The sequence below is a fragment of the Hungatella effluvii genome, assembly GCF_003201875.1.
In the GTDB taxonomy this organism is placed as follows: Bacteria; Bacillota; Clostridia; order Lachnospirales; family Lachnospiraceae; genus Hungatella; species Hungatella effluvii.
In genome coordinates this window covers 1-230,686 of record NZ_QJKD01000010.1, presented here as the reverse complement: position 1 = coordinate 230,686, position 230,686 = coordinate 1, and the positions used below count along the sequence as shown (strand labels likewise).

Here is a 230,686-nt window from a genome sequence, read left to right as displayed (position 1 = left end):
CATTTTTGCAACAGGCATTACAATTTCTCCGTGGAAGAACTGACGGATATCCGCGACCGCGCGGTGAGATAGGGTTTCATAGAGCGATCTTCTCTATGCAATCAAAAAGAGCCATCCGAAACCGGGTGGCTCTGTCTGTAATCATGTAAAACAATCGTACTTCTTCCTTTGTGCTGTTTGTTTATTTATTTCAATCCACGCATGGGAAATTCGCAGTGGCGGTCACATTTTGAAAAAGGTACATCGTTAAGTCAATGATTAAAATTTGGTAACGTTTACTGCCTGAGGTCCCTTAGCGCCATCGACTACGTCGAATTCTACGCTGGCGCCTTCGTCTAAAGATTTGAAGCCATCCATGTTCAGACCTGAGTAGTGCACGAATACGTCGTTACCCTGCTCGTCGGAAATAAATCCGTAACCTTTTTGGTTGTTAAACCACTTAACTGTACCTTTCATTGTGATACCTCCAAAATGAATAAAAAATTATAGTATATTGAGCTGCAGCATCTCTGCAACTTCCCTAAGAATAGCATAGTTTGGGAAAGGTGTCAAGAAAGAAAATTATAGTGGCACTGAGTGGGAAAAGTGTGGTAAAATGGGAACGATTTGAAGCGTATTCTGCGCTTTTAAGAACAGATGGAGGCGGCTATGACGTTACATAATCTTTGGGGACATTTTCATACGATAACGGTGCATAAATTCAGAGTCATGAAGAATTGTTTCCGGGTAGGGCTTTATAAACAGGGACTCCTTCATGATCTGTCGAAATACGGTCTGGAAGAGTTTATTCCAGGGGTGATTTATTATCAGGGGACGAGGAGTCCCAACGCTGCAGAAAGGGAGGAGAAGGGCTTTTCGAAGGCGTGGCTTCACCACAAGGGGAGGAATAAACATCATTACGAATACTGGATCGACTTTACGACGGATATGTCGAAGGGACTGGCTGGCCATAAGATGCCGCTTAAGTACGTCATCGAGATGATGATGGACCGGATCGCGGCTTCCAAAACATATAAGGGGAAGGACTACACGGATGCATCCCCCTGGGAGTACTACAGCCATGCGAAGAAGTATATGGTTATAGCGCCGGAGACGGCTAAGCTGCTGGAGGAACTCCTTCTGATGCTGAAGGAACATGGAGAAGATCGGACCTTCGCCTATATGAAGGCCCTGCTGAAAAATGGTGATTATTGATTGGGGGAAAGCTATGAAATGCAACATCAGCCGCACAAAGCGGTCTTACGAGTTTCACATGGCGGAAAGCCACTGGCATACGCATTACGAGTTTTATTATCTCTATTCGGGACACTGCAAGATCTTTATCAACCACACGCTGTATTACGTTGAGCCGGGAGATATTATCTTCTTAAAGCCGGGGGAGATACACCGGACCACATACCATTCGAGTCCGGTTAATGAAAGGGTTACTATCAGCTTTGATGGGGAATATCTCGACAGTATGAAGGAACTGTGCGGGAAAGAGAATGTGGGATATATTTTCCGCAACTCGAAGGTTACCGTTCCCAATGGAAACCGAAGCAGGGTGGAAGAACTGATCAGCCGGATCGAATACGAGGAGACAGGACAGGATGGATTTTCACCGCTCATGAAGAAAGGGTGTTTTTACGAACTTCTGGTGTCACTGTCCCGCTGTCAGGAGGCTGAGGCGGATCATGGCCGGCTGGAACTGGGAGAAGAGACTATCGAGGAAGCTGCCAAATATATCTACGATCATTATCAGAATCCTATTACCCTGGAGGAGGTGGCAGAATTAAGCCACATGAGTCCCGCCTATTTCTCACGGAAGTTTAAGGCGGTCACAGGTTTTGGGTATAAAGAATATCTGACCAATATCAGAATCCGGGAGGCGTCGAGACTCCTTCTCAATTCCGGCTGCTCTGTCACAGAGATTGCGGACCGGTGCGGATTTGGAGACGGAAACTATTTTGGAGACGCGTTCAGAAAGGCGAAAGGCGTATCTCCGCGCGCATTCAGAAAGATGCAGGGGGGCGTTTGAGCGAACGCTCTCTCGTCTGCTTCCTGCCTCTCCTCTATTTACTGCACAGGTAATCCAGCAAATGGCGGACGTAACCGCCGTTTCGTTCCTGTTCCGCAAACTGCCTGTCATCATATGGAAAGTATGTGATCCGGTCCTTATACTCCTTTTGAAGAACCGGCTCAAAGATGGGAGCAAACTGGGGCAGATAACTGCCGTCACGGCGTGTATAGCAGGTCTTTGCCGTTGCCTTGATGCGGGCTTCCCTGTCCACGTATTCGGCGACGCTCTTATGGATCGCCCGGTCCTCATAGATCAGGTAGTAGTAATTTTTGTAATCAGGATAAAAATATTTAAGCTCCCCCTCATACAGATCGACAGAGGCGGTGAGCTGCCCGCCCTTCGCTTCGAGATCGGCCACGGAGGAGGAACGGGAAAATGGAACCGGCACGGTATAGTCGCTTTGGTAAATTAGTTTGAGGGCGTGATATTCCCGGCCGAAGAGATCGTTCCGTGTCAGAAGCTCCTGATCTACCAGCGTGAAGCTGTGCTCCAGATAGTCCGGATAATTGAGTATCGGCAGTATGCCAGGCATCCCCCGGAGATCATCGGCATTATGTAAGAGAAGCATGTCCAAAAGCACCTGTTCGTGCGAAAATAAATAATCCTTATATACTTCAATCAGCTGGCCGCCGGAGTAGATATCTTCCCGCTCGACGCCGAGAAACTGTTCGATGGCTTTCTGTTTCATGCTCTCCAGGCCAAGCAGGTTCCGGTAAGGGCGGATTTTTTTATAGATATCCAGACTCGTCACTCCGGAAAAATCGTAAGGCAGGTCGTAGGCACGGCAGCGCTTTAAAAGATAAGGAATATCGAAGCCGTCCCCGTTAAAATGAACGACGATAGGGAAACGTTTCAGAAATTCGAAGAAGGTTATAAGCACCTCTTTCTCGGCAGACACGGTGTCGGCAAACCACTGAACCAGGTTCCACCGGCCGCCCTCGTAATAGACGCATCCGACTAAATACAGGTTGGAATATTCTCCGGAAAATCCGGTCGTTTCTATATCAAAAAATAAAAGGTCTTCCCGCTTCCCGAGACGGTCCAAAGGGTATGTCTCAGGGAAAAGCGGTGTTTCGTGTATGGTAATCATCGTGATGTCTCCTGAAATCCGTTTTTATGGAGTCATTATATCATAAAGAAAAAATTCAGGAAAGACTTAAATCCGGTCTTTTTAAGTGTGGATTTTCCGGAAAAATGGATTTCTTCCAGGCTGTGGACGGTAACCTCCGGGCGGGAAAACAGAATATTTGTTCGATTAACTGCTTGCATATGAATACACGGTATGATATGATAAAAGGCAAAGCAGAGAAGAAAAAAAGGAGACTGAGCGCGTGATTTCTTATGTAAAGGGACCTCTGGTCGATATCTTTGAAGACACCGTGATTATTGAAGCGGGATACATCGGTCTGGAAATCCATGTACCGTTATCCGTACTGGACCGCTTGCCGGGTATTGGTATGGAGACGATTTTGTATACATATTTTCAAGTGAGGGAAGACGGGATGTGCCTTTATGGTTTCTTAAACCGGCAGGACTTACGGATGTTTAAGCAGCTGATCAGCGTCAGCGGGATTGGACCGAAGGGGGCGCTGGGCGTCCTGTCGGCCATGACGCCTGATGATTTGAGGGTCGCTATTATTTCCGGCGACGCGAAGGCAATTTCCAGGGCACCGGGGATCGGAGTGAAGACAGCCCAGCGGGTAATTCTGGATTTGAAGGACAAGATTGATATGGCGGATGTTCTGCCTGCACAGTTTGCGCCGGCGGAAGGCCCCGAGATATCAGCCGGAGGTGTGGCCAAAGAGGCGATCGAAGCGCTGGTCGCGCTGGGATACTCCCAGACTGAGGCGAACCGCGCGGTAGGCAAGGTGGAAGTGACAGAGGATATGACCTCCGAGGATGTCCTTAAGGCGTCGCTGAAGCATCTGGCATTCCTATAAAAACAGCAGGTAGATGAGAAGATGGAACGAAGAATCATAACGACAGAAGTTACGGAAGAAGATAAACGGATCGAGCCCAACCTCCGTCCGCAGAGTCTGAACGATTATATTGGTCAGGAGAAGCTGAAGGCCAACTTAAAGGTGTATATCGACGCGGCGAAGGCCAGGGGAGAATCCCTTGACCATGTGCTGTTTTACGGTCCGCCGGGACTGGGGAAGACAACCTTATCCGGGATCATTGCCAATGAGATGGGTGTGAACATGAAAGTGACCAGCGGCCCCGCGATTGAGAAGCCGGGGGAGATGGCGGCCATATTGAATAACCTTCAGGAAGGCGATGTCCTGTTTGTGGATGAGATTCACCGGCTTAACCGTCAGGTGGAGGAAGTCCTGTATCCAGCCATGGAGGATTACGCAATCGACATCATGCTGGGCAAGGATTCCGCAGCGCGTTCGATCCGCCTGGATTTACCCAGGTTTACTCTGGTTGGTGCAACCACCAGGGCGGGACTCTTAACGGCTCCGCTGCGGGACAGGTTCGGCGTGGTACAGAAGATGGAATTTTATACGCCGGAGGAGCTGGAGATTATCGTCTGCCACTCGGCTAAGGTATTAGAGGTGGAGATTGAGCCGGAAGGCGCCGCGGAGATCGCCAAGCGCTCCAGAGGTACGCCGCGGTTGGCGAACCGTCTGTTAAAGCGGGTTCGTGATTTTGCCCAGGTGAAGTACAACGGCGTGATCACGAAAGAGGTAGCAGATTTCGCACTGGATATTCTGGATGTGGATAAGTTTGGACTGGATAACAATGACAGAGCCATCCTAATCACAATGATAGAGAAATTTTCGGGAGGACCTGTGGGGCTTGAGACGCTGGCGGCTTCTCTCGGCGAGGATGCAGGGACTTTGGAGGATGTGTACGAGCCCTATCTGCTGATGAACGGGTTTATCAACCGAACGCCCCGCGGCCGTGTGGCGACGGAGCGGGCGTATCACCATCTGGGACTTGCTCTGGAATAGCTGCGAACAGGAGGAAATGTAAAAACTCAGTGCAGGAAAACACTTTGACATCCGTGTAAAATATGGTATATTATGATAAGAAAGCGATACAGCAAAAGATAACAGGAGAGCATGACATGGATACCAAGCACTATACCGAGGTTTTAATAGATGGAAGAATATATACTCTGGGAGGCACCGAGGATGAGGGCTACATGCAGCGTGTGGCCAGCTATATCAATGAGATGATCACAACGCTTAAGAGGCAGGAAGGTTTTACGAAGCAGAGTGCAGAGTACCAGACCGCCATGGTAGAACTGAATATGGCGGACGATTACTTCAAGGCGAGAGAGCAGATCGCGCAGCTGGAGCGGCTTAAGCATGAGATGGAAAAGGAAGTCTACAGCCTGAAGCATGAGCTGGTGACGACCCAGATGAAGCTGGAGGCCGCGAATAAGGAGCTGGCTGCGGGCAGAACTTCCAGACAGGCGGCATCTGCCGGGAGTGCTTCGGAGAGTAAGAAGAACGCAGGCCAGACCGGCGGCACAGTCAGGACAGGCAGTGAGAATAAGGAATAAAATCGGGGGATGTCTCATGAGCAGGGAGACATCCCCTTACTATTAAAAAAGTGAGCACTCTCGGAAACTCCCCTGCGCCCATCTTTGTGGCTGCTTTTCCGCCATATGCACACAAATTTATTCAACGTACACGCCGTGTACGCCTCGTAAATTTGTGCACATCTGACGAAAAATCATCTCACAAATCTGAGCACAAGGAGTTTCCGAGAGTACTCAAAGTTTAGCAGGGAGGATTACGTGAAACAGAAAAGAGTAGAGATTCTCGCTCCGGCGGGGTCATTGGAAAGTATGAAGGCAGCAGTGGCGGCAGGGGCCGACGCGGTCTATATCGGCGGCAGCAGGTTTGGAGCCCGCGCTTACGCGGAAAATCCGGAAGAAGACCGTCTTTTAGAGGCGATTGATTATGCCCATCTCCATGGATGCAGACTGTACATGACCGTGAACACGCTCATGAAGGAAACGGAGCTGGCAGATTTATATGCGTTTCTGGAGCCTTATTATATGCGGGGAGTTGATGCGGTTATCGTTCAGGATATGGGGGCGTTTGCACTGATCCGAGAGCGATTCCCGGATCTGCCGATCCACGCCAGCACGCAGATGACCATGACTGGAGTGTACGGAGCACGCATCCTGAAGGAACTGGGCGCGGAGCGTGTGGTGACTGCCAGGGAACTGTCTCTGGAGGAGATTGCGAGCATTCACAGGGAGGTGGATGTGGAGATAGAGAGCTTTGTCCATGGGGCGCTTTGCTACTGCTATTCGGGGCAGTGTCTGTTCAGCAGCCTGATCGGCGGACGTAGCGGAAACCGGGGAAGGTGCGCCCAGACCTGCCGCCTGCCTTACGACGTGAAACGGGACGGGAAGACTCTGAATGGGAAGGACAGCCGGTATGTGCTGAGTTTAAAGGATTTATGCACCCTGGATCTCATTCCCGATATGATAGAAGCGGGAATCTACTCCATGAAGATTGAAGGCCGGATGAAGAGTCCTCGCTACACGGCCGGAGTGGTGGAAATCTACCGGCGCTATACGGACCTTTATCTGGAACGGGGACGGGCCGGTTACCGGGTGGATGAAAAGGACAGAAAGCGCCTTCAGGAGCTGTTTGACCGCGGGGGACAGACGGACGGATACTACCGCCGCCATAATGGAAAAGATATGGTGGTATGGAAGGAAAAACCGTCCTTCCGCGAAGGCAACCAGGAGCTGTTCGATTATCTGGATAAGAATTTTGTGGAAAAGCAGCTGCAGGAGCCGATCCGGGGAACGGTTGTTCTGGAGACGGGAAAGCCCGCATTGCTGGAGCTTTCCTGCGGAGACTGCCGTGTGTCTGTGTCCGGTGATCTCGTTCTGGAGGCGTTAAAACAGCCAATGGACGAGGCCAGGATCAGAAAGCAGCTGGAAAAGACCGGGAATACTCCATTTTACTTTGAAACGCTTACCGTAGAGCTTGCCGGGGAAGTCTTTCTTCCGGTGCAGTCTTTAAATGATCTGCGAAGAAGAGGGGTGGAAGCACTGGAAGACGCAGTGCTTAAGCAGTACCGCCGCGAGGCGCCGCAGATGATGCAGCAAACGATGCCGCAGATGATGCAGCAAACGGTACTGCAGACGGTGGAAACGGCGGATGAAGAGAATCGCGATACGGTGGAGACCGCCAATCGCAGAGAAAACGGTTTGGCGCGTATTTTCGTTTCCCTCGAGCGCCCGGACTGTCTCCGGGCAGTTCTCGATAATCCTCACGTGAAGCGTGTCTATGTGGACGCGGCTGAATTCGGGCCGGAGCTTTGGAAAACGACGGTCTCGGCCTGTCACGACGCGGGAAAAGAGTGTATGCTGACGATGCCCCATATCTTCCGGACCGAGGCAAAACGGTATTTCGAACGCAGTCAGAAGGCTTTTTGCGAAGCCGGATTCGACGGAGTGTTGATCCGCTCCATGGAGGAGATCGGATATTTGAAGGAACATGGCCCGGAAATTCCCTGGGTTTTCGACTATGGGATGTATGGAATGAACGACAGAGCGGAATCCTTTCTTATGAAGATGGGTGCCGCAGAGCTGACCTGGCCTGTAGAATTAAACGAGAGAGAGCTTTCCCGGCTCTCCAAACCTGGCGAGTTGATTGCATATGGCCGCCTGCCCATGATGGTGACGGCGCAGTGTATTCATCAGGGAACGGAGAAGTGTGATAAAAAGCCGGGGCTTCTTATGCTGAAAGACCGTATGGGCAAGGAATTTCCTGTGAAGAATCACTGTGCGTTCTGCTATAACACGATCTATAATGCAGCGCCGGTATCCCTCCTGGGAATGGAGAAACAGATCAGGGCACTGGCTCCGGCGGCGGTAAGACTTCAGTTTACCGTTGAGACACTTGAGGAGACGGCGGCGGTGATCCGGTGCTTTACAGACAGCCTGCTGTCGGGAAAACGGGTGGAACAGCCCTTTGGAGACTTTACAAGAGGACATTTTAAACGCGGTGTGGAGTAGGAGCCTATGGTGAATCTGATTGTCGATGTTTCCAGGTATTTGATGATACTGCTGATTGCGGTGTATACCTGGTTGAATTTCCGGTATTTTTCTTTCCGGGACGAAGGAAAACAAAAGAAGATATGCGGACGTCAGAACCGGTGCATGTTTCTGATTCATTTTCTGGCATACGGGATTCTGTGGCTGAAAACGGAAGATGAGCGCATCCTCGCGTTTTATGCGGCGCAGGTGATATTTTTTCTGTGCTACATTTACGTTTACCGCCTGTTCTACCGCAATGTTTCGCGGCTTCTGGTCAACAACATGTGTATGCTGCTCAGTGTGGGCTTTATCATTCTGACGCGGCTGTCCTTTGACCGGGCGCTGAAACAGTTCGTGATCGTGCTGGCGGCCGCGGTTATTACCTGGATTATACCGTTTATTATGGACCGGGTATGGCAGCTGTCGAAGATTCCGTGGGTCTATGGGATCCTGGGACTGATTCTGCTCGGCGTCGTGCTGATTACCGGGATTAGCAGCTATGGAGCTCAGCTTTCCATCGGAATCGGAGACTTTACCTTCCAGCCGTCTGAATTCGTAAAAATCAGCTTCGTCTTCTTCGTGGCGACCATGTTTTACCGTTCCACGAAGTTTAAGACGGTGTGCATGACTACGCTGGTGGCCGCCCTTCATGTGCTGATTCTGGTGGCTTCCAAGGATTTGGGCAGTGCGTTGATTTTCTTCGTAACCTACGTGCTGATGCTGTTTGTGGCTACGGGGAAATGGGTGTATCTTCTGGGCGGAGCAGGTGCGGGGACCGCGGCTTCGGTGTTGGCCTATCAGCTCTTCGATCATGTCAGGGCGAGGGTGCTTGCCTGGAGAAATCCATGGTCGGATATTGAAAATAAGGGATATCAAATTACCCAGTCTCTTTTCGCCATCGGAACGGGCGGCTGGTTTGGCATGGGACTCTGCCAGGGAATGCCTGGGAAGATACCGGTGGTGGAAAAGGACTTTGTATTTTCCGCCGTTTCAGAGGAACTGGGAGGAATCTTTGCCCTGTGTGTTCTGTTCATCTGCTTCGGATGCTTCCTGCAGTTTATGATGATAGCCAGCCGCATGAAAGCGGTGTTTTACAAACTGATTGCCTTTGGCCTGGGAACGGTCTATATCGTCCAGGTATTTTTAACCGTGGGAGGCGTGACGAAGTTCATTCCCTCTACCGGAGTGACCCTACCCCTGATGAGTTACGGCGGAAGCTCTGTGTTCAGCACGTTTATTCTGTTCGGAGTCATGCAGGGGCTGTATATTTTAAAACAGAATGAAGAGGAAGAGAAACAATATGAAAAAGGCTGACCCGAATCCCAAGGCAAACCGCCATATTCTGATGATTACCTATGCGGTGGCGGCGCTTTTCGCAGGACTGGTCCTGTATTTTGCCTTTTTTCTTCAGATCAAAAGTGAAAATGTGATTAACAATTCCTACAACGCCCGGCTCGACAGCTTTTCGGACCGGGTGGTAAGGGGAGAAATCTTAAGCAGTGACGGAAGAGTTCTGGCTCAAACAAATGTGGACGAGAACGGCGGCGAGACGAGGTATTATCCCTATGATTCCATGTTCTCCCATGTGGTTGGGTATTCCACCAAGGGAAAGACCGGCCTGGAGTCCCTGGGTAATTTTTATCTGCTGACCAGCCACGTGAATCTGGCAGAGCAGGTGATCAATGAGCTGTCGTCCGTTAAAAATCTTGGGGACAATGTGGTCACGACTCTCGATGTAGACCTCCAGAGGGCGGCGTATGACGCTCTGGGCAGCCGTAAAGGGGCGGTGGTCGCTATAGAACCGGACACTGGGAAGATACTCGCCATGGCCTCAAAACCGGACTACAATCCCAATACGCTGGCTTCGGACTGGGATGCTCTCGTGGCAGGCGACAACAGCGAGGGACAGCTGTTAAACCGTGCAACCCAGGGGCTCTATCCGCCGGGCTCGACGTTCAAGATCGTGACGGCATTGGAGTATATAAGGGAGAATCCGGAGAATTTCAGGGATTATCGGTTCGACTGCAGCGGTTTTTTTCACTATGAGGATTACACGATAAAATGTTACCATGAGACGGCGCACGGCAGTCAGGACTTTGTCAGGGCTTTTGCAAATTCCTGCAACGGCGCTTTTGCGAATCTCGCCCTGACGCTGGATTTAGGAAGGCTTAAGACCACGGCGGATCAGCTTCTGTTCGATACGCCTCTTCCCATCGCCATTCCATACAGTCAGAGCGCCTTTACGCTGACGCCGGAAGGCGATACGTGGCAGATTCTTCAGACCTCCATCGGACAGGGGCAGACCCAGATGACACCCATACATGGCGGCATGATCGCGGCAGCCATCGCAAACGGCGGCACTCTGATGAAGCCGTACCTCATCGACCACGTGGAAAATGTGGGCGGTGATGTCATTAAAAAATTTATGCCCCAGTCATACGGCAATCTCATGACCGCGGAGGAGTCGGCCAGCTTAACAGAGCTTATGCGGGCCGTTGTAACGGAAGGAACCGGTTCTGCGGTGCGTACGGATGCCTATACGGTGGCGGGGAAGACGGGATCGGCAGAATTTGACAAGGACAAGGAGACTCACGCATGGTTTATCGGATTTGCCCCGGCGGAGCATCCGAAGCTGGTGGTAAGCGTGATCGTGGAGGAAGGCGGTTCCGGCGGAAAAACGGCCGCGCCAATAGCCAGATCGCTGTTTGATACCTACTTTTCAAGATGACAGGGTTCCGTTTCACAATCCGCCTGGAGTTTTCGGTGCCCGGCCTCTGCTTCCCGGTCCGCCCGGGGAAGCAGAGGCCGGGCACCGAAAACTCCAGGCGGATCGTGAAACGGAACATGACAAGAACACTCTTGCATATAAGTTTAAAAAGAGGTATACTATACCCAGTCTGTGAGACACACCAAAACCGGAATCCCGGACAGGGATGCAAGGTTTCAGTCTGGAGGAATTGCAATGATAGAGGCAACGAGCTGTGGCGGTGTGGTTATTTTTCGAGGTAAAATTCTGGTTTTATATAAGAATTATAAGAACAAATATGAAGGTTGGGTTTTGCCAAAAGGAACTGTAGAAGCGGGAGAAGAATATAAGGAGACGGCCCTTCGTGAAGTGAAGGAAGAGACGGGAGTCAGTGCGTCGATTATTAAGTATATCGGAAAGAGCCAGTACTCCTTTAACACGCCGCAGGATATGGTGGAGAAGGATGTTCACTGGTATCTGATGATGGCGGACAGCTATTACAGCAAACCACAACGGGAAGAGTATTTTATCGATTCCGGGTATTATAAGTTCCACGAAGCGTATCATTTACTGAAGTTTTCCAACGAGAAGCAGATTTTGGAAAAAGCCTATAATGAATATCTGGATTTAAAAAAGAGCAACTTATGGGGGAATAAGAAGTATTTTTGATGCATGGAATCGTGGATATACACGGATCACACGAAAAAGTGGATGCAGGAATGCCGGAGATACCGGTTTCCTGCATTTTTCGTTTTTTAGCGTTTGCTGGCGGAGACATCGGCAGACGGATAGTAGTAATTTCTGAGTTTTCGTATATACTGTTTGGTAAGACTGTCTCTTACCGTTTGCAGCATGCCTTGTGGGCCGGATTTCCATACTTTACAGGATATGGCAGAAGAGGTATACTGAATACATGTTTGACAGAATATGAATAAAGAAGCAAGGAGATAAGGCATCATGAGCAAAGCATATGAAAGACTGGAAAAAGTACTGGAAAAGACAATGGCGTTACAGACCGCTCTGATTTTGTTTGAGTGGGATAATGAGACGCTGGCACCCGAGGAAGCCGGAGCCCATACGGCCAGAGTGATCGGAGCTTTATCTGAAGAGTATTACAACATGGTGGCAGGCGACGAGATGAAGGAAGCCATCGAAGCGTGTGAGAAGGAAGAGGGCCTCACAGATGTGGAGAAAGCCATTGTGAAAGAGGCGAAGGAGACGAGAGAACAGCTTGTCTGCATCCCGGCGGAGGAGTACCGCGATAACGCACAGCTGGTATCGGAGGCTACGAGAGTGTGGTCTAAGGCGAAGAAGGAGAATGATTTCGACAAATTTGTTCCCACTCTGAAAAAGGTAGTGGACTACCAGAAGAAATTTGCCTCCTACCGCGCAAAGGATGGCGTAAAACTCTACGATTCCATGCTGGATCTCTACGAAAAGGGCTTTAATATGGAACTGCTGGATCAGTTCTTTGATGAGCTGAAGGAGGCCATCGTTCCCCTGATCCGTGAGATCAAGGAACGTGGAAAGAAGATTGAAAACGCCTTCCTGACAGGAGATTATCCGGAAGAGAAACAGAGAGAGCTGGCGGAATTTCTGGCAGAGTACGTGGGCTTTGATTTTAATAAGGGTGTGCTGGCGGTCAGTGCCCATCCATTTACGACGAATTTGCACAATCATGACGTAAGAATTACGACCCATTACAGCGACCATGTGGACAGCTCCCTATTCTCCGTGATCCACGAGGCGGGCCACGGAATCTATGAACTCGGTATCGGCGACGACCTGACACAGACACTGGTGGGCCAGGGCGCTTCCATGGGAATGCATGAATCCCAGTCCAGATTCTTCGAAAATATTATCGGCCGCAACGCCGCCTTCTGGGTACCGCTTTATGAGAAGCTCCAGTCCATTTTCCCGGAGCAGTTAAAGGGAGTCAGCAGGGAACAGTTTGTGGAAGCCATCAATAAGGCAGAACCGGGCCTGATTCGTACGGAGGCGGATGAGCTGACATACAGCCTTCACGTTCTGATCCGGTATGAGATCGAGAAGATGATCATCGAGGAAGACCTGGATTTAAAGAAGCTTCCGGAGATCTGGGCGGACAAATACGAGGAGTACTTAGGAATTCGTCCTGAAAATGCCTCCGAAGGCGTGCTGCAGGATATTCACTGGTCCCAGGGCTCCTTTGGCTACTTCCCATCCTATGCGCTGGGCAGTGCGTTTGGGGCACAGCTGTATTACCATATGAAGAAAGAGATGGACTTTGAGGGCCTTCTGGAGAGAGGGGAGATCGGAGTAATCCGTGAATATTTACGGGAAAACGTCCATCGTTTCGGCAAGCTGAAGACCAGCAGAGAGATTCTGAAGGATACGACAGGAGAAGATTTCAACCCGAAGTATTACATTCAGTATCTGAAGGAAAAATACAGCCGCTTATACGATTTATAGAAATATTTTGTAACAGTTCAGACGGCGGGAAAATTGGAGCAGGAAGCAGCGTCAAACTTGCTTGTAAGCGGCTTTATGCGCCAATTTTCACATCGGATGAATATCCGATGCTTCTTGACCGGTTTTTTCGGTCAAGAAGATGTGCCTCTGAACTGTTGCAATATTTTCCATAATCACAAAAAAACAGTTGACAAATGGCAGTAACAAGACTAAAATCAGTAAAAAGAATTCATATAAGAACACTATGAATTAGAAAAGAGGATGATTATGGAAAATATCAGAAAGAGTGCAATGGAACTGATTGGCAGCACCCCGCTGGTGGAGCTGACTAATTATGAGAAGAAGCATCAGCTGAAGGCGTCCGTCATCGCAAAGCTGGAGTATTTAAATCCGGCAGGCAGCGTGAAGGACCGTGCAGCGCTGTTTATGATTCTTGACGCGGAAGCGGCGGGAACCTTGAAACCGGGCGCAACCATTATCGAACCGACTTCCGGTAATACCGGCATTGGCATTGCCAGCATCGCGGCAATGAAGGGATACCGTGCAGTTCTCACCATGCCGGAAACCATGAGCGTGGAGCGCCGGAATTTACTGAAGGCCTACGGTGCGGAGATTGTACTGACCGATGGCAAGAAGGGGATGAAGGGAGCGATCGCGAAGGCAGAAGAGCTGAGAGACGAGATACCCGGATCCGTTATCATGGGTCAGTTTGATAATCCGGCTAACGTGAAGGCCCATAAGGAGACGACCGGTCCTGAGATCTGGAGAGATACCGATGGCACTGTGGATATTTTTGTAGCAGGAGTCGGAACCGGCGGAACGATTACCGGAACCGGCGAATATTTAAAGAGCCAGAATCCAGACGTAAAAATCGTTGCGGTAGAACCGGAGGGATCTCCTATTCTTTCCGGCGGAAATCCTGGTCCTCACGGACTTCAGGGGATTGGCGCCGGATTCATTCCAACGATCCTGAACCAGGATATTTATGATGAGATCATTCGTGTGAAGGATGAAGATGCCTATATGACCGGTCGTGAGATTGCTCAGAATGAAGGAATTCTGGTTGGTATTTCATCCTCGGCAGCGGTATGGGCTGCAAAGGAACTGGCCGGAAGACCGGAAAATGAAGGGAAGAGAATCGTTGTTCTGCTTCCCGATACGGGAGATCGGTATTTTTCTACGCCGTTGTTCTCCTGATGTATATAGAAAAAGTTCGCCGCAGGAATGTGATTGGTTCCTGCGGTTTTTTCGTATCATTAAAGTGCTTTTTGGGTAATATAGATGGTTTACGATACCTCATCGGCTTGTTCGTATACGGCTGATGGGGCATTTTTATGCATGAAGCTATGGGGTGTGTTAAACTTAATTGCGGCGAAGTGAAATGTATGAGTATGCAGCAATACGAATGGGGAAAGAGGTAGAAGGAATGAATGGACTTAAGATTAAAAGAACAGAAGTTGAAGAGTTTAAAAAATATTTAATTATGGAAGAGAAAAGTAAAATAACGATTAAAAAGTATATTCATGACATCGGATGCTTTTTAAACTATATAGGGAAAAATCCGGTGACAAAGGAGCGGATTATCAGTTACAAGGAGTCCCTGCAAAAAAAATACAGCGCAAGAAGTGTGAACACCATGCTTGCGTCGTTAAACAGTTTCTTTCGTTGGCTGGATCATCCGGAATTTCTTGTTAAGCAGTTAAAAATACAGCAGCAGGCCTTTTGCCTGGAGGAAAAAGAACTGACGAGACAGGAGTATGTCCGCCTGGTAAAAGCAGCGAGAAGGACCGGCAATATCAGGCTGGAGATGATCCTGCAGACGATCTGCTGTACGGGAATTCGAGTGAGCGAGCTGTGTTTTGTGACGGTAAAGGCTGTCAGGCTGGGATATGCAGAGGTGTGCTGCAAAGGAAAAAACAGAAGGATCATGATACCGGGAAATCTGAGAAAAAAACTGCTTCTTTACATACAGAAAAATGGAATCGAAAAAGGGGAGGTGTTTATCACGAAGACCGGCAATACCATGGACAGAAGCAATATCTGGCGCAAAATGAAAGGTCTGGCGAAAGAAGCCGGGGTTCTGGCCGATAAAATATTTCCGCATAATCTCCGTCACCTGTTTGCCAGAAGCTTTTACGAAATTGATAAGGATATTGCGAAACTCGCAGATGTGTTGGGGCACAGCAGTATCAATACAACAAGAATCTATATGATTTCTACTGGAGAGGAACACCGGAGGCAGCTGGAACGGCTGCGGCTGGTGGTTTGAGGGCATACAACATAATAAATATTATGTTGTAAGTATAACTATAATATCTGTTTTAAACCGAAACTCCATATTATACTAGCACGCATTTCGACTTTTTACAACTCTTAAAATCCAAAATTCCCTAAAATATGTGAATGAATTTTTAAAACCCCGTTATCCGAATGTAAGTAGCAGGCGACTTGTCGTCCTATATACAACATAATATTTATTATGTTGTTTGGGCGAAAGGCGGGATGAAATGGTTACCTATAACAGGCAGGAAGTAGGCAAGCGTCTGGGCTGCCGTCGACGCGAAATGGGACTGACCGGGGAGGAAATGGGAAGAAGAATCGGGAAGAATGGCCGGTATTACCGGGATATTGAGAATGGCCGATGCGGCATGTCTGTTGAGACATTAATTCTTCTTTCTGAGGAGATGGGATTGTCACTGGATTATCTGATCTACGGCGCCTCGTCTGATGACAGCGGCGACCGGCTGGATGAACAGAAGCAGATTGTAAATAGATTGTCCCACTGCAATGGACGCATTCGCGAGGGGGCGGTGAATCTGTTGAAGGTTTATTTGGAATCTATGCCGGAACGTTGACGATAAAATGATATCCCAAATCTATGCTAAGTGAAATATTAGGAGTATATAACCTTGATTTTTGAGGTGAGGGGAAGAATGGAGTATGAAGTACAATGAATGAAAATAAGAATGAGTGTAAAAGTAACAGCGAAATGATTAACCCTGTAACTGGTAATAAAGCCCCCAAAAAACATATCGAACATTGGAAAGTAATCGCTTTCTATCTCATCATATATGACGTAATCGCAGTAAATTTTTCTTACTTTTTTGGTTTGTGGCTGCGATTTGATTTACGTTTCTCAAATATTCCACATGTGTACCTGGATTCATATTTAAGATTTGCACCGTTTTATACGGTGTTTGTATTAATTGTTTTTTATATTCTGCATCTGTACAAGAGTCTGTGGAGATTCGCCAGCTTTAGTGAATTAAATCGAATATTTGCGTCAAGCGTAATTACCACGGTGTTTCACACCGTGTGTATTACAGTATTTATTAAACGTATGCCAATATCTTACTATGTGATTGGTGCTGCTATGCAGCTGGCTTTGGTAGCAGCTGTGCGATTTGCCTATCGTTATATTACACTTGAACGGACTCGAAGAGAACGGAGTATGAATGCTGTTCATAATGTTATGGTAATCGGAGCTGGTGCCGCAGGCCAGGTGATATTAAAGGAGCTGAAAAGCTCTACGGAAGTATGTTCAAAACCATGCTGTGTCATTGATGATAATAAAAATAAGTGGGGGCGTTTCATAGAAGGGGTGCCTATAGTTGGTGGACGTGATTCTATTATGGAGTCAGTAAAGAAATATAAGATAGATCAGATTTTAGTGGCGATCCCAACTGCTTCTCCGAAAAATAAGAGAGATATCTTAAATATATGCAAAGAGACTCACTGCGAACTAAAGAGTCTGCCGGGAATTTATCAGCTAACAAATGGAGAAGTATCACTAAGCAGAATGAAGGCTGTGGCTGTAGAAGATTTGCTAGGCAGGGAACCGATTAAAGTAAACATGGAAGAAATATTCCGGTATATCAAAGGGAAGACCATTCTTGTCACAGGTGGCGGTGGGTCTATCGGAAGTGAGTTGTGTCGTCAAATTGCCGACCACGAGCCGAAACAGCTGATTATTTTTGATGTTTATGAAAATAATGCCTATGACATTGAACAGGAACTGAGAAGAAAATATAAGGATAAGCTGAATTTGATTGTTCTGATTGGTTCGGTGCGGGACAGCAGAAGAATCAATATGGTATTTGAGAAGTATAAGCCAGACATCGTATACCATGCGGCTGCTCATAAGCATGTACCTCTGATGGAAACCAGTCCAAATGAGGCAATTAAGAATAATGTTGTGGGTACATATAAAACGGCCTATGCTGCTTTGAGCCATGGTACTCAGCGTTTTGTACTGATTAGTACGGATAAGGCAGTAAATCCAACAAGTATCATGGGAGCAAGTAAGCGGCTCTGCGAGATGGTTATCCAGAGTATGGATGCGATTAGTAAAGAAGGCAAAATGGAACAACTGCCGTTTTTGCATGCACACAGTAAAAAAGTTATAGCGGGCCAAGTGGTACATGAGCCATTGGATCAGAGGGCAGTTTATGATGTGGAAAAGGAAAATGAGACTGGTGGTTCCGGTGAGGCGGATAATAAGAATGTAAATGTTAATGAAAATGGAAAACTGCATGGTGGTGACGGAGACAGAAAAGGTACACAATTTGTGGCAGTTCGTTTTGGAAATGTACTCGGGAGCAATGGTTCAGTTATTCCGTTGTTTAAGAAACAGATTGAGGCAGGAGGGCCGGTTACTGTTACCCATCCGGATATTGTTCGCTATTTTATGACGATTCCAGAGGCTGTCAGCCTTGTAATGCAGGCGGGGACTTATGCAAAAGGCGGTGAAATATTTGTTTTGGATATGGGAGAACCTGTTAAGATTGATACACTTGCCCGTAACTTGATCAAATTATCAGGATATGAACCAGGGATTGATATTCCTTTGACATATACTGGCTTAAGACCAGGAGAAAAGCTATTTGAGGAAAAACTTATGGCTGAAGAGGGAATGATGAAAACCGCTAATAAGCTGATTCATATAGGGAAGCCCATTCCGTTTGATAAAAGTGTATTTTTGGAACAATTGGAGGCGCTTACGAAAGCGAGTTATGAAAACAGCGATATTATTGTTGAGATGGTAGAGAAGATAATTCCAACATTTTGTCCGGTGGGGGAAAAACCTACGGGGAATGAAGTTGTATTGAAAAATCATATTGGGAATGCGGTGGCAGAGGCGGCAGTTACTGATATGTATTTATCATAGTACAGATATAGCAGTAGTAATGCTAAATTTCAAGATAATAGTAATGAAGTTAGAGATATTTTTCGAGGAGATAAAAGTGTTATGAAGAAAGAATGGTATTTGGAGGATCTCAGGTTCAAAGGAATCTCTCCGTTTGAAAACAAGATATGGCTTTCCTCACCTACTATGCACGGTGAGGAACAGAAATGGGTAGATGAAGCAATTCGTGCCAACTGGGTTTCAACAGTTGGGAAAAATATTAATGAAGTGGAACGCATGGTAGCAGAAAAGGTTGGCTGTAAATATGCGGTAGCATTATCTTCCGGTACGGCGGCACTTCATCTGGCGGTGAAGCTGTGTGGAGAAAAACTCTATGGTCAGCCGAAAGTAGGTCATGGAGTTTTGGAAGGTCACAGAATTTTTTGTACGGATTTGACTTTTGATGCCACTGTAAATCCGGTGGCTTATGAAGGCGGAGAAGCGATATTTATTGATACTGAGTATGATACATGGAATATGGATCCGCTTGCGCTGGAGAAAGCCTTTGAAACTTATCCGGAGGTAAAACTTATTGTAGTTGCTCATCTGTACGGAACTCCTGGAAAGATTGATGAGATAAAAAGAATTGCAGATGCTCATAATGCTTTGATTGTTGAGGATGCCGCAGAGTCTTTTTGCGCCACATATAAAGGTGTTCAAACTGGTAATTTTGGAGATGTTTCGGTGCTGTCTGCAAACGGAAATAAACTGATAACAGGCAGCAGTGGCGGACTTCTTTTGACTGATAATTTAGAGTGGGCAAACAAGGCCAGGAAGTGGTCCACACAAAGCAGAGAGGATGCTCCGTGGTACCAGCATGAGGAGGTTGGCTATAATTATCGAATGAGCAATATTATTGCAGGAGTGTTACGCGGGCAGCTCCCATATGCAGAAGAACATAGAGCGCAGAAGAAGGCCATTTATGAGAGATACAGAGAAGGGCTGCGAGATCTTCCGGTGAAAATGAATCCGGTGGACAATGGTGATCCAAATTATTGGCTGAGTTGTCTAATTATTGAAAAAACGTCCATGTGTCAGCAGATACGCAGTGATAAAGAAACACTTTATATCAGTGAAACTGGAAAATCTTGTCCCACTGAAATTCTGGAAGCGCTGTCAGCGTTTAATGCAGAGGGGCGTCCGATTTGGAAACCTATGCATATGCAGCCGATTTACAGGAGACATGGATTTATCACGAAAAATGGAAATGGCAGAGGACAGAGCAACGCTTATATTACAGTAGAAAGTGCAGCTGATGTGAGCGCGGATATCTTTGAAAGAGGACTATGTTTGCCGAGTGACAATAAAATGACTATGGAACAGGTAGACTGTGTTGTTGAGATAATTCGAAGGTGTTTTCGGTAATATTAGAGGTAGAGCTCTAAGATCAGATAGAATTAAGGACCATATTTTGTAGTAAGAAAGATGATATTTGTATGGGAAAAATAAATTTATTTATAAAGAGAATGTTTGATATTACAGTCAGTTTGATTTGTATAGCATTACTTTTGGTGATACCAGTATATATTATTGTACCTATTGCAATAAAATTGACTTCGAAAGGTCCTGCATTGTTTAGGCAAGTGAGAGCAGGTAAGAATGGAAAATCTTTTACTATGTATAAGTTTCGAACAATGATTGTTGAAACGTATGATAATGATGGAAAGGAAATAATGACTGAGAATCGCATTACTAAGATAGGAAAATTTTTAAGAAAAACTAGTTTAGACGAAACACCACAATTATTCAACATATTGAATGGAACTATGAGCATAGTCGGACCTCGTCCAATGTTGGTTTATCAGATGGAGCGCTGCGAAGGGGAAGAATTAAGACGGTTTGAAATGAGACCTGGAGTGACAGGATTGGCTCAAGTGAAGGGACGAAATAACATTCGTTGGCCAGAACGCATTCAATATGATCTTAATTATATTAAAAATTTCAATGTGATTTTGGATATAGAAATTATTATAAAAACAATTTTTTTAGTGTTTAGAAAAGAAGGCACAGATGTGATACCAGAATATCGGGGAGTTGATCGTTTTTCAAAACATTATGTACCGGATGCGGACTCTGATGCTGGGAAAAATAACTTTTTATAATAGCTGAATTTTTAGTGGTTATAAGCTTTTATTTAGAATTAAGGAGGGCGTATGCATGAAATTAAGAATCTATGGATTTCGAGATAATCTATATGATGGTGCTATTACATACGGCTTAAATAATACGTCTTCATTGGATAAATTATTCGCTTTTTTTCTTGCAGTTGGCCCGATTTTACAACATTACAAAGGAATATATGCGAATGCCGGACTTTCAATGCTACTTTTAATGTCCCCATTTCTTACTTTGAAATTGCTGGTTAAACTGAGAAAAACAGATTATGATCCATACTGCATTTTAGCAATAACACCGTTGCTGTTATTTCAATTATATAAGATGGTTGATCATACAATTAATGCAGGGAAGACTTTGTATGCACTATTTATTATTGTTGTTTTTTTGGCAATTGCGTGTGGCTGTATAAATATAAAATACTTCATGAAATGTACTACATTAATTAGTACAGCAGCAGGTAGTTGTTTGATTGTACAGTATATTTTGTATTACTTGGCAGGGGTTCACCTTCAGTTTGTACCGACTTCTCTCCTGTTGCCTGAGAGCAGCCAATGGATATTGGGGGCTCAAACCGGTTTGTATGGAATTAATGGCAGAAGCAATGGCTTTTATAGGCCTAGTGCTTTTTTCTTAGAACCATCGCATCTGTTTTTATATACGTTTCCTGTGTTATGCCTGTTATTGTTGTCACCCAATATAAACAAAAGAAGAAAACGAATCGCTGTATTAGTTTCTGCAGCAATGATACTGTCTACGTCTGGTATGGCAGCAGCTGTTGCGATTGGAATTTGGGGGATTTATTTTGCACTTTATAACAGTAAAAATGGCCGTGAGAATATTGCTAAGTTAAAGAATTTATTCTCAGGAAAGAATATTATAATTCTCATATCCATTCTTATTTTATTAATAATTGCATATACCCAGGTGGAAGTGTTCAGAAACATGGTATTGAGGATTTTTAGTTCCGGAAGTACAGGCAGTTCAACCGCAATTGAAGGGCGAACACGTTTGGCACGTTTACTTGTGCAAGGAATGTCAGGAAAAACATTACTGATGGGTGTGACTGAAAATGTAAATGAAATCAATTTTAATTTATCTGGATTTTATGCAACGCTATATAAATACGGTGTGATTGGCCTTGTGTTATCATATCTTTTTTATGCCCCTGGAATATTTAAACTGAAGGGGGCAGGACTTTGGACAAGCTTGATTATCGTAATTATTTCTTTTTTTACTGCACATACACACGGTACATTTTACATGATGTATTTTGTTATTGTTATTATGAATGCTTACCATATGAAAGTAAAGAATAAGACAAAATATGGATAATCAATGAAAGATGATTATACAGAGAGAAGAAAAATTATGACTGGTAGAAACAGCAATATCATTAGTAAAAAGTTACTGGTAAAAACCAGCTTCTGGTATATAATATCAAATTTTTTGACGCGAGCCATGTCTTTTATCACTATTCCCATATTTACAAGGTTAATGACAAAAGGTGAATACGGTGATTTCTCAGTATTTGCAAGCTGGCAATCTATTTTTTTGATTATATGTGGAGTTGAGATTTATGCGACATTAAATAGAGCACGTTTTGATTATGAAGAAGGAGAATATTTAAATAGTTATATTACATCATGCCTATTATTGAGTACATTGATTACAACAGTCATGCTTGGAGTATATCTATTGTTTCCTCATTTTTTTGACCAGTTATTCTTACTTGATCGGAAATATATACTTATTATGTTTGCATACTTATATGCTCAACCAGCATTTCAGATGTTTCAAGCAAAACAACGAATTGAGTATCGCTATAAATTCAGCGCAGCATTGTCGTTTATCATGATTATTGGATCTACACTAATTGCAGTAGGCCTCGTCTATTTTCTGGATGAGGACAAGCTGCTTGGACGGATTTTAGGACAGTACGTTCCTTACGTTTTCGTGGGGCTGATATTATACGTGTATTTTCTGCGGAAAAGTATTACTTACATGAAAGGTTCTTGGAAGTATGCTTTAGCACTTGGAATTCCATTGGTTTTCAGTTTCCTTGGAAGCCAGATTTTATTGACAGCTGACAGAGTAGTTGTTAAGCAGATTGGAACTTCAGAAGAAGTCGCTTGGCTTGTACTGGCGGCCTCATGTACCCATATAGTTTTGATTTTTGTGCAATCATTAAATAATGCATGGGCTCCTTGGCTTTTTGACAAGCTAAAGATAGAAGCATACAGTGAAGTCAGAAAGACATTTCGTGTTTATATGTGGTTTATTGTGTTTTGCACATTTTGTGTTTTGCTGATTGGACCAGAAATTGTAAAAGTATTGGGAGGAAAAGGGTATCAACAAAGTATCTATGTGCTACCTGCAAATATGCTCAGCGGCATATTTACTGCTTTATCATCACAGTTTGTTAATCTTGAGACATATCATAAAAAAACGCATTATGCGGCATTTTTTACATTGATTGTGGCGGTCATGAATGTGGTAGGGGATGTAATTGGAGTCCTCATATTCGGATATCAGGCGGCATGCTACGTTACTGTTATTTGCCAGTTGATTTTGATTTTTATGCACTATGTTGCAACTCAGAGATTGGAGGTGCAGATGATTGTACCTGTAAAGGATATGACTGCTATTCTTGGCATCAGCGTGGCTTTTATACCCGCCTCTTTGATTCTTTATAGGAATACAGTAATCCGAATTGGATTTATTATGGCGATATTTGTAGTTGGTTGCACGATAATCGTGATTAAGAGACAAGAACTGACAAAATTAATACGAAAATTTAGAAGTTCAAAATGAAATGAATCTAAATAAGGAGTTAATAAAGATGAAAGCATTGGTTGTTTCGGGTGGTTTGCCTCAGATAACATTAATAAATGAATTAAAGAAATACGGAATAAAAGTAATTTTACTTGATGGAAATGAAAATGCGATAGCACGAACATATGCAGATATATTTTATAAAATCAATATTTTTGATACCGCTGCTGTCAAAGATATTGCAATAAAAGAAAATGTAGATTTTTTAATTACAGTATGTGCCGATCAGGTTCTTCTTGTGGTGGCTCAAGTTTCAGAAATGTTGGGACTGCCGTGGTATATTGATTATGAAACTGCAAAACTGGTTTCTGATAAAGAATTGATGAAAAGGATTTTTGTTGAAAATGGAATCCCGACATCTAAATATGTTGTAATGGCGGAACTGGACTTAGCTCTGTTACAACATCTGCGTTACCCGTTGATTGTTAAACCTGTTGATGCTTACAGTTCTAAGGGAGTCCGTAAGGTACTCAATGAAAAGGAACTTAGGGCTGCATTTAAATCTGCTGTTCAGATCAGCAGAACAAAAAATGTTATTGTTGAAGAATTTTTCGAAGGCGAAGAAATAAGTGTGGATCTCTTTATTGTTGACGGAATAGCCCATACTCTTTGTGTCTCCAATAGCGAGAAGGTAAAGGATGCTGATAAATTTGTTATATTTAGAGGACGATATCCTGTTCATGCTTCGGAAGAGCTTCGTGCTGAAATAGAGCGGGTATCCCAGAAAATAGCAGATGCATTTGGAATAAAGAATGCGCCAATGCTGGTTCAGATGCTCACTGATGGGAATAAGGTTACGGTTCTTGAATTTTGTGCACGGACAGGAGGTGCAATGAAGTGGCTATTAATCCAAAGATCCTGTGGGGTTGATGTAATAAAATGTGTGATAGATTTGACGATGGGAATAAAACCGGAAATTAATATCTGTCCTCCTGAAAACCAATATATTGTAAATGATTTCATCTATTGCAAACCAGGAGTGTTTGATCACCTGGAAGGTTTTGAAGAGCAACTTCAATTAGGTAATATCTCGGATTACCGCTGTATTCGTCCAAAGGGAACGATATTTACAGGCGCCGTTACCAGCAGCGGTGATCGTGTGGCGGGTGTAACAATTCAGGCGGATACAATAGAAGAATTCAATAAGAAACACAGAGAGTTTGTAGCGTCTGTAAAAATACTTGATGTAGCTGGAAATGATATTATGAGACATGATTTATTGATTGATCTTACAGAATCATATTAGAGAAATAGAGAAAATATTTCAGGAAAATTAAGGTGAAAAAACGATATGAATAAATCTATAGCATTTCTGCAAAGCATTAATACTGTTAAGGAAATTCCAGACACAGTACTTTCTAGAGCAAGACAATCGTTACTGGATTATCTTGCTGTTACTTCGGCGGGAGCGAAATTTCAGAGCAAAAAAATAAAAGAGTACATAAAATTTGCTGCCCCGGAACCAGGGGAATTCACGGTGATTGGAATCATGGAATGTCTGGCGTTGAAAGAAGCTGTGTTCCTCAATGGTTTAAACGGACATGCCTTAGATTTTGACGATGGTACGAATTCAGGAATTATTCATCTGGGCTCTCCTATTTTTTCGCTCCTGTTACCATTGGCGCAGAGATACAACATAAAACTCGAAGATATGCTGAAAGCAGCGGTGATTGGCTATGAGGCCTCCTATACGATGGCGGTTACTATTCAACCAAGGCATAAAGAACTGGGATTTCATGCCACAGGTACTTGCGGTGTATTGGGAGCAACGATAGCGGCGTCCTATATGCTGGACTTCACAGAAGAGGAAAGGTTTCAGGCGTTTGCTATAGCTTGTGTTTCTGCTACAGGCATGCTGAAGGTACTTGATGATGGATCGGAGCTAAAACCATATAATGTGGCGAAAACGGTGCTGCTTGCCCTAACCTCTCTTCAGATGGCAAAGGCAGGATTTAAAGGACATCCAGATCCGTTAGGAGGAAATCGAGGATATTTTAAGATGATGACGGGTCAAGAAGACATAGAGCTGAAGCAGGTACTTCTAAACGGTACTTATGCAATTATGAAGAGCTATACCAAGCCCTACGCATCATGTCGATACACACATCCTTCTGTTGAAGCCGCAATCCATCTCAGAAACAAGTATGGCTTGAAGGCGGAGGAAGTAGAAAGGATTGATATTAAAACGTATTCACTGGCAGTTAATGGCCATGACCATACAGAGATACTGGGGTCATATTCTGCCAAAATGAGCATTCCATATAGTACGGCAGCAGGTATTATTTATGGCAGGGCAGGTCTTCAGGAATTTGATGAGAAGAGTGTAAAGGATGAGAATGTACTTTCTTTGACAAAAAAAATCCATGTAGTTACAGATGAGAAACTGAGTGAAGTATTTCCGAAAATCCAGGCTGCTGTTGTTGCTATCAAGACAAAAAACGGTGTTATGTCTGAACGGGTTGATTTTCCAAAAGGTGAACCGGAAAATCCATTGAATGATGAGGAGTTTAGAAAACGATATGATGAATTAATGAAATATGCTGGTATAGAGCCGAATATCGGTGGAAAGATTTTTGGCTTTGTGCATAAAGACGGAGTAACGGTGAAAGATATTTTAAAATTTTTTGAGTGCCGAGAGGAGGTGTCTCGTGAGTAGCATTAATTTAATCCTTGGAACAATGACCTTTGGAGAGTCTGTGTTTTATCCAGAGGTGGAACGATTTGTCTATACATTTCTGGATTTAGGGTATAAGGAACTGGATACAGCCTATGTCTATAACGAAGGAGCGTGTGAAAAACTGCTGGGAAATGTTTTGAGGAGAATAGATAGAAATAAAATAAAGATTTCTACTAAAGTGAATCCGCGAATTTCCGGTAAGTTGGACGGTGAGGCAGCCTATAAGCAGTTAGATGAGTCTCTTATTCGTTTGGGAGTGGACTATGTAGATACTTTCTATCTGCATTTTCCGGATCCATTTACCCCGGTTGATTCTGTATTGGAAGCCTGTGCAGACCTCCATAGACAGGGGAAATTTAAGGAACTTGGTCTTTCTAATTTTCCGGCGTGGATGGCGGCGGATGTGTGGCATCGGTGTAATAGGAATGGCTGGGTTAAGCCTACCGTATATGAAGGCATTTATAATCCATTGACGAGAAAAGCGGAGGTGGAACTTAACGCGGCGCTGAACCAGTTTGGAATGCGCTTTTGTGCATATAACCCGATGGCCGGCGGCCTTCTTACGGGGCGATATGGTAAATTTGAGGAAGAGCCAACCGATGGCCGTTTTACACATAGACCAAACTATCAGAGACGCTACTGGAAAAAAAGCTATTTTGACGCGGTAGAAGTAATCAAAACGGCGGTGGTTAAACACAAGATTACAACCGTTGAAGCAACATACCGATGGCTTGCCTATCATTCTATGTTAAGGGCCGATCGAGGGGATGCAATTCTGATCGGCGCCTCAAAGCTGGATCATTTAAAACAGAACGTCGAGGTCTTAAATGCAGGGCCATTGCCGGAAGCTGTCGTGGAGGCATTTAACGCAGCTTGGGACATCAGTAAAGCAGACAGTCCGGAATATTTTACGCTGTTTAAAGGAAATCCTGCTGCTAAACAAGGGGAGGAGATATAGTAAAATGTTAGATCAAAGACTTGTATTTGATGTATTAAGAAAGCATGGAGTGACTTTTTTTACAGGAGTACCAGATTCTTATCTGAACGGATTTTGCAACTATGCGCTTAATAACTTTCCAGCCCGGAATATTATTGCTGCCAATGAGGGAAACGCGGTGGGGATTGCAGCAGGTCACTATTTTGCAAGCAAAGAGATTCCTTTGGTTTATCTACAGAACAGTGGTATGGGAAATATCGTGAATCCCCTGGCATCACTTGTAGATGAGCATGTTTATTCCGTTCCGATGATTTTACTAATTGGCTGGCGTGGACAGCCGGGGACAGGGGATTGGCCACAACATGAACTGCAGGGGGAGATTACACAGGGACTTCTGGATATTATGCATATTCCTTACCGTGTGCTTTCCGATAATAGTAACCAATTCATAGAGAGTATCAAGTACGCCGTCGATTACTGTAAGATTAACCGCAAACCGTATGCACTGATTGCCCCCAAGGAGGTCATGGCTGGGGAGAAGATAAACAACAAAGAGACTGTTTATCCCTTGAGCCGCGAGGCGGCCATAGAGGTGATTTTGGATCAAATGCCGAAGGACACTGTTTATTCTGCAACAACTGGTCGGGCTACTAGGGAGTTATTCTTTCTGCGTGAAAGAAGAAATGAAAGCAAGGAAAACGATTTCCTGAATGTCGGTTCTATGGGGCATGCTTCTTCTGTAGCATTAGGAATAGCATTGGAAAAACCGGAGAGAAAGGTAGTGGTATTGGATGGCGATTCTGCTGCTATGATGCATATGGGTGCCATGACTATGGTTAGTAAGCTGCATGTGCCGAATTATTTACATATTATTCTGAACAATGGCGCACATGAATCGGTAGGAGGCCAGCCATCTGCTGGTTATAAAATTGACTTTACAAAGATCGCGGAGGCCTGCGGATATGAAACGGTGCATCATCCTGTGACGGGAAAAGAGGAACTGATCGCTGCACTCGCTGCGTTGAAAGACTGTGGAAAAGCTTCTTTTATTGATGTGCGTATTCATAAAGGGCTGAGTGGAAAACTGCCTCCGCTGGATTTTTCCCATAGAGAAGCCATTGATGCCATGATAGAAGAATTGAATAGATAATGTGTGAGTTATCTTGAGTGAAAGGATGGATAGACGATGAACAGTATGGACAAAACGAGAGAATTTCTAAAAACAATCGGTCTGCCAGGAGGGGATGCTTATGACCTTCCTGAATCAAAAAAACGATTTAAAGACAATGGGCAGTATCGATTTGAGGTTCCGGGAATTCAGGGACCGAAAGTGATGAGGGCACTTCTGGAGGCAATGGATTCCTATGGACTTTATCTTCACAGAGTAACACAAACACAGGGAATTATGCGCCTTACGGATGAAGAAATCGAGAGGATGGTAGAGCTTGCACATAAATGGGAGACAGATCTGATCCTTGCCATAGGGCCAAGAGCAACGACAGATACATCTGCTTCGGTCCATACCGAAGAAGGAGTCCGTATGGGGTACCGTCTTCGAGGGCAGGAGCAGATCGTAAGAGCAGTAGAAGATGTAAAACGGGCTGCTGGAATCGGTTGCAGGGGATTCCTCGTTTACGATGAAGGCTGCCTGTGGGTGCTGGATCAGATGAGAAAGGAAGGGGAGATCCCCGCGGACTGTCATTTTAAGGTATCGGCTCATGCCGGCCATGGTAACCCGGCATCGGCAAAGGTGCTGGAGAGCATTGGTGCTGATTCCATCAATCCAGTTCGTGATATACAGCTCCAAATGTTGGCGGCAATGCGTCAGGCAGTGGACTGTCCGATTGACATTCATACTGAAAATCCGAAGTCCACGGGTGGGTTTATCCGTCACTATGAGGTGCCGGATATGATACGGATCGCAGCACCGCTCTATTTAAAAACAGGAGGCTCTGTTGCGGCTACACACAGCTGGGACAGCACGGAGGATGACGCTAGAAAGAGGGCAAAGCAGTGCGTGCTTGTGAAACGTATGATTGACGAGTATTATCCGGAGGCTGTGTGGTCACCGAAGGGGAGCTTAATATAGAAAAGTCAAGCAATGATAAAATACATAGAAGAAAAGGATAAAAAAGATGAGACACCATCTATATAACAAAGATTTCAAGTTTTTAGTAGAACCGGAGGAATTCAATAAATATACCGATAGGGAGCTGCTGCAGTATTGCCTTGGCGCTACGATGTATATGCCTGGTATCAAGGATTTTGCACCGAAGATCCTTGGAGGTGCTATGCCTGGACTTACGACCATTGTTTTGTGCTTTGAGGATGCTTGTCCGGAAGATCGGGTGGAGGAAGCAGAGCAGAATGTATACCGGCTTTTGGATACGGTAACGGATGCTGTGGATAAGGGGAATCTGGCGCCGGAAGCGGTTCCGCTTATTTTTGTGCGCATACGTAATCTCACACAATTTAAACATTTTGGACAGGGCCTGACCAAAAAACAAGCGCGATCGCTGTGCGGCATTAATTTCCCTAAGTTTAATGCAGAAAATGGGTACGAATATTTTGCTTATTTGCAGGATCTAAACGACCGCCTTGAGGAGATTTTGTATGGCATGCCAATCATTGAGGACTCGGAAGTAGCCTACAAGGAGACACGTATATCGGAATTGGTAGGTATCAAGAAGATTCTTGACAAATATCGCGAACTGGTCTTACAGGTACGGGTTGGCGGTACAGATTTCTCCTCAGTATTTGGCGTGCGCAGGGGTGTTGATTATTCCATTTACGACATTATGACCGTCCGCGAATGCCTGACAGATATTATCAATGTCTGTGGACGGGATAACGATTATGTGATTTCCGGACCTGTATGGGAGTATTTCCGTGCGCCGAAGGAATTAATGTTTGAAGAACTTCCGAAACATGGGCTGGAAGATTATCTGATGAAGCGGCTGCCAATTGTGAACAATGAGATAGATGGTCTTCTTCGCGAAGTGATTCTGGACAAAGCCAACGGCTTTGTAGGACGTACCGTGATTCATCCGACACATGTCAAATTTGTCAATGCGCTGATGGCAGTTACGAAGGAAGAGTATGATGATGCGTGTATGATCCTTGGCCATAGTGAAGGCGGTGTGGTAAAAGGCAGTGGTGCGAATAAAATGAACGAGATCAAGCCGCATACAAATTGGGCGGTGAAGATCTATAATCGCGCGCGTGCTTTTGGCGTGATTGAAAACGAAGGCGCATATGTGAGACTTTTTGCAGTCAATGACTAAAGGGCCTGGGCAGGGAACCAACACAGTGGAAAAGGATTGGAGGACACTATGGAGATTGAGATAAACACACCGATTTCTGAAGTGGCGGCAGCAAGTCTGCAGGTTGGGGATACCGTGCTGATTACAGGATATATTCTTTGTGGACGGGATGCTGTGCTGCCGAAGGTGGTTAGGCTGATTGAAGAAAGCAAGTCTCATACACTCGGGTATGATTTAAAAGGAAGTGTTATTTTTCATACAGCAGTGAGCCCGGCGGGAGTAGGTCCTACATCGAGTAATAAACTGGAAATCGAGAGCAGTATAGAGCCACTGTCAAAGGCTGGTGTGAAGCTGCATCTTGGAAAGGGCCAGATTCATAAAGAAACGATAAAGGCCTTGGATATAAACAATGCGGTGTATGCGGTAATCCCCCCAGTGACGGCGCTGTTAGGGGATAAGACGACAGAACAGACATTGATTGCTTTTCCGGAATTGGGGATGGAGGCCTTGTATCGGCTTAAGGTGAATGGGTATCCTGCTATTATTGCAGCAGCGCATGGGAGGAGTATCTATGAGTGAATTTAGTTATGAAAAGACAGTTTCTCTTGTCCGAAACATGCTGGTAGAGGCAGGGTCAACGTTTCGAGAGGATAAGAAAGAAGCTTATCGAAAAGCGATAGCTAATGAAACCAATGAGAAGGCAAAGTGGGTTCTTGAGACTATATTGGAGAATGCCAATGCAGCAGAAAAGAATCATAGCCCTCTTTGCGACGATACTGGAATCCCGCATATGGTACTTGAAGTAGGGCCAGATGCGGCAGTAAGTGGACGGATGCTGGATGCTATCAAGGAAGGTATAGCACAAGGACTACAAAAACTGCCAGGACGTCCTATGGCGATTATGGGAGATGACAGTCAGAGAATCGACCAATCTGGTGGTTTAAATCCAGAAAGTGCAGGTGTGGAGCCGGCTCCGATACTTATCAGGCGATGTAGAGATAATGTCGTAAGGCTTCATATACTGATGTTTGGTGGTGGTCCTGCGATCAGAGGAAAAACGTATCGTGTATTTCATAAGCACAGCACAGATGTGGTGCTGAATGAAATCGTAAAGTGGGCGATTGAGGGAGTCTCTCAATTGGGCTGTTCTCCATGTACTCTTGCAGTTGGCATTGGCAGAAGCCATTTTGAAGCAACATCCATGATGCTTCAGGCGCAGGTGGATGGAAAATTCGATGTTCAGTCGGAAATGGAGCAGGAGATTACCAGAAGGGTGAATGAGGCTGATATCGGTCCGCTTGGACTCCATGGAAAGACCAGTGTAATCGCTACATTTATGAAGGTTGGTCCTCAGAGAGCCAGTGGTGTAAGGATTATTTGCGTCCGTCCGGCTTGTTGTTTTGAACCAAGAATCGCCACCGTAGATTTGTAGATGATGCTGGCGGAAGGGCTGGATTCGAAGGGAATAGTAAAAGATAGATTACAAGTGAAGACTATAAATGATAGTAAGCAGAATTCAAAAGCAAGGGGGTTGACAATCAGTACAGAAAAGTGATATATTTATCCTATAAAGAGATAAATATATCACTAAAAGGAGGCTGCCATGAATAATAAATACTCCGCGGGTCAAAAACCCACATTTACCAGAAAAATCAGTCCGAAGATGGGGCTGTTAGGTTTTTTGGGGTTGTCGGGATTTCTGGGTTTTCTGCCCCAGTTTTTTCGTGAAGAGGGTATTTTGCCTGTACCATTTCCGCTGATATTTTTCTGCTTTTTTGGATTTTTCGGTTTTTACTATGAGGGGAAGATGTCCGGTACGATGATTGATGAGCGTTATTTAGCCAACGAGAACAGAGCCAGTGCTATGGCTAACAAAGTGGCCCTTACCCTGATTATTGCTGTGGCGCTTCTTTCTATGTCGGCATTTCGGATCAATAATCCATATGTGATGCTAAAACTTTTAATTGCTGTTATCGGTTTTGCATTTGGCTTATCGCTGTTTCTTCAACAGTACCTGCTGTACCGTTTTGAAAATGGAGAGTAGCCATGGGGGAATTTACATGCAATCTTAAGAAGTACAGACAACTGAAGGAGATGACCCAGGAACAACTGGCTGAAAAAGTCGGTGTAAGACGGGAAACTATCATGCGCCTGGAAGCGGGCAGATACAATCCATCGCTGAAGCTGGCGATTGATATATCTAGAGAAGTGGAAGCACCGATTGAGGTTCTGTTTATTTTCGATGAGGAATAGCCAATTAGACAGCTGTACTGTGAGGGTATGGCAGAATGACTAAAGATGTTTCGAAGCTGGGGAAGGGCGGACATATAGCATTATATCTTATAAATTTTCAGTCATAGAGGAGGTATCCCTAAAGGGTATGTCCTCTATTATAATGCCATATATTATAAATGCTGAACTTTCTATTTAAAAATAGTCCAATATAGCATATAATTGTAGCAGATAAAGAGGGTTTTCACCGTTAGGGGTACTGAGAACTTTACATAAGCAGCAGTGGGGATCGCTTCCCATTAGAGATGCGGTCTGTTGCAAGACTTAGTGAAGCCCTTAAATGGCTTTATATGAAGTAGGAGAAGATATGGTAAAACAACAGAAAAATATAAGTTTTATGCAGTTTATTATTACCTATAATATTATATTACTGATTCCAATGATGGTAATCAGCCTCAGTGTGTTCGGGCTTGTGAGAAAACAGCATTATGAAAAGTTGGTAAATGAAATATACATAACAATGGAGAAGCAGGTAGATTACTGGAAGCAACAGGTTTCAGTAATTACGACATATAATACAGATTTCCGTTACAGCAAAGTATATAGCAGATATGAAAGTGATTTCCCGGATTCTTATCTGGATATAATAAATGATTTAAAACAAAAAGAATCCCTGTTTCCTTTTGTTGAGCGTATCTATTTCTACAATGCGAATCTAAAAAAGGTATTTACTTCCGGCGGCACTATGGGCGAGACTCTGTTTTTCTCCAAGCAGTGCCGGCTTGATAAAAATTTGTTGGAGCAGACGAATGGGCAGGGGCTGGCTGCGGGAAGAGCAGAGCTTTACGGAGGAAGCAGCAGTGGAATTGTATTGCTCTATCAGCTGAGCGATCCGGCGGCACAGGATGGCGATAAGGGGAGATATTTGCTATATACAATCCGGGATGAAAAACTGAAGGAGCAGTTCTCACAGCTAAAGGAAGAGGGGATTACCGGAATCACTTATTTGGGAAAAACCATTTACAGTACATCGGGAACAGATTTAAATGAAATTGAAGAAAAATGGTACGAAGCTTATTATATGGATATGGACGCCGGCTTTAATGTTTGGAGCATCCTTTCAAAAAAAGAGGCATCTAAGGATGCGTGGATTTACTTCAAGAGTTACGGAATATGGCTATGCTGCTCCTTGTTGATAGGCATCATTCTTGCACTTTATTATTCCAGAAAGCGGTATACGATGTTTCAGGACCTGATGACACACAATGCTCTGCTGAAGGGAGAACGCAATGAGCTGCGTGCGGAAAGTTGTCTCTATGAACTGTTGAGTGTGAAGGTAGAGAAAGGCGATTTTTTGTGGGAAAAATGTCTTGAAAACGGTATTCTTTTAAATCGAAAATGGAAATATATTATAGTTTTTCAAAAGATAAAAGAGAATGAAGAACTGAATTTATGGCTTGAGGGGCTGAGCCGGCAGGAGGGATGTTCCAACGCATACGCAATTGGTATCTTTGAGAACATGTGCGTCTATCTGGTCTGTTCAGACGAAGAGAGGGAGGCCGCAGCCGGGGCGCTGACGGAGTTTGAGAATCGCGGAGCAGAGTTTAAGGCAGGCGAGATTACGGAGAATACCGGGATGATTAAGGCTTCTTATGAAGAGATCATGAGAGAGATCAGGCGGGAACAGTATCAAAACGGCAGTTATCCGAAAATGGAACTGGAGGCATTAAAAGAGGCGGCAGCTCTCGGCGATGATGCCCGCAAGGGAGTTCTTTTAAAAGAACTGGAGATAGCGGTGTCTGAAGCCGACGAAGCAGTGGCAGTATTGGTTGGCAGTGAAGTGGCCCGTCTGTTGAATCTGGATACTGAGATTCTGTATGATTCTAATCAAAAGGGTTACCGGAATGCAGTGCGGGAGCTTCTGGAGTCCGCGCTAATGAAAAGAGAGATGGTTCCCCAGAAGGGCGAGGCAGCGGATTCCGGGTATCGAAAGAAGAATATTGCCGACGTGTTGACTTATATGCATGAACATTATCTGGATGAGAATTTTACGGTAAAATATATGGCAGCATGTTTTGGTACATCTATATCAAATTTGAGCCATTTTTTTAAGAAAAATATGGACACTAGTATTTCACAGTATGTAGACCAGTTAAAATTGGAAAAAGCCAGGGAACTCTTATCGGAAAGTGATAAAAAAATCAGTGAGATAGCCGAGATACTCCGTTATGGCAACAGTACCGTCTTTATCAATATGTTTAAAAAGTATGAGGGAATGACGCCAAAGGAGTACCGGGAGAAAAAGCGTCAGGGATAAGTAAAAAAATTAGGCAGAGCCGGTGTAATAGTTTTAACATCAGAGAGACATTAAGATTTCCGATTGAAATCCTTATGTCTCTCGTTTTGTTGAATTTCAAATTCAGATGGTTGAAATAAAAAAACGACCACTGTTTGTTGAAAAAGAGTATAAAACAGCTGATTTAGCAGAAAAAATGAAGAAAAATAATAATTATTTCAACAATAAGAGATAGACAAACAGAGATTGGCGGGAGTATGCTGAAATTAACAGGAAATAGCGATGACCGGTGGGCGCCAACCGGCCGGATGTGTAGCTTTAGGTGAAGCAAAAATATAAATGTTCAGGAGGATGACAGAGTGGATAAAAAATATAGAAGATTGGGAGCGTTGCTGTTGGGGACGGTGATTGCAGCTGGAAGTATAGTAGGGGGCTGCGGTAAATCGGATAAGGGAACTGAGGCGAATCAGGAAGAAACGATAAAGACAGCAGATAATTTTAATGCCGAGGGACTTCCCATCTTAAATGAGAAGGAAACATTTAAGATTGCGGTTCAGCAGATGAGTACTATCCGCACAGCTGCAGAAAAACAGTGTGTCATCGATACCGAAGAGGTAACGAATGTGCATATTGAGTGGATTGAGATTCCGAGTTCCGGTTGGAAAGAGAAAATCAATATTATGTTCAGTACCGACAGCCTGCCGGATGCTATTATTGGTCCGGTGGAAATGGCAAAATATTATGAGCAGGTGGTTGCTCTTGATGATTATCTGGAAGCCTACGCACCGGCAGTTACAGCATTTTTTGATGCAAGAGACGATTATCCAGGGGCGCTCATTGCCCCGGACGGCAAAATCCATGCACTTCCCACTGGTGATGAATCCCTGGAAAACCAGATAGGTGCCCAGTTATGGATCAATATGGACTGGCTTTCGGCTGTAGGAAAAGAGGTTCCGGAGACACCGGAGGAATTAAAGGAGGTTTTAATTGCTTTCCGCGATCTGGACCCGAATGGAAATGGAGAGAAGGATGAAATTCCGTTTACCTTCAGGCAAGCGTGGGGTGGTGTAGACTCCATTGGAAATGTATTTGGATCATGGGGGGGTACCTGAAAATGCTACTCATGTGTTTACCAGGGACAATAAAGTTACATTCAGTGCCCGGGAGAGAGGGTATTACGATGCACTTTCGTATTTTCATGACTTATACCAGGAAGGACTGATTGATAAAGAGGTATTTACTATAAGTGAAGAACAGTATGCTGCCAGAGGTGCAGCCGGAGATGTAATCGGTTTAATGGCTAATTACAGTGGAACTGACAGCAGCGTTGATAATGGCAGTGTTGGACATGACCGTTATCGCCCTCTTCCTGTATTAAAAGGACCAGACGGGACGCAGATGATCAATCTAAATAATGTGTCAAAATCCGGTGGATTTGTTATCACTAAGTCCTGTAAGAAACCTGAGGTCCTGGTAAGATGGTATGACTATGTCAATTCTTCTCTGGAACAGGCTATGGTATGGGGACGTGGGGAAGAAGGGGTAAGATGGGAAATCCTCAATGAAAATGGGAAGGAGATTCCCAAATTCCTTACCTTGACTGATGAGGTGCTTCAAAGCAGCGGTGGATACAAGACAGCTCCGGAATACAGGAAAGCAGTATCCTTCGGCGGCATGACCCCTTCTCTGTGGAGGAGGGAGTATGATGAGGCACTGCAGTTTGATGATAAAACTCCTAAGCCAAACTGGAAGCGTGAATCGGTTATTGAACAGGTGCAGTATGGGGTTATAGACCTTCCGCGGGGAATGGCTACACAGGAAAATGAAGAGAGAAGAACCATTCTTATTGCTGATATTGATAATTACTTAAAAAAGTTTATTGCAGATTCTGTCATCAATGGAATTGATGAAGAGAAATGGGAGGTTCATTTAAAGACACTTGAGAGCTTAAAGGTGGATGAGTATACTGCGCTTTGTCAGGAATACGTTGACGAGTATGCAAAGCGATAATACGGAGGGATACTCATGAAAACATTCATTCATAATAAAAAGGAGGGCGCTGCCGCAGCAAAACTGCGGCGGTGCGGCAGCCTCCGTATGTTAAAAAAAAGCTGGGTATGCTATCTGTTTATACTCCCTATGGTTGTTTATATTGTATTATTCAATTACATTCCTATGTATGGGATTCAGCTTGCGTTTAAAGACTATAAACCGCTTGATGGTATTTGGGGAAGCGCTTGGGTTGGTATGAAACATTTTAAGACATTTTTTGAATCCTATCAATTTAGTTCACTTCTAAAAAATACGCTGGCACTTAGTGTTTATTCTTTAGTCGCAGGATTTCCGCTTCCTATCGTGTTCGCACTGCTGCTAAATTATATTACGCATAACAAGATGAAGAAATCAGTTCAGATGATTACTTATGCGCCGCATTTTATATCTACTGTGGTTTTCTGCGGTATGCTTCTGATTTTCCTTTCGAGCGATGGGATTATCAATCAGTTATTGAAACTGATAGGTATTGAACCGGTTGGATTTTTATCAAATCCCAAAAACTTCCGTCACATATATGTATGGTCGGACGTTATAAAAAATATCGGTTGGGGTTCCATTATTTACATATCGGTTCTCTCTTCAGTAGGGCAGGAGCTTCATGAGGCAGCAAGAGTGGATGGGGCAAGCAAGTTCCAGAGGCTTCGTTATATTGATTTTCCTTCCATAGTCCCCACTATGATTATAATGCTGATTATGCGTGCCGGAGAGATCATGGAGGTGGGATTCGAGAAAGCATTTCTGCTTCAAAATAGCATAAATCTGGATTATTCAGAGATTATATCGACCTACGTTTATAAGATTGGTATCCAGGGAGGCCAGTTCAGCTATTCGGCCGCAATCGGCCTCTTTAATAATGTAATAAATCTGATTCTGCTACTGGCGGTAAACCGTATTGCCAGAAAAATGTCAGATGTGAGTTTATGGTAGGAGGCTGGAGATGAAATTATTAAACAAAATAAGGAGCAATCCGGCAGACTCTATTTTTACAATATTCGTATATACGTTTATGATAATGATTACGCTTGTTGTATTATATCCGCTGTTTTTTGTAGTGATTGCCTCGATTAGTGACCCTAATCTGGTTGCCAACGGCAAGGTGTTGTTCTGGCCAAAGGGGATTACGCTGGAGGGGTATAAGTATGTGCTGTCAGATAAAAGAATTTATACGGGATATTATAACACCATCCGGTATACATTTTTCGGTACACTTATCGCTTTGTTTATTACGATTCCTGCAGGGTATGCATTATCGCGGAGAGACATGGCGGGAAGAGGACTGATTATGAAGATGCTGATCATTACCAAATATTTTTCCGGGGGTCTGGTTCCTACGTATCTGGTGGTCAAAGGGCTGCATCTTGTCGATACCCCATATGTGCTGATGATTTTAGGGTCATTTTCTGTATTTAACCTGATTTTATGCCGGACCTTTTTTATGAATACGCTTCCTCTTGAGCTTCAGGAAGCCGCGGAAATTGATGGCTGTGGAATTTTTCGGTATTTTCTATCGATTGTGCTGCCGTTGTCTAAATCGATTGTGGCTATTATGACGCTGTACTATGCGGTAGGGCACTGGAATTCTTTCTTCAACGGCTTAATTTATGTAACTGATAATAAATTGTACCCCCTTCAGCTCATATTGCGGGATATCCTTATTACGGGGCAGATGGTAGATCCCTCCACTATGGATCCGGAATCTTTTGAATTGATGAAACAGATTGCGCGGACCATTAAATACAGTGTAATCATCATATCGTCGGTGCCGGTACTTGCCTTATATCCGTTTGTACAGAAGCATTTTGTGAAGGGGGTTATGATTGGATCGGTAAAAGGATAGATGTATCCGGTGAATGGAAAGGAGACCTATGAAGAATGTTTTGATTATTTATGCGGATCAGCTGCGTCGAGATGTGCTCAGCTGCTATGGCGGGAGAGAAATCCTGACACCAAATATTGATTTAATTGCAAAAGAAGGGGTTTTGTTGGAGGAATGTTATACATCCAGCGCTGTGTGTACGCCCTCCAGAGGCTGTCTCATGACGGGACGATATCCGCACCATAACGGGGCAATCCGTAACGGTGTTCCGGTAGGTATGGCGGAACATGGCTTTGCGGAGGCATTTGTCAGATCAGGCTATGAAACCTGTTATACCGGAAAATGGCATCTAGCAGGCCATAGGGAGTTGGGGGAAGCGCTGGGGGAATATAATCCGCTTGGCTTCGAAAAGTGGAAGTATAAAATTGAGATCGGGCACTGCAAATCGATTAGGGAAGAGAATGGAACCGTGATACCGGGGGAAGAGGTTGGCGATAGTCAGTCGTATACCACGGACTGGCTGGCAGATGAGGCCATAAAATGTCTGGAAGAGCGTGATGCGAATAAACCGTTTCTCCATATGGTGAGTATACCGGACCCTCATCAGCCTTACAGTGTGAGATCCCCCTATAACAAGATGTTTGATCCGCTTAACGTAGAGATTCCGGTAACATTTTACGAGAAAGACCTCCCGGACTGGGCGGAGTTTGATGAGTGGGGAAGAAATCATTATTTTCCAAGAGGGCTGTTTGAACGGGAAGGCCATCTGCGGAGGATGAAAGCCCTCTATTTGGGAATGGTGAAGTGCGTTGATGATAATGTGGGGAAAATCCTCCATTATTTGAAAGAGAATGAGTTATGGGCCAATACTATAATCGTATTTACCACGGATCACGGAGAGTATATGGGAGAACATGGGCTGATGGAGAAGAATAATTTGTATGAAAGCGTATACCATCTGCCTATGGTGATTTCCATGCCAGGAGAAGGCTGCCGCGGATCGGTGAATCATACATATTTTAATGCTGTGGATTTCGGGGTGACACTGGCCGGTCTGGCAGGAATTCCATATACTTTTGAGACAGATGGCTGTGATTGGTCTTCCTGCCTTCTAAATGGCAAAGAGGGAGGCGTCAGGGAAACGTATATTCATCCCAGTGATGTACCCCGTACCGGTATTATTACAGCGAATTATGAACTGGCTTATGTGGGGGAGGGCTGGAACGGAGGAAATTTTAAGGGCCACATACTGTTTGACCGGAAGGAAGATCCAATGCAGCAGGATAACCTGTATGGAAATCCGAATTATGATGATGTGGTAAAAGAACTGCTGGAAAAGATCAGAAAACACCATCAGAAGTATGGGACACCGCAGGAGGCGCTTCCGTTAGAGGTATTGTAGCTGGGAATTAGATTCGAGTGCGAAGTTTTCCACGTAAGTCAAGAACAGGCGGGATGCCGCCTGGCCTTGACTTATTAATCTTCTCTAACAGGAGAGTCGTTCCTCGTACATGAGGCCTGGCTCCCGGAAACCTGATTTGTCTACTTAACATCTATTAGTGACTGTTTGTATCCTGGGATTTTCAACGATTATATAGACCGTTCTAATTCTAAACTTTCCTGCATACAGCCCGGATTTCTGATTTTAATTGACGATCAACCGGACTTTTTCTGCTCCTTCCAGTCCCCCGAATAAAAATAATTAATTTCCGCTCCAAGAAACAGTATACAGATACACACATACAGCCACAGCATCAGCAACACAATAGCCGTAAGGCTCCCGTACATAACAGAGAAATTGCTGAAATTGTTAAAATAAATGGAAAAGGCAAATGAAAATGCGATCCAACCCAGTGTGGAGAAAATGGCGCCGGGCAGCTGCTTTTTAAAATGCTGCTTCTTTTCCGGCACATACGTATAGAGGAAAGTGAAGCAGATCGTCAGGATCAGAAGGAGCACGGTTCGAAAGCTGATAACGTAATGGGTGATCTCTGCAATGACCGGAAAATGGCCCTCAACAAAACCCTGAATCGAACTTCCAAGAACCAGAAGTACCAGTGTCAGTATACAGATAAGCATAAACACAATCGTATAACCGGCGCAGATCATCCTTGTCACCACGTAATTTCGCTTCTTCTGTTTCCCGAATACACGGTTCAGTCCGCGCTCGATGCTCAGCATGCCGCGGGAGGCCGACCAGATGGCGGCGATTGCCGTTACGGATAAAACGGTAGCGGGAGAGTTGGTATAGATATTTTCGACGACGCTGAAGACCAGGCTCTTTAGGTTGGCCGGTACCAGACTTGTAATTACCTGCAGCAGGTTGGACTTTGTTATCGTTGGTATCAACTGGATCATAGCCATCAGCAGCATGATGAACGGAAATGCCGCGATGATGGTAAAAAAAGACGCCTGAGCCGCGTAAACAGTCATTTCATCCTTGCTGAATTTGTCGTAGATCTGTTTGCCTCGCAGTATTAATCCAATCATGATATCCCCTTTTTGTTAATGATATAACTAAAATATTACCATGACCGCAAAAAAATATCAAGCGAGACACCGGAATTTCAAATCAGGTTATCGGCAAAAGCATTTTAACAGTCCGGATTATTTTGAAAAACAAACTATTTTTCGAAAATAAGTTGCCCTACCGTACTGCATTTGATAGAATGGTACTAATGGAATCAATCAGAAAGGGAGCGCGTATGGAATATATACCGGCGAAAACCATCGTGACGAAGACGAAGAGCTCCGAATGGTTCGGCATCGATTATAATATGAATATTTATAAAGGCTGCTGCCATGGCTGTATCTACTGCGACAGCCGGTCTTCCTGCTATCGGATCGAACGGTTTGACACGGTGCGGGCCAAGGAAGACGCCCTTCGGATTGTCCGGGATGATCTGCGGCGGAAGGTGAAGACCGGAGTGGTAGGCACCGGAGCCATGAGTGATCCCTATAATCCATTTGAAAAGGAGCTGGAGCTGACCAGACATGCGCTGGAGCTGGTGGACGCCTTCGGCTTCGGAGCAGGGATTGCCACGAAAAGCACTCTTTTAAAAAGGGATGCGGATATTTTAGAGAGCATAAAAGAGCATTCGCCTGTAATCTTAAAAGTGACGGTGACGACTGCGGATGATGAGCTGGCGGGGAAGATCGAACCCGGCGTGCCGTCCTCGACCGAGCGGTTTGAACTGATCGATTACTTAAGCTCCAGAGGGCTGTTTACCGGTATTCTGCTGATGCCGGTCCTTCCATTTCTGGAAGACAGTCCGGAAAATATTACGGCTGTCGTGAGAATGGCCCATGAGGCGGGAGCTTCTTTTATTTATGCGGCTTTTGGTGTGACGCTCCGTGATAATCAGAGGGAGTGGTACTATGATAAGCTGGGGCAGCTGTTTCCGGAGCGGGATCTGGCAGCGGAATACAGAAAACGGTACGGAGAACGCTACGAATGCCGGAGTCCGGCGGCAAGGCGGCTCTGGGCCATATTCGCGGCAGAGTGTGAGAAATACGGGATTCTGTACCGCATGAAGGACATTATTCACGGGTATAAGAAGAATTACGAAAACAGCCAGATGAGTCTGTTTGATTTTCTGCAGTGAAAACAGAGAAAGTGAGAGGAAACCTTACATGGGACAGGAGAAAAAAGAAAAGCTTACAAAAATGGAGATAGACTGGATTCTGTACGATGTAGGAAATTCCGCATTCGTGCTGCTTGCGACGACGATTTTGCCCATTTACTTTAATTATCTGGCGGGACTGGAGGGCGTCTCCGAGGTGGATTATCTGGCCTATTGGGGATATGCAGCCTCGATTGCTACGCTGCTGGTGGCCTTTATCGGACCGGTCTGCGGCGCCATTGCCGATACGAAGGGGTATAAGAAACCGATATTTATGATCTGTATGATGGTGGGCGTTCTGGGATGTGCCGCACTTGCCATACCAAAATCCTGGATTGTATTTTTGGTGGTATTTGTGATTGCAAAGGTGGGCTACTCTGCGAGTCTGGTGTTCTACGATTCCATGCTTCCGGATATCACGACGCCGGAACGTCTGGACGCGGTGTCCTCTCATGGGTTTGCATGGGGGTATATCGGAAGCTGTGTTCCGTTTGTGTTCAGCCTTGTGTTTGTTCTGTTCTATGAAAAGATCGGCATCACTATGGTGACTGCCATGGTGATTGCGCTCATCATCAACGCCCTGTGGTGGTTCCTGGTGACGGTGCCCCTGCTCCGCCACTACAAACAGGTTCACTATACGGGCAACGCGGAGTCGGGACGCGGAGTGGTGAAGGAGAGCCTGCGCCGCCTGGGGCATACGCTTCTTGATTTGAAGAATCATAAAAAGATCTTTGTTTTCATGATTGCATACTTCTTCTATATTGACGGGGTCTATACCATTATCGAGATGGCTACGGCTTATGGAAGCTCTTTGGGGCTCAATTCCCAGGGACTTTTGCTGGCGCTTCTTTTAACTCAGATCGTAGCGTTCCCATTTGCGCTGTTGTTCGGCAAAGCGGCGAAGAAGTACAGGACGGAAAAACTCATCCGCCTGTGTATTCTTGCATACCTTTGTATTGCGCTTTATGCGATTCAGCTGGATAAGCAGTATGAGTTCTGGGTGCTGGCTGTTTGCGTCGGCATGTTCCAGGGGGCGATCCAGGCGCTGTCACGGTCGTATTTTGCCAGAATCATTCCGCCTGAGAAATCGGGAGAATTTTTCGGTATTTTTGATATCTGCGGAAAGGGCGCTTCTTTCATGGGAACGGCTCTGATGGGATTATTCGCTCAGATTACGGGAAAGAGCAACGGCGGTGTTGCGATTCTGGCCGTGATGTTTCTCATCGGATTCTTCGTGTTTGGGAAGGCTGTGAAGCTTAACGGCAGTGGTGGGCATATATCCCCACTGACATGAGGTCAAGCTTATCTGGAAACCAGATAAAAGACAGCAACGCTGTCTGTCATTATGAGCGATATATGGGCTCATAATGTGGATTGAAATAAACACACTCTAGAGTGCGCTTCAAAATAAGTTACAAATTCTTTGGCTATGTTTGAAACATAGCCATTTTTTTTATATATGGCGGTCATGCGGGTGACGGTTTCCGGAGAATCGATAATCCGGACTGTCAGGCCTTCGGCCGGCCTCATGCTGCTGATGGATTCCGGCACCAGGGCTACGCCTAAGCCGGCGCCAGCCCATTGGAGACACGTCCTGGCGTCGTCATTGCGGCAGAAGATATTAGGTGCTGCGCCGATATTCTGGAACGCCATGGATATGATAGCGTCAAAGCGCCGATAATAGATGAGAGGCTTTCCGGCCAGGTCTGTAAGACGGATTGTGCCGCCTGGGATCGCGTCAAACCAGGAGGAAACTCCGACTGCCGTAAGCGGTTCTTCTGATCCGAAGACACAGTGAAAACCGTCAGTATTAAACGGTGTTCGAACCACAGCACATTCGATGATGCCGTTTTTCAGCTTTTCCAGAAGCTCGTAAGTGTTCCCCTCGGAGATTTCAAAACGAACATTGGGATGAAGCCGGCAGAAGCCCGGCAGGATGCTGTCCGCCAGAAAGCTGCCGGAGGAGGAGATCGTTCCCAGCTTTAAGATTCCCTTCGATGAGGATGGGAAATTCTGGAGCTCATCAGCGGCCGTATCCATCATGGACAGGATATCCTTAGCCCGGGAATAGAGATAGGAACCGGCCTCGGTAAGCTCGGCCTTCCTTGCCCCGCGGGTCAGAAGACGGACGCCTAAGTCTTCCTCCAGCATCATGATCTGCTTGCTGAGCGGCGGCTGAGACAGCCCCAGCTTTTTTGCTGCCGCCGTAAAACTGCCCGTTTCCGCAATCACTGTAAAATAATAGAGCTGCCTTGAATTCATCTGTCCCATGGAATACACCTCTTTAATAGGAGCACTCTCGTAAACTCTCCTGCACCCAGCTTTGCGGCTGATTTTCCGCCAGCTGCACCCAAATTTAATCAACGTACGCGCCGCGTACGCCTCATAAATTCGTGCACACCTGACAAAAAATCATCTCACAAAGCCGGGTACAAAGAGTTTACGAGAGTACTCATTATTTTTCTGCAATAGATACTTGTAATATTATACCAGAATGCTATAATATTACAATGAATTATTCTAAAAACATATGAATCCGGAGGAAGGATAAATGAAAAAACTCCTGAAATACTTAAGGGAATACCGGCTGGAAAGCTTCTTAGGGCCGTTATTTAAGCTTCTGGAGGCCAGTTTTGAGCTGATGGTGCCTCTTGTGATGGCGAAAGTAATCGATGTCGGAATTAAGACACAGGACCTCCCCTATATCTTAAAAATGGGCGGAATTCTGGTGCTTCTTGGTGTTGTGGGGCTGGTCTGTTCCATCACGGCCCAGTATTTTGCTGCAAAGGCGGCCGCGGGATTCGGTACGGCACTGCGAAATGACCTGTTCTCCCACATCGGCAGCCTCTCCTATGCGGAGCTCGATAAGGCGGGGACGGCCACGTTAATCACCCGCATGACGAGTGACGCAAACCAGGTACAGTCAGGAGTTAATTTGTTTTTACGCCTCTTTTTGAGGTCTCCTTTCATCGTGTTCGGGGCCATGGCCATGGCCTTTACCATCGATGTGAAGGCGGCTCTGATTTTTGTCGTTGTCATACCGGTGCTGTCCGTGGTTGTATTTGGCATCATGTTAATCAGCATGCCTCTCTATAAAAAGGTACAGCGGCAGCTGGACCGCGTGCTTCTGACCGCCAGGGAAAATCTAAGCGGCGTCCGGGTGATCCGGGCATTTAACCGGCAGGAGGATGAAGGCCGCCGGTTTGATGAGGAAAACGGAAAGCTGGTGAAAATCCAGGTGTTTGTCGGGAAGATTTCCTCCCTTTTAAATCCGCTTACCTATGTGATTATCAACCTGGGCATTATTGTGCTGATACAGACCGGAGCGAAGGAAGTGAACCGCGGGATTATCACTCAGGGCGAGGTGGTGGCTCTGGTGAACTACATGTCCCAGATTCTGGTGGAGCTGGTGAAGCTGGCCAATCTCATTATCACCATTTCCAAAGCGCTGGCCTGCGCGAACCGGATCAGCGCCGTGTTCGAGCAGAAGCCGGGAATCACGGAGAAGAACCATACGTGTCTGGAAGCCGGCGAGGGCGCTCCGGCGGTAGAATTTAAAGATATGACATTTACCTATGACGGAGCGAGGGAACCGGCCTTAAGCAACCTCTCATTTTCCGTGACGAAAGGGCAGACCGTGGGGATCATCGGCGGTACGGGATCGGGTAAATCGACGCTTGTCAATCTGATTCCCCGTTTCTACGATGCGACGGAGGGCGGGGTATTGGTGGACGGCCACGATGTCAGGGAGTATCCGCTGGATCAGCTGCGCGGCAAGGCGGGGGTCGTTCCGCAGAAGGCGGTGTTATTCCACGGGACACTGCGGGAGAACATGCAGTGGGGAAAGAAAAACGCCACAGACGATGAGATCTATGAAGCGCTTAAGACGGCTCAGGCCCTTGAATTCGTGGAAGAAAAGGCCGAGGGACTGGAGCTCTACATCCAGGCCGGCGGCAAGAACCTATCCGGCGGGCAGAGACAGCGCCTCACGATTGCCAGAGCGCTGGTCAGGAAACCGGAGATCCTGATCATGGATGACAGCGCGTCGGCCCTGGATTTTGCTACGGACGCCAGACTTCGGAAGGCCATTAAGGAGAGAACACAGGATATGACTGTATTCATCGTATCCCAGCGTGCAACCACGATCCGGAACGCGGATCAGATTGTCGTCCTGGATGACGGCGCCATGGTGGGATGCGGAACCCATAAGGAGCTGTTTGAAAACTGTGAGATTTACCGGGAAATCTGTCTGTCCCAGCTTTCGAAGGAGGAGGTGCAGTAGGATGAATATGAAAAAGCATAAAACGACCATACGGCGGATTCTCTCCAGCATCGGCCGGTATAAATGGGGCGTCCTGGCTTCACTGGCCTGTGCATTGATCACGGTGGTCCTGACTCTCTATGTGCCGATTTTGACCGGTAAAGCCATTGACTGCATTCTTGCACCGGGAAATGTGGATTTTGCCGTTATGGGCGGAATTCTCATGAAGATTGGCGTCATTATCCTGGTTACCGCGGTGTCCCAGTGGCTTATGAGCCATATCAACAATATCATCACATACCGTGTGGTAAAGGATATCCGGGTCCGGGCGTTTGCAAAGGTGGAAAGCCTGCCGCTCAAATACATCGATTCCCATTCCCACGGCGATATCATCAGCCGCCTGATTGCCGACATCGACCAGTTTTCCGATGGACTTTTGATGGGATTTACGCAGCTGTTTACAGGTATCCTTACGATTTTAGGAACCCTTATTTTCATGTTTACAATCAATCCGGCCATAGCGGTTGTCGTAATTTTGGTTACCCCGGTCTCTCTGTTTGTGGCAAGCTTTATTGCAAAGAGGACTTACACCATGTTCCGGAAACAATCGCAGACGAGGGGCGAACTCACCTCCCTTGTGGAAGAAATGCTTGGCAGCCAGAAGGTGGTTTTAGCATTTGGCTATGAGTCGGAGGCTCAGTCCCAGTTCGAGGAAATTAACGAGCGCCTGCGGGTGTGGGGACTTAAGGCTACATTTTTTTCTTCCATTACCAATCCGGCTACCCGGTTCGTCAACAGCCTGGTGTACGCCAGCGTGGGAATTGCAGGGGCGTTTGCGGCTATTTCCGGTTATTTGTCGGTGGGGCAGCTCTCCAGCTTTTTAAGCTATGCAAACCAGTATACGAAGCCATTTAATGAGATTTCCGGCGTGGTGACGGAGCTTCAGAACGCATTGGCCTCGGCGGCCCGCGTCTTTGAACTGATCGATGAGGAGCCACAGATTCCGGATGCGCCGGATGCAGCCGTCCTGTCGGAGGTAAAAGGGGAAGTGTCTCTGAGCGATGTGAATTTCTCCTATGATCCGGAAATACCGCTGATCGAGAATATGAATCTGGAAGTAAAACCGGGGCAGCGTGTCGCCATCGTGGGGCCGACGGGATGCGGAAAGAGTACGGTCATCAACCTGCTCATGCGTTTCTACGATGTGGATTCCGGTTCGATTCAAGTGGATGGAACCGATGTGCGGGAGATTACGAGAAAGAGCTTAAGAACGAGCTACGGCATGGTCCTCCAGGAAACATGGTTGAAATCCGGCACAATTCGTGATAATATCGCATATGGAAGGCCGGAAGCGACGGATGAGGAAGTGGTCAAAGCGGCGAAGGAGGCTCATGCCCACAGCTTTATCAAACGAATGAAGGATGGGTACGATACGGTTATCTCTGAGGACGGAAGCAATTTGTCCCAGGGACAGAAGCAGCTCCTGTGCATAGCGCGCGTGATGCTGTGTCTGCCGCCCATGCTGATTCTTGACGAGGCCACGTCTTCCATTGATACGAGAACTGAGATACGGATTCAGAAGGCATTTTCCAAGATGATGGAAGGCAGGACCAGCTTTATCGTGGCCCACCGTCTTTCTACCATAAGGGAGGCAGATGTAATTCTGGTCATGCGGGACGGCCATATCATTGAGCAGGGGACTCATGAGAGTCTGCTTGAGAAGAACGGTTTCTATGCGGAACTGTACAACAGCCAGTTTGCCGTATGATCGGATCAGACAGGACAGAGGTGATTGGACAAATGAAAAAAACAGGACACTACGCGGCTTTTATAGGGTTTTTCATGGCGGCCGCGCTAACGGCGACCGCCTGCGGTGCTTCAGCGAAAGCACCGGATGTGAGCAGCGTCGGCGGCGGATCAGAGACGGCTGCTGACAGCGCCGTCGGTGGAACAGAGGCTGCTGCGTCAGATGCGGATCATGCAGGAAAGAACGGTGCGGGAGCGGATACGACAGAAGCGTCGGGCGGTGCCGCGGGATTTCAAAAGATCGACACGGCGGATAAGGGGAACTCCGGGGATACAGCTGCCGCGGGCAGCGGGGCCGGGCAGGCACAGCCCATAACAGGTGCGGCGCCGGCAGACGGAGAGGTGCTTTCCGGCATACCGATCGATACAGAGAAGTCGGAAGCGGTTTCCATATACTATGGCTCTGTGTGTTATTCGTTCTTCAGCGAGGAAAAAGACAGGATTAAAGCGGTGGCCGACTTATTTACAGGCTTCTCCTTAGAGGAGGTCCCGAACGGCCAGCTGGACGAGGCAACTACGTACCAGATATATTTTTCGGCGGATACAGAACAGATTGCAGCCATAAACGTGGATAAGAGTGGGATGTTCTATATTCCGGAGGAGAAGAAGTTCTATAAGGTGAAGGCGGGAACCTTCCGCTTTGATACGCTGGATGAGATTTATAAGGACAGTATGTATGCGGATGGGTTTGATGAGAATCAGTGTTTGATTCAATAGAAAGAGCGGATCAGCCATAAAAAAAGTACAGAGAACATCGTCGGTTACATAAGTGAAGATGTTCTCTGTACTTTTCTTTTTAGATCATATTTGCAAATTCTTCGATGGTGTTTCGCTTTTATAGCAAGCCTGAGCCAACGCTTTAAATCTGTCAAACAACATACTATTGGTCTTAACTTTTCTGTCGTTATAAAGCTGACTTACGTACATTAACCTCTGCACAGACCAGACCGGCTATATGCTCCGCTGTTTCATTTGTCAGCAGGAAAAACATTCCGTCATTACGGCATTTTTTATGTGTATCGCCATTCAAGGCATAGATAAAACCTTTAACACAGGTATCACTACAAGCATTAGGGTCAATCAATCTCTTGCAGTCACGGGAAGTAGTCATTTTCTTTTGCATATCAGCAGGCAGAGAAGCGATTGTATCCTCATACTTACCAGCATTGTCACCGTAAATCCGTGCCAAAATACCAGACTTGCGAAACACCCAGTTCATCACTGTTTTCTTCTCTAGTTGATATGAAGCAGTATAACCGCTTTTTGCTTCCTTAATTACAAGAGCACATCCCTGTTCAATAAGTTTGGTATTAAGTTTCTCGACAAACGCTTGGTGTTCTGGCGCAACTGCCGATAGAAATTCTTTAAATGAACCCTTTTCTTTTGCCATTATCTTTTTCCTCCACAATTTTCGATTTGTCGTTCTGCGCCTTATCCGCCTAAAGCGTACAACATATAACCCGGTTTTTTTATTCTAATATATGCGCGTGAAAATGTCAAACGGCTCATTTCGTTTCATTACTTCAAACTACGGTTTATAACCCTGTTGGTTCACTTGGGCACCATTCGGGCACCAATTTACCCGTTTCAGGATTGTATCATATACAACGTTAATGCTGATTTTATGGGCTTTCCCGGCTGAAAATAATATTTTATATACCCTAAATATTTACTATTTTTTATATGGCTTAAGTATAGTGGACATTGTTAAAATATGCAGCTTCAAAAGACAACAGAGATGATGACCACTGCAGCAGGGATGGAGCAAGGAGCAGCAACCGTCTGTAAACAGAAAATTAAAAAATCATATTGACAAGTGGAGTGGAGCTGGTTATAATAAACATAGAAATCGTTTTCTGTAGGAGCGTGCGATGTGAAAAATGTTACGATAAAAGAAGTGGCAGCCCACGCGGGTATGTCCATAACCACCGTGTCGCGGGCACTCAATAATAATTATCCGGTGAGTGCGGAAGCCAGGGAGAAGATTGAGAGAGCGGTAGCTGAACTGGGATACAGGCCGAACCTGGTGGCCAGAAGTTTGAAAAGCAATAATACCGGTATCATAGGTCTGGTGGTGGCGGATATTTCGAACCGTTTCTTCATGAAGGCAGCGAGAAAGCTGGAAGATGTCGTTTCCGCTCAGGGTTATCAGATTATTTATGCGAGCAGCGACGGAAACGTGGAGAAGGAACATCAGATTCTCTCTATGTTTGAGGAGCGCTGTGTGGATGCGCTGGTGATCGCTTCTTCCGACAGCAGTTCCTCTCATTTAAACAATATTGCCGGGAATGGAACGCCGGTTATTGCAATCGACCGTAAGGTTCCGGGGCTTCAGGCAGATATTGTGGTGGAGGACAACCGGGATTCTTCTTACCAGCTGGTGGAGGCGCTGATACAGAAAGGTCACACGGAGATTGCAGTCAACAATGTATTGATGAATATCAGTTCTGGTAAGGAACGACTGGAAGGCGTCCGCATGGCGATGCAGGCCTATGGACTGCCTCTGAGAGAGGAATGGGTCAGCAGAGGCGGCTTTACCAGTGACGACGCCAGGCAGTGGGTGAAGCAGATCTTTGCCGGAAATGGGTTAAAGCCAACAGCAGTATTTTGTGCTAATAATGTGATGACAGAAGGTACTCTGCTGGCATTGGAGGAACTGAATCTCCGGATTCCAGAAGACGTATCGGTGGTCTCGTTTGGCGAATTGCCGATGCACCAGTTGATTCAGCCTCAGATTGAATCTGTGGTTCAGGATCCATTCCGGATCGGGCAGCTGGCAGGAGAGCTGGTCTTAATGAGGCTGAAGGGGGAGAAGGAGGATTTCTGCCATTATGAACTGCCTCTGAAGTTAAAACATGGTAATTCAATTCGGAGCCTTAGCTGAGAAATATTTTCAGATAGAGGTGCGCCGGAACAGGGAAGGAAAGAACGGAGCAGAAGAGATTCAGTGGACTCCGGTTTTCCTTCCCATAGGAACCCATTATTTTTTTAAATTAATAGAAAACGTTTTCTATAAAAGGAGGCAAATAATGATTGTTCAATTGGATCAGCTGTACGTAGATGCCATGAAACGCCGTTACATTGTGGGAGCGTTTAATGTATTTAACTATGACAGTCTGTGTGCGGTGCTGGAAGCGGCGGAGGAAGAGCAGTCGCCTGTCATACTTCAGGTGTCCATGGGGGCACGGAAATACGTTCCGGATTTCAGGCAGTTTATAGAGGTGATGAAGATTGCCGCTTTAAGTGTATCGGTTCCTGTAGGAATCAATCACGATCACTGTCCGACGGCAGAAGCAGCTATGCAGGCGGTTGATGCAGGTGTGGGAGGGGTCATGTTTGATGGATCCCATCTTACCTTTGAAGAGAATGTACGGTTTACAAGGGAAGTCGTGGAATATGCCCATGCAAGGGGTGTCTGTGTGGAAGCGGAGCTGGGACGTCTGCCTGGATTCGAGGACGAAATCTTTGCAGATCATGTGGAATTTACAAATCCGGACGCTGCGAAGCGATTCGTTGCTCTGACCGGCTGTGACAGCCTGGCTGTGTCGGCCGGAACCTCACACGGCGGAGTAAAGGCGGCAGAAAATCTGCCTCTGCATATGGAAGTTCTGGAACGGATTCAGGCTGAACTGCCAGGCTTTCCGTTGGTATTACACGGAGCAGCTTCCCTTCCCCTGCATCTGATTGAATATGTAAACGAACAGGGCGGCCGTGTGGAGGTGATGAAAAACTGCAGTGAGAGCAGTATACGCCGGTCCGCAGAATATGGAGTTTGCAAGGCCAATATGGATGTGGACAATTTCCTTGCATTTACCGGTGCGGTGCGCAGAGTTCTTAGGGAACAGCCCGATAAATACGATCCCCGCGTCTATTTAAAACAGGGAAAGGATGCGTGGAAGGAAGAGGTCATGTGGAAAATGAGTCAGGTGACGGGGAGCTCTGGGCACAACTGGGTGAAAGAGGGGGTGAGTCAATGATTCGGGCAATCTGTTTAAACCCGGTAATCGACCGATCTTACCATGTCAATGGTTTTGAACCGGGAAAAAAATACTTCCACCTGTTGAGAGAGGTATCTATAGGAGGGAAAGGTATCAATGTCGCCAAGGTATGCAAACAGTGCGGGGAGCCTGTGGCTCTGTACGGATTTATCGCTGGCAGTAACGGAAGAATGATCCGGGCCTTTATGGAAAAGGAAGGGATCGATGCCTGTCTGATCGAGATAAACGGCAATACGAGAGAGACGATTAATATCATCGATCTGGAACAGGGAAGAGAGTCCGAACTGGTTGAGCAGGGGCCGACCGTAGAGAAGAGGCAGGTGGAGCAGCTGCTGTGCCGGCTTCGGGAGGACTTGCAGAGAGACGATATTGTGATCTGCTCCGGTATGACAATTGAAGGCGCGCCGGATAGCCTGTACAGTGAAATAAGTGCAATGTGTCAATGGAAGGAAGCCAGATGCTTTCTGGATACAAACAGCGTAACCGTAGAACAATTGAGAAAAGACGGTTATTATTTTTATAAACCCAATATGCAGGAATTATTTGAACTGTTTGGAATGGAACCGGTGTCCGACCGGACGGCAGTGAGGAAGCTGGCTTTACAGCTTGTTCAGGATGGCGTGGCTTATGTGTTGGTCTCCCTGGGATCGGAGGGCGGAATACTGGCCGGAAGGGAGGGCTGCTGGGAAGCGGTTATTCCCAGTGTATCAGTAACTTCCACCATAGGAAGCGGGGATTCGACGGTAGCAGGATTTGCCATAGGCCTGAGAAAGAGCTGGAGCATGGAAGAGATATTTCGTTTTTCCATGGCCTGCGGCATCGCCAATGCCATGGAGAAGCAGGTGGGAAGAGTGGATCCGGAGCGGCTGGAAATCATAAAAAATGAAATAAGAATAAAGAATATACCAAACAAGGAGGTTTCGTATCTATGAAAAAACGAGGGTTAGCAATGGGGATTGCCGTAGTATTGGGGTGTATGTCACTGACTGGCTGCGGTGGAAGCAGTAACGAAACAAAAAACGGGGAAACAGCAGAAACGACGATGAGCGGGGCGGAGGCAAAAGAAGAGGGAGAAATCGAGCTGACGATGATGGGAGGCGCCCATCTCGTATCCGTGGCAGAAATTGTACTCCGGGATTATTTGACAGAACATCCAAATGTGAAGATCAATTTTGAAAAATACTCCTATGCGGAATATCCGACAAAAATGAAGCTTCAGCTGTCAAACGATGAAAGTACGCCGGATATCATGATTGTACATGATCTGTATGCGCCGCAGTTTGCCAAGGCGGGGTATCTCGTGGATCTCTCAGATATGTTTACGGAGGGAGAGGTGCTTCCAGTCATGGATCCGGTAATCATGGATGGAAAAGTATATGGAATACCCAATCAGGTGACTAACCAGTATGTATTTATGTACAGACAGGATATCTATGACGAACTGGGACTGACTACGCCGAAAACCTTTGACGATTATTTTAACCAGGCGGTAATGCTGAAGGAAAACGGTTACTATGCGGGTGCATTTGATCCGGCGGACAGCGGCTGCAACGAGGTATTTCAGAATTTCATCTATATGCTGGGAGGCCAGGTCCTGGATTCAGAGGGCAATGTGTCTCTGGACAAGGGGAAGGAAGCTCTGGAACTGATGAAAAAATGCTACGACGCCGGGATCTGGCATACGAGCCAGCAGGGCAACAGCGAGGCATACTGGACTGCTTTCAATGCCGGCAAGATCGCCGCGTTTCCATCTGTCGCAGCACATGCTGCTTACTATGTGACGAACGTAGACCCAAATGGTCAGGGCGGTTACGGTCATCTGGCGATTGCAGAACCGATGAAATTCGCGGAAAATGGAAGAGAGACGTATATCAACAATACGGAGTACTATACGATCAATAAAAATACGAAACACTTAGAGGCAGCAAAAGATGTAGTCCGTTATCTTGCACTTACGAAAGAGGCGGCTGAGAAGTTTTCCAATGTAAACGAAGATGGAGTTATGGCGCAGTATGCAACCGGCTGCATGGAAGGAATCCGCGCCATCGCGGCAAGCAGAGATAACGGCTGGGAGGCGTTCGGCGGAGAACCTGTGGTTTCAGAGCTGGCTGAGATCCTTCTGAATACGGATCCTGATATCCCATTCGTAGACGAGAGAAGCAACGAGATGAACAATGTGCTGTCTGAGATAATCGGAGAGATGTTCTTAAACGGTGTATACACACCAGAAACTGCGGTTGAGGTCATGAAACAGAAATTAAATGACATCTGATAGATTTGACCGGTTTGGAGGCTGATTAAATGACCAGTACATTAAAAGAAATGAAAAAATACAAACACTGTTATCTGTGGATCATGCCCTTTTTCATTCTGTTTGCAGTCTTTTATATTTATCCTGCCGTCAGCGGTTTTTTAATCAGCCTGACCAATTTCGATGGTCTGGGAACGGTGGCGGCCGCTGACCACGTTGGATTTAAAAATTACGAAAAGCTGCTGGGGGATGACAAGTTCTGGAAGTCCTTGCTGAATACAGTCTTAATATGGCTCTACATCGTTCCGCTACGTACTTTCCTGGCCCTGATTCTGGCTGCAGTCCTGAATTCATCCAGATTGACCGGCAAACGAGTGTATTCGGTAATCGTCCTTTTGCCGTATATCACTGCTGTCGCCGTGGCAGCAATTATATTCCGGATTTTGCTTACCACGGAGGGCGGACTGATCAATGTACTGCTGGAACGCTGTTTTGGCATCGGTCCTGTCGGATGGCTGGATACCACTGCCTTGTCGAAAGTCTCAGTAGCATTTATGAACATATGGCGTATGACCGGTTATTTCTCTCTGGTACTGCTGGCTGGAATGCAGAAGATTCCAAGCTCTGTGGGGGAAGCTGCCAGCATTGACGGGGCCGGAGCGTTTACGAAGTTTTTTAGAATCACACTGCCGCTTATGGTTCCGGAGATATTTTTCGTTATGCTTATGTCAACCATCTGGATTTTCCAGAATGTGGGCGACGTGATGGTGCTGACACAGGGCGGCCCGATGAATTCATCCACCACGCTGGTGTACTACATGTACCAGAATGCATATGAATACTCAAAAATGGGGTACGCGGCGGCGATTACGTATGTTCTGTTCGCATTTCTCGTAATACTCAGTGTCTTTGTTGTGAAAAATTATTATGGAAGGACGGAGGAATGACGATGAAGAAAGAGAAGGCTGAAATTATTTTAAAAAAGCTAATTTCCCTGTTGCTGCTGCTGATTGTGATCATTGTCACCTGCTTTCCGTTCCTGATGATGTTTATGGGAAGTTTTAAGGAAGATTATGAAATATTCTCGCTGTCCCCGAAGATTCTTCCGGCAGCTGGGTTCCAGCTTAAGATGTACCGCATGTTGTTTGCAAACTGGCCCTTTGTGACGAATATGATGAACAGTGTTATTGTCGCAGTTTCTACAACCGCACTGGCCTGTTTTTTCTGTACAGCAGCAGGATTTACCTTTGCAAAGTATCAGTTCCCGTTTAAAAATGTGCTCTTTATCATTACGCTGTCATCATTGATGATTCCGCTGGAGACGAGGCTGGTCCCCACGTACTTACTGGTAAAGCAGATGGGAGGCGTCAACCACTTATGGTCCATGATTCTACCCAATGCGATACCTGCATTTGGAATCTTCATGATGAGGCAGTTTGCCTCCGGTACGGTTCCGCAGGAAACCATGGAGGCAGCCAGAATTGAAGGAGCTAGGGAAAATCAGATTCTGATGCGAATTGGTTTTCCCATGCTGAAGCCGGCTATCGTATCGCTGGCTATTCTGACCTTTATGAATACCTGGAATGAATTCCTGTGGCCGATTATTATCACGACCAAAAAGGAAAAGCTGACAGTTACAGCCCTGCTGCGGTCGATTGGAGATGTCTCCATGAATGGTAATTACGGCGTGCTTCTGGCGGCAGCGGCGCTTAGCGCTCTGCCGATTCTGGGTCTGTATCTGATTTTTCATAATCAGATGATTGATGGGATTGTGGAAGGAACAGGGAAGGAGTAGAGGATAGGAAGACACGGTGCTGCTTATGATGTTCTCACCGCTGATCTGACGAAAAAGACATTTGAAATAAAACATAGCTGAGCAAAAGAAAGGAAGAGTGTATGATGAAATTACCGAAAGAACTGCTGGAAGTGGAGAGAAAGACGGTGGAGACCGTAAATCTGCCTTCAGACAACAACCACGATCCCTCCAATATACTGTATGATCAGGGAACGTATTATTTGTGGTATACACAGCATGACAATGAGCGGCCCTATGATCATTTTGCTGATTGCAAGATCATGTGCTGTACTTCGAAAGATGGCTTCCACTGGGAAGCAGGGAAGGATGCACTGCTTCCGGCAGAACGCGGCTGGGACTGCGCGGGAGTCCTGACAGCCAATGTGATTCATGACAAAGGAAGATTTTATATGTTCTATACCGGTGTAGGCACCGATTTCGCCGAGGGGAAGACTACGAGAAGGTGCTGCGGTCTGGCGGCAGCGGATACACCGGAAGGCCCGTTTGAAAGAATGGGGGATGAGCCGGTACTTCAGTGGGAAGAGGAAGGAAACTGGGATGACGAGGCTGTTGACGATGTAAGTGCGGTATTTTTCCAGAACAGATGGCTGGTTTATTTTAAGGGAAGCCGTTTGATGGAACCAGACGGGGATAAAACCATGCTGGGGCTGGCCTGGGCGGATACAATTACAGGCCCGTATCACAGATATGAAGGGAATCCGGTTATTCGCGGCCATGCGTTTTCTGTCTGGTCGTATCAGGAGGGGCTCTGTCTGCTGTCCGGACTCAAGCACAAGGAGGGCGAGGGAAGGATATATGGAGATGACTGGAACGATCCGGAGGGCGTGCAGTATCTTTATTACAGCGATGACGGGATCCATTTCGAGCCGTGTGCACCGCTTCCGAACCGGGCGTCAGGCATCTGTATACCGGAAGGAGAGGATCGTAAGGACATCACGAAATACTGGGGAGTCAGTGTGGCAACGAGAGATACCCATAAGAAACGATACATCGAACGATTCGACTTTGTGAAGAAAAATCCGCAAACCACTTGACATTTCCTGTTACAATGGATAAAATGAATTCAGTTTTATCAGATAAATGCAATGAAGGTGTCAGTAGAACCTTATTTTCTTTCAGAGAGAGGGAGTCACCGGCTGTAAGCCCCCTTAAGTTCAGATAAGCGTTTGAATTTCCCACTGAAGCAGCATGGCAGAAACCGCCCTATGAAGAGGCGGCGGGTAGGTCATGACGTTCATACACGTTACGTATGCCGAGTGCCTGCGCGTTCTGTGCGGGAATCAGGGTGGTACCGCGAACTCAAGCTTCGTCCCTAACCAGGGGCGGAGCTTTTTTTTGTAATAGGAAGGTGTTCCTATTACAAAAAAGCCCTCCGGGCAGGAGGCACACTCCGCGCTGAGGAAGTATGGCCGCTAAAGCGACCGCGCTCCGGCGCGAGAGTCCGGCTCGCCGGACTCTTTATTCATAGGAAGGTGATCCTATTACAAAAAAGCCCTCCGGGCAGGAGGCGCACTCCGCGCTGAGGAAGTATGGCCGCTAAAGCGACCGCGCTCCGGCGCGGGAGTCCGGCTCGCCGGACTCTTTATTCATAGGAAGGTGATCCTATTACAAAAAAGCCCTCCGGGCAGGAGGCGCACTCCGCGCTAAGGAAGTATGGCCGCTAAAGCAACCACGCTCCGGCGCGAGAGTCCGGCTTAACGAACTCTATGTATAAGAAAAATGATAAAAGAAGGAGAGCATGATGAAAGACCAATTAGAAAAAATCAAGGAAGATGCATTGAAGCAGATCGAAGCGTCGGACGCGCTGGAAAAGCTGAATGAGATCAGGGTCGCTTATTTAGGGAAAAAGGGCGAACTGACCAGCGTGCTGAAGAGCATGAAGGACGTTCCGCCGGAGGAGAGACCGAAGGTAGGCCAGATGGTCAACGACGCCCGCGCCATCATCGAAAACAGGCTGGAGGAGGCCAAGGCGTCTCTGGCAAAGAAGGCGAGAGAAGAGCAGATAAGAAGAGAGACCATCGACGTGACCCTTCCTGCAAAGAGAAATAATGTAGGCCACAGCCATCCGAACACCATCGCGCTGGAAGAAGTGGAGCGCATCTTCGTCGGTATGGGCTACGAAGTGGTGGAAGGCCCGGAAGTGGAGTATGATTTATATAATTTCGAAAAACTGAACATTCCGAAGAACCATCCGGCCAGAGACGAGCAGGATACCTTCTATATAAATGATAATATCGTGTTAAGAAGCCAGACATCTCCGGTACAGGTCCGCACCATGGAGCAGGGCAGGCTGCCGATCCGCATGATCGCCCCGGGACGCGTATTCCGTTCCGATGAGGTGGATGCGACCCATTCCCCATCCTTCCATCAGATTGAAGGCCTGGTGATCGACAAGAACATCACGTTTGCCGATTTAAAGGGAACGCTGGCAGATTTTGCAAAGGAACTGTTCGGACCGGAGACAAAAGTAAAATTCCGTCCCCATCATTTCCCATTCACAGAGCCCAGCGCCGAGGTGGATGTAACCTGCTTTAAATGCGGCGGCAGCGGATGCCGGTTCTGTAAGGGCTCCGGCTGGATCGAGATCCTAGGATGCGGCATGGTGCATCCCAACGTTCTCCGCATGAGCGGTATTGACCCGGACGAGTATTCAGGCTTCGCCTTCGGTGTCGGCCTTGAGCGTATCGCACTTTTGAAGTACGAGATCGATGATATGAGACTGTTATATGAAAATGACATTCGGTTCTTAAGACAGTTCTAGGGAAAGGAAGGGAAAAAAGATGAATACACCATTATCATGGATTAAAGCATATGTTCCGGACTTAGATGTCAGCGACCAGGAATATACAGATGCGATGACATTAAGCGGAACGAAAGTAGAAGGCTTCGAACGCCTCGACAAAAACTTGGAGAAGATCGTAGTCGGCAGGATCGACAGGATCGAACGCCATCCGGATGCGGACAAACTGATTATCTGCCAGGTGAATATCGGCGGGGAGACCATTCAGATCGTGACCGGCGCACCGAATGTTAAGGAAGGCGATAAGGTTCCGGTGGTTTTGGACGGCGGAAAGGTAGCGGGAGGCCATGACGGCAGCCCTCTTCCGGAGAACGGCGTGGCGATTAAAAAGGGCAAGCTTCGCGGTATTGACTCAAACGGCATGCTATGCTCCATCGAGGAACTGGGTTCCTCTAAAGAAATGTATCCGGATGCCCCGGAGAGCGGCATCTACATCCTTCCGGCAGACGCAGAGGAAGGCGCAGATGCAATCGAGGTGCTGGGCCTGCGTGACAGCGTATTCGAGTATGAAATTACCTCCAACCGTGTGGACTGCTACAGCGTTATCGGCATTGCCAGAGAGGCTGCTGCTACCTTTGACAAGCCATTCCATCCTCCTGTCGTTACGGCTACCGGAAACGACGAGGACATCAACAGCTATTTAAAAGTATCCGTGGAAGACAGCCATCTCTGCCCGCGTTACTGTGCGAGAATGGTGAAAAATATCAGGCTCGCCCCGTCACCGTCCTGGATGCAGAGACGTCTGGCTGCCTGTGGAATCCGCCCCATCAACAATATCGTGGATATCACCAACTACGTAATGGAAGAATACGGCCAGCCCATGCACGCATTCGATTATGACCTGCTGGCAGGCCATGAGATTATTGTCAAATGTGCAAAGGACGGCGACGTATTCCAGACCCTGGACGGTCAGGAGAGAAAGTTAGACAGCACGATTCTGATGATCAACGACGGGGAAAAGGAAGTCGGCATCGCAGGCATCATGGGCGGTGAAAACTCCAAGATCACCGATGATGTGAAGACCATGGTATTTGAATCCGCATGCTTCGACGGCACCAACATCCGTCTCTCCGCAAAGAAGGTAGGACTCCGTACCGACGCTTCTGGAAAATACGAAAAGGGTCTTGATCCCAACAATGCCGAGGAGGCGGTAAACCGCGCCTGCCAGCTGATCGAGGAGTTGGGCGCCGGTGAGGTCGTCGGCGGCATGATCGACATCTATCCGGAAAAGAAAACGGAAAAGAGAATTCCATTTGAGCCGGAGAAGATGAACCGGCTTCTGGGAACGGATGTCTCCGAAGAAACCATGCTGGGCTACTTTAAGAAGCTGGATCTGGGATATGACGCCGATAGCCGTGAGATTATCGTTCCAACCTTCCGTCAGGATTTAAACTGCATGGCCGACATGGCAGAAGAAGTGGCCAGATATTACGGCTATGACAAGATCCCGGTAACGCTTCCGTCAGGAGAGGCCACGACCGGAAAATTATCGTATAAGCTGCGTGTGGAAGAGGTGGCCAGAGAGGTTGCGGAGTTCTGCGGATTCTCCCAGGGCATGACGTATTCCTTCGAGAGCCCGAAGGTATTTGACAGACTGAAGCTTCCGGAGGACAGCCCGCTTCGTAAGACGGTGGGAATCTTAAATCCTCTGGGCGAGGATTTCAGCATTATGAGAACCTCTCCGCTGCACGGTATGTTAAACTCCTTATCGACAAACTACAACCGCAGAAATAAAAATGTCCGTTTATACGAACTGGCAAATATCTATCTTCCGAAGTCCCTTCCGCTGACAGAACTGCCTGACGAGCGGATGCAGTTTACACTCGGAATGTACGGCGACGGTGATTTCTATGACATGAAGGGCGTGGTTGAGGAATTCTTTGACAAAGCCGGTATGCACAAGAAACCTCATTATTCTCCGGAGGATAAAAAGAGCTTCCTTCATCCGGGCAGACAGGCCGATATCGTCTACGACGGAGTTACGGTTGGCTATTTAGGTGAGATTCATCCGGATGTGGCGGATAACTATAAAATCGGTGAGAGAACGTATGTGGCTGTGATCGATATGCCGTCTATGATTCCGTTCACCACATTCGACCGCAAGTATACAGGCATCGCGAAGTATCCGGCTGTATCCAGAGATATCAGCATGGTGGTGCCGAAGGAGGTGCTGGTGGGTCAGATCGAAGACGTGATTGAGCAGCGCGGCGGAAAGCTTCTTGAGAGCTACCAGCTGTTCGACATCTACGAGGGCGCTCAGATCCTCGCAGGCTTTAAGTCTGTGGCCTACTCCATCACCTTCCGTGCGAAGGACCACACGCTGGAGGACAAGGAAGTCGGCGCGGTCATGAATAAAATATTAAATGGCCTGCAGGCGCTTGGAATTGAGCTGAGAGCATAAACGATCGTATATTCTTGCATCACCGGGTATAAAGTGCCGGAGTTGTGTTCATCCTTACAGAAAATGGATTGTTTTGTAAGGAGGAATACGTTATGGCGGAAGGACTTGAAATTATAGAGGTGACCGGGCGCAGAATGCTGGATTCAGAGGGATTGCCGGCCGTGGAGGCGGAAGTGGAGCTGGAAAACGGCGCCCGGGGCCGCGCCATGGTAGCGCTCTGCGAGGACAGCGAAGACACGGACCGGGTCATGGAGGTACTGTCGGAGTGCGTGCTGTTTGAGGACGCGTCAGACCAGAGAGGCATTGACAAGCTGCTGGAGGAGGGCGCTTCTTCCTGCGGAATCAGGAAATGCGGCGGTTTCTTAACTGCGGTATCCATGGCGGTTTCCAGGGCAGCGGCGGCAGGCCTGGGAATGCCTCTTTACCGGTATCTGGGCGGAACGGCGCCTGGACGCCTCCCGGTCCCCATGATGACGATGATCAGCGGCGGGAGATACGGAAGGAACAACTCACTCGATCTGGAATCCTATATGGTAGTTCCCGTGGGCGCCGCCTCCTTTGGCGAAGGCGCCGAAAAATGCATGGAGGTATACCAGGCATTAAAACGGCTTCTCACCATCTCGGGATATCAGACCGGGGTGGGAGACGACGGCGGCTTTGTACCGGATTTGAGAAATTCGGAGGAGGCTCTGGAATATATCATGGAGGCCATGATGCTGTGCGGCTATGAGCCGGGGAAAGATATGTGTCTGGCCATCGGTGCAGGCGCGGAATCACTTTTCGATGAAGGTACCGGGTTCTATCAGTTTAAAGGGGAAAGCCGTATGACAGGCGTACCGGTCGAGCGGGACAGAAATGATATGATCGGTTTCTATATTCGTCTGCTGGACGGATATCCGGTCTGCGCCGTGTTCGACGGGCTGGCGGAAGCGGATGCCGGCGGATGGGGCATGCTGACCAAGATGCTGGGAAACCGGGCTGTATTTATCGGGCAGCACAAAAACCGGGAACCGGGCTGCTTAAAGCCGGGAGAAAGAGACTGGGCCTGCCTGGCAGACTGGGACGGCGTGGAGGAAAACGCAGCAGGCATTTCCATGTGCGGAGCAAAGAGCGTGACGGCGGCCATGGAGATGGCGGATCTGGCCAAAAGAAACGGGCTGAAATTAGCCGTGTCCCAGGGATACGGTGAGACGGAGGATCCGTACGCAGCCGACTTTGCCGCGGCTGTAAACGCGGACTGGATCAGGGCGGGCGCGCCGTGCCGGTCGGAGCGGACATCGAAATACAACGAGCTTCTGAGAATCGAAGAGTGGATGAAAGTAAGAATATAAAAATACAAAAAATGCAGTTGTATTTATGGAAAAAATATGATATGATTACCATGTTTGACTATAGGAGGTGGAAAAGGGACATGATCAGAACGATTTTATCAATCATATTTGTTATTATATGTATAGCATTATCTGCAATTATTTTGCTGCAGGAAGGAAAGACACAGGGCTTGGGTTCCATCGGCGGTATGGCGGATACTTACTGGGGAAGAAACAAAGGCCGTTCCATGGAAGGTAAACTGGAGAAATTTACAAGATACGGAGCGATTCTGTTTTTCGTTCTCGCGTTAGTATTGAATCTGAATATACTGTAAAGATTAAACACTCTTGTGGTTAGGCGGCAAGGGTGTTTTTGTTTCACAGGAAAATTTATCCGGTGAAGCAGGTGCCTTCCGGCGCGGGAGTCCGGCGGCCGGACTATTTACGTTCCTTCCGGGCATAATGATAAAAGCAGAGGGAACCGCAGCGTAAAACAGAAAACGAGGAAATTATGACAGAGGAACAACTGACACAGAGAAAGAACATGATATTACAGCTGGTGGAAGAACCGGCCTACGTTCCGATGAAGCTGAAGGAGATGGCGATTCTTCTCGATGTGCCGAAGGGGCAGAGAGAAGAACTGAAGGAAGTGCTGGATGCACTGCTGTCTGAGGGAAAGATCGGCATTTCCAAAAAAGGAAAGTACGGCAAGCCGGATATCGGCTCCATAGCCGGTACGTTCAGCGGCCATCCGAGGGGCTTTGGCTTTGTGACCGTGGAAGGACGGGAGCAGGACGTCTTTATACCCGAGGATAAGACGGCTGACGCCATGAACGGCGATACCGTACAGATTACCATCGAGACAGAGGGCGAGGGCTCAAGACGGGCAGAAGGACGTGTCCTGCGCGTTCTGGAGCATGCGAACCGGACCGTAATCGGATATTACCAGAAAAATAAGAACTTTGGATTTGTCATTCCGGACAACCAGAAGATTGGTAAGGACATATTCATTCCCCAGGGAAAGGATATGGGGGCCGTGACCGGTCATAAGGTGGTAGCCGTAATTACGGACTTCGGCGGAAGCCAGAAGAAGCCGGAGGGCATGATCACGGAGATTTTAGGCCATGTAAACGATCCGGGAACGGATATCATATCCATCGTGAAGGCGTATGGTCTTCCGGAGGAATTCCCTGACGAGGTGATGGATCAGGTGGAAATGGTCTCCGACGAGGTCACGGATCGCGAGCGGGAAGGCAGACTGGACCTGCGCAGCCTGCAGACCGTCACCATTGACGGCGAGGATGCGAAGGATTTGGATGACGCGATTTCCGTATCGAAGGAGAATGGTGTATATACATTGGGCGTCCACATTGCGGATGTCAGCCACTATGTGACAGAGAACAGCCCGTTGGACGAGGAGGCGCTTAAGAGGGGAACCAGCGTCTATCTGGTGGACCGGGTGATTCCCATGCTTCCCCATAAGCTGTCCAACGGAATCTGCTCCTTAAATCAGGAGGAGGACCGTCTGGCGCTCAGCTGTATCATGGAGATCGACGAAGCGGGCAATGTGACCGGGCACCGGATCGCAGAGACGCTCATCAACGTGGACAGGCGTATGACCTACACGGCGGTAAACGCGGTCGTGACAGACCGTGATGAGGCGGTGATGAAGGAATACGAGGAGTTTGTCCCCATGTTCCTCCTTATGAAGGAGCTGGCCGATATCCTGAGGGAGAAGCGGAAGACGAGGGGATCGATCGACTTCGACTTCCCGGAGACCAAGGTGATTCTGGACAAAAACGGAAAACCGCTGGAGATCAAGCCGTATGAGCGGAACGCGGCGACGAAGATTATCGAAGATTTCATGCTCATCGCCAATGAGACCGTGGCGGAAGACTATTTCTGGCAGGAGCTCCCGTTCCTGTACCGGACCCATGATAATCCCGACCCGGAGAAGATGAAGAGTCTGGCCACCTTTATCAATAACTTCGGCTACTCTATCCGGTTCCATAACGGAGAGGTCTATCCGAAAGAGGTCCAGAAGCTTCTGGTGAAGGCGGAGGACACACCGGAGGAGGCGCTGATCAGCCGTCTGGCGCTGCGTTCCATGAAGCAGGCCAAGTATACGGTGGTGAACACGGGCCATTTCGGCCTGGCTGCCAAGTATTATACCCACTTTACCTCACCCATCCGGCGGTACCCGGATCTACAGATTCACCGGATCATCAAGGAGAACCTGCGAGGCGGGCTGAGTGAGAAGAGAACGGCCCACTATGATAAGCTTCTGACTGGCGTATCGGTCCAGACCTCCGCCATGGAGCGGCGGGCGGATGAGGCGGAGCGCGAGACCGTGAAGATGAAGAAGTGCGAGTATATGGCGGGCCATATCGGCGAGGTATTCGACGGCGTCATATCGGGAGTCACAAACTGGGGACTCTACGTGGAGCTTCCCAACACGGTGGAAGGCCTGATCCGGGTAGGCGAGTTAAAGGACGACTATTACCATTTTGATGAAGAGCATTTAGAATTGATCGGCGATATGACGAGGAAGGTATACAAACTCGGTCAGCCGATCCGCGTCATGGTCACGGGAACGGATAAGCTGGCCAGGACGATCGACTTTATCCCCGTAAGTACTTCTACGGAGGAATAACAGGAGGATAAAAGGATGGGGAAAGAGAGTTTTAAACTGGTTGCTAACAACAAAAAGGCATACCATGATTATTTTATCGATGAGAAATACGAGACCGGCATCGAGCTGGCCGGCACGGAAGTGAAGTCCATCCGGATGGGCAAATGCAGCATCAAGGAAGCCTTTGTGAGAATTGACAAGGGGGAGGTATGGGTATATGGCATGAACATCAATCCATATGAAAAGGGAAATATCTTCAATAAAGATCCCTTAAGACCGAGAAAGCTGCTGATGCACCGGGCGGAGATCAGCAAGCTGGATTCCAAGATCGCGGTCAAGGGCTATACCATTGTGCCCCTCCAGGTTTACTTTAAGGGCAGCCTGGTGAAGCTGGAGATCGGCCTGGCCCGCGGTAAGAAGCTCTACGACAAGAGAGAAGATATCGCGAAAAAGGATCAGAAACGGGAACTGGAACGTGATTTCAAGATAAGAAACCTATAGTATGAGACGCAGTCTGCGTCCTTAAGAGCCTACGAGAGAAAAACGTGGCATTTGGGGGCGCGGACTGCGTCTTTTGTCTTTCACGAATTTATTGTTTGTGGTATACTGTAAAAGACGAACATACAATAAGAGGAAAACTGAGAGGAGAATCGGTTATGGCGCTTTATGACTATTCAGGTGCTTTGAAAAAAGGAAGAAAACAGTATCAGGTTTCCGTGGCAAAGGGAGAGTATCCTTATCTTCCGGTGCTGGATGACATACTTTCCTACACAGATATCATTTCAGAAGTGAATCTGGGACTCATGGACGTCCCGCTTGATAAGATCGTGGGAACGAAGACAAAAGGCAGAACCAGTGCCTTTGCCAATAATTTTATGCCTCTGCTGGCAGAAAAATCGGAGTTTGGAGCAAAATGGGCGTATTTATACGACCATCAGATAGAAGAAGGGATTCATGACCCCATCGTTGCGTATGAGTTCATGAACCAGTATTATGTACAGGAGGGCAACAAGCGTGTCAGCGTGCTCAAATATGTGGGCGCGTTCAGCATTACGGCTTCGGTGACGCGTCTGATCCCCAAGAGAACGGATGACCTCGACAACCGCCTCTATTATGAATTTCTGGAGTTTTACCAGGTCTCCTTTAACTGTGATGTCTGGTTCAGCCAGGAAGGCAGCTACGACCGCCTGTTAAAGGCCATGGGAAAGGCCCCGGAAGAGGTGTGGAGCGAGGATGACAGAATCTACTTCAAATCAGCCTACGACCAGTTTTCCAAGGCGTTTGGCGCATTTGGAGGGAATTCCTATGAGATGACGTGTTCTGACGCCTTCCTTGTCTATGTCGAGCTGTTCGGCTACGATGTGGTGAAGCTGAAGACAGAGGGCGAGATCACAAAGGATTTGACGAAGATTAAGGATGAACTTCTCCTGACCTCCAGAGGCAGCAAGATCGCCCTGGTAGAGCAGCCGGAGGAGGTGGAAGAGCCGGATAACAGCCCGTTAAAGATCATCAACTGGCTCCGCCCGTCTCAGAACATTGAGCCGGAGATGCTGAAGATCGCATTTATTCACGCGAAGACCGCAGAGACCTCCAGCTGGACCTATGGTCATGAGCTGGGGCGTATGTACCTGGAGCAGGCCTTTGAGGGGCGGTTAAAGACGGTCGCATTCTTCGAGGCCGATACGGACGCGGAGATTGCGGGGGCCATCGATCTGGCGATCGCGGCCAGATGCAACATGATCTTTACGACGGCTTCCCAGATGATCGGTTTAAGCGTCAAGGCGGCTATCGAGCATCCGGAGGTAAAGATTTTTAACTGTTCTGTCAACATGTCGTACTCCTCTGTCTGCACCTACTATGCCAGAATGTACGAGTCGAAATTCTTAATGGGCGCGCTGGCCGCTTCCATGGCGCAGTGCGATAAGCTGGGGTATATTGCGGACTATCCGATCTACGGAACGATCGCCAATATCAACGCCTTCGCACTCGGTGCGCGTATGATTAATCCCTATGTCAAGGTTCATCTGGAGTGGGCGAGGGTAAAAGACAGGAATGCCCGCGAGGAACTGGAGAAGGAAGGAATCACGTTCATCTCCGGGGAAGACATGATTACGCCAAAGACCGCATCGAGAGAATACGGTTTATATAAAAAAGAAGCGGACGGAGAATTCCGGAATCTGGCGACGCCGATCTGGCACTGGGGCAAATTCTACGAGAAAATCGTAAATACCACCTGCCGAGGCGGCTCCGATGTAAAGGAGATGAAGGGAAAGCAGGCCATCAACTACTGGTGGGGAATGTCCGCCGATGTCATCGATGTCATCTGCTCTCAGAATCTGCCGCACGGCACCAACCGGCTGATCACGTTCCTGAAGAACTCGATCCGGAGCGGAAGCTTCCAGCCATTCGTGGGAACGATCTATTCTCAGGATGGAACGGTTCAGTGCGAGGAGGAGGAGAGACTCTCTCCCGAAGAGATCATCACGATGAACTGGCTGGCTGAAAACGTGGTGGGCAAGCTTCCTGAGTTCGATGAGCTCACAGAGGAAGCACAGTCTCTTGTAAGGCTGCAGGGACTGACGATATACGACAATGCGGTGATGGAGGAATAATAGTTTGAAGATTCTGGTACTGGCTGATGAGGAGTCAAAATCCCTTTACGAGTACTTCTCACCCGAGAAGATCAAAGGGGTGGACTTAATTATATCATGTGGGGATTTGAAGGCCTCCTATCTGACTTTTTTTGCCACCTTCTCCCATGCGCCGCTTCTGTATGTGAAAGGCAATCACGACGGGCATTACGAGGAGCGGCCGCCGGAAGGCTGTGTCTGCATCGAGGATGACATCTTCGTGTTCCGCGGCGTGCGGATTCTGGGCCTGGGAGGTTCCATGGAGTATATTCCGGGAGCCGACAACCAGTATACAGAAAGAAGGATGGAGCGGAGAATCAAAAAGCTCTGGTGGAAGTTAAAGAAGAATAAAGGGTTTGACATTCTGGTGTCACATGCGCCTGCATATCAGATAAACGATATGCAGGATCTTCCCCACCAGGGGTTTGAATGCTTTAAGTATCTGATGGACAAGTATATGCCGAAGTATTTTATACACGGCCATGTCCATGCCAACTATGGCGGAGGGTTCAAACGCGAGGATACATACGGGAAAACCAGAGTAGTCAACGCATATGAGTATTATATCTTTGATTATCCGGAAAACGGAGAACAAGCGGCACAATAATTCCGGAAAGGGGGATATCCCATGGAGGTTTTTTACCGGCCTGAACTTTCTGTTCAGACGCTGTTAATGGATTCGAATTCTGTGCAGGAAACAGCGGAGTATCTGGCTGATTATATCAATCATCTGATGCACACTGATTCGGTACTCTTAGTTCGTCTGGACAATCAGATGCGTTATAAGGAAGCTGGCTCCTGGAGAAGCGGAAAAAGTGAGGACACCGATGCGGAGGCGGTCATAAGACAGTGGCTTCCGCGGCTGGTGGAAAGCTGGAATATGGAGGAGAAGCTTTCTGGTGAGGAGCTGGATGCCTTTTTAAAGGCGCTCGTACCTTTTACGGTGCCGGAAGGTCATCTGACGATTCTGCCAATCTGCAATAATATACGATTTGTGGGATTTGCGGTATTTGGAAAAAAATCGGGGGAGGGCGGCTGGACGGACCGGGAACTGCCCATACTCCGGTTCCTGCTGGCCATTATAGCGGTGACATTTGCCAATAAGAACCTGTATGAAGACTATATGCTGCAGAACTGGGTATACAATACCATGATGGGCCGCATGCAGGCGAATCTGTATGTGACCGATATCCATACGGACCGGATTTTGTTCATGAATAAGACAATGCAGGAAGCGTTTGGCCTGGAGAATCCGGTGGGCAAGATATGCTGGCAGGTTCTTCAGAAGGGGAACAAGGGACGGTGCTCCGGCTGTCCTGTACAGAGGCTGACGGAGTCCGGGGAGGAAGGCGTTTTCCGGCGGTGGGAAGAGTATAACACTCTAACGGGCCGTTACTATGATAACTACGACAGCCTGATGAAGTGGACAGACGGCTCAACCGTTCATTTTCAGCATTCTCTGGATATTACGGCTTCCAAAAAGTTGTCGAGGGAGGCCAGCACGGATGATCTGACAGGCCTTCTCAACCGGAGAGGCGGGAAGAACCGGCTGGCAGAGATGCTGGATGCGGCCAGACATCAGGAGACGATTCTGACGGTCTGCATGTATGATGTCAATTCCCTGAAGAAGGTCAACGATACGTTCGGACACCGGGAGGGGGACAACCTTCTGCGGGTCATTGCCAACATGGTAAAGAGCGTGTTGACCGGAGAGGATTTTGCATGCCGCCTAAGCGGAGATGAATTTCTCGTAACTTTTGCAGGGAAGACGGAGCAGGAAGCTGCTGCATTGATTAAACTGGTGGAAGAGAGACTGCTGGCTGTCCGCAGACAGGACCGGATTCCTTATGAACTGAGCTTCTGTACGGGAATTCTGGAGCTGAGGCCGGAGCATACCATGAGTGTGACGGATATCCTGCGGGAAGTGGACGAGCGCATGTACGAGCAGAAACGCCAGTATCACATGCAGCAGGGGAAGGAGTCGGTGCTGGCGGCAGCGGAGGCCCAATGGCGGCTTTTAAAGCCGGAAGCGTTTGACTACGACCAGCAGTACCTTTATGACGCGCTGGTGGAGAGTACGGACAACTATCTCTACGTGTGCGACATGGCGACCAATACCTTCCGGTACAGCAGGAAACTGGTGGAAGAGTTCGCATTTCCGGGTGAGGTGATTCAGAATGCAGCCGATATCTGGCGCTCCATCATCCATCCGGCTGACTGGGAGCGGTTCTGGGAATCGAATCAGGCGATCAGCGACGGGCGGACCGTGAGCCATGAGGTTGAATACAGGGCGAGAAACCGGAAGGGCCAGTGGATCAAGCTTCACTGCCGCGGTCATGTGGCTCAGAATTCCGCGGGAGAGCCCCGGGTATTTGCGGGATTCATATCGAATGAAGGCCAGTGGTTCCCGGAGTGGACCGAATAGAACGACGGGAGTAAAAGGATGGATTACAGATTTAAGCTGTGTTTTTGCAGGGATATCTATGATCATAAACAGAATGACAGAGCTTTTATGGAGGCAGTCCGCAGGAATGTGGACTGCCATCTCTTAAAGTGCGAAGATTACAGACGGATTCTGGAGAGCCGGGGATTCTCGCGGGATGATGGACAACGGTTGACGGATGCGGGGGAGGTGCCGTGCATTCCGACCCTGTTTTTTAAGTACCACGATCTGCATTCCATGCCGGAATCCGCTATGGTGGTAAAGGCCACCTCCTCGGGGACAAAGGGAGTGAAGAGCCATATCGGATTTGACAAAAAGAGCCTTTTCTTCGGCGGAATCGCCGCATGCCGGATCATCGCCCGCCACAGGCTGTTTTCCATGTGTCCTGCCCGCTATGTGATTCTGGGGTTTCCGCCCGGAAAGGACAATCAGACGGCGATCAGCAAGACCCAGCGGCTCAGCACGATGTTTGCCCCGGCACTCAGCCGGCGGTATGCGCTGCGAAAGGGAAAGAACGGATACCGGCCCGATTTTAAGGGGCTGATGGCAGCCCTCCGGCGTTATAGCGGAGGAAGGGCTCCGGTGAGGATCATCGGCTTTCCGGCATACCTCTATTTCCTGTTAAAGGAGATGGAACGTAGAGAAATCTTTCTCCGCCTGCCCAGGCATTCCATGATTATGGTTGGCGGCGGCTGGAAGCAGTTTTACAAAGAGACGGTGGACAAGGCGGAACTATACCGGCTGTGTGAGAGGCATCTCGGCGTGCCGGAGAGTCATTTCCGGGAGTTTTTCGGAGCGGTAGAGCATCCGGGCGTATACTGTGACTGTCCGAACCACCATTTCCATGTTCCCGCCATGAGCCGTGTCGTAATCCGGGATGTGGATACGCTGGAACCAGTCGGCTATGGAAAGGCGGGACTGGTTAATCTAATCAGTCCGCTGGTTGAAAGTATCCCTCTGGTGAGCATACTGACCGATGATCTGGGCGTCCTGCACCGCGGCTGTGAATGCGGCTGCGGAATGGAGGCGCCGTACCTGGAGATCATCGGCAGGACCGGTGTCCCCGATATCCGGACCTGCGCGGCCGGTGCGGGAGAACTGTTAAAGGAGGTGGGACGGAGTGCATTCCATTGATCTGGAAAAAAAACAGCGGCCGCACTGGAGAAGCCCCCTCTCTCCAGAACCGTGGTAATGAGAGCCTGCGGCCGGTTAGCCGGACTCTTGACCGGCGGCGCGTATGACGGCGAGATTCGGGCGCGGGGGCTGGAGAAGCTTCTGACGAGAGAGAGAATCTGTCAGGCGGCTTCTTTCCTGCGGGAGGATACGCTGGAGAGAAGGGTGAAGACAGAGCTTTTGGGACTTCAGAACCATTTTCTTATGCCTCTGGGCGTCCTCATGCACGTGACCGCCGGCAATATGACCGGAATCGGAGCTTACAGTGTGCTGGAGGGCCTTCTGGCAGGCAACATCAATCTACTGAAGCTCTCTTCCGAAGACGACGGGCTTTCGGTGTTTCTGCTTCAAGAGCTGATCCGTATCGAGCCCGTGCTGGCGGACTATATCTATACCTTTCGGATTCCCTCCGGGGATCGGGAGAGGCTCTTAAAGCTCTTAATACTCTCCGACGGCGTGTGCACGTGGGGCGGCGACGAGGCCATCCGGGGAATCCGGAGCCTGGCTCCCGCGGGGACGAAGCTGATCGAGTGGGGGCATCGGATCAGTTTTTCCTATGTCACCGAAGCGGGCCGCAGCAACAGGGAAGCACTGCAGGCCATCGCGGATCACATGGTACGGACCAGCCAGCTGCTGTGCAGCTCCTGCCAGGGAATCTATGTGGAGGCAGAGGGGCAGGAGGCCGTGGATTTCAGCCGCCGTTTCTTAAGGATGCTGGAACATTCCTATGAGAAATATGGGAATAAAGAAGTGGGATTCCGGGGCTGCAGCACCATCCGGATCTACCAGAAGGAACTGGAGTCCGCCATGACGGGGGAACGCATCTTCCGGGGACGCGGCGTCAGCGTCACCCTGTCGGAGGAGCCGGGGCTCCAGCTGTCACTGATGTACGGCAGCTGCTGGGTGAAGCCGATGAACAGGGAGAAACTCGTAAAGACCCTGAGAAAGGACCGGGGGCGGCTTCAGACCGCGAGGCTGGTCTGCCTGGAGGAAGAGGAAACGGAGCTGGTCCGGATGCTGGCCGGAGCAGGGGTAAACCGGATTCTGACGGGACGGGATAAGGAGGCGGGAGAGCGGTTCGGAAGCCACGACGGCGAGTATCCGCTGATCCGGTATTCCCGGATTATCGAGACAGACATTTCACTGTGAATCTGCCAGAGCGGGCCGTTTGAGGCAAAACGCAGAAAGAAAGCCTCGTGACTTGAACCTAAAATATTTTTAGGTAATCTAAAATAATTTTGTGCAATGTGATGATTTTTCAGTCTTATGTTAAGCTACAATGTCCATTGAAGTGTGCATTTTTTCGTGTTATGATAAAATAACAAAAAAAATTAGAAGACAAAAATAATTTTTAGGAGAGATGCGCGCATGGATCATCACGTGATAATGAAAAAGTACCGGATGTTTTTGTATGGAATGATTGTGGCCGCTTTAGGAATCAGTATGATCACAAAGGCGGAGCTTGGGACGTCTCCGATTACGAGTCCGTCCTATGTCCTGACGTTTATCTTTCCTTACAGCCTGGGAGTCTTCGTACTGGCGGTGAACAGTATCCTGTTTCTTTTCGAGTGCCTCGTTCTGGGGCGCAGCTTTAAAAAGATACAGCTGCTGCAGCTTCCGGCTACGCTGATCTTTTCTGCCTGTATCGACGGCTGGATGTGGGTACTGTCATTCTGGACTCCGGTGTTTTATGTACAGAAAATCCTTCTGCTTCTCGCCGGATGTGCGGCCCTGGGACTGGGGGTAGCGCTGGAGGTGGTGCCCGATGTGCTGATTCTTCCGGGAGAAGGCCTCGTCCGTGCGATATCACGCCGGAAAAACTGGGATTTTGGTATTGTAAAGACATGTTTTGATATGAGCCTTGTCCTTACGGCCGTTCTCCTTTCCGTTCTGTGTCTGGGACATGTGGAAGGAATCAGAGAAGGCACAGTGGCCGCGGCCTTCCTGGTAGGCGGAATTTCCAAATTCTTTATCCGCCATATCACGGAATTTGACAGAAATCACAGAGCACTTTTTGTGCGCGAGGAAGAGGAGATTCTCCTGGTGCCGGAAAAATAGAGACGGGCTGAAACGGTCCTTCGTATCCCATTGCGGGAGCGGGGGGCCGTTTTTCGTTTTAGCGAATCCCAGTTATAATGTGACACCTGTCATATTACTGCCGGTTTGGTAATGGTATAATGATCCTATCGAGTCAATGGAACGTTTGGAAACAATCAGAAGTTTTAAGAAAGGACAGGATCATATGGAACAGAATCGGGTACTGGATGTGCTCACATCCAAAGAATTAACGTATGAGCAGAAGGTATTTTCACTGGCAAAGGAAGCGGAAGACAGTCTTTCCGTACTGGACATTCCGCCGAAGACCAGGAAGTATTTTGAGACGGGTGCGCTGAATGATTTGTTTGAGGGACATGCCCCCTACCGCCCAAGGTATATCATGCCGGACTATAAGAAATTTGTGAAACAGGGGAGCGAATTCCTGCGGGTAGAGCCTCCGAAAACGTTTGACGAGCTTCTCACGGGACTTCAGATCCTCTATCATCATGTGCCCTCCATCACAGGATTTCCCGTATATCTGGGAGAGTTGGACACCATGATCGAGCCGTTTATCGGGGAGATGGCGGACGATGCGGTGAAGGAAAAATTAAGGCTGTTTCTGATCTTTCTGGACAGGACGATTACAGACAGCTTCTGTCATGCCAATCTGGGATCGAGACCGACCAGGGCGGGGCGGATAATTCTGGAGCTGGAAAAGGATCTACAGAATACCGTTCCGAACCTGACCTTAAAGTACGATCCGGAGGTCACCCCGGATGAGTATGCGGAGCTGGCCGTCGCCACCTCCCTTACCTGCGCCAATCCGGCGATCTGCAACGATGCAGATAACCGAACCACCTACCCCTGTGAATACGGGATTTCAAGCTGTTATAACATTCTTCCGGTGGGCGGCGGTGCCTACACGCTGTCGAGGATTACACTGACCGAGCTGGTCAAGAGCGCGGAGTCCGTCGACCAGTTCTTACAGGAGCTGCTTCCTGACTGCCTGGAGGCGGTGGGAAACTATATGAATGAGCGGGTGAAGTTCCTCGTGGAGCGCTCCGGCTTTTTCGAGTCGTCGTTCCTGGTGCGGGAAGGGCTGATTGAACGGGAAAAATTCGTGGGAATGTTCGGCGTGACTGGACTGGCGGAATGTGTCAATGCTCTGATGGCCGATACGGGAGAGCGGTACGGGCACAGTGAAAAAGCGGATGAACTGGGACTGCAGATTATGGAGATCATTCGGAAGTTCGCGGCGGATTTCCCGGCTGTTTATTCGGAGATTGGCCAGGGCCATTTCCTTCTTCACGCCCAGGTCGGCTTAGACAGCGACAAGGGAATCACCTCCGGCGTGCGCATTCCTGTGGGAGATGAGCCGGAGAACCTGCTGGATCACCTGCGTCACAGCGCCAGATTCCACGAATACTTTCCGACGGGAGTGGGCGATATCTTCCCCTTTGCCGTCACGGGCAGGAAGAATCCGGGAGCGCTGGTGGATATCGTGAAGGGGTCCTTCCAGCTGGGCGTCAAATACATGAGCTTCTATGCGTCCGACAGCGACTTGGTCCGAATTACCGGCTTCCTTGTGAAGCGCAGTGAGATGGAAAAATACAGGAACCACGACGTCGTTCTTCAGAACACCACCGTGCTTGGCAGTAAGAATTACGACACCAATCACCTGGAGATGCGAAAGGAGCGTATGGTGTGAAAGCCCCGGTCAATAAGATCATCCCGGTCAGTGTGGTAGACGGCCCGGGCAGCCGGACCGCCGTGTTTCTTCAGGGCTGCAACATTTCCTGCGCGTACTGTCATAATCCGGAAACGCAGAATTTATGCACAGGATGCGGTATCTGCGTGGACGGATGTCCGGCGGGAGCACTGGCCCTGAATGGCAAAATGGTATCATGGGATGAGAAAAAATGTGTTTCCTGCGACCGGTGTATTGCCGTCTGTCCGAATTATGCTTCTCCTAAGATCCGGGAGATGAGCGCAGAGGAAGTCTTTGAGGAGATATCCGGAAATATGCCGTTTATCCGCGGCATTACGGTATCCGGCGGAGAATGCTGCCTCTATCCGGAATTTTTAAAGGAGCTGTTCGGCCTCTGCAAAGAAGCTGGTTTATCCTGCCTCATCGACAGCAACGGGATGGTGGATTTCTCCCTCTATCCGGAACTGCTGGAGCTTAGCGACGGCGTGATGCTGGACGTGAAGAGCTGGGATTCAGAGGTTTACCAGAGGCTGACAGGCGCAGACAATGCCGTTGTAAAAAAAAATCTGGAGCTTCTCTGGAGGAAAAATAAACTGGAGGAGATTCGCATCGTCTGTCTTTCCGGGGAAAGCGATTACGAGAAAGTGCTGAGAGGGATCGCCGGTCTCATGGGAAGCCCGGTCACGGTAAGAGTCAAGCTGATCCGGTTCCGGCCCTTCGGCGTCAGAGGCAGGCTGAGCGGCGCATTGGAGCCTGAAGACAGGGTAATGCGGGAGCTGGCGGCATGGGCCGGCGAGATGGGATATCGGAATGTTGTGCTTACATGAGTCATGGATATACAGAAAAAAGGGGACTTTTCCTCGCAGTTTATGCGTGGAAAAGTCCTCTTTTTTAATACACTTTATGTTGTGTACAAAGTGCACAAAAATTAAGACGAAAAAGATACAAAATATAAAAATAGCTTAGGTATGACATGTGTCATAGCAGTAAAATTGACTGGCGTGTATGATAAAGCTACAGAAAGCAAGAAAAAATAAGCAGTTCGTTGTGATATAATGATGCAGACCAAAAAGGTACAGAAAGGAAGCCAGAAAATGAAGACAGAAAAAACATCTGGTCAGCTGAGAGAGCTTTTTCGAGTTGCATACGTAGAAAACCAGGACCAGGCAGTCAAACCCCATGAACTGGACCGGTTTTTAAATCCATGTATCACGATGCGGGCGGTGAAGAAGGGAGAGGATATTGTCCGGCCGACGGATAAGCTTCAGTCAATTATTATGGTTGTAAAGGGAGGGGCCCATTTCACCCGCGTTTCCACAGACGGAAACACCAATATGCTTGCGGCGGTCAATGCTCCGTTTTTTATTGGGATCACGCAGCTGGTGTCAAACGATAAGGAGTATTATTCCCAGATCATTGCTGCAAAAAACTGTCTGCTCCTTTACATTGACTGCAACTACTTTTTAAAGGAAATCCGGGAGGACGGAGAGGCGGCCCTGGTGGTCATTCGGGATCTCGCCAAAGTGGTGGAGAGAAACCATACGAGGATGGACCGAATGGTATTTTTAAAAGCTTCCAATAATTTAATGGCATACATTGAAAGCAAATGGAACGAAGGCGGGATCAGCCGAAAGGACAGGCAGCTCATAATCAGGGAGCGCCACGGTGTGATTGCTGCAGATCTCAGCGTAAGCGTGAGGACGCTGTACCGTTCGATCAACAGTTTGAAAGACGAGGGGCTCTTATTGGTACAGAAGGGCGGCGTTCTGGTAGTAAATGAAGCGCAGATGGAAGAGATGAAGCGCAGACTTGTAAAATTAGGAAAAATATAATTAACATTTATCATTTATATAAGAGGAGAAGGAGAAAAGATTATGAGACATTACAAAAGGATCGTTTCAACATTACTGGCGGCAGGCATGGGGCTGTCTCTTCTGACCGGATGTCAGGGCAGCCAGCCGACAGGCGGAAGCACTGCGGCAGCAGAAAAAACGGAAACAAGCGGAAAATCGGAAGCGGCCTCCGGAGAGGGCGCACAGGAAAAGAAATCAGATCTTGTCGTTGGAATGATTGCCAACGCGTTTGGAACACAGAGTTACAACGATGACGTACTCGCTGGAATGGAACTGGCCGAGAAGGAACTGGGCGTGAAGGGAATTCCGCTGGAGGTTCCGGAGATTTCCGATTCTGCAAACAGTCTGCGCACGCTGATCAGCCAGGGCGCCAACTTTATCATGGTACCGTCTTCCGAATATAAGGATGGAATGCTGGAAGTGGCGGCTGAGAATCCGGAGGTCAAGTTCCTGTATCTGGCCGAAGCCATTGACGGCGGCGGAAACATTATGTCGGTTGCTTACCGTGAAAATGAAGCCGCTTTTTTAGGCGGCGCGCTCTCAGGAATGATGACAAAAACTAACAATGTCGGCGCCGTTATGGCCGTAGGCGAGACTCTGCAGTACCGCTATCAGTTTGGATTTACCGCAGGCGTCAAGGCCGTGAATCCTGAATGCGAGGTTCAGTCCGCATTTACCAACAGCTACACCGATGTGGGACAGGGCAGCGAGGTCGCAAAGATCATGTACAACAAGGGCGCGGATATCATCGGAACGTATTCCGGCGCATGTAACTTAGGTGTCTTCAATGCGGCGAAAGACGCAGGCGAAGGAACGTACTGTTTAGGCGCAGCCAACGGACAGTTTGACAAGATGCCAGATAAGATTCTTGCTTCCGTAGTAAAACCGGCAGATCAGGCTATTTTATCCATTCTGAAGGAATACCAGGAGACGGGCATCTTCGATACGAGCGAACCGATGTCCCTTGGCTTGAAAGAGGGCGGCGTAAAACTGTTATTTACAAATAATGATGAGCTGTTAAAGCAGATCCCTGATGATGTGATGAGCACCATCGCCGATCTGACTGCAAAGGTAGAGTCCGGTGAAATCAAGGTTCCTTCCAACGAAGAAGAATTTAACAGTTTTACTTACCAGTATGCGAAATAGCCGTGTATCGAAAATCAGAGAACGGAGGTGCCTTAAGTGGGGAGCATCATTGAACTGAAGGGGATTACGAAACGGTTCCCGGGAATCGTTGCAAATGATCATATATCGATCAGCTTTGAAAAGGGCGAGATCCATACGCTTGCCGGAGAAAACGGGGCAGGAAAATCAACGCTGATGAACATCTTATACGGGTTGTACCAGCCAGATGAGGGGGAACTGCTGATCCGTGGGGAACCGGTTAAATTCAGCAATTCCAAGGATTCCATCAGACATAAGATCGGAATGGTTCATCAGCATTTCATGCTGATCCCGAAACTGACAGTAACGGAAAATATCATCGTCGGACAGGAGATCGGCACGGCCTTAAAGGTGGACCGGAGACAGGCCGGGGAAACGATCGGCGCGCTGTCAGAGCAGTATGGGCTGAAGATCGATCCGGGCAAAAAGGTGGCGGATTTGTCCGTTACGGAACAGCAGCGTGTGGAGATTTTGAAGGTACTCTACCGGGAAGCGGAAATCCTTATTTTCGATGAGCCGACGGCGGTGCTCACACCGCAGGAGATCGATGAATTCTGCGATATCCTGCTGAAGCTGAAGGAAAAAGGAAAGACCATAATCTTCATTAGCCATAAGCTGGCGGAGGTGATGAAGATATCCGACCGGATCACCGTGATCCGGCTGGGAAAAGTCGTGGGAACCGTGGAAAAGAAGGAGACTGATTCGGCCGAGCTGACCAGAATGATGGTGGGCCGTGATGTAAACCTTGGAAGGCGCAGCCGCCGCCAGTTTGAGAAGGCAGAAAACATCCTGGAGGTAAGGGATGTCAGCTATACGGTCAACAAAACGGTTAAGAAACTGAAATCAATCAATCTGGAGCTGAGAAAGGGCGAGGTTCTCGGGATCGCAGGCGTGGACGGCAACGGCCAGGAGGAACTGGTAAATGTCATATGCGGAAAGCTGACGCCCGACAGCGGCAGCGTCGTGATGAATGGCAAAGACATCACAAAGGACAAAATCCGTGACAGAAAGGACCACGGACTGGGGCTGATCCCGGAGGACAGGCACAGGGATGGTCTGGTTCTGGAATACAGCATTGCCAATAATCTGATTCTGGGCCTGCAGTACCATGAAACGTTTGCGAAAAATGGAATCTGGCTGAATTTTAAGAAGATCCACGACACGGCGGAGGAAATGAAGGAGCAGTTCGATATCCGCTGCGCCAGCGTCGATGTAAACGCCGGTACGCTGTCCGGAGGCAACCAGCAGAAGATCATCATTGCGAGGGAGGCCTCCAGGGATCCGGATGTGCTGATTGCGGTCCAGCCCACCCGCGGCCTGGACGTGGGTGCCATGGAATTCGTTCAGAAAACACTGCTGGAGCAGCGGGACAAGGGAAAAGGCGTGCTTCTTTTCTCCCTGGAGCTGGACGAGATTCTTTCAGTCAGCGACAGGATTGCGGTTATCTTCAAGGGGGAGATCATCGACGTTGTGGACGCACAGAGCGTGACGCGTCAGGAACTGGGAATGATGATGCTCGGATCCGTAAAAGGAAAAGGAGGTACAGAAGTTGGGACAGCAGGTTAAAACAGGAAAACAGATGCCGGCAAAGTTTCGGGAGGTAGGTCTTAATTTCCTGATCTCCTTAATTGCGCTGGTTCTGGCAATTATAACAGGCGGAATTATCATCTGGCTGTTCGGCAACAATCCGATCGAGGCGTATAAAGCGCTGATTCAGGGCGCCTTCGGCACACCGATGGCATTTACCCAGTCTCTGACGAAATCGGTTCCGCTTCTGCTCACGGGACTTGCGGTGGCTCTGGCCTATAAATGTACGGTTTTCAACATCGGCGCCGAGGGACAGCTTCTCGTGGGAGCGATTGCGGCAGGCATTGCGGGAACCCTGTTTCCGATGCCGGGGATCTTAAATATTCCCTTCGTTTTGATCGTATCCATGCTGGCCGGCATGGTCTGGGCGTTTTTCCCGGCCCTCTTAAAGCAAAAGGCCAATGTCAACGTCGTAATCAGTACCATTATGTTCAACTACGTAGGCCAGTATCTGGTGCAGTACTTAATCCTGGGGCCGTTTAAGGCGGAGGGTGCTGCGTCGGCCACGAGACCGATTCAGGCCACGGCCATGCTTCCGAAGCTGCTGCCGTCGCCCTACGTGCTGAATCTGGGCATTGTGATCGCCCTGACAGCGGCCGTGGTCGTCTACTTCCTTTTAAACCGTACCTCATTGGGATATGAGATGTGTGCGGTGGGATTAAACAAAAATGCCTCCCTCACCAACGGCATCAATGTGGAGCGCAACATGTTCCTCGCACTGCTGATGAGCGGCGCGTTAGCCGGTCTTGCCGGAGGCATTGAGGTAACAGGAACTATGGGAAAGGTTATCAACGGTTTCTCCGCAAACTACGGATTCAGTGGAATCCCGGTTGCCTTAATGGCGCGCAATAATCCGTTTGCGATCATTTTCACGGCGCTTTTAATGGGAAGCATGCGCAGCGGATCTCTGATGATGCAGTCCAGCGTAGGCGTCTCCAAAAACATGGTGGACATCATCCAGGGACTCGTAATCGTATTCCTGTGTGCGGAAAATGTGATCCGTTATTACATAAAGAAGGGGCGGGGAGGAAAATAATATGCTGAATTTCTTGATTTTTATGCTGGCTTCCACATTGCGAATGGGAACTCCGATCGCGCTTACCGCCCTGGGCGGGCTCACATCAGAACGCTCCGGTGTTGTCAATATCGGTCTGGAAGGAATCATGCTGGCAAGCGCATTCGGCGCGGTGCTGGGAAGCTATCTGACAGGGAACCCGTGGATCGGCGTGCTGACTGCCATACTGGTCGGTGTTTTAATCTCGGCGATACACTCGGTGATCTCCATTACCTGGGGCGGCAACCAGTCTGTCAGTTCCATGGCGCTGGTGCTCCTTGCAACCGGATTTTCCGGTGTGGGACTGAAGGCGGTCTTTGGGCAGCAGGGCAGCTCTCCACAGGTTCCGAGCCTGGAGCATACGCCGATTCTTTCGTCGATTCCGGTGGTGGGAGGATTTTTATCCGATTTGTCCCCCTTCGTGTATATCGCGTTTCTGGCGCTGATTCTGATTCACTGTATGTTTAAATACACCCCCCTCGGACTTCGGATCATCACCGTGGGTGAGAACCCGAAGGCAGCCGAGACGGCCGGCTTATCCGTTCACAAGATCCGGTATTTCTCCGTGATCCTGTCCGGTGTGCTGGGCGGGCTGGGAGGCGCGTTTCTCTCACTCGGACAGATGAACTTATTCCAGGAGGGAATGGTGGCAGGCCGTGGTTATCTGGCTCTGGGAGCCGTTACCATGGGACGCTGGTCGCCGATCGGGGCCTTTGCCTCGTCCATGTTCTTCGGACTGTTCAGCGCGATACAGCTCTACGTGCAGACAATCCCGGGAAATCCGGTGCCCAGTGAGTTTATCCAGATGATTCCGTATCTGGCCAGCCTTTTGGTTCTTGCCGTCAGCTTAAAGAAGAACAGCAGCGCGGTGGGAATCGCCGCCAGCGGCAAGCCATACACCAAGTTCGTCCAGCAGCGGTAGCAGGATTATTTATCAAAAAGACAAGGAGAATATGTTAAAATGTCACAAAAACCCAATATTATATTTATACAGAATGACCATCAGGCATATTACCATTGGGAATGGGAAAACGGTCCGGTACCGATGCGTCCGAACTTCATGAAGCTGGCTGCCGAGGGCGCCTGTTTCGCTCATTCCTACTGTGCGACACCGCTGTGCGGCCCGACGAGGCGTACCATGCTGACCGGCCTGTTTGCCCATACCCACAAGCAGTATCACAACTATACGGACCCGCCATACGATCACGAGGTTTATCTCGATACGCTGGCGGAAGCGGGATACGACAATTACTATTTCGGCAAATGGCATGCAGGTCCGGGCGCGGCGAATGAACATCACTGCAGCGGATTCTCCAGAACCGATTACAGCAACCCTTATATTCAGCCGGAGTATAAGGAATATTTAAAGCGGTACAACTTACCGCAGGCGCTCCATCACATCGACCGTTACTTCGATATTCCTGAGATCAGCAGCCGCGGCGACTGGGCGGAATGCGCAGATGATGTGGATTACCAGTGCAAGGCCAACTGGTGCGGCGAGCACGCGGTGGGAAGCACGCTCACTCCAAAGGAAACCCATGAGTCCTTCTTCCTGGCCACGCTGGCCTGCGAGCAGCTGGAAAAGCTGGCAAAGTCGGAGAGTGACCAGCCATTTTCCTTACGAGTGGATTTCTGGGGACCTCACCAGCCTCATTTCCCGACGCAGGAATTCCTCGATCTGTATCCAAAGGAAGACTTTGTTCTGCCGGAGTACGGCAGCTACCGGAACCGCCTTCAGGGAAAACCGGGCGCTTATTACCGGGAGAGAAGTTCACCATTCGGAAAAGATGATCAGTTAATCATTCCAAGCGCCGTAAACTGGGATGAATGGACGGAGATTATCCGACATGCGTTTGCACACATCACCATGCTGGATGCGGCAGGCGGAATGATCGTCGACAAGTTAAAGGAGCTGGGCCTGGATAAGAATACGATGATTATCTGGACAACGGATCACGGCGATGCGCTGGCCAGCCAGGGCGGCCACTTTGACAAGGGCTCCTATATGTCCGAGGAAGTCATGAGAATCCCCTGTGCGGTCAAATGGGACGGAGTGATTCCGGCAGGCCAGGTTCGGGATGAACTGATCAGTACCATCGATTATCCGGTTACAATTCTCGACGCGGCAGGAACTGCCTTTACAAAGAATAAAGTCCACGGCAGAAGCCTTTTGCCTCTGCTTACCGGAAAGACCGACCAATGGGAGGACGACCTGATGGCAGAGACCTTCGGCCACGGGTACGGAGAAGATATCAACAGCAGAATGCTGGTTCACGGCGATTACAAGCTCATCGCCAATAAGGAAAGCATTGCAGAACTCTACAATCTGAGGACAGACCCGTTCGAGTTACATAATCTTTATGAAGATCCGGCCTTTGCCGATGTGAGGGCCGATTTGGAAAACAGGCTCCGCGTATGGCAGAAACGGACCGATGATCCGGTGGAGGTACTGTAGAAATGGATGAAAAAATCACGCAGATGCTGATTGAAGAGGCGGCGGAGGCCAGAAAACAGTCCTTCTCCCCCTTTTCCGGATTTGCAGTGGGAGCGGCGCTTATGACGGCAGAGGGAGCGGTCTATCGAGGCTGCAATATCGAGTGCAGCGGTCTGACGGCCAGCAACTGTGCGGAGCGCACCGCGTTTTTCAAAGCGGTCAGCGAGGGAGAACGGAATTTTAAGGCGATCGCCATAGTGGGCGGTCCCAGTGACAGGGACGTGGAAAGCCTGTGCTATCCATGCGGAATCTGCCGCCAGGTAATGGCGCAGTTCTGCGATCTGGATTCGTTCCGGATTATCGTTGCGTCAGACCGTGCCCATTGGGAGGAGTGTACGTTAAGGGAGCTTCTCCCCCGGGCGTTCCGGAGACACTGTATGGCGGAAGGGAGCAAAGAATCATGAGAATGTATGATGTTATTATGAAGAAACGGGATGGAGGAGTCCTGACCGACGAGGAGATTGGGTACTTCGTAAATGGGTATACAAAGGGGGAGATACCGGATTACCAGGCGTCCGCCCTGCTGATGGCCATCTATTTTCAGGGGATGAACGAGCATGAGACCGCTTATTTGACGGGCTGTATGGCGGCATCCGGCGATGAGATCAATCTGTCACCCATTCCCGGAATCAAGGTGGATAAACACTCCACCGGCGGAGTGGGAGACAAGACCACCATGGTGATCGGGCCTGTGGCTGCTGCCTGCGGCGTTCCTGTGGCGAAGCTTTCCGGCAGAGGACTGGGACACACGGGCGGTACTCTGGATAAGCTGGAGGCCATACCGGGCCTCACAACGTCTCTGGACCAGTCGAAATTCTTCGATATGGTGAAAGAGATCGGTATCGCCGTGGCCGGACAGACGGGGAACCTGGCACCGGCGGATAAGAAGCTGTATGCGCTCCGGGACGTAACTGCCACGGTGGATAATATTTCCCTGATCGCGGCCAGCATCATGTCCAAGAAGATCGCCTCCGGTTCCGACCGCATTCTTCTGGATGTGAAGACGGGAAGCGGCGCATTTATGAAGACGCTGGACGATTCCATCGCGCTGGCCAGGGAGATGGTGGATATCGGCACGAACGTGGGACGGGAAGTCGTCGCCCTGGTCACCGATATGGACCGTCCTCTGGGCAGAAATATCGGAAATGCCCTGGAGGTCATGGAGGCGGTTGCCACACTGAAGGGCCATGGCCCTGAGGACTTCACGCAGATCTGTCTCGCCCTGTCGTCCAACATGCTGTATCTGGCCGAGATGGGAACCATGGAAGCGTGCACCGCCATGGCGAAAGAGGCGATTAAGTCCGGAAAGGCATTCGAGAAATTCTGTCAGATGGTGGAGGCTCAGGGCGGAGACGCTTCCTATGTGAGAAAGCCGGAGAAATTTACTGTCTCGCCGGTGGAATATGAACTGAAAGCAGAAAAAAGCGGCTATATTACCGCCATGGATACGGAGAAGATCGGGATGGCGGCCGTGGAGCTGGGGGCAGGCAGAAGAAAGAAGGAAGACTCCATCGATTACGGCGCAGGCATCATTCTGAATGCGAAGATTGGCGACCGTGTGGAAAACGGACAGATTATCGCCACGCTGTATACCTCGGCGGTAAGCCTCTTATCGGGAGCCATTGGCTTGTTAAAAGAGGCGGTCGTGATCGGAAAAGAGCAGCCGGAAGCGGAAAAGCTGATCTATGCGAGAATCACAAAAGACGGCGTGGAACGATATTAGAGAGAGGATAGAATAACTATGACATATGCTGAGATGCTTCATTGCGTGGACCATACCCTGTTAAAGGCCTGCGCTTCATGGGAGGAGATTTGCAGGCTGTGTGACGAGGCGGCCGAATTCCAGACGGCATCCGTCTGCGTGCCGCCCTGCTATATTAAGAGAATCCGTGAGTCGTATCCCGACCTGACGATCTGTACGGTTGTCGGCTTCCCTCTGGGATACAGCGTGACAGCGGCCAAGGTCTGTGAAGTGAAAGAGGCTCTGGCGGACGGCGCGGATGAGATCGATATGGTGATCAATTTGACCGACGTGAAGAACGGAGAGTATCAGAAGGTTGAGGACGAGATCAGAGCCTTGAAGGAGGCCACGGGCGACCGTATTTTGAAGGTTATCATCGAGACGTGTTATCTCACGGAGGAAGAAAAGACTGCCATGTGCCGCGCGGTGACCAATGCGGGGGCGGATTTTATCAAAACCTCCACCGGATTCGGAACCGCAGGCGCTCTGCTCTCCGATATCGGGCTGTTTAAGGCAAATATCGGGGAGAATGTTAAAATCAAGGCCGCAGGCGGCGTCAGAACGCTGGAAGACTTAAAGAATTATGTGGAAGCGGGATGCAGCCGCGTAGGCGCCAGCAGTGTGGTAAAGCAGGTGGCAGAGCTTCAGAAGTAAAAAGTGGATCAATGGTTCCTGCAAGATAGTCCGGACCTGGCGAACGCGCCTGCATTTGGCGCGAACGAGGGGCCGGACTTTTCTGCGGCTCACCATTTTCCCTAAGCCATAAAACGGAAGTATAACCTGAATTTATAATACACATTACTTTTATGTAGTTGACAAATAGAAGCAAGGTTGTTATCATTAAAATTACTATACAAAAAGGCGGGGATATGAATGGAAAGAATCGTATTATCGTTGCTGGTTGACAATACTTCCGGTGTTTTGAGCCGTGTGGCAGGGCTGTTCAGCCGCCGTGGCTATAACATTGAGAGTCTTACCGTGGGTGTCACCGCGGATGAGAGATATTCCAGAATGACAGTGGTTTCCACCGGAGACCAGGAAATTTTGGACCAGATCGAGAAACAGCTTCGCAAGCTGGAGGATGTGCGCGACATTAAGGAATTGAAGCCGGGTCATTCCGTATACAGGGAGCTGATCTTAGTCAAGGTCCGGGCCAATGCCAGTGAAAGGCAGGCGGTCAGCGCTATCGCGGATATTTTCCGTGCCACCATCGTCGATGTAGGCAAAGATTCTCTGACAGTTATGCTGACGGGCGACCAGTCAAAGCTGGACGCGCTCATCAATCTGCTGGAAGACTATGAGATACTGGAGCTGGCGAGAACCGGTCTTACGGGACTCTCAAGGGGGTCTGATGACATCCGTTACTTACCATAGTTTTATGAAGTTAGCTAGAGGTATTGCCAAAGGCGGACAGAGAGTCGTCGGCATAGTTCCTTTAACAATAATAATATGAATACATATATGAGGAGGAAATAAAAAGATGGCAAAGATTTATTATCAGGAAGACTGTAACTTATCCTTATTAGAGGGAAAGACCATTGCAGTCATCGGATACGGCAGCCAGGGACATGCACACGCATTGAATTTAAAGGAATCCGGCTGTGACGTAATTGTAGGACTTTATGAGGGCAGCAAGTCATGGGCAAAGGCAGAGGCACAGGGCTTAATCGTTTATACAGCAGCAGAGGCAGCAAAGAAAGCCGATATCATCATGATCTTAATCAACGATGAGAAGCAGGCAGCCATGTACAAGGAATCTGTAGAACCGAATCTGGAAGAGGGCAACATGCTGATGTTTGCACACGGCTTCGCGATCCATTTCGGACAGATCGTACCTCCGAAGAATGTAGATGTTACCATGATCGCTCCGAAGGCACCTGGCCACACCGTAAGAAATGAGTATGTGGTTGGCAGAGGAACACCGTGTCTCGTAGCGGTTCATCAGGATTATACAGGCAAGGCAAAAGATATGGCACTGGCTTACGCGCTGGCATTAGGCGGAGCAAGAGCAGGCGTTTTAGAGACAACCTTCAAGGTAGAGACAGAGACAGACCTTTTCGGCGAGCAGGCTGTATTATGCGGCGGTGTATGCGCACTGATGAAGGCTGGTTTTGAGACTCTGGTAGAGGCTGGATATGCGCCTGAGAACGCTTATTTCGAGTGTATCCATGAGATGAAGCTGATCGTAGACTTAATCTTCGAGAGCGGATTCGCTGGAATGAGATATTCCATCTCCAATACGGCTGAGTACGGCGATTACATCACCGGACCGAAGATCGTAACAGACGAGACTAAGAAGGCGATGAAGCAGATTCTGACAGATATCCAGGATGGTTCCTTTGCAAAGGACTGGCTGCTTGAGAACCAGGTGGGCTGTTCTCACTTCAACGCGATGAGAAGAAAAGAAGCGGAGCATCCGGCTGAGAAGGTTGGTGCTGAACTGAGAAAGCTTTACAGCTGGAATGACGGCGGCAAGCTGATCGATAACTAATTAGAATACGCGGGAGATGGAAGGTAACTGCCATCTCCCGCCTTTTTTTATTTCACAGGAAAGTTCGTTCTATGAAATAAAATCCCTCCGGGGGACAGCGTGCCCCGCTTTATCGGGTATGCGCACTCCGCGCTAAAGAAGTATGGCCGCTGAAGCGACCGCGCTCCGGCGCGAGAGTCCGGCTCGCCGGACTCCTTCTTGTATGGCGAATCGTAAGTATGTCTAAGGAGGCTGTGTGATGAAACATTTGGGAACGAAGAGAGTGGAGACAGAGAGGCTGATATTAAGACGGTTTACAATGGATGACGCGGATGCAATGTTCCGCAACTGGGCCAATGACCCGGAGGTAACGAAGTATCTGACATGGCCGGCTCACCCATCGGTGGAGGTTTCAAGAATGGTGCTGGAAAGCTGGGTGTTCCAATATGATGACAATGCATTTTACCAGTGGGCGATTGTGCCCAGGGACATCGGTGAGCCGGTCGGAAGCATCGGCGCAGTCCATGGCAGAGATGAGATCGCAATGGTGCACATCGGCTACTGCATCGGGAAAAAATGGTGGAAGCAGGGAATCACATCGGAGGCTCTGACCGCTCTGATCCGATTTTTCTTTGAGGAAGCCGGAATGAACCGGGTAGAGTCCCGCCACGATCCTCATAATCCCAATTCGGGCCGCGTGATGAAAAAGTGCGGAATGAAGTATGAAGGGACTATGAGGCAGGCGGATATCAATAACCAGGGAATCTGTGATTTCTCTGAATACGGGATTCTGGCCGAAGACTATTTCGGTGGAAAGCAGGTGGAGAAATAGAGCGAACCACAGACAGTACGAGGGAATGGGGCCGGGCTATGCTTCTATCACAGAGATCCGTTCTCTGATATGGCTTCCGTTTATGGCCTCTTCGATCATGGCGGAAGCATAGTCCGCGTAGCTGATCACGCTTTCCCCCTTCTCATTCAGGAAAAGTTCTTCCCCGCCAAACAGATACTTTCCAGTCTCCCCGCCGTCCGCGCGGAAGTCACAGGCAGGACTCAAATAGGTCCATCTGACATCCCCACGTTTCCGGAGTTCATCGAGGGCCTGCCCCATGCTGCCCGCCAGAGGTACGAAGGCCTCGGGAAAGCCGGGTCCATCCATGACTTGCGCCGTATGATCGGGGGTGACGTAGAGGCTGCCGGCTCCGCCGACGACCAGCAGACGGGTCCAGGTACCGCTCAAAAGATCACATAGATGCTTTAAGGACGAGCTGTGCTGCGGCAGTTTTTCCGGAGTCCATGCACCGAAGGCGTCAATAACCGCGTCGAAGCCCGCCAGATCTTCCGGAACCAGGGAGAATAAGTCCTTCTGTATAACGTTTTGGGCCGAGCTTCTGTTTTCCTCTCGGACAACTGCGGTGACCTCGATCCCGCGTTCCACCGCTTTTTCAACAATCAGCCTTCCTGCTTTTCCGTTTGCACATACTACAGCCATTTTCATAGATTTCATTGATAAGATCCTCCTTAAAATGTAATTGGACTTGTTTTTTGGTGTTTATAGAATTATAATAGGACTGTACAGCAGAAATGTAAAGTAAGCACTTTTTTGTGCTATAGGTACCTAAAAGAAACTATGAATGAGTAGCCAAACAAAGCTGGAAATGGAGGAAACAATGGAAAAGACATTGCCGGCATGTCCGGTTGAGACGACGCTGATGCTGATCAGCGACAGATGGAAAGTGCTGATTATCCGAGATTTATTGGACGGTACGAAGCGTTTTGGGGAACTGAAAAAATCCATCGGTTCTATTTCCCAGAAGGTGCTGACCTCCAATCTGCGGGAGATGGAAGGGGATGGACTGGTGAACAGAAAGGTCTACGCGGAGGTGCCTCCCAGAGTGGAGTATACACTTACGGATACAGGCTACAGTCTGAAGCCTATTCTGGACGCGATGGTTGAGTGGGGGATGGAGTATAAGAGAAAGCTGAACTGAGTATAAAAATATGAAAAATAGAGAAATAGAGAAATAAGAAGGGACCGCCTGGGACAACAGATAACTGCTGTCTCCATGCGGTCCGAATTATGCCGGTTTCGCAATATCCAATTTTCGCAATATCCGGTTATGAGATCGGAAAACTGTCACAGAAGGATAAGAAATCCTCTAACGCTCTGGAAGTCCCCCCTGGATTATAGGCGAAGCCGATGGTACGCTTTTTGATCGGCCATTTCATGGGAATCGTGACCAGCGTCTTTTTGTCCAGCTCTTCCTGAACGAACTCCCGGATCACACAGCCGATTCCGAGGCCAATCTTGGCGAACTCGATCAGAATATCCATGGTGTTTACCTCCAGCACCTGGCCGGGGACGATCTGATGCTCGCTTAAGTACTCGTCGATGTATTTTCTTGTCATGTTGTTCCGGTCCAGAAGCAGGATGTTGCCGGTCTGGAAGATATCTGTATTTCGGCCTTCCCGCAGGTATAAGTTGTCCAGATACGGCTTCGTGGATACGAAGATATCCTGAATGTTCATCACCGGGACAAAGATCAGCGGTTTCCTGCTGGACGGTTCGGCGATAAGCCCCAGATCGATGTGCTGCTGTTCCAGCATGGCGATGGTGTGGGTGGTGGACTGGCTCTCGATGGTGATCTTCACATGCGGATATTTTTCGATGAAGCCCTTTAAGTAAGGGAGCAGGATATATTTGCAGAGTGTGTTGCTCACTCCGATGCGCAGATGGCCGATATTAAAGTCCTTGATCCGCTTCAGCTCATTTTCTCCATGGCTCAGTGCCTCGAAGGCGGATTCCGTATGGTGAAAGAGCAGTTCCCCCTCGCTGGTCAGCTGAACGCCTCTGGAATTCCGAGTGAAGAGGGAGACACCTAAACTGTCCTCCAGCTTGCTGATGGATTTACTGATGGCGGGCTGACTGATGTAAAGCTCCTTGGCGGCCTTGGAGATGTTTCCGGCCTTTGCCACTTCGTAGAAAATCTTATATTGCGAAAGGTTTTGTTCCATATATGCCTCTTTTCCTGGTATCCATTCCGGTTGGCTCTCTGCCTCGCGCGGCGCGCTCTGGTCCGTCTCCGCCCAGCCGGAACGGTATAACTGACTATTATATTAAGTATTCATATTATGTATTTCTATTATATCAATAAGTATGTTAGAATGTAAAGCAGAAAATGAGAACAGGGTTTGAAGGAGGATATAGATTATGGGAATGACAATGACCCAGAAAATTTTAGCGGCTCATGCGGGGCTTTCGGACGTGAAGGCCGGACAGTTGATTGAGGCGGATTTGGATCTCGTATTGGGGAATGATATCACCTCTCCGGTGGCTATCAACGAGATGAAAAAATTCGACACAGAGACAGTTTTCGACAAGGATAAGATCGCTCTGGTTATGGACCATTTTATCCCGAACAAGGACATTAAATCAGCGGAAAACTGCAAGTGCTGCCGTGACTTTGCATGCAGACATGAGATCAGCAATTACTTTGACGTGGGACAGATGGGAATTGAGCACGCGCTGCTTCCGGAAAAAGGACTTGTGGTAGCCGGTGATGCAGTGATCGGCGCCGACTCACATACGTGTACATACGGCGCGCTCGGTGCATTTTCCACTGGTGTGGGAAGTACGGACATGGCGGCCGGTATGGTGACGGGAAAAGCATGGTTTAAGGTACCATCCGCGCTGAAATTCGAGCTGGTTGGCAAACCCGGCGGCTGGGTCAGCGGAAAAGACGTCATTTTACATATTATCGGCATGATTGGCGTGGATGGCGCTCTCTATAAATCCATGGAATTCACCGGCGAGGGAATTAAGAACTTAACCATGGATGACCGCTTTACCATCTGTAACATGGCCATCGAGGCGGGCGGAAAGAACGGCATTTTCCCTGTGGACGACCTGGCGGTTCAGTACATGAAGGAGCACTCCAAACGGGAGTTCACCGTGTATGAGGCCGATTCCGATGCAGAGTATGACAAGGTCTACACCATCGATTTATCGGAATTGAAACCGACAGTGGCGTTCCCGCACCTTCCGGAGAATACAAAGACCATCGGTTCCTTCGGTGATATCATGGTGGATCAGTCGGTGATCGGTTCCTGTACCAACGGGCGGATCGACGATATGAGAATCGCTGCAAAGGTGATGAAGGGCAGAAAAGTGGCGAAAAATGTCCGCTGTATCGTAATTCCTGCAACACAGGAGATATACCTGCAGGCCATGAGAGAGGGACTTCTGGAGATCTTTATCGAGGCGGGAGCGATCGTGAGCACACCGACCTGCGGACCGTGTCTGGGTGGTTACATGGGAATTCTGGCTGCAGGAGAACGCTGTATCTCCACAACGAACAGGAATTTTGTAGGCCGTATGGGCCATGTGGATTCTGAAGTGTATCTGGCAAGCCCGGCGATCGCGGCGGCCAGCGCCATCACTGGAAAGATTTCAGCGCCGGAAGAACTCGGCTTATAAGGAAAAAGGAGGACAGATTAATGAAAGCGACAGGTTCCGTTTTTAAATATGGGGACAATGTGGACACGGATGTCATCATTCCGGCCAGATATTTAAATATTACAGATGGATATGAACTTGCCAAACACTGTATGGAAGATATAGACAGGGATTTTGTGAAAAATGTAAAAAAAGGCGATATTATCGTAGCGAATAAGAATTTTGGCTGCGGCTCCTCCAGAGAGCATGCGCCGCTCGTAATCAAGTGCGCGGGGGTCAGCTGTGTCATAGCGGAGACTTTTGCAAGAATTTTTTACCGCAACGCCATTAATATCGGCCTGCCGATTATCGAATGCCCGGAGGCTGCTAAGGCCATCACTGCGGGTGACGAGGTGGAAGTCGATTTTGACAGCGGTATCATTAGGAATAAGACGACGGGACAGTCCTATGAGGGCCAGGCATTCCCGCCGTTTATGCAGAAGATTATTTCTGCAGGGGGATTGATTCCATATATAAATCAGAAGTAGGGTACCGGAGGAGCCCGGATATACCAGAGACAGCATTCTGGCATATCCGGGCTTCTTTTTCATGATTTGCTTACTGCAGGCAGAACCTGCGGAGCGCGCTGCCCGTCACGAAGCGGGCTGAAATAATTTTTCCTATACACGGCGCGCAGGCAGTGCTATATTATATAGAAGAAACACATCAAAAACTGTCGAAAGGGAGGATATGCCGTATGACAATTCAATTTGCCGCGGAGGAAGACACAGGGCTGATCCTGCGATTTATAAAGGAACTTGCCGATTATGAGGGAATGCTTTCCGAAGTGGAGGCGACAGAAGAGCTGCTGCGGGAATGGATTTTCGAAAAGAAAAAGGCTGAGGTGCTGATTGGGAAGGAGGGTGGAGAACCGGTGGGATTTGCCCTGTTTTTCCATAACTTTTCCACATTTCTGGGCAGAGCCGGAATTTACCTGGAGGACCTTTACGTCAGACCGGAATACCGGGGAAAGGGCTGCGGAACCGCGTTCTTGAAGCGCCTGGCAGAGATCGCTGTGGAGCGGGGCTGCGGGCGCCTGGAGTGGTGGTGCCTCGACTGGAATAAACCGAGTATTGAATTCTACCGCGCCATGGGAGCCGTTCCCATGGACGACTGGACGGTTTACCGGATCGCCGGCGATCAGCTGAAGAAGCTTTCCGGACATGCCGGAGATTCAGAAAGGAGTGAATCAGATGGTGAAGACGAACGCCATGCGTATGCTGGACAAGGCGAAAATTGAATACAGAACAAAAGAGTACGAGGTGGATGAGAATGACTTATCGGGAAGCCACGCCGCGGACATGATGGGAGTGGATCACGGAAGCGTGTTTAAGACTCTGGTGCTGAAAGGGGAGAAGATGGGCTATTTGGTCTGCTGCATCCCTGTGGATGCGGAGCTGGATTTAAAGAAGACGGCCAGGGCGGCAGGCGATAAGAAGGTGGAAATGATCCACATGAAGGACCTTCTGGCCGTTACGGGATACATCAGAGGGGGATGTTCTCCCATTGGGATGAAGAAGCAATTCCCCACTTTTGTCGAAGAAAGTGCTGTTTTGTATGATGAGATCGCCATAAGCGCCGGATTAAGAGGCCAGCAGATCCTGATTTCCCCACAAACCCTGGTAACCTTCATCCGGGGAAAATTTGCTTCCCTGACGTTTGAATAGTTTACATAAAATAAAAACGCAAAAAAACACAAAATTTGCAACTTTAAATAAGTAACAGAAATGTAACAGATTTGTAAAAATTAAATAATAAATATAGATAAAAATATAGCTTACAACAAGCTTTTAAATGTAATATATATACAAAAAATATAAAAAGACCAGAAAACGCTCAAGGAAAATATCACAAAGATGTTAAATAAGTATTGACTTTGTTGACAAGACTCCTCTATAATACGCTCGTCACCCGGAAATGGCTGCAAAAGTCTGCGGCTTAGATGTATGAGAGAAAAGAAAGAGGAGTATGTATGCTGACATTGCGCTCAATTCTTCAGCATATCTGTCAGTTCTTTCGGGGACTGGCGGTGAAGGCCACAAAAAGGATGTATCGATCGTCGGCTGTCTTTATGGCAGGCGCTGCGGTGATCACCGTTGTGGCATTTACCTCAACCGGTTTCGGCAGCGGAGGAAAGAACGCCCTGACGGCGTTTGCGGAGACTCCGGGGCAGGAGACAGCGGCAGAAGAGGAAGATGCAGAAGAAGAGGAACCTGTTACGGAAGCAAAAGTACAAGTCCAACTTACCGAAATAAAGAAGCAGGGACAACTGTTAGCCGGTAATCTATTGGAAAAAGAAGTACAGCAGAAGCAGGAAATCCAACAGGAATCAAAAGAAGAGCTCGAACGTATCAATGAACAGATTGTCATGGATGCTAAGATAAAGGCGCTGGAGGCAGAAGAAAATGCCCGCCAGAAAGCTTTGGAAGAAGAAAGACGCAGGGAAGAAGAGAAGAAAGCGGCAAGCCGGAAGGCGGTTTCAGATGACGATTATCAGGTTCTGCTGCGGATCGTTCAGGCAGAAGCCGGAGTCTGTGACGAGAAGGGAAAGATTCTTGTGGCCAATGTGGTGCTGAACCGCGTGAAGAGCCAGGAGTTCCCGGATTCAGTTAGAAGCGTTGTCTATGAGCCTTCTCAGTTTTCACCGGTATCAGACGGTTCCATCAATTCTGTGAAGGTGACGGAGGAGACGAGGGAATGCGTGAACCGGGCGCTGGAAGGGGAGGACTATTCCGACGGGGCGTTATACTTCATGAACCGGAGAGGTTCCAGGAGCGGAGCTGTGAGCTGGTTTGATTCCCATTTAACGTATCTGTTCCGCCATCAAAATCATGAGTTTTTTAAATAAAAACATTGTAGAATATTCTGCTTTAGGTGTATAATATAGCTAAGAAATTTTATACATAAAGGAGAACAGGGCTATGATTTTTGACTCAGCGAAGAATCTTGATTTTTACAGAGGGCTTGGAATTGAAGGCAGATACGGCAAGGCAGTTGATTTCCTTCAGAATACCGATTTAGAGAACCTGGCACCGGGGAAATACGAAATTGATGGCAAGAACGTCTATGCGAATGTAACCGAATACACCACGATTCCGTGGGAAGAAGCGAAGTATGAATCGCACCATGATTACACGGACATCCAGTACATGATCACGGGTACTGAGACCATGACTTATGCACCGGTGGACGCACTGAATGTGACAGTACCGTATAACGAAGAAAAAGACTGTGTTTTATATGACAACGCAAATCCTGGATTAAAGGTAGTTGTCGGAGCAGGTGAATATATGATCTTTAATCCGTGGGATGGCCATAAGCCGAAAGCAGCAGACGGCGAGCCGGCCCCGATTAAGAAGGTAATTGTGAAAATTAAGGAAAATTAATGAGATATCTCATAACGGAGCGTTCCTTTCGCGGGAGCGCTCTTTTTTTGGTTTCATAGGAAAGTTCGTCCTATGAAACCAAAACCCTCAGGGGGAGGCGCACTCCGCGCTAAGGAAATTTGGCTGCTGAAGCAACCGCGCTCCGGCGCACGAGTCCGGCTTGCCGGACTCGTTGTGTGAAGGGAGGTTTTTGTTTCCGTAACCGTTCCAGCGAAAAATTCCCCCTGAATCAAAAAAATGTGGAGTTTTTCCCGGGCCATTTTCCAACTATAATGAAATTACAAAGAATTGAAACAGAGGAAAAATGAGGAAAAGATAAAGGGGTGGAACCATGAAAAAGAAACGGCTGACATACAGTAACTTTTACTTTTACCTATTGCTCCTTGCGCCGATTCTGGCTGTCTATATCCTGTTTTTTGTTATTCCTGTGGTATCCAGCATGTTTTTCAGCCTGACGAATTTTAATGGAATCAGCCTGAAATTCAAGTGGGTGGGATTTAATAATTACGATGTGGCGTTTCATGACAAGGTGTTTAAGAAGGCCATGGTCAACACCTTTCTGTTCGCCCTGGGAGCGACAGTATTACAGAATCTGTTCGCAATCGTGTTCGCAATGGCGCTGAACACGAAAATCAAGTCCAGAAACTTCCTGCGGATGCTGCTTTTTGCACCGTGTATGCTATCCCCCGTGGTGGTGGCATTTATCTGGCAGTTTATCTATATGCCGGACGGCATGTTGAACCACCTGCTGGGAACCGACATCACCTGGCTGGGAAACAGAAAGACAGCGCTGTCCTGTGTGGTGATCGCTCATGTATGGATGTGGATCGGATATTCTTCCACCATTTACATGTCCAACTTACAGAGTATATCGACGGACATTCTGGAAGCGGCGGCCATCGACGGAGCGGGGCCGTGGCAGAAATTTGGGAGCATCATCCTGCCGATGCTGGCTCCGGCCACCACCATCAATGTGACGCTTGCGTTTACCCAATCCCTAAAGGTATTTGACATTGTCTACGCCATGACAGGCGGCGGACCGCTGAACTCCACGGAGACGGTGGGAACGTACGTGGTCGCCAATATGAACCGCGGCCTGCACGGCTACGCATCGGCTCAGACCGTACTTTTAACCATCGTGATAGTCCTGTTCGGGCAGGTTTTAATCGGAGTTTTGAAAAAACGAGAGGAGGCGATTTACTGATGAAAACCAGAAAGAAACCATTGCTATTTCTGTTCGAGCTGCTGATGATCGCCGCCTGTGTGCTGATGTTTTACCCGGTGATCATGATGGTTCTCGTGTCCCTGAAGGATGAGGCTCTGCTGGCTGGCGAACCCTTAAGCCTGAAGACCAGCTTCGCCTTTGAAAACTATATAACGGCGGCGAAGGGAATGAAATACTGGAGGGCGCTGCTTAACTCTTCCGTATTGACGGTATTCAGCTCTTTGATCACCACGTTCTTTGGAGCCTGCGGGGCGTATGCCATCATGCGGGCGAGAAGAGGAAAGAAGCTCTTTCTCGTACTGAACGCGCTGTTTCTCATCGGTCTGGCGCTGCCGCAGCAGGTGGCCATGGTGCCTCTCGTCTTATGGATGCAGAAGCTTCACGTAGCCAATACGCTGTTCGGACTGATCCTGGCGTTTATCGGAGCCAACGCGGCATACGGCGTGTTCTTTTTTTCCGGCTTTGTGAATACAGTACCCGTCACCCTGGAGGAGGCGGCCTATATTGACGGAGCCAGCCCCTTTACGACCTTTATCAGAATCGTGTATCCGCTGCTTAAGCCGCCCATGGTAACGCTTTTGATCGTGATCGCCTTAAGGGTCTGGAACAACTTTATGTATCCCCTGCTTCTTCTGCAGGGGCAGAAGTCCAGGACACTGCCTCTCACGGTATTTTTCTTTAAGGGTGACTTGTCCATCCAGTGGAATATTCTGTTTGCGGCGACAACCCTGGTGATCCTGCCGCTGATGATCGTCTATTTCATACTGCAGAAGCAGATCATTTCCGGCATGTTAAACGGGTCTGTGAAGGGGTGAATCAGTTAAATGCAATAGTAACAAAATCATAATAAAGGAATAACAGGAGGAAGAAACATGAGAAAAAGAAGAACAGCAGCATGGTTCATGGCGGCAGCCATGGTAATGGGATCTCTGGCCGGATGCGGACAGAAGGCGGCACCGGAGACGACGGCAGCACAGACCAGCGAGGCGAAGAAGGAAGAGACCGCCGCAGCGGAGGAAACAAAGGCGGAAGCGGAGAGCACGGGAGAACAGGTGGAGCTTAAGGTGTTCGGATTTAAGACCGGAGCGGAGGAAGGCGCGATTCCGGAACTGATCGAACGGTTCAACAAGGAGAATTCGGATATCAAGGTGGTGTACGAGGGAATCAGCAACGCGGGCGGTTATCAGGATGTACTCACCGCAAGACTGGCTTCCGGGCAGGGGGACGACGTGTTCTTTGCCAACCCCAATTACCTGCCGCAGCTTCAGGAAGCGGGCTATACCGAGGATCTGTCCGATATGCCTGTGGTGGAGAAGTACAGCGGCCTCGTAAAGGACTTGCTGACCATCAATGACAGCATTCCGGGTCTCGGCATGGAAGTGGCCGTATTTGGTATGTTTTCCAACCTCGATGTACTGAAGGAAGCGGGCATCGACCACGCGCCGGCAAACTACAAAGAGTTTCTGGAGGATTGTGAGATCCTGAAGAAAGCCGGAAAGACACCGGTCGTGGCCGGAGCCAAGGATGGTACGGGCGTTGCCATTCTCTCCCTGGCGAAGAGCATGGACCCGGTCTATCAGGCATCCGATAAAATGGACCAGATCGCCAGAATGAACAGCGGCGAGCTGAAATTTGGCGATGTGATGCAGCCGGGATTTGCACTGGTGGAAGACCTGATCTCCAAAGGTTATCTGGACGGAAGCAAGGCTCTCGTCTATGCGGCGGGCCAGGACGATATTGCAGAATTCGCAAAGGGAGAGGCCGGCTTTATGCCTGGCGGAAGCTGGTTCGTGGCAGGACTTGAGAGCGCAGCTCCGGATATGAACTATACTCTGGGCGGTATTCCGGTCGAGGATGACGATTCCCTGATTCTGATCAATGCCGGTGTCCGCGTCTGCATCAACAGCTCTTCTGAGAAGAAGGACGCAGCCCGGAAATTCGTGGAATTCTTCACCGGACTGGACAGCATGAACGCCTATGTGGCAAGCCAGAACAGCTTCAATCCGCGCACGGATGGGGCCAGCACGGACAACGATGTGGTGGAGCCAGCGGCGGAGCGTCTGAGCGCAGCCCGCATGGTTCCGTGGGTGGATTCCGCCTTTGACATCGCGGTGGTCAGCCCGTGGGCGGACGCCCGTACCTTTACGGCCAATGTGGCGGGCGGTGATTCCGTAGACAATGCGGTCAAGGACCTAAACGCACAGGTGGAGAATAATCTGAAGCTGAAATAATGCAGGCTGGCAGCCGCAGGACTGAGTCTTGCGGCTGCCTTTTATCTATGTTAGAATGGCACAAGAGAGGGGGACGGGGACATGTATCGGATACTGATTGCGGATGATGAGTTCTGGGTGGGCCGGTGGCTGAGCCAGGTCTTAAAGGAGAGCCCCTTTGAGGTGACGGTGACGGGAATCAGTGATAACGGGGAAGAGACGTTGAAAGCGCTGCTGGACACCAGACCCGATATATTGATTACGGATATCAATATGCCGCTGATCGACGGCCTCGATGTGCTAAAACGCCTGGAGGAAGCGGGGGAAAGGCTTCCGAAGACCATCGTCATATCCGGTTACGACGAATTTGACTATGCGAGGCGCGCCATTGAGCTGGAGGTTATGGCCTATTTATTAAAGCCGCTGGAGCGTTCGGCGGTCTACGAAGCTGTGGAGAAGGCTGTCGCGGCGCTGGAAAAGGAGCAGGAGAGAAAGGAACAGACCCGGGACGGTTTCACGGCGGGGGTGGAAAACATCCTGACGGAGTACCTGCGAAGTCCCGGCGACGAGACGAAGCGCCAGCTTAGCAGCCTCCTGGTGTCCGGACAGGGGCAGAGCGGCTTCTTTGAACTGGCGCTGTTTCAGATGCGCCGTCTGGAAGAATCCGCTCTGACGAGGGAGGAGATGCGCGGACGTCTGGAGGAGGCCGCTGCCGGTAAGGACATCTACCTCTGCCCGCTGGACCGTTTCACCTGGGGCGTTCTGATCACAGGCATTGTGAATCCTGCGGGCTTCCGGCTGGATGAGAGCGTGCTTGTGAGCCTGCTTCACAGCTATGAGTATGGGCTGAGCGAGGCGCATGAGGCGCTGGAGGAGATTGGCGAGGCATTTGCGGAGGCGAGGGAAGCCATCATTCTGCGGCTGGGGAGGGAAGGGAAGACAGAGTCCTTTCCGGTGTCGGAATCCGATCTTCACGCGGATTTTCTGGCTGCGTTAAAGGCCGGCAACATGGAGCGGATCAGGGGGTGTACGAGACAGGCCTGCGGGCTCTTTATCCAGAAGGGGTACGACTTAACCAGCTGCTTAAATTTCTACTTTGTTCTGTCGGGCGAGGTGATCAAGCTGTTAAATGACCGGTATAAGGAACAGAGCCGGACGGAATATCTGGAACTGATCGAGGAGGGATACGATTTCTCTGTCCGGATCCGGAATTACTACAGCATCCGGTCCATCTGCCACCGGTTTGAAGAGTATATTGAAAAGGCAGCGTCCTGTCTGAAGGAAGAGGACTGCATGGATGTGGCGGCAATTGTCAAACGGATCCAGCGTGAGATCAGAGAGCATTACAGCACTGATATCAGCCTCGCCTGGGTGGCGGACGAATACGGAATCAATCCCAGCTATTTCAGCAAGAAATTCAAGGATGAGACGGGTGTTAATTTCATCGATTATCTGACGGAGGTGCGGATCGGACAGGCAAAGGAGCTTTTAAGCCACACGGGCCTTTCCGTCAGCGCCGTCAGCCTTCGGGTGGGATTCAAGGAAGCAAAGTATTTCAGCCGGGTGTTTGCCTCCATGACGGGGGAGAAACCGTCGGAATACAGGGAGAGGATGAGGCGGGAGGAGGAAAAACGTGAAGAGAGTGCGCATTAAGACGTGGCTGGAGAGCCGTCTCAACAGAAAAATATTTCTGAGCTTTCTGACAGTCTCCCTCATTCCTCTTTGTATTGTCTACTGCTATATTAACTCCGCCTATTCCGAGAAGCTGAGGAGCGATGCCTTCACCCAGAACCAGTTGACGGAACGGAACACGGCAGTTTTGCTGGAGGACTATTTGACTAAAATCGAATACATCTCCAATCTCTTTTTTGACAGCGATACCCAGGCCATGATACGCGGGGCCTCCGATTCGCTGAGCAGCTACAGCGCCCGCATGGCGCTGGAGAAAAAGGTGCGGGTGAATCTCGATCTGTTCAAGGTAATGGCGTACGTGGATCAGGTTACATTTTTAAAACAGGATGGAACGGCCATGGATGTGATGAATTCCTTAGGCTACGCGGACACCATCCTTTTTTCCGTACCGCCGGAGGAGGTGGGAAAACGGTTTAAAAACCAGAGGCTCATGCGAATCGAGGAGCTGAATGACAGTTACACGGATAAATACGTCTATCTGCGCCAGATCGATGATTTAGACTTGAAAAACGGCACCCTGGGCTGGCTTTTTATCGTCTTTGACCGAGACCAGTTCGATCTGCTTCTCCAGGATTTGCGGACGGTGCTGAACACGGAGATCGCCATGGACGACGGAGAGCAGCTGCTTTATGACACGATGAGCGGCGGGCCGGAAGCGGTGAACCGTCTGCGGGCCGCCGCGGTCTCCTACTCGGCGCCGCCGAAGGAGAGGAGACGGGCGGAGAGCATCTCGTGGGACTACCGTATCGAAAATCTGGGAATCAGAGTCACATTTTTCGATGACATGAAGGGCGTGGAGAGCAATATCCGTGCGCTGAGCACCATGACAGGAACCGTGATCTTCATAACCGTGCTCATCATACTGGCGGCCTCACTCCTTTTCTCGGAGACCATCGTCCGCCCGGTGACCAGGCTCCATAAGAATCTGGTCCGGGTGAAGGAGGGCGATTACACGGTCCGCGTGCACGTCGAGACCAGGGATGAGGTGGGAGACCTCTGTGACGCGTTTAACGGCATGGCAGAGGAGATTGACCGCCTCGTCAACCGGGTGTATTCCGTGGAACTGAAGGAAAAGGAGGCGGCCATCAAGGCGCTGCAGGCTCAGATCAACCCTCATTTTCTCTACAACACCCTGGATATGATCAAGAGCATGGCGGAGCTTTACGGGGCCTTGCAGGTATCGGAGATGATCATGGCCTTATCGAAGCTGTTCCGCTACGCGACCCATACGGACGGTGTCCTCGTCACCATCAGGGAAGAGCTGGAAAACCTTTCCAGCTACATGACGATCGTAGGTGCCAGATTCGGCGGGCGGATTGCGTTCGCCGCCAGGGTTCCGGAGGAGCTGCTTGCAGAGCCCATCGTAAAGGTCTGCCTGCAGCCGCTTGTGGAGAACTCCATCTCCCACGGGCTGGGCAGGGGCCGCTCTGGCGGCCGGATCGCGGTTACGGTAAAAAAAGAGGAGGGAATCATGACGGTTACGGTGGAGGACAATGGCGGCGGCATACAGCCGGAGCGGCTGGCGGAGATCCGCGGCCGCCTGGAGCGGAGAGAACGGGTGGAAGAGGAGTCCGGCAGGGGCAATGTGGGACTGAAGAATATCCACGACAGAATCAGGCTTTATTATGGAGATGCGTATGGCATTGTGATTGACAGCTTTCCGGGAAAGGGAACCGTGGTGACACTGTCCTATCCGTCAGACGAGATTCCGGCCCCGGAGAAGATAAAGGAGGAACCGATTTGAAAGAGAGACCCAATCTATTATTTCTGATGACAGATGAACAGCGTTACGACGCAGCCGGATGGGTGAACCGCCAGGTACATACACCGGCCCTTGACCGGATGGCGGAAGAAGCCGTGTGCTTTTCCCGCGCCTATACCACAAACCCGTCGTGCATTCCGGCGAGGGCAGCCATCTTTACCGGGCGCTATCCCTCCCAGTGCGGCGTACCGGGATTTGTCAGCAGCCTTCCCAAAAAGGAGACCACATTTATGAAGTATTTACAGGAGGGGGGCTACTATACGGCTGTCATCGGAAAACAGCATTTCTGGCGCTCTGAAATTGAGCGGGGATACGACTATGAGGACATTGTGGATGAACATTTTCCGCCGGAGATAATCACGAAGGAGCTGGCCGACGGCGAATTCGGCCTTCCGGCCAACAAGACGGTCTCCGACCGCGTCTCCAGCTATGTGGAGTTTCTGGCCGACAGCGGTTTCACCAGGGGATCCCAGCTTTTCAGGGAGATAAACAGCAAGGGGATCTATGAATTTACAGGGGAAGAAAAGTACCACGTGGACGCCTACATCGGCGACCGGGGAAGGGAGTGGCTGGAGAAGAGCTGTCCCGATGACAGGCCCTGGTTCCTGACCCTTTCATTTCCGGGGCCGCATATGCCTTTTGACGGGATTGGGCTTCCGGATGAAGAGGTCTACGGGGAAATGGAGCTGACTTTGCCGGGAACGGAGCTTTCCGATCTGTTCCATAAGCCGCCCCATTATCTCGACATCGCTAAGAAATTCGGCAGTCTTGATTTAAAGAATCACACGTCGCCGGATGGGCTCACCCCGGATGAGATCCGGCTGATGAAGAAGGCCTACTATGCCAATATGACTCTGATTGACCGGAAAATCGGCCAGGTGATTGAGTTCCTTAAAAAGAAGGGACTTTACGATAACACCCTCATCCTGTTTACCTCGGACCACGGGGACTTTATGGGAGATTTCGGTGTGGCCACCAAGGCCCAGTACTGCTCGGAGGCCCTGATGAGGATTCCGTTTCTGTTAAAGCCTCCGTTTTCCGGCTTTAAAGGCCGCAGAGAGGACAGCTTCATCAGCTCGGTCGAAATCGCGGCCACATGCCTCACGGCGGCGGGAATCGCTGTCCCGGATACCATGATGGGCCGGAGTCTGACACAGTTTTACGAGGACGGCGCCAAAGAAATATGGCCGGACGTCTACATGGAAGCGAGAGACATCCGGGCCATACGGGATGAACATTATAAACTGATCTACTACCAGAACAGGAGCTACGGCGAGTTCTACGATCTCCAGAACGATCCGGAGGAGAAGTATAATTTATGGGATGATCCACTGCTTCAGGAGCGGAAATACGAACTGATGAAGCGGCTTCTGGACCGGATGATCGACCTCGGCGAGGGTGGGAAGACCGTCTGGAATATCGGCGCTCCCGTCATATAAGCGGTGAAGCTTTCCGCGTGCCCCTATTCCGGAGCCCAGCCGTCATTTCCTGAGAGAACGGCGGCCTTTGTAAAGCGTCCGGCCTCTTCTTTCGTCAGGCGGCGGACCCATTCCGGGCGGCGGTCCATGGCGGCGCCCGGTCCAAAGCTCTCATACTCTGCATAAAACGCGTGCTCTCTGGCCTCCGGTTTGTTCCAGTCATCCCATCCCTCTTCGCAGATATGGGAATCCATGTAGCAGTTCAGGAGAACCGTTTGGGCGTATTCGCGCCAGGGCCGCCCCAGGAAGGCGCTGTGCGGGGGACAGCAGCTCTCGAAACGGCAGTCCTTCATAACATAGCCGAATTCCTGGCCCTCAGGCGTGGAGGCCGCGGTGACATAGCTGTTTACCGGGCTGTCCGTACACTTGGAAAACAGGGTACAGCCTTCAAAATAGGCGGCCGCTCCGCCGAAGATGAAGTCGATATCGCCTTCGATGTAGCAGTTCCGGTAATAATGCCTTCCGCTGATGCGGGGGGCATTCTGCTTCGGCCCGGTAAATCCTCCCGGCTCAATCTCCCTCGGCGGGAGAGGCGCGGTAAAGAGAGTATCCTGGTTTCCCAGAAAACGGCAGGAGTCGAAGAAGAGGCGGTCCCCATCCGCATAGAGTGCCAGGGCCTGTCCGGCCTCGGTCCCTTTCCCGGCGCTGTTTTCAAAGGTGATGCTGCGTGCGGTGAAGTCGTGGGTGTCGATGAAGCATGTAAAGGTGCGGAACGTTCGGAGCGGCCCGCCCTCCGGTGCTTCCATGCGGGCGGAGAGGCAGCCGGTGATTACAGTGGAACCGTCCTCTTCCCCGAGGAAGGTCAGATGTGGTATGCGCACGGTAATCTGTTCCCGGTAGATTCCGCTGTGCAGGAACAGCGTTTCTCCTTTTCCGGAATACGGAGTTTTTGCAAGGCTGTCCAGCGCTTCCTGTATGGATGAAAAATCTTTTTTTCCATTTTGATCGATCTCTATCATAGAATTCCTTCTTTCCATATGGAGTGGATATTTTTATGATTCATACTAAATATATCCATTTTACGACAAATTTGCAACAGAAATGATTGACTTCTAATTCACAAAGTGAGATAATACCTTAAACTGTGAATGGAATTAATTCAAAAATGCATATGGGGACGGGAGCTTGCCTTCCGTCTCCGTTGCATTCTTATCCATGGAGGAGAGAATGGAGAAGGAATATCTGTTATTTGATCTGGACGGAACGCTGACCGATCCAAAAGAAGGCATCACCAAATCCGTGCGCCACGCCCTGAAGGCTTATAACATCGAGGTGGAGGACTTAGATACGCTCTGCTGCTTTATCGGACCGCCGCTGAAGGACAGCTTCATCGAATACTACGGATTCAGCGAGGAGGATGCGGCGAACGCGATCGGTGTCTACCGGGAGTATTTTTCCGACCGGGGAATCTTTGAAAATGAGGTCTACGAGGGGATCGAGGAGATGCTGAAGGCGCTTACGGCCTCTGGGAAAAAGCTTTTTGTAGCTTCCTCGAAGCCAGAGGTCTTTGTCAGAAAGATCATGGAGCACTTCGGACTGAATTCGTATTTCACCTTTATGGGAGGCGCGGATTTAGCAGAGACCAGGGTGAAAAAAGCGGATGTCATCCGGTACGTTCTCGAGGAAAACGGGATTACCGATCTGGAAAAAGTGATCATGATCGGTGACAGGAAACACGATATTTTAGGAGCGAAGGAAGTCGGAGTTGACAGTGTGGGCGTTCTCTACGGCTATGGAGACCAGGAGGAGCTGACCGGCGCGGGAGCCGATTTTCTGGCGGAAACAGTTTTTGATTTGCAGAATCTCTTATAGTGTGATATGATACACAGTATTATGTTGCTTAAGGAATAGTTTTGGCTGACGGCGAAGAGGAACGCCTTAAGGAGGAGATGCATTATGATTGAACTGGGAAAAGAAAAGAGACAGATAATCAGTCCGCTTTGCGGACAGGCGGATAATGTTCTGGTGCACGGAGCGGTTCAGGGATACATGGGCCGTGTGTGGGTGCCTGAGCTTACGAATCCAGCGTACTGCCTGATTCATCTGGGTGATTTCGCATACCTGTTTGGCATATGCCCAAAGGGTGAACAGGCCATGGAACTGAGAGCGCAGCTTTACAGAGAATGCGGCCAGGATTACATCACCCCATCCGATGAGAGATGGGCCGAATGGCTGGAGGAATCCTTCCCGGGAGAATACAGGGTTTTATCCCGGTATTCCATGAGAAGGGACAGGAATCATTTTTCGGAGGAGGCGCTGGAGTCCTACTGTGGGAACCTGCCCGCCGGAATTCGATTAAAGAAAATCGATAAGAGACTGTACCAGACAGCGCTTAAGGAGGAATGGAGCCGTGATTTCTGCTCCAATTTCGAGACTCCGGAGGAATTTGAACAGAATGGCCTCGGCTTTGTGGCCATGGATGGCAGAAAGATTGTTTCCGGATGTTCTGCCTATGGAATCAGCCAGGGAATGTTTGAGATACAGGTTGAGACCCGGAAGGAGTACCAGCGGAAGGGGCTGGCCCTGGCGTGCAGCGCCCGGTTCATCCTCACGTGTCTGGAGCAGGGAATCTACCCCAGCTGGGATGCGATCAGCTTACAGTCAGTCGGGCTGGCGGAGAAGCTGGGATATATATTTGACAGGGAATACAAAGTTTATCAGCTCTACGATATGGAGAGCGGCCTTTTAATGGCGTAGCTGGCACCAGTACAGTATTTGGAGGAATACCAACGATGAAAAGAGTAAAAGTCGGATTCTGGGGAATTGATTCGATCCTGGAATTTGTAAAAATAACCGGCAGCAGCCGTCATAAGATGGAACTGGTCTGCGGGAGCACGGTGGTGGATGCGAAATCGCTGCTGTCTGTGCTGTCCGTAAAGGCGGCCCAGGCGGTGGAGCTGGTGATTCATGAGGAATGCTGCGAACGTCTGCTGGAGCGTCTGGACCCTTATATCGAGCATGGCAGCCTGCTGGACAGGGCGCACCATTTAAGCGCCTGAGGAACGAACAGCCGCCGCCGGACAGGGCTGAGAGCATGTCCGCCGGGCGCGTTGTCTTCATAATTAAAACTGACAGGAAAAGGAACTTGAAAAATTGAGTAAAGTGGTGTATACTAATGCTATAAAAATAAGATGAATTGTAATTCCTGGAATGTTCGACACTCTTACCTACTTTGAACCTACATTTTGACATTCGGGATTCCAATATTTTTAAGCGGATGTCAGGCCTCCTATATTGAGTGGAAGGCAGAAGCTTAAGTGAGGTCGCCCACCTAGCAAGGCTAGGCGTCAAACAGTAAGAACCGGCATTTTGGGGTTACAAAAGAAAAAAGCAGCGAGAAATCGCTGCTTTAACTTTTTACAAAAGTATGATAATGTATACATAGGGCAAAGCCCGTATCTTAAAATACAGGAGAATAATATGAAGGAAACGAAATTCAGGAATTATATATGCTGGGGAGTGACCGCGCTGGCGGTGATCGCGCTGAGTATCGCGTTTGCTTTTTTTCTTACGAGATTTCAGGTGATGAAGGCAGGACTGAGGGCGTTTATCGGCATCCTGATGCCGGTGATTTATGGAGCTGTTCTGGCATATCTGCTTCTTCCAATTTACAACAGGACGAGAAGCCTTCTTGAAGGATGGATTGCGAAGGGCGTAAAAAAGGAAAAGACAGTCAGGGGATTATCGAAGGCCGGAGCGACAGCTGTGAGCCTGGTCGTCCTCTTTGTGATTGTTGCGGGACTGTTCTGGATGGTGATTCCGCAGATTTACACCAGCATTATGACGCTTCAGGAGGGACTGGGGGAGAATATCAACAACCTGGCGCTCTGGCTTCAGAAGCTTCTGGAGGATAATCCAACCCTGGAACAAAAGGTAATCCCGATGTACGATGAGGTGACCAATCAACTGGAAAACTGGCTGACCACCTCCCTGGTACCGAACGTGTCGACGGTGATAAGCGGTCTGTCCAGCGGCCTTTTGAGCGTTGTGCTGGCGCTTAAGAACATCCTCATCGGCGTTATCGTTATGGTGTACTTATTAAACATCAAAGAGACTCTTTCCGCACAGGGAAAGAAGATCATCTACAGCGTGCTGCCTCTGCGGATGGCGAATCAGTTTATCGAAGAGCTCCGTTTTGTCCACCGGGTGTTCGGCGGATTTATCACGGGCAAGCTGTTGGATTCCCTGATTATCGGTATTATCTGTTTCGTATGCTTAAACTGGATGAAGATGCCGTACGTTCTGCTTGTCAGCGTGATCGTAGGTGTGACCAATGTGATCCCGTTTTTCGGCCCGTTTATCGGAGCTGTCCCAAGTGCCTTCTTAATTCTCCTGGTCAGCCCGATGAAGTGTCTGTACTTCCTGATTTTCATCGTACTGCTTCAGCAGTTTGACGGCAATATCTTAGGCCCGAAGATTTTAGGACAGTCTACGGGACTTCCGAGCTTCTGGGTGCTGTTTTCCATTCTGCTGTTCGGCGGCCTGTTCGGGTTTGTGGGCATGATCATTGCAGTACCGACCTTTGCGGTGGGCTACAGCATGTTATCCGGACTGGTGAACCGGGCACTCAGGAAAAAAGAACTTTCCCTTAATACAAACGACTACAAGGATTTAAAGCACATCGACGAAGAGAAGAAAACTTATATGAGATAAGAGGAGCGCATGAATAAAAGGAAATTTATCGCATTTGCAGCCGGAATTCCTCTTCTGGTTCTCATTTTAATTATCATCATCCTGGTCAGTGAGACGAAGCCGGGTGGGATATCGAGAGCGGCGGCCTACAAGTCAGCCGCCCTTCTTTTGACGGATGCCGAAAACTGTGAACAGCTGCTTAAGGAGCAGGGCCAGAACTATTTTTCGGAGAAGGACAGGAATAACTGGTATGCGAAGTATTTGAATTATCTCTACGTGAACGGATACTTATCTCCGGACACGACCCCTTCGGACCCGGAATACGTACAGGGATATTTAACGTACCGGGAGGCGGAGGAACTGGCGGAGGCACTGGTCCCGGGACAGGGAGAGGCTGCTCACGTGGGAAAGAAAAAACAGGGCAAAACGTTTCCATCGGACAACTGGTGGTTTATTTACGACAGCCTTCGGAAGGAACTGGATCAGGAAGGCAGAATAAAGGAAATGGACGTTCTCCTTTACGGTACTCCGATGAACATCAGGAGCGCTCCGGCGTGGACCGCTTATACGAGCGAGGGCAAATTCCGCTTTGAAGGAATCAGCCTCGACAGCTACATAGACTGGGAACTGAAAGTCCTGGTAAAAGACGGTGAGATGATCGCGGTCAGGGAAACGGTGAGTGATTCCGTCACTTATAAGAATGTCTGGCTGACACGCGGCGAGGGGGAGACCTTTTCCGTACATCTGGGTACAATCGAGAGAACGTTCCCCATGGAAGCCTCTCTGGGGCAGCCGGAGGAGTTTGCCGATAATCTGGCGGACCTGTCTTTGAAGAACGGCAAGCTTCAGAAAGTGACTTTGAAGAAAAAGAGAATTACCGGAAAGGTTCTGGCGGTAAAGGACGATTCCATCGAGATTGAAGGCTACGGTAAGATCAAGCTGGATAAGGATTTCAAGGTGTATAAGCTGTATGGCCAGTTTGAGGAGCAGTCCATCTCGGATATCCTGGTCGGCTACGATATTCAGGAATTTGTCGTGGCCCATGGAAAGCTTTGCGCGGCTTTAACCATGCGGGAATTCGATGCGAAGACGATCCGGGTCATGATCATGAATACGAATTTTCAGTCTGTCTTTCATCCGTCGGTCACCTTATCGGCGGAGAGCGGATTAAACATTGCCTACGGAGAGGAGAGCGTGCAGATCCCGGCGAAGGCCGAAGTGATTATCGATCCGTCGGATGAGCGGCTGAAGGACGGTCGAATTGTCGTCACTCCCGTGGATGCCGGCGATACCATCTCTGTCAATTCGATCCGCCGGTCCCTCGGCACGCCGACGTACAGCGGGAGCATCGAAATCCGGAAAGAGACAGAGGGGATCACCCTGATTAATGAACTGTATCTGGAAGATTATCTGACCAGAGTAGTGCCCAGCGAGATGCCTGACAGCTACGAGATGGAGGCGTTAAAGGCCCAGGCGGTTTGTGCGAGAACGTACGCCTACCGCCAGATTCAGAGCAACACCTACAGCCAGTACGGCGCCCATGTGGACGACAGCACCAGATTTCAGGTGTACAACAACCTAAAGACATCAGATAAGACGGAGCAGGCGGTTCGTGAGACGTATGGGAAGCTTCTGTTTTATCAGGATGCGCCCATTGAGGCATTTTATTTCTCCACCTCCTGCGGCCATACGACAGACGGCAGCATCTGGGGAAGTGATCCGGCCAAATATCCGTATCTGGACGGCTGCCTCCTGGAGACAGACCGCAGCGTCTTAAATCTGTCCACCAACGCGGCATTTGAGGCATTTATCAAGGATAAGGAGTACCCGTCCTATGATTCCTCCTTCCCGATGTACCGCTGGGAGACTACGGTCACGAACCGGCAGCTGGAGGAGGAGATTACCGCGGTGGGAACCATTTTGAATATCTCCGTCATCGAGCGCGGTGTGGGCGGCATCGTGAAAAAAGTGCGTGTGGAAGGCTCCGATGGAATCATGACCATCAACGGGGAAGGCCAGGTGAGAGCAAAGCTTGGCAATCCCTACATGAAGATTACGAAGAATGACGGAAACGTCATGAAGGATATCGAGTCCCTGCCCAGCGCCTATATTGCCATCGAGAACGAGGGCGTGGATGATAATAATATCACCACCTTCCATATCTATGGAGGCGGATACGGCCACGGAGTCGGCATGAGCCAGAACGGAGCTCAGGCCATGGCGGCGGAAGGCAAAACCTATGAGGAAATCCTCCGGTTCTTCTATAATGGAGTGGAGGTCCGGGAGGCCGAGAAGGAGACGGCGGGGTGACAGGAAAGAATCCGAATACACCCATGCCATGATGCGTATGATAGAGTAAAAGAATAACGCAGAGAAGCATATGCAGAATCAGAAGCTGGAAAACCTCTTAAACCTCTCTCTCAGTGCCACGACAGAGGAACGGGAAAAATCGGAGTCCCTGAATGTGGGGTATAACTCCGAGCTGAATACATGGGAACTGATCGTTAAATATTCCGGGAGCCTGGCTGTGTTGGCAGAGCACGGGATCATTGTGGATGAAATGATTAACGAGTACGCCATTTTAACGGTGCCGGAGCCGGAGATCGACTATATCAGCAGTCTGCCGCAGATAGACTTTATAGAAAAACCGAAGAGGCTGTACTTTGCCATCAACCAGGCAAAGGCAGCTTCCTGTATTAATATCGTGCAGCAGGGGGAGGGGAATCTGTCCGGCAGAGGAGTTCTGACGGCAATCATCGACTCGGGAATTGATTATTACCATGATGATTTCCGGAAGGAGAACGGGGACACCCGCATAGTCATGCTTTGGGATCAGACGCTGGATCGGGTATTTACGGAAGAGGAGATCAACGAGGCTCTGGCCACAGGAAGCCGGGCGGCTGCACGGGAGATCGTGCCCTCAGTGGATACGAGCGGTCACGGAACCGCGGTGGCCGCCATTGCGGCGGGCAACGGAAGGGAGAATAACGGCCAGTACCGGGGAATCGCCTATGAGAGCGATCTCCTGGTGGTAAAGCTGGGCGTGCCGAAAAGCGACAGCTTTCCGCGGACGACGGAACTGATGCGGGCGGTCAATTTTGCGGTGAGAGAAGCCGTGCGCCGGAGACAGCCGGTGGCGGTCAATTTAAGCTTCGGCAATACGTATGGCTCCCATGACGGAACGAGCCTCCTGGAAACGTTTCTGAATGACATATCCAATTACGGAAAAGCGGTCTTTGTGGTGGGAACAGGTAATGAGGGGGCGGGAGACGGGCACAGCGCCGGACAGCTGGTGATGAACCAGCCTCAGGAGGTGGAACTGACGATAGGAGCTTATCAGACCAGTTTCAGCGTCCAGCTCTGGAAGTCCTATACGGATATTTTCGATATCAGCCTGATTACGCCATCTGGCGAAACGATTGGTCCGATCAGCAGCCGGCTGGGGCCCCAGACTCTTTCTTTTGTAAATCTGACCATTCTTCTTTACTATGGAGAGCCGGGGCCCTACAGCGTAGCACAGGAAATCTATCTGGACTTCATTCCCAAAGAAAGTTATGTGGATGAGGGACTTTGGAGAATCCGGCTGACGCCGCGGGAGATCGTGGAGGGAAACTTCGATTTCTGGCTGCCCTCCGCCAGCGTGCTGAGCCGTTCAACCCGTTTCTTAAGGCCTACACCGGAGACGACGCTGACCATCCCTTCCACGGCGGCGGGAGTCATATCCGTAGGCGCCTATGACGACGCTTATCAGTCCTTTGCCGATTTTTCCGGCCGCGGTTTTACACGAAAGACCAATCAGGTGAAGCCCGATCTGGTGGCCCCGGGAGTCGGAATCATCACAGCCAGATCGGGGGGCGGCTATGAGTCCGTGACAGGAACCTCCTTTGCCACGCCGTTTGTCACGGGAAGCGCCGCGCTTCTGATGCAGTGGGGGATCGTGGACGGGAGGGATCCGTTTCTGTACGGCGAGAAAATTAAAGCCTATTTAAGGCGGGGAGCCAGGCACCTGCCCGGATATTCTCAGTGGCCGAATGCGGAACTGGGGTATGGAACCTTATGTCTTTCGGACAGCATTCCGCTATAAAATCGGCCTCTGCGGCAGCCTTTGGGGAACCTCCCTTTACAGCAATTCCATAACCGCAGGTGCGGAACATGGCAGTGTCTTCCTCGGAATCGCCGACAGCAGCCGTCTCACGGGGATCGATCCCCATAAGCGCACACAATTCGCGGACCCCGCTCCCTTTGTCAACCTCTCGGGAAACGATCTGAAGATTGCCGCGCTCCGTGAAACAGCGGTACGCGCCCGGCGTCAGGAGACTGGTGACTGCTTTCACATCTTCCTGCGTCCAGCCGCGTTTCTGCGGTCTCGTGAGAGTAAGCTTATAAGGGAGACCTTCGTGTTCGAAGAGGCGGAGGCGAAAGTGGGAGCGGGAGTCGGATTGAAGCGCCGAGATCTGAGGGAGCCAGGGGGCGTTGAAGGTGTGAAAGATCTCATGCCGGTCGTCCCCTGCATGGTCTTTCCCTGCCTGATCTTTCCATGGCTGATCTTCGCCTGGACGAAAGACCACATGCGCGCCTCCTGCAAAGACGCCTCCTGATATATAGGGGAGTATGCTCCTGCATTTGGCGGCCGCCTCTTTCCAGGGCAGGGAAGTGGCCAGAAATAAGGACCTGGTCCGGGACTCACGTTTGAAAAAGTCCAGCCATTCCCCGCTGATCCCCGGATTGGGCAAGAGGCGGTCCCCCATCCGGCCGTTTTCCGGAATAAGCGTTCCGTCCAGATCGAGAAATACTGCCCTGGGACTCCAGGGGATGCGAAAAAGAGGCCAGCGCCCGAATGCGGTCCGCTCCTCACAGTCCATCCGGCCGCCATAGGCCAGGTAGCAGGTACATGCCTTTTTCCTGCATGGAAGCGTCTCTGTCCCTGCCGTATCATACCAGTTTCCTTCCGGGGGAGCGGAGATGGTACAGCGCCTCATTCTGCCGTCGGACTCCACAAAAAGGCGTCCCGGACATTGCTCCGGCATCGCCTTTTTTACGTGCAGTTCACGGTAAAACCAGGGATCAATCCTGAGAAATGCCTGCTGTTCTTCCTCTGTGTAGCGGCGGTTCAGCCCATCCATGCGGTTGATCCAGAGGCAGCATCCGCCGGGAAGTGCCTCCTTTAAGCGTCGAAGCGTTTCCAGGTTTTCCGGTACGCCGACTGCCCCCGCACAGACGCGGATCCCGGCAGACAGCAGTTCTCTGCACTGCTCTGAAAAGAGGGGCACGGTCGTCATTTCCGGATGAAAGGTGGCCCAGACGCGTAGCTTTTCTTTCCTGCCGCCGCTTTCCTTGAAGATGGTAAGCTGGCGCTCGATATCAAAGCTTAAGTTGGTCTGCGCCCCAACGGCTTCCATTGTCCCCATGCGGCTCAGCCGGGCAAGCCCCTCCCAGTAGTAATCGTGGATCAGCGCCTCCCCGTAAGGAACCACCATGACGGCTCCATACGGTTCACTGAACGTGTCCGTCTGTCCGCTAAACGTTTCCAAATGTTCACTCTGCGTTTCCAAATGTCCGACAAACCGCATCCAGTCTTCCCTGTCCTTAAAAAGCTCAGACGGAGAAGAGGGCCGTTTGGCGAAGGGGCAGTAGGAACAGCCGTAATTACAGCTCTTTAAACTCCCTCTGTATTGGATTATGTTTCGTGCCATGAAGAGCCTCCCATTGATTCATTTTATCCCGGACTTCCTTGGAAATGAGCATGGGGCCGAGATAATCGGACAGCCCCATCCCTTTTTCCGTCAGTGCAAGACAGTCCCTCTGCTCCTTAAGAAAGCCCTGCTCCATCCACTTATGAAGAATTGGAAAATCGGCGGCTGCGTCACCATGAAACGTTTCCCGGTAAGCTGTGAGAGGAAGCCCGGGAAGAATGAGCAGATGTCGTATGACAAATCTTCGTTTCTGTTCCTCTTCTGACAGCAGAATCCCATGGGTGACTGCGCAGAAATCCCTGGTCTCTTCGTATTGGACCAGCTGCTCTAAGCAGCTTTCTCTTGTGACGGCATAGGGAGTACAGTAATGAAGGTTTCCCAGGTAGCTTCTGCCGCCGCATCCCAGTGACAGCGTACTCCCAAAGCCGCAGTCTGAAAATTCTCTGCTGCCCCCGGGCGATTCCGGCCTGACGAACCGACGCATGGAATCCTGACGGTAACCGTGCGAGGCCAGCCATTCCGCGGCCGCTTCATACTGGCGGAAGGCCAGATCCTCATCCAGAACGAGGCCGCGGTTTAATTCCTGTTCCAGCGCCGCGCCGTGTTTTACGTACAGAGGATAGAGAAACAGTTCGTCAGGGCCGAAGGATACCGCTTCTTTTACCGAGGAGAGGAAGGAGGACACGCTCTGTCCCGGCACGCCGTAGATAAAGTCCGCATTGACCCTGGAAAAACCGCTGTTCATCAAAAGATCCAGCGATTCTCTGGCCTTCTTTGCCCGGTGGCTCCTCTTAAGGACCTTCAGCTCCTCATCGAAAAAACTTTGAATGCCCATGCTGACTCTTGTGACACCGGCGTCCTTCAGCAGAGCAAGCTTCGGCTTCGCAGTCTGATTCGGCGCCGTCTCGATGATGATTTCCGCGTCCCGGGCGAGCCGTGTATAACGCCGTATCATGGCAAAGCACCGTTCCAGCTGAGCTTCCGTCAGCAGCAATGGGGTTCCGCCTCCGATCGTAAGGCTGGTAAAAAGGGAGTTTGCAGAGGCAAAAAGCGGCTCATACTGGCGAAGCTGCCGTTCCACGGTGTCTAAATACCGGTCTATGGCCGTCTCCCCCTGCCCCGTGACGGAGAATAAGTTGCAGTAACCGCATTTCGTCTCGCAGAAGGGGAGATGGAGGTAGAGATCATGCCCGGCACCAGCCAGATCAGAAAGATACTGATTGAGAGTAATTCCTTCCAGGGGACCGTAGGCTGTCTTGTGGGGATAGCTGTACATATACTGTGTATATCGTTTCATATTCATGGGTGTCGAACTCCTGACCTTAAAGGGTAAAATGCTTATAGGGAACCGTGGTTACAGCCGGGTGATTGATGCCGTGAAACTGGCAGCCGTCTTCCCCGTAACACGTTCCATGATCGGAACAGCAGATCACAAAGGTGCTGCCCCGCACCGCCTTCCAGCATTCAAACAGCCGACCCAGCTGGCCATCCACATAGCGCAGAGCTGCGCCGTGGCTCTCAATGCTGTCATGAACGGCGCCGTCCAGATAAAAGTAATTGGGGTAATGGATAGCGTCGATATTCAAATAGAGAAAAACCGGAATGTCCCTGTCCGCTTTTTCGATCTTCTTTAAGAGAAAATCCACCTGATTGCGGGTGCTGTCCTTGACGGGACAGGCAAAGGAAGGATTCCAGTAGCTGCGGCGGAAATATCCGGGAAATACCCGGCCCAGGTCGGAGCGTTTGTCGAAAAATGCCACACCGCCCACGCACCAGGTGTCGTAGCCGGCCTTCTCCAGCCCTTCCATGATGGTCGCCCCGGAAAATCCAAAGGCGCCGGCGGGCGCTTTCTTTCCCATACCCGCGTTTACCGGGAAGAAGAGCGGCTGCCGGTCAGCGATGCTTTTGGCCTCATAACGGCAGGGCAGAAATCCGGCGAACATGGCGTGGTGAGAGGGATAAGTGAAATTGCCGGGAGCCTGGCATTTCTCCCAGGTGCCATACCGGTTCAGTACCGGTGTCGTGCCCTTTGCTTCCTCCTCTGCGGCCACATCGTAGCGCAGGGTGTCGAGGCAGATAAAAAGGATGTCATGGCTGCCTGCGATTTTATTCATATCGATATCCGGCTGCCCGGCGTTCAGTGTCCGGCCGAATAAGCCGGCCGGGACCTCGTGCAGTGCTTCATCGCTCATAAAGTACCTCCCTGCTCCAGCCATGCCTTCATCATCCTGACCTGGTGGCTGTAAATTTCATTCTTGTCATAAATATCCTGGTAAAGCAGGTCGCCCTGTCCGTTCATCTCGATGATCCGTGGCTTTAAGCTGCCTTTTTCCAGGAGAATATCGATCCCGGCGCTGCGAAGGCCGGGGTAACAGCAGCAGGCCCTCCGGCATAGCTCTTTTATAGTTGAAGTGACGTCTTCCGGCAGCGCCAGCCGGGAGGCATCCAGCGGGTGATTGTTTAAATGGAGATTGGTGACAGGCCCTTTCGACAGCCGTGCCAGCAGAAAATCGAGGGCTCCATCCTGGCAGACCGCTCTCAAGTCGTAGGAAAATCCCTGAAAGTCCGCCTTCGGGTACCACCGTTCCACAATACATCCGAGGGAGAGCAGACTGTCTAAAAAATCCAGGATTTCTGCAGGGTCCGTGATGGTGTGAAGTCTCTTCGTATTGATAAGCGGAGGTCGGAAAGCAGAGGAACGCTCCGGCTTTAATGCTGCCTGATCGAAGGCGGCGCAGGAGTAGGCGGCCATGCGTCCGGTCTTTGGCTGGAAGCGAAATGCCGTGACCCCGGCCGCGCCGGATCCTGATACCGGTTTGATAAAGACCGATAATATCCGCATATCCTTCATGCGGGAGAGAAGCGCTTCGCTGTCCCCGATGCCTTCTCCCAGGCTTTGGGTAATGGGAAGACCGGCCTCCTTTAATGCCTGCTTGCAGCCGGTCTTGTCGAGAAGCTCCATGAGCGTGCGAGGCGGATTTAAGAATTGGGAGACTGATGCCTCCTTTTCCAACGCCCTCAAATCACTGCGGTAGGAAGCGACCAGATCATTGAGGCCGGAGAGATGGCCATCGGTCCAGACCGGAGGATCGATCTTTACAAACAGTTCGCTGTCAGCGGGAAAACCGCAGCGCCTCCATTCCTCCCACTCCAGAAACAGAAAGGGCAGTCCGTTTTGGCGGGCCGCCTTTTCAAAGTAGATGGTTCGCTTCGTGTCACGGTTTCCCAGCAGCACCACGGTTCTCATTCTGTCAGCATGGCGTTCATCCAGACCTCGCCGCGGTAGTTATCCGGTTTATTCTGTTCGGACAGCTCCGTCTCGATCGGAAGCGCGGCCAGACGCTGCATCATCCCGGTGCTTAAGTAATGGTAGTGGGCATCCAGTTTCTGGATATTGGGATGCGCGGGCAGCGCTTCAAGTAAAAGGGCCCCTCCCTTGTCAGACAGAGTCCCGCAGGACAAGTCCAGTGTGTGGATCTGGTCCATATAGCGGCACCCCAGTACGGTTTCCGTCATCTCATCCTGCATCTCACTGTCGACAATCCCTAAATACTCCAGTTTCGGAAAGTCCATGGTGTCAAGCAGAGAGCGGATGGTCTCACAGTCGCCCTCAAAGCCGTAATTATCGCTTCCTATGTAGAGAATCAGCTTTTTTAAGCCGGGCAGCCGCGCATTTTTCACGGACTCGATGACAGAATTCGGAAGTCCGCCGCAGATGATGGTGAGCGATTCCAGTTTCTCATGAGAGACTGCGCCCAGCTCCAGATCGGTGCTTCCCTTGATGGTCAGCTCCGTCAGCTCCGGAAGCGCCGCCCATAAGCCGCCATAGTTGCCCTGAATGATCCAGGATACCTCGCACTCCTCGAAATCCATATCTCCGATAAAGAGGCTGCGGATATGGGAAAATTCTTTCGCATGTGAAATAATTCCGTCGATGATTGGCTGGCAGCTTTCCTCCCAGCAGTCGCCCCAGTTTCCTATGGAAAGCTCAGTCAGTCCGGAAAAATCAGGGTCGGCAAGAAGATCATCAATCAGAGTGTGGGCTCCCTTTGTCCCGTCTTCATATTCATCGTATTCGTAGCTGAAGGTTTTGCTTTTGTTCATTTGCAGAAGTCCCCTTTCGTTTCATGGCTTTATTTTACCATAACCGGTGAGAGAAGTCATCCCCGGAATCGTAAAATATGCACAAAAATCGCTTGCGGCTCCCTGCCATACATGTTATACTTTACTCGTAAATTGAATATTCGGATGAAGAGTTCGGGAGAGACCGCCTTAACTGGCGGAGCCGAAGGTGAGAAAAACTCTCAGGCAAAAGGACCGGATTTGGACGAAACTCTGGAAAGGTGATGGACACCACCGACGAGGCAGCTTTCCAGCCGTATGTTCCTCAGACCGGACACAGCAGCCGTGGACTGGATCAGAAAAGGAACGGCGACGGCTGAAGGTAATCTTTCAGGTACGAAGACGGGGCATATGACAATTCTTATTTCTTGTTGTATGCCTTTTTTATGTCCAAAATTTAACGATCTTGATTGGAGGTAGGGAAACATGGAATGTAAGACAACTTTATATGATACTCATGTAAAGTACGGGGGAAAGATGGTGCCGTTTGCCGGATTTCTTCTGCCGGTGCAGTACGGGACCGGAGTGATCGCGGAGCACATGGCGGTTAGGACGGCCTGCGGGCTGTTCGACGTGTCCCATATGGGGGAGATCCTGTGTGAGGGCGAAGCGGCGCTCGACAATTTAAACCATCTGCTGACCAATGATTTTACCAGCATGGTGGACGGCCAGGCCAGATACAGCCCCATGTGCAATGAGGAGGGCGGCGTGGTGGATGACCTGATCGTTTACAAGATCAGAGACAATCACTATTTTATCGTGGTGAACGCATCCAACAAAGACAAGGACTTCGCATGGATGATGGCCCATAAGCTCCCCGGCGCCGAGCTGAAGGATATATCGGCGGGAGTCGGCCAGCTGGCGCTTCAGGGCCCGAAGGCGGAAGAGATTCTGCTAAAACTGACAGATAAAGAGAATCTGCCGGTAAAATATTACACCTGCCTTATAGACCGTGCGGTGGCAGGAATCCGCTGCATCGTATCGAAGACCGGTTATACCGGGGAAGACGGATACGAACTTTACATGGATGCCGGGAAGGCGCCGGAGCTTTTTGAGGCACTGATGGAGGCGGGAAAAGAGGAAGGTCTGATTCCCTGCGGACTGGGAGCCAGAGACACGCTGAGACTGGAAGCGGCCATGCCATTATACGGCCACGAGATGGATGACACCATTACTCCGCTGGAGACGGGACTCTCCTTTGCGGTGAAGATGAAGAAGGAAGACTTTATCGGAAAAGCGGCCATCGAAGCAAAGGGAGAACCCACACGGGTGAGAGTCGGCTTAAAGGTGACCGGCCGGGGCATTATCCGGGAACATGAGACCGTCTATGCGAATGGGGAAGAGATCGGTATCACTACATCGGGAACCCACGTTCCTTACTTAAAATGCCCGGTTGCCATGGCTTTGGTAAAGAAAGAGTATGCAGTGCCCGGTACGAAGGCAGAGGCGGACGTAAGAGGGCGCCGGATCGAAGCAGAGGTAGTTCCACTTCCTTTCTACAAAAGAACGAAATAGATATTCCACGAAAATATAAATTATAATATGGAGGAAAAAACAATGACATATCCAGAAAATTTAAAGTATGCAAAATCTCACGAGTGGGTCGAATTTTTAGAGGATGGCTCAGCCAGAATCGGTATGACAGACTATGCACAGGATCAGATGGGAGATCTCGTATTCGTTAATCTTCCTGAGCCGGAGGATGAGGTGACGGCAGGCGAGGCGTTCGGCGATGTGGAGTCCGTAAAGGCAGTTTCCGATGTCTATTCCCCGATCACCGGCGTGGTTGCGGAAATAAACGAAGACTTGCTGGACAGTCCGGAAAGCATCAATTCCGATCCGTACGGTGCATGGATGATCCGTGTATCCGATATTGGGGATCAGGAAGAGCTGATGAGTGCGGAGGAATACGAGGAGTTCGTCAAAGAATAAGAACGTTAGATGCAGTTCTAAGATGGCAAAAGGAGAATGCAAATGGGGTCTTACTTATCCAGTACCGATCATCAGCAGAAGGCGATGCTCGATGAAATCGGTTATAAAGATTACGATGATCTGTTCGGCTGTGTGCCGGATTCAGTGAAGTTAAAGGGGCGGCTCTCCATACCGGAGGGTAAATCAGAGCTTGAACTGCGCAGGCAGATGGAGTCTTTGGCGGGAAAAAACCGTGTGTTTGACCACGTGTTCCGCGGAGCGGGGGCGTACCGCCACTACATATCGGCCATAGTTAAGGAAGTGGTCTCCAAAGAAGAGTTTGTCACCGCCTATACGCCGTATCAGGCGGAGATCAGCCAGGGAAATTTACAGGCTATCTTCGAGTACCAGACCATGATCTGTGAACTGACCGGCATGGACGCGGCCAACGCGTCGGTCTACGATGGAGCTTCAGCCGCCGCGGAGAGTGTATTCATGTGCCGGGAACGGAAGAGAGTCAGAGTCCTGGCGGCGGACACGGCTAATCCGGATGTGCTGGCGGCCATGGAGACGTACTGCCACGGCAGAGGCGCCCACGTGGAACTGGTTCCTTCAAAGGACGGAAGCGTTGATTTGGAGGCGCTTAAGGAGATGCTTGATGAGACGACGGCCTGTTTCTATGTACAGCAGCCCAATTACTATGGGATTCTGGAGGATGTCACGGCCATGGCGGAACTGGTTCACGGAGCCGGAGCCAAGCTGATTGCCGGCTGTAATCCCATCTCCATGGCGGTTTTACAGACCCCGGCCGAATGCGGCGCCGATATTGCGGTGGGAGAGGGACAGCCGCTGGGGCTTCCGATGGCATTTGGCGGTCCTTACCTGGGATTTATGGCGACCACGCGGGATATGATGAGGAAGCTGCCCGGACGTATCGTGGGGGAAACGGTTGATTCCGACGGAAAGAGGGGCTTTGTCCTGACGCTTCAGGCGAGAGAACAGCACATCCGCCGGGAAAAAGCCAGCAGCAACATCTGTTCCAACCAGGCGCTCTGCGCGCTGACAGCCTCGGTCTATTTATCGGCCATGGGGCCGGAGGGACTTCGGGAGGCGGCGCTCCAGTGCACCTCGAAAGCCCATTATTTAAGAGAAAAGCTAAGAGCAGCCGGTTTAAGTCCGGTCTATGACAAGCCATTTTTCCACGAGTTCGTGACAGACTGCCCGGCAGATACAGCGCGGTTGTCCGCCAAACTGGAGGAAGAAGGTTACTTAGGCGGTCTGCCTCTGCCAGGCGGACGCATGCTCTGGTGTACCACGGAGATGAATACGAAGGAGGAGATGGACCGTCTGGCCGATCTCGTAAAGGAGGTGTGCTGCGCATGAAACTGATATTTGAACGAAGTGTAAACGGACGTCACTGCCAGATTCTGCCGCCCTCCGACGTGCCTTATGTGATGCCGGAGTGCACAAGAGCGCTTCCGCTGCGCCTTCCCGAGGTATCTGAAAATGACATAAGCCGCCATTATACGGAACTGGCCAAAGCGACCCACGGTGTCAACGACGGCTGTTATCCCCTTGGTTCCTGTACCATGAAATACAATCCAAAGATCAATGATGAGATCGCCGGGCTCCCCGGATTTACAGGAATTCATCCGCTGCAGCCAGAAACCACCGTTCAGGGCGCCTTGGAGGTCTTAAAGACATCGGAGGAAATATTCTGTGAGATAACAGGAATGGACAGCATGACGTTCCAGCCTGCGGCCGGCGCCCACGGCGAATTCACGGGACTTCTGCTGATTCGTGCCTGGCACGAGAGCCGCGGGGATGAGAAACGGACGAAGATCATTGTTCCGGACTCCGCCCATGGGACGAATCCGGCCAGTGCAACCATGGCCGGCTACAAGGTAATCAATATTCCATCCACAGCCGACGGACTTGTGGATTTAGAGAAGCTTCGGGGTGCTGTCGGAGAAGACACGGCAGGCCTCATGCTGACGAATCCCAATACAGTGGGACTCTTTGATCCCAACATTCTGGAGATCACAAAGATCGTCCACGATGCAGGCGGCCTCTGCTATTACGACGGAGCGAACTTAAATGCGGTAATGGGAATCACACGGCCGGGAGATATGGGCTTTGACGTGGTTCATTTGAATCTGCACAAGACATTTTCCACGCCTCACGGCGGCGGCGGACCCGGAAGCGGTCCGGTGGGCTGCAAGCGTTTCCTGGAACCGTTCCTGCCGGGACAGAAGGTGGTGGAACGGGACGGCGCGCTTTGCATGGAGCCCTATGAAAAATCCATCGGCATGGTTAAGGAATTCTACGGAAACTTCCTGGTGGTGGTGAAGGCGCTCTCTTACGTGTTGACGCTGGGCCCCGACGGCATTGCCGACGCCTGTAAAAACGCGGTGTTAAATGCCAATTACGTCAGGGTAAAGCTGTCAGACTATTACCATATGCCGTTTAAACAGACGTGCATGCATGAGTTCGTCATGAGTCTGGAGCAGGAAAAGGAAGAGATGGACGTGACGGCCATGGATATCGCCAAGGCCCTTTTAGATCATGGAATCCATCCGCCGACCATGTACTTCCCGCTGATTGTCCACGAGGCCCTGATGGTGGAGCCGACGGAGACGGAATCAAAGGAGAACTTAGATGAACTGATCGCCGTGTTCCACGAGATCTATGAGACGGCGAAGCGTGATCCCGAATATATCCGGAGCTCCCCCCACATCACCATGGTGAAGCGCCTGGATGAAGTAAATGCGGCCAGAAATCCAAAGCTGCATTACGCATTCGGGGAGGAAATCGCAGAGGGGGAAGAGGCGTGATCCGCCGACTGACCCTGGCCCTGGGGCCGGGGTCATACCCCTATCCCAATTTCGGCATGGAGGAGTATTTGCTTTACCATGTGGAAGAAGAGGAATGCATTCTCTACCTGTGGCAGAATGAAAAAACCGTGGTCATAGGCAGGAATCAGAACGCATGGAAGGAGTGCCGCAGAGAGGAACTGGAGGCCGCCGGAGGTCATCTGGTGAGACGGCTGTCGGGAGGCGGCGCCGTGTTCCACGACCTGGGAAATTTAAATTTTACCTTCATCACAAGAAAAGATAACTACGATGTCACAAACCAGACGGAAGTCATCTTAAGGGCGGCGGGGAAGCTGGGTGTAAACGCGGAACGGACCGGCCGCAATGATATCACAGTGGATGGCCGCAAATTTTCCGGCAACGCATACTACGAGACCGGGGACCTCTGCTATCATCACGGGACGATTCTGCTCTCCGTGGACAAAGAAGAGATGGCCCGCTATCTAAACGTTTCCAGGGAAAAACTGAAATCCAAAAGCGTGGATTCCGTCAAAAGCCGCGTGGCCAATTTGATAGAATTCGTGCCGGATCTGACGGTTAGACGCATGAGAGACAGCCTGGAGGAAAGCTTCGGCGAGGTCTACGGCCTTCCTGTAGGCCCATTTCCCCCGGAGCGGCTTTGCGAAGACGAGGTAAGGGAGCGGACGGAGCGGTTTGCCTCCTGGGAGTGGAAATACGGCAGGAAGATCCCGTTCAGCGACGAAGCCGCCGCCCGTTTTTCCTGGGGGGAGGCCCAGGTGCTGGTTCATGTGGAAGAGGGGCGTGTCCAGGAAGGAAAGATCTGGTCCGACGCCCTGGATACGGACTTTATCAAAGCCGCGGAAGAGATTCTGACCGGCATGATCTGGAACAGAAAGGCAGCAGCAGATCGTTTTTCAGCCCTGTCCTGCGGCACTCCGGTTCAGGAGGCGATGCGGCAGGATTTACAGGATCTGGTCTGCGATATGATGTAGTGTCTGCTGTGCCGTCGATTCGCAGACGCGCCTGAGAGAACAGGAGGATTGGATGGAAAAACATTATGATCTCGTCGTAATCGGCGCGGGGCCAGGCGGCTATATGACGGCCCTTTACGCGTCGAAGGCGGGAAAAAGAACGGCCGTGATCGAACGGTCCCATGTGGGAGGCACCTGTTTAAACTGCGGATGCATTCCTACGAAAACGTATCTCCACACCACCGGCCTTTACCGGGAGGTGAAGAAGACAGAGGCCGCCGGCCTCCATACGGAAGGCCTGCGCGTATCCATGGAGGAACTGAAGAAACGCAAAGACGCCGTGGTGGAAGAATTGCGTGCCGGCATCGAGAAGCAGCTGGCCGCCGCAAAGGTCGATCTATACCGGGGTACCGGCGTAGTGTGCGGAGAACACTTAGTGAAAGTAATGCCGGGTGAGGAAGAAGTAACCGCAGATTATATTCTGCTGGCAGCAGGCTCCGAGCCTTCGTCCCTTCCCATTCCGGGCATGGACTTACCAGGCGTGAAAAACAGCACCCAGATGCTGGAGGAGGAGTGTGTTCCGGACCGCCTCGTGATCATTGGCGGCGGAGTCATCGGAATGGAGTTCGCTACTGTCTATAACGACCTGGGATGTCAGGTCACGGTACTGGAAGCCATGGATAAGATCCTGCCCGGTATGGACAAGGAGATTTCCCAGAATTTAAAGATGATTATGAAAAAACGCGGCGTAGACATTCATACCGGAGCTACGGTTTCCTCCGTCGAAAAGATGGGAGACGGAACGTATCTCTGCCGCTATACGGAAAAAGAAAGAACTTATGAAGCCCCGGCCGCGCTGATTCTGTCAGCCGTCGGCCGCCGTCCATTAAGCCGCGGTCTGTTCTCGGAAGACATGCAGGAACGCATCGAAATGGAGCGGGGCCGTGTCCTGGTAAACGAGCGCTATGAAACCTCGGTACCCGGCATTTACGCCGTTGGAGACCTTATCGGAGGCGTCTGCCTTGCCCACGTGGCTACGGCAGAGGGCTGTCAGGCAGCTTCCGCCATGTTCCCGGAGCTGAAGGGAAAAGACATGACCGTCATTCCCTCCTGCGTGTACACCGATCCGGAGATCGCCTGCGCAGGCCTCACCGCTGACGAGGCAAAAGCCGCCGGCATCGATACCGTCACAGGAAAATACATCATGTCCGTAAATGGTAAGTCCGTCCTGTCCATGCAGGACCGCGGCTTCTTAAAAATAGTTTCCGAAAAGGAGACCGGCCGTATCCTGGGCGCCCAGCTGATGTGCGCCAGAGCAACCGATATGATCGGCGAACTGGAACTGGCCATTTCAAAACGCTTGACGGCTGAAGATCTGGCGGCCGTCATCATGCCCCATCCAACCTTCTGTGAAGGAATCGGAGAGGCTGCAGAATCATTAATAATTTAAAGTAACTGTAACAGCAGGAAAGCAGCAGGGAAAGGGCGGATCGCATGATCCGCCCTTTCCCTGTCCTCCGCCGCCTCTTTGCAAAAACAGGAAGTAAAAATCTAAAATCCCAAAAATCCAAAAGTTTAAATATAGGGTATTAAAGTTACTGAAAATATGATATAATGTAACATAACTTTGGGTATTTATTTAACAGAATAAAGCCACGTCAGTGTACTCGTGAAATTACGGAGCGAGGAGAGAAACAAACCAATTGAAAGGATGTGACACATGAATATCAGGGAATCCACGGAATCCTGGGAAGCAGAAGCTTTAAGCCCTTACGCCTCACTCAGCAGGAATTCGAGAGGAAGGGAAAGGGAGGAAGAACCGTGTGATATACGGCCCGTCTATCAGCGTGACCGGGACCGGATTATCCACTGTAAGACATTTCGCAGGCTGAAGCATAAGACGCAGGTCTTTCTGGCGCCGGAAGGCGACCACTACCGGACGCGCCTTACCCATACCCTTGAAGTATCTCAGATCGCAAGGACCATTGCCAGGGCGCTGCGCATGAACGAGGATCTGACTGAGGCCATCGCACTGGGGCACGATCTCGGGCATACGCCCTTCGGCCATTCAGGGGAAGCGGTCCTGAACAAGATCTGTTCGGAAGGCTTTGCCCACTACCGGCAGAGTGTCCGGGTTGTGGAGGTTCTGGAAAAGAATGGAAGAGGCCTTAATTTAACCTGGGAAGTGCGCGACGGCATCCTAAACCACAGAACGAGCGGAAGCCCATCCACGCTGGAAGGAAAGATTGTACGGCTTTCCGATAAGATCGCCTACATCAATCACGATATCGATGATGCAATCCGCGCCAGGATGTTTGTGGAGGAAGATCTGCCGGAGTACTATACGGAGATTCTCGGGCACAGCGTGCGGGAACGCCTGAATAACCTGATACATGATATTATCCGAAACAGCTATGAGAAACCGGAGATTATCATGTCCCCCCACATGGAGGAAGCCATGCAGGGGCTTCGCACCTGGATGTTTGAGAACGTATACCGGAGCGACGTACCCAAGGCGGAGGAAGGAAAGGCGCAGCATCTCATTGTGATGCTGTTTAACTATTATATGGAGCATACGGATAAGCTCCCGGCGGAATACCACTATCTGATGGATGTACGCCACGAAAACCGTGAACGCGTGGTATGCGATTACATAGCGGGGATGAGCGACAGCTACGCCATCGACAAGTTCGAAGAGCTGTTCGTCCCAAAGGCCTGGAAGGATATCTGACAGTTAAGGGAATCAGGGAGGTGTGAAATTTCATGCGATATCCGGAAGAAGTAGTAGAAGAAGTCAGAATGAAAAACGATATCGTGGATGTGATTTCAGGTTACGTGAAGCTGCAGAAGAAGGGGAGCAACTACTTTGGACTCTGCCCGTTTCACAATGAGAAATCACCTTCCTTTTCCGTGTCGCCCTCCAAACAGATGTATTACTGTTTTGGCTGCGGCGCCGGAGGCAATGTGATTACGTTTGTAATGGAATATGAGAATTATTCCTTTATGGAAGCGCTTCAGATGCTGGCCGACAGGGCCGGCGTGGCGCTCCCGAAGCAGGAGTACAGCAAGGAAGCAAAAGAGGCCGCGGATTTACGGACGGCCCTGCTGGAGATTAACCGCATGGCGGCAAATTATTACTATTTCCAGCTCACGAATCCGCAGGGCGAGGTGGGGTACCGGTATTTGAGGGACAGGCAGCTGGCCGATGATACCATACGCCACTTCGGACTCGGCTTTGCCAACAAGACCAGTGACGATCTGTACCGGTATTTAAGGGCAAAGGGATACGACGACAAGATTTTAAAGGAGACCGGTCTGGTCACCATCGAGGAGCGCGGAGCCCATGACAAGTTCTGGAACCGCGTTATGTTTCCCATCATGGATGTGAACAACCGTGTCATCGGCTTCGGCGGTCGCGTGATGGGCGCAGGGGAACCGAAATACTTAAACTCTCCGGAGACGAAGCTGTTCGATAAGAGCCGGAATCTATACGGCCTCAACTATGCAAGACTTTCCAGGGAAAAATACATATTAATCTGCGAAGGCTATATGGATGTCATCGCCATGCACCAGGCCGGCTTCACCAATGCGGTGGCGTCCCTGGGAACGGCCTTTACGACGCAGCATGCGGCGCTGCTAAAACGCTACACGGATAAGGTGGTTTTAACGTACGACAGCGACGGAGCGGGAACGAAGGCGGCTCTGAGGGCGATTCCGATTCTGCGCGATGTGGGCATGTCCATCCGGGTGCTGAACATGCAGCCGCATAAAGACCCCGACGAGTTCATCAAGAATATGGGGGCTGAAGCGTTCCGTGAACGGATTGAGCAGGCGAGAAACAGCTTTTTATTTGAAATCGACGTTTTAAAGAGAAACTACGAGATGGATGACCCCGAGCAGAAGACCGAGTTCTATAACCAGGTGGCGAAGAAGCTCTGTGAATTTCCGGAGGCCCTGGAACGGGAGAACTATTTAGAGGCCGTGTCGCGGGAATTTTTCATCAATTACGAAGACCTGAAGCGTCTGGTAAACCGCATGGGAGCGAGACTGGGTCCGGTGGCTCCGCGGGAGGAAGAAGAGAATACTGCAGGAAAGAAGAAAAAGGACAGGGAAGACGGAAGAAATCAGTCCCAGAGGCTTCTCCTCACATGGCTGATCGAGAATCCGTTCCTGTTTGACAAGATAGAGGGAATCATCACTCCCGATGATTTTATTGAAGATCTGTACCATCAGGTAGCCAAGATGGTATTTGACGGACACGCCGCCGGGAATTTGAATCCGGCAGAAATCCTGAATCATTTTATTAACGATGAAGAACAGTACCGGGTGGTTGCGGGACTTTTTAATGCGAGCCTGAAAGAATCCCTGGATAATGAAGAACAGAAGAAGGCATTTTCAGAAACGATCATGAAGGTGAAAAAGAACAGCCTCGATTATGCCAGCCGCAACGCAGCGGGGATCGAGGAGCTGCAGAGAATCATAAAGGAGCAGGCGGCGCTGAAAGATCTGCATATTTCACTGGATTAGGGTGAACACTATAGGCAAGCTGTGGAAGGATGGAAGAACATGGGCGAGAATGTTAAGAGAACGGCAGAGAAGCTGTCATCATCAAAGAAGGTGGACGAGGCCAGGGAGGCAGAACTGAGGGCCGCAGAAGAATTGGCTGCATTTGAGGAAAAGTTAAATCAGCTGCTTCTGCTGGCGAAAAAGAAAAAAAATGTTCTGGAAAATCAGGAAGTGCTCGATTTCTTTACTGGCACTACGCTGGATGCAGACCAGCTGGACCGGATCTATGATTTCCTGGAGACAAATAAAGTGGACGTTCTTCAGATCAATGAAGACGAGGACTTAGAGCTGGATCCCGATTTATTTATCGAGGAAGAGCTGGAGGAAGAGGAAGAAATCGATATGGAACACATCGATCTCTCTGTTCCGGAGGGCGTCAGCGTTGAGGACCCTGTCCGCATGTATTTAAAGGAGATCGGCAAGGTTCCGCTTTTATCCAGTGATGATGAGATTGAACTGGCCAAGAAGATCGAGCTTGGAGACGAATTGGCCAAGGAGAAGCTGACGGAAGCCAACTTAAGGCTGGTCGTCAGCATTGCCAAACGGTATGTGGGACGCGGCATGCAGTTCCTTGATCTGATTCAGGAGGGGAATTTAGGACTCATTAAGGCGGTGGAAAAGTTCGATTACAGGAAGGGCTATAAATTCAGTACTTATGCGACCTGGTGGATTCGTCAGGCGATCACGCGTGCGATTGCAGACCAGGCCCGTACCATCCGGATTCCCGTTCATATGGTGGAAACCATTAACCGTCTCGTGCGGGTTTCAAGGCAGCTTTTGCAGGAACTGGGCAGAGAACCGTCGCCGGAAGAGGTCGCTTTGAAAGTGGACATGCCGGTGGAACGGGTGCGGGAGATCATGAAGGTATCTCAGGAGCCGGTATCCTTAGAGACGCCGATCGGTGAAGAGGAAGACAGCCATTTGGGTGACTTTATTCAGGACGATCAGGTGGCGGTCCCGGCGGACGCGGCTACCTTTACCATGCTTCACGAGCAGCTTATGGAGGTCCTTGACACCCTGACAGAGAGAGAGCAGAAGGTGCTTCGCCTGCGGTTCGGTCTCGACGACGGAAGACCGAGGACGCTGGAAGAGGTGGGCAGGGAGTTCAACGTGACGAGAGAGCGAATCCGTCAGATCGAGGCCAAGGCCCTGCGGAAGCTCCGTCACCCAAGCCGCAGCAAAAAGCTGAAAGATTATTTAGACGACTGATATTGGAGCTGTATATATGAAATTATCAAAACGGTTAGAAACAGTTGCTTCCTTTGTTCCCAAAGGAAGCAACATTGCTGATATAGGGACGGACCACGGTTACGTTCCCATTTACTTAGTCAGAGAAGGTCAGGCGGAGCACGCGGTAGCCATGGATGTGAGAAAAGGCCCGCTGGAACGCGCCAGAGCCCACGTAGCTGAGGCTGGACTCGGAAGCCGAATCGATGTGCGCTTAAGCGATGGCCTGGCGGGGCTTGAAACAGGGGAAGCGGACTGCGTTGTGATCGCGGGTATGGGCGGGGAACTGATCATACATATTCTGGAAGAAGGGCGGGGGCTGTGGGAGACTATCGGATACTGGGTCCTTTCCCCACAGTCGGAACTGGATAAAGTTCGCCGTTTTCTGGAAAAAGAGTCATTTTCCATTGTTCGGGAGACTATGATGAAGGAAGATGGAAAATACTATACGGTGATGGGGGTGACGCGGGACGGCGTTTCCTGGGATTATACCTCCGAGCCGCATTACCTGTACGGAGGACGGCTGATCCGGCAGAAGAGTCCCGTTCTTGCAGAATTTCTTAAGAAGGAACGGGAACAGCTGGAGCAGATTCTGGATACACTGAAGGACAGCGATACGCCGGCGGCCTTAAAGCGCCGCGGGGAGATGGAAACCATGCTGGCCTGGAACAAGGAGGCACAAGATGAAATGCTTGGAATTGATACAGAAGCTTGAGACACTGGCGCCGTCTGCCTGCGCCTGTGATTGGGATAATGTGGGCCTGCTCGTTGGATGGCAGGAGCAGGAGATTCACAGGATCTTAATTGCACTGGATGCCACAGACGAGGTGGTGGAGGAAGCCATTCGGATGCGGGCGGATCTTCTGCTCACACACCATCCGCTTATTTTTAAACCGCTTAAAAAGGTCAATGACGATGATTTCATTGCCCTCAGGGTAATGGGGTTAATCCAGTATAATGTGAATTATTACGCCATGCACACCAATTTCGACGCGGCTCCCGGCTGTATGGCAGATATTGCCGCCGAACGGCTGGGCCTTGTGAAACCGGACGTTCTGGAGGTGATGGGCACCATGGAGATCGACGGAAAGCCTGTTCCATATGGTATCGGCAAGGTGGGAGCGCTTCCTTATGCGATGACATTAAAGGAACTGGCCCTGTTCGTCAAGGAGCGGTTCGGTCTGCCGTTTATTACCGTTTACGGAGAACACGCGGTGAAGGAGACGGTAACGCGTGTGGCGATTGCCCCCGGCTCCGGAAAGAGCTCCATTGCCTACGCGGAAAAGGCCGGCGCCGAAGTCCTGATCACAGGCGATATCGGGCATCATGAAGGCATCGATGCGGCGGCGAATCATCTGGCAATTCTGGATGCCGGACACTATGGACTGGAGCATCTGTTTATCGGATTTATGGGGGATTACCTGGAACGGGAGTATGGAGACAGCCTGGAGATCCACAAAACAGCGGCGGCATTTCCTGCAGCCGTGCTCTAATACTGCAGCAAGGAGGTATCAGATGGCATTAGTAACAATCGGTGATGTAACAAAAGAATATCCGAACGGGATGACGTATTTAGAGATTGCGGAGGAATATCAGCCGCAGTACGAGGACGACATTCTGCTTGTGCGGATCAACGGTAAGCTTCGGGAGCTTCATAAAAAGGTAAAGTTTGACTGCAGGCTGGAATTTTTCACAGGAAGGGACCAGCCGGGAATCCAGACGTACCACAGAAGCGCTACATTCCTGATGCTGAAAGCATTTTACGACGTGGTGGGAGCGGAGAAGATCGAGAAGGTCACAGTGGATTTTTCCCTCGGGAAAGGCTACTATATTGAACCCCATGGAAGCTTTACGCTGACAGAAGAGCTGATTGACCGTGTGAAGGTCCGGATGCATGAGTACGTGGAAGAGAAGATTCCCATCATGAAGCGGAGTGAGAATACGGACGATGCGATTGAACTGTTTCACAGACACCGCATGTATGACAAGGAACGGCTGTTCCGCTACCGCCGCGTATCCCGCGTCAACATCTACAGCATCGGCGGTTTCGAAGATTACTACTACGGCTATATGGTGCAGAATACCGGATATATCAAGTATTTTGATCTGGTTTTATACGACGACGGCTTCATGCTGATGCTCCCTCAGAAGGACAATCCCAAGGAGGTTCCAACGTTTGAGGCGGAGAAGAAACAGAAGCTTTTCCAGGTGTTAAAGGAAAGTGTAAAATGGGGCGAGCGCCTGAACGTCTCCCATGTCGGGGAACTGAACGAGGTAATCGCGAAGGGAGACATAAGCCGGCTGATCCTGATTCAGGAGGCTCTCCAGGAAAAGAAGATTGCGGAGATCGCGGAGAAGGTCACGTATGAACGGGATAAAAAGTTCGTCATGATCGCAGGCCCGTCATCTTCCGGAAAGACCTCCTTTTCCCACAGGCTGTCCATCCAGCTGAAGGCACAGGGGATGATACCCCATCCGATCGGCGTGGATGATTACTTTGTCAACCGGGTAGACAGTCCTAAGAATCCGGACGGAAGCTATAACTACGAGGTGCTGGAGTGCCTCGATGTAGAACAGTTTAATAAGGATATGATGGCCCTTCTGGCCGGAGATACTGTCGAGATGCCGCGCTATAATTTCAAGACAGGGACGCGGGAATACCACGGAGACATGTTAAAGCTGGGCAGAGACGACATCCTGGTAATCGAGGGAATCCACTGCTTAAATGACCGGCTGTCCTATTCCCTTCCGGCGGAAAGCAAATTCCGCATTTACGTCAGCGCGCTGACGCAGCTCAATGTTGACGAGCATAACAGGATTCCCACCACGGACTGCCGCCTGCTGCGGCGTATGGTCCGGGATGCCAGGACGAGAGGCGCATCTGCTCAGGATACGATCCGTATGTGGCCGACGGTGAGACATGGGGAAGAGCAGTATATCTTCCCGTTTCAGGAGTCTGCCGACATGATGTTTAACTCCGCCACGGTATATGAGCTGGCGGTTTTAAAGCAGTATGCGGAACCGCTTCTGTTTGGAATCCCCAGGGATTCGGAAGAGTATATGGAAGCCAAACGTCTGCTTAAGTTCCTGGATTACTTCCTGGGCGTAAACAGTGAGACTATTCCCAATAACTCGATTATACGGGAATTTATCGGAGGAAGCTGCTTCCGTGTATGACAGCAGCCTCCGAATACAAAAGAAAATGGATTGTAAAGTGAGGAAGTAAACGTGGAACTGGCTGTTATTACTGCGGAAAAGATAAGCGTCATGTTTGTCATGGCGCTTATTGGGATGATTTGTTACCGGATTGGTCTGATAAGCGGACACACCAATGAGAAGCTTTCGGATATTCTCCTTCTATTGGTGTCGCCGCTGCTTATTTTTACATCCTATCAGCAGGCCTTCGATCCGGAGAAGCTAAACGGACTGCTGGCCGCGTTCTTTATGGCGGCGGTCAGCCACGCAGTGGCCATCGCGATCGCGTCCTTTCTGGTGAAAAAAGGAAGAACGGACTGGGAGGTCGAACGGATATCCTCGATCTACTCCAACTGCGGTTTCATGGGGATTCCATTGGTGAGCGCACTTTTCGGAGCCGACGGCGTTTTCTATGCGACCGCCTACATAACGGTGTTCAACGTTCTGGTATGGACCCACGGAGTCATCCTGATGACCGGGAAACAGGATTTTAAATCATTTTTGACGGCCCTTCGATCGCCCTGCATCGTGGCAGTGGCAGTGGGGCTGTTCTGTTACCTTGCGCGCATCCGGTTTCCCGCGGTCATTCTGGAGCCGCTTACAGCGATTGCCGATATGAATACGCCGCTAGCCATGCTGGTAGCCGGTGTCTCCATCGCAGGAAGCGATATCCGCGCCCTGCTTATGAAGGTACAGATCTATTACATCTGTGCGATCCGTCTGCTCGTCATACCGGTCGCGGTCCTTCTGGTGCTGAAGGCTTTCCGGCTCGATGATATGGTCACGACAGTAGTTGTTCTGGCCACATCCTGCCCAACTGCCACCACCGGCACACTTTTCGCCCTGAAATTCCACCGGAATTCCGGTTACGCCTCAGAAATATTCGGCCTGGCCACGGCAGGCTCTATCGTGACGATCCCGGTTATGATGCTTTTGTGCGGTTTGATAACGATATAGAGAACTGGTCTTTACAAAATCCCAAATCTATGGTAAACTAACAACGTTTTGAGTAAGACAAATGGCCGCAGCTGTAATGCCGAAAGGCTGCAGATGAGGAAAGTCCGGGCTTCACAGGGCAGGATGCCAGATAACGTCTGGCGGAGGCGACTCCAGGGAAAGTGCAACAGAAATATACCGCACCGGCATGCCGGTGTAAGGGTGGAAAGGTGGTGTAAGAGACCACCGCTCTCCTGGTAACAGGAGGGGTCCATGTAAACCCCATTCGAAGCAAGACCGAACAGAGAGCATAAGGCGGCCCGCCTGCTTTCGGGTAGGTTGCTTGAGCCTGCCGGCGACGGCAGGCCTAGATAGATGGCCATTCAACGACATAACCCGGCTTATCGTCTTACTCAAAATATGAATGAAAAAGCCCTCTGCCATGCGGGCCTGCATTCCGTTTTTTTGCAGGTCCATGCGGCAGAAGGCTTTTTTTATTTCACAGGATTTTAATATTTAAGGTTTATAATAGCACTCAGTAAAACCTGGAAGGTTGTGACAATATTGAAACAAAAGAGAATGCATAAGAGGCAGATGCTGATCTGTCTGGCGGTTTTGGCGGTGCTGTCCTGGATGACATTTTATATTCTGTTCAAGGACCATTCGCCGGAGGCGCTGTACGAAGTTTTTTCCAGGGCAGACTGGAGATTTGTGGGGCTTGGCGTGGCCTGTATGGCCGTCTATCTGATCTGTGAGGCGGAAAGCATCAGGACCCTGATGGGGGCGTTTCAGACGAAAGTTCCGTTTCTGCGGTCGGCCGGGTATTCGTTCGCCGATTTTTATTTCAGCGCAATCACCCCGTCTGCAACCGGGGGACAGCCCATGCAGCTTTACTATATGACGCGGGATGGATTCGGCTTTGCCCAGAGTTCCTTTTCCCTCCTTACGCTGGCCGCGGTATACCAGCTGATGGTTCTGGTGTACGGCGTGGTCATGGTAATCGTGAAGTATCCGTATGTGCAGAGCCAGGGCCGTCTGATCAAGTGGCTGCTCATATTCGGCATTGCAGTGAACGGAATCTGTTCCCTAGGCATCCTGCTGGTGATTCTAAAGAGGGCGCTGGTGGAGCGCCTTGCAATGATTGGCATTACGATTGCGGTGAAACTGAGAATCATTAAGGACAGAAAGAAGATGGAGCGGAAGGCGGAGCACCTGATTGACGAGTACAGCAGAGGCGGCGAATGCTTCCGCAAGTATCCGCTGGTCTTCGTGAAAGTGGTACTTTTGACGGCACTGAGGCTGACGGCGCTGTTTATGATTCCGTATTTTGCCTGTATGGCTCTTGGGATCGGAGATGTGGGGCCGTTTGAGTTTCTGGCGGTTCAGGCTATTCTAAGCCTGGCGGTAACTGCGGTTCCGCTGCCGGGATCAGTCGGCGCATCGGAGGGCAGCTTCATGCTTTTATACAGCGGCGTGGTGGCGGCAGGCAATGTATTTCCCATGATGATGCTGAGCAGGGGAATCAGTTTTTACGGCTTTCTGGCCGTCAGCGGCGCGGCGACCCTGATCCTTCAATTCTGGAAGGCAGGATATACAAAAGAGAATACATAATCCATACAGTTGGCTGGGACAGGCTCCGGCCAGCTGCATTTTTTTGTTTCATAGGAAAGTTTGTCCTATGAAACAAAAACCCTCCGGGGGCGGCGCACTCCGCGCTTAGGAAATATGGCCGCTGAAGCGACCGCGCTCCGGCGCGAGAGTCCGGCGAGCCGGACTCTTTAATCAGTAATAGAAAAACGCATCTTACAGGCGAAAAAATACCACTCACCGTGTTTGCTGAGACAAATCCGAAGAGGTGGTATACAATGACATCAGAAGGGAGGAAGAATATGAAAATTATCATCGAACCGGGAGACATGGAAGAGCCGGAGGTCATCATACGCGGACGAAGCGGAAGCGAGGAAGTCAGGCAGCTGCTGGAGCTTTTAGGCGGCGCGGGAGGCATTTCCCAGATACCGCTGTATGCGGAAGAGAAGGAATACTTTTTCAGGCCGGAGGAGATCAGTTATTTTCTCACGGAAGGCGGAAAAGTCAGCGCATATCTGGAATCCGGAGTCTATGAGGCGAAAGGAAGGCTTTATGAGCTGGCCCGGCAGCTTCACCACAGGGGATTTATTCAGATCAGCAAAAGTACCGTGATCAACGCAGCAATGGTCGCTTTTGTGGAGGTGGAGTTCAGCGGGAACTACACCGCATTTTTAAAAGATGGAAAGACAAAGCTGCTCATTTCCAGAAACTATATGAAAGATTTTAGAAAATATATTATGGAGGGAAGGTAATTATGAAACGATTGGAAGGATTTTTAACGTATCTGTTTACAGGAATTGGAATCGGAGCCGTTGTGTGTACGGTGTCCATGGCCGTCATGAACGGCATGGATGGAACGCTTAAACAGGTTCTCGTATGGCTGGCGGCGTCCGCACTGTTTGCGGTTATTTCCCATATCATGTGTATGGATTTTGGCAATCTGCTGATCCGCACCATCATCCATTTCTGCCTCTGCTTTGCCCTGGCCGTGACGGTTGGAACGTTTCTTAACTATTCCGCCAGCTGGATTTCCAGCGCCAGAGTGATGCTGCCCGCATTCCTTGTCATTTATGTGATTATCTATGTGGGAATGTTCATGGTGCGGCTGGCCGAGACGAAGGAACTGAATAAAAAGCTGAGCAGATAAGAAATAACAGGTTTTCAGAAAGTAAAAAAGAATCATGACGGTGCCAATTCCCCTGTCATGATTCTTTTACTTTTATTTGGAGTACTTTTCCTCGCAGTACATGCAGCGGTAGGTCTCGGTCTCCGAATCCGCAAGATAGAAGATATGCGGCAGTTCCTGTTCGATGGAGGTGATGCAGCGCGGGTTCTTGCAGTGGATCACATTGGTGATCTTTTTCGGAAGCTTTAAGGTCCTCTTTTCCGCAATCTGATTGTCGCGGATAATATTGACCGTGATGTTGTGATCGATGTAGCCGAGAATGTCGAGATCGATGTGGTCCAGACCGCCCTCGATCTTAATGATGTCCTTGCGTCCCATCTTGTTGCTTCTTGCGTTCTTGATAATCGCTACCTGGCAGTCTAACTTGTCCAGTCCCAGGTTATAGTAGATGTCCAGGCTCTTGCCGGCCTGAATATGGTCTAATACGATGCCTTCGTTTAATCCGCTGATATTTAACATGGTTTTTCTACCTCCAGTAATGTCATAATAAGGGCCATGCGCACGTATACGCCGTACTGGGCCTGTTTAAAGTAGGCGGCTCTCGGGTCGTTGTCTACTTCTACGGAGATTTCGTTGACCCTGGGAAGCGGGTGAAGAACGTACATGTCTTCCTTGGCAAGCTTCATCTTGTTCTTATCGAGAATGTAGCAGTCTTTCAAACGAATGTAGTCTTCCTCGTTGAAGAAACGTTCCTTCTGTACGCGGGTCATGTAGAGAATGTCGAGAGAAGGCATGGCCTCGTCTAAGCTGTCCATTTCCACAAATTCGATGTTGTTCGCTTTTAAAACGTCTTCCCTGATGTATTCCGGTACACGCAGCTCAGGCGGGGAAATGAGGACGAACTTGATGTTCTCATAGCGAACCAGGGCGTTGATCAGGGAGTGAACGGTGCGGCCGAACTTTAAATCGCCGCAGAGGCCGATGGTTAAGTCATGAAGACGGCCTTTTAAGGAACGGATTGACAGCAAGTCCGTGAGTGTCTGGGTCGGGTGCTGATGGCCGCCGTCACCGGCGTTGATGACCGGAATTCCGGAATGGGTGGCGGCAACTAACGGAGCGCCCTCCTTCGGATGTCTCATGGCGCAGATATCGGCGTAGCAGGAAATGACGCGGATCGTATCAGCCACGCTCTCGCCTTTTGCTGCCGAGCTGGAATCGGCAGAAGAAAAGCCGAGTACGCTGCCACCTAAATTCAACATGGCTGCTTCAAAACTCAAACGAGTTCTTGTACTTGGCTCATAAAATAATGTCGCTAATTTTTTTCCGTCACATACGTGGGAATATTCCGAAAGGTGATGTTCAATATTGTCTGCAAGATCGAGCAGCTGACCGGTTTCTTCCACACTAAAGTCTAATGGGTTTAATAAATGTCTCATAAGAATCTCCTTTATCCAATGTCTTAAAATCCTTTCCCCATTATATAGTATCTTATAAAATATTTCCATAGTTTTTTGCAAAAAAAGTGCCTGTAAGGAATATTTAAGGAACTTTAAGAAAATTAAGGAAGACCGGATGGAAAACCTGTTGTATAATGGCAGTATGAGAAAAGAAGGGCGCTAAGTGCTCATAGCGAGGAGGTATCTGCTTTGGCGGAAGAAAACAGGGAAGAGAAGAGTAAGAAGATACCTATGATTCAGGTGAAAAATCTCTACAAAGTATATAAAGTCGGCGACACCAGGGTCTATGCCCTGGGAGGGGTCGACTTTACGATATATAAAGGGGAATTTTGTGCGATTGTCGGTCCCTCCGGTTCCGGAAAGTCTACTCTTCTGAACATGATGGCCGGATTGGAGAAGCCCTCGAAGGGGGAGATTACCATTGCCGGGAAGCATATTGAGAAGCTGACGGAGAACCAGCTGGTCGCCTTCCGGCGGAAGCATGTGGGCTTTATCTTTCAGTCCTATAATCTGCTTCAGACGATGAACGCCGTGGAGAATGTGGCGCTGCCGCTCTCTTTCCGGGGAGTCCCGAGAAAGAAGCGGAACGAGACGGCGGTGAAGTATATTAAGCTGGTCGGCCTGGAGAAGCAGATGAAGCACATGGCCAACGAGATGTCCGGCGGACAGCAGCAGCGTGTGGGAATCGCCAGGGCCCTGGCCGTGGATCCGCAGATCATATTCGCGGATGAGCCTACCGGTAATCTGGATTCGAAGACGACGAAGGAGATTCTGGGGCTGATGAGAAAGATTGTGCGGGAGCAGAATCAGACGCTTGTCATGGTAACCCATGATAATTATATTGCCGGCTTTGCCGACCGGCAGTTACATATTGTAGACGGCAAGATCTTCAAGATCGAAGAACAACACCATGATGATACCGAGGAGGATACAGAGAATGAAGAAGAGAGGTAATAGGGTACTGGCAGGGCTGCTTGCAGTACTGGTAGTACTGGGGGCTGTGCCGCTTCAGTCGATGGGGGCGCAGTACGGGATACAGAAGAATAAGTATCTCGATGTCAAGAAGACTCCGACCGGAAAAACCGGTCAGAATATGACCATCAGCATGATATTCGACAACAGCAAGGGAAGCGAGGATTTACAGGGAGTGTCCGTGCGGTTTGACGACAGCGCAGTGGACAGCGAATACGACGCGGCGGAAGATCCGGATGAGGACACCAAGTATAATGGTTCCGTGTTCCCATTTGAGATTACCTCCAGCATCTTTGATGCCAAGGTGATCGGCTCTGTAAAAGCAGGCGCTACCAGAACCGTTTCCTTATCTGCCAGGGTCAGAAGAGATATCGCCGAGGGCTACTATTCCGTACCGATCATCGTCAAGGCCAACGGCAGCGACGCCACGACCGACCACATCAATGTCTGGATCACAAAGTCCAGCGGGACCACGGAATCGGGAGACGACGATGGATCGATCCGTTTTGAACTGGGTGAAAACCAGTCCACCCCATCCGGCCAGTATCCGGATGTGATGAATTTTACCGTAAACTTACGCAACGCATCGAATATTACGGCATTTGATGTCAACGTTCGCATGGGATTAAGCGAAGACAGCACCAAATTCCCCTTTAACATCAATGACGGAAACTACGTGAGACATTTTGACCGGGTCGGAGGCGGTGAGAGCCAGGAGGTATCCTACAGTATGGCTATCCGCAAGGAGTCGTACACCGGTTACTATCCGATCACCTTTACGATCGAATACCGAGACAGCACCGAGGGCGATATTCAGAAAGCGGAATCCATCTTCTACGTACACGTTCAGAACAAGGACAAGGAAGAGGAGACGGGAGAGTTTAACGCCAACGACAGAACGAAGGCCAGACTGATCGTCGACGGATTCCAGACGATTCCGGAGGTGGTTTACGCAGGCGATGATTTTGACCTGATTCTCCGCATGAAGAATGCATCCGAGAATGTGGCTGCCAGCAACATCTTATTTACCCTGGAATCTGAGAAGGTGACGGACAGCGCGGTATTTACCACAGACTCCGGTTCCTCCTCCATCGTGGTGAATTCCCTGGCGGCAGGACAGAGCACAGAACTTAAGATCCGCATGAAGGCAGGAGCCTGGGTGGATCAGAGGACCTACGCCATTACGATTAATGAGAAATACGACAGCCCGGAATTCAAGAACGCCGAGGAGAAAGTAACGGTGGACATTCCGGTGAAGCAGATGGCGCGGCTTAACACCGGTACCATCGATATCATGCCGGACTCCATCTCTGTTGGGGCTGAATCCAATGTCATGTTCCAGATCAACAACACAGGCAAAGTCCTTCTTTATAATGTGATGGTCACCTTCTTAGGCGATTCTGTCCAGAAGACAGACGCCTATGTGGGCAATATCAAGCCGGGAGAATCCGGCAGCGTGGACGCCATGCTGTCCGGCATCGCCCCCACTGCGGATGACGGCAAGATCAAGATTATGATCACCTACGAGGATGAGAACGGAGTAGTCAGCGATCCGATCGAAAAAGAGATGACGCTCATGGTAACGGAGGCGTTGGATCAGGATTTCGATATGACGGATGATATGGGCACGTTTCCGGCGGACGCAGAACCAACGGGCATTAAGAAATACCAGAAGTTCATAATTCCAGCGGTAATCGCAGTGCTTGTGGCCGGTACCGCAGCAGGCATTATCCTTGTTAAGAGACGGAAAAAGAAGAAGGCAGCAGAGGAAGAGGAAATAGACGATGAGATTTAGTGATTTGCTTTCCATGAGTGTGAACAATTTAAGACGGAGAAAGCTCAGGACATTCCTGACCGTTCTGGGGGTTGTAATCGGTACAGCCTCCATCGTGGTCATGGTCTCTTTGGGTATCGGTTTAAATGAACTCACCATGGAGCAGATTGCCTCCTACGGCAGCCTGACGGAGATATCCATCTATTCTGACGCCATGTGGGGAGGTTCCGATGACGGAAAGGATCCGAAGTATATGACAGATGAGGTCATGGACCAGTTTCGAAGGCTGGACCACGTGACCACAGTCTCCCCGATCCTGTCGACGTACGTTATCATGCGTCAGGGCGTCTACCAGGCGAATGTCAACCTTACCGGTGTGACAAAGGAATATATGGAAAAGATCCCCTTAAAGGAGGGGACTGTGCCGGATACCAGCGGCAATGAGCTTCAGATGGTGGTCGGCAACATGGTGCCCAGACAGTTTTATAATCCGAAGTCCAGGAGCAACCGGTACGGCATGAGCGGAGACGACGTCCCGGATATCGACTTCATGAATAAGCCGATTTTCGTGATTTTTGATACGGATGCCTATTATCAGAGCCAGAACGGAAGCACGACGGAGGGAGGAACTCCGGTCAAGGCTCCCAAGAAGTATTTGCTGCCGACCTCGGGCCTGGTGGAAGGCGGACTGGAGGACTGGAACAACTACAGCTACAGTGTGTATGTGGACATCGACATGCTGAAATCCCAGCTAAAGCAGGTATTTAAGAAGAAACCGATTCCAAACCAGCCGACGAATAAGAAGGGGAAGCCCTTTAATTACTTCGTCTACGAGCAGGCGGTGGTGGAAGTGGATGATATGAAGAATGTCACCGAGGTGCAGAAGATCATCAACGATATGGGATTCCAGGCCAACAGCAACATGGACTGGCTGGAACAGTCCCAGAAGCAGTCCAACATGGTGCAGGCCGTGCTGGGCGGCATCGGCGCCGTGTCCCTGTTCGTAGCGGCCATCGGTATTGCCAATACCATGATGATGTCGATCTATGAGCGTACGAAGGAGATCGGTATTATCAAGGTCCTCGGATGCGACATGGGCAATATCAGGAACATGTTCCTGCTGGAATCCGGTTTTATCGGTTTCATGGGAGGTGTGATCGGAATTGTCTTAAGCTATGGAATCTCCTTTATTGCCAATAAGTTTTTATCCGGCCAGTTTCTGGTGGGCATAGAAGGAGATTTATCCAGAATTCCACCGTGGCTTTCGGTATCGGCAGTGGGATTTGCCATATTCGTCGGTATGGCGGCGGGCTTCTTCCCTTCGCTGAGAGCCATGAAGCTAAGCCCGCTTGCGGCAATCCGGAACGAGTAGGAAGTACGGGAAAAAATACTTGCATTTCAGACCGGAATATTATATGATATGTGACAGAGTGACGTGCGACTGGCGGATAAGTGGAGAGATACCACGGGGAGCACGTTCGATAAGAAGCCGACCGCCTGGGCACCGCTTTTGGGGTATCCAGGCGGTTTTTTGTGTAATAGGAATTTCGGACGATACCACTATTTAGGAGGAAAGAAGATGAACATGATTTCACTGAAGGACGATTTGAAAGGCAATTCCTATCCAGGAAGAGGGATTATCATCGGAAAGACACCGGATGGAACAAAGGCGGTGGCCGCTTACTTTATTATGGGAAGAAGCGAGAACAGCCGCAACCGCGTATTCGTGGAGGACGGGGAGGGAATCCGTACCCAGGCATTCGATCCGGCGAAGCTTACCGATCCCAGCCTGATCATCTACGCACCTGTCCGTGTTCTTGGGAACAAGACGATCGTAACCAACGGAGACCAGACAGATACAATCTATGAGGGCATGGATAAGCAGATGACATTCGAACAGTCCTTAAGAAGCCGTGAGTTTGAGCCGGACAGCCCCAACTATACGCCCCGGATATCTGGAATTATGCATGTGAAGGGCTGTACGGAATGCGATGTCCAGGAAAAGGGCCATTATAATTATGCCATGTCCATCTTAAAGAGCAGCGACGGAAATCCTGATTCCTGCTGCCGCTATACATTTGCCTACGAGAATCCTGCTGCCGGAGAGGGCCATTTCATCCATACGTATATGCATGACGGCAATCCGCTTCCAAGCTTTGAAGGCGAGCCCAAACGGGTGGAAACCATGGACGACATCGACGCGTTCACCAGCCTGCTGTGGGAGAATTTAAACGAGGACAACAAGGTATCCCTGTTTGTACGGTATATTACGATTGCCACAGGTGCGTATGAGACACGCATTGTGAATAAAAACCAGTAATTCTTTATGCAAAAGGAGAAAAAGCGATGAACGAATTAGAACTGAAGTATGGCTGCAACCCAAATCAGAAACCATCCAGAATCTTCGTGAAGAACGGAGATCTGCCGATCGAGGTGCTGAGCGGCCGTCCGGGCTATATTAATTTCATGGATGCCTTCAACGGATGGCAGCTGGTAAAAGAACTGAAAGAGGCGACAGGACTTCCGGCCGCGGCTTCCTTTAAGCATGTGTCTCCGGCGGGAGCGGCCGTGGGCCTTCCGCTGGACGAGACATTAAGAAAGATTTACTGGGTGGACGATATGGGAGAGCTTTCGCCCTTAGCCAGCGCCTATGCCAGAGCGAGAGGCGCGGACCGCATGTCTTCCTTCGGTGATTTCATCTCCCTGTCCGACGTCTGCGATGCGGATACGGCCAGGATCATCAAGCGGGAAGTCTCCGACGGCGTCATCGCTCCTGGATATGAGCCGGAGGCACTGGAGATCTTAAAGTCCAAGAAGAACGGCAATTACAATGTCATCGCTATCGATCCCGCGTACAGACCGGAGCCGATCGAGCGCAAGTCAGTGTACGGCATTGTATTTGAGCAGGGAAGAAACGAACTGAAGATCAATGAGGAACTGTTAAAGGAAGTTGTGACTTCCAATAAAGAGATTCCGGATTCCGCGAAGATTGATCTGATTATCTCCCTGATCACCTTAAAATATACCCAGTCCAACTCTGTCTGCTTCGCAAAGGGCGGCCAGGCCATCGGCATCGGCGCAGGACAGCAGTCCCGCGTTCACTGTACGAGACTGGCAGGAAACAAGGCGGATAACTGGTTCCTGCGTCAGTGCCCGAAGGTCTTAAATCTGTCCTTTGTCGACAACATCCGCCGCGCGGACCGCGACAATGCGATTGATGTCTACATCGGCGAGGACTATATGGATGTGCTTGCAGACGGCAGATGGGAGAGTATTTTCAAGGAAAAACCAGAGGTATTTACAAAAGAGGAGAAGAGAGCGTGGCTGGACCAGATGACAGATGTGGCCCTCGGCTCCGATGCGTTCTTCCCCTTCGGTGACAACATTGACCGGGCGTATAAGAGCGGCGTGAAGTATGTGGCTCAGCCAGGCGGATCTGTCCGTGACGATCAGGTGATTGAGACGTGTGACAAATACGGCATGGCGATGGCATTTACGGGGATCCGTCTGTTCCACCACTAAGACTCTGCGTTTTAGCGGAGACAAAGTAAGACAAAAGAAAAGACAAAAAACGAGGCAAAGTATTGACAAACCGAAGATATTTGATAAAATATTAGTGGTTCATCGGAGGGATATAAATCGTTTGAATTTTATATGCCGGATAAGATGTCAGGTGGAAATCCTGATATTTTATCCGGCTTTTTTACGTAGTAAAGAAAGCTCAGGAGGTACCTTTATATGAATTCAACCACTCAAAACACACTGACAGAGGGAAAACTGGCCCCGGCGCTTCTGCGCTTTGCCGTTCCATTTCTCATCTCAAACTTTCTTCAGGCGTTATATGGAGCCGTCGATTTATTTGTCGTGGGACAGTTTTCGACTTCCGCGTCCGTATCCGCCGTGGCGATCGGCAGCCAGGTGATGCAGACAGTCACCTGGATCATCCTGGGAATATCCATGGGCGGGACTGTACTGATCGGTCAGAAGATCGGAGAGAAGAACGAGGAAGGCGCGGCGGAGGCTGTGGGCTGTGTCGCCGTCTTATTCGGCCTGATGGCCCTTGTCTTAACCCCGCTGATGCTGATTGCCGTTAATGGGGCTGTAGCCCTGATGAAAACCCCGCTGGAGGCGGTCAGTGCGGCGCGCAGCTATATCTTCATCTGTTCCTGCGGACTTCCGTTTATCACCGGATATAACGGCGTCAGCGGAATTTTCCGCGGGATCGGAGATTCACGGACTCCGGTAATCTTCATCGGCCTGGCCTGCATCGTCAATGTCATCGGCGATTTCCTGTTCACCGGCTGGATGGGCATGGGGGCTGCCGGAGCGGCTCTCGCCACGGTCATCGCTCAGGCAGTCAGCTTCCTGGCGGCCCTGGCATATATGTACAAAAAAGGATTTTCCTTCCCCTTTGGACGGCGTCACTTAAGACTCCGCAGGAAACCGGCCGCCGCCATCCTCAAGGTAGGATTTCCACTTGCCCTGCAGGACGCGCTGGTCAACGTCTCATTCCTGATTATCACAACGATCATCAACACCATGGGACTGACCGCGTCTGCCGCCGTGGGAGTCGTGGAGAAGATCATCTCTTTTGCCATGCTGCCACCAAGCGCTATCGCATCGGCGGTGACCACGGTGACTGCGCAGAACATCGGGGCGAAGAAGCCGGAGCGGGCGAAGCGGGCGCTCTGGTACGGGATCGGCTTTTCCCTGATCTTTGGGATCGCAGTCTGTATTTTCGTCCAGTTTTCTGCGCCGCTGGTCACGGCGGTGTTCTCCAGGGACGAGGCCGTCATACTGGCGGCGGCCCAGTACCTCCGGTCGTACTCCTATGACTGCATCCTGGTCAGCTTCGTGTTCTGCATCAACTCGTATTTCAGCGGCAGGAGCAACGCGCTGGTCCCGTTTATCCACAGCATGATCGCGACCTTTCTTGTCCGGATTCCGGCGACCTACGGCTTCAGCCTGATCGCAGGGGACAGCTTATTTCCCATGGGACTTGCCGCGCCGATGGCTTCCTTCGTGTCCATCGTCATCTGTTTCGGCTATATGAGGTGGGAAGAGACGCGAAAAAGGTAAAAACGAGGGAAAATAAAAAGAAGTATAAGCCTATATTTTTTGTAAAAGCACTTTAAAAGGAAAGACGGCATAAAATGAGAGTAAGTAAGTTTTAAGGCGGCTTTCTTTGAAAACTTTTCCCAAACCTTTAACTGCGCGAGAGGAACGAGAGTGTCTGGAACGATACCAGGAAGGGGATCAGGAGGCGAGAGCCACACTCATCGAGCGGAATATGCGTCTGGTAGCGCATGTGGCCAAGAAGTATCAGAATACGGATTATGATATGGAGGACCTCCTGTCTGTCGGAACCATCGGTCTGATCAAGGCCGTCAATACGTTTCACACGGACAGGGGGTCAAGACTCGCCACCTACGCCGCGAAGTGTGTGGAAAATGAAATCCTCATGCTCCTTCGTGCTAATAAAAAATATTCAAAAGAGGTGTCTTTATTTGAGCCCATCGGAGTAGACAAGGATGGTGAGACCGTCAGCCTGGTGGATGTCATAGAGATGGAGAACAAGGAGGCTCTGGAGACCATCATCCTGAGCCAGGACATCAAGGAACTGTACGATGCGTTTGACCACTGTCTCAGAGACACGGAAAAAAAGGTGATCGGCATGCGGTACGGACTATACGGAGGAAAGGAGCACACCCAGCGGGAGATCGCTGATATGTTAGGAATATCCAGGTCCTATGTCAGCCGGATCGAGAAGAAATCCATTGAAAAATTACGTATGGAATTCGAGAAAAACAATAAAAAATCAGGAATTATTAAATAAGTATAAAAAATGTCTAAATAATTTGTTGACTTTTTCCTAGAGTTCTGGTATAGTATGAATTAAGTTAATACGAGATGGATTGTTACTGGTAAGCAGGCAAAACCAATTTTGATCAATGAAAATATAATTTTATTTTCGCTGGCAAAATTGGTTTTTTTATTTGTAGGTGAAGTATGAAAATTGACAAGATTATCAACAATAACATTGTCAGTGCCATAGAAGCGGATGGAAAAGAAGTCGTTATCATGGGCCGGGGACTGGGGTTTGGAATGAAGCCCGGGAAAGAGATTCCAGAGGGAAAGATCGAGAAGGTCTTCCGGCTAGACAGCCAGAACAGCACGGATAAGTTTAAAGAGCTGTTGGCGAATCTGCCTCTGGAGCACATTCAGGCATCCACGGAGATCATCAATTATGCGAAAAGCGTGTTGAACCGGCGATTGAACCAAAGCATCTATATTACACTGACAGATCATATTAATTTTGCCATCGAACGATTTAAAGAGAAGATGATGTTTACCAATCCGCTGTTAAACGAGATCAAGACGTTCTACAAGGAAGAGTACTTAATCGGCGAGTACGCCGTGGCCCTGATTGAGCGAAGGATTGGAATTACACTTCCGGTGGACGAGGCGGGATTTATCGCGCTTCATATAGTAAATGCGGAATATAATACAGCCATGCGGGACACGATTGATATTACAACCTTAATTCAGAATGTTGTAAAAATCGTGAAAGAATATTTTTCCATGGATTTAGATGAAACTTCGCTGAATTACCAGCGTTTTGTCACGCATCTTCGTTTCCTGGCTCAGCGGATTATCGGAGGTGAGATGCTAAACAGCGATAATCCGGAATTCAACCAGCTGATCAGTCAGATGTATCCGGAAGAATACGCGTGCAGTCTGAAGCTGAAGGATTATATCCAGGTGACCTACCACCATGATGTGACCGAGGAAGAAACGGCATATCTGGCTGTCCATATTAAGAGAATAAGAATGTAAGGAGAAGAAAGGAGATTGAGGAAACATGTTTAGTTCATTAAAAAAGATGTTTTCAGGAGGCGAGAAGGAGAGAGAGAAGATCCTTGCGCCGGTAGAAGGAAAGGCGGTACCGTTAAGCGAGGTCAGTGACCCGACCTTCAGTCAGGAAATACTCGGAAAGGGTGTTGCCATCATTCCGGAAAAGGGAAGAATCGTGGCTCCGGCCAGCGGTGTTCTGACCGTTATGTTTGAGACAAAGCACGCAGTCAGCGTAACGACTGACGGAGGCGCTGAGATCATCGTCCATGTGGGCCTTGATACCGTAAATTTAAAGGGAGAGCACTATACCTCCTATAAGAAGCAGGGCGAGCATGTCAATGCGGGAGAGCTCCTTGTGGAGTTTGACATCTACGCGATCAAGGAAGCTGGCTACGATGTGATCACACCAATCATCGTATGCAACACGCCGAATTATCCGGATATGGTATGCCATACCGGCATGCAGGTTAAGGAACTGGATCCGATTATCGAATTATAGGGCTGGAGATCTATGAGGGAGTTCTTATATGAAGTGAAAGACCCCATGGGCTTTCACGCAAGGCCGGCTTCACGGCTGTTCATGAAAGCGAGAGAATACGAATGCCGGATTGACATTGCCGCGGAAGGGGAAACGGTAGATGGAAAGAATCTTCTGGCTCTGATGAGTCTCGAGATCAGAGAAGGAGAGATGCTTCGTTTCCGGTTCGAGGGAACCGATGAGGAAGAGGCGGAGAAAGCGCTTTTAGAGGTGCTGGACCAGATATGATTTGAACCTGTGATGGGCACAGGATCAGATAAATAATGTCCGTTAGGACAAAAAAGAAAGGGGTTTCTTTATTATGATGAAGTATTTACAGAAATTGGGCAAGTCATTGATGCTGCCGGTAGCGGTACTTCCGGTATGTGGTATCTTGATGGGTATTGGTTACATCCTTGCCCCAGGAGTTATGGCCGGAGCGGCGGTTGCAGAACTGAATGGTTATGCGACGAGTGGTTTCCTGTATACTCTTGGATTCTTCTTTATCAAGGTTGGCGGCGCCATAATTGATAACATGGCCTGGCTGTTCGCAATCGGCGTTGGTATTGGAATGGCTGATGACAACGACGGTGCGGCAGCGCTGTCCGCCCTGGTAGCCATGCTGTTATTCCAGAACATTTTAAGCAGCGGCGTAGTCTCCACATTAACCGGCGCGGAAGCAGATCCGGCTTTTGGAAAGATTAACAATCAGTTTATCGGTATCTTAGCGGGTGTTATCGGTTCAACCTGCTACAACAAGTTTAAGAGCACAAAGCTTCCGGATGCGCTGGCATTCTTCAGCGGAAAACGTGCGGTTGCTATCGTAACGACATTTGTTTCCATTATCGCATGCGGTATCCTGTTCATTATCTGGCCGATGTTATACGGCTTATTGGTAAAGCTTGGCGAAAGCATCTTAAGCCTTGGCGCAATTGGAACCGGTATTTATACCTTCTTCAATCGTCTGCTGATCCCTGTTGGCTTACACCATGCACTTAACTCCGTATTCTGGTTTGACGTTGCCGGTATCAACGACCTGGGTAATTTCTGGGGCAACACCGGTGTTTACGGACAGACCGGAATGTACATGACAGGTTTCTTCCCATTCATGATGGTTGGTCTTCCGGCAGCATGTCTGGCTATGTACCACACAGCAAAACCAGGCAAGAAGAAAATGGTATTTGGTCTTCTTGCATCCGCAGCATTCTGTTCTTTCCTGACAGGTGTAACAGAGCCAATCGAATTCGCATTCATGTTCCTGGCTCCTGGTTTATACGTAGTTCATGCACTGTTAGCCGGTGTTACAGCGGCCATTACCGTTGCACTTCCTGTCAGAGCAGGTTTCTCCTTCTCCGGCGGTGCAATTGACTGGATTTTAAGCTCCTTTACCCCAATGGCAGAGAATCCATGGATGATTCTTCCAATCGCAGTAGTTGTCGGTATTGTTTATTACTTAGTATTCCGCATTGTGATTACAAAGTTTAACTTAAAGACACCTGGTCGTGAAGATGATGATGATTTGGACGAGACAAAAGTAACTCTCGCTAATAATGATTATACCCAGATTGCAACAATCATTCTGGAAGGTCTTGGCGGAAAAGAAAATATTAAGAGCATTGATAACTGTATTACCAGATTGAGACTGGAAATCAAGGATTACACACAGGTTAATGAGAAAAAGATTAAATCTGCCGGAGTTGCAGGCGTAATCAGACCGAGTAAAACGGATGTACAGGTTATTGTGGGTACTCAGGTACAGTTCGTTGCTGATGAATTTAAGAAGTTATGTAAGTAGTCAGTGATAAAGGCAGCCGGAGCGGGAAACCGTTCCGGCTGTTTCTTTGTTAGGCAAGCGTGAGTTTACGAGTCAGTACCTGCTGATTTTGTGTATACCAAATTAAATGTTAATTTTATGTGAAAAGACTGAACGTACAGGGAATTTTGTGGTAAACTAGTACCAGACTAACAAAACTGCAAAGGAAAATGTACGTATGAAAGAGAAAAAAGAAAAAACGCAGGAACAGGAAGAACCATTTAATTTAAAGAAAGAGATTTTTGAATGGGTGAAGATTATTGTAGCTGCGGCGGTTATCGCGTTCTGTCTAAATACCCTTATCATTGCCAACAGTTGGGTGCCGTCCGGTTCTATGGAAACGACGATCATGACAGGGGACCGCATCATTGGCTCCAGGCTGGCCTATAAGTTTGGCGGTGAACCCGCCAGGGGAGATATTGTTAATTTCGACCATGAGACAGGACCTGGAAATGAAGAGACACATTTACTAAAGCGGGTTATCGGTTTGCCGGGAGAGACTGTGGACATCAGGAACAATCAGGTATTTATCGACGGTGTGGTTCTCGATGAACCGTATTTAAAAGAGGCGATGGTTTCAGAAGACTATCATTTTGAAGTGCCGCAGGGCTGTTATCTGATGCTGGGGGACAACCGGAACTACTCCGCAGATGCAAGAAGCTGGCCGGATCCCTATGTGCCGAAGAAGAAGATACGGGCAAAGGTTCTTTTCCGTTACTGGCCCAAAATCGGATTAATTAAATAAAATCGAATAATTATTTGACCTCCCAGCTGATGGAAGGTCTATATTATTTTTATCTTAAATTGCGAAAAAGATGAACAGATTGAGTTTTTTGTGTTAGAATATAAAAAACAGAACAGCAAAGGAAAATGTGCAGACATGAGAGAGAAAAAAGAAAAGTTACAGGAACAGGAAGAGCCGTTTGACCTGAAAAAAGAAATATTTGAATGGGTGAAGATCATCATTGCAGCTGCGGCGATCGCGTTCTTCCTTAACACCTTCATTATAGCGAACAGCACGGTGCCCTCCGGTTCCATGGAAACGACGATCATGACAGGAGACCGGATAATCGGTTCCAGGCTGGCCTATAAGCTCGGCGGAGATCCTGAGCGGGGAGATATCATTATTTTCGATCATGAGACAGGGCCCGGCAGCGAGGAAACACGCCTGGTGAAGCGGGTCATCGGACTTCCCGGAGAGACGGTGGAGATCAGGGACAATCAGTTGTACATTGACGGAGCCCTGCAGGACGAGCCGTATTTGCGGGAGGCGATGGATTCCGACGATTATCATTTTGAAGTGCCGGAGGACTGTTACCTGATGCTGGGAGACAACCGGAATTACTCCGCAGACGCGAGATACTGGCCGGATCCCTATGTGCCGGAGAAGAAGATACTGGCAAAGGTTCTCTTCCGTTACTATCCCAGAATTGGAAAAATTAAATAATTTTTAGAAATCACTTGACCTTCCAGTTGCTGGAAGGTCTATTTTATGTAATAGAATAGAGCATTGTTAATGTTACAGAGACTGGGAGGAACTGGAAGATGAAACAGGAGAATAATCTGACGGAAGGAAATGTGTTCCGGGTTTTGCTGGAATTTTCTATTCCGTTTGTGATTGCAAATGTGATTCAGGCGCTGTATGGGGCCGTGGATCTGCTTGTGATCGGCAAATACTGTACGCCGGAGAGCGTCGCCGCGGTTTCCACGGGAACGCAGGTGACACAGATCATCACCAGCATGATTACGGGACTTACGCTCGGCGGAACCATTATGGTGGGAAAGTATACGGGGATGAATGCGAAGGAGGAGGTGAAGAAGACCATCGGGACGACGCTGTCCATATTCGGGGCGGCGGCGGTCGTACTGACGGTTCTGATGCTCTTTTTTACTCCGGCTATTTTAAGGCTGTTGAAAACGCCTGAGGAGTCGTTTGAACTGGCAAAGCTGTATGTGATCATATGCAGCTGCGGAATCCTCTTTATCTGCGGCTATAACGCCATCAGCGCGATCCTGCGGGGATACGGGGACTCCAAACGGCCCATGATGTTTATCGCCCTGGCCTGTGTGTTAAACATCGTAGGCGACGTGGTGCTTACAGGCATCCTCGGCATGGGGGTGGCGGGAGTCGCCATTGCCACCATCGGATCCCAGGCGGTCAGTATGATCTGTGCGATCTGGTACTTAAACAGGAATCAGTTTATCTTTACCTTCCGGTTTGCCAATTTAAAAATCGACCAGGATAAGGCGCTGGAGCTGGCTAAGGTGGGGATTCCCATCTCCCTGCAGGAATGCATGGTGCGGCTCTCCTTCCTCTATCTGACCAGTGTGACGAACCGGCTGGGCGTCTATGCGGCGGCGGCCGTGGGCGTGGCAAGCAAGTATGATGTGTTTGCCATGCTGCCCGCCACCTCCATCGCAGGCGCGCTGGCGGCCATCACCGCTCAGAATTACGGGGCGGGTAAGCCGGAGCGGGCAAAGCGTTCCCTTGCGGCAGGGCTTGCCTTTGCGGTGGCGGCTTCCGCAGTGTTCTGGCTGTGGGCCCAGGTGTCTCCGCAGACCATGATTGGGATTTTCTCAGATAACCAGGATATCATAGCGGCGGGAATTCCGTTTTTCACATCGTGCAGCTATGACTATCTGGCAGTCAGCTTCGTGTTCTGTTTAAACGGCTATTTAAATGGCAGGTCGAAGACCATTTTTACCATGATCAGCTGCTGCTTCGGAGCCCTGGCTCTGCGTATGCCTCTGATCTGGTTGGTCTACAGCCGCTGGCCGGATAATCTGTTCCGTATCGGAACCATCGCCCCGCTGGTGTCCGGATTTATGGCCTGTTATACACTTATTTACGTAATCTATGGCTTTTGGAAGGAGAGAAACGCAGGAAGGGTTTCCAAAACCGGTTAAGCGGAATATATTACTAGAAAAAGCAAAGACAGATGACTATGTTTCATATCCTGGTTTTAGTCCTGGCCCTCTGCATGGACACCTTTGTGGCCAGCATGGCCTATGGCGCAAATAAAGTGCATATTACATGGGAAAAAATCGTTGTCATGAATGCAGTCTGCAGCGGTTGTCTGGGGATTGCGCTGGCGGCGGGAAGTCTACTGGACGGTCTGGTTCCGGAGAGCATGACCCGGACGGTGTGTTTTATCAGCCTTTTCCTTCTCGGCGTGGTAAAGCTTCTCGATTATACCATTAAGAAATACATTAACAGGCATGTAAGCCTGCATAAGGGAATCACATTTTCTTTCTCCGGCCTTCGTATCATTGTCAATATCTACGGAGATCCCATGGCGGCGGACTGGGACCATTCCCAGTCGCTGTCATGGAAGGAGGTTCTGTTTCTGTCCTTCGCCATGTCGATCGACAGCCTGATCGCGGGGGCACTCTCCGCATTTCTGGAAATACCGGTGGGACTGACGATGGGGACGGCGCTCATCATGGGAATCGTGATGATGTATGCGGGCCTTTTTTTAGGAAGAAAGCTGGCTTCCCGCTGTAAATGCGACCTCTCCTGGATCAGCGGCGTCCTCTTTATGATTCTGGCCGTGACAAAAAGCCTTTCATGAGTTATACTATGAGCACCTGGTGGGGGTTCTGAATAATCAGGTGACAGGAGATAAGAGAAATGAAGATAACAGTACCACATTATTACAGCCGGTTTCAGTGTGTAGCGGGCGAATGTCCGGATACGTGCTGCGCCGGCTGGCAGATTATGATTGATGACGCATCGTTAAAAAAATACAGGAAAAGAAGAGATCCCTTTGGCAGCCGGCTGAAGAATTCCATTGACTGGGAGAATTCTGCGTTCCGCCAGTATGATGGGCGCTGTGCATTTTTAGATGAAAATAATCTCTGCGACATCTATTCAGAGGCAGGGCCTTCCATGCTCTGCCGGACGTGCCGGGCGTATCCCAGGCATATCGAGGAGTTTGAGGGGGTGAGGGAGATATCTCTGTCGCTGTCGTGTCCGGAGGCGGCAAAGCTGATTCTGGACTGTGAGGAGCCGGTGCGGTTCCTAAGCAAAGAGACGGAGAAGGAGGAGACTTACCCTTATTTTGATTTCTTTCTTTATACCAAGCTCATGGACTGCAGAGATTTCATCATTTCCACGCTGCAAAACCGGGAACTGGACTGGAACCTGCGCACGGGAATCGTGCTGGGGCTGGCTCATGACTTACAGCGCAGAATCGTGAATGGCCGTCTGTATGAGACGGATTCCCTGCTGGAGCGTTACGGAAGGAAGGGGGCTGTCGGGAAGCTTGCCTCCAGGCTTTTGGCGTATCAGATTGACGGAGAGAGCCGTTTTGACGGGATGAAAGAACTGTTCGGCTTCTTTGATGAGCTGGAGGTGTTAAATTCCGGCTGGCCGGATTATATCGGGCGGGTCAGGACTGTTCTGTACGGAGCAGGGGAAAGTGCGTATGAGGAGCAGAGACAGGAATTTTATGAATTCTTAGAGGTATCGGAGGAGCGGCGTGAGACATGGGAGCGGTGGTCTGAGCAGCTGATGGTCTACTTTGTGTTTACCTGGTTCTGTGGTGCGGAATACGATGAACGACCCTATGAGAAGATGAAGCTGGCCGTGGTGAGTACGCTCCTGATCCGTGAGACGGCGCAGGCCCTGTGGAAAGAGCAGGGCGGCGTACTGGATAAGAACGTGTTTTTTGAGGCCGCGCGCCGCTATTCAAGAGAGGTGGAACACTCTGATCTAAACCTGGAACGCCTGGAGAATCTGTTCCGTGAGGAGAAGGTCTGCGGCCTGGACCGGCTGCTTACGCTGGTCATGGGGTAAAATTAAAAGAAATGGCAGAGCAGAACCGGAAGAAATGGCGCCGGCGGCCATGACCATGGTGGACACGAAATCGATTAAGGACTTTGCATAGAGTATTTCATGATTGCCGGACATTCCGCTCTGGAGGGAGCCGACGATTGCCATGGCTCCCACGCAGACGAAGATCGTGCAGCTGACGAAGCTCTCTGCAAAGGTGCTGTCCGAGGAACCGCGGATGAGTCTGGACTGAAGATAGTATCCGGCCCGGGTCAGCTGGCGGTCGATGTTGATGAGTTCTCCAAACAGCGTTCCGATCACCATGGAGTATCATATCGTTTTACAACCATATATGACTGTGATAAAATAAAAGAAAAAGCAACCGGAGGTACAAAATAATGTCATTGGAAGGCAAGATGAAGAGTGGCCGTTTATACTGCGAATTCGGCCATGAGATGGAAGAGAATAAGGCATATGAGAAGAAAATTGAATACCAGCGCGTGCATTGTAAGGAACTGGTCTACGATTATAATCAGACAAGACCGTCGAATGGAAAGGAAAAACGGAGGATTTTAGACGAACTCCTGGCGGAAGCGGGAGAGGAAATCTGGATTGAATCCCCCGCCTTTTTTTCGTACGGATGCAATACGCATATCGGTCATCACTTTTATTCCAATTTTAATATGTGTGTTGTCGATGACTGTGAAGTATTTATCGGTAACTACGTGATGTTTGGACCGAATGTGACGCTTACGGTCACGGGACATCCTGTCTGGGGAGAGTACCGGCGCAAGGGCGCTCAGTTTTCCCTGCCTATCCACATTGGGGACGATGTATGGGTCGGATCGAATACGATTATTCTGCCCGGCGTGACGATTGGAAGTGACGTGGTGATCGGAGCCGGCAGCGTGGTAACCCACGATATTCCTTCCCATTCGGTGGCATTCGGGACGCCGTGCAGAGTGGTGCGGGAGATTACGGAGGAAGACCGGCTCTCTTACCGGAAGGGCTGTCCGGTTAACGAGGATTGGGATAGAGACTGAAAAAAACGATTAAAGTTACAAAAAAACCGCTGAAAAGTCATAAAAAGACAAAATGGTTACATATTTAAAAAAATAGCTGGAAAAGTCTGTCATAAAAATGTAATATATCGTAATGATAAAGAAATTGAAAGATATTGGTTGTTTTACTATAATGAAGATAGAAAATAACTGGTGCATTTTTATGAGGAGGGTTTGATATGAAAGGAAAGCGGTTAGGTTTTATTATGACACTGGTCCTGATCATGGCGCTGGCCATGCCGGCATGGGCCGCAGATACGAAGATTGATTCGGTGAAGCTGGACTTTTCGTACTCGGGGGAGGAACCGAAGTCCGGCAATGAGATCGGCCGAATTCACGTGAAGGCGCCGGATGGACAGCCATTTACCGTTGAATACGCAGAGTATTCAAACGAAGGCGACGTCTGGGTAGTCGGCGACCGGCCTCTGGTTCATGTAGAACTGACGGCGAAGAGCGGATACCGTTTCAGCTCCACATCGAAGAGCAGATTTACGTTAAACGGATGCAGCGCCGTCTATAAGAAGGCCAGAATCTACGACGACGGGACACAGATGGAACTGGAGGTATATTTAAAGAGAATCGGCGGAACCTTAAGCAGCGTTCAGAACCTGGAGTGGGGCGGAAACGTGGCTTACTGGGATCCGCTGGAAGGCTCGAAGGAATACGAGGTTCGTCTTTACCGCGATGAGAAATCGGTTGTAACCGTCAAGACAACAGACAGCAGCTATAATTTCGCAAACAATATGGACCGTGAGGGTTCCTATACCTTCCGTGTCCGCGCCATTGCAAGCTATAATTCCAGAGCAGGCGAGTGGTCCGACTATTCGGAGGATTACTACATTGACGAGGATGAGGTCTGGTACTACGGCGGCAACGGAGCATGGCAGCAGAACGCCAGAGGCTGGTGGTACGCATATTCAGGCGGCGGATATCCGAGAAGCTGCTGGAAGCTGATAGACAACGCATGGTATTATTTCGACGGCGACGGATATATGACGACAGGCTGGAAACGGATCGACGGCAATAACTATTATCTGGGACCTGACGGCAAGATGCGCACCGGATGGCAGCAGATCGACGGGGCATGGTATTACCTGGACGGAAGCGGCGTGAGAACGACGGACTGGCAGTATGTGAACGGACGCTGGTACTACATGAATTCCAGCGGCGTGATGCAGGTCGGATGGCAGAGAATCAACGGCGACTGGTACTATCTGGATGGAAGCGGAGCCATGATGACGGGCTGGCAGTATATTAACGGAGCCTGGTACTATATGGACGGAAGCGGCGTGATGTACGCGGGACGTTGGACTCCGGATGGAAGATATGTGGATTATAATGGAGTTTGGGTTCAGCAGTGATGCAGATAAATGGGTACAGTGGAACTTTCCGCTGTACCCATTTTTTGATCTTTTTCAAGCTCAGATTAATAGTGTTAAATAAAATTCGCAAACACCGATGCAAACAACACCGTGCAAAGCCCGGACACGGCGATGGCGAGGCTGCTCATGGCTCCTTCGATCTCGCCCATTTCCATGGCTTTTGTGGTGCCGATGGCGTGGGAGGCGGAACCGATGGCGATCCCCTTTGCAACCGGCTCTGTGATGTGGAAAAGACGGCAGACGGTCTCAGCGATGATGTTGCCGATGATTCCCGTGATGATGATGCAGGCCACAGTGATTGTGACAATGCCGCCCATCTCCTCCGATACGCCCATGCCGATGGCGGTGGTGATGGACTTCGGAAGAAAGGTGACATACTGTTCGTGAGTCAGCTGGAAGAGGAGCGCAAGGACCAGAACCGTCGCCATCGTGGTCAAAACACCGGTCACGGTCCCCGCCAGAATGGCCCTGGCGTGCTTTTTCAGCAGGCTTAGCTGCTGATAGAGCGGGACGGCCAGACAGACGGTGGCCGGAGTCAGCAGATAGCTCAAGTATCTGGCGCTTACATTATAGCTTTCATAGTCTATGTGGAAAACGGATAAAAAAATCATGACTGCGATAATGGATATCAACAGTGGATTGAAAATCGGAAGTCTGAACTTTGCCTTGAGAAAGAGGCCCAGTTCATATCCCATGATGCTTACAGCTGCTCCAAAAAACAAAAACTCTTTTATCATCTCATTCATGTTCCGGTACCTTCTTTTTTTTGTCAGATCTTATAAAAAACTGCGTAATTTTCCCTGAGACGACCATAACCACCACTGTGGAGACCATGGTGATGACCAGAAAAGGGATGAGGATCGGCCGGAGCAGTCCCCAGGAATCGAGAAGTCCCACCGCGGCAGGTATGAACATCAGCGGCATTATGTCGATTAAGAAGTAACTGGCTTCCTGGACGCTGTCCAGAGGTATGAGCTTCGTCTGAAGCCCCGCGAGCATAATAAGCAGCCCGTAGATGCTGGCTGGAACAGGCAGAGGAATAAAGTAGTGAAGCGCTTCCCCAATCAGGGAAATTATCAGGATGATACTGAATTGTTTGATGAATTTCATGTCTTTTGCCTCCCTTTATGTATCATTCGTTTAACTACGGTTTATCCTAAACTCAAATAAGCCGCTTGTCAAATATTTTTTCAACTGTTATAATACCCATTACACCGAAAAAAACAGATTCTTACCGGAAGGAGCTTATAAATCATGATAGAAGCGGAGTTTGGAATTCTTTATTTTCTGCAGTCCATCCATACGCCATGGCTGGATGTGGTGATGAAAAATATTACCCATATGGGGGACAGCGGAATTTTCTGGATTCTCACGGGACTTGTGCTGTTCTGTTTTAAAAAGACGAGGAAGATGGGATTCTGCGTTCTTTTATCCCTGGCAGGCGGTTTACTGATCGGCAATATTCTCTTAAAGAATTTAGTGGCGAGAGACCGGCCGTGCTGGATCGATCCTGCCGTACAGCTGCTGATCGAAAATCCGGGGGATTTTTCCTTCCCTTCCGGCCATACCATGGCCTCCTTCGAGGCGGCTGTGAGCATCTTTCTCTATAACCGGCGCTGGGGAGCGGCGGCGCTCGTTCTGGCGGCGCTCATTGCATTTTCCAGGCTGTATCTCTTCGTTCATTTTCCGTCGGATGTTCTGACCGGACTTGTGCTGGGAATCGTGATCGCGCTGGCAGTCCATAAGGGCGTGGAATGGATGGTAAGACAAAAGAAAGAAAAGAATGCAGATGCCAAATGAAAAAATATTTGCATTTCCCGTATTCTGTGATATACTGAGTTCGTTACAAATTACAAATCAATATTAGCAGAGTAGGTTTGTGTGCGTTAAGTGCTGGTTGAACAGGGAGTTGTCAGCCGGACGAAAAGATTTTTCTTGCGGTACACGAATCGCATCCCGCTGCATCAGAAGATGATACGTTTATTATCTCCGGTTGTAGTAAGAGGTCTGCAAAGGAGGTATTTTTTTATGAAAAAATTCGTCACTTTGTTCACCGATTCTTACAAAGAACTGAAATCTGTAAGGACCATCACCACCGCGGCTATGCTCGCGGCCATCGCCATCATTCTGGGCATGTTTTCCATTAATGTAGGCAGTACCATCCGAATCGGCTTTTCCGGCATTCCAAACGGCGTATGCGCCTATTTATTCGGACCCGTGGTAGGCGGAATATTTGCCGGAGGTCTGGATGTGCTGAAGTATCTGCTGAAGCCTGCCGGACCATTTTTCCCGGGGCTTACGGCTGTCGTCATACTGGCGGGCGTGCTCTATGGCTGCTTCTACTATAAGAAGCCCATCACCTTCTGGAGGGTGCTGTTAGCCAAGTTTGTAGTCATGCTGATCTGCAACGTGATCTTAAACACCCTGTGTCTGTCCGTTCTGTACGGCAAGGGCTTTATGGTGATCCTGCCAGCCAGAGTGATCAAGAACCTGATTATGTGGCCCATTGATTCCATGATTTTTTACAGTATTTTGAAGGCATTAAACCTGCTTGGGATTTTAAAGGCGGTCCGTAGGAATTTCGCGTAATTTTAACGGCTGCTCCCGGCAGCGGATTCTGATAAAAAGTTCCAGGCCGCCTGACGGATGAGCTCCATCTTCCGCCGGGTGGCCTCGTTGCTGTAAGGGACCCGGTCGATGAGCTTATCGATGGTGCCGCGTCCGGCCACAATACGGCGGCTTTCCGGAAAATTTAAGTCATAGATATAGCCAAGGTAGGAGATCCACATATCCATGTGCGTCACACGGTCGGCGTTTTTAATGGGGCAGCGGTTTAAGAAGGACGTGAGGATATGGTCGGAGATGGCCTCAGCGCCCAGTTCTTCGGCTTCAATATCCAGCATCGCATGGATGGAGTCCTGCTCCTTTACCCGGAAATTATCAAGCTTATCGGCATCCCGGATGAGCATGGAATGCAGGCGTTCCTTTCCGGTGAGGGAGTCATCCATCAGGTAGAGCCCATGATTCTTTATGGCCGTATAGATAATGGAATCGTAGCTGCGTTCCGGAATGAAGCTGCGGATCAGATGGTCTTCGAACAGAATGGAGAGGCTTAACTCCGCGTGAGGAACGATGGAATCGTCGAAGCTGTCGTATCTCCTCAGCTGTTCGAAGCGGCCGATATCATGGAGAAGCGCAATGTGCAGGGCCAGGGCGGTGTCCTCGTCGGAGAGGCCAAGGCCTTTAGAGATCAGCCTGGCGGCGTCTGTCACGCCGTAGGTGTGTACGATTTTCAGCCGGATTTTCTCATTTTTTGTGTCATACTGCTTTAAATATCCAGCAAATATTTTTTTTGCCTGTGTAAAATCCATAGACAGAACCCTTCTTTCATACTATAATCTTAAGTGTCTGCATTATACTACGAATCGCAGACGATGGCAACTCGTAAAGGAAGAGATGAGAATGAGAGAAAGGCAGATCAGAGCCATATTTTTTGATATAGACGGGACGCTGCGTGATTTCGAGACGAAGAGGGTTCCGGAAGGCACAAAAGAGGCGCTGCGGAAGGCGAGGGAGGCAGGAATCCTGCTGTTCATCGCTACCGGGCGCCATAAGCTTGAGATCGAGGAGGAGAACCTTCTGGAGGACATGGAATTTGACGGGTACGTCACGTTAAACGGGCAGTACTGTTACTGCGGCAATCGCGTTGTATACGACGCCCCTATAGACAGCGCGGAAGTCACGGCCATGTTGACGCTTATCGGGAAAGATCCGTTTCCCTGCCTTTTCATGGAGGCTGACCGCATGTATATTAATATGGTGGATGACGTCGTGGAGAAGGCCCAGGCGGGAATCGGGACAAGAATTCCGCCCGTTATGGATGTGAGGCGTGCTTTAGAGTATCCGATCTACCAGATCGTGCCCTATATCGGCAGGAGGCGGGAGGAGGAGATCCGTCGCGCGGTTCCCGGTTGTGAGATCATACGGTGGCACGATGAATACGCCGTGGATGTGATTCCGCGGGGCGGAAGCAAATGCATCGGAATCGAGAAGATGGCGGCCCATTTCGGCCTGTCGCTGGAGGAGACTGCGGCGGTCGGCGACGGGGCAAACGACGTTTCCATGGTAGAGATGGCCGGTCTCGGCATCGCCATGGGCAATGGAAAGGCTGTGGTGAAAGCCGTGGCGGATTATATTACGGATTCGATAGAAACGGATGGCCTTTTAAAGGCTGTCTTCTATATAATAGAGAATAATCATCAGGAGGAATGAAACATGAGTGAAACAAACTGTACTCATAATTGTAATACCTGTGGGGAGAGCTGCAGCAGCAGACAGACGGAGCAGACCAGCTTTCTGGAGCCGTTAAACCCTGCAAGTACGGTTAAGAAGGTAATCGGTGTGGTAAGCGGAAAGGGCGGCGTTGGTAAATCGCTGGTCACCACCATGATGGCGGTCCGCATGAACGCAAAAAATTATAAGACGGCAATTCTTGATGCGGATATTACCGGACCTTCGATTCCGAAGGCATTTGGCCTGGGAGACGACGGCGTCGGCATGACACCGACGGGACTCATGATCCCGGCGACCACTTCCATGGGCATCGAAGTGATGTCGGCCAACTTAATTCTCGATCATGAGACCGATCCCGTAATCTGGAGAGGACCTGTGATCGCCGGAGCGGTTAAGCAGTTCTGGCAGGAGGCCCTGTGGGAAGATATCGACTATATGTTCGTGGATATGCCTCCGGGAACCGGCGATGTTCCGCTGACGGTATTCCAGTCTCTGCCGGTAGACGGCATCATCATTGTCACATCTCCGCAGGAGCTTGTGTCCATGATCGTGACAAAGGCTGTAAACATGGCGAAAAAGATGAATATTCCGATTCTCGGCCTGGTGGAGAATATGAGCTACTTATCATGTCCGGACTGCGGAAAGAAGATTTCCGTATTTGGAGAGAGCCGGATCGACGAAGTGGCGAAGGAGAATGAAATCCCTGTTCTCGCCAAGATTCCGATTGAACCCAAGATTGCCAAAGCTGTTGATGAAGGCGCCGTGGAGTATTTGGAAGCACCGTGGCTGGACGAGGCGGTTAAAGCCGTGGAGTCCATATAATATGCGTTTCGTGACAGCTTAAGGATAGGACAGCGAGGTAGAAATATGAATATAAATATGAACCCCAACAGCGAACTGCATCAGTCCATCGTTAATGTGCCGAATCTGGTACAGGTCCCGGACCCGCTTATAAAGCAGGCGTACCAGTTCCAGGAAGCGATGATGATGTACACCTGTGCGATCAGGGAGATTAAGACGAAGCTGGAGGTATTAAACGACGAACTGTCCGTACGCAATTCCAGGAATCCCATCGAGATGGTGAAATCCAGAGTGAAGAAGCCCTTGAGTATTGTGGAAAAACTGCAGCGGAGAGGACTTCCCGTAACGATGGAATCCATGATGGAGAATCTCGACGATGTGGCGGGAATCCGTGTCATCTGTTCTTTTTTAGATGATATCTACGCCGTAGCCGACATGCTGACCCGTCAGGATGACGTGCATATCATCGCCATCAAGGACTATATCCGCCATCCGAAGGAGAATGGATACCGGAGCTACCACATGATCGTGGAGATTCCCGTCTTCTTTTCCGACCGGAAGAAGTGGATGCGGGTGGAGGTTCAGATCAGGACCATCGCCATGGATTTCTGGGCCAGCCTGGATCATCAACTGAAATATAAGAAAGAGGTCGGTGACAGCTCGGAGGAAATCAGCGCAGAACTGAGGGAGTGTGCGGAGGTCATCGCACAGACGGATGAACGGATGCTGAAGATCCGGCTGAAGATCGAATCAGAGGGAATTACAGTCAGTAAATAGTAAAGCGAATAACAGAAGGTTTATTATATAAAAATAAGAAGCTGATGCCTTAAATCCGGTGATACCGGAGGGCGTCAGCTTCTTATTTTTATCGCTTCTTACTTTCATAAGATATTTTCACAGAATATGAGCGTTTATTGACCGTCTGGATGATCGTGAAGCTTCAGCGGCATAGTCAGATGGCGGATCATGATCTGATAGGCATCGTTTCCATTTCCCTCTCTGAGGGCGCGGTAGTAGAGCTCGTGTTCCTCCAGTGTTCCATCGACACGGCCTGTGACCGAGAGCGCGGTGGCCGATGTTAAGTGGATTAAATACAGCAGGCGCTGGAACATCTGATTAAACTCATCGTTCTCCGCATAACCCACGATGGCGAGATGAAAGGAGTGGTCGCTGTCAATAAAGGTCTGCAGGTTATCATCGAAATCTTTTGCCTTCTGCATCTGCTCAAGTATCTGTCCCAGCTCCTCCAGCAGCCGTTTTCCTTTTTCGGTGGAGATCTGTCCGGCTATGATATGGGTGCAGAAGCCTTCAATGGCACAGCGGACTTCGATGGTTTCCTGCATGTCCTTATCCGTCAGGTGGCGGAGCATAAATCCCTTGCTGGGGACGATAGAAATATATCCATCCTGGCTTAAACACTGTAACGCTTCCCTGATGGGGGTTCTGGAAATGTCCAGCTCTTTGGACAGGCGCGCCTCAGAGTAGAGGGTGTCCGGCACCAGCTTTCCTTCCAAAATCTGTTCTTTTATGTAATCGTATGCCTTGGATTGTAAAAAGCTTTTTTCTTTCAATGTGATGCATCTCCTGTTTGTTTGACATACCATTATTCTAATATAGAAGTTGTTTTTGGTCAATCACTCTTTTAAAAGGCGTTTTGTGGATAAAAATAATCGATGAAATTGTAAAATTTTGTTTTGTCAGTGTTGACAGTATACCGGTATAGCGGTATACTGGATGTAAGAAGCAACGGGAGTTATTTATTATATTAAAATAGAGGAGGAAGACAGGATGTGCGTTTATAAGATGGGGAATTTGAGAGTGGTGGATTTAACGAAGGAGCTGGATCCGAAGACGGAGAGCCGGAGATGCCACATGTATCGGTTCAATACCGGGGGACCGATTCCGGATTTCCATACGATTATGGATCTTACCAGCCATCTGGGGACACACTGTGAGTGCCCTTACCATCATGATGACAACTGGCCGAGCGTAGCGGAGCTGCCTCTGACCACATTTATGGGCAGGGCTTTGTATGTGGATTTCAAGGAGGAGGTTGCGCCGGGAACCCACATTACGGCTGCGGATCTTGACAAGGCTACGGCAGGAAAGCTTATGGAAGGGGATATTGTGATCATTGATTCCTCTTACAAGATTCCTCCGTTTACCCCGGCGACCAACACGGAGGCGGACAAGCGGCTTCTGGTAGGAAAAGAAAGCGCTGAGTGGTTCCGGGATCATAAGGTGAAGTGTGTAGGCTTTGGAGACGGCGTTTCGATTGAAAACTGCAATGAGGATGTCAAGCCATTTCATGATATACTAATGGCAGAGAATATCGTTTTCCTCGAGGTTCTGAAAAACCTTGAGAAGCTGGAACAGGATGTATTCTTTATGAGCTACGCCCCCCTTCCGATCCTTGGCCTGGACTCCTGTCCGATCCGTGCATATGCAATCGAGGGGCTGGCAGACTTTTCAAACTAAAAAGTCAGAAAGGCAGGAGATTCAGATGAAAATAACAGTCATCGGCGCCGGAGCCATGGGCTCCGTCTACGGCGGCCATTTATCAAGGAAGCATCAGGTATATCTGGTAGACACGAAACCGGATATTGTAACGCAGATCAACCGTGAAGGTCTGAAGATCGACGAGGATGGCGTGACGAATACGTACCATCCGACGGCGGTAACCGGCACGGAAGGGCTGGGGGAGATGGACCTGGTCATTCTGTTCGTGAAGTCCATCTATTCCAGGGCTGCGCTGGCGGGGAATCAGGGCGTGATTGGGGAGAAAACACGCCTTCTGACGCTGCAGAACGGCGCAGGCCACGAGGACATCTTAAAAGAATTTGTCCCCGAAGACCGTGTGATCATCGGTACGACGGAGGACAACGGCGCGGTATTGGCGCCAGGGCATGTGAGAAGAGGCGGAGTTGGTAATACGAATATAGGGATGCTGACGGAGGACCGTGAAGAATTCCTGCCGCAGCTGAAAGAGGCGTTTGACAGCTGCGGATTTCAGGTGAAAATCCATGAGAACATTCAGTATCTCATCTGGGACAAGCTGTTTACCAACGTTTCCTTAAGCGCAGTAACCGGCATCCTTTTAGTCGATATGGGATTCATCGCGGAGAATGAATACGCATGGAATTTGACGAAGGCGCTGATACACGAGGCGATTGCGGTCGCCGGTGCGCTGGGCCTTTCCTTCGATGAGGAAGCTGTTACGGAACGGGTTCGTCAGACCTCCATGGGGAATCCGGCGGGATGCACTTCCATCCGTGCAGACCTGCGTGATGGCAGAAGGACTGAGGTGAATACCATCAGCGGTTCCGTAGTGACTGCGGCAAAGAGGTGCGGCGTTTCGGTGCCGAGCCATGAATTTGTCGTGAATATGGTACACGCGATGGAGATGAAAAAATAAGTTACAACAACAAACAGCCCGGGACAACTCTTGATAACAAGAGCCATCCCGGGCTTATTCGTCCCTCCATTAAGGAACCGGAAACATAACCGTAAACGTCGTCCCTTCCTCCAGGCTGCTGGATACGTTGATTTTCCCTTTATGCTGTTCTACAATCGTCCAGGCTATGGAAAGCCCCAGGCCATATCCGCCTTCTTTTCTCACCCGCGATTTGTCCGTGCGGTAAAACCGTTCGAAGATATGCTTCTGATCGGACGGAGGGATAGGCTCTCCCGTATTATTGACGGTCAGCACCGCATGATGGGGGGAGGACTTTAAGGAGACGGAGACCGTTCCGCGGATGCCGGCGTATTTGCAGGCGTTGTCCAGAAGGATTGTGATCACCTGTTTGATCTGGGGCTCGCTGCCGCAGATGTGGATGCCGGGAACAATGTCGTTGTTTAAGGTGACCTTGCTCTCAAAAGCCACTGATTCAAAGAGCAGAACACAGTTCAGCACGCTGTCACTGTAATCGAACTCGGTATTTGCCGTGTGGGAGACTTCCACCGTTCCCGCATCGGAGCGCGCCAGAAAGAGGAGCTCCTCCACCAGCTGTTTCATGCGGGCTGCCTCCTCCTTCGTGTTGTCAACCCATTTGATCTGGCTCTTAATGGATGAGTCCTGATGGGAGAGCAGAATCTGTAAATTGGCCAGGATGACCGTGAGCGGCGTTTTCAGCTCGTGGGACGCATCGGCGATAAACTGGTTCTGCTGTTTCCATGCCTGCTCCACCGGCTTTAAGGTCCAGCGGGACAGGAAGATGCTGAGCAGAAGAAACAGGATAGCGGCGATGAAAAACAGCAGGAGACAGTTAAGGCGCAGCGCCCGGACGTTGTTCAGCTCAAAGCTCTGATCGGCGAACGCGATGGTGATGCTGTCCGGCGTTTCGGAGCGGTTATAGCGAAGGGAGTAGTCTTTTAAGACGCCTCGCGGATCGTCGTTCTCCATGACAAGGTCAGCCAGAGTGGCGGCCATGTCATCGGATAAGGAGAGATTGTTTGTGGTTACGTCCGTCACAGTCTGCCCATTCTTTGAAAGGGTGATGACTGCGGTGGGGACGAAGGGGGGCGGCGTATCGTCAGTCCGGCGTCCAGGTTCCACTTTGTTTGGTTTTCCATTAAAGCGGGCCGAATCCTGGGCCTGCATCAGGGCCATCTCGGTCTGGCGTTCCAGCCGCCAGAGATTGGCATGATAAAAATTCCCCAGCACGATGATGAGAATCGTGATGACCAGGGACATATTGATGACAATAAATTTTCCGCGAAGCTTTTTCAGCATGACGGTTCCTCCAGACGGTACCCCACTTTTCGGACGGTTACGATTTCCACCTTGGAGCTTAAGAAGGAAAGCTTTTTCCGGAGAAAGGAAATGTAGGCTTCCACGTTGTTGTCCTCCGCGTCGGAATCATTACCCCATACCCTGGTAATCAGCATATCCTTGGAAATGATTTTACCCGCATTGTTCATGAGCAGTTTCAATACCTCAAATTCCTTATATCCCAGATGGATGGACTTTCTGCCGCGCACCAGGTCGTTGGTTGAAAGATTCAGGGTCAGATCTCCAAAATGAAGTTCTTCCACGACCACCTCGCCCTGTCTGCGGGAGAGGGCGCGTATCCGTGCCAGCAGCTCTTCCGGGATAAACGGCTTCGTCATATAGTCGTCGGCGCCGCGGTCCAACCCGGTCACCTTGTCGCTTATGTCGTCTCTGGCAGTCAGCATCAGCACCGGCGTCTGGACGTGGGCCTTTCGAAGCTTTTTCACCACATCGAATCCATTTTCCCCGGGAAGCATCACATCCAGGACGATGACATCGTATTCGCCCGACAGGCCGCAGTAGAGACCGTCGGTACCGGTATACACGATGTCCGTGTGATAGTGCTGTTCCTCCATAATCTGTCCCAGCGCGTCGGCCAGTCTCACTTCATCTTCTACGATCAGTATATTCATAAATCATTTCCTTCCTTTTCCGGTATGGCCGAAACGGCCGGTCCATATCCTTATAAATATTATAAAAGGGGTTTCCACATTTGGCAATCCCATTCCTTTTCCGGTATCCGCATTTTATAGATATTATAGAAGGAGAAGCTGAAAATAGCCTGAAACCGGTTTTCAGGTTATTTTCAGGTATCCATGATAGAATGGGACGAATGAAAAAAGAGTGAAAAAGAGTTTCAGGTTAATTTCAGGTTGCTGACACAAAATGAACATAGGAGCCTGATAAACTGAACATGAACAACAGACAGAGTGCAGAGAGGAGCAAATCGAATGAATGGAAGAAGAATAGCCGCTTCCATGGCAGTGGTCATGACGGCCACGGCTGTGATGCCCATAACCGCGGAGGCTTCGACAAATATCGACTTGAGAAAAAAGGTGATCGGAATATCGGGGATCATGAGTGTGACCAACATGGATTCTGCGATTACGAGAGGGGAGTTTGCCAGTATGCTGGTGAACGCGTCTTCCTACAGGAGTACGGTCAGCAGTGTAAGCAATACTTCTGTATTCGCCGATGTACCGCGTGACCATTCGTATGCGGCGTCCATCAGGATAGCGGCGGAACAGGGATGGATGACGGGATATTTAGGCGGCAATTTTAAACCGGATGAGTATGTGACGCTTCAGGAGGCTATCAAGGGAACGCTGGCGCTGCTGGGATATGAGAATGCGGATTTTACCGGAGACCAGACCGGGGCCAGGCAGTCCAAATACCATTTCCTGGAGCTCGATGAAAATATGAATAAGAGCCCGGAGGAGGTCCTCATAAGGGAGGACTGCATTAATTTATTCTACAATCTTTTAAAAACTGATACGAAGGCGGGAACCATGTTCGGAAAGAGCCTGGGATGCGAGCTGACCTCCGACGGGGAGATCAATCCGCTTACCATGGTGGACAACAGCCTGAAGGGACCGAAGATCGTAAGGAGCAAGAGCCGCCTTTCCGATTATCTGCCGTTTAAGCTGAGCGCTGCCAGCGTATACCTCGATGGGTCGCCGATCTCCAACAGCAGCGAATCCATCTCTGCGGCGCTGGAGAATGACAACGGCGTGCTGGTTTACTACCATCCGGTATCCAAAACAGTATGGTTGTATACAGTTGGAAGCGAAAATGAGAATGGGCGTTCCGCGGTATTCGGTGAGATCACAAATGTCATATATAATTCGGCCGATTTGATGACGCCGGACGCCATCATACTGGATGACGGCAATACGTATGAACTGGACAGTACAGAGATGAAGTTTGCATTTTCCACGTATGGCGATATGCGGGTGGGAGATACGGTCACTCTGGTCTATTCCGTGACAACGGACAGCAGCGGCGACGAGACGCGTACCGTGCTTGATTATATTGAAGACTGACAGGAGAGCCTGAAATGAAGAAAATAAGTTTTGGAAATAAGGCAAAGAATGGAAAAAAAGGAGGCAGGAAGGGGAAAAAGCTTCTTCTGATTCTGATTTTCCTGCTCGTCGTCATCTTGGGAATTTACGCGGCGGTTCGGATGAAGGCGGAGAAAGCGGTAAGCGCGAACGCGAAAGAGGTCAGGACCGCTATGGTGGAGAAACGCGATATCACCTCGGAGCTGTCGTCATCGGGTACGATCTCTCCGAAGAATACATACGATATCACCTCTCTCGTGGAGGGCGAGGTGATCGCCGCCGATTTTGAAGAAGGAGATCAGGTGGAGGCGGGGCAGATCCTGTACCAGATCGACACCTCGTCCATGGAATCGGAGCTGACCAGCGTCAATAATTCGCTGACCAGGGCGCAGGAAAATTACGAGGTTGCCCTGGATGACTATAACACGGCGCTCAGCGATTACAGCGGCAATACCTACAAATCAACAGAGGCGGGCTACATCAAGACTCTGTACATCAAAGAAGGCGATAAAGTGAGCTCCAATACGAAAATCGCCGACATTTACGATGACAAGGTCATGAAGATCAAACTGCCGTTTTTGTCCGGGGAAGCGGCTTTCATCGGAGCGGGCAGCGGTGCAGCGCTTACGCTGACGGATACGGGAGAGCAGCTGGCGGGAACTGTTACCGCGGTGAGCAACATGGATGTGACGCTGACAGGCGGCCGGATTGTCCGGTATGTCACCATCGAGGCGGCGAATCCAGGCGGCTTAACCACCGATATGGCTGCGACGGCGACGGTGGGAGACTTTATCTGCAGCGCGGAGAGCTCCTTTGAGCCGACGCTGGAGACTGTGATGAACGCTGACATTTCCTCCAGCGTGGAGGTGGGAAAGCTGCTGATCAGCGAGGGCGATTACGTGGGCAAGGGAACCCCTGTTTTCACCATGGAAGCGAAATCGGCGGAGAAGCTTCTCCGAACATACAAGGACTCCGTGGAAAAAGCGGAGGAAACGCTGGAATCTGCCAAAAACAAGGTGGACAGCACACAGGATAATTACGATAATTACACGATCACAGCGCCGATCTCTGGTCAGGTGATCACGAAAAATGTAAAGGCAGGCGACAAGGTGGCGAAGAGCACCAGCGGAAGCACGACACTTGCCGTGATATACGATATGTCCGGCTATACCTTTGAGATGTCGGTTGATGAACTGGATGTAAAGGAAGTGGCCGTGGGGCAGAGTGTAGTGATTACCGCAGACGCGGTGAGCGGAAAGACGTTCTCCGGTACGGTGACCAATGTGAGCCTGCAAAGCTCCTACTCCAACGGCGTGACCAACTATCCTGTCACTGTAACCCTAAACGACGGCATGGATGAACTGCTTCCGGGCATGAATGTGGATGGCGTCATCATCCTCGACCAGGCGTCGGATGTGCTTGCCGTACCGGCCGATGCACTGATGCGCGGCAACAAGGTCTATGTAAAGGACGATACGGTAACGGAGGCGCAGGGAACGGTTCCGGCGGGCTTCCGGGCGGTCGATGTAAAGACAGGGCTGATCAGCGACGATTACGTGGAAATCACGGAAGGCCTGTCCGAGGGTGATGTGGTCTATGTGGCCGAGTCCACGGTGAGCTCGTCATTTAATATGATGGGCGGCATGCAGGGAGGTCCCGGAGACATGGGCGGCGGAGGCGCGCCTGGAGGCGGTAATGGCGGCGGAAACGGCGGCGGAAGAAGCGGCGGAAATAACGGCGGCGGTCCCAGGTAATGGCTGGAGGTAGAGACTTGGAAGAAACATTAATTGAATTGAAGGAAATCTATAAGATCTATGAGATGGGTGACGAAGAGGTGAGGGCCAACGACGGCATTTCCCTGACGATAGGCCGCGGTGAATTTGTGGCGATCGTAGGGAAATCGGGAAGCGGGAAATCGACTCTGATGAATATCATCGGGGCTCTGGATGTACCCAGCTCCGGCGAATACTTACTGGGCGGAAAAGACGTGGGGAGTATGACGGACAATCAGCTGGCGGACATCAGAAACCGGATGATCGGCTTCATATTCCAGCAGTACAATCTGCTTCCCAAGCTGAATCTCCTGGAAAATGTGGAGCTGCCGCTTCTCTACGCGGGGGCCAGCAATACGGCCCGCCGCATGCGGGCCATGGCTTCGCTGGAGCGTGTGGGCCTGGCGGAAAAATGGAGGAACCTTCCGAACCAGCTTTCCGGCGGGCAGCAGCAGAGGGTGTCCATCGCCAGGGCTCTGGCGGGAGACCCGTCCCTGATCCTGGCTGATGAGCCGACAGGCGCCCTCGATTCGAAGACGAGCCGCAGCGTTCTGGATTTCTTAAAACAGTTAAACGATGAAGGTAATACCATCGTCATGATTACCCATGACAGCTCCATCGCAATGGAGGCGCGGCGCGTGGTGAGAGTGCATGACGGAAAGATCAACTTTGATGGAGACGTAAATGAATATTCTGCAATCCTTTAAAATGGCAATGAAAAGTATCATGGGCAATAAGATGCGGTCCTTTTTAACCATGCTGGGCATCATCATCGGTGTGGCCTCCGTTATCATCCTGGTAAGCCTTGTCAACGGCCAGATGTCTTACATGACGGAGAGCTTCGCAAGCATGGGGACGAACCAGATTTCAGTCAACGTGACGAATCTTTCCACACGATCGGTCTCTGTGGATGAGATGTATGAATTCTACGAGGACAACAGAGATTTATTTGCCCAGATGACACCGAATGTGACCGTATCCACGACTGTGAAAAACGGGACGGAGTCATCGACGTCGACAACGGTATCCGGTGTCAGCGAGGAATACCTGGAGATGAAGGATATGGAGCTGGAGGCCGGCCGGTTTATCCAGTATTCCGATATTGTGTCGCGCCAGAAGGTGTGTGTGGTGGGATATTATGTGGCGTGGGATCTATACGGAGGCGTGGATAAAGCCCTCGATCAGACCATTAAGATCGGAGGAAACGCGTTTCGGATCATCGGCGTGGTGTCGAGACAGGATGACGATGAGCTGGAATCGGGCGGAAGCGATGATTTCGTCTGGATGCCGTACAGCTGTGCTGCGAAGATGACGAGAAACGCCAATATCAGCAGCTATACGTTTGCCACGGCCGATATGAATCATACGGATGAAGCAAAGACGGCGATCGATGATTTCCTCATGGAAATCTTTAAGGATGAGGATTTATACCGGATCACGGCCATGAGCGAGCTTCTGGATTCCCTGAATTCCATGATAGCCATGATGTCCATGCTCCTCGGCGGCATCGCCGGAATTTCCCTGCTGGTGGCGGGCGTAGGAGTTATGAATATCATGCTGGTGTCCGTAACCGAGCGGACCAGGGAGATCGGTATCCGCAAGGCGCTGGGGGCGAAGAAACGAACGATCATGCAGCAGTTCGTCATCGAGGCGGCCGTGACCAGCTCCATCGGCGGCGTGATCGGAATTGTGATTGGATCTGTGGCGACTACGGTCATCGGCACAGCCATGGGAATGAACGCGACGCCGACGCCCAGCGCCGTGGTGGTGTCCTTCAGCGTGTCCGTGGGAATCGGGCTGCTGTTCGGATATATGCCGGCAAACCGGGCGGCGAATTTGAATCCGATTGATGCGCTTCGAAGTGAGTAGAGGGTACGCCGGAATCGCGTTGGGGAGACGGAGGCATGGATATTTCGTGTCCGTCTTGCTTCCTACTCACAATAAGAAAGTCCGATCCTGTCGGACACGCCAAATGCGGCGTGTTCGCCAGGATCGGACTTTCTTATTGCTCGTATCCAGATGCCGGCACACTGAAATATCCATACCTCCGCCTCCCCGCCGCGATTTCGGCAGTGTACTGGCTCCGCTGGGGGAAAAGAAATGTATGATCAGGCTGGGGTGCGTTTTTGAGGGGCAGGGTTGCAAAATTGGAATAATGGTGATACTATTTGCATAGTTACAGAAGGAGTAGCCCGCCTGGAGCTGCTCCTTTTTCAGAATGATGATGTAGAGGAGTTTAAATTTTATGAAGGTTGTGGATATGCACTGTGATACGATTTCGGAGTTATTTTACCGCATGGAGGAAGGGAAGGAGCATTCGGTATGGAAGAATGACTGCCATGTGGATCTGGAGAGGATGGAGAAGGGGGACTACTGTCTCCAGAATTTTGCGATGTTTACGTCGCTGGACAGGTATGAGAAGCCGTTTGAACACTGCATGAAGCTGGTCGATCTGTTCTATCAGGAGCTGGAAGAGCATGGAGACCGGATCGGGATTGTGAAAACGTTTGAAGATATTGAGGAGAACCGGAGACTGGGGAAAATGTCTGCGTTGCTGACGATCGAGGAAGGCGGCGTCTGCCAGGGAGAAATCGCTTTTTTGAGGAATTTTTACCGGTTGGGAGTGCGGATGATGACACTTACCTGGAATTTTCGGAATGAGCTGGGCTGGCCGAATATAATCCGGATTGAAGGGGACGAGGCGTATTTTGAACCGGATACGGAGCACGGACTGACGGAGACAGGGATCGAATTTGTCAGGGAGATGGAACGGCTGGGGATGATTATGGATGTGTCCCACCTGTCTGACGCGGGGATTATGGATGTGTTCCGGTATACGAAGAAACCGTTCGTGGCGAGCCACTCCAACGCGAGAACGGTTGCCTCCAACCCAAGAAACTTAACCGATGAGATGCTTAAGACGCTTTCAGAGCGCGGCGGAGTGGCCGGTATCAATTACTGCGCGGACTTTCTGCATGACTGGCAGAGAGGTGAACACGCGGTGAGCCGCGTCGATGACATGATTTTACATATGAAGCATATGAAGAAGATCGGCGGAATTCAATGTATCGGGCTGGGATCGGATTTCGACGGAATCGGCGGGGAACTGGAGATAAAATCCCCGGAAGACTTGCCGGTGCTGGAGCAGGCCATGAGAAGGGTCGGCTTTACGGAGGAGGAGATCGAGGGCGTGTTCTATAAAAATGTGCTTCGTGTATACAGGGAAATTTTAAAATAAGACAAAATTTTACATAGATTTTACATTCCCGTGCATCATACTTTACATAGATTTGATATAGTGCTTACATAATCAATCAATTTATTTCATGAAAACCGGGAGGGGACTATGTCAATCACTGATTTACAGATGCTGTTTAAATTTATCGGGGGCCTGGGAATGTTTCTCTATGGCATGAATGCCATGGCGGATGGACTGCAGAAATCTGCGGGACACCGGATGCAGCAGCTGCTGGGAGCATTAACGAAGAACCGCCTGATGGGCGTGATTCTTGGAGCGGGTATTACCGCCATTATTCAGAGCAGTTCTGCCACCACGGTCATGGTCGTCGGCTTCGTAAACGCCGGGATTATGAACCTGGGCCAGGCGGTCGGCATCATCATGGGCGCCAATATCGGAACCACGGTGACCAGCTGGATCGTATCCATGAGCGAATGGGGTGAGATGCTGAAACCGGAGTTTTTTGCACCGGCCCTGGTGGGCGTGGGTGCGGTCATGACGCTGTTTTGCAAGAACAGCAAGAAGAAACAGGCGGGAGAGATCCTGGTGGGCTTCGGTGTGCTGTTTATCGGTTTGACGTTTATGTCGGCCTCCATCACTCCGTACCGCGACGCCCCGATCTTTGCGCAGGCCTTTACGGTTCTGGGACGAAATCCATTTCTTGGTATTCTTGCCGGTGCGGCGGTGACCGGAATTATCCAGAGCTCTTCCGCATCAGTGGGTATCCTGCAGACGCTGGCGTTAAACGGAATCGTGAACTGGCAGTCCGCCATTTTCATCACGCTGGGACAGAATATCGGCACGTGCGTGACGGCGCTGATCTCCAGCGTCGGAGCAAATAAGACGGCGAAGCAGGCGGCCGGAATCCACCTTCTGTTTAATACGGTGGGAGCCGTAATCTTCGGAATTGTGATGTATCTCATCTTTAAACTGAATCCGGTGTTTGCGTCATCAACGATCAGCAGTGTGGAAATCTCTATCTTCCATACCGTATTCAATGTGAGCAATACGATACTCTTATTCCCCTTCGCGGGACTTCTGGTAAAGGCATCAAGCTTCATGATCAGAGACAGCAAAAAGGGAAAAGAAGAGACGAAAGGCTCCCAGATGGAACGCCACCTGGACGAGAGAATTTTAGAGACGCCTTCCTTCGCCATTGAGAATGCGACACAGGAAGTAATCAATATGGGAAAAGCGGCGCTGGAGAATTTTGATATTGCAACAGCGGCCTTACTGGATAACAGCAGGGCGGAAGCGGAGCAGGTGGAGAAGCTGGAGGCAAAGATCAACCAGTACGAGAAGATTCTGACCTCCTATCTGGTCAAGATTAACAACCAGTCCCTGAACGAAGAACAGCATCTGCTGGTGAAGAATTTATTCTATACGGTCAGCAACTTCGAACGCGTCAGCGACCACTGTGAAAACCTGTCGGAGCTGGCGGTGGAGAAGGCGGACAAGAATATCGTATTTTCCGTGGATGCGGCCGGCGAGATGAAGGAAATGATAAAGACGGTGCGTTCTGCACTGGAGCACGCCATCAACGCCAGAGGCGGCGCCGGAATGTCTGAGGTACGGGCCGTGGTGCAGAGCGAGGAGAGCGTGGACATGCTGGAGGAAGAACTGAGGGAACGCCATATTGAGCGTCTGTCCAGCCATAAGTGTACGCCGGAAAACGGCATCGTATTTTTGGAGGCCTTGAGCAACCTGGAACGTATTTCGGATCACGCCCATAACATAGCGGGATTTGTGAGAGATGAGATGTAGGAGGCGCGTATGGAAAGAATCTATGTGGTAGAAGACGACGACAATATCAGAGATTTAATCAGAATTGCCCTGGAAGGCTTCGGCTATAGTGTCTCCGCCTTTGAGATGGCGGAAGACGCTCTCAAAAGCATCGAGACAGACCTGCCGGATCTGGCGGTGTTTGACCTGATGCTTCCGGGGATGGACGGTCTGAGTGCGATTAAGAGAATCCGGAAAAATGACGCTCTGGCTGACATGCCCATCATCATTTTGACTGCCAAGGACAGGGAGTTTGACAAGGTGGCGGGACTGGACGGCGGTGCCGATGACTATATGACGAAGCCCTTCGGAGTCATGGAGCTGGCGGCCAGAATCCGGAGTCTGCTTCGCCGCAGGGCGAGAAACCAGACCGAGGAAGAGATTTTAGAGAAATACTGCATCAGTCTGAACAAAAAGACCAGAGAGGTTTTAAGCAGCGGGAAAAAGGTGGAGCTGACTTTAAAAGAATTCGAACTGCTTTTGTATCTTATGGAGAATCACAGCAAGGTGGTCACCCGGGATGAACTCTTAAATCACATCTGGGGTTACGATTACGACGGTGAGACGAGGACGCTGGATATGCATATCCGGACGCTCCGCCAGAAGCTGGGAGAGGAAGGCGGGTCCTGTATCCGCACGGTGCGCGGCGTGGGCTACCGCTTTGTGAAAACGGAGGAAGGCTGATATGCGGAAGGCCATATTTGTAAAATTTATTCAGGTAATCCTGGCGGCGCTGATCTTAAGCAGCGCCATCTTTTATATAGCAGCCAGCAGCGCGCTCTTAAAGAGCTCCAGAAAGGATATGACCTACACTCTGCGGGCCATCGACAGCGTTCTCGACTATAGCGGGGATTTACAGGGCGAGGTGATGAGGCTGGAGGAGACGGTGAATGACAACAGCAGCCGTTTTACGGTCATCAGAAAGGACGGAAGCGTCGCGGCCGATACGGGCGTGGTAGATACTTCTTCCATGGACAACCACCTGGACCGGGAGGAGATTAAGGAGGCACTGGAATCGGGGAGCGGCTCCTCCAGGAGATATTCCGATACGCTGAAGAAAAATATGCTGTACGTGGCTTATGAATCGGATCATTCTGACTATATACTGCGGATGGCGGTACCGTTTACCGGATTTAAGGAGTATTTGATCCTCCTTCTTCCGGCCATCTGGCTCAGCTTCCTGGTGGCGCTCATCTATTCTGCCTGCTCGGCCGACAGCTTTGCGGCTTCCATCACGAAGCCGTTAAAAGAGATATCGCAGGAGATGCTGAAGGTCAACGGGGACTACACGGAGCTGGCCTTTGAGACGTACCAGTATCCGGAAATCAACATTATCGCGGAGACGACGACGGAAATGTCAAAGAATGTCAAGGAGTATTTAAACCAGATCGAGCTGGAACGGCAGATCCGGCAGGAATTCTTCAGCAACGCCTCCCACGAGTTAAAGACGCCGATCACGTCGGTGCAGGGCTACGCAGAGCTTCTGGAGAGCGGAATTATCCAGGATGAGGAACAGAATAAGGACTTTATCCGGCGCATCAAGAAAGAGGCGGTCCATATGACCAGCTTAATCAACGATATCCTGATGATCTCCAGGCTGGAGACGAAGGAGGCCGAGATGGTATGTCAGGACGTCCGGATGTCCATCGTCCTGGACGACGTGCTGGAATCGCTGAAGCCGCTGGCGGCCTTCCACGAAGTGCTGGTCCACGCGGACTGCAAGCCTCTGTGCATCTACGCCAACGCCCGCCAGATGACGGAGCTTGTAAGCAATCTGCTCAGCAACGCCATCAAGTACAACAAACCGGGCGGAGAGGTCTGGGTGACCATCACAGAAGAAGACAAGGAAATGATCATACGGGTAAGGGACAACGGCATGGGAATTCCAAAGGAATCCCTGGGGCGCATCTTCGAGCGGTTCTACCGGGTGGACAAGGGACGAAGCCGCAAACAGGGCGGAACCGGCCTGGGATTATCCATAGTAAAGCACATTGCAGGTTATTATCACGGAACGATTACGGTACAGTCTGAACTGGAGGCAGGGACAGAATTTACGGTAAAGATTCCAATTTGACGAATTTTGTGATAAAATGAAAAAGGCTAATCACAAAAGGAGGTGTGCGGAGTATGAATCAATTTGTATTAACATGCTGTTCCACGGCAGATATGAAGAAAACGTATTTTGACGAACGTCAGATTCCCTATGTCTGCTTCCACTACTTAATGGACGGGGTGTCCTACCCGGATGATTTGGGACAGAGCATGCCGTTTGATGAGTTTTACAACAGGATTTCAAAAGGTGCCATGCCGACTACATCACAGGTCAACGTGGCTGAGTTCCATGATTTTTTTGGAGCTATATTAAAGGAGGGAAAGGATATTCTCCATATCAGCCTTTCCTCCGGCATTTCAGGAACCTATAATTCCGCCTGCAGTGCGGTGGAAGAGCTGAAGGAAGAGTATCCGGACCGGAAGATTCTGGTGGTGGACTCCCTGGGGGCTTCTTCCGGTTACGGACTGCTGGTGGATGCGGCCGCGGATTTACGCGACCAGGGCCTTTCTCTGGAAGAGGTGTACCGGATCACGATGGAGCGGAGGCTTCACGTGCATCACTGGTTCTTTTCCACGGATTTAACCAGCTTTAAGCGGGGCGGCCGTATTTCGGCGACCTCGGCCATGCTGGGAACTGTATTAAACATATGTCCGCTGATGAATATGGATCACGAGGGACATTTGGTTCCCCGCCATAAGATCAGGACAAAGAAAAAGGCGATGCAGGAAGCGGTCCGGATGATGGAAGAGCATGCCGATGGAAAGAACGGGTACAAAGGGAAGTGCTTCATCTCCTGTTCTGCCTGCGGCGACGACGCGAGGGCCGTGGCCGATCTGGTGGAGGCGCGTTTTCCGGAGCTGAACGGCAGAGTGCTGATCAACAGCATCGGAACCGTGATCGGAGCTCATACGGGGCCGGGAACCGTGGCTCTGTTTTTCTTTGGTGATGAAAGAAAGGATTGACAAAAAAAGCTGGCAGTGATAGACTGACATACAACAGGGAGCTCGTGCGGCGGGCTGAGAGGAAGTGCTCAAACTTCGACCTATTACCTGATTTGGATAATGCCAACGTAGGGAAATATGAGATGACAGGGATATTTGCCGCCCATACCAGACGTTTGGTATGGGCGCTTTTTTTGTTTCAGGGGAAAGTTTGTAATAGGGCCGCTGAAGCGACCGTGCTCCGGCGTACGAGTCCGGCTTGCCGTACTCTTTGTATGTGACAGAAAAACACAGGAGGAACTGAAGATGAAATTCAATGTTAAGAAACTGGTAGTGAGCGGCATGCTGACCGCTCTGGCGGTGGCGCTGTCCACCTTTTCCGTGCCGATCGGGGCGTCGAAATGTTTCCCGATTCAGCACATGGTAAACGTCATGGCAGGCGTATTTCTGGGTCCGGTCTACGGTGTGGCAATCGCTTTCTGTACGTCGCTCATTAGAAACCTGATGGGGACGGGAAGCCTTCTTGCATTTCCGGGAAGCATGGTGGGAGCGCTGCTCTGCGGGCTGGCCTACCGCTGGACTGGAAAACTGACCGCCGCCTATGCGGCCGAGATCATCGGCACCGGTATAATCGGAGCGACGCTCTGTTATCCGGTTGCGGCGATTCTTATGGGAAAAGAGGTCGCCCTGTTTTTCTATGTGGCGCCATTTTTGATGAGTACGCTGTGCGGAACGGCCATCGCGGCGATTCTGATCGGCGTTCTCTGCCGTTCCGGCGCGTTTGGATACTTAAAACGCCAGGTTGCGGCAAAAGAATAGGCGGAGAAATTATTCTCCGCCGGTAATACGGGCGATCATGCGGTTGGGAAGGCAGATGATGGCTTCCCCGGTCCGCCGGATCGTCCCCTGGTTGACACAGACCTTATCCGGGCAGCTGGCCTCGGTGACATGAACCGTTCCGTCTTTGATGACGACGTGGTTCGTCCCGCCGTTCCAGCCTTCGACGGTGAGCTCTGTGTCTTTATTTAAATCAAGGGTTTGAATCACAGTTCCATCCACCGATATTTCGACTCTCATTGGTGGTTTTGAAAAAATAATCCGCGTGCCCGCATAAAGAAGCGCGGAAACTGCTAAAATAACAAGGATCAGAACGAGCTCCTTCTTCTTTTTTCTGATATGTTTATTCTCTGCACTCATCATTTTCTTTCCTGTTCTTCGTACTTTTGAACAATGCTGTGTTGAATTAGCATAATAAAGTACCAAAATCCTACATATTTTTCCAATTCTCCAGCAATTGCCCTTCATAGTATAACACAATTTCCAGAATTATACATGAAGTTATAAAAATTTTATAAAATAATCAAAATCATTAAAAAAAGCATTGCTTGAATCGTTAAGAATATGTTAAAATAAAAACAAAGTAGTAAATCGTACATTTCAGGAGGAGATCATGAATAAAGGCAGTATGGATACGAAGAAAAAGGGACTGATCGGGCTGGGTGCGCTGGTGGTTCTGGCGGGAGCAACAATACTCGGATCCGATCCGCTTTACAAAGCAATTGATGATATGGCACGTCCGGCGATCTACACGGCGGGAACGTACACGGCGTCTGCCCGCGGATACGGCGGACCCGTTACCGTAACGGTTAAGGTTTCCACAAAGGCGATCGAATCGATCGATGTAGTGGGAGAGAAAGAGACACTTCTGGATCAGGTAGTACCATCCCTTCCGGATGCAATTATTGGAAAACAGACGCTGGATATGGATGCGGTTTCAGGCGCCACACTCAGCAGCAACGCGATCATAAAAGCGGTGGAAAAGGCACTTGCCGAAGCCAGAGGCGAAGCCGTGGAAGAAGAGACAACAAAGGCAGAGGAAACAGCGACTGGCTGGAATGACGGTACATATTCCTATGAATCCCCTGAATTCGATGACAACGGATACAAGGATCAGGTGAATATGACCATCAAGGACGGCAAGATCACGGCGCTTTCCTGGGACTGCGTCGATAAAGACGGAAAACTGAAGAGCAATCTGTCCATGGATGGCCAGTACGTGATGACGGAAGACGGCCCGAAGTGGTATGAGCAGGCGGATGCAGTCGTGAAATACGTGCTGGATCATCAGTCTCTGGATGGCCTGATCAATGAAGAAGGCTATACCGACACGGTAGCTTCCGTAAGTATTAATTTATATGGATTTGTAAACGGTGTGAAGGACTGTCTGAAGCAGGCGGCCGGAGAAGCCGGAACAAAGGCCGGCTGGAACGACGGATCTTACTCTTATGAGGCACCGGAGTTCGACAGTAACGGATATAAGGATCAGGTGGCCATGACCATCAAGGGCGGCAAGATTACCTCTTTAACCTGGGACTGTGTGGATAAGGACGGAAAGCTGAAGAGCAACTTATCCATGAACGGTGAGTACGTGATGACGGAGGATGGCCCGAAGTGGCACGAGCAGGCGGATGCGGTCGTGAAATACGTGCTGGATAACCAGTCTCTGGACGGTCTGATCAATGCAGATGGCTATACCGATACGGTGGCGTCCGTAAGCATTAATTTATACGGATTTGTAAACGGTGTGAAGGACTGTCTGAAGCAGGCAGCCGGAGAAGCCGGAACGAAGGCTGGATGGAACGACGGGTCTTACACTTATGAGGCGCCGGAATTCGACAGCAACGGATATAAAGACCAGGTAGCCATGACCATCAAAGGCGGCAAGATCACAGCCCTTACCTGGGACTGCGTGGATAAGGACGGAAAACTGAAGAGCAACTTATCCATGAACGGCGAGTATGTGATGACTGAGGACGGCCCGAAGTGGCACGAGCAGGCAGATGCGGTCGTGAAATACGTGCTGGATAACCAGTCTCTCGATAACTTAATCGACGCGGATGGCTATACCGATACGGTGGCTTCCGTAAGCATCAACTTATACGGATTTGTAAACGGTGTGAAGGACTGCCTGCGTCAGGCATCTTCAGAAACCGCGGCAAAGAGCAGCTGGAACGACGGATCTTACTCCTATGAGGCACCGGAGTTCGACAGCAACGGATACAAGGATCAGGTTTCCATGACCGTGAAGGATGGAAAGATCACGGCTCTCACCTGGGACTGCGTGGATAAAGATGGAAAGAAAAAGAGCAATCTCTCCATGGACGGCGAGTACGTCATGACGGAGGACGGCCCGAAGTGGCATGAGCAGGCAGATGCAGTCGTAAAATACGTGCTGGAGAACCAGTCGCTCGATGGCCTGATCAATGAGGACGGCTATACCGATACGGTGGCGTCCGTGAGCATCAACTTATACGGCTTTACCGGCGGCGTGGAGGACTGTCTGCGCCAGTCTTCGGAAGGCGGTACAGCGGCAGCTTCCGTGAATGCGGTAAAGGATGGAAGCTACTCCTACGAATCTCCGGAATTTGACGGCAACGGCTATAAGGATCAGGTTGCCATGACGATACAGAATGGAAAGATCACGGCTCTCACCTGGGACTGTGTGGATAAGGACGGAAAGAAAAAGAGCAGCTTATCCATGAACGGCGAGTACGTGATGACAGAAGACGGCCCGAAGTGGCATGAACAGGCAGAAGCGGTTGTGGCCTACGTGCTGGATAACCAGTCTCTGGACGGTCTGATCAATGAAGATGGCTATACCGATACCATCGCTTCCGTAAGCATCAATTTATACGGATTTACAGGCGGTGTGGAAGACTGTTTGAAGCAGGCTTCCAAGTAAGCAGTGATGCGTGATTAGAATTTTAGTTACTGCTCACTCCGTGACCAGCAACACGCTGCGCGATGCACACAAACTGCAAAAACGCAGTTTGGCGCTGGCCCCCTCGGGTTTTCTGTGACTTCCGCTACGCTGCACTCACAAAAAACACCTCGCACTGGTTGGCCAGTGAAAAGTAATGAATTTTAACAATTGCCGGACTTTTCGAAGTCTGGCAATTGTATTTTATACCGGAAATATGGTAAGATGGTAGGCGGAACAAAAAAGGAGGTAAGACTATGGCAGGAAAGACGGAACAAAGCCCCGCCCATAAGACGGCGCTCTACGGCATGCTGATTGCGCTTGCCTTCGTGTTAAGCTTCGTAGAGACTCTGATCCCCATTTCCCTTGGGGTTCCGGGTGTGAAGCTGGGGCTGGCCAATCTGGTGACGGTCGTGGGTCTCTATACGGTCGGAATCGGCGGAACCGTGGCCGTTTCCATGATCCGCATCGTGCTGGTGGCGTTTACCTTTGGTAATGTCTTCAGCATGATGTACAGCCTTGGCGGCTGGGTCTTAAGCATTCTGCTGATGATCCTGTGCAAAAAGCGGGAATGGTTCAGCTCTGTGGGAATCAGCGTCATTGGCGGCGTGGGCCATAACATCGGCCAGCTGTGTGTGGCGGCGCTGGTGGTAAAGCAGGCGGGAGTCTTCGTTTATCTGCCCGTGCTTCTGATTGCAGGTACGGCCGCCGGCCTCGTGATCGGTCTGGTCGGAGGGATGATCGTGGAACGGCTTCCCCGCTTTATAAAAAAATTGTAGGAAAAACAAAGGATATCGTATTGTTTTACGCGTACCCTCAAGTTATAATAGAGGGAAACAGTCATGAAGAAAACAGGAGGGATTGGGATGATTTATGAGGCAATAAAGAAACTGGTGCAGTACGGGTTGGATACAGGACTGATTACGGAGGCTGATAAGATCTATGCCACGAACCAGATTCTTGACGTGATGCGGATGGACGAGTATGAAGAACCGGAAGGTGAGTCAGGTGAGACTGATTTGGAATCCGTTTTAAAGGAATTGCTGGATTATGCCCATGAGACGGGAGTTATGCCGGAGGACAGCATTACATACCGGGATTTATTCGATACAAAACTGATGAACTGCCTGATGCCGAGACCGGGTGAGATCGAGAAGAAATTCTGGGAGATCTATGAGGGGGAGTCACCGGAGGCAGCCACGGATTACTATTATAAACTGAGCCAGGATTCAGACTACATCAGACGGTACCGCATCAAAAAGGATATGAGATGGGTGACGCCCACGAAGTACGGCGATCTCGATATTACCGTCAACTTATCCAAGCCTGAGAAGGACCCGAAAGCCATTGCGGCCGCTAAGCTGGCAAAGCAGAGCGGTTATCCCAAGTGTCAGCTCTGTATGGAGAACGAGGGATACGCAGGAAGAACGAATCATCCCGCCCGGAACAACCACCGGATCATTCGTTTAAAAATTAACGACAGCAGGTGGGGCTTTCAGTATTCCCCATACGTATACTATAACGAGCACTGTATCGTGTTTAACGGACAGCACATTCCCATGAAGATTGAGAAGAACACCTTTGTCAAGCTGTTCGATTTCGTCAGGCTGTTCCCTCATTACTTCCTGGGCTCCAATGCGGATCTGCCGATTGTGGGCGGTTCTATCCTGTCTCATGACCATTTCCAGGGAGGCAACTATACCTTTGCCATGGCGAAGGCGCCGATCGAGAAGTATTACCAGATGGAGGAGTTTCCGGGTGTGGAAGCCGGCATCGTGAAATGGCCGATGGCTGTTTTGAGAACCCGCAGCAAGAATCCGGACGACTTAATCCGGCTGGGAGACCGGGTATTGCAGGCGTGGAGAGGCTATACGGACGAGGAAGCGTTTATTTTTGCAGAGACTGACGGGGAACCGCATAATACAATTACTCCAATTGCCAGGAAAAAGGGAGAGATGTATGAACTGGACCTGGTGCTCCGGAACAATATTACGACGGAGGAGTATCCCTTAGGCGTATACCATCCTCATCAGGAGCTTCATCACATCAAGAAGGAGAACATCGGCCTGATCGAGGTGATGGGACTGGCCGTCCTTCCTTCCAGACTGAAGGCAGAGCTAAGCCTTTTGGCCGAGTATATTCTGGAGAAAAAGGATATCCGCAGCAACGAGATGATCGAGAAGCACGCGGACTGGGTGGAAGAATTCCTGCCCCAGTATCCGGAGATCACGAAGGATACGATTGACGGGATTTTAAAGAAGGAAGTAGGCCTTGTATTCGAGCGCGTCCTTGAGGATGCGGGCGTCTACAAGTGCGACGGAGAGGGCAGGGAAGCGTTCGGACGTTTCCTCCACAGCACCGGCTTTCTGGAAGCATAAGGTGGTTTTTGCAGGCTGACCCTGCCACAGACATACTGTTGTGGCAGGGTCAGCTTGTTTGGTGTTTGTAATTGTAATACGATTGCGCTATATTCTATTGGGAATAAGAGGCGTGCCTCTCATTTACTAGCAGGGAGCGCTCTCCGTTTTTGGGAGCACTCGCGTGATAAAAGGGGGACCGGCTGGAAGAAAAGGCCGGGGCTGACAGACGAAGTCATGAAACAGATAGAAAACAAAACACTCAGAACACTGGTGGAGTATGGGATCATAACGGGCAGTATCTGGATTATGGTCATCGGAATTTATTTTTTCAAATTTCCGAATAATTTTGCTTTTGGAGGTGTCACGGGTTTTGCCACGGTAGTGAGCGCGATGACCCACTGGTCGGCAAGTCAATTTACGACCATCGTCAACATGGCGCTTTTAGTGACAGGTTTTATTTTTTTAGGGCGTGGATTTGGCGTGAAGACGGTGTACGCCAGCATCCTGATGTCATTTACCCTTTCATTTTTAGAACGGACGTGTCCGATGGTCCGTCCGCTGACCAATGAGCCTCTTCTGGAATTGATCTTTGCGATATTTCTTCCGGGAGTCGGTTCGGCGATCCTGTTTCATATCGGCGCATCCAGCGGCGGAACCGATATTCTCGCGATGATTTTGAAAAAGTATACGAGCTGCAACATCGGTACGGTGCTGCTTGTCGTGGACATGGCTGCGGTGATCATGGCGTTCTTTGTGTTCGGGCCGGAGACGGGACTGTTCTCTTCCCTCGGACTTATGGCGAAATCGCTGGTCATCGACGATGTGATCGAGAATATCAACCTCTGCAAGTGCTTCAGCATCATCTGTGATGATCCGGGACCGATCTGCGACTATATTATCAACGGCCTGAACCGGAGCGCGACGGTGTACGAGGCGCAGGGAGCGTTTACCCATCACCGGAAGACGGTGGTTCTGACCACCATGAAGCGTTCCCAGGCGTTAAAACTCAGAAATTATATCCGGCGTGTGGAGCCGAGTGCATTTATCCTGATTTCCAATTCCAGTGAAATTATTGGAAATGGTTTTTTGGCAGGGTAAAAAGTGATAAAACCATTTCTCTGTTTTCGGCATTTTTAACAAAAATCCACTTTAATGCGTTAAACACACATAATTTTAAAGCAATGAAATTGACGGGGTGGATTTTTTGTAGTATGATACCAATTAAGTTCAGATCGAACGAGATTTGTGAAGAAGAGGAGAGATTGGTTATGAAAAAAACAGCAAAAGTGGCATCACTCATCCTGGCAGGCGCCATGATGATGTCTTTAACGGCATGTGGGAGCAAGCCGGCAGAGACGACCGCGGCACCAGAGACAACGACGGCAGAGGCGGCTTCTTCCGCAGCTGACACGAAGGCAGAAGAGACGACAGCAGAGGCAGCTAAGACGGACGACGGCAAGCAGTTTAAGATCGGTGTTCTTCAGCTGGTACAGCATTCCGCGCTGGACGCGGCAAACAAGGGATTTATCCAGGCGCTTGATGACGCCGGACTTAATTATACGGTGGACCAGCAGAACGCCTCCGGCGATCAGCCGACCTGCCAGACCATCGCTAGCAAGCTGGTGAATGACGGTGACGACTTAATCCTTGCGATTGCGACTCCGGCTGCACAGGCAGTGGCCGGTGCGACAACGGATATCCCGGTTCTCCTTACAGCTGTAACCGATCCGGCAGAGTCTGATTTAGTCGCAAGCAATGACGTTCCGGGCGGCAACGTCAGCGGTACTTCCGATTTAACTCCGGTGAAGGAGCAGATCGATTTATTAAAACAGATCCTTCCGGATGCACAGACCATCGGTGTGCTTTACTGTTCAGCGGAATCCAACTCTGAGATCCAGGCTAAGATGGCGAGAGAAGCCATTGAGGCGAAGGGTATGAAGGCCATTGATTATACGGTATCCAACTCCAACGAGCTTCAGACCGTAGTTACCTCCATGGTAGGCAATGTGGACGCGATCTACGCTCCTACAGACAACACCATCGCAGCAGGCATGGCGACGGTAGCCATGGTGGCGAGTGACAACGGAATCCCGGTTATCTGCGGAGAAGAGGGCATGGTGGACGCAGGAGGTCTGGCTACATACGGAATCGACTACTTCCAGCTCGGTTACTTAACCGGCCAGCAGGCTGTCAGAATCCTGACAGAAGGCGCTGATATCTCTCAGATGCCGATCGAATACCTGCCGGCAGACAAGTGCAATCTGACTGTAAACGAAGATACGGCGGCAGCGCTTGGGATCGACGTTTCCGGTCTCAAATAAAAGAATATTTATGAACAGGCAGATGCCAGCGGCGGCAGGCATCTGTCTGTTTCTACATAAATGCTTTACATAAAGAATGCGGAAGTGTATTCTTTATGTAAGGCATTTATGAGCGTTATCACAGACGCTTAAGGAAATGCCAGAAAGATAAAGATGCGGAGGAATGGTTCAATGAACGGTTTACTGGTATCCCTTCAGGATGCGGTAGTACAGGGAGTCTTATGGGGAATTATGGTACTGGGTGTCTACATCACCTACAAGCTTTTGGACATTGCCGATTTGACGGTGGATGGAAGCTTTGCTTTGGGCGGCTGTGTCTGCGCCGTCATGGTATTGAACAGAGGGATGGATCCCTGGGCCGCACTGATTGTGGCAGCAGCAGCGGGCATGGCGGCAGGAGCGGTGACAGGATTCTTACATACAGTGTTTGAGATACCGGCGATTCTCGCGGGAATTTTGACGCAGATCGGATTATGGTCCATCAATCTGCGGATCATGGGAGGCAAGAGCAATGTGCCTCTGTTAAAGACCGACACAATTTTCTCCAAGATCATCGGATGGACAGGGATCAATAAACAGATCGCTTCCCTTCTCATAGGAATCGGAGTTGCGATCGTAATGATTGCCTTTCTGTACTGGTTCTTCGGTACGGAGATCGGAAGCGCTATGCGTGCGACCGGCAACAACGAGGCCATGATCCGGGCGCAGGGCGTGAATACGAACTGGACCAAGCTGCTGGCGCTGACCATCAGCAACGGCCTTGTAGGTTTATCAGGCGGACTCGTATGCCAGAGCCAGAAGTATGCAGACATCGGCATGGGAACAGGCGCCATTGTCATCGGTCTGGCGGCTATCGTTATTGGGGAGGTGCTTATGGGACGTCTTCGTTCCTTCGGCAGCAAGCTGACCTCGGCTGTGGTAGGCTCTGTCATTTACTTCGTCATCCGTGCGGTGGTACTGAGGATGGGCATGAATGCCAACGATATGAAGCTGCTTTCCGCGGTGATTGTGGCGGTTGCCCTCTGTGTCCCTGTCGTGGTGAGAAAATGGCGGCTTAAGAAGGCTTACACGGAAGGGGGAGAATAATTATGCTGGATATTCAGAATGTCAGAAAGACTTTTAATAAGAATACGATCAACGAGAAAAAAGCGTTAAACGGCATCAACCTTCATCTGGATGAAGGTGATTTTGTAACAGTGATCGGCGGCAACGGCGCGGGGAAATCCACGATGCTCAATATGATTGCGGGGGTATACCCTATCGACTCCGGCAAGATCGAGATCGACGGCGTCAACATTTCCAGGGAACCGGAGTATAAGCGCGCCCGCTACATTGGCAGAGTCTTCCAGGATCCCATGATGGGAACGGCGGCCGGCATGGAGATTCAGGAGAACATGGCTCTCGCATTCCGGCGGGGCAAGACGCGCGGCCTGGGCTGGGGAATCAAGGCCAACGAGAAGGATTTCTACCACGATGCCTTATTGAAGCTGGGGCTGGGACTCCAGACCCGCATGACCAACAAGGTAGGTCTGTTGTCTGGCGGTCAGAGACAGGCGCTGACGCTTCTGATGGCGACGCTTCAGAAACCGAAGCTGCTTCTGCTTGACGAGCACACCGCGGCCCTGGATCCGAAGACGGCGAAAAAGGTGCTGGAGATCACGCAGGAGATCGTGGAAGAGCAGAATCTGACGACTCTGATGATCACCCATAACATGAAGGATGCCATCTCCATCGGCAACCGCCTCATCATGATGCATGAAGGCCGCATTATCTATGATATTTCCGGGGAAGAGAAGAGGAACCTGGAGGTGGAAGACCTCTTAAAGAAATTCGAGGAAGCAAGCGGCGAAGAGTTTGCAAATGACCGAATGATCCTGGCGAAGTAGCATCGTATACATATTTATGTCACAGAATCGTTACATAATCTTAATAATTATTTATTCTTTCTATATCGCAATAACCGACAAATTATGCTATACTAAAACGGATAGGCTCGTAGTCTGACTTGACTGTTTCAAGCCAAAAACGATGATGGAGTGAATATTACACAATGGAAAACAAAAGCGATAAAAGTGACAAAAAAGATTACATCGTTCATCTGAACAAAGCCAGAAAGAAGCGTAATAAGAATGATTTCGAGAGGTATATCATTCTGGCAGCGATAGCGGTTGTGGTGATTGTAATCCTCCTGTTTGCCGGGAAGGCCATAGCAAAGCGCGTATCGGCAGGGGCGGAAAAGACGACTGCAGCAACAGAGACAGAGAGCCAGGCGGAAGACCCGGGGCAGTTGAAGATTGCGGCGAAGGAAGCCGAGGAGTCTGAGGCGGAAGCACAGGCAAAGAAGACGGAAGAGGAAAAAAAGGTGGTTGTCGATTCTTATAAGAACCTCGGAATCGTTCAGGTTTCCGGATATTTGAACGTGAGAAAAGAACCGAATACCTCAGCGGATATTGTCGGAAAGCTGATGGGAGACAGCGCCTGTGAGATATTAGACAGTACCCAGGAAGGCTGGTATAAGATTTCTTCCGGCGGTATCGAGGGATATATTGATTCCCAGTATGTCCTGACAGGTGATGAGGCGAAGACGAAAGCCTATGAGCTCGTAGCACTGCGGGCGATCGTGCAGGTTGACAACTTAAATATCAGAAAAGAGGCCAATACCACATCGGATGTCGTGGGACAGGGCCTTATAAACGAGCGGTATGAGGTCGTCGATCAGGTCGATGGCTGGGTTCAGATTCCGTCCGGCTATATGTCGGCTGATTACGTCAAGCTGGAGTATGCGTTAAACGAGGCCAGAAAGCTGGATCTGAAGGCCATGATCTTCAATATGTACAAGAACATCGGTATCTCGGATGTGGATAACTACTTAAACGTCAGGGAGGAGCCCAGCGAGGAGGGCAAGGTGATCGCCAAGATGCCGAGCAAGGCGGCGGGCAACATTCTCGAGACGACGGATAACGGCTGGTATAAAATTCAGTCCGGTAAGATCACCGGCTACGTGAAATCCGATTATATTCTGACCGGACAGGCGGCCAAGGATGAGGCGCTTAAGGTCGCTGAGCTGATGGCCATTGTGAACACGGACATGCTGAACGCCCGGTCGGAGCCGTCCACCGAGTCCAAGATCTGGACCCAGATCTCGAATAACGAGAAGTATCCGGTATTGAAACAGATTGACGGCTGGGTAGAGATCGAGCTGGAGGAGGACAGCAACGCTTACGTGGCATCGGATTACGTCGATGTAAGATACGCGCTGCCTGAGGCGATCAAGTTCTCACCGCTGGAGGAAAAGGCCAACGCGGCAGCTTCTCTCAGGACCCAGATTGTAAACTACGCACTGCAGTTCCTGGGCAATCCCTACGTATGGGGCGGCACCAGCCTGACTAAGGGTGCGGACTGTTCCGGATTTACACTCTCCGTATTTGGTCATTTTGGCATCAGCCTTCCGCACTATTCCGGTTCGCAGGCGAATATGGGAAAAGCCGTGAAGTCCAGCGAGATGCGTCCGGGAGATCTCGTATTCTATGCGAACAGTAAAGGAACCATCAATCATGTGGGAATCTATATCGGCAACGGTCAGATCGTCAACGCGGCCAGCCGGAGAAGTGGTATTAAGATCTCGACATGGAACTACAGAACACCAGTGAGAATCAGGAATATACTGGGAGATTAAAAAACTGGATTGAAAAGTCGGAAGAGAGCATGAGCAGAAAACCATTTATGGTTCTGCTCATGCTCCTTGTTTTTTTATCTGATTTATCTGGACTTTCTTATTCGCATTTCCATAAGATTCCAATCCTTTGTAAGCGGTCCTTTAGAGCTGTAAAATGACTCAGGAGAGTCTGCCTCCGTGGAAGAAACACGTGTAGATTCTGACCTCCCGGCAGTAGATGGCCTCTTCCCCCTGAAACTGGCCGAGGGTACCCTGTGTCCGGCAGACATAGGTAAAATCCTCGTTCCGGAAGTATTCCGGGCCGCGGAGGGGAAGTTCGGCTGGAACCTGTGACAGAGCTTCCTTTAAGAAGGCACTGTAAAAGGTCTCGTCCAGCGATACGCCATAGTAATTGAGCGCCCAGACGGGAGTGTCCCTGATCCACACGGCTTCCTCTCCCGTGAAATTCCGGCTTCCCAGATAGGTGTCGATGTAGAGATAATCCTGTTCGGAGTATCGAAAATCGTGAGACTGGGGGCGTGAAGGAGGCGCGGTGTTCTGACCGGAGGCGTAGGTGCGCTGTTTAGCCCGCATAAGAAAGCGGCGAAGCGCCTTTTCAGACGCAGGGTCCGGGTCTAAAAGGGCTGGGGCGCATTCCTCCTCCTGCCTGATGAGGCGGTCGATGGAAACGCCGAAGAGTTCACTGAGACGGACCAGATTGGGAAAATCGGGAAATGCCTGGCCGTTTTCCCATTTGGTCACGGCCTGACGGGAGACGTCCAGGTGTCCGGCCAGCTCTTCCTGGGAAAGCTTTCGGCTGGCGCGCAGGTGTTGTAGTTTTTCGTTGAAATTCATGTGGTTCCTCCTTTTGCTGCTATGTATGATCATACAGGATTATGGGGAAGAATGCAAACACCCTGTGGTGGCAGGCCCTGCAACTGTGGGTTGCGGATTATTGAGAAACAGGGATTTGTGGCTGAAAGAAAAGGTATCTTGCATTCTATCACTTGTTGTGTTAGAATGGTGATAGAACGTGATAGAAAGAGTGATAATATGGAATTGTATGAAAGCGAAATTATTGAGTTAAAAGAAATCTATACTACTGATTTGAAGAAAGAAATTGTTTCTTTTGCAAATACAAACGGCGGAACGATCTATATTGGTGTGCAGGACAATGGAACGATTGTTGGCGTTGATCATGCTGATTTTGTAATACAGCAAATTGCAAATTCAATAAGAGATAGTATCAGACCAGATATCTCTATGTTTACAAGCATTGAACTGTTAAAAGACGAAAACAAATCGTATATAAAAGTGACAGTGGATTCAGGCACGAAAAAACCATATTATCTTTCCGACAAAGGATTGAAACCAACCGGTGTATATGTCAGACGCGGTACAACTTCCGCTCCGGCATCGGAAGATGCGATTCGCATGATGATAAAGATGACGGATGGCGATTCATTTGAAACAAACCGCTCATTAATTCAGGAGTTGACGTTCAACAGTTTAAGTAAGGAGATGGAGAGAAGAAAACTGGAGTTTACAGGGGTGCAGATGAAGAATCTGGGAATTCTTTCGTCTGATGGTATTTTCACAAATATGGGCCTGCTTGTTTCGGATCAGTGCAGGCATTCTATAAAATTTGCTGTTTTTCAGGGTACAGACAAATTAGTCTTTAAAGACAGGAAAGAATTTACGGGCTCGCTTTTTGAACAGTTGGCAGAGGTATACAAAACCATCGATTTTTATAATGGAACAATGGCCAGTTTCCATGATTTACTACGTACGGACGAAAGAGATTATCCGGAAGATGCTGTTCGGGAAGCATTATTGAATGCAATTGTCCATAGAGATTATTCTTTTAGTGGAAGCACCTTTATTAATTTGTATTCTGACCGGCTGGAATTTATATCTTTAGGGGGCTTGGTGCCCGGTTTGTCATTGGAAGCGGCTATGCTCGGCGCTTCCCAGTCAAGAAATGAAAAGCTGGCAAATTTATTTTATAGAATGAAATTAATTGAAGCGTATGGTACGGGGATCAGCAAGATTATAAGCTGCTATAAGGGGAAGTCTGAACAACCTGTATTTGAAAGTGTGGAAGGTGCTTTTCAAGTGATTCTTCCCAATGTACATGCACGGAATTTAAGTATGGAAGATGCAAAGTATTTGCCAATCCTTCAGTTGTTTGAATATAAAAAAGAAATTACACGTTCTGATGTTGAAACAGTTTTAGGTAGTGGAACTACGCATGCAATTAACATAGTAAAAGAAATGCTTGATAAAAGCTTAATTGAAAAAGTTGGAAATGGCAGACTGACAAGATATGTAAGGAAATAAACTACGCAGATTATTGAGAAATAGGGATAAAAGAAAAGCTTTTATTAACAAGTTTCAGCCGGAGGCTGTGTTAATAAAAGCTTTTTTATGAGTCTGTTTAAGGAATCTAATTCTCGCTGTGGCGGTTGCGATTATAGTTAATCAGACAGCCGGCTTTTACAATCTCTTTTTCCTCGCTGGTCATCTCCGCAATATGGAGCTTGATCTCGTGAATCGGATTGCCCTCTTCATTCTTAATGACATAGGCCGGTATATGCTGCATATCGCCTTCTAAGGCGGCGCGGACACCCGGAACGTAGATGAAATCATCGATGTCGAAGGATGGCTCCTCATCCAGAAGGAATGGCAGCATGCCCCAGTTAATCACGTTGGAGCGGTAGCGCTTGGTCGCGTATTCGTTTGCGATATTAGCGAGGCCGCCGAGAACTCTCTGGCAGCTGGCCGCCTGCTCACGTGCGGAGCCGTCGCCAGGTTTTACTGCATAGATCATGCTTCCGATCTCGGTTTCTCTGGCTCTTAATTCCGGCTGATCCAAATAAATACGAAGGGCATTGAACGCTGCTTCCATCTCCGGATCCGGTTTTAACGGACAAGCGCCGGTCTTGCGAACCGCCTCCAGTTCATTGACCTTCTTGGAACGGCCGACATACTCCGGATCGCGTCTGGAAAGCGTGAACTCTGCCAGACCCAGCGGGTTAGAGCGGTAGGATGAGGTCTCTCCGGAAGGAATCAGTTCATCCGTCGTGGTGACAGGGTCCATGATCTTAGAGCAGACTCTCAGGATAATATTATCAGTCAGGGCGCTCATGGCTGGCCAGTCTTTGATATTCGGTCCGTAGATCAGTTCTGCCTCCGGATCTGCCTTTCCATAACCCTGATAAACTCTTCTTTCATAGGAGGTGCTGTCGAATTCATAAGCAGGTACTGTATAATCGTCAGCAATGGTTTCCGCCGAGGTTAAGTAGCCTCCGTTTGCCGCGGTGGCTGCGATCGAGCGGGCATCCATCAAGGCGACGCAGGAGATCTGGCCGTTACCCGGCTTGGAGCCTTCACGGTTCGGGAAGTTTCTCGTGGTATGGCGGATGCTCAGTGTGTTGTTTGCCGGAGTGTCGCCTGCGCCGAAGCACGGTCCGCAGAACGCAGTACGGATGGTAGCGCCGGCAGCCATCAGCTCTGTAACGGCTCCCTTCTTTACCAGATCCATATATACCGACTGTGAGGACGGATAAACGGACAGGTTGAAGATATCGTTTCCGCAGTCCTTGCCGGACAGGATATGTGCGGCCGTCATGACGTTGGAATAGTTGCCGCCTGCACAGCCTGCGATGACGCCCTGCTGTACCAGGAGCTTCCCGTCCACAATCTTATCGGTCAGGGATAAATGAACATTCGGATTGCCGAGAATATGGTCGGCTTCCTTTTCCACGGTTCTTAAAATATCGCCCAGGTTTGCATTCAGTTCGTCAATCTCGTAGGTGTTGCTCGGATGGAATGGAAGAGCGATCATCGGCTTAACGGTGCTTAAATCGATGGATACGACGCCGTCATAATAGGCGACATCCGCCGGGTTCAGCTCTTTATAAGCGTCCTCTCTGCCGTGCATCTTTAAGTAGTCCCTCGTGTCCTCGTCTGTTTTCCAGATGGAGGAGAGACAGGTGGTCTCCGTGGTCATGACATCGACTCCGTTCCGATAATCGGTATCCATGGAGGCGATACCCGGGCCTACGAATTCCATAACTTTGTTTTTTACGTAACCGTTTTTAAATACGGCGCCTACGATGGCCAGTGCCACGTCGTGCGGACCGACGCCCGGGCCCGGTTTTCCTGTCAGATATATCGCTACGACGCCGGGATAGGTGACGTCATATGTATCACGAAGCAGCTGCTTCACCAGCTCGCCGCCGCCTTCGCCTACCGCCATGGTACCCAGGGCTCCGTAACGGGTATGGCTGTCGGATCCGAGGATCATGCGTCCGCAGCCTGCCATCATTTCACGCATATACTGGTGAATGACTGCGATGTGAGGCGGTACGAAGATTCCGCCGTATTTCTTCGCGGCTGACAGTCCAAAAATGTGGTCGTCTTCATTGATGGTACCGCCTACCGCACACAGGGAGTTGTGGCAGTTTGTCATGACATAGGGAATCGGAAACTCGGTGAGGCCTGACGCCCTTGCGGTCTGAATAATTCCGACAAACGTAATGTCATGGGATGCCATGGAATCGAAGCGCAGCTTCAGATGATCCATATTGTCCGCAGTGTTATGTTCCTTCAGGATCGAATAGGCAATCGTGCCCTTTTTCGCCTCTTCTTTTGTTACGTTCTTTCCTGTCAGAGCGACAAGCTTTTCGGCTTCCTGTTCCGGTACCAGTTCCGTACCGTTTACCAGGAAAGCACCTCCATCATACAATTTAACCATATGCTATCTTTCCTCTCTCTTCTTGTAAGGTGTTGCTTCACCAACGTATTTGAACGCCGGACGCATGATCTTTCCATCATACATCTTATTCTCGATATTGTGCGCCAGCCAGCCTGCCATACGTGCGCAGACGAAGAGCGGCGTGTACATATCTTCCGGTATCTGTAACATATTATAAGCGAATCCGCTGTAGAAGTCCACATTGTTTGAGAGAGTTTTTCCATTTCCGGCGAGAGTTTCTTTGGCAACTTTTTCAAATCTTGTCAGGAATTCGTATTCATCTTCACGTTTTTTCTGCTTTGCCAGCTTCTCGCAGCAGGTTTTTAATAAGTCGGCACGCGGATCGGAAACTGTGTAGACGGCATGGCCGAGACCGTATACGAGGCCGGTATTATCATAAAATTCTTTGTCAAGAATTCGCTTAATCACCTGTTTGATCTGTGCATCGGTGGCCTTTAAGCCAATTTCCTTTTCGATGGCGGAGATCATCTCACTGCAGCGGATGTTGGCGCCGCCGTGCTTCGGTCCCTTTAAAGAGCCGATGGATGCGGAGATCGAGGAGTAGATGTCGGTTCCTGTGGAGGAGATGACGACATTTGTAAAGGTAGAGTTGTTTCCACCGCCGTGATCCGCGTGAATCATCAGCATGACGTCAAGTAAGTCTGCCTCCTGCTCGGTGAAGGTGCCGTCGCGGCGCAGCATATAGAGTATGTTCTCCGCGATGGAGTATTCCTCCTTTGGATAGTGGATGATCAGGCTTTCTCTGTCATAGTAGTGAATCTTGCTCTGATAGGCGTAGGCGGCCATGGAAGGTAGCTTAGCCAGAATGCTGATTCCCTTTAATAACGTCTGGTATGGGTCCACGTTGTCGGGATCTTCATCATAATTATAGAGAGAAAGGATACTCTGCTGCAGGCTGTTCATTAAATTGCGGGATGGGGAACGAAGCAGATTCTTCTCCAGAAACTCATCGGGAAGCGGATAAAAATGACGGAGAATTCCGGAAAACTCGTTCAGCTCTTTCCTGGAGGGAAGGTATCCGAATAACAGAAGAAATGTGGTTTCTTCAAAGCCGTACCGTGCATTTCCTTTTCCCTTTACCAGATCGCCGATTTCGATTCCGCGGTAGAAAAGCTTACCGGGTACATTGACCTTTTTTCCATCCTGAATCTCATAGCCGACAACGTCGGATACACGCGTCAAGCCGACCCTGACTCCGGTGCCATCCTCGTTGCGGAGACCCTTTTTTACGTTGTGTTCCTTGAATAAATGATTTGGAATATCCGTATAGTTTGAGGATTTACCAAATGTCTGTGCGATGAAGAAGTTATTCATGCGATATTCTCTCCTTTTCCTTTAGATTCAGTCACGGCCTGCATAATTTTGCAGAAAAGCAGCGCGAAGTGATCTCCACGCTGCCCCCATTGGCATTACTGAAGTGACCGTTTTTATATTGTTCAGTAGTTTACCATGGAAAAGTATCAAAGTCAATACCTTGTTATAATCACAATCAAAATATTGTGATACGTACAAGATATGTTTGTATTAACCATACAAATGTGTGCGATAGACGGCCTTAATTTTTAGAAATAAAAATGAATCAATAATATTAAGGAAAAAGAAAGGAAAAGATTCTGACAACATACTATAATAGAAAGAAAAGAGTGGTAACAGCCACAGGGAAAAGGAGCGGCGTCATGTACAGTGATTTTGGCTTTTACGGAGGTTTTACGCAGTTATTTCCGATTTTATTCGGAGTTATATTTTTGATCGTGGCAGTAATGATCGTAGTTACCCTGATTCGGGGGATCTCGCAGTGGAATTCCAATAACCACTCTCCGGTATTGACTGTGGAGGCGTTGGTGACTTCCAAGCGTCAGGAGGTTTCGCACCGGCACAGCAATCAGAACACGATGGATATTTATTCAAATTTTACGTCTTATTATGCAACGTTTCAGGTCGAGAGCGGCGACCGCATGGAGCTGGGCGTATCGGGAACGGAGTATGGGATGCTGGCGGAAGGCGATATGGGCAGGCTTACCTTTCAGGGAACGAGGTATCTCAGTTTTGAGAGGGGATCGCTGGAGCCCTAGAGAGGGATTCGAGAGAAGGATTGGGCGCACGCGGCGCTGACAGGAGGATAAGAGATGGAAAAACGAAAAAGAACGATCAGGAAGTTGATGCCGGTCAGTCCTTATAACAGCGCCGGACTGGAACTCTGGTTTTCGGAGCTGGCCAGCCAGGGGCTGTTTGTCAGTAAAACCGGGTATTATTTTGCAAATTTTCAAAGAAAAGAGCCGAGAAGCCTTGTCTATAAGCTGGAGCCCTGCGACCAGTACCGGGATGAGCATGAAAAGGAATTGACGGGACAGTACCGTCTGGCAGGGTGGGAAGCAGTCGGTGATGTGTGGCGGAAGTATTTGATATTTTCGACCGTTAAAGATGTGGCTGTAAGTCCGGAGATTTCCGGAGAAATACGAAGCGCAGGGGAGCTATCCCTGAAGAAAACAGGCCATGGCTGCCTTCTGACGTGCGCCATGGATGTCGTACTGATGGCTCTCTGGTGCTGGATGATCCTGGGTCGATTTGGCTTCTGGTATACGACCACCATGGCGACGCCTTTCCTGCTCTGCGCCCTGATGGTCTTTATGTTTGGTATAAATATCTTCTGGAGAATGTCTGATTATATACAGATTCGGAAATATTTAAAGGGAACAAAATGTGACGTACATCTGCCAGAACGCAATTGTCAAACACGCCCTGGCATAGGACGGGCCAGATCGATCTGTTCAGCAGTCGCGGTAACCTGCATCTGCCTCGTGTTTATATGGGCGGGAGAGCAGAAGTCCTGGCAGAAGGAATTGAGTGAGGCTTATACCAGTCTTCCGGTTCCGCCCATTACGGCGGTCTCACCAGAGAACAGTCCCATAAGCGGAACTGTTACCTATCATTCTTCCATCGTCGCTCCGGTACAGTTTCAGATCGTCCAGGACGGACCGGATGCCCAGATGCTTCGTATGGATTATATGGAACTCCGCTTTCCCAGGCTGGTGAAGCCGGTCTTAAGGAACATGATGAAGGATCAGCTGCAGTGGAGCAGCGCTGATCCGGAGGCGGTTTCTTCCGTGCTGTTTGAAACCGCCTATGTGGCCGTAATAAACGACAGCATGCATTATCTCTTCGTCTCCGATGGGCAGAAGGTAGCCTCTGTGTGCTATATCGGCCCGGGCTATACAGACGAGTTTTTAAAGATCATTCACGACGCCATGGAGACGTGGACGCAGCCGGAGCTGTTTTTACAGTAATCAGCTGTTTCCCTTCATATTTCTGGAAGCTGTCCGTTTCATGGAGCGGATCGAAAGAACGCATATTAATATAGTAAGAACATCGGCCGCGGGCTGGGCAAAATAGATGCCGGTCACGCCCAGAAGCCTCGGCAGAATCAGGATAAAGGGCACGTAAAAGAGACCCTGGCGGATCATGGAAAGGAAGAGGCCGAACCTTGAGGCGCCGATGGTCTGAAAGGTGATGGTCATCATATAGCAGAGCCCAAACGCCGGATATAAGGCAACCTGGGATATCAGCAGCCGGGAACCGTATTCGATCACGGCGGGATTGCTGTTGAATAGCCGGATGAACGGCCGTGACAGCGCGATATAGACCGCGGCCACCACGATTGTCAGCAGCAGGGAGGCGGTGAGGGAGAAACGGACAGACTCATGAAAACGGTCTTCGTTCTTCGCGCCGAAGGCATAGGAAGCGACCGGTTGATATCCCTGCATAAATCCCATGATGACGTAGCAGCCGATGAGAATCAGACGCTGGACGACACCGTAGGCCGCAATGATTAAATCGGCGTCCGGCATGGGCTTTGCGGCGATATTGGTCAGCGAGGTGGCCGCTGCAAGACAGATCTGAATGACCGCTGAAGGAATTCCGATCAGTGTGACCGTTTTTATCATGTGAAAGTCGGGCTTAAAATAGTGCGGCTTAATTTTAATGATGGAGCGGCCGCCCAAATAGAACCACAGCAGGATGAAAAATGTGACAAACTGAGATACCGTTGTGGCCAGGGAGGCTCCCTGCACACCCAGGCCCAAGCCCCAGTCGAACATGAAAACGGGGTCCAGAACCACATTTAAGGCGGCGCCTGTGATGACGGCTATGGAAGAAATTTTGACGGAAGATTCCGCCCTGGCGGCACAGTTTAAGCTTTGGGCCGGCAGATTGGCCAGCGCGGCGATAAACATCCAGAACGCGTAGTCCTTAGCCTGGGGCAGAACCGCTTCCGAGGCGCCGAAGGAACGGAGCAGCGGTTCCATAAAGAAGAGCCCGCCGACGCAGAGAATCATACCGATGACTACCGACAGGGCGACGATGGTTGTCACCGTAATGCCCGCTCCCTCCTGATCCTTCGCACCCAGCTGACGGCCTGCCAGCACGGCGGCGCCGGCGGAAAAGATGTTTTCAACCGAAACCATGATCAGAAGCAGGGGCAGCGTCACGCCGACGGCGGCCAGTGCCGTGTCGGAATGCAGCATGCCGATGTAAGCGGTATCGACGATATTATAGACCGCCTTTGCTAAAAGGGCCAGAGTGGCGGGCACCGCCAGCTTGATGATGGCCTTCGAAGGCTTCATTTCTCCCAAAACAGATGCATTCGCTGTTTTTTGAATGTCCATTGCATTACTCCTTTCTCTCTACGACGCCGTACAGGAGGATGCGCAGCGCCCTGCGGCAGCTTTCCTCGTGGTCGCGTATATTGATTTGCTCTCTTCCGGTCATCTGGTATCTGGCGTTGATATAGTCCTGATACTGGCGGAAGGTGTCCACCACATCTTCCCTTGATAAGTCGGAGCGGAGAGATACCGGCTCCAGCATTCGGTTTAAGCTGTCGATGTTGAAACGATCAAACGGGGCTTTTCTCTCCTGAATGGAAGTTTCCAAATGAGCGGGCGGCATGATGACAGCATCACAGAAAATTCTTTGGTACTGAGGATTTTGTTCGAAAAAATCCAGTCTCACACGAAAATACTGCTCCAGCCGCTCTTCGGCGGTTTGGCCTTCCATGTTAGTATGGCTCTGTAAGTGGCCAGTTAGCATCTGGAAGCACTCTTCCACACAGGCTAAATACAAGTCGTCTTTTGTCGGAAAATAGTGGTAGATTATCCCCTTGGAAAGCCCGTCCCCGTTACTGATGGTATTGACAGAGCTGGCCCCATAGCCCTGCTCTGCAAATTCTGCCAGCGCACTTTCCAGGATACGCCGTCTGGTCTGCTGATTCTTTTCTTCTCGTTTCATGATTCCATTCTCCTGAAAATAATATTGACCACATGGTCTATTATTAGAATATCACAAATAGACCATGTGGTCAATATTTGATTGAAATAACGGATAATATTTGAAAATGGGGAATGCAATGATTTGTTGCGTGACAGTGCGGCGCTGTATGTGGTATGGTTTCTTTAAGGATGGAGAAGGAGGAGCGCGTATGAACGAAATCGGAAAAAACATAAAGAAGCTGAGGAAAGAGAGCTCACTGTCGCAGGAACAGCTGGCTGAGCAGCTGCATGTGACGAGGCAGGCGGTCTCCAGCTGGGAGACGGGAAAGAACCAGCCGGATATTGAGACGCTGGAATCCATTGCCGCGGTACTTGCCACGGATATTCTGACTGTCTTATACGGACGTTCCAGACTGGAGGAAAGTGGGGAGGAGAAGCGGTCACAAAGGAAGCGTTTTATGAGAAACTGTCTGATCTGGGGAGCCATAGCCCTCGCGGGGCTTGTGATTCACCTGATGATCAAAGATAAAATCATGGGCTGGTATTACCGGTTCTATTACACAGTCCCGGTCTATTTAATTGCGCTGCTTTTGAGGCCCTTATGTGTTTTTTCCCTGGCTGTGGCATTTATGAACGGACTTTGCCTTATCGGAGAAATACGAATCAGACAGAACTGGATCAGGAGAACGGTTTTTGGAGTGTCCATGGCCTTCCTTTTCCTGTATCTGACGGCCGCGATGCTGTGTCTGGTACCCGCGTTTCTGCCTGACGCGGGAGCTGTGTCTGGCTGGAACCGCCGCCTTCCATTCGTTTTTCCATTTATTGTTCGGCTCGTGACGGCGCCTGCGCTGTTTTTACTTCCCGGGATTGGATTGTTTCTTGGACGACATCGATGAAAAGGCGGTCATTCATGCGGGACAGGAGAGAGAGAATGTGGTATACTGACAGCAGGGCAGGAGGTCTGCGGGAGCAGATCTGCCGCACAATACGAGTGCAGGGGAGTTTCCGAGAGTGCTCAATATCTGAAAGGGAGGGGAAAACATGGCACCGGTGATCAGAATGAATGCAGCAGCTCTGTGCAGAGTTTCATGACAGGCGAATCTGGCACAGAGCGTATAAAAGGAATTGTAAGCGGCAGAAATACCGCTTGATTTTATGAAACAGATGTCGCCTGAGTGGATTCTGCACTTATAAATGGAATGAGTTACTTTTATTTTAATTTATAAGGAGAGAATCTATGAAAGACAGACAATACCGTAACTTTATCATTTTCTGGTTCAGCCAGTCCGTATCACAGCTGGGGAGTTCCATGACTTCCTTTGCCTTAATCATCTGGTCTTACGGCAGAACCGGTTCCGCCATGTCCGTGTCGCTTATGACATTTTGTACATGGCTTCCCTATATTGCAGCCAGCATCGCTGCCGGGCCGGTAATCGACCGTTACCATAAGAAAACGATCATGCTTCTCGCGGACCTCCTTGCGGCGGTCTGCTCTCTGACCGTGGCGGCGCTTGCGGTCTCCGGGAATCTGGCGGTCTGGCACATTTTTATCGTCAATGGAATCACCGGCTTCATGAACGCATTTCAGTTTCCGGCGGAGACGGTGGCGGTTGGGATGCTGGTTCCGAAGGAAAAGTACAGCCAGGCCAGCGGCTTAAATTCCTTCACATCATCCTTACTCACGGTGGTAACCCCGGTGATGGCCGCATCCTTATCCTCATTTGCAGGGTTAAAGGGTGTCATCGTCTTTGATCTGGCGACCTTTTTGTTTGCTTTTTCTGTCCTGCTGTTTCGGATTAAGATACCGGAGAATGCGGGAGGGACGGAGATAGGGAAAAAGAAAGAGAAGATCTCGGTTCAGGAATCGTGGAGGGAGGGGCTTCAATTTCTCCGCGGACACAAACAGCTTTGGTATCTGATGATCAGCATGGCGCTTATGAACTTTTTTTCACGGCTGACCTATGAAAATATCCTTTCTCCCATGATTCTGGCGCGGAGCGGCCAGAACCAGATCGCGCTCGGCATTGTCAGCGGGATTCTGGGGATCGGAGGCATGGCGGGCGGTCTGATCGTCTCCTTCGTAAAGCTTCCAAAGGACAGCGTCCGGGTAATCTTTTTATCGGGAGGCATCTCCTTTCTGCTGGGCGATTTTCTGATGGGAGCGGGGCAGAATGTTCTCGTATGGGGCATTGCCGGCATAGCGGCCAGCATCCCCATTCCTTTTATTATGGCGGGGCAGAATGTGATTCTCTACCGGACGATTCCGCAGAATATGCAGGGGCGTATCTTTGCCGTGCGAAATGCCATCCAGTACTGGACGATTCCGACCGGGATTCTCCTGGGCGGTTTTCTGGCGGACTACGTGTTTGAACCGTTTATGCGCGCTGACGGGGGCATTCAGACAGCTCTTCACCGGCTGACCGGGTATGGACCCGGCTCCGGGATGGCGGTCATGTTTCTCTGCACCGGCATTCTCGGAAGCCTGAGTTGTTTCCTCTGTTATAAAAAAATGAAAAAGAATGGATAAATGAAGCACAGGAAGAAGAGCGCAATGACGCGTTCCGCTTCCTGTGCTTCTTTTTATGCCGGTACAAAGCATAAAATATTGGTTCCTTCCACATCATAAGAAAGCTACCAAAATACAATGATGCAGAAAATACAGCCATGCAGGAGGAAATCAGAATGAGAGAATATAAAAGAGATAGTGAAACAAACTGCGAAACGGATAACAGAGCAGAAAGCCAGAACGGAAACGGCGGATCAGACGAGAGAAACACCTCTTCCGGAGATACGAGAAAAGACCGCCTCGATGAGAAGAAGACGGAGAAGGATATCGAGCAGAAAGAGGACGAAAAGCTGGAAGAGTACGGCCAGATGACCCTGGATGACAATTCCAAAAAGAGGAAAATTCATCTGCTCTCCATCATCGGGGAGGTGGAGGGCCACGAGAACCTGTCGGGAAACAGCAAGACGACGAAATACGACCATATCCTTCCAAAACTGGCAGAAATCGAGGATGATGATTCCGTGGAAGGCCTCCTGGTGATACTCAATACCTCGGGCGGTGACGTGGACGCCGGTCTGGCGATTGCGGAGATGATCGCTTCCTTAAGTATCCCCACCGTGTCCCTCGTGCTGGGCGGCAGCCATTCCATCGGCGTACCTCTGGCTGTCTGCACGGATTACTCCTTTATCGTTCCGACCGGAACCATGATGGTTCATCCGGTTCGTATGACGGGCATGGTCATCGGTGCATCTCAGACGTATGAATATTTCGAGATGATTCAGGACCGGATCTTAAGCTTTGTCTCGGACCACGCAACGATCGCTTACGACCAGTTAAAGCGCCTGATGTTAAACACGGAGATGCTGACAAGGGACTTGGGAACCGTGCTTGTAGGCGAGGAAACGGTGAAAGAGGGGCTGATCGACGAGGTGGGCGGAATTAAGGACGCTCTCAGAAAATTGTATGAGATGATGGATGAAGTAGAAGGTTAGCCGTTGCAATTCTCCCGATTTTTTTGTATACTGTTACCAATGGATAAAAGGGGGAAGTATTGTGCCTGAGACAACAAAGAAGAAGACAACATCCAAGACGACAGCAAAAAAAGGTACTAACGTGAAGGTCGGAAGACCGAAAAATACGACAAGCAGGCGGAAAGCGGCGGAACCAGAACCAGAATTTATCCGGTCAGAAGTTATCATCATCATATCATTTGCGGCTGCGGCCATTCTTTTTTTGAGCAATTTCCATCTCTGCGGAGTGGTGGGAGATTTCCTTCGCAGTCTGCAATTGGGTATATTCGGAGGAATCGGATACGTGGCGCCGGTCCTGATGTTTGCCGGAACGTGCTTTTATATCTCCAATCGGGGAAATCCCAGAGCAACATTTAAACTGGCGGCGGTGATCCTGGCGCTTATTTCGCTCTGCGGACTCGGCGAGCTCCTGTTTGGGACAAGGCTGAGCGCCGGCGGAAAGATCATGGATATCTATGTGACAGCCGCGGCCAGCGGAAAGGGCGGCGGCCTGATCGGCGGCCTTCTGGCGGAAGGCCTGATCTCCATTATCGGAACCGTGGGCGCTTATCTGGTGATCCTGGTGCTGATTATCATTTCCGCGGTATGCATTACGGAGAAATCATTTGTGAACCTCGTAAAGAGCGGCAGCGGCAAGGCGTATCATCATGCCAAGGAAAACATGGATATTCAGAGAGAGATCCATGCGGAACGCAAGGAGGAACGGCGGAGAATCCGCGAGGAGCAGAAGCTGCGGGGCGTTAATTTAGATGCGACGAAGCTTGAGGCGCCGGATGAGTACGATTATGATATGGAAGACGAGGCCGCATACAGTGCGGAGGCGGAAGAGGACATCGATGTCCACGCAAGGCGGCTTGCCGCAGTGTCTGCCGTGGAAGTGACGGAGAACAGGAAGAATGCGGCTCCGGAGGTACGGCCGAATCCAGCGGATATTTTCCGCGGCAGTATTTTCCCGAAGCCGGGTGAGGCGGAAGCCGCAGCAGAGGAACGAAAGCGCGGTGAAAGCATGGGAGCAGCCGGCGCGTTCCAGACGGCCGGTCAGGCAGTGGATGCGGATCTGCCGCACGTCTACTCTGCCAGTGAGGATTCCGTTCCGTTCGATGCCGATGACGCCGTTCCGTTTGTGACGGAAGACCTTTGGGAGAGTACCGCTCACCTGCGTTCGGCGGAAAGTGACGCCGGGGCATTTGGCGAGTCTGACGATTACGGAACGTCGGAGACACTGTTTGTTAAAAAAGAAACGAAGACGCTGGAAGAGATGGAGGTCGCCCGGGAAGAGCTGTATCCCACGGACGAGGATGAAAAGGGTGTTAATTACAGCGACACCTTCTCTATACCGGAGGAACCGAAACGCGTCGTTACCGCTTCCGGCAAGGTGATCGAGACCGATACGGAAGCGCTTCAGAAGAAGGTAGAAAAGAAGAAGGCCGAGAAGGCAGAGAAAGAGGAAGCAGGAGATCTCAGCGTGATCCAGGAGATCAAACAGAAGGAGGAAGTGGTGAAGAAGGAGTACGTCTTCCCGCCTGTCACACTTCTGAAAAAAGGAAAGAGCTCCGGCCCGTTCTCTGATAAGGAATACCGGGAAACCGCTATCAAGCTGCAGCAGACACTGCAGAATTTTGGTGTGGGCGTAACTGTGACCAATATCAGCTGCGGCCCCTCTGTCACGCGGTATGAGCTCCATCCGGAGCAGGGCGTAAAGGTGAGCCGGATCGTGGGTCTGGCCGACGACATCAAGCTGAGTCTGGCGGCCGCGGATATCCGTATCGAAGCCCCGATTCCGGGGAAATCGGCGGTCGGCATCGAGGTGCCAAACAAAGAGAACAACATGGTATATCTGCGGGATATTCTGGAGGCAGAGGAGTTTAAGAATCATGCGTCCAGGATTGCCTTTGCAGTGGGCAAGGACATCGGCGGCCAGGTCGTGGTAACCGATATCGGAAAGATGCCCCATTTACTGATCGCAGGCGCTACCGGTTCCGGTAAGTCCGTCTGTATCAACACCCTGATCATGAGTATTATCTATAAGGCGGACCCCGAGGACGTCAAGCTGATCATGGTGGATCCGAAGGTGGTGGAGTTAAGCGTCTACAACGGTATTCCGCACCTCCTTCTCCCTGTGGTTACGGATCCGAAGAAGGCCTCAGGAGCGCTTAACTGGGCGGTGGCCGAGATGGATGACCGCTATAAGAAGTTTGCCCAGTATAATGTCCGGGATTTAAAGGGATATAATGCGAAGGTCGAGAATATTAAAGATATAGAGGATGAAAACAAACCGAAGAAGATGCCGCAGATTATCATCATCATCGACGAGCTTGCGGATCTGATGATGGTTGCACCGGGCGAGGTGGAGGATTCCGTCTGCCGTCTGGCCCAGCTTGCGCGAGCCGCGGGGATACATCTGGTAATCGCGACCCAGCGTCCGTCGGTTAACGTCATCACCGGCCTGATCAAGGCCAACGTGCCTTCCAGAATCGCATTTGCCGTTTCTTCCGGCGTGGATTCCAGGACGATCATCGACATGAACGGAGCGGAGAAGCTTCTTGGAAAGGGCGATATGCTGTTCTATCCATCCGGCTGTCCGAAGCCTGTGCGTGTGCAGGGCGCCTTTGTATCGGATACGGAGGTCTCCGCTGTCGTGGATTTCCTGACAGAACAGGGAATGACAGCGAATTACAACCCGGAAGTGGAGAATCAGATTGCATCAGCACCGGCGGCCGGCGACGCAAAGGGCGGCGGAAACGACCGGGATGAATATTTCGTTCAGGCAGGTAAATTCATTATCGAAAAGGATAAGGCATCCATCGGAATGCTTCAGAGGATGTTCAAGATCGGATTCAACCGGGCGGCCCGCATTATGGACCAGCTGGCGGAGGCCGGCGTGGTCGGTGAAGAGGAGGGCACGAAGCCCAGAAAAGTGCTGATGAGTGCAGAGGAATTTGAGGAATTGCTGGAACAGGGTTATTAATTACATAGAAGGAGGAACATTCACAGATGAAAACAGATATTGAGATCGCACAGGAGGCAACGATGATTCCGATTAAGGAGGTGGCGGCTTCCTACGGAATCAGTGAGGAGGATCTGGAACTTTACGGCAGGTATAAGGCAAAACTGACCGATGAGCTCTGGGAAGAGGTGAAGGACAGACCGGATGGGAAATTGGTTCTGGTTACGGCCATCAACCCGACTCCGGCCGGAGAAGGAAAGACCACGACCACGGTCGGACTGGGCGAAGCGTTTGGAAAGATGGAAAAAAAGGCTATCATCGCGCTGCGTGAGCCGTCCTTAGGACCGTGCTTCGGCATCAAAGGCGGCGCCGCCGGCGGCGGATACGCCCAGGTTGTGCCGATGGAGGACTTAAACCTTCATTTTACCGGAGATTTCCACGCTATCACCTCGGCGAATAACTTATTAGCCGCGCTTCTGGACAATCACATCCATCAGGGCAATGCTCTGGGAATCGATACCCGTCAGATTCTGTGGAAACGCTGCCTCGACATGAACGACCGCGCCTTAAGAAACGTGGTAGTGGGTCTGGGCGCGAAAGCGGACGGATTCGTGAGGGAAGACCATTTTGTCATCACCGTCGCATCTGAGATCATGGCGATCTTATGTCTGGCCGATGATATGAACGACTTAAAAGAACGATTAGGAAGAATAATTGTCGCATATAATTATGCGGGAGAGCCGGTGACGGCCGCCCAGTTAAACGCGGTGGGCGCCATGGCCGCCCTGCTGAAGGAGGCCTTAAAGCCGAATCTGATCCAGACACTGGAGCACACGGGAGCGATCGTACACGGCGGCCCGTTTGCCAATATCGCTCACGGCTGCAACAGCGTGCGCGCCACGAAGACGGCCTTAAAGCTGGCCGATATCGTCGTGACGGAGGCGGGCTTCGGCGCGGATTTGGGCGCAGAGAAATTCCTGGATATCAAGTGCCGTATGGCGGGCTTAAAGCCGGATGCCATCGTGCTGGTGGCTACGGTCAGGGCTCTCAAGTATAACGGAGGCGTTCCGAAGGATCAGCTGAAGGAAGAGAATTTAGAGGCTCTTGCAAGAGGAATCGTGAATCTGGAGAAGCACATCGAAAACATGCAGAAGTACGATGTGCCGGTTATCGTGACCCTTAATTCCTTCATCACGGATACCGAAGCGGAATACCAGTTCGTGAAGAAATTCTGTGAGGACAGAGACTGTGAGTTCGCACTTTCCGAAGTATGGGAAAAGGGCGGAGAGGGCGGTATCGCCCTTGCGGAGAAGGTGCTCTATACATTGGAAAACAAGGAGAGCCACTACAAACCGCTGTATCCGGACGAAGCCGGATTAAAGGAGAAGATCGCAGCCGTAGCGAAGGAAATCTACGGAGCGGACGGCGTGTCCTATGCACCGGCGGCTTCGAAGGCGTTAAAGAAGATAGAAGATATGGGATTTGGCAGGCTTCCTGTCTGCATGGCGAAGACCCAGTATTCCTTATCGGATGACCAGACGAAACTGGGCCGTCCAAGCGGTTTTGAGATTAATGTGAGAGACGCCTATGTATCGGCAGGCGCCGGCTTTGTGGTAGTGCTGACCGGAGCAATCATGACCATGCCGGGCCTTCCAAAGGTACCGGCGGCTAATAATATTGACGTAAATAACGACGGAGTAATCACCGGATTATTCTGATGGAGGATCTATGAAATTCAGAGAGTGGCTTGAAGAACTGGAATATGACGTAATTTCTGGGGATTTGGACATCGAAGTGGAGGATGTCATCTATGATTCCAGGAAAGCCAGGGAGCATGTGGTGTTTGTGTGCACAAAGGGAACGAAGGTTGATTCCCACGAGTTTATTCCGGAGGTGGTGAAGGCGGGGGTAAGGGTCCTGGTGGTGGAACGCCAGGCCGAGATTCCTGCCGGTGTGACCGCGATCCGTGTACATAGTTCCAGGGAGGCGTTAGCGCTCTTGTCCGCCGCCCGGTTCGACTATCCGCAGGAGAAGATGATCACCATTGGGGTGACGGGGACGAAGGGGAAGACGACAACGACCCATATGATAAAGGCGATTCTGGAAAGCTGTGGGAAGAAGGTGGGCATGATCGGCACGACCGGTATTGTGATCGGAAGTGAGGTGACGCCTACCATGAACACCACGCCGGAATCCTACCAGCTTTTTGAAAGCTTTGAACGCATGGCGCAGGCCGGTTGTGAATACATGGTGATGGAGGTATCATCCCAGGCGTTCAAGATGCACCGTGTGGACGGCATCCGTTTTGATTACGGTCTGTTCACCAACATTTCTCCGGATCATATCGGACCGGATGAGCACGCAGATTTTAATGAATACTTATATTATAAATCACAGCTGCTGGACCGCTGCCGGATCGGCATTGTGAACCGGGATGACGAGCATTACCACGAGATTATCAAAGATGCCTCCTGTGAACTGACCTCCTTCAGCCTGGAGCAGGAAGCGGATTTTATGGCAAAGCAGATTCACTATGTGAGCGAGCCGGAATTTGTGGGGCTTGAATTCGATGTGGCGGGGCGGTATGCGCTGGAGGCCCGGGTGAATATACCCGGCAGATTCAATGTATATAACGCGCTGGCAGCTATCAGCGTATGCAGCTTTTTAGACCTTCCCAAGGAAAACGTGCGCCATGCGCTGGAGCATTTGAGCGTCAATGGGCGCATGGAGATCGTGTATGCGTCGAAGAAGTGCACGGTGATTGTGGACTATGCCCACAATGCGGTCAGCATGGAGAGCCTTTTGGAAACGCTGCGCGAGTATCACCCGGCAAGGCTTGTCTGCGTGTTCGGATGCGGGGGAAACCGCTCGAAGGACAGACGGTACTCCATGGGCGACAGCGCCGGAAGGCTGGCCGACTTCTCCATACTGACAGCCGATAATTCCAGATTTGAGAAGACCGAGGATATCATCGAGGATATCCGCTCCTCGATCGAAAAGACCGGCGGTGACTTTATAGAGATTCCGGACCGGCGTGAAGCGATCGCCTACAGCATGGTCCACGCCAGACCGGGAGATATGATTGCGGTCATCGGCAAGGGTCATGAGGATTATCAGGAAGTGAACGGCGTCCGCCACCATTTTTCCGACCGGGAAGTGGTGCTGGAGATCGCGGCAGAATTGGAAAAAAGCGAATAGAGTGATGAAAAAAAGATGCCGGAAGTGGTGATCCCTTCCGGCATTTGCTGGAGTATGGCTGATTCAGGCACACTCTAAGTGAAGACAGGAAGGAAGACAGGAAGATGGAACATATCACGGTTAAGGAAATTCTGGAGGCCACAGGGGGAAGGCTGCTCTGCGGCAGTGCGGATACGCCTCTGGACCATTTAAGCATCGATTCCCGGACCATGAAAGGAAATGATTTATTCGTTCCCCTGGTGGGGGAAAAGGTGGATGCCCACCGCTTTATCGGGCAGGCGTTTGATAACGGCGCGGCGGCGACATTTACGAGTGAACACGACGTGATGGATGATAACCGGCCATGGATCCGTGTAGCTGATACAAAGAGGGCATTACAGGCCCTGGGCGCCTGGTACAGACGCCGCCTGAATCTTCCTCTGGTGGGAATCACCGGCAGTGTCGGCAAGACGACGACGAGGGAGATGGTGGCCTGTGCCCTGTCTGCCAAATACCGCGTCTACAAGACCCCGGCGAATCACAACAGCCAGGTCGGCGTTCCGATCACCATGACGGAGATATCCAGTCAGGACGAGATCGGCGTGATCGAGCTGGGGATGAGTGAACCGGGAGAACTGACGATCATTGCGAACATCGCCCAGATTCAGATGGCGGTTATCACCAATATCGGAATCACCCACATCGAACAGCTGGGATCCCGGGAAAATATCTTCCGGGAGAAGCTGAGCATTCAGGATGGTCTGACGGAGCATGGAATTCTGTTCCTGAACGGAGACGACGATCTCTTAAAGAAGACGACGGCGAGAGAAGGCTTCCAAACCATCTACTACGGAACCGGAGAAAACTGTCATTACCGCGCAGTCGATGTCCATCTGGAGAACGGCTATCCGGTATTTACCGCGGTATGCGGGGAAGAACGGGTACCGGTCCGTTTAAAGGTGATGGGAAGCCATAACGTGGCAAACGCCATGGTGTCGCTGGCGGTGGCCTCCGTCTGCGGAATTCCGATGAGGGACGCTGCAGAGCGGCTGGCGGAATTTACCGGATTTAAGAACCGGCAGCAGATATACCATGTGGGCGGCATGACGATCATTGATGATACTTATAATGCCAGCCCGGTATCCATGAAGGCCGGCCTGGAGGTATTAAATTCCATCGAAGTTTCGAGAGCCCGGGTGGCTGTCCTGGCGGATATGAAGGAGCTGGGGCCGGATTCCCCGCGGTTCCACTATGAAATCGGGACTTATATCGCCGAAAATCCCGTCGATAAGGTGGCAGTTCTCGGAGAACTGGCCAAAGAAATTGCGCGCGGTGTCAGAGAACAGGCTCCCGGGATCCGCGTCTACGAGTTTATGGACCGGGAGTCCTTGACCCAATGGCTGAAAACGGAACTCAGAGAAGGAGATACGGTGCTCTTTAAAGGCTCCAACAGCATGGAACTGGGAAAAGTGGCAGCTGTATTTTTGGAAAAACAGACAACGGAAAACGGAGTATAGATATGGACAGAGAGGCAGTGATCAGACAATTTTTTCAGGATGTGATCAAGCAGAATGAGGCCGGACTTTGGCGGTGGTTCCGGGAAGATGCCGTGATCCGGTGGCACTGCACCAACGAGCAGTTTACAGTTTCGGAATATATCCGGGCGAACTGTGAATATCCGGGCCGCTGGGAAGGAAACATAGAACGTATGGAGCAGAAGGAGGATACCGCGGTTACCGCTGCCAGAGTCTGGTGCACGGAAGACGGCACTTCCTTTCACGCAGTCTCCTTTTACCGGTTCGATGGGGAGAAAATCGCATCCCTGGAGGAATACTGGGGAGACGACGGTCCGGCTCCCGGATGGCGGCTTGAGAAAAAATTAGGCCGGCCGATTGATGGGAACCGGTGAAGCACAGCCGGAACGGTAATACCGGAAACTGGCAGAGAAAAATCTGATAAAAGGCGGCATTTTATGAAACAGGTGGCATTTTATGAAAAGGCAGATGACGAGCTGCTTCATTTTGCAGTGATCGCTGCAAAATATCAGGGCCGGTGGGTACTCTGCAAGCATAAAGAGCGCAGCACATGGGAGTTCCCCGGCGGACACCGGGAAGCGGGAGAGACGATAGAAGCCGCAGCGGTGCGGGAGCTGTACGAGGAAACGGGAGCCGCGGAGTACCGGATGGTTCCGGTTTCTGTGCATTCTGTGACTGACCAGGCACAGTCCGGAGAGAAGCAGGCGGAATCCTTGGGAATGCTGTTTTATGCGGAGATCAGCCGTTTTGACCAGCTTCCTCCCGCGTTTGAGATGGAAAAAATTGAGTGTTTCGAGAAGCCGCCGGATAACTGGACCTATCCGGAGATTCAGCCATTGCTTTTTCAACATCTGCGTCAGGCCGCTGGGAAAAAGATGATCTGTGCAGAAAAGAAGGAAAGTCTTCTGTACAGAAGGGCGGGAAGCCATGACAGAGAGCTTCTGACCAGGCTGCGGCTGGAGGTGCTGCGCGCCGCCAACGGCCTTGAGGAAGACGTGGATCTGTCCCGGACAGAGCTGGAATCACGCCGCTATTACGAGACGTGTTTTCCGGAAGACAGTCACGCCGCATGGCTGGTCTTTGACGGGGAAGAAGTGGTTGGAACGGGAGCCGTCAGCTTCTTCCAGGTGATGCCCACTTACCATAATCCTTCCGGGAAAAAGGCATATATTATGAACATGTACACCCGTCCGGACTACAGACGGCGGGGAATCGCGTACAGGGTGCTGGAGCTGCTGACGTCGGAAGCAGAGATGAGACAGATTGATGTTGTCACGCTGGAAGCTACTGCTGCGGGACGGCCGCTGTATGAAGCCTTCGGATTCACTGCGAAGCGGGACGAGATGGAGCTTCTGGGCGGGAGTCGCCAAATGGACGCGCCAGCGTGTCCGTTTGGCTCGTTGCTCGCGGAAATAAATTCTGAGACACAGGAAAGGAGAAAATAATATGGGGAAAATGGCCGTATTGATTGTTGATGTACAGAAAGCACTGGTGGAGGCACATCCATACAGGGAAGAGGAGTTTTTACAGGAACTGGAGAATCTGGCGGATAGCGCGCGGAAGGCCGGAACTGAAATTATCTATGTCAGACACGACGGCGGTGCAGGAGACGAGCTGGAGAGCGGAACGGAAGGCTGGAAGATTCATGAGGCGGTGGAACCGAAAACGGGAGAACGGATTTTTGATAAGAGCTTCAACAGTGCGTTCCTGGAGACTGATCTGGAGGAGTATTTAAAGGAAAAACAGATTACCGACCTGATTCTCATGGGTATGCAGACGGAATACTGCATCGATGCCACCTGTAAGGCCGCTTTCGAACTGGGGTACGGCGTGGTGATACCGACAGGCGCCACGACCACGTATGACAACGAGTTCATGTCCGGGGAAGCGACTGTGAGGTTTTATGAAGAGAAAATCTGGGCCGGCCGATTTGCCGATCTGATGCCTGCGGAAGCGGTGCTGGGGCTGCTGGGCTGCTGACCGCGGCAGCCGCCGGATGGACATGCCGGCATGCCCGCCCGGCTCACTGACCGCGAAAATAATAATGACAGGCTGGGAAGGAAGAGATGGAAGAACAGACACTTGCAGAACTGCTGTATGATTCTGCATTTTCCGTAAAAAAACAGAGGAAGGGGCGCTCGGAGGAGCAGAAGATCTGGGCCTCCTTCTTAGAACTGCTGAACCAGGAACTGGACGCTTCCGGATGCGGGGCAAAGGCGGAGACTTACACTGAGTCTGAGCCGTACCGGCAGGCCTGCGGATACCACCGGGACTACGGATACTTTATGGTTTCCAGCGGCGACCGGGGTTCCAGCTCCATCACGATCCTGGAGGAAGAGGCGGAGGCGGCGAAAAACCGCTTTCTGGCTTTGATAATAGAAAAAAAGGCGTATGAATGGGTAGTGAAGGTCTCAGAGCAGGAAGAGGCGATCTGGAAGTACCACTGCCGGTACGACTACCGCAGACTGTGGTTCGGAAAGGCTTTGGAGTGGCTGGCGCCGGCTGTGGACTGGGCGTTTTTCGCACAGTGCGCCGAGCGGTACATCGAACTGCTGAACCGCTGGTTTGCGCGTCCTCACTGGGAGTACGACTACCAGATCAGCCGTATCATTGAGATCAGTGAATCGAGGGAGTATTCGGATTCCAAATACTTATACCGCATCGAACCGGCAAAAGAGCCGGACCATTCCAGAATCCGGCTGGAGCCGCAGTTTCTGGAAAGCGGGGACAGCAGCAGTGCTTTTTCGTTTGAAATCAAAGGGGAGGCGCTGGATATGCGGCGGCTGGAAGAGGAAGTTCTTGTTCTTATGGATCGGGAAGAAGACAACATAGATGCTTACTCGCTGGAAGGCAGATTTTTGTGGAATATCGGAGAAAAGCTGCCAGTTCATCGCCGCTATGATAACCTTTACGAAGATATCTGCGGCTAAGAAGGGAAACATGAAATTATGAAGATACTGGTTCTTGGCGGCACACGTTTTTTCGGAGTTCATCTGGTGAATACATTGCTTTTACAGGGGCATGAGGTTGCCGTGGCTACCCGGGGAAATGCAAAACCGCGTTTTATCGCCCCAGTGGAAGAAATCCGGGTGGACCGCATCCGGGAGGAATCCATGCGCGCCGCATTTTCCGGCAGAGAATTCGATGTGGCATATGATGATCTGGCCTACTGCTCCAATGACGTGAAAACTGCGCTTGAGACAGTCCGGTGCAGGCGGTATATCATGGTTTCCTCCATCTCGGTTTATGAACTGAAGGAAAATACGAGAGAGAAGGATTATGATCCGTACCAGGAAACACTCATCTGGGGTGGGCGGAGTGCATTCGATTACGGAACGGGAAAGAGGCAGGCGGAAGCGGCTCTGGTGCAGGCATTTCCGGAACAGGAGTCCGTAATGGTGCGTTTCCCCGTGGTTCTTGGAAGGGATGATTACACGGAACGTCTCCGGTTTTACGCTGCCCATACGGCGAAGGAGATTGCCATGCAGGTGGAAAATGAAAACTGTCCCGTAAGCTTCATTTCCGCGGAGGAATGCGGCCGGTTCCTGGCGTTTCTGGCCGATTCATCCTTAGAAGGCCCTGTGAATGCGGCTGCGTCGGGGACGATCACCGTCGGAGAGATCATCCGCTATATGGAAGAAAAGACGGGGAAGAAGGCAGTCCTGTCCCCGTATGGGGAAGAAGCCCCTTACAATGGATTCCCGGGATTTTCCATTAATACGGAGAAGGCGGAAGGCGCAGGATATCATTTTTCCGGCCTTGATACCTGGATTTATCGGCTTCTGGACTTTTATGGGGAGATGGAAGGGTAATCCGGCGTTGACTTTTCTTCCTTGGAATCCTATAATTAGTAACGAACAAACCCGACTTGCTTCGCTATGATGCGCCGAAGTCGGGTCATTTCATTTCGAAACGGCAGCGATTCGGATGTGCAGACTGCCGCATGGCTGAATCAATACAAGCGTGGCAACAGTTCAGATATTCGCCGTCTGAACTGCTGCCAAAATTAAGAAGACAGGAAGTTGACGCAATGACAAAACGATTTGCCCAGATCATCATCGATATTTCTCATGAGAAAGTGGACCGCACCTTCGATTACAGAATCCCGCCCCAGCTAGAGGACCGGATTTCCGTAGGCGTTCTGGTGAAGATTCCGTTTGGAAAGGGAAATTCTCTTAGGAAGGGCTATGTGGTCGGCATGACGGACCACGCGGATTATGATGCGGATAAGATAAAAGAGATCGCCGGAATCGTGGAAGGCAGTGTTTCTGCGGAATCGCAGCTGATTATGCTGGCGTGGTGGCTGAAGGAGCAGTACGGTTCCACCATGAATCAGGCATTAAAGACGGTGCTCCCGGTAAAGCAGAAGGTGAAGCCGAAGGAGAAGAAGGTCCTGCGCCTCCTGATCCCGGAAGAACAGCTGGAGGCGGTGACGGCGGAGGCAGAGAAAAAGAGCTATAAAGCGAGAGTGCGGCTCTTCAAGGCATTGAAGGAGAACCCTGTGATCCCGTATGAGGTGGCGTCAGGCCAGATGAACTTATCGGCGGCAACCATAAAACCGGTGATTGAAAAAGGCTATGTGGCGTTGGAATCGGAGGAAATCTTCCGGAACCCCGTAAAGGACGCGGGCGGCAGAGTGAAGGCTGTGGACTTAAACGGGGAGCAGCAGGCGGTTGTAGATGTATTCTGTGAGGACTATGAAGCGGGAAAACGGGAGACGTATCTGATCCACGGCATCACCGGAAGCGGCAAGACCGAGGTCTATATGGAGATGATTTCCAGAGTCATAAGTGAGGGAATGCAGGTTATCGTCCTGATCCCCGAGATCGCGCTTACCTACCAGACGGTCATGCGATTCTACGGCCGGTTCGGAAACCGGGTTTCCATCATCAATTCCAGATTGTCGGCAGGGGAACGGTACGATCAGTTTGAGCGGGCCAGAGGCGGCGATATCGATATTATGATTGGTCCGCGCTCCGCGCTGTTTACCCCGTTTTCCAGGCTGGGATTGATTATCATAGACGAAGAGCATGAAGGCGCCTATAAGAGCGAGGTAGTGCCGCGGTACCATGCGAGGGAGGTGGCGGTGAAACGGGCGCAGATGCAGAACGCTTCCGTGGTTCTGGGATCGGCGACACCCTCTCTGGAGGCGTACACGAAGGCGCTCCGCGGTGAATACCGGCTGTTCAGTCTGCATACCAGAGCCAAGGCGGACAGCAGGCTGGCCGATGTGGCCGTCGTGGATCTGCGGGAGGAGTTAAAGGACGGGAATAAGTCCATTTTCAGCAGACAGCTTCAGCAGATGATCGGTGACCGCCTGGAGAAGAAGGAACAGATCATGATGTTCATCAACAGGAGGGGCTATGCAAACTTTGTGTCCTGCCGTTCCTGTGGGGAGGCCATCAAGTGTCCCCACTGTGATGTGACGCTGACGCTTCATAAGGATAACCGTCTGGTGTGCCATTACTGCGGCTATTCGATTCCCATGCCGGATCAATGCCCCAGCTGCGGTTCTCCTTACATCGCCAATTTCGGAGTAGGGACCCAGAAAATTGAGATGATGACAAAGAAGATGTTTCCGCAGGCCAGGGTCTTGCGCATGGATCTCGATACGACCTCAAAAAAGGGCGGCCATGAGGAAATCCTGTCGGCATTTGCGGAAGGGGAGGCAGATATTCTGATCGGAACCCAGATGATCGTAAAGGGCCACGACTTTCCCGATGTCACCCTGGTGGGAGTGCTGGCGGCTGATTTATCGCTGTACACACCGGATTACCGGGCTGCCGAGCGGACCTTTCAGCTGCTCACCCAGGCCGCAGGCCGTGCAGGGCGTGACGCGAGGCATGGTGATGTCATTATTCAGACGTACAATCCGGAGCACTACAGCATTGTCACGGCCGCAGGGCAGGATTATGAAAACTTTTACCGTCAGGAGATGGCCTATCGCCGTCTGATGAAGTATCCGCCGGTCAATGTGCTGTTCACCGTGCAGATGGCATCGAAATCAGAGGCAGCGTTGGTGGAGGCAGCGGACCGCCTCGCAGCCCATATAACGCCCCAGGCCGACGAGGAAAAAGTCCAGATGATAGGGCCTGTAGACGCCTCCGTTTACAAAATTAATGATATATATAGAAAAATTTTATATTTGAAACAGGAAAATTATGATATACTAATTAAAATCAGGGATAGTATCGACTGCTTCCAACAGGAGAAGTCAGAGATATTTAAAGGGATTGTGGTACAGTATGATTTTTCATGAGCAGTGCAAAAAGTGGCATTAAGATATTTTCGTTGTGCCAGCACATAAGAAAATATCTTAGTGACACTTTTTATAGGGCGAAGCCCGTCACCGAACGGGAGCGCAGCGGACGTGAGGTGGTGCACTGCGGAGTGATGGGATGCACAATCAAACTTTAAGAAATGAGAGGATAAACAACAATGGCAATCAGAAAAATAAGAACAATCGGAGACGACATCTTAAGAAAACACTGCAAGCCGGTAAAAGAATTAACACCGCGCATCCAGGACTTAATCGACGACATGTTCGAAACCATGTACGAAGCCTGTGGCGTAGGCCTTGCAGCCCCCCAGGTAGGCGTGCTGAAGCAGATCGTGGTAATCGATGTAGAAGACGGCAACCAGTACGTACTTATCAATCCAACCATCATCGAGACGAGCGGAAGCCAGACAGGCAGCGAAGGCTGCCTAAGCGTACCGGGCAAATCCGGTGTCGTCACCCGCCCCGACCACGTAAAAGTAAAAGCATATGACTGTGAGATGAACGAATTCGAACTGGTTGGAGAAGGACTCCTGGCGCGTGCCATCTGCCACGAATGCGACCATTTAAGCGGCGATCTCTTCGTCGATAAGGTGGAAGGCGAGCTGACCGATGTGGACCAGGAAGAAGATGAGACAGAGGAAGGTGAAGAGTAGAATGCGGATCGTATTTATGGGAACGCCCGACTTTTCCGTGCCGGCCTTAACGGCGCTGGTGGAAGCGGGCCATGATGTGATTGCGGTGGTGACCCAGCCGGATAAGCCAAAAGGACGTGGGAAATTAGTCCAGATGACTCCCGTTAAAGAAAAGGCTTTAGAGTATGGAATTCCCGTTTACCAGCCGGTGAAGGCAAGAGATCCGGAATTCGTAAGCCTCCTTAAGGAGATGAATCCAGACGCCATGGTTGTGGCGGCCTTCGGCCAGCTTCTTCCAAAGACCCTCCTCGATATTCCCCAATATGGCTGTGTGAACATCCACGCCTCCCTGCTTCCCAAGTACCGCGGCGCAGCTCCGATTCAGTTCGCGGTGATCAACGGGGAATCCGTCAGCGGAATCACCACCATGATGATGGCGCCGACACTGGATACGGGAGATATCCTGGATCAGGAGTCCGTTGCTCTCGATGAGAAAGAGACGGGCGGAAGCCTCCACGATAAGCTGAGCGCGATTGGAGGACGTCTGATTATAAAAACGCTGAAGAAGCTGGAAGACGGAACCGCCGTGCGGACTGTGCAGGACGAAGAAAAGATGACTTACTTTGGAATGCTTAAGAAATCCATGGGAGATATTGACTGGAATCAGGATGCGGCTTCCATCGAGCGTCTGATCCGCGGATTAAACCCGTGGCCCAGCGCTTACACGAGCTGGGAAGGAAAGACGATCAAGCTCTGGGAGGCCGATGCACTGGAAGAAGAGTATGAGGGAGCCTGTGGTCAGGTTGTGAAAACAGGAAAAGACTGTCTGTATGTAAAGACAGGAAAAGGAATACTTGCGGTGAAGGAACTGCAGCTTCAGGGAAAGAAGCGTATGGATACCGGCGCGTTTCTGCGCGGATACCAGATTGCAGAAGGAACCGTTTTCGAAAGGAGTATCTGATTCATGTATTATGGCGGCTTAATGGGATATTATTTCGATCCCACATGGATTCTTGTAATTATAGGTGCGGTGCTGTCTATGGCAGCCTCCGCAAAGGTGAACAGCACATTCAACAAATATTCAAAGGTCAGGAGCATGACGGGAATGACAGGGGAGGACGCGGCAAAGCGCCTCTTAAACTCCCAGGGTATCTACGATGTGACCGTCCGTCCCGTAAAGGGACAGCTGACAGACCACTACGATCCGAGGACGAAGACCGTCAATTTATCGGAGTCGGTATTCCATTCCACCTCTGTGGCGGCAATCGGCGTGGCGGCTCACGAGTGCGGCCATGCCATGCAGGACAACGTGGGATACGTTCCCCTAAAGCTGCGCGGAGCGATCGTTCCGGTGGCCAATATCGGCTCCCAGGCGGCGTTTCCGCTTATTATTATCGGTGCGCTGATCGGCGGTATGGGATCGCCTCTCGTGAATATCGGCCTTATTCTCTTTTCGCTGGCCGTTATTTTCCAGCTCATCACCCTTCCTGTGGAGCTCAATGCCTCCAGGAGAGCGATCACGCTGCTCGACCAGGTCGGTATACTTGGCGGCCAGGAAGTAAATCAGACGAGAAAGGTGCTGGGCGCCGCGGCGCTCACGTATGTGGCTGCGCTGGCTGCTTCCGTGCTCCAGCTGCTCCGTCTCGTGATTCTATTTGGAGGACGCAGAGACAATGACTAACGGAAACAGCAGCCGGGAAATCATCCTGGATATACTGCTCGAGATCCTGGAAAAGGGCGGTTACAGTCATATCGTGCTGGGCCAGGCGCTGAGCAAATACCAGTATCTTGACAAACAGGAGCGGGCCTTTATCTCCCGCACTGTGGAAGGTACTGTGGAATACACCCTTCAGCTGGATTACGTCATTAATTCTTACTCCAGCGTAAAAGTAAAAAAGATGAAACCGGTCATCCGCACTCTGCTGCGGATGTCCGTTTATCAGATTCTCTATATGGACCGTGTGCCGGACTCCGCTGTCTGCAACGAGGCGGTAAAGCTGGCGCAGAAACGGAAATTCACCGGATTAAAGGGCTTTGTCAACGGCGTTCTGCGCAATATTTCCAGAAATAAAGAACAACTGAAATGGCCGGATGATTCTGTCCGATACTCCATGCCTTCCTGGATTCTGGATATGTGGAAGGATACATACGGAGAGGAAACGGCGGTTTCCATGGTAAAAGCCTTCTTAAAGCCCAGCAGGACGGCGGTTCGCTGCAATTTGAACCGGGCTACGAAGCAGGAGATCATGGAAAGCCTGAAAAACCAGGGGGTTACGGTGGAGGAGACGCCGCTGTCTGCAGCGGTTCTCTATTTGTCGAAGTACGATTATTTAGAGAGCCTTGACGCGTTTGCTGAAGGCCTGATTTCAGTTCAGGATATGAGCTCCAGCTTTGTGGGAGAGATCGCGGACCCGAAGGAAGGCGATCTCTGCCTCGATGTCTGCGGCGCACCCGGCGGAAAGAGCCTTCATATCGCGGATAAACTGAAGGGAACCGGAATGGTAACCGTCCGTGATTTGACGGAGCAGAAGGTGGCCCTTATCGAAGATAATATCGCCCGGTCGGGCTTTACCAACATCCGTGCCGAGGTGCACGACGCTCTTGTGCCTGATCCGGCGTGGGAAGGCAGGGCAGACATTGTTCTGGCCGATCTGCCGTGCTCCGGGCTTGGAATCATAGGCAGGAAACCGGATATCAAGTACCGGATGACGATGGAACAGATGGAGGAGCTGGCGGCTCTGCAGCGGGAGATCCTCTCTGTGGTTCAGTCTTACGTGAAGCCAGGAGGAAAGCTGATTTACAGCACCTGTACCATCGACGGTCAAGAAAATGAAGAGAATGCGGCGTGGTTTCTGGAGAATTATCCGTTTGACGCCATGAATTTAGAAGGAAAGTTAGGAGAAACACTGAGTGCGGCCTCTTTGAGGTCCGGGAATATCCAGCTCTTACCGGGAATCCACCCGTGTGACGGATTTTTCATCGCGGCATTTCAGAAAAAATAAGGATAATGGAAAAGACAGATATTAAATCTCTGAATTTAGAAGAACTTACGGCGTTTATCACAGCCTCCGGCGAGAAGGCGTTCCGGGCAAAACAGCTCTACGAGTGGATGCACAAAAAGCTGGCCCCCGGATACGAGGAGATGACCAATCTTCCGAAGTCCCTCAAAGAACGGCTAAAGGAGACGTGTGACTATACGTCGCTTCAGACTGTGGACGAGAAAATATCCGCCATTGACGGGACCAGAAAGTATTTATTCGGCCTTTCAGACGGCAATATTATCGAGAGTGTCTTAATGAGGTATAAACACGGCAATTCCGTATGTATTTCCTCCCAGGTCGGCTGCCGTATGGGCTGCCGGTTCTGCGCCTCCACTCTGGATGGCCTGGAACGGAATTTAAGGCCGGCGGAGATGCTGGACCAGATCTACCGGATTCAGTATCTCACAGGGGAGCGGATCTCCAATGTGGTGATTATGGGTTCGGGAGAGCCTATGGATAACTATGATAATGTGGTGAAGTTTATCCGCCTGCTGACGGATGAGCATGGGCTGAACATCAGCCAGCGAAACATTACACTGTCCACCTGCGGCATTGTTCCGGGAATCCTTAAGCTGGCTGATGAGGGGCTCGCCATCACCCTGGCCCTCTCGCTCCACGCGCCTGATGATGAGGTGAGAAAGACTCTGATGCCTGTGGCGAACCGCTATAAGCTGAACGATGTGCTGGAAGCCTGTCATACATATTTTGAGAAGACGGGAAGACGGCTGACCTTTGAGTACAGTCTCGTTTCCGGAGTCAATGATAATCTGGAGGAAGCGGCGGCCCTGGCGGCCCTGATCAAGGACCAGCAGGGCCACGTGAATTTAATTCCGGTGAATCCCATCAAGGAACGGGATTACGTGCAGTCGGACAGAAAGGCCATAGAGGCATTTAAAAATCTGCTTGAAAAAAATGGAATTAATGTTACTATAAGAAGGGAAATGGGCCGGGACATTCATGGTGCCTGCGGCCAGCTTAGAAAGAGTTTTTTATGTCAGGAACAAAAAGGGAGTGAGAAGACGCTATGAAAGCTTGTGCATTGACGGATACGGGAAGAGTGCGTACGGCCAATCAGGATTACGTATATGCCAGCGTGGAGCCGGTCGGGAGCCTGCCGAACTTATTCGTGGTTGCGGATGGGATGGGCGGTCATCAGGCCGGAGACTATGCCTCCAGATATATTGTAGAGAATCTGGTGTCGTATCTTCAGTATACGGAAAATTCCCAGATTGTTCCGCTTCTGCGGGAGGGCATATTAAAGGTCAACACCATGTTATATCAGGAGTCGAAGGAGAAACCGGAACTTTCCGGTATGGGAACGACTCTGGTGGCTGCGGTGGCCGATGAGAATACCCTTTATGTGGCCAATGTGGGAGACAGCCGCCTCTATCTCGTGAGAGACAGGATCAGACAGGTGACGAAAGATCATTCCTATGTGGAGGAACTGGTTTCCCTGGGGCGTCTGGAGCGCGGAAGCAAGGATTATAAGGATAAAAAGAATATCATTACGAGAGCAGTTGGGACAGAAGATAAGCTGTTGGTCGATTTCTTCGAGGTAGGACTGGAGCCGGGCGACTTTATTCTCATGTGTTCTGACGGACTCAGCAATATGCTGGAGGACGTGGAGATGGAGGAGATTGTCGGCTCTGATCTGGAGCTGGAGGAAAAAGCGGAGAAGTTGATCACGGTAGCCAATGACAATGGCGGTAAGGACAATATAGCAGTGGTACTCGTTGATCCGCAGATTGGCAGGGAGGTAAGCTTATGATTTTGAGACCAGGGACATTTTTACAGGACAGATATGAAATACTGGATAAGATCGGTTCCGGCGGGATGTCAGATGTGTACAAGGCTCTGTGCCATAAGCTGAAACGGCAGGTTGCCATTAAGGTACTGAAGGAGGAATTCAGTTCAGACAGCGGATTTGTGAGCAAGTTTAAGATGGAAGCCCAGGCTGCGGCCAGACTGTCCCATCCGAACATTGTAAACGTATATGATGTCGTGGATGAGGGAACTCTTCATTATATCGTTATGGAGCTGATCGAGGGCATCACTCTTAAGAATTACATCCTGAAAAAGGGCTGTCTCGACAGCAAGGAGGCCATCGGGATCGCCATCCAGGTGGCGCAGGGTATCGCAGCCGCCCATGAGCAGGGAATCGTTCACCGGGATATCAAGCCGCAGAATATAATTATCGCGCGGGATGGAAAGGTGAAGGTTGCAGATTTCGGGATTGCCCGCGCCGCATCTACTCAGACGCTCAGTGCTACGGCTATGGGATCGGTCCATTACATCTCACCGGAACAGGCGAGAGGCGGATACAGCGACGCCCGCAGTGATATCTATTCACTGGGTATCACCATGTACGAGATGGCGGCCGGACGGGTGCCCTTTGAAGGGGAGAACACCGTCACGGTGGCTCTGGCGCACTTAGAAGACCCGATCACACCGCCCAGCTACTACAATCAGGAGATTCCGGTCGGTTTTGAGAACATCATTTTAAAATGTACGGAGAAGAAGCCGGAGTACCGGTATGGGAGCATGCAGGAGGTGATCGCCGACTTGCGGCGCGCCCTTGTGACGCCCGATGAGAATTTTGTGCAGGCGTCGGCTCCGTCCATGGATACATCCCAGACGGTGATCATCGGAGCGCCGGAGCTGGAGCAGATCCGTTCCGGCTCCGGCCGCAGGAGTCAGCCGGAATCGCAGCAGAACCGGAACAGCCGCTATGGCAATGAACCGGTGCGGGAACGCCAGCCGGAACACAGGAGCAGCCGGAATACTGGAAGCACCGGAGGTCCGTCGGGAAGAACGAAGCGGCGGGAACCGGATGAGGAGATCAATCCGGGTATCGAAAAGCTTCTGACGGCAGCGGGCATCGTGGTGGCGGTTCTTATCGTTATCGTCCTTATTTTCCTGGTTACCAGACTTGGCGGGCTGTTCCGTTCCGGAACACCCAGGGAGACGGAGACCACTGTGGAGACTACAATACCGGAAGAGACGACTCTGGGCGATAAACAGACCACCATGCCGGAGGTCGAGGGACTGGCGGAAGATATTGCGCGGCAGAAGCTTCGTGAGAACGGCGGTCTGGACATGAAGATCGGCGATTATGAGTTCTCTGATACCGTGAAAAAGGGAGATGTCATTACCCAGACTCCGAAAGCGGGAGAGATTGTAGATAAGTACTCGGCTGTATCCGTGGTCATCAGCAACGGACCGGAGCATCCGGAGATCGATTTAACCACCCTGGGCCTGGATTCCCTTACAGCGGAGGCGGCCAAATCGCTTCTGGAGGGCAAAGGCTTTGTCGTGAATCTGCAGAACCAGAGCAGCGATACGGTAGAGTCCGGCAAGATCATCAGCTACAGCCCGGATAAGGCAAAGGAAGGGGCCGTGATCAGCGTGATCGCCAGCACAGGCCCGGCACTGACCAATCCGGTAACGGTTCCTGATATTACAGGCAAAGGGGAAGAGGTCGGAGAGGAGATGCTGGCCGATCTGGGCCTGGTTTCCGGAACGGTAACGAAGGAAACCTCGGAAGAGGTGCCGGCAGGCACCATCATTCGTCAGACCATTGCGCCGGGTACCCAGGTAGAGGGAGGAACGGCCATCGACTACGTGGTCAGCAGCGGATCGGCGGAACAGGCCAAATACAAGTACTTAGCATCCATCGAGAAATCGTATCCGCTTCAGAATTTAATTGGACCGGGATCCGCCAGCACCCAGCTGAATATAAAGATCCAGCTGAAGCAGACGGTAAACGGAAAAGACGAAGTCAGGGATCTGATGGGGCCGGTGACGATCACGGGAGACCAGCAGCTTCCGGTCGTCTTCAAGAACATTGAGGGCGCCTATGGCGTGACCAGCGGTGAAGTGCAGATTGTCAATGTGGACACGGGAGAAGTAATCAATTCCTATCCGGTTACGTTTGTCCCCATTCCACAGTCATAAGGGCTATTGTATGACAGGAAAAATTATAAAAGGAATTGCAGGTTTTTATTATGTGGATAACGGAACGGACGTCTATGAATGCAAGGCAAAGGGCGTGTTCCGCAATAAAAAGATCAAACCTCTGGTAGGGGATAATGTGGAATTTACCGTGTTAAGCGAGGCGGAGAAGGAAGGCAACATTGACAAGATCCTTCCACGCAAAAATGAGCTGGTCCGTCCTGCTGTGGCCAATATCGATCAGGCGCTGGTGATCTTCTCCATCACCCATCCGGAACCCAATTTAAACCTTCTGGACCGTTTCCTCGTGATGATGGAGGTGCAGGATGTTCCCGTGAAGATCTGTTTTAATAAGACGGATTTAACGGGAGACGAGGAGAGGGACCGTCTGGGGAATATCTATTCCTCGGCGGGCTATCCCGTCTACTTTACAAGCACCTACGAAAACAGCGGGCTGGAAGCGGTTCGGGAGCTGACAGAGGGAAAGACAACGGTTCTGGCAGGCCCTTCGGGTGTCGGGAAATCTTCCATCACCAACCTCCTCTTTCCGGAGGCAGGCATGGAGACTGGAAAGATCAGCGAGAAGATCCAGAGAGGAAAGCATACGACGAGGCACAGCGAGCTGTTTGCCATCGGGAAGGACACGTACATGATGGACACTCCGGGCTTCAGCTCCATGTACTTAGAGGAACTGGAGTGCGGAAACTTAAAGGATTATTTTCCTGAATTTGCGGCTTACGAGGAAGACTGTAAGTTCTTAGGCTGCGTCCATGTGGGCGAGCCGGTCTGCGGAGTCAAGGAGGCCGTGCACCAGGGGAAGATAAGCGAAAGCCGTTATGACAATTACAAGCTTTTGTACCAGGAATTAAAAGATAAAAGGAGATATTGATATGTTCCTATTAGCACCTTCCATCTTGGGAGCAGATTTTAAACATTTGGAGCAGCAGGTATGCGAGGCCGCGGACGCGGGAGCACAGTACATCCATCTCGACGTGATGGATGGAGACTTCGTTCCCAGCATATCCTTCGGCATGCCTGTGATAGCCAGCTTGAGAAGCTGTACGGATAAGGTATTTGATGTCCATATGATGGTCCGGGAGCCAGGCCGTTATATCGATGCCATGAAAGAAGCGGGAGCCGACATCATCAGCGTTCATGTGGAGGCGTGTACCCATTTGGACCGCACGGTGAACCAGATTAAGGAGGCCGGTTTGAAGGCCGGAGTCGTGCTGAATCCGGCTACGCCTGTCGACGCGCTGGACTGCATCCTCGATCAGGTGGACATGGTGCTGCTCATGACCGTGAATCCGGGATTCGGCGGACAGAAGTTTATTCCCTATACTCTGGAAAAGATCCGTGCTTTAAGGAAAAAATGCGGCATGCGGGGGCTGTCCACGGATATTGAAGTGGATGGCGGCGTGACCTGCGATAATGTGCGGGAGTTGATGGAGGCGGGGGCCAATGTCTTTGTCGCCGGTTCCGCGATCTTTAAAGGGGATGTGACGGCGAACACGAAGGCATTTTTGAAGATATTTGAGGAACAGGAATGACGGGCCTTATTATCACCGGCGGAAGCATAGACTGTGCATTCGCCGGTGCTTTTTTAAAGGACAGGACATTTGATATGGTGATCGCCGTGGATGGCGGCCTGGAGGCTGTAAAACAGCTGGATATCAGGCCGGATGCCATTGTCGGTGATTTCGATACGGTGAAGGGCGAACTTCTGGAGGAATACCGGACGATAGAGGGCATAACCTTCGAACAGCACCAGCCGGAAAAGGATGAGACCGATACGGAGCTTGCTCTCCGTACCGCCATGGAGGCCGGCGTCAGCGATATGGTTCTCCTGGGCGCCACCGGCGGCAGGCTGGACCACTCCATCGGCAATATTCATCTGCTGTACGCGTGCCTGCAAAAAGGCGTGAAGGCTTCCATCGTCGATGAGAAGAACCGGCTCTACATTTTGGACCAGGGAAAGACTTACCGCTCCGGCGAGGTCTGGGGGAAATATATTTCATTCCTTCCCCTTACAGAAGAGGTACACGGGATTACGCTGAAAGGTTTCAAGTATCCCCTGACGAACCGGGATATCCGGATCGGGACCAGTCTATGCATCAGCAACGAGCTTGAGGCGGAGACGGGTGCTATCACATTCCGGGATGGGGTGCTGATCTGCGTGGAGTCTCACGACTAAGCGCTGTAGTTCACGGTACCACGGGCCTCCGCTTTCCGGTCTGCCCCGGCTGGCTCATGCGGCCTTTCCAGTTCCGGTTTCGGGCATAAGCACTTCTAAACGTGCAGAATTTTTCTAAAAACCAGAGAAAATGCCCAAACTCGCTGCGCTCAGACAAGTGGGCATTTCCCCTGAACAAAAAATCCCGCGCGTTAAGAATTGCTAATACCCTGCAAAGTCACAGGAAAGGCCGCATGAGCCAGCCGGGGCAGACCGGAAAGCGGAGGCCCGTGGTACCGTGAACTGTAATTACTAAACTGGTATGGCCTAAAAAAACAAAACTGGATATTTATATCACTCCACCCTCATGCTAAGATAGGGGACAAGAAAGCATTGGCATCAAGGGAGGAAAAAGAAATGAACAGAACAGACAGTAAAATCAGCAAAATTGCCATGACCGGATTATTCGCGGCCATGTCGTACGTGGTCTTCACGTTCCTGCAGTTTAAAATTACGCTTCCGGGAGGAGACGCGACTTCCATTCATTTAGGAAATGCGGTCTGTGTACTGGGAGCGCTTTTACTGGGCGGCGTATACGGCGGTCTGGGCGGAGCCATCGGTATGACGATCGGCGACTTATTCGATCCGGTGTATGTGGTCTATGCGCCTAAGACTTTTATTTTGAAGCTGTGTATCGGCCTGATCACCGGTTTCCTTGCTCACAGAATAGGAAAGATCAATGAATCCCATGATCAGAAACACATTTTCAAATGGGTCCTGATTGCTTCTGTTGGCGGACTGCTTTTCAATGTTATTTTCGATCCGCTTGTGGGATACTACTACAAGCTGCTGATCCTGGGAAAACCGGCCGCGGAGCTGGCGCTCGTATGGAATGTGACCTCGACCACCATCAACGCGGTGACGTCGGCCATCGCTTCCGTCGTCATCTACATGCCGCTGCGGAACGCGCTTCTCCGGTCGGGAATGGGAGGAATTTTACGGATATGATATCAGAAAGACATCAGAAAAAAATTGCAGTAATCAATGATTTATCGGGATATGGCCGCTGTTCGCTGACAGTGGCTATTCCCATTTTGTCGGCGCTGAAGATTCAGTGCTGTCCGGTTCCCACCTCCATTTTCTCTAATCACACCGGATTTCCGGTGTATTTCTTTGACGATTATACGGATAAGATGGGGCTTTATTTAGAAAAATGGACGGAACTGGGGCTGGAGTTCGACGGCATTTTCAGCGGCTTTCTCGGTTCGGAGGCACAGATCGGGATTGTCATGTCCATGATCCGGCAGTTTCAGGGAAAGGATACGCTGGTGGTGATCGATCCGATCATGGGAGACCACGGAAAGGCGTATCAGACCTACACGCCGGCCATGTGCAGCCGCATGAAGGAGCTGGTGTGCCTGGGCAATATCGTCACGCCGAATCTGACCGAGGCATGCATTCTGACGGGCCGGGAATACCGGGACGAAGGCTGGCACAGGACGGAGCTTTTAGCGATGGCGGAGGAGATCCGGGAGATGGGACCTTCCGGAGTCATCATAACGGGAGTAAAGGAAGGTGCGTATTTGACCAATGTCATCGCAGAGCGGGGGAAGGAAGGCGCGTTCTGCCGTTCGATGCGGGTCGGACGGGAACGGCCGGGCACAGGGGATGTGTTCTCGGCCATCGTGGCGGCGGAGGCGGTAAAAGGCGCTTCGCTGACCGATGCGGCGAAGAAGGCGGCGCGGTTTGTAAAGCGCTGTATTCTAAAATCGGAGGAGTTAAATGTTCCGGTTCAGAACGGGGTATGCTTTGAGGAAGTGCTGTCGGAATTGATAAAATGGAAATAAGGGGCTTTTCTTTCACTGTAATTTGTAGTATAATCCCGTCTTTGACAGTAAAAAAATTCAAACACCGCTGGAAGCCCTATTCTATAAGGGTTTCACAGCGGTGTTGCTTTGTTTTTAAGTATAGTCT

The 230,686-nt window shown here is 50.1% G+C and carries 207 protein-coding genes, 2 other RNA genes, 4 riboswitches and 1 other annotated feature (1 of these 214 cut by a window edge); of the genes, 181 read left to right on the top strand and 28 right to left on the bottom strand.

What is annotated here, in order from left to right; translation table 11 throughout:
* Positions 1–72, top strand: the 3' portion of a protein-coding gene (hslO, locus tag DFR60_RS19115; RefSeq protein WP_110324328.1) for an Hsp33 family molecular chaperone HslO. The gene continues 810 nt to the left of window position 1, outside the view; only the last 72 of its 882 coding nucleotides appear in the window; the start codon falls outside the window, past its left edge; the stop codon is at positions 70–72.
* A gap of 186 nt (positions 73–258) precedes the next feature.
* Here the strand turns inward: hslO and DFR60_RS19110 are convergent, their stop codons facing one another.
* On the bottom strand, positions 259–456 hold the full coding sequence (locus DFR60_RS19110; protein ID WP_002603753.1) for a cold shock domain-containing protein: 198 nt from the start codon (positions 454–456) through the stop codon (positions 259–261).
* Between the two features lie 192 nt (positions 457–648).
* On the opposite strand from DFR60_RS19110, the gene DFR60_RS19105 reads away from it, so the two are divergent.
* Together DFR60_RS19105 and DFR60_RS19100 are read left to right on the top strand one after the other, a co-directional pair.
* Positions 649–1,194 (top strand): DUF5662 family protein, encoded by a 546-nt coding sequence (locus DFR60_RS19105; protein WP_110324327.1) that lies wholly within the window; start codon positions 649–651, stop codon positions 1,192–1,194.
* A gap of 13 nt (positions 1,195–1,207) precedes the next feature.
* Positions 1,208–2,017, top strand: coding sequence for a helix-turn-helix transcriptional regulator (locus tag DFR60_RS19100; RefSeq protein ID WP_243005121.1), 810 nt, complete (start codon positions 1,208–1,210; stop codon positions 2,015–2,017).
* A gap of 34 nt (positions 2,018–2,051) precedes the next feature.
* Here DFR60_RS19100 and DFR60_RS19095 read toward each other — a convergent pair whose 3' ends face one another.
* The gene (locus tag DFR60_RS19095; RefSeq protein ID WP_110324325.1) at positions 2,052–3,149 is read right to left on the bottom strand and encodes a ribonuclease H-like domain-containing protein; all 1,098 of its coding nucleotides are present in this window, start codon (positions 3,147–3,149) and stop codon (positions 2,052–2,054) included.
* 241 nt (positions 3,150–3,390) lie between these two features.
* Here DFR60_RS19095 and ruvA point away from each other — a divergent pair, with 241 nt between their 5' ends.
* From ruvA to DFR60_RS18930, 32 genes are all read left to right on the top strand, one after another.
* Positions 3,391–3,999 carry a Holliday junction branch migration protein RuvA gene (gene ruvA, locus DFR60_RS19085; protein WP_110324323.1) on the top strand — a complete coding sequence of 203 codons (609 nt, stop codon included), beginning with the start codon at positions 3,391–3,393 and terminating at the stop codon, positions 3,997–3,999.
* Between the two features lie 21 nt (positions 4,000–4,020).
* Positions 4,021–5,016: a Holliday junction branch migration DNA helicase RuvB gene (gene ruvB, locus DFR60_RS19080; RefSeq protein ID WP_002603758.1), complete on the top strand. Its 996-nt coding sequence runs from the start codon at positions 4,021–4,023 to the stop codon at positions 5,014–5,016.
* 116 nt (positions 5,017–5,132) lie between these two features.
* Entirely contained in the window at positions 5,133–5,573 is a 441-nt protein-coding gene (locus DFR60_RS19075) for a cell division protein ZapA (RefSeq protein WP_110324322.1), read from the top strand.
* Between the two features lie 237 nt (positions 5,574–5,810).
* The gene (locus DFR60_RS19070) at positions 5,811–8,057 is read left to right on the top strand and encodes a U32 family peptidase (protein ID WP_110324321.1); all 2,247 of its coding nucleotides are present in this window, start codon (positions 5,811–5,813) and stop codon (positions 8,055–8,057) included.
* A gap of 6 nt (positions 8,058–8,063) precedes the next feature.
* Positions 8,064–9,392, top strand: coding sequence for an FtsW/RodA/SpoVE family cell cycle protein (locus tag DFR60_RS19065; RefSeq protein WP_110324320.1), 1,329 nt, complete (start codon positions 8,064–8,066; stop codon positions 9,390–9,392).
* Positions 9,379–10,806: a peptidoglycan D,D-transpeptidase FtsI family protein gene (locus tag DFR60_RS19060; RefSeq protein ID WP_110324319.1), complete on the top strand. Its 1,428-nt coding sequence runs from the start codon at positions 9,379–9,381 to the stop codon at positions 10,804–10,806. Before DFR60_RS19065 ends, DFR60_RS19060 begins: the two co-directional genes overlap by 14 nt.
* Positions 10,807–11,040: 234 nt before the next feature.
* Complete coding sequence (locus DFR60_RS19055) at positions 11,041–11,493, top strand: NUDIX hydrolase (protein ID WP_002603763.1); 453 nt, start codon at positions 11,041–11,043, stop codon at positions 11,491–11,493.
* Between the two features lie 288 nt (positions 11,494–11,781).
* Positions 11,782–13,275: a carboxypeptidase M32 gene (locus DFR60_RS19045; protein WP_110324317.1), complete on the top strand. Its 1,494-nt coding sequence runs from the start codon at positions 11,782–11,784 to the stop codon at positions 13,273–13,275.
* 267 nt (positions 13,276–13,542) lie between these two features.
* Entirely contained in the window at positions 13,543–14,472 is a 930-nt protein-coding gene (gene cysK, locus DFR60_RS19040; protein WP_110324316.1) for a cysteine synthase A, read from the top strand.
* Between the two features lie 229 nt (positions 14,473–14,701).
* Complete coding sequence (locus DFR60_RS19035; RefSeq protein ID WP_110324315.1) at positions 14,702–15,544, top strand: tyrosine-type recombinase/integrase; 843 nt, start codon at positions 14,702–14,704, stop codon at positions 15,542–15,544.
* Positions 15,545–15,782: 238 nt separating this feature from the next.
* Entirely contained in the window at positions 15,783–16,130 is a 348-nt protein-coding gene (locus DFR60_RS19030) for a helix-turn-helix domain-containing protein (RefSeq protein WP_110324314.1), read from the top strand.
* Between the two features lie 95 nt (positions 16,131–16,225).
* The gene (locus DFR60_RS31475; protein ID WP_207659552.1) at positions 16,226–18,442 is read left to right on the top strand and encodes a polysaccharide biosynthesis protein; all 2,217 of its coding nucleotides are present in this window, start codon (positions 16,226–16,228) and stop codon (positions 18,440–18,442) included.
* 81 nt (positions 18,443–18,523) lie between these two features.
* Positions 18,524–19,825, top strand: coding sequence for a DegT/DnrJ/EryC1/StrS family aminotransferase (locus DFR60_RS19020; RefSeq protein WP_207659551.1), 1,302 nt, complete (start codon positions 18,524–18,526; stop codon positions 19,823–19,825).
* 71 nt (positions 19,826–19,896) lie between these two features.
* A complete protein-coding gene (locus DFR60_RS19015) occupies positions 19,897–20,562 on the top strand; it encodes a sugar transferase (RefSeq protein ID WP_110324313.1) in 666 nt (221 codons plus the stop codon).
* A gap of 55 nt (positions 20,563–20,617) precedes the next feature.
* On the top strand, positions 20,618–21,910 hold the full coding sequence (locus DFR60_RS19010; protein WP_110324312.1) for a hypothetical protein: 1,293 nt from the start codon (positions 20,618–20,620) through the stop codon (positions 21,908–21,910).
* A gap of 3 nt (positions 21,911–21,913) precedes the next feature.
* On the top strand, positions 21,914–23,389 hold the full coding sequence (locus tag DFR60_RS19005; RefSeq protein WP_110324311.1) for a lipopolysaccharide biosynthesis protein: 1,476 nt from the start codon (positions 21,914–21,916) through the stop codon (positions 23,387–23,389).
* A gap of 28 nt (positions 23,390–23,417) precedes the next feature.
* Positions 23,418–24,656 (top strand): ATP-grasp domain-containing protein, encoded by a 1,239-nt coding sequence (locus tag DFR60_RS19000; protein ID WP_167437650.1) that lies wholly within the window; start codon positions 23,418–23,420, stop codon positions 24,654–24,656.
* A gap of 45 nt (positions 24,657–24,701) precedes the next feature.
* Positions 24,702–26,066, top strand: a complete 1,365-nt coding sequence (locus DFR60_RS18995; RefSeq protein WP_110324309.1) for an MmgE/PrpD family protein — start codon at positions 24,702–24,704, stop codon at positions 26,064–26,066.
* Entirely contained in the window at positions 26,059–27,045 is a 987-nt protein-coding gene (locus DFR60_RS18990) for an aldo/keto reductase family protein (protein ID WP_002603776.1), read from the top strand. Before DFR60_RS18995 ends, DFR60_RS18990 begins: the two co-directional genes overlap by 8 nt.
* Positions 27,046–27,049: 4 nt before the next feature.
* Positions 27,050–28,174 (top strand): phosphonopyruvate decarboxylase, encoded by a 1,125-nt coding sequence (gene aepY / locus DFR60_RS18985; RefSeq protein ID WP_110324308.1) that lies wholly within the window; start codon positions 27,050–27,052, stop codon positions 28,172–28,174.
* Positions 28,175–28,210: 36 nt separating this feature from the next.
* Entirely contained in the window at positions 28,211–29,113 is a 903-nt protein-coding gene (locus tag DFR60_RS18980) for a peptidase (RefSeq protein WP_110324307.1), read from the top strand.
* Between the two features lie 46 nt (positions 29,114–29,159).
* Positions 29,160–30,308, top strand: a complete 1,149-nt coding sequence (locus DFR60_RS18975) for an HpcH/HpaI aldolase/citrate lyase family protein (protein WP_002603779.1) — start codon at positions 29,160–29,162, stop codon at positions 30,306–30,308.
* A 48-nt stretch (positions 30,309–30,356) separates the two neighbouring features.
* Entirely contained in the window at positions 30,357–30,866 is a 510-nt protein-coding gene (locus DFR60_RS18970; RefSeq protein ID WP_110324306.1) for a fumarate hydratase C-terminal domain-containing protein, read from the top strand.
* Positions 30,859–31,719: a fumarate hydratase gene (locus DFR60_RS18965; protein ID WP_110324305.1), complete on the top strand. Its 861-nt coding sequence runs from the start codon at positions 30,859–30,861 to the stop codon at positions 31,717–31,719. Before DFR60_RS18970 ends, DFR60_RS18965 begins: the two co-directional genes overlap by 8 nt.
* A gap of 171 nt (positions 31,720–31,890) precedes the next feature.
* Positions 31,891–32,331: a DUF3796 domain-containing protein gene (locus DFR60_RS18960; protein ID WP_110324304.1), complete on the top strand. Its 441-nt coding sequence runs from the start codon at positions 31,891–31,893 to the stop codon at positions 32,329–32,331.
* Between the two features lie 2 nt (positions 32,332–32,333).
* The gene (locus DFR60_RS18955; RefSeq protein WP_110324303.1) at positions 32,334–32,540 is read left to right on the top strand and encodes a helix-turn-helix transcriptional regulator; all 207 of its coding nucleotides are present in this window, start codon (positions 32,334–32,336) and stop codon (positions 32,538–32,540) included.
* A gap of 346 nt (positions 32,541–32,886) precedes the next feature.
* Positions 32,887–34,836 carry a helix-turn-helix domain-containing protein gene (locus tag DFR60_RS18950; RefSeq protein ID WP_167437649.1) on the top strand — a complete coding sequence of 650 codons (1,950 nt, stop codon included), beginning with the start codon at positions 32,887–32,889 and terminating at the stop codon, positions 34,834–34,836.
* A gap of 338 nt (positions 34,837–35,174) precedes the next feature.
* Complete coding sequence (locus tag DFR60_RS30950) at positions 35,175–35,927, top strand: type 2 periplasmic-binding domain-containing protein (protein WP_243005120.1); 753 nt, start codon at positions 35,175–35,177, stop codon at positions 35,925–35,927.
* A complete protein-coding gene (locus tag DFR60_RS30945; RefSeq protein WP_243005119.1) occupies positions 35,893–36,825 on the top strand; it encodes a type 2 periplasmic-binding domain-containing protein in 933 nt (310 codons plus the stop codon). The genes DFR60_RS30950 and DFR60_RS30945 overlap by 35 nt, the downstream gene beginning before the upstream one ends.
* 15 nt (positions 36,826–36,840) lie before the next feature.
* Positions 36,841–37,797, top strand: coding sequence for an ABC transporter permease (locus DFR60_RS18940; RefSeq protein WP_110324301.1), 957 nt, complete (start codon positions 36,841–36,843; stop codon positions 37,795–37,797).
* 10 nt (positions 37,798–37,807) lie between these two features.
* Positions 37,808–38,707 (top strand): carbohydrate ABC transporter permease, encoded by a 900-nt coding sequence (locus DFR60_RS18935; RefSeq protein WP_110324300.1) that lies wholly within the window; start codon positions 37,808–37,810, stop codon positions 38,705–38,707.
* 28 nt (positions 38,708–38,735) lie between these two features.
* Positions 38,736–40,088, top strand: coding sequence for a sulfatase-like hydrolase/transferase (locus DFR60_RS18930; protein WP_110324299.1), 1,353 nt, complete (start codon positions 38,736–38,738; stop codon positions 40,086–40,088).
* 254 nt (positions 40,089–40,342) lie between these two features.
* Here DFR60_RS18930 and DFR60_RS18925 read toward each other — a convergent pair whose 3' ends face one another.
* Positions 40,343–41,176, bottom strand: a complete 834-nt coding sequence (locus tag DFR60_RS18925) for a YihY/virulence factor BrkB family protein (protein WP_110324298.1) — start codon at positions 41,174–41,176, stop codon at positions 40,343–40,345.
* Between the two features lie 215 nt (positions 41,177–41,391).
* On the opposite strand from DFR60_RS18925, the gene DFR60_RS18920 reads away from it, so the two are divergent.
* Complete coding sequence (locus DFR60_RS18920) at positions 41,392–42,291, top strand: SPL family radical SAM protein (RefSeq protein WP_110324297.1); 900 nt, start codon at positions 41,392–41,394, stop codon at positions 42,289–42,291.
* 28 nt (positions 42,292–42,319) lie between these two features.
* Positions 42,320–43,603: an MFS transporter gene (locus DFR60_RS18915; RefSeq protein WP_002603786.1), complete on the top strand. Its 1,284-nt coding sequence runs from the start codon at positions 42,320–42,322 to the stop codon at positions 43,601–43,603.
* Between the two features lie 68 nt (positions 43,604–43,671).
* Here the strand turns inward: DFR60_RS18915 and DFR60_RS18910 are convergent, their stop codons facing one another.
* The gene (locus DFR60_RS18910) at positions 43,672–44,580 is read right to left on the bottom strand and encodes a LysR family transcriptional regulator (RefSeq protein WP_110324296.1); all 909 of its coding nucleotides are present in this window, start codon (positions 44,578–44,580) and stop codon (positions 43,672–43,674) included.
* Between the two features lie 280 nt (positions 44,581–44,860).
* On the opposite strand from DFR60_RS18910, the gene DFR60_RS18905 reads away from it, so the two are divergent.
* Genes DFR60_RS18905 through DFR60_RS18895 form a run of 3 tightly spaced genes read left to right on the top strand, consistent with a single transcriptional unit; the run spans position 44,861 to position 49,093 of the window.
* Complete coding sequence (locus tag DFR60_RS18905; protein ID WP_110324295.1) at positions 44,861–46,591, top strand: ABC transporter ATP-binding protein; 1,731 nt, start codon at positions 44,861–44,863, stop codon at positions 46,589–46,591.
* Between the two features lies 1 nt (position 46,592).
* Entirely contained in the window at positions 46,593–48,338 is a 1,746-nt protein-coding gene (locus DFR60_RS18900; RefSeq protein WP_110324294.1) for an ABC transporter ATP-binding protein, read from the top strand.
* Positions 48,339–48,370: 32 nt separating this feature from the next.
* Positions 48,371–49,093 carry a hypothetical protein gene (locus DFR60_RS18895; protein WP_110324293.1) on the top strand — a complete coding sequence of 241 codons (723 nt, stop codon included), beginning with the start codon at positions 48,371–48,373 and terminating at the stop codon, positions 49,091–49,093.
* A 187-nt stretch (positions 49,094–49,280) separates the two neighbouring features.
* Here the strand turns inward: DFR60_RS18895 and DFR60_RS18890 are convergent, their stop codons facing one another.
* On the bottom strand, positions 49,281–49,766 hold the full coding sequence (locus DFR60_RS18890) for a hypothetical protein (protein ID WP_110324292.1): 486 nt from the start codon (positions 49,764–49,766) through the stop codon (positions 49,281–49,283).
* Between the two features lie 483 nt (positions 49,767–50,249).
* Here DFR60_RS18890 and DFR60_RS18885 point away from each other — a divergent pair, with 483 nt between their 5' ends.
* The 33 genes from DFR60_RS18885 to DFR60_RS18720 all read left to right on the top strand — a co-directional run bounded on the left by DFR60_RS18885 (position 50,250) and on the right by DFR60_RS18720 (position 88,770).
* Positions 50,250–51,260, top strand: coding sequence for a LacI family DNA-binding transcriptional regulator (locus DFR60_RS18885; RefSeq protein WP_110324291.1), 1,011 nt, complete (start codon positions 50,250–50,252; stop codon positions 51,258–51,260).
* Between the two features lie 145 nt (positions 51,261–51,405).
* Positions 51,406–52,353 (top strand): class II fructose-bisphosphate aldolase, encoded by a 948-nt coding sequence (locus DFR60_RS18880; RefSeq protein WP_167437648.1) that lies wholly within the window; start codon positions 51,406–51,408, stop codon positions 52,351–52,353.
* Positions 52,350–53,306 carry a 1-phosphofructokinase family hexose kinase gene (locus tag DFR60_RS18875; RefSeq protein WP_110324289.1) on the top strand — a complete coding sequence of 319 codons (957 nt, stop codon included), beginning with the start codon at positions 52,350–52,352 and terminating at the stop codon, positions 53,304–53,306. Before DFR60_RS18880 ends, DFR60_RS18875 begins: the two co-directional genes overlap by 4 nt.
* On the top strand, positions 53,303–54,646 hold the full coding sequence (locus DFR60_RS18870; RefSeq protein ID WP_110324288.1) for an ABC transporter substrate-binding protein: 1,344 nt from the start codon (positions 53,303–53,305) through the stop codon (positions 54,644–54,646). Before DFR60_RS18875 ends, DFR60_RS18870 begins: the two co-directional genes overlap by 4 nt.
* Positions 54,647–54,675: 29 nt before the next feature.
* Complete coding sequence (locus tag DFR60_RS18865) at positions 54,676–55,572, top strand: carbohydrate ABC transporter permease (RefSeq protein ID WP_110324287.1); 897 nt, start codon at positions 54,676–54,678, stop codon at positions 55,570–55,572.
* A gap of 2 nt (positions 55,573–55,574) precedes the next feature.
* Positions 55,575–56,420: a carbohydrate ABC transporter permease gene (locus DFR60_RS18860; protein WP_167437647.1), complete on the top strand. Its 846-nt coding sequence runs from the start codon at positions 55,575–55,577 to the stop codon at positions 56,418–56,420.
* A gap of 101 nt (positions 56,421–56,521) precedes the next feature.
* The gene (locus DFR60_RS18855) at positions 56,522–57,475 is read left to right on the top strand and encodes a family 43 glycosylhydrolase (protein ID WP_110324285.1); all 954 of its coding nucleotides are present in this window, start codon (positions 56,522–56,524) and stop codon (positions 57,473–57,475) included.
* A 42-nt stretch (positions 57,476–57,517) separates the two neighbouring features.
* Positions 57,518–57,758: a binding site (T-box leader), on the top strand.
* A 424-nt stretch (positions 57,759–58,182) separates the two neighbouring features.
* Positions 58,183–59,202, top strand: coding sequence for a phenylalanine--tRNA ligase subunit alpha (gene pheS / locus DFR60_RS18845; RefSeq protein ID WP_110324283.1), 1,020 nt, complete (start codon positions 58,183–58,185; stop codon positions 59,200–59,202).
* A 19-nt stretch (positions 59,203–59,221) separates the two neighbouring features.
* Positions 59,222–61,642: a phenylalanine--tRNA ligase subunit beta gene (pheT, locus tag DFR60_RS18840; protein WP_110324282.1), complete on the top strand. Its 2,421-nt coding sequence runs from the start codon at positions 59,222–59,224 to the stop codon at positions 61,640–61,642.
* Between the two features lie 92 nt (positions 61,643–61,734).
* Positions 61,735–62,973: a phosphopyruvate hydratase family protein gene (locus DFR60_RS18835; protein ID WP_110324281.1), complete on the top strand. Its 1,239-nt coding sequence runs from the start codon at positions 61,735–61,737 to the stop codon at positions 62,971–62,973.
* Positions 62,974–63,053: 80 nt separating this feature from the next.
* On the top strand, positions 63,054–63,287 hold the full coding sequence (secG, locus tag DFR60_RS18830; protein WP_002603794.1) for a preprotein translocase subunit SecG: 234 nt from the start codon (positions 63,054–63,056) through the stop codon (positions 63,285–63,287).
* 176 nt (positions 63,288–63,463) lie between these two features.
* Entirely contained in the window at positions 63,464–65,605 is a 2,142-nt protein-coding gene (gene rnr, locus DFR60_RS18825) for a ribonuclease R (RefSeq protein WP_341457978.1), read from the top strand.
* A 15-nt stretch (positions 65,606–65,620) separates the two neighbouring features.
* Positions 65,621–66,085: an SsrA-binding protein SmpB gene (smpB, locus tag DFR60_RS18820; protein ID WP_022032768.1), complete on the top strand. Its 465-nt coding sequence runs from the start codon at positions 65,621–65,623 to the stop codon at positions 66,083–66,085.
* A gap of 155 nt (positions 66,086–66,240) precedes the next feature.
* Positions 66,241–68,196, top strand: coding sequence for a BMP family ABC transporter substrate-binding protein (locus DFR60_RS18815; RefSeq protein ID WP_110324280.1), 1,956 nt, complete (start codon positions 66,241–66,243; stop codon positions 68,194–68,196).
* Between the two features lie 4 nt (positions 68,197–68,200).
* Positions 68,201–68,821 carry a metallophosphoesterase family protein gene (locus tag DFR60_RS18810; RefSeq protein WP_110324279.1) on the top strand — a complete coding sequence of 207 codons (621 nt, stop codon included), beginning with the start codon at positions 68,201–68,203 and terminating at the stop codon, positions 68,819–68,821.
* A 21-nt stretch (positions 68,822–68,842) separates the two neighbouring features.
* A complete protein-coding gene (locus DFR60_RS18805) occupies positions 68,843–70,639 on the top strand; it encodes a sensor domain-containing diguanylate cyclase (RefSeq protein WP_110324278.1) in 1,797 nt (598 codons plus the stop codon).
* A gap of 18 nt (positions 70,640–70,657) precedes the next feature.
* Positions 70,658–71,791 (top strand): LuxE/PaaK family acyltransferase, encoded by a 1,134-nt coding sequence (locus DFR60_RS18800; RefSeq protein WP_110324277.1) that lies wholly within the window; start codon positions 70,658–70,660, stop codon positions 71,789–71,791.
* Between the two features lie 57 nt (positions 71,792–71,848).
* Positions 71,849–72,979 carry an acyl-CoA reductase gene (locus DFR60_RS18795; protein WP_110324276.1) on the top strand — a complete coding sequence of 377 codons (1,131 nt, stop codon included), beginning with the start codon at positions 71,849–71,851 and terminating at the stop codon, positions 72,977–72,979.
* 219 nt (positions 72,980–73,198) lie between these two features.
* The gene (locus tag DFR60_RS18790) at positions 73,199–73,888 is read left to right on the top strand and encodes a YczE/YyaS/YitT family protein (RefSeq protein ID WP_110324275.1); all 690 of its coding nucleotides are present in this window, start codon (positions 73,199–73,201) and stop codon (positions 73,886–73,888) included.
* Positions 73,889–74,072: 184 nt separating this feature from the next.
* A complete protein-coding gene (locus DFR60_RS18785) occupies positions 74,073–75,575 on the top strand; it encodes a YjjI family glycine radical enzyme (protein ID WP_110324357.1) in 1,503 nt (500 codons plus the stop codon).
* A complete protein-coding gene (locus DFR60_RS18780) occupies positions 75,572–76,402 on the top strand; it encodes a YjjW family glycine radical enzyme activase (protein ID WP_110324274.1) in 831 nt (276 codons plus the stop codon). The genes DFR60_RS18785 and DFR60_RS18780 overlap by 4 nt, the downstream gene beginning before the upstream one ends.
* Positions 76,403–76,669: 267 nt before the next feature.
* A complete protein-coding gene (locus tag DFR60_RS18775) occupies positions 76,670–77,407 on the top strand; it encodes a Crp/Fnr family transcriptional regulator (protein ID WP_110324356.1) in 738 nt (245 codons plus the stop codon).
* A 42-nt stretch (positions 77,408–77,449) separates the two neighbouring features.
* Complete coding sequence (locus DFR60_RS18770; RefSeq protein ID WP_110324273.1) at positions 77,450–78,574, top strand: BMP family lipoprotein; 1,125 nt, start codon at positions 77,450–77,452, stop codon at positions 78,572–78,574.
* A gap of 36 nt (positions 78,575–78,610) precedes the next feature.
* Positions 78,611–80,158, top strand: a complete 1,548-nt coding sequence (locus DFR60_RS18765) for an ABC transporter ATP-binding protein (protein WP_110324272.1) — start codon at positions 78,611–78,613, stop codon at positions 80,156–80,158.
* The gene (locus tag DFR60_RS18760; RefSeq protein ID WP_243005118.1) at positions 80,142–81,215 is read left to right on the top strand and encodes an ABC transporter permease; all 1,074 of its coding nucleotides are present in this window, start codon (positions 80,142–80,144) and stop codon (positions 81,213–81,215) included. Before DFR60_RS18765 ends, DFR60_RS18760 begins: the two co-directional genes overlap by 17 nt.
* Position 81,216: 1 nt before the next feature.
* The gene (locus DFR60_RS18755; RefSeq protein ID WP_002603809.1) at positions 81,217–82,155 is read left to right on the top strand and encodes an ABC transporter permease; all 939 of its coding nucleotides are present in this window, start codon (positions 81,217–81,219) and stop codon (positions 82,153–82,155) included.
* Positions 82,156–82,194: 39 nt separating this feature from the next.
* A complete protein-coding gene (locus tag DFR60_RS18750) occupies positions 82,195–83,688 on the top strand; it encodes a sulfatase-like hydrolase/transferase (RefSeq protein ID WP_110324271.1) in 1,494 nt (497 codons plus the stop codon).
* A 2-nt stretch (positions 83,689–83,690) separates the two neighbouring features.
* The gene (locus DFR60_RS18745; protein WP_110324270.1) at positions 83,691–84,131 is read left to right on the top strand and encodes a cytidine deaminase; all 441 of its coding nucleotides are present in this window, start codon (positions 83,691–83,693) and stop codon (positions 84,129–84,131) included.
* Positions 84,128–85,450: a pyrimidine-nucleoside phosphorylase gene (locus DFR60_RS18740; RefSeq protein ID WP_110324269.1), complete on the top strand. Its 1,323-nt coding sequence runs from the start codon at positions 84,128–84,130 to the stop codon at positions 85,448–85,450. Before DFR60_RS18745 ends, DFR60_RS18740 begins: the two co-directional genes overlap by 4 nt.
* A gap of 18 nt (positions 85,451–85,468) precedes the next feature.
* Positions 85,469–86,122: a deoxyribose-phosphate aldolase gene (deoC, locus tag DFR60_RS18735; RefSeq protein WP_110324268.1), complete on the top strand. Its 654-nt coding sequence runs from the start codon at positions 85,469–85,471 to the stop codon at positions 86,120–86,122.
* Positions 86,123–86,341: 219 nt separating this feature from the next.
* Positions 86,342–86,842, top strand: a complete 501-nt coding sequence (gene ilvN / locus DFR60_RS18730; protein WP_110324267.1) for an acetolactate synthase small subunit — start codon at positions 86,342–86,344, stop codon at positions 86,840–86,842.
* A gap of 106 nt (positions 86,843–86,948) precedes the next feature.
* A complete protein-coding gene (gene ilvC / locus DFR60_RS18725) occupies positions 86,949–87,959 on the top strand; it encodes a ketol-acid reductoisomerase (protein ID WP_110324266.1) in 1,011 nt (336 codons plus the stop codon).
* A 238-nt stretch (positions 87,960–88,197) separates the two neighbouring features.
* Positions 88,198–88,770 carry a GNAT family N-acetyltransferase gene (locus tag DFR60_RS18720; RefSeq protein WP_110324265.1) on the top strand — a complete coding sequence of 191 codons (573 nt, stop codon included), beginning with the start codon at positions 88,198–88,200 and terminating at the stop codon, positions 88,768–88,770.
* Positions 88,771–88,806: 36 nt separating this feature from the next.
* Here the strand turns inward: DFR60_RS18720 and DFR60_RS18715 are convergent, their stop codons facing one another.
* Positions 88,807–89,445, bottom strand: coding sequence for an NAD(P)-dependent oxidoreductase (locus DFR60_RS18715; protein ID WP_341457977.1), 639 nt, complete (start codon positions 89,443–89,445; stop codon positions 88,807–88,809).
* A 163-nt stretch (positions 89,446–89,608) separates the two neighbouring features.
* On the opposite strand from DFR60_RS18715, the gene DFR60_RS18710 reads away from it, so the two are divergent.
* Positions 89,609–89,929, top strand: coding sequence for a winged helix-turn-helix transcriptional regulator (locus tag DFR60_RS18710; protein WP_110324264.1), 321 nt, complete (start codon positions 89,609–89,611; stop codon positions 89,927–89,929).
* A 127-nt stretch (positions 89,930–90,056) separates the two neighbouring features.
* On the opposite strand, the gene DFR60_RS18705 is transcribed toward DFR60_RS18710, so the two are convergent.
* Positions 90,057–90,953, bottom strand: coding sequence for a LysR family transcriptional regulator (locus DFR60_RS18705; protein WP_110324263.1), 897 nt, complete (start codon positions 90,951–90,953; stop codon positions 90,057–90,059).
* A gap of 196 nt (positions 90,954–91,149) precedes the next feature.
* Between DFR60_RS18705 and leuC the strand changes: the two genes are divergently transcribed.
* The 12 genes from leuC (at position 91,150) to DFR60_RS18645 (ending at position 104,147) form a co-directional block, all read left to right on the top strand.
* Positions 91,150–92,415, top strand: coding sequence for a 3-isopropylmalate dehydratase large subunit (gene leuC, locus DFR60_RS18700; RefSeq protein WP_110324262.1), 1,266 nt, complete (start codon positions 91,150–91,152; stop codon positions 92,413–92,415).
* 20 nt (positions 92,416–92,435) lie between these two features.
* Complete coding sequence (gene leuD / locus DFR60_RS18695; RefSeq protein WP_110324261.1) at positions 92,436–92,921, top strand: 3-isopropylmalate dehydratase small subunit; 486 nt, start codon at positions 92,436–92,438, stop codon at positions 92,919–92,921.
* Positions 92,922–93,130: 209 nt separating this feature from the next.
* Positions 93,131–93,673 carry a GNAT family N-acetyltransferase gene (locus DFR60_RS18690; protein ID WP_110324260.1) on the top strand — a complete coding sequence of 181 codons (543 nt, stop codon included), beginning with the start codon at positions 93,131–93,133 and terminating at the stop codon, positions 93,671–93,673.
* The gene (gene ybaK, locus DFR60_RS18685) at positions 93,627–94,100 is read left to right on the top strand and encodes a Cys-tRNA(Pro) deacylase (protein WP_002603822.1); all 474 of its coding nucleotides are present in this window, start codon (positions 93,627–93,629) and stop codon (positions 94,098–94,100) included. The genes DFR60_RS18690 and ybaK overlap by 47 nt, the downstream gene beginning before the upstream one ends.
* Positions 94,101–94,405: 305 nt before the next feature.
* Positions 94,406–95,281 (top strand): cell wall hydrolase, encoded by an 876-nt coding sequence (locus DFR60_RS18680; protein WP_110324259.1) that lies wholly within the window; start codon positions 94,406–94,408, stop codon positions 95,279–95,281.
* A gap of 73 nt (positions 95,282–95,354) precedes the next feature.
* On the top strand, positions 95,355–95,819 hold the full coding sequence (locus tag DFR60_RS18675; RefSeq protein WP_110324258.1) for a NanQ anomerase/TabA/YiaL family protein: 465 nt from the start codon (positions 95,355–95,357) through the stop codon (positions 95,817–95,819).
* A gap of 331 nt (positions 95,820–96,150) precedes the next feature.
* A complete protein-coding gene (locus DFR60_RS18670; protein ID WP_110324257.1) occupies positions 96,151–97,023 on the top strand; it encodes a carbohydrate ABC transporter permease in 873 nt (290 codons plus the stop codon).
* Positions 97,023–97,859: a carbohydrate ABC transporter permease gene (locus DFR60_RS18665; RefSeq protein WP_110324256.1), complete on the top strand. Its 837-nt coding sequence runs from the start codon at positions 97,023–97,025 to the stop codon at positions 97,857–97,859. Before DFR60_RS18670 ends, DFR60_RS18665 begins: the two co-directional genes overlap by 1 nt.
* Positions 97,860–97,916: 57 nt before the next feature.
* Positions 97,917–99,275: an ABC transporter substrate-binding protein gene (locus DFR60_RS18660; RefSeq protein WP_110324255.1), complete on the top strand. Its 1,359-nt coding sequence runs from the start codon at positions 97,917–97,919 to the stop codon at positions 99,273–99,275.
* A gap of 81 nt (positions 99,276–99,356) precedes the next feature.
* A complete protein-coding gene (locus DFR60_RS18655) occupies positions 99,357–100,907 on the top strand; it encodes a response regulator transcription factor (RefSeq protein WP_110324254.1) in 1,551 nt (516 codons plus the stop codon).
* Complete coding sequence (locus tag DFR60_RS18650; protein WP_110324253.1) at positions 100,888–102,690, top strand: sensor histidine kinase; 1,803 nt, start codon at positions 100,888–100,890, stop codon at positions 102,688–102,690. The genes DFR60_RS18655 and DFR60_RS18650 overlap by 20 nt, the downstream gene beginning before the upstream one ends.
* Positions 102,687–104,147: a sulfatase family protein gene (locus DFR60_RS18645; RefSeq protein ID WP_110324252.1), complete on the top strand. Its 1,461-nt coding sequence runs from the start codon at positions 102,687–102,689 to the stop codon at positions 104,145–104,147. Before DFR60_RS18650 ends, DFR60_RS18645 begins: the two co-directional genes overlap by 4 nt.
* Before the next feature lie 23 nt (positions 104,148–104,170).
* On the opposite strand, the gene DFR60_RS18640 is transcribed toward DFR60_RS18645, so the two are convergent.
* Positions 104,171–105,145, bottom strand: a complete 975-nt coding sequence (locus DFR60_RS18640; RefSeq protein ID WP_110324251.1) for a pectinesterase family protein — start codon at positions 105,143–105,145, stop codon at positions 104,171–104,173.
* A 208-nt stretch (positions 105,146–105,353) separates the two neighbouring features.
* On the opposite strand from DFR60_RS18640, the gene DFR60_RS18635 reads away from it, so the two are divergent.
* The 7 genes from DFR60_RS18635 to DFR60_RS18605 all read left to right on the top strand — a co-directional run bounded on the left by DFR60_RS18635 (position 105,354) and on the right by DFR60_RS18605 (position 112,902).
* Positions 105,354–105,998: an HAD family hydrolase gene (locus tag DFR60_RS18635; protein ID WP_110324250.1), complete on the top strand. Its 645-nt coding sequence runs from the start codon at positions 105,354–105,356 to the stop codon at positions 105,996–105,998.
* Between the two features lie 84 nt (positions 105,999–106,082).
* Entirely contained in the window at positions 106,083–106,883 is an 801-nt protein-coding gene (locus DFR60_RS18630; protein WP_110324249.1) for a GNAT family N-acetyltransferase, read from the top strand.
* 35 nt (positions 106,884–106,918) lie between these two features.
* Complete coding sequence (locus tag DFR60_RS18625; protein WP_002603834.1) at positions 106,919–107,185, top strand: HPr family phosphocarrier protein; 267 nt, start codon at positions 106,919–106,921, stop codon at positions 107,183–107,185.
* Between the two features lie 140 nt (positions 107,186–107,325).
* Positions 107,326–107,506: non-coding RNA, 6S RNA (gene ssrS / locus DFR60_RS18620), on the top strand.
* Between the two features lie 100 nt (positions 107,507–107,606).
* Entirely contained in the window at positions 107,607–108,839 is a 1,233-nt protein-coding gene (locus DFR60_RS18615) for an AI-2E family transporter (RefSeq protein ID WP_110324248.1), read from the top strand.
* Positions 108,840–108,848: 9 nt separating this feature from the next.
* A complete protein-coding gene (locus tag DFR60_RS18610) occupies positions 108,849–111,128 on the top strand; it encodes a SpoIID/LytB domain-containing protein (protein WP_110324247.1) in 2,280 nt (759 codons plus the stop codon).
* 70 nt (positions 111,129–111,198) lie between these two features.
* Complete coding sequence (locus tag DFR60_RS18605; protein WP_110324246.1) at positions 111,199–112,902, top strand: S8 family peptidase; 1,704 nt, start codon at positions 111,199–111,201, stop codon at positions 112,900–112,902.
* Here DFR60_RS18605 and DFR60_RS18600 read toward each other — a convergent pair.
* The 5 genes from DFR60_RS18600 to DFR60_RS18580 are packed head-to-tail and all read right to left on the bottom strand — an operon-like array spanning position 112,793 to position 118,615.
* Positions 112,793–114,511, bottom strand: coding sequence for an STM4011 family radical SAM protein (locus DFR60_RS18600; protein ID WP_110324245.1), 1,719 nt, complete (start codon positions 114,509–114,511; stop codon positions 112,793–112,795). The two genes, DFR60_RS18605 and DFR60_RS18600, sit on opposite strands and share 110 nt — an antisense overlap.
* Entirely contained in the window at positions 114,465–115,814 is a 1,350-nt protein-coding gene (locus DFR60_RS18595; RefSeq protein WP_110324244.1) for an STM4012 family radical SAM protein, read from the bottom strand. Before DFR60_RS18595 ends, DFR60_RS18600 begins: the two co-directional genes overlap by 47 nt.
* A 19-nt stretch (positions 115,815–115,833) precedes the next feature.
* Positions 115,834–116,703, bottom strand: coding sequence for an STM4013/SEN3800 family hydrolase (locus DFR60_RS18590; RefSeq protein ID WP_110324243.1), 870 nt, complete (start codon positions 116,701–116,703; stop codon positions 115,834–115,836).
* Positions 116,700–117,746: an STM4014 family protein gene (locus DFR60_RS18585; RefSeq protein WP_341457976.1), complete on the bottom strand. Its 1,047-nt coding sequence runs from the start codon at positions 117,744–117,746 to the stop codon at positions 116,700–116,702. Before DFR60_RS18585 ends, DFR60_RS18590 begins: the two co-directional genes overlap by 4 nt.
* Positions 117,747–117,754: 8 nt before the next feature.
* Positions 117,755–118,615, bottom strand: coding sequence for an STM4015 family protein (locus DFR60_RS18580; protein WP_110324241.1), 861 nt, complete (start codon positions 118,613–118,615; stop codon positions 117,755–117,757).
* A 144-nt stretch (positions 118,616–118,759) separates the two neighbouring features.
* Positions 118,760–118,841, top strand: a riboswitch (glycine riboswitch).
* 218 nt (positions 118,842–119,059) lie between these two features.
* On the opposite strand from DFR60_RS18580, the gene gcvT reads away from it, so the two are divergent.
* The 17 genes from gcvT (at position 119,060) to DFR60_RS18495 (ending at position 137,007) form a co-directional block, all read left to right on the top strand.
* Positions 119,060–120,148, top strand: coding sequence for a glycine cleavage system aminomethyltransferase GcvT (gene gcvT, locus DFR60_RS18575; protein ID WP_110324240.1), 1,089 nt, complete (start codon positions 119,060–119,062; stop codon positions 120,146–120,148).
* A 42-nt stretch (positions 120,149–120,190) separates the two neighbouring features.
* On the top strand, positions 120,191–120,565 hold the full coding sequence (gene gcvH / locus DFR60_RS18570; protein WP_025529246.1) for a glycine cleavage system protein GcvH: 375 nt from the start codon (positions 120,191–120,193) through the stop codon (positions 120,563–120,565).
* A 42-nt stretch (positions 120,566–120,607) separates the two neighbouring features.
* A complete protein-coding gene (gene gcvPA / locus DFR60_RS18565) occupies positions 120,608–121,927 on the top strand; it encodes an aminomethyl-transferring glycine dehydrogenase subunit GcvPA (RefSeq protein ID WP_110324239.1) in 1,320 nt (439 codons plus the stop codon).
* The gene (gcvPB, locus tag DFR60_RS18560; protein WP_110324238.1) at positions 121,924–123,378 is read left to right on the top strand and encodes an aminomethyl-transferring glycine dehydrogenase subunit GcvPB; all 1,455 of its coding nucleotides are present in this window, start codon (positions 121,924–121,926) and stop codon (positions 123,376–123,378) included. Before gcvPA ends, gcvPB begins: the two co-directional genes overlap by 4 nt.
* Positions 123,375–124,370, top strand: coding sequence for a lipoate--protein ligase (gene lplA / locus DFR60_RS18555; protein WP_110324237.1), 996 nt, complete (start codon positions 123,375–123,377; stop codon positions 124,368–124,370). Before gcvPB ends, lplA begins: the two co-directional genes overlap by 4 nt.
* A gap of 52 nt (positions 124,371–124,422) precedes the next feature.
* Positions 124,423–125,799: a dihydrolipoyl dehydrogenase gene (gene lpdA, locus DFR60_RS18550; protein WP_110324236.1), complete on the top strand. Its 1,377-nt coding sequence runs from the start codon at positions 124,423–124,425 to the stop codon at positions 125,797–125,799.
* Positions 125,800–126,069: 270 nt separating this feature from the next.
* The gene (locus DFR60_RS18545) at positions 126,070–127,080 is read left to right on the top strand and encodes a deoxyguanosinetriphosphate triphosphohydrolase (RefSeq protein ID WP_110324235.1); all 1,011 of its coding nucleotides are present in this window, start codon (positions 126,070–126,072) and stop codon (positions 127,078–127,080) included.
* A 32-nt stretch (positions 127,081–127,112) separates the two neighbouring features.
* Positions 127,113–128,876, top strand: coding sequence for a DNA primase (dnaG, locus tag DFR60_RS18540; protein WP_002603856.1), 1,764 nt, complete (start codon positions 127,113–127,115; stop codon positions 128,874–128,876).
* 39 nt (positions 128,877–128,915) lie between these two features.
* Positions 128,916–130,124 carry an RNA polymerase sigma factor RpoD gene (rpoD, locus tag DFR60_RS18535; protein WP_243005117.1) on the top strand — a complete coding sequence of 403 codons (1,209 nt, stop codon included), beginning with the start codon at positions 128,916–128,918 and terminating at the stop codon, positions 130,122–130,124.
* Positions 130,125–130,140: 16 nt separating this feature from the next.
* The gene (locus DFR60_RS18530) at positions 130,141–130,857 is read left to right on the top strand and encodes a tRNA (adenine(22)-N(1))-methyltransferase (protein WP_110324234.1); all 717 of its coding nucleotides are present in this window, start codon (positions 130,141–130,143) and stop codon (positions 130,855–130,857) included.
* Complete coding sequence (locus DFR60_RS18525; RefSeq protein WP_110324233.1) at positions 130,826–131,635, top strand: Nif3-like dinuclear metal center hexameric protein; 810 nt, start codon at positions 130,826–130,828, stop codon at positions 131,633–131,635. The genes DFR60_RS18530 and DFR60_RS18525 overlap by 32 nt, the downstream gene beginning before the upstream one ends.
* A gap of 22 nt (positions 131,636–131,657) precedes the next feature.
* Positions 131,658–133,319: a nucleoside kinase gene (locus tag DFR60_RS18520; RefSeq protein WP_110324232.1), complete on the top strand. Its 1,662-nt coding sequence runs from the start codon at positions 131,658–131,660 to the stop codon at positions 133,317–133,319.
* A 51-nt stretch (positions 133,320–133,370) separates the two neighbouring features.
* Positions 133,371–134,294 (top strand): AEC family transporter, encoded by a 924-nt coding sequence (locus DFR60_RS18515; protein WP_110324231.1) that lies wholly within the window; start codon positions 133,371–133,373, stop codon positions 134,292–134,294.
* Between the two features lie 49 nt (positions 134,295–134,343).
* An RNA gene (gene rnpB / locus DFR60_RS18510) (RNase P RNA component class A) lies at positions 134,344–134,693 on the top strand.
* 135 nt (positions 134,694–134,828) lie between these two features.
* Complete coding sequence (locus DFR60_RS18505) at positions 134,829–135,884, top strand: lysylphosphatidylglycerol synthase transmembrane domain-containing protein (protein ID WP_243005116.1); 1,056 nt, start codon at positions 134,829–134,831, stop codon at positions 135,882–135,884.
* A 278-nt stretch (positions 135,885–136,162) separates the two neighbouring features.
* A complete protein-coding gene (locus tag DFR60_RS18500; protein WP_110324352.1) occupies positions 136,163–136,612 on the top strand; it encodes a LytTR family DNA-binding domain-containing protein in 450 nt (149 codons plus the stop codon).
* Positions 136,613–136,614: 2 nt separating this feature from the next.
* Complete coding sequence (locus DFR60_RS18495) at positions 136,615–137,007, top strand: DUF3021 family protein (RefSeq protein ID WP_110324229.1); 393 nt, start codon at positions 136,615–136,617, stop codon at positions 137,005–137,007.
* Between the two features lie 72 nt (positions 137,008–137,079).
* Here DFR60_RS18495 and DFR60_RS18490 read toward each other — a convergent pair whose 3' ends face one another.
* Positions 137,080–137,505, bottom strand: coding sequence for an aspartate carbamoyltransferase regulatory subunit (locus tag DFR60_RS18490; protein WP_110324228.1), 426 nt, complete (start codon positions 137,503–137,505; stop codon positions 137,080–137,082).
* Positions 137,499–138,422: an aspartate carbamoyltransferase gene (gene pyrB / locus DFR60_RS18485; RefSeq protein ID WP_002603866.1), complete on the bottom strand. Its 924-nt coding sequence runs from the start codon at positions 138,420–138,422 to the stop codon at positions 137,499–137,501. Before pyrB ends, DFR60_RS18490 begins: the two co-directional genes overlap by 7 nt.
* Positions 138,423–138,674: 252 nt before the next feature.
* On the opposite strand from pyrB, the gene DFR60_RS18480 reads away from it, so the two are divergent.
* The 16 genes from DFR60_RS18480 (at position 138,675) to fliB (ending at position 155,172) form a co-directional block, all read left to right on the top strand.
* Entirely contained in the window at positions 138,675–139,397 is a 723-nt protein-coding gene (locus DFR60_RS18480; RefSeq protein ID WP_432764121.1) for an ABC transporter ATP-binding protein, read from the top strand.
* Positions 139,381–141,210, top strand: coding sequence for a COG1361 S-layer family protein (locus tag DFR60_RS18475; protein ID WP_110324226.1), 1,830 nt, complete (start codon positions 139,381–139,383; stop codon positions 141,208–141,210). Before DFR60_RS18480 ends, DFR60_RS18475 begins: the two co-directional genes overlap by 17 nt.
* Positions 141,200–142,561, top strand: coding sequence for an ABC transporter permease (locus DFR60_RS18470; RefSeq protein ID WP_002603869.1), 1,362 nt, complete (start codon positions 141,200–141,202; stop codon positions 142,559–142,561). The genes DFR60_RS18475 and DFR60_RS18470 overlap by 11 nt, the downstream gene beginning before the upstream one ends.
* Positions 142,562–142,616: 55 nt before the next feature.
* A riboswitch (ZMP/ZTP riboswitch) is annotated at positions 142,617–142,699 on the top strand.
* A gap of 69 nt (positions 142,700–142,768) precedes the next feature.
* Entirely contained in the window at positions 142,769–143,509 is a 741-nt protein-coding gene (locus tag DFR60_RS18465; RefSeq protein WP_110324225.1) for an IMP cyclohydrolase, read from the top strand.
* A gap of 26 nt (positions 143,510–143,535) precedes the next feature.
* Positions 143,536–144,711 carry a phosphoribosylaminoimidazolecarboxamide formyltransferase gene (locus DFR60_RS18460; protein WP_110324224.1) on the top strand — a complete coding sequence of 392 codons (1,176 nt, stop codon included), beginning with the start codon at positions 143,536–143,538 and terminating at the stop codon, positions 144,709–144,711.
* A gap of 216 nt (positions 144,712–144,927) precedes the next feature.
* Positions 144,928–146,268 carry an MATE family efflux transporter gene (locus DFR60_RS18455; protein ID WP_110324223.1) on the top strand — a complete coding sequence of 447 codons (1,341 nt, stop codon included), beginning with the start codon at positions 144,928–144,930 and terminating at the stop codon, positions 146,266–146,268.
* Between the two features lie 106 nt (positions 146,269–146,374).
* Positions 146,375–147,025, top strand: coding sequence for an RNA polymerase sporulation sigma factor SigK (gene sigK, locus DFR60_RS18450; protein WP_002603873.1), 651 nt, complete (start codon positions 146,375–146,377; stop codon positions 147,023–147,025).
* A 173-nt stretch (positions 147,026–147,198) separates the two neighbouring features.
* A complete protein-coding gene (gene licT, locus DFR60_RS18445) occupies positions 147,199–148,026 on the top strand; it encodes a BglG family transcription antiterminator LicT (protein ID WP_110324222.1) in 828 nt (275 codons plus the stop codon).
* A 25-nt stretch (positions 148,027–148,051) separates the two neighbouring features.
* Positions 148,052–148,543, top strand: a complete 492-nt coding sequence (locus DFR60_RS18440; RefSeq protein ID WP_110324221.1) for a PTS sugar transporter subunit IIA — start codon at positions 148,052–148,054, stop codon at positions 148,541–148,543.
* A 12-nt stretch (positions 148,544–148,555) separates the two neighbouring features.
* A complete protein-coding gene (locus tag DFR60_RS18435; RefSeq protein ID WP_110324220.1) occupies positions 148,556–148,810 on the top strand; it encodes an HPr family phosphocarrier protein in 255 nt (84 codons plus the stop codon).
* Positions 148,811–148,883: 73 nt separating this feature from the next.
* Positions 148,884–150,356, top strand: a complete 1,473-nt coding sequence (nagE, locus tag DFR60_RS18430; protein ID WP_110324219.1) for an N-acetylglucosamine-specific PTS transporter subunit IIBC — start codon at positions 148,884–148,886, stop codon at positions 150,354–150,356.
* A 196-nt stretch (positions 150,357–150,552) separates the two neighbouring features.
* Positions 150,553–151,119 (top strand): signal peptidase I, encoded by a 567-nt coding sequence (gene lepB / locus DFR60_RS18425; protein ID WP_110324218.1) that lies wholly within the window; start codon positions 150,553–150,555, stop codon positions 151,117–151,119.
* 135 nt (positions 151,120–151,254) lie between these two features.
* Entirely contained in the window at positions 151,255–151,821 is a 567-nt protein-coding gene (lepB, locus tag DFR60_RS18420; RefSeq protein ID WP_110324217.1) for a signal peptidase I, read from the top strand.
* Between the two features lie 98 nt (positions 151,822–151,919).
* Positions 151,920–153,281 carry an MATE family efflux transporter gene (locus tag DFR60_RS18415; protein ID WP_110324216.1) on the top strand — a complete coding sequence of 454 codons (1,362 nt, stop codon included), beginning with the start codon at positions 151,920–151,922 and terminating at the stop codon, positions 153,279–153,281.
* A 38-nt stretch (positions 153,282–153,319) separates the two neighbouring features.
* On the top strand, positions 153,320–153,946 hold the full coding sequence (locus DFR60_RS18410; RefSeq protein ID WP_110324215.1) for a manganese efflux pump MntP: 627 nt from the start codon (positions 153,320–153,322) through the stop codon (positions 153,944–153,946).
* A 59-nt stretch (positions 153,947–154,005) separates the two neighbouring features.
* A complete protein-coding gene (fliB, locus tag DFR60_RS18405) occupies positions 154,006–155,172 on the top strand; it encodes a flagellin lysine-N-methylase (protein ID WP_110324214.1) in 1,167 nt (388 codons plus the stop codon).
* On the opposite strand, the gene DFR60_RS18400 is transcribed toward fliB, so the two are convergent.
* The gene (locus DFR60_RS18400; protein ID WP_110324213.1) at positions 155,089–155,472 is read right to left on the bottom strand and encodes a DUF554 family protein; all 384 of its coding nucleotides are present in this window, start codon (positions 155,470–155,472) and stop codon (positions 155,089–155,091) included. The genes fliB and DFR60_RS18400 overlap by 84 nt on opposite strands.
* Positions 155,473–155,546: 74 nt before the next feature.
* On the opposite strand from DFR60_RS18400, the gene DFR60_RS18395 reads away from it, so the two are divergent.
* Positions 155,547–156,191, top strand: a complete 645-nt coding sequence (locus DFR60_RS18395; protein ID WP_110324212.1) for a sugar O-acetyltransferase — start codon at positions 155,547–155,549, stop codon at positions 156,189–156,191.
* A 197-nt stretch (positions 156,192–156,388) separates the two neighbouring features.
* Entirely contained in the window at positions 156,389–157,570 is a 1,182-nt protein-coding gene (locus DFR60_RS18390; RefSeq protein WP_110324211.1) for a cell wall-binding repeat-containing protein, read from the top strand.
* A gap of 74 nt (positions 157,571–157,644) precedes the next feature.
* Here DFR60_RS18390 and DFR60_RS18385 read toward each other — a convergent pair whose 3' ends face one another.
* Together DFR60_RS18385 and DFR60_RS18380 are read right to left on the bottom strand one after the other, a co-directional pair.
* Positions 157,645–158,337: an LrgB family protein gene (locus DFR60_RS18385; RefSeq protein WP_002603884.1), complete on the bottom strand. Its 693-nt coding sequence runs from the start codon at positions 158,335–158,337 to the stop codon at positions 157,645–157,647.
* Positions 158,330–158,701, bottom strand: coding sequence for a CidA/LrgA family protein (locus tag DFR60_RS18380; protein WP_002603885.1), 372 nt, complete (start codon positions 158,699–158,701; stop codon positions 158,330–158,332). The genes DFR60_RS18385 and DFR60_RS18380 overlap by 8 nt, the downstream gene beginning before the upstream one ends.
* 144 nt (positions 158,702–158,845) lie before the next feature.
* Between DFR60_RS18380 and DFR60_RS18375 the strand changes: the two genes are divergently transcribed.
* Both DFR60_RS18375 and DFR60_RS18370 read left to right on the top strand, forming a co-directional pair.
* Positions 158,846–159,391: a phosphatase PAP2 family protein gene (locus tag DFR60_RS18375; RefSeq protein WP_110324210.1), complete on the top strand. Its 546-nt coding sequence runs from the start codon at positions 158,846–158,848 to the stop codon at positions 159,389–159,391.
* Between the two features lie 65 nt (positions 159,392–159,456).
* Positions 159,457–159,555, top strand: a riboswitch (THF riboswitch).
* 64 nt (positions 159,556–159,619) lie between these two features.
* Positions 159,620–160,180 (top strand): folate family ECF transporter S component, encoded by a 561-nt coding sequence (locus tag DFR60_RS18370; RefSeq protein ID WP_110324209.1) that lies wholly within the window; start codon positions 159,620–159,622, stop codon positions 160,178–160,180.
* A gap of 2 nt (positions 160,181–160,182) precedes the next feature.
* On the opposite strand, the gene DFR60_RS18365 is transcribed toward DFR60_RS18370, so the two are convergent.
* A complete protein-coding gene (locus DFR60_RS18365) occupies positions 160,183–160,962 on the bottom strand; it encodes an HD domain-containing protein (RefSeq protein ID WP_110324208.1) in 780 nt (259 codons plus the stop codon).
* A 91-nt stretch (positions 160,963–161,053) separates the two neighbouring features.
* On the opposite strand from DFR60_RS18365, the gene DFR60_RS18360 reads away from it, so the two are divergent.
* From DFR60_RS18360 to DFR60_RS18350, 3 genes are read left to right on the top strand one after another with little or no spacing between them, the layout of a single operon-like run.
* Entirely contained in the window at positions 161,054–161,863 is an 810-nt protein-coding gene (locus DFR60_RS18360) for a Cof-type HAD-IIB family hydrolase (RefSeq protein ID WP_110324207.1), read from the top strand.
* 3 nt (positions 161,864–161,866) lie between these two features.
* Positions 161,867–162,706, top strand: coding sequence for an Mrp/NBP35 family ATP-binding protein (locus DFR60_RS18355; protein WP_055652894.1), 840 nt, complete (start codon positions 161,867–161,869; stop codon positions 162,704–162,706).
* A gap of 45 nt (positions 162,707–162,751) precedes the next feature.
* Complete coding sequence (locus DFR60_RS18350) at positions 162,752–163,462, top strand: GTP pyrophosphokinase (protein ID WP_110324206.1); 711 nt, start codon at positions 162,752–162,754, stop codon at positions 163,460–163,462.
* 134 nt (positions 163,463–163,596) lie between these two features.
* On the opposite strand, the gene DFR60_RS18345 is transcribed toward DFR60_RS18350, so the two are convergent.
* The gene (locus tag DFR60_RS18345; RefSeq protein WP_110324205.1) at positions 163,597–164,256 is read right to left on the bottom strand and encodes a GntR family transcriptional regulator; all 660 of its coding nucleotides are present in this window, start codon (positions 164,254–164,256) and stop codon (positions 163,597–163,599) included.
* 217 nt (positions 164,257–164,473) lie between these two features.
* Here DFR60_RS18345 and DFR60_RS18340 point away from each other — a divergent pair, with 217 nt between their 5' ends.
* Positions 164,474–165,163 (top strand): cyclase family protein, encoded by a 690-nt coding sequence (locus DFR60_RS18340; RefSeq protein WP_110324204.1) that lies wholly within the window; start codon positions 164,474–164,476, stop codon positions 165,161–165,163.
* 25 nt (positions 165,164–165,188) lie between these two features.
* Positions 165,189–166,100, top strand: coding sequence for a ketopantoate reductase family protein (locus DFR60_RS18335; protein WP_110324203.1), 912 nt, complete (start codon positions 165,189–165,191; stop codon positions 166,098–166,100).
* 69 nt (positions 166,101–166,169) lie between these two features.
* Here DFR60_RS18335 and DFR60_RS18330 read toward each other — a convergent pair whose 3' ends face one another.
* Positions 166,170–167,417 carry a sensor histidine kinase gene (locus tag DFR60_RS18330; RefSeq protein WP_110324202.1) on the bottom strand — a complete coding sequence of 416 codons (1,248 nt, stop codon included), beginning with the start codon at positions 167,415–167,417 and terminating at the stop codon, positions 166,170–166,172.
* Positions 167,411–168,088 carry a response regulator transcription factor gene (locus DFR60_RS18325; RefSeq protein ID WP_110324201.1) on the bottom strand — a complete coding sequence of 226 codons (678 nt, stop codon included), beginning with the start codon at positions 168,086–168,088 and terminating at the stop codon, positions 167,411–167,413. Before DFR60_RS18325 ends, DFR60_RS18330 begins: the two co-directional genes overlap by 7 nt.
* Positions 168,089–168,406: 318 nt before the next feature.
* Here DFR60_RS18325 and DFR60_RS18320 point away from each other — a divergent pair, with 318 nt between their 5' ends.
* The 10 genes from DFR60_RS18320 (at position 168,407) to thiW (ending at position 180,121) form a co-directional block, all read left to right on the top strand.
* Entirely contained in the window at positions 168,407–169,498 is a 1,092-nt protein-coding gene (locus DFR60_RS18320; RefSeq protein ID WP_110324200.1) for an S-layer homology domain-containing protein, read from the top strand.
* Positions 169,499–169,512: 14 nt separating this feature from the next.
* Positions 169,513–171,270, top strand: a complete 1,758-nt coding sequence (locus DFR60_RS18315) for an efflux RND transporter periplasmic adaptor subunit (protein ID WP_110324199.1) — start codon at positions 169,513–169,515, stop codon at positions 171,268–171,270.
* Complete coding sequence (locus tag DFR60_RS18310; protein ID WP_110324198.1) at positions 171,270–171,995, top strand: ABC transporter ATP-binding protein; 726 nt, start codon at positions 171,270–171,272, stop codon at positions 171,993–171,995. Before DFR60_RS18315 ends, DFR60_RS18310 begins: the two co-directional genes overlap by 1 nt.
* Positions 171,979–173,157, top strand: coding sequence for an ABC transporter permease (locus tag DFR60_RS18305; RefSeq protein ID WP_110324351.1), 1,179 nt, complete (start codon positions 171,979–171,981; stop codon positions 173,155–173,157). The genes DFR60_RS18310 and DFR60_RS18305 overlap by 17 nt, the downstream gene beginning before the upstream one ends.
* A gap of 376 nt (positions 173,158–173,533) precedes the next feature.
* Positions 173,534–174,526 (top strand): dipeptidase, encoded by a 993-nt coding sequence (locus DFR60_RS18300; protein ID WP_110324197.1) that lies wholly within the window; start codon positions 173,534–173,536, stop codon positions 174,524–174,526.
* A gap of 108 nt (positions 174,527–174,634) precedes the next feature.
* The gene (locus DFR60_RS18295; protein WP_110324196.1) at positions 174,635–176,290 is read left to right on the top strand and encodes a Na/Pi cotransporter family protein; all 1,656 of its coding nucleotides are present in this window, start codon (positions 174,635–174,637) and stop codon (positions 176,288–176,290) included.
* 9 nt (positions 176,291–176,299) lie between these two features.
* Positions 176,300–176,992: a response regulator transcription factor gene (locus DFR60_RS18290; RefSeq protein ID WP_110324195.1), complete on the top strand. Its 693-nt coding sequence runs from the start codon at positions 176,300–176,302 to the stop codon at positions 176,990–176,992.
* A gap of 1 nt (position 176,993) precedes the next feature.
* Entirely contained in the window at positions 176,994–178,382 is a 1,389-nt protein-coding gene (locus tag DFR60_RS18285; RefSeq protein ID WP_110324194.1) for a sensor histidine kinase, read from the top strand.
* A gap of 53 nt (positions 178,383–178,435) precedes the next feature.
* Positions 178,436–179,323 (top strand): DegV family protein, encoded by an 888-nt coding sequence (locus DFR60_RS18280; RefSeq protein ID WP_110324193.1) that lies wholly within the window; start codon positions 178,436–178,438, stop codon positions 179,321–179,323.
* A gap of 24 nt (positions 179,324–179,347) precedes the next feature.
* A riboswitch (TPP riboswitch) is annotated at positions 179,348–179,455 on the top strand.
* A 153-nt stretch (positions 179,456–179,608) separates the two neighbouring features.
* Entirely contained in the window at positions 179,609–180,121 is a 513-nt protein-coding gene (gene thiW / locus DFR60_RS18275; RefSeq protein ID WP_002603906.1) for an energy coupling factor transporter S component ThiW, read from the top strand.
* 9 nt (positions 180,122–180,130) lie between these two features.
* Here thiW and DFR60_RS18270 read toward each other — a convergent pair whose 3' ends face one another.
* Positions 180,131–180,502 carry a NusG domain II-containing protein gene (locus DFR60_RS18270; protein WP_110324192.1) on the bottom strand — a complete coding sequence of 124 codons (372 nt, stop codon included), beginning with the start codon at positions 180,500–180,502 and terminating at the stop codon, positions 180,131–180,133.
* A 250-nt stretch (positions 180,503–180,752) separates the two neighbouring features.
* Between DFR60_RS18270 and DFR60_RS18265 the strand changes: the two genes are divergently transcribed.
* The 8 genes from DFR60_RS18265 to DFR60_RS18230 all read left to right on the top strand — a co-directional run bounded on the left by DFR60_RS18265 (position 180,753) and on the right by DFR60_RS18230 (position 191,419).
* Entirely contained in the window at positions 180,753–183,044 is a 2,292-nt protein-coding gene (locus DFR60_RS18265; protein ID WP_110324191.1) for an FMN-binding protein, read from the top strand.
* 275 nt (positions 183,045–183,319) lie between these two features.
* Positions 183,320–183,841 (top strand): Gx transporter family protein, encoded by a 522-nt coding sequence (locus DFR60_RS18260; protein WP_110324190.1) that lies wholly within the window; start codon positions 183,320–183,322, stop codon positions 183,839–183,841.
* A gap of 87 nt (positions 183,842–183,928) precedes the next feature.
* The gene (galT, locus tag DFR60_RS18255; protein WP_110324189.1) at positions 183,929–185,440 is read left to right on the top strand and encodes a UDP-glucose--hexose-1-phosphate uridylyltransferase; all 1,512 of its coding nucleotides are present in this window, start codon (positions 183,929–183,931) and stop codon (positions 185,438–185,440) included.
* Between the two features lie 216 nt (positions 185,441–185,656).
* On the top strand, positions 185,657–186,520 hold the full coding sequence (locus tag DFR60_RS18250) for a YitT family protein (protein WP_110324188.1): 864 nt from the start codon (positions 185,657–185,659) through the stop codon (positions 186,518–186,520).
* Between the two features lie 170 nt (positions 186,521–186,690).
* Positions 186,691–187,743, top strand: coding sequence for an ABC transporter substrate-binding protein (locus DFR60_RS18245; RefSeq protein ID WP_110324187.1), 1,053 nt, complete (start codon positions 186,691–186,693; stop codon positions 187,741–187,743).
* Positions 187,744–187,914: 171 nt separating this feature from the next.
* The gene (locus DFR60_RS18240) at positions 187,915–188,829 is read left to right on the top strand and encodes an ABC transporter permease (RefSeq protein ID WP_110324186.1); all 915 of its coding nucleotides are present in this window, start codon (positions 187,915–187,917) and stop codon (positions 188,827–188,829) included.
* A 2-nt stretch (positions 188,830–188,831) separates the two neighbouring features.
* Positions 188,832–189,629: an ABC transporter ATP-binding protein gene (locus DFR60_RS18235; protein WP_029466354.1), complete on the top strand. Its 798-nt coding sequence runs from the start codon at positions 188,832–188,834 to the stop codon at positions 189,627–189,629.
* Between the two features lie 164 nt (positions 189,630–189,793).
* The gene (locus tag DFR60_RS18230; protein ID WP_110324185.1) at positions 189,794–191,419 is read left to right on the top strand and encodes a C40 family peptidase; all 1,626 of its coding nucleotides are present in this window, start codon (positions 189,794–189,796) and stop codon (positions 191,417–191,419) included.
* 159 nt (positions 191,420–191,578) lie between these two features.
* Here the strand turns inward: DFR60_RS18230 and DFR60_RS18225 are convergent, their stop codons facing one another.
* The gene (locus tag DFR60_RS18225) at positions 191,579–192,253 is read right to left on the bottom strand and encodes a DUF5680 domain-containing protein (RefSeq protein ID WP_110324184.1); all 675 of its coding nucleotides are present in this window, start codon (positions 192,251–192,253) and stop codon (positions 191,579–191,581) included.
* A 198-nt stretch (positions 192,254–192,451) separates the two neighbouring features.
* On the opposite strand from DFR60_RS18225, the gene DFR60_RS18220 reads away from it, so the two are divergent.
* Positions 192,452–193,738 (top strand): RNA-binding domain-containing protein, encoded by a 1,287-nt coding sequence (locus DFR60_RS18220; RefSeq protein WP_110324183.1) that lies wholly within the window; start codon positions 192,452–192,454, stop codon positions 193,736–193,738.
* A 106-nt stretch (positions 193,739–193,844) separates the two neighbouring features.
* Here the strand turns inward: DFR60_RS18220 and DFR60_RS18215 are convergent, their stop codons facing one another.
* Both DFR60_RS18215 and DFR60_RS18210 read right to left on the bottom strand, forming a co-directional pair.
* Complete coding sequence (locus DFR60_RS18215) at positions 193,845–196,157, bottom strand: hydratase (protein ID WP_110324182.1); 2,313 nt, start codon at positions 196,155–196,157, stop codon at positions 193,845–193,847.
* A gap of 3 nt (positions 196,158–196,160) precedes the next feature.
* Positions 196,161–197,492 carry a citrate synthase gene (locus tag DFR60_RS18210; protein ID WP_110324181.1) on the bottom strand — a complete coding sequence of 444 codons (1,332 nt, stop codon included), beginning with the start codon at positions 197,490–197,492 and terminating at the stop codon, positions 196,161–196,163.
* A gap of 362 nt (positions 197,493–197,854) precedes the next feature.
* Here DFR60_RS18210 and DFR60_RS18205 point away from each other — a divergent pair, with 362 nt between their 5' ends.
* Together DFR60_RS18205 and DFR60_RS18200 are read left to right on the top strand one after the other, a co-directional pair.
* Positions 197,855–198,250, top strand: a complete 396-nt coding sequence (locus tag DFR60_RS18205) for a DUF2500 domain-containing protein (RefSeq protein ID WP_110324180.1) — start codon at positions 197,855–197,857, stop codon at positions 198,248–198,250.
* Between the two features lie 54 nt (positions 198,251–198,304).
* A complete protein-coding gene (locus tag DFR60_RS18200; protein WP_110324179.1) occupies positions 198,305–199,462 on the top strand; it encodes a DUF2812 domain-containing protein in 1,158 nt (385 codons plus the stop codon).
* On the opposite strand, the gene DFR60_RS18195 is transcribed toward DFR60_RS18200, so the two are convergent.
* Positions 199,463–200,839 carry an MATE family efflux transporter gene (locus DFR60_RS18195; RefSeq protein WP_110324178.1) on the bottom strand — a complete coding sequence of 459 codons (1,377 nt, stop codon included), beginning with the start codon at positions 200,837–200,839 and terminating at the stop codon, positions 199,463–199,465.
* 4 nt (positions 200,840–200,843) lie between these two features.
* Positions 200,844–201,458 (bottom strand): TetR/AcrR family transcriptional regulator, encoded by a 615-nt coding sequence (locus tag DFR60_RS18190; protein WP_110324177.1) that lies wholly within the window; start codon positions 201,456–201,458, stop codon positions 200,844–200,846.
* Positions 201,459–201,648: 190 nt separating this feature from the next.
* Here DFR60_RS18190 and DFR60_RS18185 point away from each other — a divergent pair, with 190 nt between their 5' ends.
* The 25 genes from DFR60_RS18185 to DFR60_RS18065 all read left to right on the top strand — a co-directional run bounded on the left by DFR60_RS18185 (position 201,649) and on the right by DFR60_RS18065 (position 230,559).
* Entirely contained in the window at positions 201,649–202,335 is a 687-nt protein-coding gene (locus DFR60_RS18185) for a helix-turn-helix domain-containing protein (protein ID WP_167437644.1), read from the top strand.
* A 341-nt stretch (positions 202,336–202,676) separates the two neighbouring features.
* Entirely contained in the window at positions 202,677–203,966 is a 1,290-nt protein-coding gene (locus DFR60_RS18180; RefSeq protein WP_110324175.1) for an MFS transporter, read from the top strand.
* 155 nt (positions 203,967–204,121) lie between these two features.
* On the top strand, positions 204,122–204,937 hold the full coding sequence (locus DFR60_RS18175; protein WP_110324174.1) for a ClpP family protease: 816 nt from the start codon (positions 204,122–204,124) through the stop codon (positions 204,935–204,937).
* Positions 204,938–204,998: 61 nt separating this feature from the next.
* A complete protein-coding gene (locus DFR60_RS18170; RefSeq protein ID WP_110324173.1) occupies positions 204,999–207,944 on the top strand; it encodes an FtsK/SpoIIIE family DNA translocase in 2,946 nt (981 codons plus the stop codon).
* 26 nt (positions 207,945–207,970) lie between these two features.
* Entirely contained in the window at positions 207,971–209,641 is a 1,671-nt protein-coding gene (locus DFR60_RS18165) for a formate--tetrahydrofolate ligase (RefSeq protein WP_110324172.1), read from the top strand.
* Positions 209,642–209,651: 10 nt separating this feature from the next.
* Positions 209,652–211,121 (top strand): UDP-N-acetylmuramoyl-L-alanyl-D-glutamate--2,6-diaminopimelate ligase, encoded by a 1,470-nt coding sequence (locus tag DFR60_RS18160; protein ID WP_110324171.1) that lies wholly within the window; start codon positions 209,652–209,654, stop codon positions 211,119–211,121.
* 104 nt (positions 211,122–211,225) lie between these two features.
* Positions 211,226–212,617 (top strand): UDP-N-acetylmuramoyl-tripeptide--D-alanyl-D-alanine ligase, encoded by a 1,392-nt coding sequence (locus DFR60_RS18155; RefSeq protein ID WP_110324170.1) that lies wholly within the window; start codon positions 211,226–211,228, stop codon positions 212,615–212,617.
* A gap of 2 nt (positions 212,618–212,619) precedes the next feature.
* Positions 212,620–213,009 (top strand): nuclear transport factor 2-like protein, encoded by a 390-nt coding sequence (locus DFR60_RS18150; RefSeq protein WP_110324169.1) that lies wholly within the window; start codon positions 212,620–212,622, stop codon positions 213,007–213,009.
* Positions 213,010–213,072: 63 nt separating this feature from the next.
* A complete protein-coding gene (locus DFR60_RS31275; protein ID WP_341457973.1) occupies positions 213,073–214,080 on the top strand; it encodes a GNAT family N-acetyltransferase in 1,008 nt (335 codons plus the stop codon).
* 1 nt (position 214,081) lies between these two features.
* A complete protein-coding gene (locus tag DFR60_RS18140; protein WP_055652858.1) occupies positions 214,082–214,615 on the top strand; it encodes a cysteine hydrolase family protein in 534 nt (177 codons plus the stop codon).
* Positions 214,616–214,701: 86 nt separating this feature from the next.
* Entirely contained in the window at positions 214,702–215,565 is an 864-nt protein-coding gene (locus DFR60_RS18135) for a cytosolic protein (protein ID WP_110324168.1), read from the top strand.
* Positions 215,566–215,583: 18 nt separating this feature from the next.
* A complete protein-coding gene (locus tag DFR60_RS18130) occupies positions 215,584–216,447 on the top strand; it encodes an NAD-dependent epimerase/dehydratase family protein (RefSeq protein ID WP_110324167.1) in 864 nt (287 codons plus the stop codon).
* A gap of 218 nt (positions 216,448–216,665) precedes the next feature.
* Positions 216,666–218,894, top strand: coding sequence for a replication restart helicase PriA (priA, locus tag DFR60_RS18125; protein ID WP_110324166.1), 2,229 nt, complete (start codon positions 216,666–216,668; stop codon positions 218,892–218,894).
* A 179-nt stretch (positions 218,895–219,073) separates the two neighbouring features.
* Positions 219,074–219,568, top strand: coding sequence for a peptide deformylase (gene def / locus DFR60_RS18120; RefSeq protein ID WP_110324165.1), 495 nt, complete (start codon positions 219,074–219,076; stop codon positions 219,566–219,568).
* 1 nt (position 219,569) lies between these two features.
* Positions 219,570–220,508 (top strand): methionyl-tRNA formyltransferase, encoded by a 939-nt coding sequence (gene fmt / locus DFR60_RS18115; RefSeq protein WP_167437653.1) that lies wholly within the window; start codon positions 219,570–219,572, stop codon positions 220,506–220,508.
* 3 nt (positions 220,509–220,511) lie between these two features.
* Positions 220,512–221,228: a zinc metallopeptidase gene (locus DFR60_RS18110; protein ID WP_110324164.1), complete on the top strand. Its 717-nt coding sequence runs from the start codon at positions 220,512–220,514 to the stop codon at positions 221,226–221,228.
* Positions 221,221–222,549 carry a 16S rRNA (cytosine(967)-C(5))-methyltransferase RsmB gene (gene rsmB, locus DFR60_RS18105; RefSeq protein ID WP_110324163.1) on the top strand — a complete coding sequence of 443 codons (1,329 nt, stop codon included), beginning with the start codon at positions 221,221–221,223 and terminating at the stop codon, positions 222,547–222,549. The genes DFR60_RS18110 and rsmB overlap by 8 nt, the downstream gene beginning before the upstream one ends.
* A gap of 5 nt (positions 222,550–222,554) precedes the next feature.
* A complete protein-coding gene (gene rlmN, locus DFR60_RS18100) occupies positions 222,555–223,616 on the top strand; it encodes a dual-specificity RNA methyltransferase RlmN (protein WP_029466339.1) in 1,062 nt (353 codons plus the stop codon).
* Positions 223,613–224,356 (top strand): Stp1/IreP family PP2C-type Ser/Thr phosphatase, encoded by a 744-nt coding sequence (locus tag DFR60_RS18095; RefSeq protein ID WP_110324162.1) that lies wholly within the window; start codon positions 223,613–223,615, stop codon positions 224,354–224,356. The genes rlmN and DFR60_RS18095 overlap by 4 nt, the downstream gene beginning before the upstream one ends.
* Complete coding sequence (pknB, locus tag DFR60_RS18090; protein ID WP_110324161.1) at positions 224,353–226,542, top strand: Stk1 family PASTA domain-containing Ser/Thr kinase; 2,190 nt, start codon at positions 224,353–224,355, stop codon at positions 226,540–226,542. Before DFR60_RS18095 ends, pknB begins: the two co-directional genes overlap by 4 nt.
* Positions 226,543–226,552: 10 nt before the next feature.
* Positions 226,553–227,428, top strand: a complete 876-nt coding sequence (gene rsgA / locus DFR60_RS18085) for a ribosome small subunit-dependent GTPase A (protein WP_110324160.1) — start codon at positions 226,553–226,555, stop codon at positions 227,426–227,428.
* 1 nt (position 227,429) lies between these two features.
* Complete coding sequence (gene rpe, locus DFR60_RS18080) at positions 227,430–228,089, top strand: ribulose-phosphate 3-epimerase (RefSeq protein ID WP_110324159.1); 660 nt, start codon at positions 227,430–227,432, stop codon at positions 228,087–228,089.
* On the top strand, positions 228,086–228,733 hold the full coding sequence (locus DFR60_RS18075) for a thiamine diphosphokinase (RefSeq protein WP_110324158.1): 648 nt from the start codon (positions 228,086–228,088) through the stop codon (positions 228,731–228,733). Before rpe ends, DFR60_RS18075 begins: the two co-directional genes overlap by 4 nt.
* A 396-nt stretch (positions 228,734–229,129) precedes the next feature.
* A complete protein-coding gene (locus DFR60_RS18070; protein ID WP_002603946.1) occupies positions 229,130–229,720 on the top strand; it encodes an ECF transporter S component in 591 nt (196 codons plus the stop codon).
* Entirely contained in the window at positions 229,720–230,559 is an 840-nt protein-coding gene (locus DFR60_RS18065; RefSeq protein ID WP_243005125.1) for a pyridoxamine kinase, read from the top strand. Before DFR60_RS18070 ends, DFR60_RS18065 begins: the two co-directional genes overlap by 1 nt.
* The last annotated feature ends 127 nt before the right edge of the window (positions 230,560–230,686 follow it).

What these genes read in the sequence shown, in the direction of transcription:
- DFR60_RS19110 (WP_002603753.1), bottom strand. Translation starts at nt 456, where the DNA reads ATGAAAGGTACAGTTAAGTGGTTTAACAACCAAAAAGGTTACGGATTT.
- DFR60_RS19105 (WP_110324327.1), top strand. Translation starts at nt 649, where the DNA reads ATGACGTTACATAATCTTTGGGGACATTTTCATACGATAACGGTGCAT.
- DFR60_RS19100 (WP_243005121.1), top strand. Translation starts at nt 1,208, where the DNA reads ATGAAATGCAACATCAGCCGCACAAAGCGGTCTTACGAGTTTCACATG.
- DFR60_RS19095 (WP_110324325.1), bottom strand. Translation starts at nt 3,149, where the DNA reads ATGATTACCATACACGAAACACCGCTTTTCCCTGAGACATACCCTTTG.
- ruvB (WP_002603758.1), top strand. Translation starts at nt 4,021, where the DNA reads ATGGAACGAAGAATCATAACGACAGAAGTTACGGAAGAAGATAAACGG.
- DFR60_RS19075 (WP_110324322.1), top strand. Translation starts at nt 5,133, where the DNA reads ATGGATACCAAGCACTATACCGAGGTTTTAATAGATGGAAGAATATAT.
- DFR60_RS19065 (WP_110324320.1), top strand. Translation starts at nt 8,064, where the DNA reads ATGGTGAATCTGATTGTCGATGTTTCCAGGTATTTGATGATACTGCTG.
- DFR60_RS19060 (WP_110324319.1), top strand. Translation starts at nt 9,379, where the DNA reads ATGAAAAAGGCTGACCCGAATCCCAAGGCAAACCGCCATATTCTGATG.
- DFR60_RS19055 (WP_002603763.1), top strand. Translation starts at nt 11,041, where the DNA reads ATGATAGAGGCAACGAGCTGTGGCGGTGTGGTTATTTTTCGAGGTAAA.
- DFR60_RS19045 (WP_110324317.1), top strand. Translation starts at nt 11,782, where the DNA reads ATGAGCAAAGCATATGAAAGACTGGAAAAAGTACTGGAAAAGACAATG.
- cysK (WP_110324316.1), top strand. Translation starts at nt 13,543, where the DNA reads ATGGAAAATATCAGAAAGAGTGCAATGGAACTGATTGGCAGCACCCCG.
- DFR60_RS19035 (WP_110324315.1), top strand. Translation starts at nt 14,702, where the DNA reads ATGAATGGACTTAAGATTAAAAGAACAGAAGTTGAAGAGTTTAAAAAA.
- DFR60_RS19030 (WP_110324314.1), top strand. Translation starts at nt 15,783, where the DNA reads ATGGTTACCTATAACAGGCAGGAAGTAGGCAAGCGTCTGGGCTGCCGT.
- DFR60_RS31475 (WP_207659552.1), top strand. Translation starts at nt 16,226, where the DNA reads ATGAATGAAAATAAGAATGAGTGTAAAAGTAACAGCGAAATGATTAAC.
- DFR60_RS19020 (WP_207659551.1), top strand. Translation starts at nt 18,524, where the DNA reads ATGAAGAAAGAATGGTATTTGGAGGATCTCAGGTTCAAAGGAATCTCT.
- DFR60_RS19015 (WP_110324313.1), top strand. Translation starts at nt 19,897, where the DNA reads ATGGGAAAAATAAATTTATTTATAAAGAGAATGTTTGATATTACAGTC.
- DFR60_RS19010 (WP_110324312.1), top strand. Translation starts at nt 20,618, where the DNA reads ATGAAATTAAGAATCTATGGATTTCGAGATAATCTATATGATGGTGCT.
- DFR60_RS19005 (WP_110324311.1), top strand. Translation starts at nt 21,914, where the DNA reads ATGAAAGATGATTATACAGAGAGAAGAAAAATTATGACTGGTAGAAAC.
- DFR60_RS19000 (WP_167437650.1), top strand. Translation starts at nt 23,418, where the DNA reads ATGAAAGCATTGGTTGTTTCGGGTGGTTTGCCTCAGATAACATTAATA.
- DFR60_RS18995 (WP_110324309.1), top strand. Translation starts at nt 24,702, where the DNA reads ATGAATAAATCTATAGCATTTCTGCAAAGCATTAATACTGTTAAGGAA.
- aepY (WP_110324308.1), top strand. Translation starts at nt 27,050, where the DNA reads ATGTTAGATCAAAGACTTGTATTTGATGTATTAAGAAAGCATGGAGTG.
- DFR60_RS18980 (WP_110324307.1), top strand. Translation starts at nt 28,211, where the DNA reads ATGAACAGTATGGACAAAACGAGAGAATTTCTAAAAACAATCGGTCTG.
- DFR60_RS18975 (WP_002603779.1), top strand. Translation starts at nt 29,160, where the DNA reads ATGAGACACCATCTATATAACAAAGATTTCAAGTTTTTAGTAGAACCG.
- DFR60_RS18970 (WP_110324306.1), top strand. Translation starts at nt 30,357, where the DNA reads ATGGAGATTGAGATAAACACACCGATTTCTGAAGTGGCGGCAGCAAGT.
- DFR60_RS18965 (WP_110324305.1), top strand. Translation starts at nt 30,859, where the DNA reads ATGAGTGAATTTAGTTATGAAAAGACAGTTTCTCTTGTCCGAAACATG.
- DFR60_RS18960 (WP_110324304.1), top strand. Translation starts at nt 31,891, where the DNA reads ATGAATAATAAATACTCCGCGGGTCAAAAACCCACATTTACCAGAAAA.
- DFR60_RS18955 (WP_110324303.1), top strand. Translation starts at nt 32,334, where the DNA reads ATGGGGGAATTTACATGCAATCTTAAGAAGTACAGACAACTGAAGGAG.
- DFR60_RS18950 (WP_167437649.1), top strand. Translation starts at nt 32,887, where the DNA reads ATGGTAAAACAACAGAAAAATATAAGTTTTATGCAGTTTATTATTACC.
- DFR60_RS18940 (WP_110324301.1), top strand. Translation starts at nt 36,841, where the DNA reads ATGAAAACATTCATTCATAATAAAAAGGAGGGCGCTGCCGCAGCAAAA.
- DFR60_RS18935 (WP_110324300.1), top strand. Translation starts at nt 37,808, where the DNA reads ATGAAATTATTAAACAAAATAAGGAGCAATCCGGCAGACTCTATTTTT.
- DFR60_RS18930 (WP_110324299.1), top strand. Translation starts at nt 38,736, where the DNA reads ATGAAGAATGTTTTGATTATTTATGCGGATCAGCTGCGTCGAGATGTG.
- DFR60_RS18925 (WP_110324298.1), bottom strand. Translation starts at nt 41,176, where the DNA reads ATGATTGGATTAATACTGCGAGGCAAACAGATCTACGACAAATTCAGC.
- DFR60_RS18920 (WP_110324297.1), top strand. Translation starts at nt 41,392, where the DNA reads ATGGAATATATACCGGCGAAAACCATCGTGACGAAGACGAAGAGCTCC.
- DFR60_RS18915 (WP_002603786.1), top strand. Translation starts at nt 42,320, where the DNA reads ATGGGACAGGAGAAAAAAGAAAAGCTTACAAAAATGGAGATAGACTGG.
- DFR60_RS18910 (WP_110324296.1), bottom strand. Translation starts at nt 44,580, where the DNA reads ATGGGACAGATGAATTCAAGGCAGCTCTATTATTTTACAGTGATTGCG.
- DFR60_RS18905 (WP_110324295.1), top strand. Translation starts at nt 44,861, where the DNA reads ATGAAAAAACTCCTGAAATACTTAAGGGAATACCGGCTGGAAAGCTTC.
- DFR60_RS18900 (WP_110324294.1), top strand. Translation starts at nt 46,593, where the DNA reads ATGAATATGAAAAAGCATAAAACGACCATACGGCGGATTCTCTCCAGC.
- DFR60_RS18895 (WP_110324293.1), top strand. Translation starts at nt 48,371, where the DNA reads ATGAAAAAAACAGGACACTACGCGGCTTTTATAGGGTTTTTCATGGCG.
- DFR60_RS18890 (WP_110324292.1), bottom strand. Translation starts at nt 49,766, where the DNA reads ATGGCAAAAGAAAAGGGTTCATTTAAAGAATTTCTATCGGCAGTTGCG.
- DFR60_RS18880 (WP_167437648.1), top strand. Translation starts at nt 51,406, where the DNA reads ATGATTGTTCAATTGGATCAGCTGTACGTAGATGCCATGAAACGCCGT.
- DFR60_RS18875 (WP_110324289.1), top strand. Translation starts at nt 52,350, where the DNA reads ATGATTCGGGCAATCTGTTTAAACCCGGTAATCGACCGATCTTACCAT.
- DFR60_RS18870 (WP_110324288.1), top strand. Translation starts at nt 53,303, where the DNA reads ATGAAAAAACGAGGGTTAGCAATGGGGATTGCCGTAGTATTGGGGTGT.
- DFR60_RS18865 (WP_110324287.1), top strand. Translation starts at nt 54,676, where the DNA reads ATGACCAGTACATTAAAAGAAATGAAAAAATACAAACACTGTTATCTG.
- DFR60_RS18860 (WP_167437647.1), top strand. Translation starts at nt 55,575, where the DNA reads ATGAAGAAAGAGAAGGCTGAAATTATTTTAAAAAAGCTAATTTCCCTG.
- DFR60_RS18855 (WP_110324285.1), top strand. Translation starts at nt 56,522, where the DNA reads ATGATGAAATTACCGAAAGAACTGCTGGAAGTGGAGAGAAAGACGGTG.
- pheS (WP_110324283.1), top strand. Translation starts at nt 58,183, where the DNA reads ATGAAAGACCAATTAGAAAAAATCAAGGAAGATGCATTGAAGCAGATC.
- pheT (WP_110324282.1), top strand. Translation starts at nt 59,222, where the DNA reads ATGAATACACCATTATCATGGATTAAAGCATATGTTCCGGACTTAGAT.
- DFR60_RS18835 (WP_110324281.1), top strand. Translation starts at nt 61,735, where the DNA reads ATGGCGGAAGGACTTGAAATTATAGAGGTGACCGGGCGCAGAATGCTG.
- secG (WP_002603794.1), top strand. Translation starts at nt 63,054, where the DNA reads ATGATCAGAACGATTTTATCAATCATATTTGTTATTATATGTATAGCA.
- rnr (WP_341457978.1), top strand. Translation starts at nt 63,464, where the DNA reads ATGACAGAGGAACAACTGACACAGAGAAAGAACATGATATTACAGCTG.
- smpB (WP_022032768.1), top strand. Translation starts at nt 65,621, where the DNA reads ATGGGGAAAGAGAGTTTTAAACTGGTTGCTAACAACAAAAAGGCATAC.
- DFR60_RS18815 (WP_110324280.1), top strand. Translation starts at nt 66,241, where the DNA reads ATGGCGCTTTATGACTATTCAGGTGCTTTGAAAAAAGGAAGAAAACAG.
- DFR60_RS18805 (WP_110324278.1), top strand. Translation starts at nt 68,843, where the DNA reads ATGGAGGTTTTTTACCGGCCTGAACTTTCTGTTCAGACGCTGTTAATG.
- DFR60_RS18800 (WP_110324277.1), top strand. Translation starts at nt 70,658, where the DNA reads ATGGATTACAGATTTAAGCTGTGTTTTTGCAGGGATATCTATGATCAT.
- DFR60_RS18795 (WP_110324276.1), top strand. Translation starts at nt 71,849, where the DNA reads ATGAGAGCCTGCGGCCGGTTAGCCGGACTCTTGACCGGCGGCGCGTAT.
- DFR60_RS18790 (WP_110324275.1), top strand. Translation starts at nt 73,199, where the DNA reads ATGGATCATCACGTGATAATGAAAAAGTACCGGATGTTTTTGTATGGA.
- DFR60_RS18785 (WP_110324357.1), top strand. Translation starts at nt 74,073, where the DNA reads ATGGAACAGAATCGGGTACTGGATGTGCTCACATCCAAAGAATTAACG.
- DFR60_RS18775 (WP_110324356.1), top strand. Translation starts at nt 76,670, where the DNA reads ATGAAGACAGAAAAAACATCTGGTCAGCTGAGAGAGCTTTTTCGAGTT.
- DFR60_RS18770 (WP_110324273.1), top strand. Translation starts at nt 77,450, where the DNA reads ATGAGACATTACAAAAGGATCGTTTCAACATTACTGGCGGCAGGCATG.
- DFR60_RS18755 (WP_002603809.1), top strand. Translation starts at nt 81,217, where the DNA reads ATGCTGAATTTCTTGATTTTTATGCTGGCTTCCACATTGCGAATGGGA.
- DFR60_RS18750 (WP_110324271.1), top strand. Translation starts at nt 82,195, where the DNA reads ATGTCACAAAAACCCAATATTATATTTATACAGAATGACCATCAGGCA.
- DFR60_RS18745 (WP_110324270.1), top strand. Translation starts at nt 83,691, where the DNA reads ATGGATGAAAAAATCACGCAGATGCTGATTGAAGAGGCGGCGGAGGCC.
- DFR60_RS18740 (WP_110324269.1), top strand. Translation starts at nt 84,128, where the DNA reads ATGAGAATGTATGATGTTATTATGAAGAAACGGGATGGAGGAGTCCTG.
- deoC (WP_110324268.1), top strand. Translation starts at nt 85,469, where the DNA reads ATGACATATGCTGAGATGCTTCATTGCGTGGACCATACCCTGTTAAAG.
- ilvN (WP_110324267.1), top strand. Translation starts at nt 86,342, where the DNA reads ATGGAAAGAATCGTATTATCGTTGCTGGTTGACAATACTTCCGGTGTT.
- ilvC (WP_110324266.1), top strand. Translation starts at nt 86,949, where the DNA reads ATGGCAAAGATTTATTATCAGGAAGACTGTAACTTATCCTTATTAGAG.
- DFR60_RS18720 (WP_110324265.1), top strand. Translation starts at nt 88,198, where the DNA reads ATGAAACATTTGGGAACGAAGAGAGTGGAGACAGAGAGGCTGATATTA.
- DFR60_RS18715 (WP_341457977.1), bottom strand. Translation starts at nt 89,445, where the DNA reads ATGAAATCTATGAAAATGGCTGTAGTATGTGCAAACGGAAAAGCAGGA.
- DFR60_RS18710 (WP_110324264.1), top strand. Translation starts at nt 89,609, where the DNA reads ATGGAAAAGACATTGCCGGCATGTCCGGTTGAGACGACGCTGATGCTG.
- DFR60_RS18705 (WP_110324263.1), bottom strand. Translation starts at nt 90,953, where the DNA reads ATGGAACAAAACCTTTCGCAATATAAGATTTTCTACGAAGTGGCAAAG.
- leuC (WP_110324262.1), top strand. Translation starts at nt 91,150, where the DNA reads ATGGGAATGACAATGACCCAGAAAATTTTAGCGGCTCATGCGGGGCTT.
- leuD (WP_110324261.1), top strand. Translation starts at nt 92,436, where the DNA reads ATGAAAGCGACAGGTTCCGTTTTTAAATATGGGGACAATGTGGACACG.
- DFR60_RS18690 (WP_110324260.1), top strand. Translation starts at nt 93,131, where the DNA reads ATGACAATTCAATTTGCCGCGGAGGAAGACACAGGGCTGATCCTGCGA.
- ybaK (WP_002603822.1), top strand. Translation starts at nt 93,627, where the DNA reads ATGGTGAAGACGAACGCCATGCGTATGCTGGACAAGGCGAAAATTGAA.
- DFR60_RS18680 (WP_110324259.1), top strand. Translation starts at nt 94,406, where the DNA reads ATGCTGACATTGCGCTCAATTCTTCAGCATATCTGTCAGTTCTTTCGG.
- DFR60_RS18675 (WP_110324258.1), top strand. Translation starts at nt 95,355, where the DNA reads ATGATTTTTGACTCAGCGAAGAATCTTGATTTTTACAGAGGGCTTGGA.
- DFR60_RS18670 (WP_110324257.1), top strand. Translation starts at nt 96,151, where the DNA reads ATGAAAAAGAAACGGCTGACATACAGTAACTTTTACTTTTACCTATTG.
- DFR60_RS18665 (WP_110324256.1), top strand. Translation starts at nt 97,023, where the DNA reads ATGAAAACCAGAAAGAAACCATTGCTATTTCTGTTCGAGCTGCTGATG.
- DFR60_RS18660 (WP_110324255.1), top strand. Translation starts at nt 97,917, where the DNA reads ATGAGAAAAAGAAGAACAGCAGCATGGTTCATGGCGGCAGCCATGGTA.
- DFR60_RS18655 (WP_110324254.1), top strand. Translation starts at nt 99,357, where the DNA reads ATGTATCGGATACTGATTGCGGATGATGAGTTCTGGGTGGGCCGGTGG.
- DFR60_RS18640 (WP_110324251.1), bottom strand. Translation starts at nt 105,145, where the DNA reads ATGATAGAGATCGATCAAAATGGAAAAAAAGATTTTTCATCCATACAG.
- DFR60_RS18635 (WP_110324250.1), top strand. Translation starts at nt 105,354, where the DNA reads ATGGAGAAGGAATATCTGTTATTTGATCTGGACGGAACGCTGACCGAT.
- DFR60_RS18630 (WP_110324249.1), top strand. Translation starts at nt 106,083, where the DNA reads ATGATTGAACTGGGAAAAGAAAAGAGACAGATAATCAGTCCGCTTTGC.
- DFR60_RS18625 (WP_002603834.1), top strand. Translation starts at nt 106,919, where the DNA reads ATGAAAAGAGTAAAAGTCGGATTCTGGGGAATTGATTCGATCCTGGAA.
- DFR60_RS18615 (WP_110324248.1), top strand. Translation starts at nt 107,607, where the DNA reads ATGAAGGAAACGAAATTCAGGAATTATATATGCTGGGGAGTGACCGCG.
- DFR60_RS18610 (WP_110324247.1), top strand. Translation starts at nt 108,849, where the DNA reads ATGAATAAAAGGAAATTTATCGCATTTGCAGCCGGAATTCCTCTTCTG.
- DFR60_RS18605 (WP_110324246.1), top strand. Translation starts at nt 111,199, where the DNA reads ATGCAGAATCAGAAGCTGGAAAACCTCTTAAACCTCTCTCTCAGTGCC.
- DFR60_RS18600 (WP_110324245.1), bottom strand. Translation starts at nt 114,511, where the DNA reads ATGGCACGAAACATAATCCAATACAGAGGGAGTTTAAAGAGCTGTAAT.
- DFR60_RS18595 (WP_110324244.1), bottom strand. Translation starts at nt 115,814, where the DNA reads ATGAATATGAAACGATATACACAGTATATGTACAGCTATCCCCACAAG.
- DFR60_RS18590 (WP_110324243.1), bottom strand. Translation starts at nt 116,703, where the DNA reads ATGAGCGATGAAGCACTGCACGAGGTCCCGGCCGGCTTATTCGGCCGG.
- DFR60_RS18580 (WP_110324241.1), bottom strand. Translation starts at nt 118,615, where the DNA reads ATGAACAAAAGCAAAACCTTCAGCTACGAATACGATGAATATGAAGAC.
- gcvT (WP_110324240.1), top strand. Translation starts at nt 119,060, where the DNA reads ATGGAATGTAAGACAACTTTATATGATACTCATGTAAAGTACGGGGGA.
- gcvH (WP_025529246.1), top strand. Translation starts at nt 120,191, where the DNA reads ATGACATATCCAGAAAATTTAAAGTATGCAAAATCTCACGAGTGGGTC.
- gcvPA (WP_110324239.1), top strand. Translation starts at nt 120,608, where the DNA reads ATGGGGTCTTACTTATCCAGTACCGATCATCAGCAGAAGGCGATGCTC.
- gcvPB (WP_110324238.1), top strand. Translation starts at nt 121,924, where the DNA reads ATGAAACTGATATTTGAACGAAGTGTAAACGGACGTCACTGCCAGATT.
- lpdA (WP_110324236.1), top strand. Translation starts at nt 124,423, where the DNA reads ATGGAAAAACATTATGATCTCGTCGTAATCGGCGCGGGGCCAGGCGGC.
- DFR60_RS18545 (WP_110324235.1), top strand. Translation starts at nt 126,070, where the DNA reads ATGAATATCAGGGAATCCACGGAATCCTGGGAAGCAGAAGCTTTAAGC.
- dnaG (WP_002603856.1), top strand. Translation starts at nt 127,113, where the DNA reads ATGCGATATCCGGAAGAAGTAGTAGAAGAAGTCAGAATGAAAAACGAT.
- rpoD (WP_243005117.1), top strand. Translation starts at nt 128,916, where the DNA reads ATGGGCGAGAATGTTAAGAGAACGGCAGAGAAGCTGTCATCATCAAAG.
- DFR60_RS18530 (WP_110324234.1), top strand. Translation starts at nt 130,141, where the DNA reads ATGAAATTATCAAAACGGTTAGAAACAGTTGCTTCCTTTGTTCCCAAA.
- DFR60_RS18525 (WP_110324233.1), top strand. Translation starts at nt 130,826, where the DNA reads ATGAAATGCTTGGAATTGATACAGAAGCTTGAGACACTGGCGCCGTCT.
- DFR60_RS18520 (WP_110324232.1), top strand. Translation starts at nt 131,658, where the DNA reads ATGGCATTAGTAACAATCGGTGATGTAACAAAAGAATATCCGAACGGG.
- DFR60_RS18500 (WP_110324352.1), top strand. Translation starts at nt 136,163, where the DNA reads ATGAAAATTATCATCGAACCGGGAGACATGGAAGAGCCGGAGGTCATC.
- DFR60_RS18495 (WP_110324229.1), top strand. Translation starts at nt 136,615, where the DNA reads ATGAAACGATTGGAAGGATTTTTAACGTATCTGTTTACAGGAATTGGA.
- DFR60_RS18490 (WP_110324228.1), bottom strand. Translation starts at nt 137,505, where the DNA reads ATGTTAAATATCAGCGGATTAAACGAAGGCATCGTATTAGACCATATT.
- pyrB (WP_002603866.1), bottom strand. Translation starts at nt 138,422, where the DNA reads ATGAGACATTTATTAAACCCATTAGACTTTAGTGTGGAAGAAACCGGT.
- DFR60_RS18480 (WP_432764121.1), top strand. Translation starts at nt 138,675, where the DNA reads ATGATTCAGGTGAAAAATCTCTACAAAGTATATAAAGTCGGCGACACC.
- DFR60_RS18475 (WP_110324226.1), top strand. Translation starts at nt 139,381, where the DNA reads ATGAAGAAGAGAGGTAATAGGGTACTGGCAGGGCTGCTTGCAGTACTG.
- DFR60_RS18470 (WP_002603869.1), top strand. Translation starts at nt 141,200, where the DNA reads ATGAGATTTAGTGATTTGCTTTCCATGAGTGTGAACAATTTAAGACGG.
- DFR60_RS18465 (WP_110324225.1), top strand. Translation starts at nt 142,769, where the DNA reads ATGAACATGATTTCACTGAAGGACGATTTGAAAGGCAATTCCTATCCA.
- DFR60_RS18460 (WP_110324224.1), top strand. Translation starts at nt 143,536, where the DNA reads ATGAACGAATTAGAACTGAAGTATGGCTGCAACCCAAATCAGAAACCA.
- DFR60_RS18455 (WP_110324223.1), top strand. Translation starts at nt 144,928, where the DNA reads ATGAATTCAACCACTCAAAACACACTGACAGAGGGAAAACTGGCCCCG.
- licT (WP_110324222.1), top strand. Translation starts at nt 147,199, where the DNA reads ATGAAAATTGACAAGATTATCAACAATAACATTGTCAGTGCCATAGAA.
- DFR60_RS18440 (WP_110324221.1), top strand. Translation starts at nt 148,052, where the DNA reads ATGTTTAGTTCATTAAAAAAGATGTTTTCAGGAGGCGAGAAGGAGAGA.
- DFR60_RS18435 (WP_110324220.1), top strand. Translation starts at nt 148,556, where the DNA reads ATGAGGGAGTTCTTATATGAAGTGAAAGACCCCATGGGCTTTCACGCA.
- nagE (WP_110324219.1), top strand. Translation starts at nt 148,884, where the DNA reads ATGATGAAGTATTTACAGAAATTGGGCAAGTCATTGATGCTGCCGGTA.
- lepB (WP_110324218.1), top strand. Translation starts at nt 150,553, where the DNA reads ATGAAAGAGAAAAAAGAAAAAACGCAGGAACAGGAAGAACCATTTAAT.
- lepB (WP_110324217.1), top strand. Translation starts at nt 151,255, where the DNA reads ATGAGAGAGAAAAAAGAAAAGTTACAGGAACAGGAAGAGCCGTTTGAC.
- DFR60_RS18415 (WP_110324216.1), top strand. Translation starts at nt 151,920, where the DNA reads ATGAAACAGGAGAATAATCTGACGGAAGGAAATGTGTTCCGGGTTTTG.
- DFR60_RS18410 (WP_110324215.1), top strand. Translation starts at nt 153,320, where the DNA reads ATGTTTCATATCCTGGTTTTAGTCCTGGCCCTCTGCATGGACACCTTT.
- fliB (WP_110324214.1), top strand. Translation starts at nt 154,006, where the DNA reads ATGAAGATAACAGTACCACATTATTACAGCCGGTTTCAGTGTGTAGCG.
- DFR60_RS18400 (WP_110324213.1), bottom strand. Translation starts at nt 155,472, where the DNA reads ATGGTGATCGGAACGCTGTTTGGAGAACTCATCAACATCGACCGCCAG.
- DFR60_RS18395 (WP_110324212.1), top strand. Translation starts at nt 155,547, where the DNA reads ATGTCATTGGAAGGCAAGATGAAGAGTGGCCGTTTATACTGCGAATTC.
- DFR60_RS18390 (WP_110324211.1), top strand. Translation starts at nt 156,389, where the DNA reads ATGAAAGGAAAGCGGTTAGGTTTTATTATGACACTGGTCCTGATCATG.
- DFR60_RS18385 (WP_002603884.1), bottom strand. Translation starts at nt 158,337, where the DNA reads ATGAATGAGATGATAAAAGAGTTTTTGTTTTTTGGAGCAGCTGTAAGC.
- DFR60_RS18380 (WP_002603885.1), bottom strand. Translation starts at nt 158,701, where the DNA reads ATGAAATTCATCAAACAATTCAGTATCATCCTGATAATTTCCCTGATT.
- DFR60_RS18375 (WP_110324210.1), top strand. Translation starts at nt 158,846, where the DNA reads ATGATAGAAGCGGAGTTTGGAATTCTTTATTTTCTGCAGTCCATCCAT.
- DFR60_RS18370 (WP_110324209.1), top strand. Translation starts at nt 159,620, where the DNA reads ATGAAAAAATTCGTCACTTTGTTCACCGATTCTTACAAAGAACTGAAA.
- DFR60_RS18365 (WP_110324208.1), bottom strand. Translation starts at nt 160,962, where the DNA reads ATGGATTTTACACAGGCAAAAAAAATATTTGCTGGATATTTAAAGCAG.
- DFR60_RS18360 (WP_110324207.1), top strand. Translation starts at nt 161,054, where the DNA reads ATGAGAGAAAGGCAGATCAGAGCCATATTTTTTGATATAGACGGGACG.
- DFR60_RS18355 (WP_055652894.1), top strand. Translation starts at nt 161,867, where the DNA reads ATGAGTGAAACAAACTGTACTCATAATTGTAATACCTGTGGGGAGAGC.
- DFR60_RS18350 (WP_110324206.1), top strand. Translation starts at nt 162,752, where the DNA reads ATGAATATAAATATGAACCCCAACAGCGAACTGCATCAGTCCATCGTT.
- DFR60_RS18340 (WP_110324204.1), top strand. Translation starts at nt 164,474, where the DNA reads ATGTGCGTTTATAAGATGGGGAATTTGAGAGTGGTGGATTTAACGAAG.
- DFR60_RS18335 (WP_110324203.1), top strand. Translation starts at nt 165,189, where the DNA reads ATGAAAATAACAGTCATCGGCGCCGGAGCCATGGGCTCCGTCTACGGC.
- DFR60_RS18330 (WP_110324202.1), bottom strand. Translation starts at nt 167,417, where the DNA reads ATGCTGAAAAAGCTTCGCGGAAAATTTATTGTCATCAATATGTCCCTG.
- DFR60_RS18325 (WP_110324201.1), bottom strand. Translation starts at nt 168,088, where the DNA reads ATGAATATACTGATCGTAGAAGATGAAGTGAGACTGGCCGACGCGCTG.
- DFR60_RS18320 (WP_110324200.1), top strand. Translation starts at nt 168,407, where the DNA reads ATGAATGGAAGAAGAATAGCCGCTTCCATGGCAGTGGTCATGACGGCC.
- DFR60_RS18315 (WP_110324199.1), top strand. Translation starts at nt 169,513, where the DNA reads ATGAAGAAAATAAGTTTTGGAAATAAGGCAAAGAATGGAAAAAAAGGA.
- DFR60_RS18310 (WP_110324198.1), top strand. Translation starts at nt 171,270, where the DNA reads ATGGCTGGAGGTAGAGACTTGGAAGAAACATTAATTGAATTGAAGGAA.
- DFR60_RS18300 (WP_110324197.1), top strand. Translation starts at nt 173,534, where the DNA reads ATGAAGGTTGTGGATATGCACTGTGATACGATTTCGGAGTTATTTTAC.
- DFR60_RS18295 (WP_110324196.1), top strand. Translation starts at nt 174,635, where the DNA reads ATGTCAATCACTGATTTACAGATGCTGTTTAAATTTATCGGGGGCCTG.
- DFR60_RS18290 (WP_110324195.1), top strand. Translation starts at nt 176,300, where the DNA reads ATGGAAAGAATCTATGTGGTAGAAGACGACGACAATATCAGAGATTTA.
- DFR60_RS18285 (WP_110324194.1), top strand. Translation starts at nt 176,994, where the DNA reads ATGCGGAAGGCCATATTTGTAAAATTTATTCAGGTAATCCTGGCGGCG.
- DFR60_RS18280 (WP_110324193.1), top strand. Translation starts at nt 178,436, where the DNA reads ATGAATCAATTTGTATTAACATGCTGTTCCACGGCAGATATGAAGAAA.
- thiW (WP_002603906.1), top strand. Translation starts at nt 179,609, where the DNA reads ATGAAATTCAATGTTAAGAAACTGGTAGTGAGCGGCATGCTGACCGCT.
- DFR60_RS18270 (WP_110324192.1), bottom strand. Translation starts at nt 180,502, where the DNA reads ATGATGAGTGCAGAGAATAAACATATCAGAAAAAAGAAGAAGGAGCTC.
- DFR60_RS18265 (WP_110324191.1), top strand. Translation starts at nt 180,753, where the DNA reads ATGAATAAAGGCAGTATGGATACGAAGAAAAAGGGACTGATCGGGCTG.
- DFR60_RS18260 (WP_110324190.1), top strand. Translation starts at nt 183,320, where the DNA reads ATGGCAGGAAAGACGGAACAAAGCCCCGCCCATAAGACGGCGCTCTAC.
- galT (WP_110324189.1), top strand. Translation starts at nt 183,929, where the DNA reads ATGATTTATGAGGCAATAAAGAAACTGGTGCAGTACGGGTTGGATACA.
- DFR60_RS18250 (WP_110324188.1), top strand. Translation starts at nt 185,657, where the DNA reads ATGAAACAGATAGAAAACAAAACACTCAGAACACTGGTGGAGTATGGG.
- DFR60_RS18245 (WP_110324187.1), top strand. Translation starts at nt 186,691, where the DNA reads ATGAAAAAAACAGCAAAAGTGGCATCACTCATCCTGGCAGGCGCCATG.
- DFR60_RS18240 (WP_110324186.1), top strand. Translation starts at nt 187,915, where the DNA reads ATGAACGGTTTACTGGTATCCCTTCAGGATGCGGTAGTACAGGGAGTC.
- DFR60_RS18235 (WP_029466354.1), top strand. Translation starts at nt 188,832, where the DNA reads ATGCTGGATATTCAGAATGTCAGAAAGACTTTTAATAAGAATACGATC.
- DFR60_RS18230 (WP_110324185.1), top strand. Translation starts at nt 189,794, where the DNA reads ATGGAAAACAAAAGCGATAAAAGTGACAAAAAAGATTACATCGTTCAT.
- DFR60_RS18225 (WP_110324184.1), bottom strand. Translation starts at nt 192,253, where the DNA reads ATGAATTTCAACGAAAAACTACAACACCTGCGCGCCAGCCGAAAGCTT.
- DFR60_RS18220 (WP_110324183.1), top strand. Translation starts at nt 192,452, where the DNA reads ATGGAATTGTATGAAAGCGAAATTATTGAGTTAAAAGAAATCTATACT.
- DFR60_RS18215 (WP_110324182.1), bottom strand. Translation starts at nt 196,157, where the DNA reads ATGGTTAAATTGTATGATGGAGGTGCTTTCCTGGTAAACGGTACGGAA.
- DFR60_RS18210 (WP_110324181.1), bottom strand. Translation starts at nt 197,492, where the DNA reads ATGAATAACTTCTTCATCGCACAGACATTTGGTAAATCCTCAAACTAT.
- DFR60_RS18205 (WP_110324180.1), top strand. Translation starts at nt 197,855, where the DNA reads ATGTACAGTGATTTTGGCTTTTACGGAGGTTTTACGCAGTTATTTCCG.
- DFR60_RS18200 (WP_110324179.1), top strand. Translation starts at nt 198,305, where the DNA reads ATGGAAAAACGAAAAAGAACGATCAGGAAGTTGATGCCGGTCAGTCCT.
- DFR60_RS18195 (WP_110324178.1), bottom strand. Translation starts at nt 200,839, where the DNA reads ATGGACATTCAAAAAACAGCGAATGCATCTGTTTTGGGAGAAATGAAG.
- DFR60_RS18190 (WP_110324177.1), bottom strand. Translation starts at nt 201,458, where the DNA reads ATGAAACGAGAAGAAAAGAATCAGCAGACCAGACGGCGTATCCTGGAA.
- DFR60_RS18185 (WP_167437644.1), top strand. Translation starts at nt 201,649, where the DNA reads ATGAACGAAATCGGAAAAAACATAAAGAAGCTGAGGAAAGAGAGCTCA.
- DFR60_RS18180 (WP_110324175.1), top strand. Translation starts at nt 202,677, where the DNA reads ATGAAAGACAGACAATACCGTAACTTTATCATTTTCTGGTTCAGCCAG.
- DFR60_RS18175 (WP_110324174.1), top strand. Translation starts at nt 204,122, where the DNA reads ATGAGAGAATATAAAAGAGATAGTGAAACAAACTGCGAAACGGATAAC.
- DFR60_RS18165 (WP_110324172.1), top strand. Translation starts at nt 207,971, where the DNA reads ATGAAAACAGATATTGAGATCGCACAGGAGGCAACGATGATTCCGATT.
- DFR60_RS18160 (WP_110324171.1), top strand. Translation starts at nt 209,652, where the DNA reads ATGAAATTCAGAGAGTGGCTTGAAGAACTGGAATATGACGTAATTTCT.
- DFR60_RS18155 (WP_110324170.1), top strand. Translation starts at nt 211,226, where the DNA reads ATGGAACATATCACGGTTAAGGAAATTCTGGAGGCCACAGGGGGAAGG.
- DFR60_RS18150 (WP_110324169.1), top strand. Translation starts at nt 212,620, where the DNA reads ATGGACAGAGAGGCAGTGATCAGACAATTTTTTCAGGATGTGATCAAG.
- DFR60_RS31275 (WP_341457973.1), top strand. Translation starts at nt 213,073, where the DNA reads ATGAAACAGGTGGCATTTTATGAAAAGGCAGATGACGAGCTGCTTCAT.
- DFR60_RS18140 (WP_055652858.1), top strand. Translation starts at nt 214,082, where the DNA reads ATGGGGAAAATGGCCGTATTGATTGTTGATGTACAGAAAGCACTGGTG.
- DFR60_RS18135 (WP_110324168.1), top strand. Translation starts at nt 214,702, where the DNA reads ATGGAAGAACAGACACTTGCAGAACTGCTGTATGATTCTGCATTTTCC.
- DFR60_RS18130 (WP_110324167.1), top strand. Translation starts at nt 215,584, where the DNA reads ATGAAGATACTGGTTCTTGGCGGCACACGTTTTTTCGGAGTTCATCTG.
- priA (WP_110324166.1), top strand. Translation starts at nt 216,666, where the DNA reads ATGACAAAACGATTTGCCCAGATCATCATCGATATTTCTCATGAGAAA.
- def (WP_110324165.1), top strand. Translation starts at nt 219,074, where the DNA reads ATGGCAATCAGAAAAATAAGAACAATCGGAGACGACATCTTAAGAAAA.
- fmt (WP_167437653.1), top strand. Translation starts at nt 219,570, where the DNA reads ATGCGGATCGTATTTATGGGAACGCCCGACTTTTCCGTGCCGGCCTTA.
- DFR60_RS18110 (WP_110324164.1), top strand. Translation starts at nt 220,512, where the DNA reads ATGTATTATGGCGGCTTAATGGGATATTATTTCGATCCCACATGGATT.
- rsmB (WP_110324163.1), top strand. Translation starts at nt 221,221, where the DNA reads ATGACTAACGGAAACAGCAGCCGGGAAATCATCCTGGATATACTGCTC.
- rlmN (WP_029466339.1), top strand. Translation starts at nt 222,555, where the DNA reads ATGGAAAAGACAGATATTAAATCTCTGAATTTAGAAGAACTTACGGCG.
- DFR60_RS18095 (WP_110324162.1), top strand. Translation starts at nt 223,613, where the DNA reads ATGAAAGCTTGTGCATTGACGGATACGGGAAGAGTGCGTACGGCCAAT.
- pknB (WP_110324161.1), top strand. Translation starts at nt 224,353, where the DNA reads ATGATTTTGAGACCAGGGACATTTTTACAGGACAGATATGAAATACTG.
- rsgA (WP_110324160.1), top strand. Translation starts at nt 226,553, where the DNA reads ATGACAGGAAAAATTATAAAAGGAATTGCAGGTTTTTATTATGTGGAT.
- rpe (WP_110324159.1), top strand. Translation starts at nt 227,430, where the DNA reads ATGTTCCTATTAGCACCTTCCATCTTGGGAGCAGATTTTAAACATTTG.
- DFR60_RS18075 (WP_110324158.1), top strand. Translation starts at nt 228,086, where the DNA reads ATGACGGGCCTTATTATCACCGGCGGAAGCATAGACTGTGCATTCGCC.
- DFR60_RS18070 (WP_002603946.1), top strand. Translation starts at nt 229,130, where the DNA reads ATGAACAGAACAGACAGTAAAATCAGCAAAATTGCCATGACCGGATTA.